Below are 223,979 nucleotides of genomic sequence, written 5' to 3'. Positions count from 1 at the left end.
GCCATCGATGCCTTTGTCGAGGTGGCGCGTCTTGACCCCGAGACCACCGAACTGCACTTTGCGCTGGGTGCGCTGTTCCGCCGGCGTGGCGAGACCGAACGCGCGATTCGCGTGCATCAGAACCTGGCCACCCGGCCAGACCTTCCCGAGCCCGAACGTGAGCACGCACTCTATGAGCTGGGGCAGGACTTCCTGCGCGCCGGTCTGCTGGACCGCGCCGAGGAGTCGCTGCGCCGGCTGATGTCCGGCCCGTACGCGGCATCGGCCAAGCGCGTGCTGCTGGAACTGTACGAAGTCGAGAAAGAATGGTCGAAGGCCATCGACGCCGCACGCGAACTGCAGACGCTGGACCAGAAGGACTACCGCGTGCAGATTGCCCAGTTCTGTTGTGAGCTGGCGCAGGACGCGCTGCAGAAGAAGAAACCCGAAGAAGCCATGGAATGGCTGCGTCGCGCCCGCGAGGAAAACCCGGCCAACGTGCGTGCGCCGATCCTGCTGGGCGACGTGGCCGCCGCGGCCGGCGACCAGACCGGCGCGCTGGAGCACTGGCTCGGGATCGAAAGCCAGGATGCCGCCTATCTGCCGCTGGTGGCCGACCGCGTGGTCAAGGCCTACGCGACGCTGGGCGAGCAGGGCAAGGCCCTGCAGTGGCTGCGCGAACTTCTCAAGACCAAGCTGGCGCCGGAGCTGCTCGATACCGCCTATCGCACCGAACTCGAAGCGAACGGCCCCGTGGCCGCCACCGCGCTGATGCGCGACCAGTTGCGCCGCCAGCCGACGCTGCTGGCGTTGACCCGGTATTTCGAGGCGCAGGCGGACGAGATCAAGGCGCAGCAGCCTGTCGGTGCCAATGGCGAGGCGCCGGCCGATGGCGCGGCCGCGGACGCCGATCCGGACGACCAGACGAAGGAAATCGCGGCGATCCGCGACCTGCTGCAACTTCGCACCCGTAACCTGGCGCGCTATACCTGCCGCGAATGCGGCTTCCGCGCCCGGCTCTTCTACTGGCAGTGCCCCGGCTGCAATCGCTGGGAGACCTATGCGCCGCGCCGCTCCGAAGCGCTTGGCTAATACATCTCAAGCGACCCTGAATTCCCTGGAGCTTCCGCAATGAAAGTTACGATTATCGGCAGCGGCTATGTTGGCCTCGTTACCGGTGCCTGCCTGGCAGAACTCGGCAATTCCGTGTTCTGCCTCGATGTCGACGAAAAGAAGATCGCCCTGCTGAACGCCGGTGGCGTGCCCATCTACGAACCGGGCCTGAAGGAACTGATCGACCGCAACCGCGCGGCGGGCCGGCTGACGTTTTCCACCGATGTGGCAGCCAGTGTCGAGCATGCCGACGTGCAGTTCATTGCCGTGGGCACCCCGCCTGACGAGGACGGCTCGGCCGACCTGCAGTACGTGCTGGCCGCCGCGCGCAACATCGGTCGCCATATGACCGGTTTCAAGGTGGTAGTGGACAAGTCGACCGTGCCCGTGGGCACCGGCGACCGCGTGGCGGCCGTGATCCGCGAGGAACTGGCCGCGCGCGGGCTCGAAGACCTGCAGTACTCGGTGGTGTCCAACCCCGAGTTCCTGAAGGAAGGCGCCGCCGTGGAAGACTTCATGCGTCCGGACCGCATCGTGCTGGGCTGTGCGCCTGACGTCGCCGGCCGCCACGCGCAGGCCATCATGCGTCAGCTGTACTCGCCGTTCAACCGCAACCACGAGCGCACGTTCTACATGGACGTGCGCTCGGCCGAATTCACGAAGTACGCGGCCAATTCGATGCTGGCCACGCGCATCTCGTTCATGAACGAGCTGGCCAACCTGGCCGACGAAGTGGGCGCCGACATCGAGCTGGTGCGGATGGGCATCGGCTCCGATCCCCGCATCGGCTACAGCTTCCTGTATGCCGGCGCGGGCTACGGTGGCTCCTGCTTTCCCAAGGACGTGCAGGCGCTGATGCGCACGGCCAGTGCCTACGGCAAGCCCATGCGGGTGCTGGAGGCCGTGGAGGCCGTCAACGATGCACAGAAGCAGGTGCTGGGCCGCAAGGTGGTCAATCGCTTTGGTGACGACCTGACCGGCAAGACTTTCGGCGTCTGGGGCCTGGCATTCAAGCCCAATACCGACGACATGCGCGAGGCGCCCGCCCGCGTGCTGGCCCGTGAGCTGGTATCGCGCGGCGCGTCGTTGCGCGTGCACGATCCCGTAGCGATGCACGAGGCCCGCCGCGTGCTGGAAGCCGACCTGGCCGACATCCCCGGCGGCATGGATCGCCTGCAATTCTGCGACGCCCAGATGGACGTGCTGAAGGATGCCGATGCGCTGGTGATCGTGACGGAGTGGAAGGTTTTCCGCAGCCCCGATTTCTCGCAGATCCGCGCGTTGCTCAAGACGCCGGTCATCATCGACGGCCGCAACCTCTATGAACCGGATGCCATGGCTCAGGCCGGCATCGAATATCACGCGATCGGGCGCTCCACCGCCGCGCACTGATTCGTTTCAACCGCGTAACCAGACCGACCCGCCGCACCGTCACGGCACGGCGCGTCGCAAAGGGAAGTTCATGAGCAAGAACACGATTCCGCAGGACCAGATCCGCCAGTCCCAGGTACTGGTGGTGGGCGACATGATGCTGGACCGCTACTGGTTCGGCGATGTGGAGCGCATCTCGCCGGAAGCGCCCGTGCCCGTGGTGCAGATCAAGCGCAGCGACGAGCGCCTGGGCGGCGCCGCCAACGTGGCCCGCAACGCGGCCGCGCTAGGTGCCCGCGTGGGCATGCTCGGCGTGGTGGGCGACGACGAGCCCGGCCGCACGCTGGAAGCGCTGCTCAACGAGAGCCACGTCCAGCCGTACCTGCATCGCGACGCCAGCCTGAACACCACCATCAAGCTGCGCGTGGTGGCGCACCAGCAGCAGCTGTTGCGGGTGGACTTCGAGAACGCCCCGGCCAGCGAAGTGCTGGCTTCGGTACAGGATCGCTACCAGACCCTGGTCAACGACTATCAGGTGCTGGTGCTGTCGGACTATGGCAAGGGCGGGCTAACCCATGTCGGCCGCATGGTCGACGCGGGCCGCGCGGCCGGCCGCACCGTGCTGATCGACCCCAAGGGCGACGACTACTCGCGCTACCGTGGCGCCACGCTGATCACGCCGAACCGCGCCGAGATGCGCGCCGTGGTGGGGGCCTGGAAGACCGAGGCCGACCTGACCATCCGCGCCCAGAACCTGCGCCGCGAACTGCAGCTCGAAGCGTTGCTGCTGACGCGCTCGGAAGAGGGCATGACGCTCTATACCGAGGCTGAAGTACTGCATGTCTCGGCCCAGGCGCGCGAAGTCTATGATGTATCGGGGGCCGGCGACACGGTGATTGCCACGCTGGCCACCATGCTGGGTGCCGGTGTGCCGCTCAAGGAAGCCGTGCAGCATGCCAACCGCGCCGGCAGCATCGTCGTCGGCAAGCTGGGTACCGCCGTTGTCACTTATCCCGAATTGTTTGGCGCTGCCTGAGGCGCGCCTGCTAGCCTGAATCTGCCATGACCATCATCGTGACCGGCGCTGCCGGCTTTATCGGCAGCAATATCGTCAAGGGCCTGAACGAACGCGGCGAATCGCATATCGTCGCGGTCGACAACCTGACGCGTGCCGAGAAATTCAACAATCTCGTGGACTGCGAGATTGCCGACTACCTGGACAAGGCCGAGTTCGTCGAGCGTTTCAAGCGCGGCGATTTCGGCAATGTGCGCGCGGTATTCCATGAAGGCGCCTGCTCCGACACCATGGAAACGGACGGCCGCTACATGATGGAGAACAACTACCGCTACACGCTGGCGCTGATGGAAGCCTGCCTGGAGCAGGGCACCCAGTTCCTCTATGCGTCGTCGGCCGCCACTTATGGCGCTTCTACGATGTTCCGCGAGGACCGCGAGTACGAAAAGCCGCTGAACGTCTACGGCTATTCGAAGTTCCTGTTCGACCAGGTGGTGCGCCGCCGGCTGCCGTCCGCGCATTCGCAAATCGTTGGCTTCCGATACTTCAACGTCTACGGCCCGCGCGAGTTCCACAAGGGCCGCATGGCATCGGTGGCGTTCCACCATTTCAACCAGTTCCGCGCCGAAGGCTCGGTCAAGCTGTTCGGCGAGTACAACGGCTACGCGCCGGGCACGCAAAGCCGTGACTTCGTGTCGGTGGAAGACGTGGTCAAGGTCAACCTGTACTTCCTGGATCATCCGGAAAAGTCCGGCATCTTCAACCTTGGCACGGGCCGTTCGCAGCCATTTAACGATATTGCGGTGTCGGTGGTGAATGCGTTGCGCGAGTCCGAAGACAAGCCGCCCCTGTCGCTGGAAGACATGGTGCAGGAAGGGCTGGTCGAATACGTGAAGTTTCCGGACGCGTTGCGCGGCAAGTACCAGTGCTTCACGCAGTCCGACGTGTCGCGCCTGCGCTCGGCCGGCTACGAGGCACCGTTCCTGACGGTGCAGGAAGGCGTGAGCCGCTACTGCAAATGGCTGCTCGACCGTAGCTGAAACGGGCGCCCGCCCACGGCCGTGTCGCGCCCGCGCCACGGTCTGCGCTGGCCGGACTCGTAGAAGTCCGGCAGTGCATCGCCAATATCGCGCTTGGACACACAAACGCGCGGATATTGTGAACTCATGTGTCCAGCCATTTCCGACGTCCGATCGGACTCCTATCCTGACCGCTTCCGTTGCCATCCGGCGGCGGACAGCAACCCGAAAGGAAAGGAGTTTCATCGATGCAAAAGATGTACGACGCTGGCCAGGCGCACGCGCCGGCGGCCCGGACCGGCAACTTTCTGACCAGCACATCCCGAAGCGCGCTGCGCGCATGGCGGCGCGCCGGCCTGGCGCTGGCGTTCACGCTGGCCATGGCTGGCACGGGGCCGGCCCATGCCGAGGTCGACGTGAATAGCGCCGACGAGGTGGCGCTGACCACGATCAAGGGCATTGGCCCGGCAACGGCCAAGCGGATTCTGGCGGAGCGCGACAGGAACGGGGCGTTCCAGGACGCTGCCGACCTTGCAGACCGCGTGCCGGGAGTGGGCGCGAAGTCGGCGGCCAATCTCCAGGAAGCGGGCCTGACGTTCGGCAAGTCGCCCGCCACCACGGCCGGAGCCCGCAAGGATGGCAAGCCCGCGCCGAAGCCGGCGCCGCAGGCGGCTCCGAAGACCACGCCAGCGCGTTGACGCGGGCGCCCGCTCCGGGTCAACAGCCCGGGGCTGGTATGCGTTGTGCTTCGCTGGCGTGGTCTTCGCGCGGCAGTCCCGATTTGCACCACCGGGGGTGCGGGGTATCATGCGCATCGCCGTTGCGGGCCGACGCCTGGCGCCGGCCCGCAACCCCGGATTTTCCATACCGATAATTCAACCGGCAACGCAGCCGTACCGCTGACAGGGAGAGAACAACATGGCGAATGGCCAGGACAGCATTGACGACGGGAGTTTCCTGCCGAAGTGGCGGCTCAAGACCGAGGGGGTGATCGCCCCCGACGAACGCCTGCCGGCAGGTCAGACGATTCTCGCGGGCATTCAGCACGTGGTGGCGATGTTCGGCTCCACGGCGATTGCCCCGATCCTGATGGGCTTTCCTCCCAATATCGCGATCCTGTTCTCGGGCATCGGCACCTTGCTGTTCTTCCTCTGCGTGCGCGGCCGCGTGCCCAGTTACCTGGGATCGAGCTTCGCGTTCATTGCGGTGGTAATCGCGGCGACCGGCTACAGCGGTAGCGGCCCGAACCCGAATATCCCGGTGGCCCTGGGCGGCATCATCGCCGCTGGCGCCGTGTACACGATCATCGGACTGATCGTGCAGACCGTGGGCTACGCGTGGGTGGAAAAACTGATGCCGCCGGTGGTGACGGGTGCCATCGTCGCCGCCATCGGCCTGAACCTGGCGCCGGTGGCCGTCAAGGCGGTCAGCGGGGCGCCGCTCGATACCTGGGTGGGCCTGCTGACGGTGCTGGCCGTGGGGCTGATCGCGGTACGGGCGCCGGGCATGCTGGGGCGCCTGCCGGTGCTGCTTGGCGGCCTGACGGGCTACCTGGCGTATTTCGTGGCGACCAACCTGATGGGCCTGGGCCACGCCATCGATTTCTCCGGCGTGGCGGCAGCCAGCTGGTTCGGCATGCCCGCGTTCACCGCGCCGGTCTTCCAGGCCAACGCGATGCTGCTGATCGCGCCGGTGGCCATCGTGCTGGTGGCCGAGAATCTCGGCCATATCAAGGCCATTGGCGTGATGACGGGGCGCAATCTCGATCCGTACATCGGCCGCGCATTCATCGGCGATGGCGTGGCCACGATGCTGTCGGCGTCCGGCGGCGGCACCGGTGTGACCACGTACGCCGAAAACATGGGCGTGATGGCGGTCACCCGCATCTATTCGACGCTGATTTTCGTGGTGGCCGCGGCGGTGGCGATCCTGCTCGGTTTCTCTCCCAAGTTCGGCGCGCTGATCCTGACGATTCCCGGTCCGGTCATCGGGGGCCTGACCATCGTCGTGTTCGGCCTGATCTCGGCCACGGCGGGGCGCATCTGGGTGCAGAACCATGTGGACTTCTCAAGCTCGCGCAACCTGATCACGGTGGGTGCGACGCTGACCGTGGCCGCTGGCGATCTGACGCTGAAATTCGGCGGCATGACGCTGGGGGGCATCGGGACGGCCACGTTTGGCGCGATCCTGCTGTACCACCTGCTGGGCAACCGCCATCCGGAAGACCAGGGCCTGACGCACTGAACCGGCGCGCGCCGGCACTGGGCGAATGGCCCGGCCGCCGGTGCGGGTAAGGTTGGTGCATTACAATGGCCGACGAAAACCGACCTCCCCGCACCATGGCCTACAAAACGATTGAAGACACCATCGGCAACACGCCGCTGGTACGACTGCAGCGCATTCCCGGCGCCGCCATCGAAGCGCGCGGCAACGTGATCCTTGGCAAGCTCGAGGGTAACAACCCCGCCGGCTCGGTCAAGGACCGCCCCGCGCTGTCGATGATCCGCCGTGCAGAAGAGCGCGGCCGGATCAAGCCTGGCGACACGCTGATCGAAGCCACCTCGGGTAACACAGGCATCGCACTGGCCATGGCGGCCGCCATTCGCGGCTATCGCATGGTGCTGATCATGCCAGAGGACCTGAGCCTGGAGCGTCGCCAGAGCATGGCGGCCTATGGCGCGGAAATCATCCTGACCCCGGTCAAGGGCGGCATGGAATATGCGCGCGACCTGGCCGATGCCATGGAGCGCGAGGGCAAGGGCGTGATCCTGGACCAGTTCGCCAACCCGGACAATCCGCTGGCACACTACGAGTCCACGGGGCCGGAACTCTGGCAGGACACCGAGGGCCGGATTACCCACTTCGTCTCGGCAATGGGTACGACCGGCACCATCACAGGGGTGTCGCGCTTCCTCAAGGAAAAGAACCCCGCCATCCAGATCATCGGCGCTCAGCCCGCTGAAGGCTCGCGTATCCCGGGTATCCGCAAGTGGCCCGAAGCCTACCTGCCGAAGATCTACGATCCGAAGTTCATTGATCGCCAGGAGCCTGTCACCCAGGCCGATGCCGAGCACATGGCACGCCGCATGGCGCGCGAGGAAGGCATATTCTGCGGCATCTCGGCCGCTGGCGCGCTATGCGTGGCGCTGCGCATCGCCGAGGAAGTGGAGAATGCGACGATCGTTTTCGTGGTGTGCGATCGTGGCGACCGCTACCTGTCGACGGGCGTCTTTCCTGCCTGATTGCAGCGCCTGGTTCCCAGGCGCCACCCAATAAAAAGCCCCGCCGGCATCGCCGCGGGGCTTTTCTTTATTGGCGGGCGAGTCAGTTCATCCCATCGCTGCCTTGACCGCCTCGCCCAGCTGATACACCGCGAGCGCGTAGAAGAAGCTGCGGTTGTAGCGCGTCAGGACATAGAAGTTGCGCAGGCCGATCATGTACTCGGTCGGCTGCTCCGGCGTGGGCAGATCGACGACCAAGACGCCTGTTTCGCCTTCGCGCTGCACGTCGATCGGTTCGTCCACGCGCAGCCCGGCCTTGGTCAGCTGGTTCAGGGTGCGCGTCGGCCAGGGTTCGCCGTCGGCCGCTGCCGTGGCGACGCCAAGGCTGCCGGCGTCGCCGGCAATCCGCCAGACCACGGGGCGGCCCTGCTCCCAGCCATGCAGTTGCAGGAAGCGGCCAACGCTGCCGATGGCGTCAGTGGGGCTGTTGCGCAGATCGACATGGCCGTCGCCGTCGTAGTCGACGGCGTATTCGCGCAGGCTGGTCGGCATGAATTGCGGAATGCCCACGGCGCCGGCGTATGAGCCCAGGACCGAGAACACGTCCGTCCTGGTGTCGCGGCACCAGACCAGGTAATCGGCCAGCTGGTTGCGGAACAGCGTCGTGCGGGCGTCGCGATTGGGCGTGTCGGGGTAGTCGAACGCCAGGGTGGACAGCGAGTCCAGCACGCGGAATGTGCCCATGTCGCGGCCGTAGATCGTCTCCACGCCGATGATGCCGACGATGACCGATGCCGGCACGCCGAACTCGGCCTCCGCGCGGCGCAGCGCGTCACGGTTCTGCTGCCAGAAGCGGACACCGGCATTGATGCGGATCGGTTCGATAAAGCGCGACCGGTACGCACGCCAGCTCTTCTTGCCCGGCGTGGTCGGCGGCATGATCAGCCGCGAGACCGTGGCCGAATACATGGCCTGGCTGAAATACGACTCCAGTTCGGCACGCTGAAAGCCGTTGCGCGCCACCATCTCGTCGATGAACGCCCGCGTCTTCGGATGGTTCTGATAGCGGCCCGGTTCGATTTCCTCTTCCCGGACACTCACGCGGCGACGGCCGGCGGCCAGGAGCCCTGGAGAAACGCCGCACAGGCCCAATGCGGCAGCGGTGAGTGCGGCGCCCAATAGCGGGCGGCGCAAGGAACGCTGTTGGTCGGTCATGATGTCCTTTGCAAGTCGCACCGAGTATAGCGGATGCGATACACGCGACGCCCCGTTCCGGGGCGATGGTTACGAAGTTCCGGCGTCGCAAGTCCGGGCACGTCCTGTGCTAACGTAACGGCTGGAGACAAACTTGACCCACAATCCAAAATGCCAACGGGTTATTACACGCATCCGTCGTTCCTGCAGCACGAGATGGGATTTTTCCATCCCGAATGCCCGGAACGTCTGCAGGCCATCGAAGACCACCTGATTTCGCATGGGATGGACGGCCTGCTCGACCGGCGCGATGCCCCGGCCGCCACCGCGCAGCAGATCGAGCGCGTGCATCGGCACGAGTATGTTGCCAGCCTGAGCGCCAACAGCCCGTCGACCGGCTACTACCCGATCGACCCCGACACGTCGATGAACTGTCACACCCTCACCGCCGCCACCCATGCGGCCGGTGCAGCCGTGGCCGCCACCGACGCGGTGATCGCGGGCCAGCTCGAAAACGCATTCTGCTGCGTGCGTCCGCCCGGCCATCACGCCGAGCCCGACCATGCGATGGGTTTCTGTTTCTTCAACAACGTGGCCATTGCGGCCCGGCACGCCATCGCGGCCCATGGCCTGCAGCGTGTGGCGGTAGTCGATTTCGACGTCCATCACGGCAACGGCACCGAAGCGGCCTTTCGCGACGACCCGCAGGTCATGATGTGCAGCTTCTTCCAGCATCCGTTCTATCCGTACAGCGGCACGGAGCACCTGGCGACGAACATGTCGAATATTCCGCTGCCGGCGTACACGAATGGTATGGCCGTGCGCGAGGTGGTGGAAACCATCTGGCTGCCGCGTCTGAACGAATTCAAGCCCGAGATGATCTTCATCTCGGCGGGCTTCGACGCGCACCGGGAGGACGACCTGGGCCAGATGGGGCTGGTCGAGCAGGACTACAGCTGGATCACCGAGCAACTGGTGCAGGTGGCCAAGACCCACGCCCAGGGTCGCATCGTCAGTTGTCTGGAAGGCGGCTATAACCTCAGCGCGCTGGCGCGTAGCGTCTTTGCCCATCTCAAGGTGCTGATGGAAGCCTGAATATGACTTATGCGATTCACAAAAGCGTTCTATATGACGTGAGCGCATAAAGCCATCGAAAAAATCTCGTTTGAGGTATGAAGCGGATCGCATAAAATGCGGGCTCCATAAAAATAAGACCGGCAACACCGCAGGAGACCCCGCGCTGTTGCCGTTTTCTTTTCTCTCTTCATGATCGAACTGCAAGGACTCTCGCAGCGGTTCCCCGGCGGGTCGGGGGAAGTGCATGCCCTGCGCGATGTCAGCCTCTCCATCGCCGCCGGCGAGATCTTCGGCATCATCGGCCGAAGCGGCGCCGGCAAGAGCACGCTGGTGCGTGCCATCAACCTGCTGAACCGGCCGTCCAGCGGCCGCATGATCGTCGACGGCCAGGACCTCACCGCGCTGAACAACGGCGCGCTGCGCGAGGCCCGTCGCGAGATCGGCATGATCTTCCAGCACTTCAACCTGCTGTCGTCGCGCACCGTGTATGACAACGTGGCGCTGCCGCTCGAACTGGCGGGCAAGTCGAAGCAGGAGATCGCCGCGACCGTCGAGCCGTTGCTGGAACTGGTCGGCCTGTCGAAGCTGCGGGACCGTTATCCGGCGCAGATCAGCGGCGGACAGAAGCAGCGTGTGGGCATTGCCCGGGCGCTCGCCAGCAAGCCCAAGGTGCTGCTGTCGGACGAAGCCACGTCGGCGCTCGATCCGGAAACCACGCGCTCGATCCTGGAACTGCTCAAGCAGATCAACAAGGAACTGGGCCTGACCATTGTCATGATCACGCACCAGATGGAGGTCATCAAGCAGGTCTGCGACCGCGTGGCGGTGCTCGAAGCCGGGCAGGTCGTGGAATCGGGCCGCGTGATCGACGTGTTCCTGCGTCCGCGGCACGAGGTGACCCGCGCGATGATCGGCGACGTAATTGCGCAGGAACTGCCGGCCAGTGTGCTCAAGCGTGTGGAAAGCCGTCTCGGCAATGGCCGCGACCACGTCTACCGCCTGGCATTCACCGGCGAGAACGTGGACCAGCCGGTGCTGGCACAGGCCATTCGCCAGCACGGTCTGGACTTCAACATCCTGCATGGCCATATCGACGAGATCCAGGGCCAGGCATTTGGCTCGCTGGCGATCATGGCCACGGGCGAACCTGCCGCGGTGCGCGCGGCGATGGACTATCTGCAGACGCAGGGCGTGGTCGTGGAGGAGATCGAACATGTGGTCTGAAATGTTTGACCTGTTCCTGTCGTCGTTCGGCGAGACCTTGCTGATGGTGGCGATCTCGGGCGTGGTCGGTTCGCTGCTGGGCGTGCCGCTGGGCGTGCTGCTGCACCTGACCAATCGCGGCGGCGTGCTGTCGCATCCGCTGTTCAACCGCACGATTGGCGTGGTCGTGAACGCGGTGCGCTCGATCCCGTTCATCATCCTGCTGGTGGTGGTGATCCCGTTCACGCGCTTTATCGTCGGCTCGTCGATCGGCACCACGGCGGCCATCGTGCCGCTGACCATCGCCGCCGTGCCGTTCATCGCGCGCCTGGTGGAAGCCGCCCTGCGCGAGGTAGACAAGGGTCTGGTGGAGGCCGCGCAATCGATGGGCGCCACCACGGGCCAAATTGTCTGGAAGGTGCTGCTGCCCGAGGCCATGCCCGGCATCGTGGCGGGTTTGACGATCACGTTCGTGAGCCTGGTTGGCTATTCGGCCATGGCTGGCGCCATCGGCGGCGGCGGGCTCGGCGACCTGGGCATCCGCTACGGCTACCAGCGGTACATCACCGAGATCATGGTGGCCGTGGTGCTGATCCTGATCGTGTTCGTCCAGGCCGTGCAGAGCTTTGGCGACTGGCTGGTTCGCCGGATCAGCCATCGTTGATTCACAACCATTCATAAGCAGGGAAACTCAGGGGTAAATCGCAAATGCAACGTCGTAGTATGATCAAGAGCGCCATCGTCGCGCTGGGTGTGGTGGTGTCGGCTGGTGCGTTCGCGCAGGACAAGCCGATCAAGATCGGCGTCACGGGTGGCCCGCACGCGCAGATCATGGAGCAGGTCAAGAAGGTGGCGGCCAAGGACGGCCTGAACATCCAGGTGGTGGAATTCAGCGACTATATCCAGCCCAACGCGGCGCTGGCCGCCGGCGATCTCGACGCCAACAGCTACCAGCATCTGCCGTACCTGGAAGCCCAGATCAAGGATCGCGGCTACAAGTTCACGCATGTCGCCTTCACGGTGACGTTCCCGATGGGCGTCTACTCGAAGAAGATCAAGTCGCTCGACCAGATCAGGCAGGGCGCCCGCGTGGGTGTGCCGAACGATCCCACCAACGGTGGCCGCGGTCTGCTGTTGCTGCAGGCCAAGGGTCTGATCAAGCTGCGCCCGGACGCCGGCCTGAAAGCCACACCGCTGGACATCGTCGAGAACCCGAAGAAGATCAAGATCGTGGAACTGGACGCCGCCCAACTGCCGCGTTCGCTCGACGACCTGGACGCCGCTGCCATCAACGGCAACTATGCCGAGTCGGCCGGTCTGTCGCCTACGCGTGACGCCATTGCGATGGAAGGCCCCAAGGGTCCGTACGCCAACCTGATCGCCATCCGTGCCGCCGACAAGGACAAGCCCTGGGTGGCGAAGCTGGTGAAGGCTTACCACTCGCCCGAGATCAAGCAGTACGTGCAAAGCACTTTTAAGGAATCCGTGATTACCGCTTGGTAATTTCTGGAAGTTTTCATCCAAACTATGGGCCCGCAGGGCATCCTGCGGCACAATCGGGATGAATTTTTTGGATTGCCGGCTATGCCCGGCAATTCTTTGTCTATAAAATAGTACGATCGTTCGAAAAACAAGAGAGTCGCCACCCCGGTGGTTATAATGGCGAGCGATTCAAAAACTTTGGAACTATCAGCTATCAGTGGAGTGAGCGCATGAAAGTACTCGTCGCAGTCAAGCGGGTGGTGGACTACAACGTCAAGGTCCGCGTGAAGTCGGATGGCTCGGGCGTTGACCTGGCCAACGTCAAGATGAGCATGAACCCGTTCGACGAAATCGCCGTCGAAGAGGCCGTGCGCCTGAAGGAAGCCGGCGTCGTCACCGAGGTAATCGCCGTGTCGTGCGGCGTGGCCCAGTGCCAGGAAACCCTGCGTACCGCGATGGCCATTGGCGCGGACCGCGGCATCCTGGTGGAGTCGAACGAAGACCTGCAGCCGCTGGCCGTGGCCAAGCTGCTGAAGGCACTGATCGACAAGGAACAGCCGAGCCTGGTGATCCTGGGCAAGCAGGCCATCGACGATGACTCGAACCAGACCGGCCAGATGGTGGCCGCGCTGGCCGGCCTGCCGCAAGCCACGTTTGCCTCGAAGGTGGTGGTGGCCGACGGCAAGGCTTCGGTGACGCGTGAAGTGGATGGCGGTCTGGAAACGCTGTCGGTCAAGCTGCCGGCCGTGGTGACCACCGACCTGCGCCTGAACGAGCCGCGCTACGTGACGCTGCCGAACATCATGAAGGCGAAGAAGAAGCCGCTGGATACCGTGAAGCCGGAAGACCTCGGCGTCGATGTGAAGCCGCGCCTGCAGACCGTCAAGGTTGTCGAGCCTGCCAAGCGCAGCGCCGGCGTGATGGTGCCGGACGTTGCCACGCTGGTGCAAAAGCTGAAGTCGGAAGCCAAGGTTATCTGAGCGCGGGGGAGAAAAGAACATGACTGCACTTGTCATTGCTGAACACGACAATCAATCGATCAAGGCCGCCACGCTGAACGCCGTGACGGCTGCCGCCCAGTGCGGCGGCGACGTCCACGTGCTGGTGGCCGGTTCCAACGCCAAAGCTGCCGCCGACGCCGCCGCGAAGATCGCTGGCGTGGCGAAGGTCCTGCTGGCCGACGCACCGTACTTTGCCGACGGCCTGGCCGAAAACGTGGGCGAGCAGATCCTGGCCATCGCCAGCGACTACTCGCACATCGTCGCCCCGGCGACGGCTTCGGGCAAGAACATCCTGCCGCGCGTGGCAGCCAAGCTGGACGTTGCACAACTGTCGGACATCACCAAGGTGGATTCGCCCGATACGTTCGAGCGTCCGATCTACGCCGGCAACGCCATCGCCACGGTCAAGTCGGCAGACAAGATCAAGGTGATCACGGTGCGTGGCACGGCATTCGACCCGGCCGCCGCCGAGGGTGGCTCGGCTGCGGTGGAAACGCTGCCGGCCGTGGCCGACGCGGGCATCTCGCAATTCGTGTCGCGTGAAGTGACCAAGAGCGACCGTCCGGAACTGACCGCCGCCAAGATCATCGTCTCCGGTGGCCGTGGCGTGGGTTCGGGCGAGAACTACACCAAGGTGCTGACGCCGCTGGCCGACAAGCTCGGCGCCGCGCTGGGTGCATCGCGTGCCGCAGTCGATGCCGGCTTCGTGCCGAACGACTACCAGGTGGGCCAGACCGGCAAGATCGTGGCCCCGCAGCTGTACATCGCCGTCGGTATCTCGGGCGCGATCCAGCATCTGGCCGGCATGAAGGACTCCAAGGTGATCGTCGCGATCAACAAGGACGCGGAAGCTCCGATCTTCTCGGTGGCGGACTACGGCCTGGTGGGCGACCTGAACACCGTGGTGCCCGAGCTGGTGGCAGCACTGGGCTGACAAAGCCCGACCGGCCGGTTCGACATCGCATTGAACCGGCCGCAAGCAGAACTACTATAAAGCCGTTCCGGGTAGCTTCCCGCGAGCGGCTTTTTTGCAGGATCGTGGAGACATACGATGACCTATCGCGCACCACTCAAGGACATGCAGTTCGTCATGAACGAACTGGCAGGGCTTGAACAGATCAGCCAGTTGCCCGGCTATGAAGAGGCAACCCCCGATACGGCGCAGGCCGTGCTCGAAGAAGCCGCCAAGTTCAACGAACAGGTGGTGGCGCCGCTGAACCGTCCGGGCGACCTCAACCCCAGCAGCTGGAAGGATGGCGTGGTCACCACCACGGCCGGCTTCAAGGACGCGTTCCGCCAGTTTGGCGAAGGCGGCTGGCAGGGCGTGCTGCATCCGGCCGAGTTCGAAGGCCAGGGCCTGCCCAAGCTGGTGGCCACGCCGTGCATCGAAATGCTGAACAGTGCGAACCTGTCGTTCGCGCTGTGCCCGCTGCTGACCGACGGCGCCATCGAGGCACTGCTGACAGCCGGGAGCGATGAACAGAAGGCCACTTTCCTGCCCAAGCTGATCTCGGGCGAGTGGACGGGCACGATGAACCTGACCGAGCCGCAGGCCGGGTCGGACCTGGCCGCGGTGCGCACGCGCGCCGAGCCGCAGGGCGATGGCACGTTCAGGATCTTCGGCACCAAGATCTTCATCACGTATGGCGAGCACGACATGGCGGACAACATCGTCCACCTGGTGCTGGCGCGCACGCCGACCGCGCCTGAAGGCGTGAAGGGCATCTCGCTGTTCATCGTGCCGAAGTTCAAGGTGAACGCCGATGGTTCGCTGGGCGAGCGCAACGACGTGCAGTGCGTGTCGATCGAGCACAAGCTCGGCATCAAGGCCAGCCCCACGGCCGTGCTGCAGTTCGGCGACCATGGCGGTGCCATCGGCACGCTGGTGGGCGAGGAGAACCGCGGCCTCGAGTACATGTTCATCATGATGAACTCGGCGCGCTTCGCGGTAGGGATGCAGGGCATTGCGATTTCCGAGCGCGCCTACCAGCAGGCCGTGGCGTACGCGAAGGATCGCGTGCAGAGCCGGCCGGTGGATGGATCGGCGCGCGAGGCGGTGACGATCATCCATCATCCTGACGTCAAGCGCATGCTGATGACGATGCGCGCGCTGATCGAAGGCGCCCGCGCCGTGGCCTACGTGGCCGCCGCCGCCAGCGACATCGCCCACCAGCATCCCGATGAAGCCGTGCGCCGCGAGAACATGGCGCTCTACGAGTTCCTGGTGCCGGTGGTGAAGGGCTGGAGTACCGAGCTGTCGATCGACGTGACGAGCCTGGGCGTGCAGGTCCACGGCGGCATGGGCTTCATCGAGGAAACGGGCGCGGCGCAGCACTATCGCGACGCCCGCATCCTGACGATCTACGAAGGCACGACGGCCATCCAGGCCAACGACCTGGTCGGTCGCAAGACCGTGCGCGACGGCGGCGCCGTGGCGCGTGCACTCTGCGCGAAGATCGCCGAAACCGAAGCCGAACTGGGCAAGCATGGCGGCGCGTCGTTCAAGGCCGTGCAGGCGCAGCTGAAGCTGGGCCGCGAGGCGCTGGAAGCCGTGGTGCAATTCGTGGTGGAAAATACCAAGGGCGACCCGAACGCGGTGTTTGCCGGCAGCGTGCCTTACCTGAAGCTCTGCGGCATCGTGCTGTCGGGCTGGCAACTGGGCCGCGCCATGCTGGCGGCCGATGCGAAGCGTGAGGAAGATCCGGCGTTCTACGACGCCAAGATCGCCACCGCGTACTTCTTCGGCCAGCACATCCTGTCGCAGGCCTCGTCGCTGCGCGCGGCCATCGTGGAAGGCGCGGAGCCGATCAAGGCCATGACGGCCGACCAGTTCTGACGCGCGTCACGCCATCGTAGCAATACGAAAAGGGCGACCCGCGGGTCGCCCTTCCTGTCTCTGCAGCCCAGGAAATCAGGCCGCCACCGGACGGGGCACATGGTGCGTGCGCGTCGGCTTGCGATAGCGATCCACCGACAGGTCGTCGGCGCGAATCGCCGGGCGCGTGCCCGATACCAGGTCGGACAGCAACTTGCCCGAGCCGCAAGCCATGGTCCAGCCCAGCGTGCCGTGGCCGGTGTTGAGCCACAGGCCGCGAATGCCCGCAGGGCCCACCACGGGCGTGCCGTCCGGCGTCATCGGACGCAGGCCGGTCCAGAACGTGGCACGGCTCACATCGCCGGCACCCGGGAACAGGTCGGTCACCACGTGTTCGAGCGTGCGGCGCTTGTTCGGATCGAGCGAGCGGTCGTAGCCGACGATCTGTGCCATGCCGCCCACGCGGATACGGTCGTCGAAGCGCGTAATCGCCACCTTGTACGTTTCGTCGAGCACCGTCGACACCGGGCTCTTGTCGGCATCGAGCAGCGGCACCGTGATCGAGAAGCCCTTGAGCGGATAGACCGGCAGATTCGAGAGGCCCGGCAGCACCGGCTTCACGAACGGCGTGGACCAGCTGCCCAGTGCCACCACCACGGCATCGGCCAGCATCGGCTCGCCGCCGACGATGGCGCCGGTCACGGCGTCGCCCTGGGTCAGCAGGCCGTCGATCGACCGGTTGTACTGGAACTGCACGCCGATCGATGCAGCCATGGCTGCCAGCCGTTCGGTAAACAGCTGGCAGTCCCCGGTTTCATCGTTCGGCAGGCGCAAGCCGCCCGCCAGCTTTTGGCCAGCGGCGGCAAGGGCCGGTTCGCTCGCGCCGAGTTCGTCGCGCGAGAGCAATTCGTAGGGCACGCCCGCTTCTTCAAGCACGGCGATGTCGCGCGCGGCGGCTTCCATCTGCGCATCGGTGCGGAACACCTGCAGCGTGCCCTGCTGGCGGCCTTCGTAGGCAATGCCGGTCTCGGCGCGCAGCGTGCGGATGCAGTCACGGCTGTACTCGGCCAGGCGCACCATGCGTTCCTTGTTCACGGCATAGCGGTCGGCCGTGCAGTTCTGCAGCATCTGCCACATCCACTGCAACTGGAACAGCGAGCCATCAGGCTTGATGGTCAGCGGCGCATGTTCCTGGAACATCCACTTGATCGCCTTCAGCGGCACGCCCGGAGCGGCCCATGGCGACGCATAGCCCGGCGAGATCTGGCCGGCATTGGCAAAGCTGGTGCCAAGTGCCGGGCCGCCTTCGCGGTCCACCACGGTCACTTCGTGACCGGCACGGGCCAGGTACCACGCACTGGTGACGCCAATCACGCCACTGCCAAGAACAAGAACGCGCATTTTCGGGGGCTCCGTACTGCCAAGTAAGGCTATAGAAGAATTCGCTTCTATACTATTGACTTCGAAGCAGTCTTAGTTCGCGAATTTCTTAAAAAAACAGGAAAGATTCATGAGAACGAGCCGCCAGCCGATCCGCTCCCTGGACCGCCTGGATCGCAAGATCCTCGGGGTGCTGCAGGGCGATGGCCGGATATCGATGAAAGACCTGGCGGAGGCCGTGGGACTGACGATCACGCCCTGCATCGAGCGCGTAAAGCGGCTGGAGCGCGACGGCGTCATCATGGGCTACTACGCGCGGCTGAATCCGGCCCTGCTGGGCAGCGCGCTGCTGGTGTTCGTCGAGATATCGCTGAACAACAAGTCGGGCAACATGTTCGAGCAGTTCCGGCGCGAGGTGCTGCGCATCCCCGAAGTGCTGGAGTGCCATCTGGTGTCCGGCGATTTCGATTACCTGATCAAGGCACGCATCCGCGAGATTGGCGAGTACCGCCGGCTGCTGGGCGACATCCTGCTGCAACTGCCCGGCGCCGCGCAGTCGAAGAGCTACGTCGTGATGGAAGAAATCAAGGAAACGCTGGCGATTGCGGTGGACGCCAAGGAAAGCAGCGTATCCGGCACGGCCTGAAATCGCGCTTGGGTCCCGGTCATCGATACTGTATATTCATACAGTATTTCATCGCCCCCAGACCCGCCCATGCCTCCGATTCCCATGCCGCCCCGAAAGGGCCGCGGCGCTGTCAGCAACCTGCAGGGACGCTTCGAGCGAGATCAGCGCGAGGCGTTCGACGATGGCTGGCTGGCGCCCGAGGAATCCACAGCCGGCGATGGGACGGGTCCAGACGCGGCGCTGCCGCCCAGACTGGTTACGCAGGTGACGCGCGAGCAGGCCAGATCGATCCTCTCGCGCAATGCATCGCCCGATATCCCGTTCGATACGTCACTGAATCCGTATCGCGGCTGTGAACACGGCTGCATTTACTGTTTTGCGCGCCCGACGCACGCCTACCTGGACCTGTCGCCGGGGCTCGATTTCGAGACGAAGCTGTACGCCAAGGCCAATGCCGCGGAGCGCCTGCGTGACGAATTGTCCCGGCCCTCGTATCGCTGCGAGACGATTGCGTTGGGCGTGAACACCGATGCCTACCAGCCGATCGAGCGCGAGCAGCGCATCACGCGCGGGGTTCTGGAAGTGCTGCATGAGACCGATCACCCGGTGGCGCTGATCACGAAGTCATCGCTGATCGAACGCGACATCGACCTGCTGGCGCCGATGGCTGGGCAGCGGCTGGCGGTGGCGGCCGTAACCATCACCACCCTGGATGCCGGGCTGGCGCGCACGCTGGAGCCCCGCGCCGCCACGCCGTCGCGCCGGCTGCGGACGATCCGCGCACTGACCGATGCCGGCATTCCGGTGGGCGTGAGTGTGGCGCCGGTCATCCCGTTCATCACGGAGCCCGATCTGGAAAGAATTCTGGAAGCCGCGCATGACGCGGGGGCGGTCTACGCGAACTACATCGTGTTGCGTTTGCCGTGGGAAGTGCGCCCGCTGTTCCAGGAATGGCTGCAGGCGCATTTTCCCGACCGTGCCGAGCGGGTCATGAACCGCGTACGCGACATGCGCGGCGGCAAGGATTACGACGCCGATTTCGCTTCGCGCATGCGCGGCACGGGAATCTGGGCCGATCTGATCCGGCAACGGTTCTACAAGGCCGCGGATCGGCTCGGGTTTCGCTATAACCGCTTCGAGCTGGACACGTCGCGGTTCAGGCCACCGCCCAGACCGACGCGCTCCACGCGGCCGTGCGGCGGCGAAGACAGGCAAGGCTCGCTCTTCTGAGTTTCCTTGCGTGCAGTGGCCGGTGCATCCAGGCTGTCGTCGATCATGCGGCAGGCAAGTTCCAGTGCCGCCCTGGCACTGGTGGGCGGCAAGCCCGACGACATGGCCAGGCGCACCGCAATCGCGGCCAGGCGTCCTTCCTCGTAACTGGGATGTTCCATCAGCGTCTCCTTCGCAGCGCTGCAGCGGTGCAGTGCCGCCTGTCATTTGGACCTAAGCAGTATGGTCGTTTTACGAGTTATCGACAGGCTTATTGCGAGCGGGCTTGCGATCGGTCAATGCCATCCATGGACAACACGGCGATGTCGAGCGGATCGAAGGGCATTGCCGGACGGATGCCGCGGCGGGGCGTTATTCCTGTGACAGCGCCTTGGCGGCCTCGACCTGCGATTCGAAGAAGGTCTGGAAGCTGATCGCCAGCCCGGCCATCAGCAGGCCCGTGCCAATCATCAGTGACAGGATGACGAGAATTACCACCGGCCAGCCCGAGCGCGTGGGCGTGCCGTGCGCGTTATAGCGGGCATCCCATTTGTCGTCGGGCCGCAGCCCGAACACGATGGCGGTCAGGAATGCGCTGATGACCGATACGCCACCCGCCACGGCAAAGATCCAGTTCAGAACCGGACTTCCCGTGCCCACAATCATCGATGCGACGCCGATGGCACCCGCCGTCGTGGCCAGCAGATGGGTCCAGCCGAACGGGTCACGCAGGCCCTTCAGATAAAAGCGATGCGCCCCGAGGCTGCCAAGCAGGAAGGCCAGCGCGACGGTGATCAATTTGGATTTTCCGCCACGCGTTGTGGGTGGGCTGGCGGGTTCACGGGCAATGGCGGGGGCTTGGCTGGCGGCAGGCATCGTAGGCGAGGCTGGGCGAACGGAAAATCCCTTCGATGCCGGCGGCATCGGCGCCCATTGTAGCGTCAGGACGGCCAGATCGATGCCAGCGCGCCGGCCACCATTTTGGAGATATGCGTTTCGCTGTACAGCACCACGGTCAGCATCAGCATGAACAGCAGCGACAATGACAACTGGCCCGCGTGTCGGGCCAGGTCGTGAAGTAGGGGGTACATGATGAACCTCGACAGATCGTTCTTGTGGAGGCCGCGCCCAGCCTCCGGGGCCCGGACAGTGGGTGCCGGGCAGAGGCAGGTCAATTTGATTGCCGTCTGCGCAACAACGGCACGCTGGACGTCCCCGGACAGCGCCGGGCGGCAGCCTGTGCGGCGTTTTCTGGCACGCACATCAAGACTGACCATGAAAAAAGGCCGGAAGTTCCGGCCTGGGGGATGGGCTTGCGGGAAAGTGCGTCAGCGTCCGCCGTCGCGGCCGCGCGCCTGCCAGCCGGGACCGACATGGGCGGGGCGCATCTCGGTGCCGCGCATCGAAGCATCGCCACCGCTGTTGCGATCGGCACCGCCAGCCTGGCGTGCGGACCGTTCATCGGTCTGGCCGCCAGGGCCGGGCGGCCGGCCGCTCAGGCGGTCGTCGTTACGGGCGCGCTGTTCCATCCGGTCGATCTGGGCCTGTACGTGGTCGCGGTTTTCCGCGCGAACGCTGGCAACGTCCCAGCCGGCGCCCACACGGCCCATACGCACCGGCTGCTCGGCGAAGGCGCGCTGCCAGAAGGCAACTTGTGCGTGGCTGGTGGCAACTGTGCCAACCAGGCCGATGACGGCCACGGTACCAGCCACCAGATGGCGCAGGTGGGGGCGGGTAAGCATGCGGAATCCCAATGTCCTGTAGCAGGTGATGAGTCAGGCGTTGGATTCATGGTACGCAGCGAGGCTGTGATGGCCTAGGCGAAACCCGTTACTGGTGTAACGGATTGTTTCGTCATTTTTGCCACGTTTGGCGCGTCCGCCGGGACCCCGCGCCGGGCCTCGCCTGGCGGCGATTAGAGGCCTGTTTCAGGGCGCATAGCGGATGCGGTAGATGGCATCGGCCATGTCGTCGCTGACCAACAAGGAACCATCGGGCGCGACCTGGACATCGACCGGGCGGCCCCACGGAATGCCGTTGTGCAGCCATCCTTCGGCAAACACTTCCTGGCGCACGGCTCGGCCTTTATCGTCCACCACGACGCGCACGATGCGATAGCCGCTGCGTTCGGAGCGATTCCAGCTGCCGTGTTCGGCGATGAAGATGTTGTTCTGGCGGTATTCGGCCGGAAACTGGGTGCCCGTATAGAACCGCATGCCCAGCGCCGCAACGTGCGCGCCCAGCTTGGCCACGGGCGGCACGAAGGTCGAGCAGGGGCGCTGCTTGCCGAACTCGGGATCGGCGATGTCGCCGGCATGGCAATAGGGAAATCCGAAATGCTGGCCCGGCTGCGTCAGCCGATTCAGTTCGTCATCGGGCTGGTCGTCGCCGAGCCAGTCGGGCCGTTGTCGGTGAACCAGAGTTCGTGCGAGGCCGGATGCCAGGCAAATCCCACCGTGTTGCGCACGCCCTTCGCCACGACCTGCAGATCGGAGCCATCGGGCTTCATCTTCATGATGTTGGCGTAGCGGTTTTCGTCGCGCGCGCAGATGTTGCAGGGCGCGCCGACCGGTACGTACAGATAACCATCGGGCCCGAAGGCAATAAACTTCCAGCCGTGATGCGTATCGGTGGGAAAGGTATCGTTGACTATCGCCGGCTTTGGCGGGGAATCGAGTCGTGTCTCGATATCGTCGAGGCGAACGATACGTGATGTGGACGACACAAAAAGCGAGCCATCGCGGAACGCCACCCCGGCGGGCATGGTGAGTCCGCTGGCAATCACACGCGGTTTCGGGTCGGGTGCCAGGGGCGATGCCAGCGCATAGACCTTGCCCTCGCCGCGCGATCCAACGTAGAGGGTGCCCTGCGGCGACATCGCCATGCCGCGGGCACCGGGCACCTTGTCAGTCAATACGTCGATCCGGAAGCCGGGCGGCAGCTTGATATGGCTGATCGGCGGCGCAGCCTGTGCAGGCTGGCTCCATGCGAAAATGCCAAGGGCGAGCACGGCCATCGCCCGGCACAGGCCCCTCGCGCCAGAAAAGTGTCGATTCGGGCTCACGGCATACCTCCGGTTCGCGGTTTTCGCCACGATGCTATGCCGCAAGTGTTGCGTCAACTGCGCTCCGCAGGGGCGGTATCGTGCAGGAAAGCCCTAAGTGTTTGTTTGGACTCGGGAAGTGGGCTATACTCTTGCGTTTCGTGTTCGCACACCCCGTTTTTTCGAGGAATTAACATGGTCGTAATCCGTCTGGCTCGCGGCGGCAGCAAGAAGCGCCCGTTCTTCAACATCGTTGCTACCGATTCGCGCAACCGTCGCGATGGCCGTTTCATCGAGCGCGTTGGCTTCTACAACCCGCTGGCTTCCGACAAGGAAGAAGGCCTGCGCGTTGCGCAAGACCGTCTGGCCTACTGGCAAGGCGTTGGCGCCCAACTGTCGCCGACCGTTGCCCGCCTGGTCAAGCAAGCCGCCGTCAAGGCTGCTGCCTGATAGCTGTTCAGGCGCACCTGCATGTGGTGCGCGCTGACGCGTAAAGACGCTCCGCCAACGTGACTGGCAACGCCACCGGCCGCAAGCCGCTGAACCTGTCGACTGCCGCCACGCAAGGTGGTGCCGCCGGCCGGCCAGCAAAGCTGCCTGCCACGCTGCTGTTCACGGACAGCCTGCCCGACGATCTCGTCGAGGTTGGCTACGTGGGCGCCGCATACGGCATCCGGGGCTGGATCAAGGTCCAGCCACATGCGGACGACGCCTCCGCATTGCTGCATGCCCGCCGCTGGTGGCTGCTGCGTGCACCGGCTGCCGGCGTGGTAACGGCGCCTGCCGAGGCGGCGGAAGCGGTCAGCGTCAAGATTTCCCAGTCGCGGGAACATAGCGGTACCGTGGTGGCGCAAGCCACCGGCGTTTCGGATCGCAATGTGGCGGAAATGCTCAAGGGCCGCCGCGTCTGGATCCGGCGTGCGGATTTTCCCGCGCCGGAAGAAGGTGAGTTTTACTGGGTCGACCTGATCGGTTGCGCCGTGGTCAACGAGCAGGGCGAATCGCTCGGCGACGTGACCGGGCTGATCGACAACGGCGCCCACCAGATCCTACAGGTGGCGTACCAGCTGCCGGACGGCAAGGCCGCTGAGCGGCTGATCCCGTTTGTCGACGCATTCCTGCGCGCGGTCGATACGTCGGCCCGGCGCATCGTGGTCGACTGGGGGCTGGACTACTGACGTTCCTGAATTGCCGTCGAGGGAGGCGCTGATGCAGTTCGATGTAATCACGCTGTTTCCCGAGATGTTTCGCGCGCTGACCGACTGGGGTATCACCAGCCGGGCGGCGAAGCAGCAGCGTTATGCGCTGCGCACCTGGAATCCCCGCGACTTCACGGTCGACAATTACCGTACGATCGACGATCGCCCCTATGGCGGCGGGCCTGGCATGGTGATGCTGGGCAAGCCGCTCGAAGATGCGATCGATGCCGCGAGCGCGGCGCAGTCGGACGCTGGTGTCGAACGGCCGCACGTGGTGCTGATGTCGCCGCAAGGCGCGACGCTGAGCCATGGCAAGGTCATGGAACTGGCGCAGCGTCCGGGGCTGGTGCTGCTGTGCGGACGGTACGAGGCGATCGATCAGCGCCTGATCGACCGTCGCGTGGACGAGGAAATCAGCCTCGGCGATTTCGTGCTGTCGGGTGGCGAACTGCCCGCGATGGCGCTGATCGACGCGGTGGTGCGGCATCTGCCTGGCGTGCTGGGCGATGCGCAGTCGGCGGTGCAGGACAGCTTTGTGAACGGCCTGCTCGACTGTCCGCATTACACGCGGCCGGAAGAATACGAAGGCGTGCGGGTGCCCGATGTGTTGCTCGGGGGCCATCATGCCGAGATTGAAAAATGGCGGCGCCAGCAGGCGCTGGCCAATACCGCGCGCAAGCGTCCCGATCTGATCGTGGCGGCGCGCGCGCAAGGGTTGTTGTCCAAGGCCGACGAGAAGTACCTGTCGACCCTGGCGGCGAAAGCAGGGCAGGAGTTCGCTCCCGCCAAGTGAAACCCCATCCTCTGCCGGGGCCCCGAATGTGGGTATTAACGCCGGTAAGATGGTTAAGGAGAAAACGATGAACCTCATCGAGCAAATCGAGAAGGAAGAGATCGCGCGTCTGACCGCGAACAAGACCATCCCCGCATTCGCACCTGGCGACACCGTGATCGTCAACGTGAACGTGGTGGAAGGTAACCGCAAGCGCGTGCAGGCTTACGAAGGCGTGGTGATCGCCAAGCGTAACCGTGGTCTGAACAGCTCCTTCATCGTGCGCAAGATCTCGTCGGGTGAAGGCGTGGAACGTACGTTCCAGCTGTACTCGCCGCTGATCGCCGGCATCGAAGTGAAGCGTCGCGGTGACGTCCGTCGCGCGAAGCTGTACTACCTGCGCGAGCGTTCGGGCAAGTCGGCACGTATCAAGGAAAAGCTGGTGACGAAGGCCAAGGCCGCTGCCGTCGCCGCGGAATAAGCTTTTCCGCGCCAGGCACCGGGCGACCGGTGCCAATCCGGCATTGCGAAGGACACCCTCGGGTGTCCTTTTTGCACTTCCGGTGGCGTCGCCCTACATTATGCTGCAATGCAACATTCTGACGTTCTGTCATACTTGACGACGTTATGCGCCCCAAATTCGATCCCGAGGCGCTGCCGGTTATCGAGACCGACAGCCGCCGCGCGCCGCTCAGTGCGCCGCGCATGCAACCCGATTTCATCCGGCACCGGCTGCTCTCGCCCCCGGCGTGGGAGCCTGAACTGACCGACGAGTCACGCGTCTACGATCGCACGCGCGGGCTGCGGCAAGCTTCGGTACTGGTGCCCCTGGTCGAGCACCCCGACGGCCTGACGGTGCTGCTGACCCAGCGCAATGCCAACCTGACCGCGCATGCCGGGCAGATCAGCTTTCCGGGCGGCAGTCAGGAAACCTTCGATGCCGACCGCATTGCCACGGCCCTGCGCGAGACCGAGGAGGAAATCGGCCTCAAGCGTGATTTCATCGAGGTACTGGGATCGTTGCCGGACTACATCACCGGCACGGGCTTCCACGTAAGCCCGGTGGTGGGCCTGGTTCATACCGGCTTCACGCTGCAGCCCGATGCGGGCGAGGTGGCCGAAATCTTCGAGGTGCCGCTGGCGTTTTTGATGGACCCCGCTCGGCACGAGCGCCGCATGCTGCGCTGGGAAGGCGGGGAGCGCCAGTTCTATTCGATGCCGTATCCGCGCGAGGGCGGCGGGCATCGCTTCATCTGGGGCGCGACGGCCGGGATGCTACGCAACCTCTACCATCTGCTGGCCGCCTGACAATCACGCCGCGGCAACCGCGGCAGCCGTGTCGGCGCAGTGCGGGCAGCACTGGCCCACGACATACTTCGGATGCTGCTGCTCCTCGGGCGTCACCACGGCGCGGCAGGCAAAGCACTGGACCGGGCCGGCGGGCTCCAGGTTCGGATTCAGCGCGGTGCGGTAGTCGAACACGAAGCAGTCGCCGTGGTAGTGGCTGCCGCCGACTTCCTCGAAATACTTGAGGATGCCGCCTTCGAGCTGGTACACGCGCTCGATGCCCACTTCCTGCATGTGAATGGCTGCCTTTTCGCAGCGGATGCCGCCCGTGCAGAACGACACCACGGTCTTGCCGTCGAGCGCCGCCCTGTTTTCGGCCACGGCGGGCGGAAATTCGCTGAATTTCGAGATGTTGTACTCGACCGCACCGTCGAACGTGCCCACTGCCACTTCGAAATCGTTGCGCGTGTCGAGCATCACCACCGGGCGGCCTTCGTCGTCATGGCCCTGGTCGAGCCAGCGCTTGAGATCCACCGGGCGCACCGACGGCGCTCGGCCGGCTTCCGGGCGGATCAGCGGCATCTTCATGGTGATGATTTCCTTCTTGGCACGCACCAGCATGCGCTTGAAGGGCTGGTTTTCCGACAGGCTTTCCTTTGGGGCGATATCGGCGAAGCGCGCATCGGCGTGCAGCCACGCCATGAAGCCGTCGATCTGCCCGCGTGTGCCGGCCAGGAACATGTTGATGCCTTCCGGTGCCAGCAGGATCGTGCCTTTCAGTCCCGCCGCCTCGCAGCGCTCGCGCATGGCGGGGCGCAGGGTCTCGATATCCTCGAGCGTGACGAACTTGTAAGCCGAAATGTTGACGATCTGCATGGAATGATGCCGCCGGGCCGGGCGCCGCAGGTGACTGCGGGACGCGCCAGCGCGCTCGGTAACTGCCTGATTGGAAAGGCGAAATTATAGCCGCTTGGCGCCGTCCCCGATACCCGCCCAGTGCAGGTCGGACGAGTGGCGCACGGTGCATGCCGCGGTGTTACTTTGCGAAAACTCTCAGAGTGAGCGGCGGGGGGAGCCGGTACAATGGCGCCCTATGTCTGCACCCCGCTTTGTACACCTTCGCCTCCACTCCGAATACTCGGTGGTGGACGGCATCGTCCGTCTCGATGACGCCGTCAAGGCTGCTGCCAAGGATGGCATGGGCGCGCTCGCGCTGACAGACCTGGCGAACGCCTTCGGCCTGATCCGCTTCTACAAGGAAGCCCGTGGCGGCGGCATCAAGCCCGTGGTCGGCGCCGATGTCTGGCTGACCAACGCCGATGACCGCGACAAGCCGGCTCGCATGCAGCTGCTGGTGCAGGACCGCGTCGGCTATCTGAACCTCTGCACGCTGCTGTCGCGCGCCTGGCTGGGCAACCAGTATCGTGGTCGAGCCGAGCTGGAGCCGGGCTGGTTCGAGGAGCCGGGCGAGGAAGGCCTGCCGCTGGCCACCGGGCTGATCGCGCTGTCCGGCGCGATGGGCGGCGATGTCGGCCTGGCGCTGGCGAACGGCAATCCCGACGGGGCGCGCCGCGCGGCACGCCATTGGGCCACGGTGTTCCCGCAGCGGTTCTATATCGAACTGCAGCGCGCCGGGCATCCAGGCACCGACGCCTATGTGCAGCAGGCCGTGCAACTGGCCGCCGCGCTGCAACTGCCGGTGGTCGCCACGCACCCGGTGCAGTTCATGACGCCGGACGATTTCACCGCGCACGAGGCGCGTGTCTGCATCGCCGAAGGCGAACTGCTGGCCAACCCGCGCCGCACCCGCAAGTTCACCACCGACCAGTACTTCAAGACGCAGGACGAGATGTGCGCGCTGTTCGCCGACATCCCGTCGGCGCTGCAGAACTCGGTCGAGATCGCCAAGCGTTGCAACCTGACGCTGGAGCTGGGCAAGCCGCGCCTGCCGCTGTTTCCGACGCCCGATGGCATGTCGCTGGACGACTACCTCGTGTTCATGGCCAAGGACGGCCTGGAAAAGCGCCTGGCCGTGCTGTTCCCCGACGAGGCCGAGCGCGAGAGCAAGCGCCCCGAGTACTACGCACGACTCGAATTCGAGACCGGCACCATCATCAAGATGGGCTTCCCGGGCTACTTCCTGATCGTGGCGGACTTTATCAACTGGGCCAAGAACAACGGCGTGCCGGTGGGGCCGGGCCGGGGTTCTGGCGCTGGCTCGCTGGTCGCCTACGCGCTTGGCATTACTGACCTTGATCCGCTCAAGTACGCGCTGCTGTTCGAGCGTTTCCTGAATCCGGAGCGGGTGTCGATGCCCGACTTCGATATCGACTTCTGCCAGCACGGCCGGGATCGCGTGATCACGTACGTGAAGGAAAAGTACGGCAAGGAAGCCGTGTCGCAGATCGCCACCTTCGGCACGATGGCCGCCAAGGCCGCGGTGCGCGACGTGGGCCGCGTGCTGGATCTGGGCTACGGCTTTGTCGACAGCGTGGCCAAGCTGATTCCGTTCAAGCCGGGCAAGCTGGTGACGCTGGAGGAAGCCAAGAAGGAAGAGCCGGCGCTGGCCGAGCGCGAACGCAACGAGGAAGAAGTCCGCCAGCTGCTGGAGCTTGCCCAGCGCGTGGAAGGCATGACGCGTAACGTCGGCATGCACGCCGGCGGCGTGCTGATCGCGCCGGGCCGCCTGACCGATTTCTGCCCGCTGTACACGCAGGGCACCGACGGCATGAGCGGTGTGGTGAGCCAGTACGACAAGGACGACGTGGAAGCGGCCGGCCTGGTCAAGTTCGACTTTCTGGGCCTGACCACGCTGACGATCCTGGACTGGGCCGAACGCTACATCCGACGCCTGGATCCGAGCAAGACCGACTGGAACTGCAGCCAGATCCCGCTCGACGACGGCCCCGCGTTCGAGATTCTCAAGAGCGCCAACACGGTGGCGGTGTTCCAGCTGGAAAGCCGCGGCATGCAGGGCATGCTCAAGGACGCCAAGCCTGACCGCTTCGAGGACATCATCGCGCTGGTGGCGCTGTACCGTCCGGGCCCGATGGACCTGATTCCCAGCTTCTGCGCCCGCAAGCACGGCCGCGAGAAGGTGGAATATCCGGACCCGCGCGTCGAGCCGGTGCTCAAGGAGACCTACGGCATCATGGTCTACCAGGAGCAGGTGATGCAGATGGCGCAGATCATCGGTGGCTACTCGCTGGGTGGCGCCGACCTGCTGCGCCGGGCCATGGGCAAGAAGAAGGCCGAGGAAATGGCCAAGCATCGCGAGCTGTTCCGCGAGGGCGCCGCCAAGAACGGGCTGAGCGCGCAGCAGGCCGACGACATCTTCGACCTGATGGAGAAATTTGCGGGCTACGGCTTCAACAAGTCGCACGCGGCCGCCTATGCGCTGCTGGCGTACTACACGGCGTGGCTCAAGGCGCACCATCCGGCCGAATTCATGGCAGCCAACATGTCGCTGGCCATGGACGATACCGACAAGGTCAAGATCCTCTACGAGGATTGCCGCCTGAACAAGATCGCGGTCCTGCCGCCGGACGTCAATGCCAGCGAATACCGCTTTGCCCCGACCGATGCGAAGACCATCCGCTACGGCCTGGGCGGCATCAAGGGATCGGGCCAGGGCGCCATCGAGGACATCCTGCGCGCGCGCGAAGAAAAGCCGTTCGCGGACCTGTTCGATTTCTGCGAGCGGGTGGACCGCCGCCAGGTCAACCGCCGCACGATCGAGGCGCTGATCCGCGCCGGCGCGTTCGACAGCCTTAACGACAACCGCGCACAGTTGCTGGCCTCGGTGTCGATCGCGATGGAAGCGGCCGAGCAGAAGGCCGAGTCGGCCAACCAGGTGTCGCTGTTCGATCTCATGGACGATGCCGGCGACGCCCATCGCCCGGCCCTGATCGACGAACCGCGCTGGACGGCCAAGCGCACGCTGCAGGAAGAAAAGCAGGCGCTCGGCTACTACTTCTCGGGCCACCTGTTCGACGCCTCGCGCGACGAGGTACGCAAGTTCGTGAAGGGCACGCTGGCCGCGCTGGAAAAGGAAGTGCAGGGCAACGGCGGCGGCTACGGCCGCGACGTGCGCGGCAAGGTGGTCGCCGGCGTCATCATGGGCGTTCGCACGCAGATGACCCAGCGCGGCAAGCTGATCATCGTCATGATCGACGACGGCACGGCCCAGATCGAAATGACCGTGTTCAACGAACTGTATGACGCCAACCGTCACATGTTCCGCGAGGACGAGCTGATCATCGCCCAGGGCAATGCGCGGCACGATACATTCACGGGCGGCGTGCGCTTCACGGCCGAGTCGGTGATGGACCTGGTGACCGCCCGCGCGCGCTATGCCGATGCGGTGTGCCTGGGCTTCAACGGCAATGCCTCGACCGAGCGCCTGCGGGAACTGCTGACGCCGTTCCTGGCCAATGGGGCCCAGGTGCCGGGTGTGCCGGTGCGCATCCGCTATGTCAACAAGTCGGCCCAGTGCGAAGCCACGCTGGGCGACCAGTGGCAGATCACACCCTCCGAGGAGGCACTGACGACCCTGCGCGATGCGCTGGGCGACAGTGTGCGCATGCTATATGCCTGAGCGAGCGACGGCTGGCATGCGCAGGCAGCGCATTCTGTTTCACGTCACCCATTTCCTCCATGGTGGCATCGAGACCTCGCTGGTGTCGCTGCTGACATCGCTGCAGGACAGGTTCGATCTGGCGCTGACGGTCACCTATCCCTCGCCGGAGCTGGCGTCGCACTTCCGCACCCGGCTGCCCGCCAGCGTGGAAGTCCACGTGCTGGCGCCCGAACGCTGGCTGTCGCATTGCCGCCAGCTGAAGAAGCAGCGCAAGCTGGGCGTGCTGGGCAAGATCTACGAGGAAGCCCTGCTGCCCCCGGTGCGCAAGCCGATCGTCCGGCGCCGCTTCATGGCGATCCTGGAACAGGGCTTCGACATGGTCGTGGACTACGACATGTCGCTATCGCGCATTACCGGGCCGCTACCCGTGCCGATGATCGGCTACCAGCATTTCAGCGTGGCGCACCTGGCACGCGGCCATGGCCGCAAGCTCCGCAAGCTGCGGCATCAGTGTCAGGTGGATTACGACGCGGTGGTCATGCTGACCGACAGCATGCTGGCCGATGCCCGCGCGCTGATGCCCGAGGCGGCGCCCCGGCTGGTGCGGCTGTACAACGCCATCGACCTCGACAATATTCGCGCGCGGGCTGCGCAGCCGCTGGAGACCGGGCTGGTCCCCGCCGAGCCGTTCATCGTCTCGGTCGGGCGGCTGGAGGAAAGCCAGAAGGACTTTACTTCGCTGCTGCATGCCTATGCGCGGCTGGTCGAACAGGGGATTGGCGAGCGGCTGGTGCTGGTGGGCGATGGTGCGTCACGACCCAGGCTTGAAGCCCTGGCGCAATCGCTGGGCCTGGCCGGGCGGGTGACGTTCGCCGGTTTCCAGTCGAACCCCTACGCCTGGATTCGCCAGGCGCGCCTGATGGCGTTCAGTTCGAAGATGGAAGGCCTGCCCAACGTCCTGCTGGAAGGGCTGGCAGTGGGCCAGGTGGTGGTGAGCACCGACTGCCCGACCGGGCCGCGCGAGATTCTCGACGATGGTCGCGCCGGGCTGCTGGTGCCGGTTGGCGATGTGGAAGGGCTTGCCGAGGCGATCCGCAGCGGCCTGCAGGATGCCGCGCTGCGCCAGTCGCTGCTGACCCACGCCGCGCGCCACATCGAACAGATGGGCTTCGGCCCGACGGCTCAGGCGTTCGGCGCGCTGGTCAATCGGCTGACGCAGGCGGATGTTTCGCCTGCTGGTGCAGCAGCCAGAGCTTGATGTACTTGTAATAGCTGGCCTGGCCGTTCATCAGCGCGACCGCCAGCCCCTGCGGGCCGTCCAGAAAGCCGCGCCGCAGCAGCCAGGTGCGCAGGAACGCCCAGCTGCCGTGCGTCCAGGCGCTGAACACCGTGGCGCGCTTGCCGCGCTGGAATGCCTGTTGGGCGCCCAGCGTGGAGTAGTGGTCGATCTTGCGCAGCACCTGCGAGAAATCGTCGTAGGTGTAGTGCAGCAGCGGGGTTTGCAAATGGCCGATCGGGCCGTCGGTGACCACGTTCTCGTGGACGATATCGTCGGTAAAGCGGGCGCGGCCGGTGCGGAACACCCGGGTCAGGCGGTCGGGATACCAGCCGCTGTGCCGCATGAAGCGGCCGCAGAAACGCGACAGGCGCGGCATGTCGTAGGCGTCGGCGCGGCCGGAGTCGATGGCGGCCAGGATTTCGTCGCGCAATGCGGGCGTGACGCGCTCGTCGGCGTCGATCGACAGCACCCATTCGCTCTGAACCTTGGACAGGGCGAGGTTCTTCTGGGGGCCGAACCCGGGCCAGGTGGCCGTTTCATGAACTTCGGCACCCATGGCGCGGGCAATCTCCAGCGTGCCGTCCGTGCTGCCGGAGTCCACTATAATCGCGCGGTCGCACCAGGAGACGCTTTCGAGGCAGTCCCGGATGTTGTGTGCCTCGTTCTTTGTAATCAGTACGACAGAGATTTTCATAGACATGCTTGCGATGGATCCCGCAGACCGGAATTGCCCGCCATTCTAGCGGCAGTCGTTGCGGGCCCCGATCGGCAAGTGGAGCCAACGTGAAAGACAGCAAAAAGCAAACGCCCCAGGAAACCGACACCCTCAAGCGCGTCTGGGCGTACCTGAAGCCCGAGATGCGCAATTTCGTGCTGGCGATTCTGGCCATGGCACTCGTGGCGGCCAGCGAGGGCATTATCCCGAAGGTGGTCAACGACCTGCTCGACAAGGGCTTTGGCGGCAGCTACGCGGGCAAGCTCTGGCATGTGCCGGCGCTGCTGGTCGGCGTGGCGCTGGTGCGCGGCGTCGCGCAGTTCGCGTCCGGGTATTTGCTGTCGCTGATCTCGAACAAGGTGCTGCTGAAGATGCGCATGCAGATGTTCGAACGCATGCTGCATGCCCCGGCGCTGTTCTATCACCGCAATACCGCCGCATCGCTGATCAACGCCGTGATCTTCGAGGTCAACCAGGTCATGCAGATCCTGACCGGCGTGCTGATCACGCTGGTGCGCGACTCGCTGACCGTGCTGGCGCTGCTGGTGTACCTGTTCTACACCAACTGGCGCCTGACGCTGGTGGTGGCGGTGCTGCTGCCGACCATCGGCTTCGTGATGTCGAAGGTGAACCGCCGCCTGCGCCGGCTGAACCGCGAGCACCAGGCGCTGACCAACACCGCGGCCTACGTGGTGGAAGAAGCGGCTGGCGGCTACAAGGTCGTCAAGCTGCACGGCGGCGAGGCATACGAAACGGCGCGGTTTGCCACGATGGCCGAGCGCCTGCGCGGCTATTCGATGCGCATGGCCGTGGCCGGTGGCCTGAACCAGCCCGTGACCGCGTTCCTGGCGTCGCTGGCGCTGTCGGTGATCCTGACCATCGCAATGATCCAGGCCCAGGGCAACCAGACCACCATCGGCGGGTTCACCGGCTTCGTGATGGCCATGCTGCTGCTGATTTCGCCGCTCAAGCACCTGACCGACCTGAACCAGCCGCTGCAGCGCGGCCTGACCGCCGCCGAGATGATCTTCGGGCTGATCGACGAGCCGATCGAGCCGCAGACCGGTGGGCTGCCGCTGGATCGTGCCCGGGGTGACCTGGTGTTCGAAAACGTCGGCTTCCGCTATGGCGATGCCGCCCGTCCGGCGCTGAACCGTGTGAACTTCCACGCCGCACCGGGCGAGGTGGTGGCGCTGGTGGGGCCGTCCGGCAGTGGCAAGACCACGCTGGTGAACCTGCTGCCGCGCTTCTTCGACCCGACCGAAGGCCGCATCATGCTCGATGGCAAGCCGATCGACCAGTTCGGCCTGAACGACCTGCGCCGCCAGATCGCGTTCGTGAGCCAGGACGTGGTGCTGTTCAACGATACGGTGGCCGCCAATGTGGCCTATGGCATACATCCGCGTGAGAAAATCGACATGGCGCGCGTCGAGCGCGCGCTGGCGGCGGCTTACCTGACCGATGTGGTCAAGGGCCTGCCCGAGGGGCTGGAGACCAATATCGGCGACAACGGCATGAAGCTGTCGGGCGGCCAGCGCCAGCGTCTGGCCATTGCGCGGGCGATCTACAAGGACGCTCCTATCCTGATACTGGACGAAGCCACGTCGGCGCTCGATTCCGAATCGGAGCGCCAGGTGCAGGCGGCGCTGGAGTCCCTGATGGTGGGCCGAACCACATTGGTGATTGCCCACCGCCTGTCGACGATCGAAAACGCCGACCGCATCGTGGTGCTGGAGCACGGCCGCGTGGCCGAATCGGGCAGCCACGGTGCCCTGTTGGCCGCCAACGGGCTGTACGCCGGCCTGCACCGGATCCAGTTCGCCACGGCGGCGGAGTAAGCGACTCACGGTTTTGACGGCCATGGCGCCCTGCCGTGGCCGGGCATGTACACACGGGAAACATACCCGGAGGAGACAGACATGACCCAGGCATCACCGTCCACCCGACCACCCATCAGCCGCTATCCCGTTCCGGAGATTGCCGGCCTGCCCGACGACCTGCGCCAGCGCGTGCTGGAAGTGCAGGAAAAGGCGGGTTTCGTCCCCAATGTATTTCTCGCGCTGGCGCACCGGCCCGACGAATGCCGGGCCTTCTTTGCGTACCACGACGCGCTGATGCTCAAGGAGAGCGGCAGCCTGACCAAGGGTGACCGCGAGATGATCGTCGTGGCCACTTCGGGCGCCAACCAGTGCCTGTACTGCGTGGTGGCGCATGGCGCCATCCTGCGCATCTACGAGAAGAAGCCGCTGGTGGCCGACCAGGTGGCGGTCAACTACCGCAAGGCCGATATCGCGCCGCGCCAGCGCGCCATGCTCGATTTCGCGATGAAGGTGTGCGAGGCGTCACATACGATCGGCGAGGCCGATTTCGACGCGCTGCGCGCCCATGGCTTCGACGACGAGGACGCTTGGGACATCGCCGCCATCACGGCGTTCTTCGGCTTGTCGAACCGCATGGCGAACACCATCGGGATGCGTCCGAACGACGAGTTCTTCCTGATGGGACGCGTGCCCAAGGCGAAGTAGCCCGACCTGGCAGCCAGTCGGGCAGGTCGGGCGCGGCGGGCGGCCCGGTCGCAGGTCTTCAGCGGATCTGCGCGCAATCGCCGTTACGTGGATCGAACAGCACCGGCCAGGCCTGCTCGTAGATCCCCGGCGTGCAGTGCTTCTCGCACCGTGCGTGGGCCAGCGTGATGCGGCGCGGGTCCTGCCACACCATCAGCTTGCAGCCGCTGCCGTCGATGGCATGCAGTTCGATGTGCGGCGTCTGCTGTACCTGCTTGAATTCGCCCAGGTCGAAGTGGCACGACCCCTTGCGCGACACCCACAGTTTCCAGCTCAGCGTCTGCACGGCGTTGTGCGATACGCGTACCACGGCATCTTCACGGAAGCCGTCTTCCTCGGTGCGCTTGCAGGTGCCCGTCATGTTGATCTCGTGCGGCGGAATCGGCGTGGGGCGCGCCAGCGGGGCAGGTGGGTAAGTCGTGTCGGCATTGACCTGCGGGCCCGCCAGCGGCGGCGATCGATCGACCTTCTGCGGCAGCAAATCGGCGCATCCCGCGCATAAAAAAATGGCCAGCATCGCTGGCACCGTGATCCGCATTGACGTCATGTCGACCCCTTCAAGCTCCCGCCACCTTCATCTCCAGAGTAGGGGATAGCGGTGCAAAGGCCAGCGGCCAGTGATGAGGACTAGCCCTAGCGTGCGAGCGCCCCGTGTAGCGCCTATATTCAATGAATGTGGCCGCGCGACGATGCGCGGCCTTTTTTGTGGAATGGCGTGTGACGTGGCCGAACGCGCGTTGGATCGCGCGTCGGCATGGGTCAGGCCACGGCTCGCGCTTCGGCCGCGCGCGAAGCGGTATGCGAGGCGGTATGCGAGGCCGCATGCTGCACGGCCGGATAGCCCGCCGCAAACACCAGACGGCCGGCCGACCACGTATGCGTGACCAGCGGCTGGCCCGCCACGCTGGCCACGGCGATCACGTCGGCGCGCTTGCCGGGCAGGAGCCGGCCTCGGTCTTCGAGCATGCATGCATCGGCCGGGTTGGCACTGACCAGCGCCAGCGCTTCATTGAGCGGCAGCTCGGCCAGGCGCGCGGCCGCGAAGGCGGCGGCGATCAGCGTCGATGGCTGGTAGTCCGAGCAGAGGATGCTGCCGACCCGGGCGTGGATCGCTTCGATGGCGCGCATCGATCCGCTCTGGCTCTTGCCACGCAGCACATTGGGTGCGCCCAGGATGGTGGGCAGGGCGTGCGCGGCGGCGGCCTGCGCCGTTTCCAGGTTGATCGGGAACTCGCTCATGCGCACGCCCAGCGCGTGCATGGCGGCGATGCGCTGTGGCGAATCGTCGTCATGGCTGGCCGTGGGCACGCCAAGCGCGTGAGCCTTCGACACCAGGCGATTGACGCGCTCGGTGGCGCCATCAAGTTCGGCAGCCTTCTTCGCGGCGGCGTCGGCCGCTTCGTCGCGGCTCATGCCGTGGTTGCCCATCATGTACGACAGGTAGGCGTCGAGCGTCTTGAACTGGCCCTGGCCTGGCGAGTGATCCATCACCGACAGCAGGTCCACCACGCCTTCGGCCATCAGCATTTCAAGCACCGGCACGGCGGCCGCGTCGGTCACTTCGTAGCGGCAGTGGATGCGGTTGTCGACCAGGCTGTGCTTGCGGTACCCAGCCACCGTGCGCACCAGCGTGGCGGCGGTGTCGTTGTTGCGCACGCCGAACTGGTTGCTGGCGAACGACAGCGCGTGGTACGGCGTGGTGATGCCGGCGGCGGCATTGCGGCGGTCGACCTGGGCCACGGCAAAGTCGAGCGGGAACAGCACGTTGGCGCGTGGCTCGGCTTCCTTTTCGATGGCATCGCAATGCACGTCGATCAGGCCCGGCATCACGGTATGGCCGCGCAGGTCGATCACGGTGGCGTGGGCCGGAGCCGATGCGGGTTCGATGGCGGCGATCTGGCCATCGGCGATCAGCAGGGCGCTGTCGTGCAGCACGCCGTCGGGCAGAACGAGCGTGGCGTGCGTCAGGTAGGTGGTGGACATGTCCGGTTCCGTTTCAGGCTCAGGGCAGGTTTGTCGGGGGCGGTGTCGGTGTGGCAAGCGTCAGGCGTTGGCGGCCACCACCGGCTGCAGCGGCAGCGCACGTGTGGCCACGGCATCGCGCACGGCCTCGTCGTGGAAGATGCCGATCAGCGCGCGGCCCTCGGCCAGCGCTTCGCGGATCAGCGCGATCACCACCGCGCGGTTGTCGGCATCGAGCGAAGCGGTCGGCTCGTCGAGCAGCAGGATCGGATGGCCGCCGATCAGGCCACGCGCAATGTTCACGCGCTGCTGCTCGCCGCCCGAGAACGTGGCCGGCGGCAGGTCCCACAGGCGGCGCGGCAGGTTCAGGCGTTCGAGCAGCACGGCGGCGCGGGCCCGGGCTTCCTCGTGGCTGGCGCCACGCTGCTGCAGCGGATCGGCCACAACATCGAGCGCCGAGACACGCGGGATGGCGCGCAGGAACTGCGACACATAGCCGATCACGTCGCGGCGCAGCTTCAGCACGCGCTGCTCGGGGGCATTGGTCAGCTCGACCCACGGCTCGCCCGCTTCGCTGGTGTCGCGCAGCCGGATGGTGCCTTCGGTCGCCAGGTAGTTGCCGTACAGGCAGCGCAGCAGCGTGCTCTTGCCGGTGCCGGAGCGGCCCGACAGCACCAGGCATTCGCCGCGCGACGCGTCGAAGTCGATCGCCTGCAGCACGGGCAGGCGGATGCCGCCCTGGTTGTGCAACGTGAACATCTTGCCGAGGCCCCGGACCTCGATCAGCTTGCGGGTATCTGCTTGCATCATGGTCATCCCTGCAGGATGGACGAAACCAGCAGCTGGGTGTACGGATGCTGCGGGTCGTCCAGGATCTGGTCGGTCAGGCCTTGTTCGACCACGCGGCCGCCCTGCATCACCAGCGTGCGGTGGGCCAGCAGGCGCGCCACGGCCAGGTCGTGCGTGACGAGGACGGCGGCCAGGCCCAGGTCCGTCACCAGCCGGCGCATCAGGTCCAGCAGACGGGCCTGCACCGAGACATCCAGCGATGCGGTGGGTTCGTCCATGAACACCAGGCGCGGATGCGTGACGAGGTTGCGCGCGATCTGCAGGCGCTGCTGCATGCCGCCCGAGAACGTGCCGGGCACATCGTCCAGGCGGTCCAGGTCGATTTCCATCTTTTCGAGCCAGGCGCCGGCGATCTCGCGCAGGTCGCCGTAGTGGCGGTTGCCCACGGCCATCAGGCGCTCGGCGATGTTGGCGCCGGCGCTGACCTGCATGCGCAGGCCGTCGCGGGCGTGCTGGCGCACGAAGCCCCAGTCGGTGCGCGCCAGCAGGCGCATGCGCGCGCTGGACAGCGAAGCCAGGTCGGTCAGGCCGCTTTCGCGCATGTCGTAGCTGACGCTGCCGCGCTGCGCGCGCACCTGCATCGACAGCGCCTGCAGCAGCGTGCTCTTGCCCGAGCCCGATTCACCGACCACGCACAGCACTTCACCGGGGTACAGATCGAAGCTGACGTCGTGGCAGCCGTGCACGCCGTCCCAGGTGTGCGTGAGCTGCCGGACGGAAAGCAGTGGCGTGGCGTTCATGGTTGGCCTCCGGCGGCGGTCTTGACGGCCTGGGCCGCCTGACGATCGGCGCAGTACTCGGTGTCCGAGCACACGAACATGCGCGTGCCGGCATCGTCGGTGATGATTTCGTCCAGGTAGCTGTCGGTGGCGCCGCATTGCGCGCAGCAGCTCGACCATTTCTCGACCGTGAACGGGTGGTCGACAAAGTCCAGGCTCCTGACCGACGTGTACGGCGGCACGGCGTAGACGCGCTTCTCGCGGCCGGCGCCGAACAGCATCAGCGCGGGGCTGCGGTCGAGCTTGGGGTTGTCGAACTTCGGGATCGGCGACGGGCGCATCATGTATCGCTGGTTGACGATCACCGGGTAGTCATACGTGGTGGCGATGTGGCCGTGGTGCGCGATGTCCTCGTAGAGCTTCACGTGCATCGATCCGTATTCGGCCAGCGCGTGCATCGTGCGCGTCTCGGTCTCGCTTGGCTCCAGCCAGCGCAGCGGTTCCGGGATGGGCACCTGGTACACCATGGTCTGGCCCGCGCGCAGCTTCGTCTCCGGAATGCGATGGCGCGTCTGGATGATGGTCGCCTCGGCGGTGCGCTCGGTGGTCCGCACGCCGGTCACGCGGCCGAAGAAGCGGCGGATGTTGATGGCGTTCGTGGTGTCGTCGGAACCCTGGTCGATGACCTTGAGCACGTCGTGGCGGCCGATGATGGCGGCGGTCACCTGGATGCCACCGGTGCCCCAGCCGTACGGCAGCGGCATTTCGCGGCTGCCGAACGGCACCTGGTAGCCGGGGATGGCCACGGCCTTCAGCAGCGCGCGGCGCAGCATGCGCTTGGTGGATTCGTCCAGGTAGCCGAAGTTGTAGTGGTCGTCGCGCGCAACGGTTGCGGTGGTGGCGGCGGTGTGGGCGTTGGCGGTGGTCATGCCAGCGACTCCTCTTGCGATGGCGACGGTTGCGGCGCGCCGGTGGATGCGGTGGCCGGTGCGGCCTGGCCTGCCTGCTCGGCGCGCAGCCGGCGCAGCAGCTCCAGGTTGGCCTGGAAGTCCACGTAATGCGGCAGTTTCAGGTGCTGCACGAAGCCGGACGCTTCCACGTTGTCGCTGTGGTACAGCATGAATTCGATGTCGTTGGCGGGGTTGTCGGCGGCTTCGCCAAATTCTTCGGCGCGCATTGCGCGGTCCACCAGCGCCATCGACATGGCCTTGCGCTCGTTGTAGCCGAACGTGAGCCCGTAGCCGCGCGTCAGGCGCGGCGCCTCGTCGGCGTTGCCGGCGAACTGGCTCACCATCTGGCATTCGGTCAGTTCCACCTCGCCGATGGTCACGGCGAAGCCCAGTTCCTCGATGAACATTTCCACCTCGGTGCTGCCATAGCGGATCTCGGCTGCGAACGGGTGCGAGTTGCCGTAGCCGCGCTGTGTCGAGTAGCCCATGGCCAGCAGGAAGCCTTCGTCGGCGCGGGCCAGATTCTGCAGGCGCGCGGGGCGATCGGCCGGGAAGGTGAGCGGCTCGCGCGTGAGGTCGGGCGGCGTGGGGTCCCCAGCGGGAATCGTGTCGGCTTCGACCAGCGATTCGGCTTCGAGCAGGCCGGTCACGCGCGGCATGTTCGACGCCAGCGGTTCCGGCGACGGCGCCAGCGGGGCAGGGTCGCGGCCTGCTTCAAGCGTGAAGTCGAGCAGGCGCTGCGTGTAGTCGTACGTCGGGCCCAGCACCTGGCCGCCGGGCACGTCCTTGAACGTCGACGAGATGCGGCGCTGCAGCTTCATCGTGCCGGTATCGAGCGGCTGGGTGTAGCCGAAGCGGGCCAGCGTGGTGCGGTAGGCGCGCAGCAGGAAGATCGCCTCGATCTGGTCGCCGGCGGCCTGCTTGAGGGCCAGCGCGGCCAGGTGCGGGTCGTAGAGCGAGCCCTCGGCCATCACGCGGGCCACGGCCAGCGGCATCTGCTCGCGGATCTGCGCCAGCGTGAGTTCCGGCACCGACGTGTCGCCTCGGCGGAACGCGTCCAGCATCTGGTACGAATTGAGGATGGCGCGCTCGCCACCCTTGACGGCTACGTACATGTCAGTCCTCCACGCGTGTCGTGCGCGTCAGGGCGCAGAATTGCTCGCCGCTGGCCAGCAGCAGGTCCACGCCCAGCGGAAAGCGGGCGTTGTTGGCGCGCCAGGTCGGCCGGAAATCGGCGGGCAGGCCGCGCACGTGGAGTGCCTGGGTGGTCTCGATGCCGGGGCCGCTCAGCGTCAGCGCGTCGCCGTCGTGCAGCGAATCGACCTCGACGATCAGCGTGGCGGAGCGGTCCGGATAGGCGGGCAGGCCCTGCGCGCAATCGGTCAGGGCCGGCATGGCATGCCCGGCCGGCACGCACACGAAGGTGGCGTCGGCGACGGCATCGACCAGCGGGCACCCGCAGTGGAAGCGCAGGAAAGCGCGCGCGGCGGCCGGCGCGTTGGCGGGCAGCCACACGGGCGTATCGGGATCGGCCAGCGTCAGCAGCAGCGCGGTCAGCGCCGGGGACAGGCCTTCGGGATGGCCGCTGCTGACGGGCAGCAGTTCCAGGCGGCCCGGATGCGCGAACGCTTCGAGCGTGGCCCGGAACACGGCCTGGGCGTCATCGACCGGGTTGTCGAAGCCGGGCAGCAGCGACGTGGCTGGGGTAGAACTGGGAGCAAAGGCCTGTATCGTGGTCTGGGGGGACGACATCTCAATCTTCTCCGCGGGCCATCGTGAAGAATTCCACGCGGGTTTGCGCGGCGATGGCGGCCTGCCGCGCGGCGCGTTCGGTCAGCGCCTGCGCCAGCGGGGCGACGACCACGTCCTGCACGCGCTGGTGCCAGGCCGGCTGTTGCAGCAGGGCATCCAGGACGGCTGCCTGTTCGGCGTGGCGCTGGCCGCGACCCTGCACATACGACACGCCTGCCGTCGCCGCCACGTCGTGGGATTCGTCCAGCACCACGGCGCAGCGTGTGACCGACATTTCACCCAGATTGAACTGGGCCCCGGTGCCGCCCGCCCGGGCCCGGACCATGGCCATGCCCGATTCGGGCTTGCGCAGCAGGCGGTAGCCGGGCAGGGTGGCCTGTTCCCGCAGGCGGATGTACGCCGCATCGAGCGCATCCGGCTGGGCCAGCGCCAGCACCCGCAGCCAGGCGGCACGTGCCGCGTTGGCCTGGTTGGCGGTTTCACTTTGCATGATCACCCCTATACGTCTATACGTTTAGATGTAAACTAACACAACACGGCGATACTAGACCACAGCCACATGAATGTTTCATGACGGGTCGGGGACTTGCTCGGGCACGCTACCGGCGCGCCGGGACTCGGGCACAATCGCACGGCAACCATTAAGGCTTGATGACACAGGGCAGAGCGAAAGATGTCTGATCGGGAAGTGGAACGGGGCTCCGGCGTGGCGGTGTGGCGCCAGATTGGCGAGGCGCTGGCGGAGGACATCCGCAACAAACTCTATGGCCCCGGCGAGCAGCTGCCGCCGGAGCCCGAACTGGCCACGCGCTTTGCCGTGAACCGGCACACCATCCGCCGTGCGATGGGTGAACTGGAACTAAGCGGTCTGGTGCGCATTGAGCAGGGCCGCGGCACCTTCGTGCAGGAGCATGCGATCGACTACGCGATCGGCCGCCGCACGCGCTTTTCACAGAACCTGGCCGCTCAGGGCATGCGCGGGCATCTGGAGATCGTCGACAGTCAGACGCTGCGCGCGCCGGAGATTGCCAGGCACCTGGGCCTGCCGCGCACGGCCGACATCCTGCATATCCAGATGGTGGGCAAGGCCGAAGCGCGCACCATCGACGTCGCCGAACATTATTTCGATCCGAAGCGTTTTCCGGGCCTGGATGATGCCGTGCGCGAGACGCAGTCCATTTCGCGTGCGTTGGCGCGGTTCGGCATTGCCGACTACACGCGCAAGTGGTCGCGCATCACCGCGGCCATGCCCAGCGCCCCGGTGGCGCGGCTGCTGAACCAGCCCAAGACGCGCCCCGTGCTGCAGGTGGAGGCGCTCAACGTCGATATCGACGGCGTGCCCGTGCAGTACAGCATGACGCGATTCGCCGGCGACTGGGTGCAGCTTACGGTGTCCGACAACGACTGACAGACGGGCCGCGTGCCCTGGCGGCACAGTCGGCCTCATGGCTTGATCCCGGCGCGCGACCACATTGGTCTAGACATATGTATGTCATGTGCCGGCGCTAACTTCCCGGGGAACCCGTAACGCCCATCATGCAAACGACATCCCAAACCTATTCGCTCCCGCTGCATGGCATCACTGGCCGCCGTGTGCTGGGCGCCGGAACCATCGCCCCCGCCACGCTGGGCTTCGAGCAAGGCAACATCGCGCAGCAGGCCGGCGGCAGCGGCCCGTGTATCGACGCCGGAGACCTGCTGGTGCTGCCCGGCATCGTCGACATCCATGGCGATGCGTTCGAGCGTTCGGTGATGCCGCGTCCGGGCGTCAGCTTTCCGTATGGCCCGGCGCTGCTCGACGTGGACCGCCAGCTGCTGGCGCATGGCATCACCACCGAATTCCATGGCGTGACGCTGTCCTGGGAAGGCGGCCTGCGCGGCGAAGCCTACGCGGTGCGCATGTTCGAGGCGCTGTCGCAACTGGCGCCGGTGCTGGGTGCGTCGCACAAGGTGCACCTGCGTTTCGAGGCCTATCACCTGGCCGGCGTGGAGACAGCCCTGCAATGGATGGCCGATGGCCGCGTGAGCCTGCTGGCCATCAATGACCATCTGCCGACCATGGCGCGCCGCATGAACGACGAACGCAAGCTGGCCCAGTACGCCGAGCGCGCCGAATGCGACATGGAGGCTTTCCGCGGCCGCCTGCGCACGGCCAGCCGCCACGCGCAGGATGTGCCGGCCGCCGTATCGCGGCTGATCACCGCCGCACGCGAGGCTGGCCTGCCGGTGGCGTCGCACGACGATCCCGATGTGGCCACGCGCCAGCACTACCATCGCCAGGGCTGCGCCATCGCCGAGTTCCCACTGACCGTGGAAGTGGCCACGCTGGCGCGCCAGATCGGCGACGAGACCGTGTTCGGCGCCCCCAATGTGCTGCGCGGCCAGAGCCACACCGGCGCGCCCAACGCCACCGAAATGATTGCCGCTGGCCTGTGTACCGTGCTGGCTTCGGATTATTACTATCCCGCGCCGCTGCAGGCTGCGTTCAAGCTCGTGCAGCTGGGTGTTTGCAGCCTGCCCGAGGCCTGGCATCTGGTGTCACGTAACCCGGCACGCGCCGCTGGCCTGCGCGACCGGGGTGCGCTGGTGCCGGGCATGCGTGCCGATGCGGTGCTGATCGACGACAGCCTGCCGGGCCTGCCGCGCGTCTGCGGCACGATCGTCAATGGCGAACTGCGCCACGCCGCCGTGGCGCTGCCGCTGATCGACCTGGCTGACGAAGCCGCGGCGGCAAGCCAGCCGGCGCAAACCAAGCGCGAGAATCGAGCCCGGCGCAGCCTGGCCGCATGAGCCAGGCCAACCGAGCTTCCCCATCGGCCCATCGCTATGCGATCTACCTGGCGCCCGCCGAGCCATTTCGCAGCTTCGGCGCGCAATGGCTGGGCCGGGATGCCGATACGGGTGCCGCGCTGCCGCTGCCCCAAGGCATCGCAGAGCGCCCCGCCGCGTGGGTCAAGGCCCCCGCGCACTACGGGCTCCATGCGACCCTGAAACCGCCGTTCCGGTTGGCCCAGGGCACGGACGCGGCCATGCTCGATGGCGCCATGCGCGCCTTCGCTGCGACGCGCCAGCCGTTCGACGCCCCGCTGACGCTGCGTGCGCTGCGCGGCTTCCTGGCCTGGTGTCTGGACGATGCCGACGGGGAAGGCGGCCGGCGGATGCATGCGCTGGCCGATGCCTGCGTCACGGAATTCGACCGTTTCCGCGCGCCGCCCACCGAAGCCGAGATCGCGCGCCGCAACCCGGCCCGCCTGAGTCTGGCGCAACGGCGGCATCTCGATGCGTGGGGCTACCCCTATGTATTCGACACATTCACCTTCCACATCACGCTGACCGGCATGCTCGACGCGGCCGGAGAGGCCGCGGCTTTCGACATGCTGTCGGCGGCGGGCGGCGGGCTGCTGGAGCAGCCGCTGCACGTGGATGGCGTCAGCGTGTACGTGCAATCCCAGGCCGGCGCCGACTTTGTCGCCGCGCGTCACTATCGCTTCGACGGCACCACGGTGGACGGTGCCGGCGCGGCCTGGCTGGGCTGACATGCGTATCCGACCTGAGACCGACGGCAACGGCCTGTTCTATGTGATGGGCCCGTCCGGCAGCGGCAAGGACTCGCTGCTGCGCGCCCTGCGCGAACGGCTGAAGCCGGCCGACCCGGTGGTCATCGCCCACCGCTATATCACGCGCGCCGCCGATGCCAACGAGGCCTCGGTGGCGCTGACCACCGATGAGTTCACGCGCCGCGTCGATCTGGGCTGCCTGGCCATGCACTGGCAGAGCCACGGCCTGCATTACGGCATCGGCGTGGAGATCGAGCAGTGGCTGGCGCAGGGCCTGAAGGTCATCGTCAACGGATCGCGCGAATACCTGGCCGATGCGGCGGCGCGCTATCCGAAGCTCTGTGCCGTGCATGTGCGCGTGAAGCCCGAGGTGCTGGCGGTGCGCCTGCGCAATCGTGGCCGCGAAACCGAGGCGGCGATCGCCAGGCGGCTGGCACGCGCGACGCAGCCCTTCGATGTGCCGGCCGGCTGCCGGCTGGTCGAGATCGACAACAGCGGTGAACTGAAGGATTCGGCTGACGCGTTCGCCAGCCTGATCGCTGGGTGACCGGCGGGCGCCTCGCCCCCGTGAAGCGCCAGGCGCCAGCCACCGCGCGCATCACGCGTGGCGCAGGCAGCGCGCCGCCATGTCCAGATAGTGCGACAGCGGCGGCGTAGCCAGGTCGATCACCTTGGCCAGATCGTCATAGCGGCGCAGGCGCACCGCCTCCAGTGCATGGGGTTTGGCGGCAAACGCTTCGGCCTGGCCGTTGTCGTACACGCCGCCCTGCAGCTGCAGGCTGTGGACCGAGGTGGGCGACAGCGTATCGAAGTAGCCCGGGTCGATGGCGCAGAGGTAGCGTTTGGCGGCCACGTGCAGGCGGATCGGCTCGGTCACAGCGGCGTCGAAAAGGCTGGCCAGCGCATCGGCGGCGGCCTCCTCATGGCGCATGTCTGTCGTGCTGCTTTCGGCCAGCATCAGATGGCCCACGTCGTGCAGCAGGGCAGCGACGATCAGTGCTTCATCCTCGCCGGCCCGCTCGGCCAGTTGCGCGCACTGCAGCGCATGAGCCGTCTGGCTGATCGCCTCGCCACCGTAGTAGGCCGTGCCGTGGTGCGCGAACAGCGCGGCGATGCGCGGCAACGTCAGGGCGGCGGCGGAAGTCGGGGACGTCATACCAGCACCTTGCGGATCTGGGCCGACATCATGTCGATGGCCACCACGAACAGGATGATGATGATCATCACCGCGCAGGTCTGGGCGTACTGGAAGCTGCGGATGATCTCCCACAGCACGGTGCCGATGCCACCGGCACCGACGATGCCCACCACCGACGCCGAGCGCACGTTCGATTCGAAGCGATACAGCGCGAACGACAGCCACAGCGGCAGTACCTGCGGGATCACGCCGTAGACGATTTCCTCGATCGGGCCGGCGCCGGTGGCGCGCACGCCTTCCACGGGGCGCGGGTCGATCGCCTCGACCGCTTCGGCAAACAGCTTCGCCAGCACGCCCATGGTGTGGATCCAGATGGCCAGCACGCCGGCGAACGGACCCAGGCCCACGGCGACGATGAACAGCATCGCGAACACCATTTCATTGATGGCGCGGCAGGCATCCATGATGCGGCGGGCCGGCTGGTACACCCACACCGGCACGATATTGGCCGAGCACAGCAGCCCCAGCGGCACGGCCATCAGCACGGCCAGTGCGGTGCCCCACAGCGCGATCTGTACCGTCACCAGCATCTCGTCGAGATAGTTCTGCCAGTCGCGGAAGTTGGGCGGGAAGAAGTCGGCGGCAAACTTCGCCATGTTGCCGGCATCGCGCAGCAGGTCCAGCGGGCGCATGTCGGCGCCTTGCCACGACATGGCGAGCAGGGCCAGGAGTACCGCCCAGATCATCATCACGGACAGGGACGTGCGCGGCGGCCGGACGGTACTTTGGGGCAGGCCAGGCTTGGCGGTGGCGGTCATGGGGCAATCCGGTATGGGAGGCTTGAAACGGGAAAGACCGGCAACGCCCTATCGGACATCGCCGGTCTCCGGTACGGCTTACTGCTGCGTGGTGGCGGCGGCGGCCTTGTCGAGATCGGCCAGGCGACGCGTCACGTCGGCCAGCTTCTTTTCCTTGTCGGCGGCGGCCAGCGTGGTATCGGTCTCGATCTTGGCCTTTTCCTTGGCCAGCTCGATCTGGCGGATCGGCACCAGCTGGGCATCGCTCGACGGGCGGAAGCCCTGGTACGTCAGCGCGGCCAGCGTCTCCTTTTCGCGCGCGGCGTTGGCGCCCTTGCCGTAGTTGACGAAGAAGGTCTGGATCTTCTTCTTCATCTCGGGCGACAGGTCCTTGCGGTAGACCAGCGGATCGGCCGGGATCAGCGGCGACTTCCACAGCACGCGCACCTCGTCATAGGCGTTCTTGCCCGTATTGATGCGATAGCGTTCGAAGTTCTCGGTGTTGTTCACGGCCACATCCACCTGCTTGTTCAGCACCGACAGCAGGTTGGTTTCGTGGTTGCTGATGCGCACGGCCTTGAACAGCGCCTTCGGCTCCACCTTGTTGGCGGCCCACAGGTAGTAACCCGGCACGGCCGTGCCCGACGTCGAATTCGGGTCGCCGGCACCGTACGACAGATCGCGGCCGCGCTTGATCACGTCCTCGACCGACTTCAGGTCGCTGTCCTTGCGCACGATCAGCAGCGACCAGTAACCCGGGTTGCCGTCCTTGTCGATCACCGACGCGAACACTTCGCCATTGGCGCGGTCCACGGCTTCCATGGCCGACTTGTTGCCGAACCAGGCGATCTGCACCTTGTTGAAACGCATGCCTTCGATGATGCCTGCGTAGTCCGAGGCGAAGAACGGCTTGACCTGCACGCCCAGCGTCTTGCTCAGGTCGTCGATGACCGGCTGCCAGGCATTCTTCAGGTTCGACGACGACTCAGTCGAGATGAAGCCGATGTTCAGGGTCTTGGCATCCTGGGCGAAGGCCGGCAGCGCCACGACACCCGAGGCCACCACGGCGAGGAAAGTTCTGCGAAGCATCGAAAACTCCGTTTGGAAAGACTGATGGGAAACGCGGTCTGGGTAATTCGTAAAAATACGATCAGGCGGTGGCCAGCTCCATCCTGACCATGGCCGGGACGGGCAGGCCTTCGGCCGGCGCCGGCTCGTCGGCCACGCTGTCGTGCAGCAGCTCGTCGGCCTCGGTGCCGTACAGGTCGCGCAGCATCTTCGGCGTCAGCGCGGCCGACGGGCCGTCGTAGACCACCTTGCCGTTGCGCAGGGCCACCACGCGCGGGCAGTAGCGCATGGCCACGTCGACCTGGTGCAGCGACACCACCACGGCCACCTTGCGGGTGCGATTGATCTGGGCCAGCAGCGACATCACGCGACGCGACGACTCGGGGTCCAGCGACGCGATCGGCTCGTCGGCCAGGATCACGCGTGCGTTCTGCACCAGCGTGCGGGCGATGGCGGCGCGCTGCTGCTGTCCGCCAGACAGCGTGGAGGCGCGCTGAAACGCATAGTCGTCTATACCAACCTGGGCCAATGCATCCAGGCCGGTCTGAACTTCCTCCGCCTTGAAATAGCGGATCAGGCTGCGCCACTTGGGCACGCGCGTCAGCAGGCCGACCAGCACGTTGGTGATCACGGGGAGGCGGCCTACCAGGTTGAACTGCTGAAACACGAATCCAATCTCTGCGCGCACCTTCCGGACATCGCGCGCCAGACGACCGTTGCGCTGCACCGTCCGGCCGTTGACGAGAATCTCGCCCGAACCGGTGTCGCCAGCCACAAAGCCGGCCACGTGGCGCAGCAGCGTCGACTTGCCCGAGCCCGAGGCGCCCAGCAGGGCAACCATCTCGCCGGGGGCGACGTGCAGCGTGACGTCGTCAAGCGCCTTGCGGTCCGCGCGGAACGATTTGCTCAGGCCGCGGACTTCGATTGCATGCGTCATGTCGACTCCCTTGCTTGAATGACTTGCGCATTCTGGCGAGGGCGGATGACAGAACGATGACGTCAGGCAGAGGTTTTTCGATGCGAGGGAGGCGAGTGCGCGATGGGACGCAGGGCAGGGCGGGAGGCGGGAAGGCCGTCGAGGCGGGGCGCAGGCGGCCCCTGAAACACGATTCCAGGCCCGGAATGCTGCCCCGGCTCCGTGCCGGAGCCGGGACCAGGCCTTACATCAGGATGATGTCGTACTGTTCCTGGTGGAACGTCGATTCCACCTGCAGCGAAATCGGCTTGCCGATGAAGTCGCCCAGCATGGCCATGTGCTGGCTTTCCTCTTCGAGGAACAGGTCGATCACTTCCTGCGAGGCCAGGATGCGGAATTCGCGCGGATTGAACTGGCGCGATTCGCGCATGATCTCGCGCAGCACGTCGTAGCAGACCGTGCGCGCGGTCTTGACCTGGCCCTTGCCGGTGCAGACCGGGCATTGCTCGCACAGCACGTGCGCCAGCGATTCGCGCGTGCGCTTGCGCGTCATCTCCACCAGGCCCAGCTGCGAGAACCCGTTCACGGTGATGCGCGTGCGGTCGCGCGACAGCGCGCGCTTGAGCTCCGAGAGCACCGCGTCGCGATGCTCCACATTCTCCATGTCGATGAAGTCGATGATGATGATGCCGCCCAGGTTGCGCAGGCGCAGCTGGCGGGCGATCGTGTGCGCGGCTTCGAGGTTGGTCTTGAAGATCGTGTCGTCGAAGTTGCGCGCGCCGACGTAGCCGCCGGTATTGACGTCGATCGTCGTCATCGCCTCGGTCTGGTCGATCATCAGGTAGCCACCGGACTTCAGGTCCACCCGGCGCGACAGCGCCTTCTCGATCTCGGCATCGATATTGAACAGGTCGAAGATCGGGCGCTCGCCGGTGTAGTGCGACAGGCGCGACAGCACTGCGGGGGTGTACTCCTGGGCAAACTCGACGAGCTTCACGAAATTCTCGCGCGAATCCACCTGGATCACCCCCGTGGCGTCGTTGATGAAGTCGCGCAGCACGCGCTGGGCCAGGTTCAGGTCCTGGTACAGCAGGCTCGGCGCCGGCTGCGTGGTGGCGTTCAGCCGGATAGACGCCCAGATCTTGCGCAGGTAGGCGATGTCGTTGCTCAGTTCCTCGTCGCTCGCTTCCTCGGCGATGGTGCGCACGATGAAACCGCCGCGCTCGTCGGCTGGCACCAGACCCTGTACGCGCGAGCGCAGCGCCTCGCGGTCGATTTCGCCTTCGATGCGCTGCGAGATGCCGATATGTGGATCCTGCGGCAGGTACACCAGCGTGCGGCCCGCGATGCTGACCTGCGTGGACAGCCGCGCGCCCTTGGTGCCGATCGGGTCCTTGATCACCTGCACCATCAGCGCCTGGCCCTCGAACAGGGTCTTCTCGATGGCCATGTGGCCGTTCTTCTCGCCGTCGCGCGGATGCCAGATGTCGGCCACGTGCAGGAACGCCGCGCGCTCCAGGCCCACGTCGATGAATGCCGACTGCATGCCCGGCAGCACGCGCACGACCTTGCCCAGATAGATGTTGCCCACCAGCCCGCGCGTGAGCGTGCGTTCGACGTGCAGTTCCTGCACGGCCGCCTGCTGCACGATGGCCACACGGGTCTCTTGCGGCGTGATATTGACGAGGATGTCTTCGGTCATAGCCATGGATGCCGTCGCCGGTCTGCCGGCGCTTGTTGTTGTCGCCCGGGGAGACCGGGCATCTGACCCCTGCATGCCCTGACCGGATGCGGCGGAGGGGGCGGGGTCAGAAGCGCAGACCCGCCTCGCGCAGCAGCGCCGCCGTCTCGAACAAGGGCAGTCCCATGATACCCGAATAGCTCCCGTCGATACGCTCGACGAACTCGGCCGCGCGCCCCTGGATGCCATAGGCCCCGGCCTTGCCGAGCGGCTCGCCGCTGGCCACGTAGCGATCGATCTCGGCGGCGCCCATGGCGCGGAATGTGACGTGCGAGATCGACAGCGCATGGCGTTGGCCCAGCGCCGAGACCACCGTGACTGCCGTCAGCACGCGGTGCGTGGTGCCGGACAGCGTGGCCAGCATGCCTGCGGCATCCGCGGCGTCAGCCGGCTTGCCGAGGATGTCGCCACCGCGGCAGACGGTGGTATCGGAGGTCAGGATCGGCGCATCGGGCAGGCCGCGCCGTATGCGGCGCTGCAGTGCGGCATCGGCCTTGAGCGCGCAGACACGCTGCACGTAGGCATCGGGCGATTCACCGGGCAGCACGGCTTCGAGCGCCTCGGCGTCTTCGCCGGCATCGGCCAGCAGCAGTTCGTACTGGACGCCAAGCTGGGTCAGCAGCTCGCGGCGGCGGGGGGACTGGGAGGCGAGGTAGAGGATGGCGGTCACGAGATCGACGTGCAAATTCGGGTGGCGCCGATTGTACTCGTGAGCAGTGATGGACGAATCGATGCTGCCTTTCCCGTCTTGCGGCAGAGGCGGGAGCACCTTCGTAACGGCTCAGGCGCGATGGTAGGGGTGGTTCTGCGTGACCGACCAGGCGCGATACAGCTGTTCGGCCAGCAGCACGCGCACCATGCCGTGCGGCAGGGTCAGGCTGGACAGGCGCACCAGCGTCTGGGCACGCGCCTTGAGCGCCGGGTCGAGTCCGTCGGCACCGCCGATCAGGAAGGCGACGTCGCCGCCTTCGCGCTGCCAGCCGGTCAGCTGGTCGGCCAGCTGCACGGTGGTCCAGTCCTTGCCGCGCTCATCGAGCGCGACAATGCGCAACTGCTTCGACAGCGAACCCAGCACGGCCTCGATGCGCGCCGCTTCGCGCTGCATCACCGTGGCGGCGTTGTTGCTGGACGACCGCGCTTCGGGCTTGACCTCGCGAAGCTCGATGCGCAGCTCGGGCGGCATCCGCTTGGTGTACTCCGCAAAACCGGATTCGATCCACGCGGGCATCTTGTGGCCAACGGCCACGATCACGAGTTGCATGTGGGATGCCCGCTGTAAATACCTTCAGTACGGCCGGCCGCCTGCGCTCAGGCCGAACGCGTGGCGCGCTTGCGCGGCGCGGCGGTCTTCGCGGCTGCGGTCTTGCTGGCGGCCGTCTTGCGTGCCGGTGCCTTGGTGGCGGTGCCGGCGGCCGTCTTGCGTGCCGGGGCCTTGGTGGCGGTGCCAGCGGCCGTCTTGCGCGCCGGGGTCTTCGCGGCCGTGCCGGACGACGTCTTGCGGGCCGTGGTGGTCTTGCGCGCCGGGGCCTTGGCCGCCGTGCCAGTGCTGCTGGTCTTGCGGACCGGCTTGCGGATCGTGGCGATGGCGTCCGGATCGGTGTCCTCGTGGCCCATCGGCGGCGACGGCTCCTTCATGCCTTCGGGCAGGCGGGCCAGTGCCGGGCGCAGGTTCGACGCACGGCGCACGCGCGGTGCCGGTTCGGCATCCTCGTCGTCCATCGGCTCGCTGGCCTTGGCCAGGCCCTTGGTAGCGGCCAGCTTTACGCGGACCGGCTTGTCGCCCCAGATTTCCTCGAGGTTGTAGTACTGGCGCAGTTGCGGCTGCAGGATGTGCACCACGGCGTCGCCGCAGTCCACCAGCACCCATTCGCCAGTCTCCAGGCCTTCCACGGCCACGATATGGCCGCCGGCGTCCTTGACCGTTTCCCGTACCGATGCCGCCAGGGCCTTGGTCTGGCGGTTCGAATTGCCGCTGGCGATCACCACCCGGTCGAACAGCTCGGTCAGGTGAGTGGTGTCGAACACCTTGATGTCCTGCGCCTTCACATCCTCGAGCCCGTCGACGATCGCGCGCTGCAGTTTACGAATATCCATGGTGTCTTTCTTGTTCAGCTTCATTCGGGTAGGGGCGCGTCGGGCGAGGGGTGTCGGTACAACCCGTGACGCGCGATGTAGTGTGCCACGCCGGCTGGCAGTCGGTCATCCGTCTGGTCCGGCAACAGGCCTTCGGCCAGGTGCTCGCGCAGGCCGGTGGACGACAGGTCGACGGCCAGCGTCTGGTCGATCCACATATGTCCGGAGGGCGAGCATTGTATCAGGTGCGTGTCCGCCAGGCGTTCCTGCAGCGCGGCAAGCACCGGCCCGCCCAGTTCTTCCAGGTGAAAGCCCGGCCGCGTGGCGATGCACAGGTGCACCTGTTCGAACAGCGCCTCCCAGCCATGCCAGGTGTGCAGCCGCAGCAACTGGTCGGCGCCCATCAGCCACGCCATCGACGTATGCGGGCCGTAGGCGTCGCGCAGGTGGCGCACGGTGTCGATCGTGTAGCTCGGGCCGTCGCGGTCCACTTCCATGCGGCTTACACGTACCTTGGCGCGGCCCGGCACCAGCGATGCAGCGGCCAGTTCGGTCATCGCGAAGCGGTCGGCGGCCGGGGTCACGTTGTCCCCCTTCTGCCACGAATGGCCGGTCGGGATCCAGACCAGTTCGTCCAGGTCCAGGTGGTCGATGCACAGTTGTGCCAGCGCGACGTGGCCGCGGTGCGGCGGGTCGAAGGTGCCGCCGAGGATACCCAGGCGGTAGGGGCGCTGCGGGTCGTCGATGCGGGCGGAGGCTTGGGGGGCTTCGGTCATCAGGATCAGGCCCACGCGCGCGCCGGCAGGAAATCGGTATAGAGCGCCGCTTCCGGCGTGCCAGGCTCGGGCTGCCAGTCGTAGCGCCAGGTCACTTGCGGGGGCATCGACATCAGGATCGACTCCGCGCGGCCGCCCGACTGCAGGCCGAACAGCGTGCCGCGGTCGAATACCAGGTTGAATTCGACGTAGCGCCCGCGACGATAGGCCTGGAAGTCGCGCTCGCGTTCGCCATAGGGCGTGTCCTTGCGCGCGCGCAGGATCGGCAGGTAGGCGTCCAGGAAGGCATCGCCCACGGAGCGCATCATCGCAAAGCTCTGGTCGAAGCCCGGCGCGGAGAAATCGTCAAAGAAGATGCCGCCGATGCCGCGCGCCTCGCCGCGATGCCTGAGGAAGAAATACTCGTCGCACCACTGCTTGAAGCGCGGGTACAGGTCGTCGCCAAACGGTGCCAGCGACGCCTTGCAGGTACGGTGGAAGTGCGCGCAGTCGTCGGCGACGCCGTAGTAGGGCGTCAGGTCCATGCCGCCGCCAAACCACCAGACCGGCTCGGCATCGGGCTTCACGGCGATGAAGCAACGCACGTTCATATGCACGGTGGGCACATGCGGGTTGCGCGGATGGAATACCAGCGACACCCCCATGGCCTCGAAGCTGCGCCCGGCCAGTTCTGGCCGGTTGGCGCTGGCCGATGGCGGCAGCGTGTCGCCGCGCACGTGCGAGAAGCCCACGCCGGCCCGTTCCATGACCGCACCGCCCTCCAGGATGCGCGTGCGGCCGCTGCCGCGCAGGCGTTCGGTGGGTGGCTTCTCCCAGCTGTCGGTCAGGAACGCCTGGCCGTCGATGGCGGCAACGGCGTCGGTGATGCGGTCTTGCAGGCCGAGCAGATAGTCACGGACTGCCTGGGAATCGATCATGATGGGCGGGTGAGGGTGGCCGGTGGCAAAGACGGCCGGGCGGGGCCGGCCGTCATCGCGGTGTCACGATTGTACCGGCTGGATTCGCCCCACGGCGAGCGGGGCGAATCCGGGCAAAACCGGTCTGACGGCGGCCGCGGGGCGGTCAGCGCTTGATGGCGCGGTAGCCGATGTCGGTCCGGAACTGCATGCCGTCGAAGTGGATCTGCTCCACCGCGGCGTAGGCGTTCTTCTGCGCGGCCCTGACCGTGTCGGCCAGGCCTACCACGCACAGCACGCGGCCGCCGGACGTACGCAGCGTGCCGTCCTGCAGCGTGGTGCCCGCGTGGAACGTCACGGCGTCGTCGGTTTCGGCGGGGATGCCGGTGATGACGTCACCCTTGCGGGGGTTCTCCGGATAGTCGTAGGCGGCCATGACTACGCCCAGCGCGGTGCGGCGGTCCCAGTCCAGCTCGATCTGGTCCAGCTTGCCATCCACGGCGGCTTCCATCACGTCGACCAGGTCGGTCTTCAGGCGCGCCATGATCGGCTGCGTTTCCGGATCGCCCATGCGGCAGTTGAATTCCAGCGTCTTCGGATTGCCGTCCTTGTCGATCATCAGACCGGCGTAGAGGAAGCCGGTGAACGGAATGCCGTCCTTTTCCATGCCGCGCACGGTCGGCAGGATGATCTCGCGCAGCGCGCGGGCGTGCAGGGCCGGCGTCACCACCGGGGCCGGCGAATAGGCGCCCATGCCGCCCGTGTTGGGGCCGGCGTCGGCGTCCAGCAGGCGCTTGTGGTCCTGGCTGGTGGCCAGGGCCAGCACGTTCTTGCCGTCCACCATGACGATGAAGCTGGCTTCCTCGCCTTCCAGGAATTCCTCGATCACCACGCGGGCGCCGGCATCGCCCAGCTTGTTGTCGGCCAGCATCATGTCCACGGCGCCGTGCGCTTCTTCCAGCGTCATCGCCACCACCACGCCCTTGCCCGCGGCCAGGCCATCGGCCTTGATCACGATCGGCGCGCCCTGCGCGTCGATATAGGCGTGGGCGCCGGCGGCGTCCGAGAACGTCTTGTAGAAGGCGGTCGGGATGCCGTGGCGATGCATGAACGCCTTGGCGAAGTCCTTCGACGATTCCAGCTGCGCGGCAGCCTTGGTCGGCCCGAAGATGCGCAGGCCGCGGGCGCGGAACACATCGACGATACCGGCGGCCAGCGGGGCCTCGGGGCCCACCACGGTGAAGGCCACGCCTTCACGCTCCACAAAGGCGGCCAGCACTTCGGGATCGGTCAGCGGCACGTTCTGCAGGCGCTTGTCGAGCGCCGTGCCGCCGTTGCCCGGCGCCACGTAGACGACCTGCACCTTGGGCGACTGGGCCAATTTCCAGGCCAGTGCGTGCTCACGCCCACCGGAACCGACAACCAAAACTTTCATGATCCACTGCCAGAAAAGAAACGCATGCGAAAAGCGGCAGCTGGACTGGGATCCGGGCTGCCGCCGTGGGGCGCGGCGCGAGGACTTATTCCTCGATCACCGCGTTGGTGAAGACTTCCTGTACGTCGTCCAGGTTTTCCAGCGCGTCCAGCAGCTTCTGCATCTTGACGGCGTCGTCGCCGGTAAAGCTGACCTCGTTCTGCGGCTTCATCACCACGTCGGCCAGTTCGGCCTTGAAGCCGGCCGCTTCCAGGGCCGCCTTGACCGCGCCGAAATCGTTGGGCGGGCAGGTGACTTCGATCGAGCCGTCGTCGTTGGTCACCACGTCGTCGGCGCCGGCCTCGAGCGCGGCGTCCATCAGCTTGTCCTCGGGCGTTTCCGGCGCGAACAGGAACTGGCCGCAGTGCGTGAACATGAACGCCACCGAACCCTCGGTGCCCATGTTGCCGCCGTGCTTCGAGAACGCGTGGCGCACTTCGGCCACGGTACGGGTGCGGTTGTCGGTCAGGCAGTCGACGATGATCGCGGCGCCGGCAAGGCCGTAGCCCTCGTAGCGGATTTCTTCGTAGTTGGCGCCTTCCAGGCCGCCCACGCCACGCTGGATCGCCCGCTGGATGTTGTCCTTGGGCATGTTGGCGTCCATGGCCTTTTCCATGGCCAGGCGCAGGCGCGGGTTCGAATCGATGTCGCCGCCGCCGAGCTTGGCGGCCACGGTGATTTCCTTGATCAGGCGTGTCCAGATCTTGCCGCGCTTGGCGTCAGCGGCAGCTTTCTTGTGTTTGATGTTGGCCCATTTGGAATGACCGGCCATGTTTCTCTCCGAAGCGGAAAACGTGTCGTGTGGTGTGGGAACCCGGCGGCATTGCGCCGGCGGGGCCGGAGCCGGACGGGTCTCTGGGACGAATCCAGCCGATCCGGCGGCCACGCCATGTGATTGATGTGCCAATCTGCTGGCTATAATCAGCGCAGGATTTTATCACGCGCCCCTGCCGCCCCGCAGTGCCATGTATGGGTTGTTTGCCCCGCCCCGACCCGTTTCATATCCGTTTCGCACCTGTTTCCTGCCCTGACCGCCGACCGACGAGACCCCGCCATGGCCGATCCCATCCTCATCGCCAAGAACGCCGACCACGAACTGGTGCTGCTGCCCGAGATGGGCAACCGGCACGGCCTGATCACCGGCGCCACCGGCACCGGCAAGACCGTCACGCTGCAGACCCTTGCGCAGGGCTTCTCCCGGCTGGGCGTGCCGGTGTTCATGGCCGACGTCAAAGGTGACCTGACCGGCATTTCCCAGCCGGGCCAGCCATCGGACAAGCTCAAGGCCCGCCTGGCGGAACACGGCCTGCCCGAGCCGGCATGGGGCGGCTGCCCGACCACGCTGTGGGACGTCTTCGGCGAAAAGGGCCATCCGGTGCGCGCGACGGTGTCGCACATGGGCCCACTGCTGCTGTCGCGCATGCTGGAACTGAACGACACCCAGCAGGGCGTGCTGAACCTGGTGTTCCGCATCGCCGATGCCGGCGGCCTGCTGCTGCTCGATGCCAAGGATCTGCGCGCGATGCTGCAGCATGTGGGCGACAACGCGAGCCAGTTCACCACCGAGTACGGCAATATCTCGTCGGCGTCGATCGGCGCCATCCAGCGCGGCCTGGTGGCGCTGGAATCGCAGGGCGCCGACAAATTCTTCGGCGAGCCGATGCTGAACCTGGACGACTTCATCCAGACCGAGAAGGGCCAGGGGGTGGTCAATATCCTGGCGGCCGACAAGCTGATGAACGCGCCGCGCCTCTATGCCACCTTCCTGCTCTGGATGCTATCGGAATTGTTCGAAAAGCTGCCCGAGGCCGGCGATCTCGACAAGCCCAAGCTCGTGTTCTTCTTCGACGAGGCGCACCTGCTGTTCAACGACGCGCCCAAGGCGCTGCTCGACAAGATCGAGCAGGTGGTGCGGCTGGTGCGGTCCAAGGGCGTGGGCGTGTATTTCGTGACGCAGAACCCCGTGGATATCCCCGACACCGTGCTCGGCCAGCTGGGCAACCGCGTGCAGCACGCGCTGCGTGCCTTCACGCCGCGCGACCAGAAGGCCGTCAAGGTGGCGGCCACGACCATGCGGGCCAATCCCGGGCTGGATCTGGAGCAGGTGATCGGCGAACTGGGTGTGGGCGAGGCGCTGGTGTCGTGTCTCGATGCCAAGGGCACGCCGGGCGTGACCGAACGCGCCTGGGTGTTGGCGCCGGGCAGCCGGATCGGTCCGATCAACGAGGACGAACGCAAGGCGCTGATCGCCAGTTCGCTGGTGGCCGGCACGTACGAGCAGACCATCGACCGCGAATCGGCCTACGAAAAATTGCGTGCCGCCGTGGCGCCGGCACCCAACGGCGGGCCGGCCGATGCGAAGGTTCCCACGAAGCCTGGCGCCCAGCCGGGCGGCGCCCCGGCACAGGAAGAGGGCGGCTGGGTCGGCGAAGTCTGGGGCTCGCTCACGCGCGGCACGGGCAAGACCGGGCGTGGCGATTCGATCCTGGAATCGGTGGCCAAGTCGGCGGCGCGCACGGTGGGGTCACAGGTCGGGCGCGAACTGATTCGCGGTGTGTTGGGCAGCCTGCTGGGCGGCGGCAAGAAAAAGTAGTCATCCGTCCAGGGCCACCATGTGGAAACGCCCGCATTGCGCGGGCGTTTTTTATTGCGGTCGACCGGATGATTCCGAGCCGCGCCTGGCGGCTTCCGCATCCTCGCGCGCCTTGCGGGCGAACAGGCAGGCGTAGAAGGCCGCCATGCCGATGATGAATGCGATGACGGCGAGGCTGGCCAGGCCGGTCGCCGTCGAGGTCAGGATCTTCAGTGCTTCCATGGGGTGGCTCCTTGCTTGAATATGCCGTAGACGGCATTCCAGTCTGGATCACCCCGCCCCCATCAATATTGAGGCGCATCAAACGCGGCCGGCTCAGTCGACGCCTGTCGGCGTCGATGGGGCATCAGTTCTTGGTGCCGAACAGGCGGTCGCCCGCATCGCCCAGGCCCGGCACGATGTAGGCGTGCTCGTCCAGATGGCTGTCCAGCGAGGCCACGAACAGCTTCACGCCCGGATGCGCCTTTTGAAACACTTCGACACCTTCCGGCGCGGCCACCAGCGCCACGAACGTGATGGCCTCGTCGGGTACGCCTCGGCGCTTGAGCACGTCCACCGCATGCGCGGCCGAATAGCCGGTGGCCACCATCGGATCGCACAGGATGAACGAGCGGTCTTCCAGGTCCGGCAGGCGCACCAGGTATTCCACCGGGCGGTGTTGTTCGTCGCGGTACACGCCGATATGGCCGATACGCGCCGACGGAATCAGCTCCACCAGGCCATCGCTCATGCCCACGCCGGCGCGCAGCACCGGCACGATCGTCAGCTTCTTGCCGGCGATGACGGGCGCGTCCACTGCCACCAGCGGGGTGTCGATGCGGCGCGTGGTCAGCGGCAGGTTGCGCGTGATCTCGTAGCCCATCAGCAGCGTGATCTCGCGCAGCAGCTCGCGGAACGTGCGCGTCGACGTTTCCTTGTCGCGCATGTGCGACAGCTTGTGCTGGATCAGCGGGTGATCGAGGATGAAGAGGTTGGGAAAGCGGGGATCCTGTTTCATGGCGGGCTCGGCAGATACGGTAGGGGCCCTCCCTGAGGCGAGAGGGCCCGATGCAGCGCGATTGTAATGGATGCGCGCCGGGCCGAGCGAGGCGGGCAGGCGGTCAGTCCACCGTGATGGCGGCCGATTTTGCGACCTTTCCGAACCGCTCGTACTCGCTTTGCGTCAGCGTCTGCAGCTCGGCGGCGCTGGATCCCTTCGGATTGAAACCGGCCTGGGCCAGCTTGTCGCGCACGTCGGGGCGGGCCAGGGCCTCGACGAAGGCCGCGTTCAGGGCCTGGGTCACCGGCGCGGGCAGGTTGGCCGGCCCGTACACGCCAAACCACGGTTCCACGGCATAGCCGGGCAGGCCGGCTTCGGCCAGCGTGGGCACGTTGGGCAGCGACGGCGAGCGCGTCTTGCCCGCCACGGCCAGCGCGCGCAGCTTGCCGGCCTGGATATGCGGCAGCGACGCGGGCAGGTTGTCGAACATCACCTGGATATGACCGCCCAGCATGTCGTTGATGGCCGGGCTGCTGCCCTTGTAAGGCACATGGACCAGCCCGGTCTGCGTCATCTGCGAGAACATCGCGCCGGCCAGGTGCATCGACGTGCCGGTGCCGGCCGTGGCATAGGTCAGCCCCGGATGCGCCTTGGCATAGGCGATCAGTTCCGGCACCGTCTTCACGGGCAGGTCGTTGTTCACTTCCAGCACGATGGTCGAGGTGCCCAGCAGGCTGATGGCCGTGAAATCGCGGCGCGGATCGAACGGTACGTGCTTGTAGATGTGCGGATTCAGCGCGTTGGTCGAAATGGCGCCGAAGCCGATCGTGTAGCCATCGGCAGGCGCCTTGGCCACGGCTTCCATGCCGATGTTGCCGCCGGCGCCGGGCCGGTTCTCGATCACCACGGGTTGCCCCAGCTTCTCGGCCACGCGCTGGCCGACGGTACGTGCCACCAGGTCGGTGGTGCCGCCCGCCGCGTAGGGCACGACGAAGCGGATGGGTTTGCTCGGGAAGGCGTCGGCGGCCAGGACACCGCCGGCGCCGGCCAGCATCGACAGGGCGGATGCGGCCAGCGCGGTACGGACGGTGGCGGACAGGAAAACGCGACGGCGCGCGGCAAGGCGATGGAGCGGCATGGCTCGGGAGTCTCCGGAATGTTGTTATGTGGCCAGGTTACGCACCATGACGGTGCGTGGCCCGGCGCGGCCCATTGTATGGGAAAGCAGGCATTGCCGCAGGATGCCCCGGCGCGCCGGGCCGGCACCCGAAGCACTGGCGCCTTTTGACATACAATCGGCGGGTTCCGCCGTGCCGCCTGCGCTGAGCGTGGGTGCGGCCCGGCGTCAAGATTCCCGCGTCCCCGTGCCCGCTTCCCAGAAGTCCCTCTCCCCGTCCGCCGAAGTGCCTGTCGCACAGCGCGTCGGACTTGCCACCGCGGCCGTCGGCGCCGTGCTGTTTTCCGCCAAGGCCATCGTGGCCAAGCTCATGTACCGCTACAGCGTGGATGCCGTGATGGTCATCACGCTGCGCATGCTGTTTGCGGTGCCGCTGTTCATGGCCATCGGCTGGTGGCAGGCACGCAAGCTGCCGGCGCTGTCATGGGCCGATCGCGGCCGGGTGGTGTTCCTCGGGTTCATCGGCTATTACCTGTCGAGCTTCCTGGATTTCCTGGGCCTGCAGTACATCACGGCCGGGCTGGAGCGGCTGATCCTGTTCCTGACGCCGTCGTTCGTGCTGCTGGTCACGGCGCCGGTGTTCCGTCGGCACATCCATGCGCGACAGTGGATCTCGCTGCTGCTGGCCTATGCCGGGATCGTGCTCGTCTTCGCGCACGATCTCGACGTGAGCGGCGGCCAGGTCTGGCTGGGCGGCGCGCTGGTGCTGGCCAGCGCGATGTCGTATGGTGTTTATCTGATTCTGAGCGGCGAGCTGGTCAAGCGCGTGGGGTCGCTGCGGCTGGTGGCGTATGCGATGTGCGTCTCCACGCTGTGCTGCGTGATCCAGTACGTGGCGCTGGGACGGCCGCTGGCCGAACTGGCGCAGCCGGCGCCCCTGCTGTGGCTGTCGGTCATCAACGCGGTATTTTGTACCGTGCTGCCTGTGTCGCTGACGATGATCGCCGTGGCACGCATCGGGGCGCCGCTGGCATCGCAGGCCGGCATGATCGGCCCCGTGTCCACGCTGGCGCTGGCGTTCTGGGTGCTGGGCGAGCCGGTCACGGGCGTGCAGCTGGCGGGCAGCGCACTGGTGCTGGGCGGCATGTACCTGCTGTCGAGCCGGAAGGCCTGAAACAAGTCATTCGAAGAGAACCAACCAAGGAAGGAGAGAGAAGCCATGGATTTTGGACTGCGCGGTAAGCATGCGCTGGTGTGTGGCGCCAGCAAGGGGCTTGGGCTGGCGTGTGCCGATGCGCTCGCGGCGGAAGGTGTCGATGTGGTGATCGTGGCCCGTGGCGCCGAGGCGCTGGAAAAGGCCGCCGCCGACCTGCGCGCCCGCCATGGCCGCCGCGTGATCGCGGTGGCGACCGACATCACCACCTCGGAAGGCCGCAAGCTGGCCCTGGACGCCGTGGCCAAGCTGGGCGACCTGGACATCCTGGTGAACAACGCCGGCGGCCCGCCGCCGGGCAACTTCCGCGACTGGGGCCGCGACGAGTGGATCGCCGCGCTGGACGCCAACATGCTGACGCCGATCGAACTCATCAAGTCGACCATCGACGGCATGATCGCGCGCCGCTGGGGCCGCATCGTCAACATCACCAGCGGTGCGGTGAAGGCGCCGATCGACGTGCTGGGCCTGTCGAACGGTGCCCGTTCGGGCCTGACCGGCTTCGTGGCCGGCCTGGCGCGCGAAGTGGCGCAGCATGGCGTAACCGTGAACAACCTGCTGCCGGGGCCGTTCGACACCGACCGCCTGAAGAAGACGATGGAAGGCGGCGCCCAGAAGGCCGGCATCAGCATCGAGGAAATGGCCAAGCGTCGCGCTGCCGCCAACCCGAGCCGCCGCTTCGGCGACCCGGCCGAGTTCGGCGCCACCTGCGCGTTCCTGTGCAGCAAGCAGGCCGCCTTCATGACAGGCCAGAACGTGCTGCTGGACGGCGGCGCCTACCCGGGGACGTTCTGATGGGTACGTCGGAAATCGTGCAGGAGCCCCGGCCGCGTATCGCGCTGATCGCGCACGATCACAAGAAGGACGACATCGTGGCCTTTGCTGGCCGCCATCGCGACTTCCTGGCCCGGTGCGACCTGCTCGCCACCGGCACGACCGGCGGCCGTATCGCGGCCGAGGTCGGGCTGGATGTGACCCGCATGTTGTCCGGCCCATGGGGCGGCGATCTGCAGATCGGCGCGCAACTGGCCGAAGGCAAGGTCACGGCGGTGATCTTCCTGCGTGACCCGATGACCCCGCAGCCGCACGAACCGGACATCAACGCGCTGGTGCGTGCGTGCGACGTCCACAATGTGCCGTGCGCCACCAACCTGGCCACGGCCGAGTTGCTGGTGGTGGAACTGGCGCGGCACTGCTTCGTGCCGAAGACCTGATCCCCAGCCGGTCACGCGCCCATGAAAAAACCGCTGCTTCGGCAGCGGTTTTTCTTTGGGTGAACCGGCAGGAAGCCAGCGTCAGCGCGGCCTGACCGTGGTGGCGGTGGCGCGCATCCCGGCCTGGCGCAGGATGTGCGGCGGCAGGCGCTTCAGGATCAGATGAACGGCCAGCGGAATGATGACCACGTCGTCCACGATGCCCAGGCCGGCAATCACGTCGGGGATCAGGTCGATCGGCGAGATCGCGTAGAACAGCAGGCCGAACGCGGCCGGCTTGAGCCAGGGCGGCGCGTCGGGGTGGCGCAGGGCAAACCAGAACAGCCGGCCGTCGCGCCGTATCAGCGTCCACAGGGCTGACAGTCGCTTCCACATGATGGGCCTCCTTGGTCACACGTTCAGCAGGACATGAAACACTAGCTTGGGCCGATGCGTGGCGATTCAAGTTCCATGGTTTTTCACGGCCGGATCGGTGGCGGCGGTACGGCCCGGGCAAAAAAAACGCCAGCCCGGAGGCTGGCGTCTTCATCGCGCAAGGTTCGGCGCAGGGTAATCAGCCCGGCACGTTGCCTTCCACGCCTTCGACGTAGAACTTCACGTTGTGCAGGAAGGCGTCGTCGGCCACGGCGCCGCCGGCAACCTGTTCCTTGCCGGCGTTGTCCTTGATCGGACCCTTCCAGATCGGCGCGCTGCCATCGACGATGCCCTTCTTGCGCTCTTCGACCAGCGCCTTGACGTCTTCCGGCACCACGGCGTTGAAGCCCTTCAGGTCGATCATGCCTTCCTTGAGGCCCCACCAGATGGTGCTGTTCTTCCACTGGTTGTTGAGCACGTCTTCCACCACCTTGTTGTAGTAGACGCCCCACGAGATCACCGATGCCGCCAGGTGCGCCTTCTCGCCGAACTTGCTCATGTCGCTGTCCCAGCCGAACGCGTACACGCCTTTTTCCTGCGCGGTCTGCACCACGGCGGCGGAGTCGGTGTTCTGCATCAGCATGTCCACGCCCTGGCCGATCAGCGTCGTGGCGGCTTCACGTTCCTTGCCCGGATCGAACCACTTGTTGACCCACACCACCTTGACCGTGGCCTTCGGGTTCACCGAGCGCGCGCCCAGCGTGAACGAATCGATGTTGCGGATCACCTCGGGAATCGGCACCGATGCCACCACGCCCATCTTGCCGGACTTGCTCATCTTGCCGGCCACCACGCCCGCCAGGTATGCGCCTTCATAGGTGCGCACGTCGTACTGGGCCAGGTTGTCGGCGGTCTTGAAGCCCGTGGCGTGCTCGAACTTCACGTCCGGGAATTCCTTGGCCACCTTCAGCATCGATTCCATGTAGCCGAACGTGGTGCCGAAGATCAGCTTGTTGCCCTGGCTGGCCAGGTCACGGAACACGCGCTCGGCGTCGGCGGCGGATTCGGGCACGTTCTCGACGTACGTGGTCTTGACCTTGTCGCCGAACTTGGCTTCCACGGCCTTGCGGCCCGTGTCGTGCGCGTACGTCCAGCCGGCGTCGCCCACCGGCCCGATGTAGACGAAGGCCACCTTCAGCGGTTCGCCGGTGGCAGCAGCGGGGGCGGATGCCGGCGCGGCAGTCTCGGCCGGCTTCTCGGCTTCCTTCTTGCCGCAGCCGGCCAGGGCCAGCACGGCGGTGGCGGCCAGGGCTGCCAGCGTGGTCCTGCGTGTCACGATCATTCGATCTCTCCTAGTAAGACGTCTTCTGTGATGTGGTTGTACTTCGGATACTGCTTTTTTTTTAAGACTTCGGTGATGCGGTACGGCGATGTCGGGGCAAGTTCAGGCATTACCCGGACGGAACGGCTTGCCCAGCGACGCGGGCATGTTCAGGCGAATCCAGGCCGGGTTGCGCGAAATCAAGGCCAGCACGACGATGGTGGCGGCGTAGGGCAGCATCGACAGGAACTGCGACGGCACCGATACCCCGATGCCCTGCAGGTAGAACTGCAGGATCGTCACGCCGCCGAACAGCCAGGCGCCCACCAGCACGCGGCCCGGCCGCCAGGTGGCGAAGGTGGTCAGCGCCAGCGCAATCCAGCCACGACCGGCCACGAGGTTTTCCACCCACATCGGCGTGTACACCAACGACAGGTAGGCCCCGGCCAGCCCGCAGCAGGCGCCGCCGAACAGCAGCGCGCCAAAGCGGATCCAGCGCACCGGATAGCCCAGCGCGTGCGCCGATTCTGGCGATTCGCCGATGGCGCGCAGCGTCAGGCCGGCGCGCGTGCGGAACAGGAACCACATGATGGCGAAGCACAGCAGCAGGCTGAAATACACCATCCAGTGATGCTGGAAGAATGCCGGGCCGATGAACGGAATGTCGGCCAGCCCCGGAACGGCACTGGCCTTGGCCGGCATGGCGTAGCCGACGAACCGCTGTGCGATGAACGCGGACAGGCCGGTGCCGAAGATCGACAGCGCCAGGCCGGTGGCCACCTGGTTGGTGGCCAGCACCAGCGCCAGCCACGAAAACAGCGTGGCCATCAGCATGCCGGCACCCGCGCCGGCAACGAAGCCGAGCAGCGGCGACTGGGTCTGATAGCCGACCATGAAGCCGAAGGCGGCCGCCACCAGCATCATGCCTTCGGCACCGAGGTTCAGCACGCCCGCGCGCTCGTTGACGAGCAGACCCAGCGCGGCCAGCAGCAGCGGGGTGCCGGCGTTGATCGCGGTGGCGATCAGGGGAGCAAGTTGTTCCATATTGTTGTCGGCTCCGGATCAGGCGGCACGCGCGCGCCAGCGCAGGTGGTTGTCGATCAATGTGTCGCAGGCCAGCAGGAAGAACAGCAGCATGCCCTGGAACACCCAGCCCAGCGCCGACGGCAGTCCCAGGCGCGACTGCGCCATTTCGCCGCCGATATAGAACAGCGACATCACGATGCCGCCGAATACGGCGCCCACCGGATGCAGCCGGCCGACGAAGGCCACGATGATCGCGGTAAAGCCATAGCCGGGCGAGATCGACGGCAGCAGCTGCCCGATCGGCCCGGTTACCTCGAACGCGCCGGCCAGGCCCGCGAAGGCGCCCGAGATCATCAGTGCCGTCCACAGCGCGCTGCGCGACGAGAATCCGGCGTAGCGCGCGGCCAGCGGCGCCGTGCCGCCCACCTGCAGGCGATAGCCGGCAAAGCTGCGGAACACGAACACGGTCATGATGGCCACCAGCACCAGCATCACGGCAAAGCCCATGTGCAGGCGCGAACCGGGCAGCAGGTTCGGCAGCAGGAACATCGACGAGAACACCTTCGATTGCGGGAAGTTCATGCCGTTGGGGTCTTTCAGCGGACCGTTGACTACCCACAGGAGCAACTGCTGGGCGATATAGGTCAGCATCAGCGACACCAGGATCTCGTTGGCGTTGAAGCGGTCCTTGAGCAGCGCGGTCAGCGATGCCCACAGCATGCCGCCGATGCAGCCGGCAATCGACGCCAGCACCAGCACGGCCGGGCCGCTCCAGGAGTTGCCGGGGGTGTCGAACCAGAGCACCGTGGCGCCGGCCAGGATGCCGCCGGCAATCAGCTGGCCATCGGCGCCGATATTCCAGACGTTGGCGCGGTAGCAGACCGAAAGCCCGAGCGCGCACAGCACCAGCGGCACGGTCTTCAGGAGCACCTCGCCAATCGCGCGCTTGTCCTTGAGCGGATCGACCAGGAATACCTTGAGGCCCGCCACGGGATCCTTGCCCAGCGCCAGGAACAGCAGCGCGCCGAACAGCAGCGTCAGCACCAGCGCGAACACGGGCGAGGCATAGGCCATCGGGCGCGACGGCACGCCGCGCGGGGCCAGCACAACGGGAGATAGCACTTTAGCCATGGCTCGGCACCTCCGCGTCGGCGTTGTCGTGCCGGCTGGCCGGCCCGCCTTCCCACAGCCCGCTCATCCACAGGCCCACCTGCTCGCGCGTGGCGATATCCACGGGAATCGACGGCGACAGCTGGCCCTTGGCGATCACGTGCAGGCGGTCGCAGATGGCGAACAGTTCGTCGAGTTCTTCGGATACCACCAGCACCGCGCAGCCGGCAGCCTTGAGCGACAGGATTTCGTTGTGGATCTGCGCGGCGGCGCCGACATCGACGCCCCACGTGGGCTGCGCCACGATCAGCACCTTCGGGCCGGCCTCGATCTCGCGGCCGACGATGAACTTCTGCAGGTTGCCGCCCGACAGGCTGCGGGCCAGTGCCGCAGGCCCGCTCGCCTTGACGCGGAAACGGCTGATGATGCTGGCGGCCAGGCCTTCGGCGGCCCTGGGCGACACCATGCCGCCCTGCACGTAGGGCGGCGTCTGATGCGACAGCCACACGTTCGACGCCAGGCTCATGCCCGGCACGGCGCCACGGCCGAGCCGTTCCTCTGGCACGAAGGCCAGCCCCGCTCGGCGGCGGCCGCGGGCATCGAGCCGGCCCACGGGTTTGCCGTCCAGTTCGATGGCCGCGCCGGCCGTGCGTGCATCCTCGCCGGACAGCGCAGCCAGCAGTTCCTGCTGGCCATTGCCCGACACACCGGCGATGCCGACGATCTCGCCGGCGTGCACGTCCAGTGCGATGTCTTGCAGTTCCGTGGCGAACTGGTGTGCGCGCGGCATCGACAGGTTGCGCACCGCCAGCTTCACCGCGCCGCGCTCGGCGGCCACCCGCGCTTCGCGCGGCGGTTCGCCACCGATCATCAGCCGCGACAGCTCGGCCGCGCTCTGCTGGCGCGGATCGCAATTGCCGGTTACACGGCCCATGCGCATCACGGTGGCGTGGTGGCAGAGGGCTCGGATTTCGTCCAGCTTGTGGCTGATATAGAGGATGCTGGTGCCTTCGGCCGCCAGCTGGCGCAGCGTGACAAACAGGGTTTCCACGGCCTGCGGCGTCAGCACCGAGGTGGGTTCGTCCAGGATCAGCAACTGCGGGTTGGCCAGCAGTGCGCGCACGATTTCCACGCGCTGGCGCTCGCCCACGGACAACGTATGCACGTGGCGTTGCGGCTCCAGCGGCAGACCATACCGCTCGGCCGTGGCGCGGATGCGTTCCGATAGCTGCTTCAGGTTGCCGGCATCGGCGGGCGACAGGCCCAGTGCGATGTTTTCGGCCACGGTCAGCGTGTCGAACAGCGAAAAATGCTGGAACACCATGGCGATGCCCAGGTTGCGGGCGTCGTGGGGGCTGGCGATGGAAACCGGCGCCCCGTTGAAGTGCATCTCGCCGGCGTCGGGACGTACCGCGCCGAAAATGATCTTCATCAGGGTTGACTTGCCTGCGCCGTTTTCGCCAAGGACGGCGTGGATCTCGCCCGGCGCGACGGTCAGGCTGACGTCGTCGTTGGCAGTCACGCCGGGATAGCGCTTGGTGATATGCGCAAGCGCCAGCCTGGAGGGGGATTGTGATGTCACTGAAGCGGCTCGAATTGTTGTGGCAGCAACGTTGTGGTTTTCAGGCACGTGACAACGGCTGTGCGTGGCGCAGCATCGCCGCGAGGCAGATCGTCATCATCATGATTGCGTGATGCCCGGAATTTGGAGTGGATTATATAAGTGCGTGGGGGCTGGGCGGACCACTTTGGCCCTCCAGCCATGCCCCACAACGGATACCGGGAGGTTGCAAGTCGCGTGCCGGCCACAGCCGCAAAGAAAAACCGCCGCGCTGCCGGTCAGGGCAGGGCGGCGGTCAGGGTTGACCCGCGTCAGTTGCGCGCGTCAGGCGGCGCTGGCAGGGATCGTCGCAAATCGGCCGTCTCGGAAATCGGCCAGGGTCTGGTAGATCTGGTCCTGCGTGTTCATCACGAACGGGCCGTACTGCGCGATGGGCTCGTTCAGCGGCTGGCCCGCGATCAGCAGGAAGCGGGTGTCCTCGTTCGCGACGACCACCACGCCGTCGGACGCCCCGGCGTTGTCCAGCACGCCCATGCGCTGGGCTTCCACCACTGCGTCGCCAATCGTCACAGCGCCACGATAGACGTAGACAAACGCGTTATGCCCGGCGGGCAGGGCCTGCGCGAACGACTGGCCAGCCGGCAGATGCACGTCCAGGTACAGCGGTTCGGTGACCGGGCGCGTCACGGCACCGGCCACGCCATGCGAGGCACCGGCCAGCACGCGTACCGTGCCACCTGACGGCAGTTCCACGGTGGGAATTGCCGCCGCCGGCATGTCGCGATACCAGGGCGTGGTCATCTTGTCCGCCGCCGGCAGGTTCAGCCAGAGCTGGAAGCCTTCCATCCGGCCGTCTTCCTGCTCAGGCAATTCGGAGTGCACCACGCCGGAACCGGCCACCATCCATTGCGCGCCGCCGTTTTCCAGCAGGCCCTCATGGCCGGCGCTGTCGCGGTGGCGCATGCGGCCGGCCAGCATGTAGGTGATGGTCTCGAAGCCGCGGTGCGGGTGATCGGGGAAGCCGCCGATATAGTCGTCCTTGTTGTCGGTGCCAAAGGCGTCGAGCATCAGGAACGGGTCCAGCCGGCGTTGCAGGTTCTGCGTCAGCACGCGGGTCAGCTTGACGCCGGCGCCGTCAGACGTGGCGATGCCGCGAACCACGCGATCCACGGCGCGCGAACGCTGCACGGTTTCCGTGGCGGTGGCCGGAACGGTGGCGATACGGGTGGTCATGTGAAATCTCCTGTTAAGACGGTGTGGAAGCCAGAGGCCTCTGGCCGTCGTGTCTACCCCCTCAATTTAAGGGTTTGGCGCGAAAGCGGTAGAGGGCGGGCAGGCAACAGATTGTTCTGCCGATGGAACGAGATGGCCTTGATCGATTGCATCAATGCAACGAAACCGGAGTGCGAAATTTCCCGCGGAACACCGTTATTTCGGAGATGGAAACGGTGAAGATGACAGGATGGCAGAAGTTGTGTAGAATAGCGGTCTCTTTGTCATCCGTTGCCAATAATTGCAGTGGTCGGGGCTGCACCCCGAACCCGGCAATCCGTTGTCTGGCAACGGCCGATTGACCGGCGGCGCCATACCGACACGACATCAGTCGGGCATCAATCGCCGCCACTGGCCAACCTTTTCACGGTTGCGCCGCTCCTGCGGGTTTGGGCTTCATGCCTGGACCCCATCAATCGGGTGTTTCGCTGGCCTCCGGGCTGGTGCCGCGCCCAAAAGTCCGTCCGCTGGCAATCGTGCCGGTCATGGCGGCAAGGCAATCTGAACCAGGGCCCCGGCGGGCACCCCCATCGACATTTCCGCCGGCCCTTTTGTTTTCCGCATCCGGGATGTGGTGATTCATGCATTTCGCATGGTTTGCCGCACCGGGGTTGGAGAGGGGAAATATGTCAAAACGAACCATCCGGGCGTTGGCCTGGGGGGGCGTCGTTGCCGCTGCGCTGGCCGGACTGGTCGCGTGGATCGGCGTTGACGTCATCCATCAGTACCAGGACCGCCTGTTCTATGACGTGGCCGACCATCTGCGCCTGGTGACGATCTCGATGGCACTGGCCCTGCTGACCGGCGTGCCGGCCGGCATCGCGCTGAGCCGCCCGTGCATGCGCCGCTGGGCCGACCGGCTCATGCAGGTGTTCAACGTCGGCAACACCGTGCCGTCGCTGGCGGTGCTGGCCCTGGCGCTGGCCGTGCTGGGCATCGGCGAGCGTCCGGCGATCCTGGCACTGTGGCTGGCCTCGCTGCTGCCGATCGTGCGCAACACCTACGAAGGGCTGCGCACGGTATCGCCCGCACTCAAGGAAGCCGCGCGGGGCATTGGCATGACGCCGTGCCAGCGCCTGGTGCGCGTGGAACTGCCCAACGCGCTGCCCGTGATCCTGGCCGGCGTGCGCATCAGCCTGGTGATCAACGTGGGCACCGTGCCGCTGTCGTTCCTGATCGGCGCGAACAGCCTGGGCGAACTGATTTTCCCGGGTATCTACCTGAACAACCAGCCGTTGCTGTTGCTGGGTGCCGCCGCTACCGCGCTGCTGGCCCTGGTGCTGGACGCGCTGTTTGCCGCCGCCGGCCAGATCTACCTGCGTCGTCGCGGACTGGCGCAGTGAGGAATCGTATGAAATTCAAATCCGTGAACCGTCTGATGGAGGGCCGCGTGTTCTGGCTGGCCGCCGCCATCGGCATCGCGCTGGCCGCGCTGCTGCTGACCACGGCCCCGGCGCGCGCGCAGGAAGGCGCGGGCCCGGTGCGGGTGGGCGGCAAGAACTTCACCGAGCAGCTGATCCTGTCGTCGATGACGACGCAGTACCTGAAGGCCAAGGGCATCGATACGACGCTGACCTCGGGGCTGGGCAGCACGCTGATGCGCCAGGCGCTGGAATCAGGCCAGCTCGACGTGGTGTGGGACTACACCGGCACCGCGCTGATCGTGTTCAACAAGGTCGAGGAAAAGCTCGACGGCCCGGAAAGCTACAAGCGCGTGAAGACGCTCGATGCCGCCAAGGGCCTGGTCTGGCTCGATGCCTCGCAGGTCAACAACACGTACGCATTCGCCATGCCGAAGGAGCGCGCCGGCGATATCCGCACGCTGTCGGCGTACGCCGCGAAGATGCGCGCCGAAGGCGAGGATACGAAGCATCCGCTGGCCGTGGACATGGAATTCGCCGCGCGCCCCGACGGCCTGGAGCCGCTGAAGGGTGTGTACAAGCTGCCGTTCACACGCAAGGACGTGATCCAGCTCGATCCGGGCCTGGTGTACACCGCGCTCAAGAACAACCAGGTGGACCTGGGCCTGGTCTACACGACCGACGGCCGCGTGAAGGGCTTCGACCTCGTGCTGCTGGAGGACGACCTGCATTACTTCCCGCCGTACAACGCGGCGCCCGTGGTCCGCCGCGCGGTGCTCGACGCGCATCCGCAACTGGGCGGCCTGCTCAACGCGCTGGCGGCAAAGCTCGACAACGCGGCGATGACCGACATGAACTACAAGGTCGACATCGACCAGCAGCCCGTGGACAAGGTGGCAGGCGACTTCCTGCGCAGCCACGGCCTGATCTGAGGAGCGCCGCATGGATCTGCTGACTTACCTTCACCATAGCTGGCCGACGCTGCTGCGGCTCACCGGCGAGCATCTCGCGCTGGTGGGCTCGGCGGTGGGCATGGCCATCGTCATCGGCGTGCCGCTGGGCATCCTGATCACCCGCCACCGTTTCCTGGCCACACCGTTGCTGGCGCTGGCCACCGTGGTGCTGACGCTGCCGTCGATCGCGCTGTTCGGGCTGATGATCCCGGTCTTCGCCCGCTTCGGCCACGCGCTCGGCTACGTGCCGGCCGTGACGGCGGTGTTCCTGTACTCGCTGCTGCCGATCATGCGCAACACGTACACCGCGCTGACCAATGTCGATGCCGGCATCCAGGAAGCGGGGCGCGGCATCGGCATGACCACCTGGCAGCGCATGCGCCTGGTGGACCTGCCGCTGGCCGTTCCGGTGATCCTGGGCGGCGTGCGCACGGCAGTGGTGATGAACATTGGCGTGGCCACCATTGCCGCCATCATCGGCGCCGGTGGCCTGGGCGTGCTGATCCTGCAGGCGATCAGCCAGAGCAACATGAGCAAGCTTGCCGTGGGTGCCGTTCTCGTGAGCCTGCTCGCCATCGTGGCCGACGTCGCGCTGCAAAGCCTGCAGCGTGCCCTGACACCGAAAGGAATCCGACAATGATCGAACTCGACAAACTCACCAAGGCCTTCCCGCAGAAGGACGGCGCCGAAGTGCGTGCCGTGAACGAGGTCAGCATGACCGTGCCGCGCGGCGAGATCTGCGTGTTCCTGGGGCCGTCCGGCTGCGGCAAGACGACCACGCTCAAGATGATCAACCGGCTGATCCAGCCGACGTCGGGCACCGTGCGCATCGACGGCGAGGACACCACCGGCATCGACGGCGTGACGCTGCGCCGCAAGATCGGCTACGTGATCCAGCAGATCGGCCTGTTTCCGAACATGACCATCGAAGAGAACATCATGGTCGTGCCGCGCCTGCTGGGCTGGAACAAGAAGCAATGCCGCGAACGTGCGCGCGAACTGATCCGCATGGTGCAGCTGGACCCGGACAAGATGCTCAGACGCTATCCGCGCGAGCTGTCGGGCGGGCAACAGCAGCGGATCGGCGTGATTCGCGCGCTGGCTGCCGACGCGCCCGTGCTGTTGATGGACGAGCCGTTCGGCGCGGTGGATCCGATCAACCGCGAGAGCATCCAGAACGAGTTCTTCCAGATGCAGCGCCAGCTGGGCAAGACCGTGATCATGGTGTCGCACGATATCGACGAGGCCATCAAGCTTGGCGACAAGGTGGCCGTGTTCCGCGCCGGCCGGCTGGTGCAGTTCGACCATCCCGACGCGCTGCTGGCGCATCCGGCCGACGACTTCGTGCAGGCCTTCGTGGGCCACGACAACACGCTCAAGCGCCTGCTGCTGGTGCGCGCCGGGGACGCGGCCACGCTGCCGCCAAGCTGCCGCCCCGACATGACGCTGGCCGAAGCTTTCGGTGTGATGGACGATGCCGACGTGCGCCACCTGCCCGTGGTGGACGACGCGCAGCGCGCGCTGGGCTACGTGACCCGCCGCGACGTGCGCAACGCGCTGGCCAAGGGCGGCAATTGCGCGGACGTGATGCGCCAGTTCACCACCACGGCCGCGTTCGACGAGCACCTGCGCATCGTGCTGTCGCGCATGTACCAGCACAACACAAGCTGGCTGCCGGTGATCGACGGGGACGGCGTCTACCTGGGCGAAGTCACGCAGGAATCGATTGCCGACTACCTGAGCTCGGGCCGCTCGCGCGGCACCGCGCCGGTGATCCAGCCGCCCGCCAGTTCGCCGGTGACGACCATCGGGCCGGCGCCGGTGCAGGCACCTGTGAAGGAACGTGCCGCGGCGTGAGAGGATAGCGCGCGCTGCACGACACCATGAAAAACGGCCGCAGACGCGGCCGTTTTTCATTAGGGCAGATACCGGGACATCAGGCGTGGCCCAGCTCGCCGTCCTTCAGGCGCCACACGTTCAGCGGATTGCCGTCCTTCAGCGCCTCCGGCAGCAGGGCGGCCGGGAAGTTCTGGTAGCAGACCGGCCGCAGGAAGCGGTCCAGCGCCGTGGTGCCCACCGACGTGGTGCGCGTGTCCGACGTAGCCGGGAACGGGCCGCCGTGGACCATCGCAAAGCACACTTCCACGCCGGTCGGGAAGCCGTTGAACAGGATACGGCCCACCTTGCGTTCCAGGGCCGGCAGCAGCTTGGCCGCAACGTCGTGGTCGCCGGCGTCGGCCTGGACCGTGGCGGTCAGCTGGCCTTCGAGGATGCGGGTGACATCCACCAGCGCGTCGGCGTCCTTGCAGACCACCAGCACGGTGGACGGGCCGAACACTTCGGCGTGCATGCGGTGGTCGGCCACGAACTTGTCGGCCGACGTTTCGAAGAACACCGGGCGAGCCTGGTTCGGGCCCGTGGCGTCAACGCCGCAGGCGGCGCGGGTCAGGCCCGAGATTTCCGACAGTTGCGCCACGCCACGCTCGAAGGCGGCGTGGATGCCCGGCGTCAGCATGGTGGCGGCCGGCTTGCCGGTCACCGCGCCGTGCGCCGTGGCGCGGAATTTCTCCAGCGCCGGGCCTTCGATGGCCAGCAGCAGGCCCGGGTTCGTGCAGAACTGGCCCACGCCCATCACCAGCGAATCGACCAGGTCACGGGCGATCTGCTCGCCACGGGCCGCCAGCGCCTCGGGCAGCAGGTACACCGGGTTGATGCTGCTCATTTCGGCGTAGACGGGGATCGGCACCGGGCGGCTGTTGGCCACGTTCATCAGTGCCAGCCCACCGGCGCGCGAGCCCGTGAAGCCTACGGCCTGGATGACCGGGTGTGCCACCAGCGCCGTGCCGATGGCGTTGCCCACGCCTTGCACCAGCGAGAACACGCCTTCGGGCAGGCCGGCATCGGCCACGGCCTTCTGGATCACGCGGCCCACCAGTTCCGACGTGCCCGGGTGTGCCGGGTGTGCCTTGGCGACGACCGGGCAGCCAGCGGCGAGCGCCGAGGCAGTGTCGCCACCGGCCACGGAGAAGGCCAGCGGGAAGTTGCTGGCGCCGAACACGGCCACCGGACCGACGGCGATGCGCTGCATGCGCAGGTCGGGGCGCGGCGGGGTGCGCTCGGGCAGGGCGCTGTCGAGCGTGGCGTCTTGCCAGCGGCCATCGCGCAGCACGCGTGCGAACAGGCGCAGCTGGCCGGCGGTGCGGCCGCGCTCGCCTTGCAGGCGCGCGATGGGCAGGGCGGTTTCCAGGTGCGCGCGCTGGATCAGTTCGTCGCCCAGGGCCTCCAGGCCGGCGGCGATCGATTCCAGGAAGGTGGCGCGCTGTTCGGGGGACGTGGCGCGATAGGTGTCGAACGCGGCTTCGGCCAGCGCGCAGGCCCGGTCCACATCGGCCGAGGTGCTGCCCTGGTAGGCGGGTTCGAGGCTTTCGCCCGTGGCCGGATTGATGCCGTAAAAGGTGGTTTCGGTGCCGCGAACGGCAGAGGCGCCGATCAGCATTTCGCCAGTCATCGTCATGATCTTGGGTCCTGCGGGAAATTGGGAAAGGACGGCCAGAACACCGTCACGCCAAGCAAAGGCAGCCACGGGTGGCTGTCATGAAATTGCTGCAGCAGTGCGTCTCGCCCCGGAATTATCGTCAAGATACTTGTCGTAAGACATCATATGACATCGCGGGGCGTCTCGCAACCGCATCGCCAGACCCGGAAACGGTCAGGCGATGCATGGGGCTCAGGCCGGCGATCCGGCTGCCGCCGACGCCTTGCGCAGGCGTTCGCGGCTGTTGGTCAGGTGCATGCGCATGGCCGCCTTGGCGGCTTCAGGATCACGCCGCTCGATCGCATCGAAAATGCTCTCGTGCTCGAAGTTCACGCGCTCCAGATATTGCTCGCGCTCGGGCTGGCTCACCTGGAGCCGGCTGCGGGGGATCACCATGGTGCCCAGGTGCCCCATGATGTCGGTGAAATAGCGGTTGCCGGTGGCGCGGGCGATCGACAGGTGAAATTCGAAATCCGAACCCACCGCGTCGCTGCCCTCGGCGGCGTTACGCTTCATGTCGTCCAGCGCGCGGCGCATGGCGCGCAACTGGTCGTCGCTACGGCGCGTGGCGGCCAGGCTGGCGGCTTCGGCTTCCAGGCTCACGCGGAATTCGAGCATGGCAAGCACGTCCATGGCCGTGACCATCGCCGAAGGATCGATGCGGAACGGCGAATGGGTCTCGATGGGGCGGTTCAGCACGAAGGTGCCGATGCCGTGGCGCGTTTCCACCAGGCCGCTGGCCTGCAGGCGCGACAGGGCTTCGCGTACCACGGTGCGGCTCACGCCGAGCGTGGCCATGATTTCGGATTCGGTCGGCAGCTTGTCGCCCGGCTTGAGCTGGCCTTGCTGGATGCTTTCGGTCAGGTTGCCGACTACTTCTTCAGCAAGCGTGCGGCCACGGCGGCGCAGGGGAGCGGGCGAAGTCATCGAAGCGTTGGACATGGGCGGGCAGGTGTTGGAACCATTGTGGGGATGACCCTGACGGCGGCACTGTTGACCGCGCAGGTACGCGCTCATTATACTGCGTCATAAGTCATACGACGACCGATAACGCACAGGAACTTGCAGCCATGGAATCGTTGTGGCAGCCGGACGGCGGGGTAGCATAGGTCGACTAATATATTAGCGTATGAGCAGCAGACAGCAGGGCGCACTTCCGCAAATGAAGGGGAGCGCGAACCCCACGGCCTAGACATCAGGACTCGGAGACCATCCACATGAACGCAACTTTCCAAGCCGCGGGCGCCTTGCCCGTCACGTCTGTCACGCCCGTCGTGACCGAACTGACCGTGGTGCCCGTCGCTGGCCACGACAGCATGCTGATGAATCTGTCGGGCGCGCATGGCCCTTACTTCACCCGCAATATCGTCATCCTGAAGGACAGCGCGGGCAACACCGGCGTGGGCGAAGTGCCCGGCGGCGAAAGCATCCGCCAGACGCTGGAAGACGCGCGTCCGCTGGTGGTGGGGCAGGGCATCGGCCAGTACCTGGCCATCCTGAACAAGGTGCGCGAACAGTTTGCCAGTCGCGATGCCGGTGGCCGCGGCCTGCAGACGTTCGACCTGCGCATCACCATCCACGCCGTCACCGCCCTGGAAGCCGCGCTGCTGGACCTGCTGGGCAAGCACCTGCAGGTGCCCGTGGCGGCGCTGCTGGGCGAAGGCCAGCAACGGGAAGCCGTGGAAATGCTGGGCTACCTGTTCTATGTGGGCGACCGCAAGAAGACCACGCTCGATTACCGCACCGAACCGGGCGCCGATAACGCGTGGTTCCGCGTCCGCAACGAAATGGCGATGGATGCCCAGGGCGTGGTGCGCCTGGCCGAAGCCGCCTATGAGCGATACGGCTTCAACGACTTCAAGCTCAAGGGCGGCGTGCTGAGCGGCGACGAGGAAATGGAAGCGATCATCGCCCTGCACGAGCGGTTCCCCAAGGCGCGCGTCACGCTGGACCCGAACGGCGGCTGGCTGCTGAAGGACGCGATCCGCCTGTGCCGCGACAAACACGGCATCCTGGCCTACGCCGAAGACCCGTGCGGCGCCGAGGACGGCTATTCGGGCCGCGAGATCATGGCCGAATTCCGCGCTGCCACAGGCTTGCCGACCGCCACCAACATGGTGGCCACCGACTGGCGCCAGATGGGCCATGCGGTGCGCCTGCAGTCGGTGGACATTCCGCTGGCCGACCCGCACTTCTGGACCATGCAGGGTTCGGTGCGCGTGGCCCAGATGTGCTCGGAATGGGGCCTGACCTGGGGCTCGCATTCGAACAACCACTTCGACATCTCGCTGGCGATGTTCACGCACGTGGCCGCCGCCGCGCCGGGCCGTGTCACGGCCATCGATACGCACTGGATCTGGCAGGACGGCGAACACCTGACGCGCAATCCGCTGAAGATCGAGGGCGGCCTGGTGCAGGTGCCGAAGACCCCGGGCCTGGGCGTGGAGCTGGACATGGACGCGCTGGCGCGCGCCAACCGCCTCTATCAGGAAAAAGGCCTGGGCGCGCGCGACGACGCCATCGCCATGCAGTTCCTGATCCCCAACTGGAAATTCAACAACAAGATGCCTTGCATGGTGCGCTGATCGCCGTATCGGCCGCACATTCAGAGAAGCCGCACAGCTTTCGTTCAAAAGCAGGAGACAACAACATGATGCACACCTTCACGGCCGCCCCGCGCGCGGCTTTCGCTTCCACGTGGCTGCGCCGCCTTGCCGGCGTGGCCGTCGCGCTGGCGGCCGGCATGACGGTCAGCGGTGCCGCCATGGCATCGGGCACGGCCTGGCCGCAACGCGCGGTCTCGGTCGTGGTGCCGTTCCCGGCCGGCGGATCCACCGACACCATCGCGCGCCTGCTGGCCCAGCCGCTCAACGAGAAGCTTGGCCAGCCGTTCGTGGTGGATAACCGGCCGGGCGCTACCGGGGCCATCGGTGCCACGTTCGTCAAGCGCGCGCCGGCCGATGGCTACACGATGCTGGTGGCCTCGATTGGCGTTTTTGCGGTGAATCCGTTCCTGCAGAAGAACCTGCAGTACGACCCGGCCAAGGATTTCGACCTGCTGACGGTGGCGGTGCGCGCACCCAACGTGCTGGTGGCGAATCCGAACTTTCCGGCCGGGTCGCTGCAGGAACTGGTGGCCTATATGAAGAAGAATCCGGGCAAGGTGTCGTTTGCCAGCTCGGGCGCCGGCTCGTCCGACCACCTGACCGCCGCGCTGTTCTGGCAGAGGAGCGGCACCGAGGGCCTGCACGTCCCGTACAAGGGCGGGGCGCCGGCCATCTCCGATCTGCTGGCGGGTCAGGTGGATGTGTCGTTCCAGAACATCAACGCAGTGCTGCAGCACATCCGTACCGGCAAGCTCAAGGCACTGGCCGTGACCTCGGACAAGCGTTCGTCGGTACTGCCGAACGTACCGACCATGGTCGAGGGCGGCGTCAAGGACGTGGATGTGTATTCGTGGCAAGGCGTGGCCGCGCCCAAGGGGCTGCCGGCTGACGTGAAAACCCGCCTGCACGGCGCCATCGTCGGCGCGCTCAAGGACCCGGGCATGCAGAAGAAGCTCAGCGAGCAGGGCTTCGAGGTTGTCGCCAACACGCCGGAACAGTTCGCCGAGTTCGAGAACCAGGAACTCAAACGCTGGAAGACCGTGATCGAGCAAGGCAAGATCACCGCCGAGTAATGGCGCCGCCGTCCGGCCGGCATTGCAATACCGCATCTCTCCACGGAAGTCGTTGGACATCGGCCCCGCCTGCATGGCGGGGTTTTTCTTTGGGCGCGTGATGGCCTGCGGGATGTCCTCATGCCCCGACTGAAGAGGGGGGAAGCCAGCTTCGCCCTAAACAATCGCAGGACATTTCCGATAACGATTTGGGCAGTAATAGGCCTGCGGCATGCCGAAAATCTGACAGATTTGATCTGCGTCAGTAAAATTTTGCGCTTTTGCTATTGATGAATCTGGGCCGCTGGTCCATTTTGCCGAGTCGGCAAATCGCCGACCATTGACGCTATCTGGAGAAAGTGAAGTGAGGAATCTGAAGAGCTGCTGCCTGGCCGGGATCGTGGCCGCGATGGGCCTGGCCGGTTGCGCGACCGAAACGTCGACCGCCCTGCCGGTGCAGAAGGTGGAAAGCGCGAGCCGTCCGTTCAACGGCGTGCGGACCCCGATCGCCGTGGGCAAGTTCGATAACCGCTCCAACTACATGCGCGGCGTGTTCTCGGACGGCATCGACCGCCTGAGCGGCCAGGCCAAGACCAGCCTGGTGACGCACCTGCAGCAGACCAACCGCTTCAACGTGCTGGAGCGTGAGAACCTCGACGAAATCAAGCGCGAAGCCACCATCAAGAACCAGGCCCAGAAGCTCAAGGGTGCCGATTTCGTGGTGACGGGCGACATCACCGAGTTCGGCCGCAAGGAAGTGGGCGACGTGCAGCTGTTCGGCATCCTGGGCCGTGGCCGCGAGCAGGTGGCCTACGCGAAGGTCAACCTGAATATCGTCAATATCACCACGTCGGAAGTCGTGTACGCCACGCAGGGCGCGGGGGAATACAAGCTGTCGAACCGCGAGGTGATCGGTTTTGGCGGAACGGCGAGCTTCGACTCGACGCTCAATGGCAAGGTAATGGACCTGGCCATGCGCGAAGCCGTGAACAACCTGGTCAACGCGATCGAAAGCGGGGCCTGGAAGCCCGTTCAGCAGTAAGCCGTTACCAACAAAAAGCGAGAAAAACATGAAGCAATGGGTCACGCTGCGCAACGCGGCGTTTTTGTCGGCGGCCGGCCTGCTGGCTGGGTGCGCCGGTCCGCAGTCGATGTACCAGTGGGAAGGCTATCAATCGCAGGTCTACGAGTACTTCAAGGGTGAGTCGAAGGAAGCGCAGATCACCGCGCTGGAAAGCGGCCTGGAAAAGATCAAGGCCAAGGGCGGTTCGGTGCCGCCGGGTTATCACGCCCAGCTTGGCATGCTCTACCTGAACGTGGGCAAGGGCGATCAGACGGTCAAGGAATTCCAGACCGAAAAGACGCTGTTCCCCGAGTCCACGCCGTACATGGACTTCCTGATGCGCAATATGAAGACCGACGAGCGCAAGGAAGCGGGCGCCACCGCCGCACCGCAGGCCAAGTTGCTGGAAACCACGGCCGCCGCCAAGTCTGACGTCACCGCAGGGAGCACCAAATGATGCGTCGCCTTCTGACCTGTATCGCCACCCTTGGCACGGTTGCGCTGTTCGCCGGCTGCGCCGTGCCGACCAGTCACGTGAATTACGCGGCGTTCAAGCAAGCTCGCCCGCGTTCGATCGTGGTGCTGCCGCCGCTGAACGAGTCGCCTGACATCAAGGCCACTTACGCGATGCTGGCGCAGGCCACGTATCCGCTGGCCGAATCGGGCTACTACGTGCTGCCGGTGGCGCTGGTCGACGAAACGTTCCGCCAGAACGGCCTGACCGTGCCCGGTGATATCCACACCGTGCCGGTGCCCAAGCTGCGCGAGATCTTCGGGGCCGACGCGGCGCTGTATGTGACCGTGACCGACTACGGCTCGCGCTACCAGGTGCTGAGCAGCGTGACCCGCGTGGCCGCGAATGCGACGCTGGTGGACCTGAAGACGGGCGATGAACTCTGGAGCGGCAGGGCGGTGGCGGCGCAGGACAGCAGCAGCAGCGGCGGCGGCCTGATCGGCATGCTGGTCACGGCAGCCATCAACCAGGCGATGAACCACCTGACCGACGCCAGCTATCCGGTGGCCGGCACCGCGAGCGCACGCCTGCTGTCGGCCGGGATGCCCAACGGCATCCTGTACGGCCCGCGTTCGCCGAAATATCAGTCGGACTGAGGCGAGCTGAGGCGGACTGATCTGGCCGCCTCTGGGCGGCCAACAAAAAAATGCCGCAGCACTGGCTCCAGATCGGAGCGGTGCCGCGGCATTTTTCATTTGTCTTGGCGGAAGCGGTGAGATTCGAACTCACGGATGGGTCACCCCATCGGCAGTTTTCAAGACTGCTGCCTTAAACCACTCGGCCACGCTTCCTTTCGGATTGGATACCGGGCGCGGCGTGTCATCCGCCATGCCCGGCCGCGCATTATACAAGGTCGCAGGGCCGTGCAGTGTGCGGCTTGATGGGCGCATACCAGGCCGCATGGTTGACTGGTCCATCATTTCGTCGGCCCGAATGCGTCAGGCACTGGCGCAATTGTCGGTCTTTGTCGGACAGCGCGGAACCATGTTGTGGCGGTAAGGTTCCTAGAAAGGACGATTTGCGGGCGCTCGCCGCGCAGGTCCACCTTTCCAAACGCCTCAATCAGCTATCAGAGGAGAATTGATCATGCAGGGACAACACAAGGACAACAAGGACACGCCCAGGTCGTGGCTGGCGCTTGGCAGCCTGGGTGCACTGGCGCTGGCCGCTGGCCTGGCCGGCTGCGCACAGCCTGGTTACGGCGGCTACGGCAACTACAACACGGCTCCGCCTCCGCAGGCGTATCAGCAGCCGGGCACCAACAGCTATCAGGCGCCGAGCGGCTCGGTCTTTACCGGACGCGTGGAATCGATCGAGCCGATCCAGACGACGCAGGGCAGTTCGGGCCTGCTGGGCACCGTGATCGGCGGCGCGGCTGGCGGCCTGCTGGGCCACCAGGTCGGCGGCGGGCGCGGGCAGACCGCCGCCACGATCGTCGGTGCCGTGGGTGGCGCCGTGGCAGGCAACCAGATCGAGAAACGCGCCGGCAGCAATACGTCCACCGCCTACCGCGTGAACGTGCGGCTTGACGATGGCCGCGTGGCCACGGTGACGCAAAGCAATCTGGGCAACCTGCGCGTGGGTGACCGCGCACGCGTGGCCAACGACATGGCGACGCCGTACTGATCGTCGGTCAGTCAGCGCAGCACATGGCAAAAGCGCCACACCTGTTCAGGGTGTGGCGCTTTTGTTTTGACTTGGCCGAACTACCACGAGCCACGCCGGCTCAATCCTTGAGGAACATCTCCTGCAGGTCATTGAGGAATCGGCGGCCAAGTTCGGTCGGCTTGATCGTGGTGGGATCCGCTTCGAGCAGCCCCTTCTTTTCCGCCGCGGCCAGCTGCTTGCTGATCGTGTGCAAGGGCAGGCCGGTGTAGTCGTGGAAGCTCGATGCCGGCACGCCGTCGGTCAGCCGCAGCGCATTGAGCATGAACTCGAATGGCAGTTCGTCCGCGCCAACCTCGCGGGCTTCCTGCACGGCGTTGCCGGCCATGGCCTGTTCCATATATGTGGCCGGATGCTTGTGGCGCATCTGGCGCAGGATACGGTTCGGGAACGACAGCTTGCCGTGCGCGCCGGCGCCGATCCCCAGGTAATCGCCAAAACGCCAGTAATTGAGGTTGTGCCTGGCCTCGCGATGCGTGCGGGCATAGGCCGACGTTTCGTAATGGCGGAAGCCCGCCTGTGCCGTGCGCGCCTCGATGATGTCCTGCATCTCGTAGGCGATGTCCTCGTCCGGCAGGGCCGGCGGATACTTGGCGAACAGCGTGTTCGGCTCCAGCGTCAGGTGGTAGAGCGACAGGTGCGTGGTGCCATAGGACAGCGCCGCTTCCAGATCCCGCACGCATTCGTCGATGGTCTGGCCGGGCAGGGCGTACATCAGGTCCAGATTGACGTTGTCGAAGTGCTTCAGCGCGATGTCGATGGCCGCCCGCGCTTCGCGCTGGCCGTGGATACGCCCCAGTGCCTGCAGGTGCCGGTCGTCAAAGCTCTGGATGCCGATCGACAGCCGGTTGATGCCGCTGGCCCGGTAGTTCGCGAAGCGTTCGGCCTCGAACGTGCCCGGGTTGGCCTCCATCGTGATCTCGGCGTCGGCATCGAGCGGTAGCAGCGCGCGGATGTCGGACAGCAGGCGGTCCATGCCCGCCGCCGACAGCAGGCTGGGCGTGCCGCCGCCGATGAACACCGTATGCACCGGCCGGCCCCACACCAGAGGCAGCGACTGCTCCAGGTCGGCACGCAGCGCATCGAGATACATGTCTTCGGGGATGTCGTGGCTGTCGTTCTTGCCCGGCGCCGCATGCGAATTGAAATCGCAGTACGGGCATTTGCGCACGCACCAGGGGATATGGACATACAGCGACAGCGGCGGCGAGCCGGGCAGGGTGATCTGGCCCGGTTTGAGCCAGAGCTGCTGGTTGCCGGCCGGCGACACGTCAGCCGGCTTGCTGCTGCCGGCAGGGATGATCGGGATCATGTGCCTACCTTGAGGCTTGCGGCCTGCAGCCGTGCCACCAGCCCTTGCAGGGCCAGCGCGCGATGGCTGATGCTGTTCTTCTCTTCCGCGCTCAGTTCGGCGGCCGTCTTGCCGATCCGGGGCAGCAGGAAGTGCGGGTCGTAGCCGAAGCCGCCCGCGCCGCGCGGGGCGTCCACGACTTCACCCGCCCACGTGCCTTCGGCGATGATCGGACGCGGATCGTCGGCATGGCGGACCAGCACCAGCACGCAGTAATAGTGGGCGCGGCGGTTCAGCTTGCCGGCCAGCTGCGAAATCAGGTGCGCGTTGTTGGCAGCATCGGACTTCGGCTTGCCCACCATCTGCGCGTAGCGGGCCGAATAGACGCCGGGCGCGCCATCGAGGGCGTCGACGCAGATGCCCGAGTCGTCGGCCAGCGCCGGCATGCCCGACAGGCGGCTGGCATGGCGGGCCTTGGCCAGCGCGTTTTCGACGAACGTGACGAACGGCTCCTCGGCTTCCGGGATGCCCAGTTCGCCCTGCGGCACGACGTCGAATCCGAGCGGCGACAGCAGCGCGCTGAATTCGCGCACCTTGCCGGCGTTGTTGGAGGCCAGGACCAGGCGTTGCATCGTCATTCCCTCCCGCGCGTCAGGCGCCAAGCGCCTGCTTCTGATGGCGCACCAGTTCGGCGATGCCTGCTTCGGCCAGACGCGTCATGGCATCGAGGTCCGCGCGGCTGAAGGGCGCGCCCTCTGCCGTGCCCTGGACTTCGACAAAGCCGCCGCTGCCCGTCATCACCACGTTCATGTCGGTGTCGCAGGTGCTGTCCTCGGCGTAGTCGAGGTCCAGCACTGGCACGCCATCGACCATGCCGACCGACACCGCGGCCACGAAGTCGCGGATCGGGCTGGCCTGGATCGCGCCGTTGCGCAGCATGGTGCCGATGGCGTCATGGGCGGCCACGAAGGCACCGGTGATGGCGGCCGTGCGCGTGCCGCCATCGGCCTGCAGCACGTCGCAATCGAGGTGGATCGTATATTCGCCAAGCGCGGACAGATCGAACACCGAGCGCATGGCCCGGCCGATCAGGCGCTGGATTTCCTGGGTGCGGCCGGTCTGCTTGCCGCGCGCGGCCTCGCGGTCCGACCGCGTGTGCGTGGCGCGCGGCAGCATGCCGTATTCGGCGGTGACCCAGCCTTCGCCGCTGCCCTTCTTGTGCGGCGGCACCTTGGCCAGCACGCTGGCCGTGCACAGCACCTTGGTATCGCCAAAGGCACTCAGTACCGAACCTTCGGCATGGCGGGTGTAGTGACGGGTCAGGCTGATGGGTCGCAGCGCGTCGGCCGCGCGTCCGCTGGGTCGCATGGGGAATCTTTCGTTGGAATCGGGTAAGACCGCGATTCTAACGCCGGCGGGCGCATCGCGCGCCTGCCGGCGTCTCCCGGTGCCGTCAGCGCATCAAATTGGAGGTCTTGTCGATGGCCGCGCGGATCTCCGCGATCGAGCGTTCGATTTCTTCTTCTGACAGCAGGTCGGTCTCGGTGCCGGTGCGTTCCAGGATCGACGTCGTGAAGGCGTTCAGCGGCAGCGTGTCGGTCAGCACCGCGTCCTCGTTGGGCACGGTGGCGTCGGCTTCCCACATCATGGCGATGGCTGTGGTGTTGTCGGCACCTTCGCCGGCGTTGGCCAGTGCCTGCTCGATCAGGTCGGGGATGGCGTGGACCACCGACAGGTGGGTCACCTTGTCGACGATGACCTTTTCGTCCAGCACGCCCCACAGGCCGTCCGAGCACAGCAGCGCCACATCGCCAGGCTCCAGCCGCACCGGGCCGCCGATATCGATCAGCGGCAGGTTGGGCGACCCGAGGCAGTTGTAGAGCTTGTTGCGCTCCGGGTGGTTGGCCACTTCCATGGGCAGTACCCGTTCCTGCTGAAGCAGATTCTCGATCTTGGAGTGGTCGCGCGTGCGGGTCAGCAGCGCGGCCTTGCGCATCAGGTAGAAGCGGGAATCGCCGGCGTGGGCCCAGTGGATCTGGCCGTTCTGGATCAGGCAGCAGACCACCGTGGTGCGGGGTACATCGGCCAGCTTGTTGGCTTCGGCGTAGCGATGGATCTCGCGGTGCGCCAGCATGACCGTGTCCTGCAGGAAGTCTGCGGGGTTGCGGATCGACGGGCGGGCCTGCGACTGGAACTGGCGTGCCAGCGTCTGCAGCGCCTGCTGCGCGGCGACTTCGCCAAAGGCATGGCCGCCCAGGCCATCGGCCAGCACCATGAGCAGGGCATCGCGTGTGAAGCAATAGCCCATGCGGTCCTGGTTGATCCGGCGGCCGCCTTTCCGGCTTTCCTGGTAGACGGAGAATCGCATTGCGGTAATTCGTGTCGGGTTCGTGCGTTAGTCGCCGCTTCGGCCGGTTTCTTCGGCGTGAACGGGCTTTGCGGCGGTCGGCTTGTCGATGTTCTTGTCGTCGCGGCGGCGCAGCAGCGTCATGAAGCGGCTGGTGGCATTGACGCGCTCGCCGGCCGTCGCCACGGGGGCGCTGGCCGCCGCGGCGGCCGATTGCTCACCGAGCGCATTGCTCTGGTCCCGCAGCTCCTTCTGGAGCCGGAACACGCTCTGCGGCCGTTCGGACGGCGTCAGGCGCAGACACCATTCGACCAGGTCGACCAGGCCGTTGGTGTAGGTGGCGCGCAGCCGCGAGAAGGATTCGGCCATGCGGTCATCCTTCTCGCGCTGGTTCGCCTCCTGCGGCGGCATGCCGGCCATGCACGCGTACAGCGTGGCGCCCAGGCTGTAGATATCGGTCCACGGGCCCAGCTCGGAATGCTTGCCATAGAGTTCGGGCGCCGCGAAGCCGGGGGTATACATCGGCTGGAAGCGCGCGTTCTCCATGGTCAGGATCTGCCGGGCGGCGCCGAAATCGAGCAGGATCGGCGATTCGTCCTCGCGCAGATAGATGTTGCCGGGCTTGATGTCCAGGTGCAGCAGTTTGTGAATATGCACTTCGCGCAGGCCGCTCATCAGGTCGTGGAAGACCTTGCGGATGAACCGTTCGCGCAGCACCTTCGGCTTGCCTTGCTGCCGGGCCTGCAGGATATGCTCCTGCAGCGTCTTGCCCAGCTCGTAGTTCATCACCATGTAGACGGTGGAGTTCTCGCGGAAGAAGTTCACCACGCGAACCACGCTCGGGTGTGAAATACGCGCCAGCGAGCGGCCTTCCTCGAAGAAATACTTCAGGCCAAGGCGGAACGAGGCGGCGTTTTCGTCGGGGACGACCGGAATCAGCTCGCCGGGGTTGCGGCGCGCCAGAGAAGACGGCAGGTATTCCTTGATGGCAACCGGTGCGCCGGTCTCGTCGGTGGCGAGGTAGACGAAACTGAACCCCCCGCTGGCCAACTTCTTTACAATACGGTAGTTGGCAAGCAGCGTGCCGATAGGGAGCGGCGCGCTCTTGGGTTGGTTGGCGCCCTTGGACTCTGTCATAGGATTCGGGACCTCATTTGCTCCCGGATTCTCCGGTCTAATCGGTCACTTGTAAAGAAATCATTAGCGGGGAGTGTTGCCAAAACTCCGCGCTTTCCGACCGCCGCTTTCCCATTGATTTTTCGGGCGATTTACCGCCTGTACGGCCGCGCTGGCCGGGCCCTCGGCCCCCGTTTTCGTACCGAATCCTGATTTTTCGACTCTTTCGCGAGATTAACGACGATGATCCACAGCATGACAGGCTATGGCCTGGCCACCCGCCAGGCACCGCTGACCAACGCCCAGGGCGAACCCAGCGGCCGCACGGCTTCGGTTTCCGTGGAATTCCGCACTGTCAATTCGCGTTTTCTCGACCTCCTGTTCCGTGCGCCGGAAGAGTGCCGCGCCTTCGAGCCGGCACTGCGTGAAATGCTGATGGGCGAGCTGTCGCGCGGCAAGCTCGAATGCCGAATCAACCTGCAGCGCACCGACACCGGCGGCGCCACGCTGGCGCTGAACCAGGGCCTGCTGGACCAGATCCGCGCCCTGGAATCCACCGTGGCCGGCACCTTCGCCGGCGCCGGCACCATGCGCATGGGCGAGATCCTGCGCTGGCCGGGCGTGCTGGTGGAGCCCGAGCTGTCGCAGGAAGCCCTGCGCGAAGCCGTGACCGGTGCCGCGCGCGAAGCCCTGAAGCAACTGCTGGAGGCCCGAAGCCGCGAGGGCGCCGCGCTCAAGGCCACGCTGGAGGAGCGTATCGACGCCATGCTGGCCATCGTCGAGCGCCTGACGCCGATGATTCCCCAGCTGATCGCCCACCATCAGGAAAAGCTGACCGAGCGCCTGCAGGAGGCCTTCAACCTGGCCGCGCCGAACGGCATGCCGTCGATGAGCCGCGAAGAAGTGGCCGAGCGTATCCGCCAGGAAGCCACGGTCTACGGCATCCGCATCGACATCGCCGAAGAGCTGTCGCGCCTGCAGGCCCACCTCAATGAAACGCGGCATATCCTGAAGAAGGGCGGCCAGGTCGGCAAGCGCCTGGATTTCATGATGCAGGAGCTCAACCGCGAGGCCAACACGCTGGGCTCGAAGGCCGCTGCCAAGGAACTTGCCGATGCGTCGATGGAGCTCAAGCTCCTGATCGAGCAGATGCGCGAACAGATTCAAAACCTCGAATAAGATCATGAGCGACACCACCCACACCGCCATCGATACCGCCTATCCCGGCAACCTGTTCATGGTGGTGGCACCGTCAGGGGCCGGCAAATCCACGCTGGTCAACGCGCTACTGGCGCAGGACCAGTCCATCCGCCTGTCGATCTCGCACACCACCCGCAAGCCGCGCCCCGGCGAGCAGAGCGGCCGCGAGTACCACTTCACCACGGTCGAGGAATTCCGTGCCGCGCGCGATCGCGGCGAATTCCTGGAATGGGCCGAAGTGCATGGCAACTACTACGCCACCTCGCGCGTCTGGATCGAGGAGCAGATGGCCCAGGGCAACGACGTGCTGCTGGAGATCGACTGGCAGGGCGCGCAGCAGGTCCACAAGCGTTTTTCCAACGCCATGGAGATCTTTATCCTGCCGCCGTCGCTGACCGCCCTGGAAGAGCGCCTCAAGAAGCGGGGCCAGGACGAGCCGAACGTGATCGTGCGGCGCTTGCTGGCCGCCGGCAGCGAAATGGCCCATGCTTCGGAGTCCGATTACGTGATCATCAACGAGGTTTTCGAGGACGCGCTGAAGCAGCTCCAAAACGTCGTTCACGCGACCCGTTTGCGCTTTTCGTCGCAGAAGGCCCGTCACGCCGAGCTGTTTATCGAGCTCGGCATTCATTGATTGCAGGCCCGTCGCCGGAAGGTTCCGGCGGCGTGCTGTAAAATACCGGCCTGTCGAACAGGTTTTATCCCAAGGTGGATTTGATATGGCGCGTATTACCGTCGAAGATTGTCTGAAACACATCCCGAACCGCTTCGAGCTCGCGCTCGCCGCGACTTACCGGGCACGTCAGCTCGTGCAAGGCCACACGCCCAAGGTTGAGGCGAAGGACAAGCCCACCGTGGTCGCGCTGCGCGAAATCGCGACCGGCCAGGTGGGTATCGAGATGCTCAAGAAGGTACCGACCTGATTGCCAGGGCGGCCCGTGGTTCATTCATGCTTCGCGTGCGTACGCATCCCGCCGCGCATCCGGTTGAATTCCAGGGGCTGCCATGCCTTCGTCGCCGACCGATCCCGCCATTGCTCCCCCGGCCAACGCCGGGGCCGGGCTTTCGCGTGCATTGCCGGCGGCGAAGCATCCTGGCGCCGTGCCGGCTCCGGCCGGTGCGGTCGCCACGCCTGTGGCGCCCGGCGCACCGCTGCCCGGTGTCGTACCGGTTTCCACATCCCTGCCTCCGGCGCCTTCCGCGCCTGCCGGCCGTAGGCGTCCCGGAATTCCTCCCGTGACAGCCCGTACCGGTGCTCCCAATTTGCCCGATCCGCTCGGCGACAACGTCGTCGGCGAGCGTGCCGTCGTGCCTCCCATCCAGCAGGGCAAGGCGCGCGCGGCGCTGGCCAATGAACTGGTAGCCGAACCGGTGGCCGGTACCGTGCCGGCCACGCCGGGCGGAGACCTGTTCATCGATGCGGTGCTGGCGCAGTCATACCGGCATTTCTTCGGTCCGACGTCGCAGCCGGCGGTGCCGCCGAGGCAGCAGGTCATCTCGATCGCGCGGCTGATGGAAAAGCTGGCTTACCTGAAGCCGGCTGACCAGGCCGTGGTGCGAGAGGCTTTCCAGTTCTCGGACGAGGCGCACCTGGGGCAGTACCGCCAGAGCGGCGAGCCGTACATCACGCACCCGGTGGCCGTGGCCGAGCTGTGTGCGGACTGGAAGCTCGACGTGCAGTCCATCATGGCGGCGCTGCTGCATGACGTGATGGAAGACCAGGGCATCACCAAGAGCGAGCTGGCCGAGAAGTTCGGTCCGAAGGTCGCGGAACTGGTCGATGGCCTGACCAAGCTGGACAAGCTCGAATTCCAGAGCCGCGAGCAGGCGCAGGCGGAGAGCTTCCGCAAGATGCTGCTGGCGATGGCGCGCGATGTGCGGGTGATTCTGGTCAAGCTGGCCGATCGCACGCACAACATGCGCACGCTTGATTTCGTGCCGCCCGAGAAGCGGCGCCGGATCGCGCTGGAAACGATGGAGATCTACGCGCCGATCGCGCACCGGCTGGGTCTCAACACGATTTACCGCGAGCTGCAGGAGCTGTCGTTCAAGGTTGGGTCGCCATTCCGCTACGCCACGCTGGAAAAGGCCGTCAAGGCCGCGCGCGGCAATCGCCGCGAGGTGGTCCGGCGCATCCTGGAGGCGGCGCAGGGCGCGCTGGGCGATGCCGGTATCGTGGCCGAGCTGTCGGGGCGCGAGAAGACCCTGTACAGCATCTATCGCAAGATGCACGACAAGCAGTTGTCGTTCTCGCAGGTGCTGGACGTCTACGGGTTCCGCGTGGTCGTGGAAACGCAGATGCACTGCTACATGGCGATGGGCGCGCTGCACGGCCTGTACAAGCCGATGCCGGGCAAGTTCAAGGACTACATCGCGATTCCGAAGATCAACGGCTACCAGTCGCTGCACACGACGCTGGTGGGTCCGTTCGGCACGCCGGTGGAGTTCCAGATCCGCACGCGGGGCATGCACCAGATTGCCGAGGCCGGCGTGGCGGCACACTGGATGTACAAGCACCAGGCCGACCATGCCAACGATATCCAGCAGCAGGCCCACCAGTGGCTGCAGTCGCTGCTCGATATCCAGAGCCAGACCGGCGATTCGCAGGAATTCCTGGAGCACGTCAAGATCGACCTGTTCCCGGATGCCGTCTACGTATTCACGCCGAAAGGCCATATCCGTGCGCTGCCGCGCGGCGCCACGGCGCTGGACTTCGCATACGCGGTACACAGCGACCTGGGCAACCAGTGCGTGGCGGTCAAGATCAACAACGAACTGCTGCCCCTGCGCACCGAGCTCAAGAGCGGCGATATCGTCGAGGTAGTGACGGCGCCGTACTCGAAGCCGAATCCGGCCTGGCTGGCGTTCGTGCGGACCGGCAAGGCACGCGCGGCGATCCGCCACTACCTCAAGACCACCAAGCTCGACGAGGCCATCCAGCTCGGCGAGCGCCTGCTGGACCAGTCCGCGCGCCAGCTCGGCATCGAACTGAAGGCCGTGCCGCAGTCGGTGTGGGAGCGCATGATCCAGTGGACGGGCAACAAGGTGCGCGAAGACATCTTCGCCGACCTGGCGCTCGGCCGGCGCGTGCCGGCAGTGGTGGCCCGGCGCATGGAGATCCTGCTGCAGGAGCTGTCCGGCGATGTGGACAGCGCGTTGCTGGCTGCGGTGCAGACGTTCGCGGGGGAGGAAGCCCCGGCCGTGCCGATCACCGGCGACGAAGGCATGTCGATGATCTTCTCGGCGTGCTGCCGTCCGATTCCGGGCGACTCGATCGTCGGCTATCTGGGCAAGGGCGAAGGTCTGCAGATCCACGTGCAGGACTGCAAGGTGGCCAAGCGCCTGCACAGCAAGGACCCCGAGCACTGGATCGAGGTCATGTGGGCCAAGAAGACCACGCGTGCCTTCGACGTGTCGATCAAGGTCATGGTGCGAAACGTGAAGGGCATCGTCGCGCGCGTGGCAGCCGACCTGACCGCCGCCGACGCCAACGTGGCCCACGTGGCGATGGAGCAGCAGCAGGTGGCGGGGCATCAGGAAGCCACGTATATGCAGTTCGTGATCCAGGTGCAAAACCGTCTGCACCTGGCCAACGTCATGCGTACGCTGCGTCGGAATCCGGATGTGATCCGCATTTTCCGCGACCGGAACGACGGGTAAGAGACGCCAGGACAACGATCCCGGCGATTCTCGCGATTCCGGCGTCCTCTGCGTTACTGCACGGTCCTTTCCGGGTATTTCACTTCCAGAATGTCGATCTGTTCGATGCCGGCCGGCGTGCGCAGCGGCACGGTGTCGCCTTCGCGCGCCTTGATCAGGGCCTTGGCGATCGGTGAAATCCAGCTGACGTGGTTGCTGTCCAGGTCTACCTCGTCCATGCCGACGATCGTGATCGTGGTTTCTTCGCCCGACTGGTTTGCGTACGTGACCGTCGCGCCGAAAAAAATCTGGTCGTTGTCGCCCTGCAGCGATGGGTCCACCACCTCGGCCTTGTCGAGCCGCCGTGTCAGGAAGCGGATGCGCCGGTCGATCTCGCGCAGACGCTTCTTGCCATAGAGGTAGTCGCCGTTTTCCGAGCGATCGCCATTGGACGCGGCCCATGACACGATCTGGACGATATCTGGTCGCTCCACATCGATCAGGTGCATCAATTCGTCGCGCAGGCGCTTGTAGCCGGCGGCGGTGATGTAGTTCTTGGTGCCGGCGGGCAGCGGTGTCGCGCCCTCGGGAAGATCGTCGTCGTCATCGTTGGACGACTCTTTGACAAATGCCTTGTTCATGTTCCGGATCACTTCATGAATCTTCGATTATAGGAAGTTGCGTTCCTCGCCCCCCGCCGATGAAAAAAATGCGCGAAGGGGCTTCACAAAACTGAAAACTTCTATATAATCTCTTTTCTCGGTTGCGGCTGTAGCTCAGTTGGATAGAGTACTTGGCTACGAACCAAGGGGTCGTGGGTTCGAATCCTGCCAGCCGCGCCAACCTATACGAGAGAAGGGCTTCCGGAAACGGAAGCCCTTTTTTCATTTCCCCTTCCCGTTCCCCTCCCGCTCCTTCCTTCCCCCTTCGCGCCTCTTCGCTGTCTATGCTGTATGCATGGTCGGCCGGAACACCTGCGCACTGGCCGGCTCCAACTTCAATCCTGATCGCTACTCACGGAGGCAACACATGCAACAGGACGACTGGCGCGTGGAAGGCTATCGCGGCATGGACGCATACGTACTGGTGACCTCGCATCACGATGCCGTCGCCGGCAGCGTGGGCGATACGCAGACATGGGGGTACGAAGTACGGGTGGCGCAGGAGGGCATGGACCCGGCCGATGCCGGCGACACCGAGCGGCTTGCCAGTGGTGCGCACGTCTTCGCCACGCGCCACGCTGCGGAAGTGGCGGCATTTGCCGCAGCCTATGCGCTGATCGACAAGCTGGTGGTTTCAGGGCGATAGGCTGGGCTTGGCCGCCGGTCGCCCGCTGCAAAGTTCCTTGCGATACGTGCAATGGCGTATCACAGGCCGATTCCGGCCTCATTGGTTTTGACTTGATCCAGGTCATTCGTGGATCGGGGGGTAGCTCCTAGTCTGGTACTGAGGCGCGCCGCGGTGCGCGCCAGCAGTAGAAAACAAGGAGCGCGCCATGCCTGAATACGAAGGATTAAAGATCGTCTACGAAGTGATCATCCTGCCCAAGGACAAGTGGGCCATCATGATCGAGATCATTCGTCGCGAGGATGGCGAGGTTCTGATGGCGCGTCACAACCCGTTTCCGCGCCAGCCGTTCGATACCAAACTCGAGGCGCTCGATCATGTGAACCGCTATGTGGCCGAGGCCGTGAAGAACCTGGAACGTGACAACGTGAAGCCGTTGCGGCGTCGCGCATAAGCGTCGTCATCGGAGGATGCGCGGCACATTGCGCGACATCACTGGGGATGAACAGAGGCCTCCAGGTATCTGGAGGCCTTTTTCTTCGTGCTGGTGCATGAAACGCTTGCCATGTGCCCCAGATTACTGCATAATCTCTTTCTTCAGACGCGGGGTGGAGCAGTCTGGCAGCTCGTCGGGCTCATAACCCGAAGGTCGCAGGTTCAAATCCTGCCCCCGCAACCAGATACTCGAAAGGGCTACACATGATGTGTAGCCCTTTTGTTTTTCCGCCTCCGGCTTTTCCCTTGGGAAAGGGAATCAGGCCTTGACCAGCGACGCGGCGCGCTGGAACGTATCGCGTACCTGCGGCTGGCCTTCGCGTTCGGCAGCTTCGGCGCGGTCCTTGAGTCGGGACGTCAGCACGGCAAGATTGCCACCGCCGCCGCAAGCGCGTGCGGCCTCGTTCATCACCTGCGTCAGTTCCTGGTTCACGTCGGCGCCATCGAAAGCACTGACGGACAGGGCCGACACGCGCTCCAGAAAGCTGTTGACCAGTGCTTCATCATGTTGCGGTTCGGGCATGGCGGCTCCTTGGCGAACAACGAAAACACTGAAATTGGAATTCCGGGACGTCCGGACCGACCCTCGTCGTGCGGATCAATGCCGCGGGGGCAACTGCGGCGGCGCGATACGTCGTCGGGCTGGCTTCAGCACGCGCGTCGGCCACAACACGTAGTTGGTGTGCGGATCCATCGGCTTGCCGAAATAGGAAACCCATACCTGCACGCCGTGTTCGGTCTCGGACACGATGGCGGCCACTGCACGGGCCGCGACAGACGGGGATTTCAGCAGGTCGGCCAGGGCTTCGACGCCCTGGACCACATGGTGCTTTACCCCCTTGAACCACACGTATTGACGCATGGCAGCAAGAAATCGCTTGGTCATGAATGCTGCTCTTCTCGTTGGCGATGCGAATTGAGACCACAGCTTACACGGATAGTCGTGACGGTTTTGTAGGCTAGCGTCTGATTTTCTCTCGGCGCACGATCACATGTGACGTGTGCGCTCCATCGTGACACTGTCGCCGCTTCTGTCATGTACGGCGGCAAATTGACAAGCTGTGACAGTTGTCTTAGCGTGGTTGCATATGCTGCACAAAATCTAACGTTGTCCTGGGCCCGCTGGGCGTGGAGGCAAGTGTGGAAAACGTGGCAGAGCTTGAAGAGCGGCTCGCACGCGGCAAGGCCTTGCGTCAGCAGGTGCCGCGACGCACGCAGGAATCGGTCGGCAATGTCGATCGCGATCCGGTTCGCCTGCTGGAGGAAAGCAGCGCCGGGCGGGTAGAGCGCCTGATCCCTCTGCGCTACGGACGCATGATCGCGTCGCCATTCACCTTCTATCGCGGCAGTGCCATCATTCAGGCACACGATCTGGCCGGCACGTCGAACACGGGATTGATCCATCAGATCTGCGGCGATTGCCATCTGTCGAATTTTGGCGGATTTGCGACGCCCGAGCGCGCGCTGCTGTTCGACGTCAACGATTTCGATGAGACCAGCCCGGGCCCCTGGGAATGGGACCTGAAGCGCTTGACCGCCAGCTTCGTGGTAGCGGCGCGCCATCTGCGCCATGGCACGGCGGCCGCCGACAACCTGGTCTTCGAGGTAGTCACCAGCTATCGCGAACGCATGGCCGAGTACGCGGAGATGGGCATCCTGGAAACCTGGTACGACCGCATCACGTTCGAGCGGCTGCTGGAAAGCACGGACGATCCCGATATTCAGAAGCGCGTCAGACGCGCCATGGAGCGCGCCGCGGAGCGCACGCATGAAAGCCTGCTGCCCAAGCTGTCCGAACACGATGGCGAGCGTTGGCGCATTCTCGACGCGCCGCCCGCCGTGTTCCATGTGCGGGGCGCGCAGACGCTGTTCCGTGCCGAGGACGATTGGCTGGCCGTCGACAATCCGCGCGAGATCGTCGAAAAGTGCTTTGCCGACTACGTCTCGACGCTGGCCCGCGACAGGCGCGAACTGCTGTCGCATTTCAAGCTGCATGACATGGCCTTCAAGGTGGTGGGCGTCGGCAGCGTCGGCACGCGCTGCCTGATCCAGTTGATGATCGACAGCCACGGCAAGCCGCTGTTCCTGCAGGTGAAGGAGGCCACCCGTTCGGTGGTGGCGCGCTACTTCAAGTCGGCGGCGGTCTCGCATGAAGGGCGCCGGGTGGTGGAGGGGCAGCGCCTGATGCAAGCCGCCAGCGACCTTTTCCTGGGCTGGTCGAAGGGGCCGTTCGGACGCCATTTCTACATCCGCCAGCTGCGCGACATGAAGTTCTCGGCCGACATCGAACTGATGGACGTCAACGTGCTGTCCGCCTATGCCCGCGTGTGCGGCTGGGTGCTGGCGCGTGCCCATGCCAAGGCCGGCGGCCTGGCGGCCGAGATCAGCGGCTACCTGGGCAGCAATGACCGCATGGCCGAATCGATGATCGCCTATTCGAATGCCTATGCCGACCAGGTGGAGCGCGACTACGACCTCTTCGTCAAGGCGTGCCGCTCGGGCCGGCTCGAGGCCCGCACGGACGCCGACATGGCCGCCGATTTCCGCGTTTGACCCGGCCCGACCCAACCGAACCCGTTAATCCCAGGAGTGCGCGATGACCGAAGATCTGCTGCTGCAACTGATGGTGGAGGTGGAAAAGGCCGATCCCATCGACTACGCGAACCTGCCGTTCGATGACGAGAAGCTGCGCGCCCTGGCCTGCAGGATCATTGCCGAACGCTCCACCGAACTGGAAACCTCGGGCTTGTCGCAAGAGGCGCTGCTGGCCACGCTGTGGGCGTCCACGGCCAAGCTGGTACTGGAGAACATCGTGCTCAATGCCCGGCTGCTGACCCTGCAAGGCAAGGCCGAGGATGCGCGGGTGCTGATCGACCGTATCGCCCGGCAATCGCGCGGCAAGCCCTGAACGCGCCGGCCTTCGGCGCGACTCATGCATCACACGATGCGTGGGCGTCGCCGTTTGGCTAAAATAGCGCGTTTTCCGCTCCCAAGCCGTCCCCCGACGGCCAGCCGGTCACGCCGGGGGCGGGGGGTTTGTCGTGGAGGGATTTCGGGTGATCAAGTGGATAATCGTCGCCGCCTACGTGGGTGCCATCCTGTATGTGCATTTCCGCGGCAAGGTACGGCTGCCGTTCATGCGCCAGGTGCTTGACCATTCGGCACTGGTGGCACCGGTCAATTGCTTCATGTACATGTTCTCGGGCGTGCCGCGCACGCCGTACATCAGCGTCGACCGCTTTCCTGAGCTGGAGAAACTGCGCGCCGCGTGGCCGCAGATTCGCGACGAGGGCATGGCCCTGATCGCAATGCGCAAGATCAAGGCCGCCGACAAGAACGATGACGCTGGCTTCAATTCGTTCTTCAAGTACGGCTGGAAGCGGTTCTATCTCAAGTGGTACGAGGCCCAGCATCCGTCGGCTGAAACGCTGTGCCCGAACACCGTGGCGCTGCTGCGCGAGATGCCGTCGGTCAAGGCGGCGATGTTTGCCGAACTGCCGCCGGGCGGCAAGCTCAACCCGCACCGCGACCCGTTCGCCGGTTCGCTGCGCTACCACCTGGGCCTGTCCACGCCGAACGACGATCGCTGCTTCATCGAAGTGGACGGCGAGCGCCACAGCTGGCGCGACGGGCAGGGCGTGGTGTTCGACGAGACCTACCTGCACTGGGCCGAAAACAAGAGCGAGACGGACCGCCTGATCCTGTTCTGCGACATCGAACGCCCGATGCGCTATCGCTGGGCCGCCGCGGTCAACCACTGGATGGGCCGCAAGGTGATGACGGCCGCCAGCTCGCCGAACGACGAAAACGACCAGACCGGCGCGATCAACAAGCTGTTCCGCTTCGTATGGCTGGGCGGCCAGTATCGCCGCCGCTTCAAGTCGTGGAACAAGAACCTGTACTACGTGACCAAGTTCGGCCTGATCATCGGCGGTGTGGCACTGATCGTGTTCCTCTGATCCTCGGCTTGCCGCTACCGCTGAACTGGCGGCAGTGCAAACAAAAACCGGCAGATGACTGCCGGTTTTTTTTTCGTCCTGGGGTTTTCGTGCTCGGCGCGTCAGCGCGACTCGGATTCGCGCTGACGGCGCTCGTTGCCCAGTTCCTCGTAGTGCGCCCGCTTGGCCTCGTACATGCGATGGTCGGCCAGCTTGACCGTGTCGGTCAGCCGGTCGCCCTGGGCGCACGTGGCCGTGCCGATCGAGAACGACAGCCGCGCGCCGGGGTAGAACTGGTTGTTCAGCCCGACGACTTCCTGGATCTGCTCGACCACGGTCGCCGTGCCGCGTTCGTCGCGGCCGGGCAGCAGCACCATGAATTCGTCGCCGCCGATGCGCGCCACGCAAGCCTGCTCACCCACGGCCTTCTTCAGCACCTCGCCGGTGCGGCGCAGCAGCGCATCGCCATCGCCGTGGCCGAACTGGTCATTGATGGCCTTCAGGCCGTTCAGGTCCACCGCCACCACGCTGACCGGCCACGGGCCCTTGCGGCCCAGGCGGGCCAGCTCGTCCTCGTAATAGGCGCGGTTGTAGAGCTTGGTCAGCACGTCGTGCTTGCCCAGGAACTCCACGTAGGCCTCGGCCTTCTTGCGCGCGGTGATGTCGGTCAGCGACACCAGCACCTGGTCCCAGTCGGCCTCGCGGCCAGGGAAGACCGACCACTGCATGAAGACGTCCACGGACCGACCGTCCAGCGCGTAGTTGATGACTTCGCGCTGCTGCCAGAGCTTTTCGTGCCACAGGTCGATCAGCTGCTCGGCAAAGTGGATGCGCATGTCGTCGCGGAACACGTCGCCCAGGCGCGACAGCAGGATTTCCTTGCTGGGCGCGCCGAACATGGTCAGCGTCTGCTGGTTGACGTCGAGCACGCGGATTTCCTGCATGCAGCGCGAGACGAAATCGGGATGCACGTTCAGGAAGGTGCGGAAATCCGTGATGCCGGCCGCGCGCACTTCGTCCAGCAGCATCTTCACGGCGCTGAAGTCTTCCACCCACAGCGACACGGGCGAATGCTCGAACAGCCCCACCGCATATTGCTGGGCGCGGCGCAGGTCGCGCTCGGTGCGCACGCGGGCCGTGATGTCCTCGATCGACAGCAGCACGCGCGACCAGTCGGCCTCGTGGCCGGGCATGACCGTGGCTTCCAGGCGGATGTCGAGCCGTTCGCCGTCCAGCGTGTAGTTCACGGTCTGGCTGGAAAAGTGGTTGCCGCCGTCCCAGAGCTGGCCCAGTTCCTCCACGTGCTGGTCGAACATGTCGTCGCGGAACACGGTGTCGAGGTTGGCTACCAGGTCGGCAAGGTCGCTGGCGCGGAACAGGTCCAGCGTGCGCTGGTTCACGTCGAGCACGCGGATCAGCGCCGAGCAGCGCGCCACGTCGTCGGGGTTGTCGCGCAGGTGGCGGCGCAGGTCGGTCACGCCATCGGCTCGCAGTTGTTCAAACGCCCGGCGCACCGCGCTGAAGTCTTCCAGCCAGAGCGACACGGGCGCCAGCTGGAACAGGGTTTGATAGTCGTTGTCGAGCCGCGAGGCGGCGGTTGCGTGCCCCAAGTTGTTCTCCCTGTTTATGATGGATGGCGTATCGCGCACTAGGATAGGCGAGCGCGCGCCGCTTGTGGGGAGAAATCTAAAGAAACGGCGATGGATCCGGCGCGGATGTGGTTGGCGCGCGCCAGGCGCCGGGTGCCCCCCGGCCGCCAGTCCACCAGTCCACCAGTCCGCCACCCGGGCCGTCAGCCCGCCAGCCTGCGCGCTGCCGCGGCCACGGTGTCGAGTGCCCGCTCCAGTTCCGGCGTGCGCAGGTTACCGCAGTTCAGCCGCAGAAAATGGTTGAAGCGGTTCGAATTCGAGAACATGGCGCCCGGCATCACGCGGATACCGTCGCCGATCACCTGCTCGAACACGGCCTCGGACGACACGCCGCCGGGCATTTCGACCCACAGGTGCAGGCCGCCGCGCGGCAACGTGAGCCGTGTGCCGGCCGGGAAGGTGGTGGCCACCCGCTGCGCCATCCATTCGCGCTGCACGCGCAGTTGCGTGCGCAGCCGCCGCAGGTGGCGGTCGAACGCGCCGGTGCCCATGTACTCGGCCACCGCGATCTGCGTCAGCATCTCGTTGGGCCGCGACAGGCCGAATTTCAGCATTTCCACGCGCGCCTGCCACTTGCCGGCCGTGATCCAGCCCAGCCGCATGCCGGGCGCCAGCACCTTGTGCAGCGACGCGCAGTGGATCACCGTGCCGGTGGTATCCCACGCCTTGGCCGCCGGCAGCGGGGCATCGTCGTCGAACGTGGCCGAACAGCAGTCGTCCTCGATCATGGCGATGCCGCGCGCGGCGCACCACGCCACCAGCCGCTGCTTGTGCGCGTCGGGCATGACGCAGCCCAGCGGATTCTGCAGGTTCGGCACCACGCAAACGGCCTTGATGTTGGCGTAGGTCTGGGCGGCCAGTTCCAGCGCCTCGAGCGAAATGCCGGTCTGCGGGCTGCACGGGATCTCCAGCGCGCGCATGCCCAGGCTTTCCAGGATCTGCAACAGACCGTAATAGGTCGGCGATTCCACGGCGATCACGTCGCCGGGGCCGGCCACCGCGCGCAGGGCCAGTGTCAGCGCCTCGGTGGCGCCGTGCGTGACGACGATTTCCTCGGGCGACACGTTGATGCGCGACCGCAGCGCGTGGCGGGCCAGCGCCGCCCGGAAGGCCGGATGTCCATCGGAATCGACCGAGCTGCCGAACAGCTCCGGGTAGCGGCGCAGGGCCCGCGTGGCCGCGTTGCGCAGCGCATCGGTGGGGTACAGCTCGGGCGCCCCACAGGCGCCGCCAAGGTTGATCCGGTGATGCTTGCTGCGGGCCAGGATGGCAGAAATGCGCTGGTGGATGCCCACGTACTGCGCCGGATCGGGCAGGCCGGGCACCGGCTCCTCGATGGGCGCCAGGGCCGGTTGCGCCGGCGCGCAGACAAAGTAGCCCGAGCGGGGCCGCGCTTCGAGCAGGCCGGCCGCCTCCAGTTCGCGGCACGCCTGCAGCGCGGTGGACAGGCTGACGGCGTGCAGCCCCATCAGCGCCCGCACCGACGGCATGCGATCGCCCGGCACCAGCGTGCCCGCCGAGATCGCCTGGCGATAGTGGCCCGCCAGCTGCTGGTAGAGCGGGCCGGACGCGGGCGGCGGGAGGGGGCGGGCGGCGGAGGCCGGGGCGACGGCAGGGGCAACGATGGACATGGCGGCATCTTCGCGCAGGCGCGACGGTTGGAACAGATACAGATGGTACGCCGCTGTATCGTAACAGCGCCAAAGTTTCGGATCTGTTCTGGTCGCGAAAGGCACGCTTGTGCCTGTTGCCCCCGCGGGCGCGCCGATACGCTGGTGGCACGTTTTTCATTCGCGAAGGAGTGCCGCCATGTCATCCCCCGACACCATTTCCAGAGACGTCCAGACCATCGTCCTGGCTGCCGGCCAGTGCCTGAGTCTGCACCTGAAGGCCGGCGCCGTCGTGCATGTGCAGCAAGGCCGGGTGGCGGTGGCGGGCGCGCCGCGCTGGCTGGCCGAGCAGATGTGCCAGGTGCCGCGGAATCTGTGCGCCGGCGGTGTCTGTGTGATGGATACGGCAGGTTGGCACCAGCTCGTGGCGCAAGGGCCGGTGCAGCTGCGGATCGTGACGCCGGCGGCGCGCCCGGGGCTGTGGTCGCTGCTAAAATCGCGGCTCGGCCGTTCTGGCCTCCTGCTGGGTAACGCCCGGCCACCAGACATCCAGGCCGCAGAAGAATCGGTACCCCATGCTACGTCTCAGTGAAGTCAAACTGCCGCTCGACCACGTCGAGAGCGACCTCGAGGCTGCCGTGCGCAGCCATCTGGCCCAGATCGGTGTCAAGGGCGACGGCCTTGTCGGATTTACGGTGTTCCGCCGCGCGCATGATGCCCGCAAGCGCGACGATATCAAGCTGACCTACATCATCGACATCGAAGTCAAGGACGAGGCCGCGGCAGTCAAGCGCATGCAGCGCAAACCGAACTGGAGCGTCACGCCGGACATGGCGTACCACTTCGTGGCGAAGGCGCCCGAAGGCGGCCCGAAGTCGCGTCCGGTGGTGATCGGCCTGGGACCGTGCGGGCTGCTGGCCGGCCTGCTGCTGGCGCAGATGGGCTATCGCCCGATCATCCTGGAACGCGGCAAGGAAGTGCGCGAACGCACCAAGGACACCTTTGGCCTGTGGCGCAAGAGCGTGCTGAACCCGGAGTCGAACGTCCAGTTCGGCGAGGGCGGCGCGGGCACGTTCTCCGACGGAAAGCTCTACAGCCAGATCAAGGACCCAAAGCACTACGGCCGCAAGGTGCTGGAAGAATTCGTGCGCGCCGGCGCGCCCGAGGACATCCTCTACAAGGCGCGGCCCCACATCGGCACGTTCCGGCTGGTGAGCATGGTCGAGAAGATGCGCGCCGAGATGCTGGAACTGGGCGCAGAAATCCGCTTCGAGACGCGCGTGGACGATATCGACATCGACAACGGCCAGGTGCGTGGCCTGAAGCTGTCCAACGGCGGCTACCTGCCGTGCGACCACGTGATCCTGGCCGTGGGCCACAGCGCCCGCGACACGTTCCACATGCTGCATGACCGGGGCGTGTTCATGGAAGCCAAGCCGTTCTCGCTGGGCTTCCGCATCGAACACCCGCAGGGTCTGATCAACCGCAGCCGCTTCGGCAAGTTCGCGGGCAACAAGCTGCTGGGCGCGGCCGACTACAAGGTGGTGCACCACGCCAGCAACGGCCGTGCCGTGTACAGCTTCTGCATGTGCCCGGGCGGCACCGTGGTGGCGGCGGCGTCCGAGCCGGGGCGCCTGGTGACCAACGGCATGAGCCAGTATTACCGCGCCGAGCGCAACGCCAACGCCGGCATCGTGGTGGGAATCACGCCCGAGGAGGACTTCCCGGGCGGTCCGCTGGCCGGCATCGCATTTCAGCGAAAGTGGGAAGAGCGCGCGTTTGAACTGGGCGGTAGCGACTATCGCGCGCCGGGCCAGCTGGTGGGCGACTTCATTGCCGGACGTGCGTCCACGTCGCTGGGGTCGGTCGAGCCGTCGTACAAGCCGGGCGTGACGCCCACCGACCTGAGCACGTCGCTGCCTGACTACGTCATCGACGCGATCCGCGAGGCACTGCCCGAGCTGGACAAGAAAATTGCCGGGTTTGCCATGCACGATGCGGTGCTGACGGGGGTGGAAACGCGTACGTCGTCGCCGTTGCGCATCCGCCGCAATCGCGACGACTACCAGAGTGTCAACGTGCGCGGCCTGTATCCGGCCGGCGAGGGGGCCGGCTATGCGGGCGGCATCTATTCGGCGGCTATCGACGGCATCGAAGTTGCCGAGGCCGTGGCGCTGCACATCGAGAACGGACGGTGACGATGCGCGACCAGGCCGTCGGCCCCGAAGACGAGCGCGTCGTTGCCGACGTGCGGCACTGGCTCACGCGTGCCGTGATCGGCCTGAACCTGTGCCCGTTCGCCAAGAGCGTGCATGTGAAGGGGCAGGTGCGGTATGTGGTCAGCCAGGCCACGCGCGACGAGGACGTGCTGGACGACCTGGAGCGCGAACTGCGGGCGCTGGCCGAGGCCGATCCGGAGCAGGTGGATACCACGCTGCTGATCGTGCCCCACGCGCTGGCCGATTTCCTCGCCTACAACGACTTCCTGTATTTCGCAGACCGGCTGCTCGGCAGTCTGCGGCTGGAAGGCACGCTGCAGATCGCGAGCTTTCATCCGCAGTACCGGTTCGAGGGCACCGGGCCGGACGATATCGAGAACTACACGAACCGGGCGCCGTATCCGATCCTGCATCTGCTGCGCGAGGACAGCATCGCCCGCGCGGCGGAAGCGTTCCCCGAGGCCGAGGACATCTACGAGCGAAACATGGAAACCCTGCGCCTGCTTGGCCACGCAGGGTGGCTCAAGTGGATGGCGGGCCAGAGCGATCTCTGACCGGCGATCGCTCAGGCGATCCGCGCCCGCTTAAGCCGAGGTGGCGGACGTGGCGGACGTGGCGGACGTGAAGAAGCGTTCGCCCAATTCCTCCAGCCCCACCGACTCCAGCACCTGCTGCAGCCGCTCGGCCGGCCGCCGGCGCGGCAGGTCCTTGTACTGGGCGATGATCAGTTCGTTCTTCATCGAGTGTTCCCAGCCCACCAGCTCCGTCACGCTGACCTGGTAGCCGTGCGCTTCCAGCTGCAGGCAGCGCAGCACGTTGGTCAGCTGGCTGCCGAATTCGCGCGTGTGCAGCGGGTGGCGCCAGATTTCCGTCATCGGATTGCCGGCCAGCAGCCGGCCCTTGTGCTTGCGCAGCACCGTTGCCACTTCAGCCTGGCAGCAGGGCACCAGCACGATGTGCTGCGCGCGCTTGGCCAGCGCGAAGCGGATCGCATCGTCGGTGGCGGTATTGCAGGCGTGCAGCGCCGTGACGACGTCGATGGTTTCCGGCAGCGCCGGCGACGTGATCGAATCGGCCACGGACAGGTTCAGGAACGACATGCCCGGGAAGCCCAGGCGCTCTGCCAGCCCGGTCGAGCTGGTGACCAGCTCCTCGCGCGTCTCGATGCCGTAGATGTGCGAGCCGTCCTTCAGATCCTTGAAGAACAGGTCGTAAAGGATGAAGCCCAGGTAAGACTTGCCGGCGCCGTGATCCACCAGCGACACGGCGCCTTTGGCGTCCTTTACCTCGCGCAGCAGGGGCTCGATGAACTGGAACAGGTGGTAGACCTGCTTGAGCTTGCGGCGGCTGTCCTGGTTCATCTTGCCGTCGCGCGTCAGGATATGGAGTTCCTTGAGCAGCTCGATGGACTGGCCGGGACGGACTTCGTGGGTGCTGGACATCGGGGAACTGGGCTGTGGATGCTTCGGAAAGGCCGACAGTTTACCGAAAACACCGCGTAAACACCTGCACCCCACTTTTGTGGGCTAAAGCTCACTCGTGTGCCTGCCGTTAATCCTTCGATCACGACAAGCAGAGTTGGCGCAGGTACGGCCGTCCAAGCGGAAGGACCCGGGGCACGAACCCCAGCCGGCATGGCGCCATGCAGAACGAGAAAGCGGGGAGCCATGAACGCGGACGTGGGATTACGCCTGGAACTCAACCAGCCGGGCGATCAGGTGAGGGCATGCTTTACGCCGGAAACCGGCCGGATGCCGCCGGACCGGGCGGCGCTGGAAGCATCGCTGGCCGAGCACGGCTGGCAGGGGGCGCGCCTGGACCAGGCCGCCGTGACCGGATTTCTGACCCAGTGCCAACTGACCGACCGCGAAATCGACGCGGTGATCGGCACGGTGCTCGATGGCGCCTTCGAACTGGAAATCTCCGCCGACAAGCTGCAGCTCCTGCTGACGCTGATGCCGCCTGAAGGCGGCCGTAGCATCGAGGAAAGCGATATCGCGGCCGCCGCGGCATCGATGGGCGTGGTGGCGCTGCTGGATTCCGCAGCCATCGGCGTGGCGCTGGAGGCCGGCAGTTGCGAAGGCCGCGAGATCGCACGCGGCGTGGCGCCCGTGCAGGGCGAAACGGCGCGTTTCGACAGCCTGGTGCAGCAGAAAAGACCGGCGCAGGCCGACAACGAGGACGAGCGCGTCGATCTGCGCGACCTGGGCAGCCTGCTGCTGGTGAATCCCGGCACGGCGCTGATGCGCCGCACCCCGGCCAGGTCCGGCAAGGATGGCATGGACGTGCTGGGCAAGCCGATCGCGGCCGAGCCGGTGGTGGACACGCCCTATGCGGCGGACCTGACCGGCGTGGCCGCCGACCCCAACGATCCGAACCTGCTGCTGGCGGTCATCGCCGGGTCGCCGCGCGTGCTGCCCAACGGCGTGATCGTCAGCCCCGTGGTGGACGTGGATGCGGTGGACCTGCATTCGGGCAATGTCAATTTCGATGGTTCGCTGCGTGTGTCGGGCGATATCCGCACCGGCATGTCGGTGCGCGTCACGGGCGACGTGGTGGTCCAGGGCACGATCGAGGCGGCCCATGTGGAAGCCGGCGGCGACGTGATCGTCAAGGGCGGCATCATCGGCAAGGCCGACTCGGCCCACGGCGGCGACCCCAACGAGGTAGCCAGCGTGCGCACCAAGGGTGCGGTGCATGCGCGCTATATCCAGAATGCGATCGTCGAGGCCGCGACCGAGGTGGTGGTCGAAAGCGGCATCCGCCAGAGCGACGTGTCGGCGGGCGAACGCGTGGTGGTTGGCACGCCCACGTCCCAGGGCAGCATCAGCGGCGGCCGCACGCGCGCGCTGCAGTCGGTCAGCGTGGCCACGCTGGGCGCCCCGGCAGGATCGGCCACCGCCGTGCAGGTGGGCCTGAACCCGTTTGCGGACCAGCAGAAGGGCGAGCTGGAGGAGCGCCGCCGCAAGGTGCTGGACGACCAGGCCAAGCTGCAGCAACTGGTGGCGTTCTTTGCCAAGAATCCCGAGCGTGCGCAGGGCGACGTCCGCGAGAAGGCACGCGCCACGATGTACAAGATCAACCGCGACCTGTTCGAACTCGATGCCGAAATCGCGAAGCTCGCCGAGCAGATCAAGCCGTCGGACGATGCCGTGATCGCCGTGGGCCGCCGCATTCACGGCGGCGTGACCCTGCAGGTGGGCCACAAGGTGCTGAAGGTCATGGAAGACAAGGCTGGCGGGCAGGTACGGGTCATCGAAGACCGGATCACGGTGACCTGATTCCGCCGAATACGGACGGGTTGCCCGAGGGCTGGCAGCCGGGTCGGCATTCCGGTCCGGCGGCCGGATGTGACGGGTTTCGTTACGCTGCAGCGTGACACGTTACGTCAGCCGTAACATTGTGGCGCCATCACGCATGGCGCCATGTCTTCCGCGCGATGGCGCGCGCAGCCGCCAAATCCCTTCTTTCGTATAGCATTTCAGCCAATTTTGCAGTGGCGCGCGCTTCGTGTGTGGGGCCCGAAATTGTCTGGCACGCCGTTTGCTCGGTCTCCCGTATTCAAAACGAGAGACCAGGGGAGACGCACCATGACCGCACTCGTGATCGAAGACCAGCCGCTGGTGAGCCTGGGCATGCAGCGGTTGCTGGAACGGATGCCGGGCATCGGCGCCGTGCGGGCCCTGGAGCCGGCCGGCATCCTGACGCTGGAGCCGGGCCCGGAGACGTCCATCGTTGTCTATGGCATGTCCGGCGACAGCAGCGACAACTGGTACCTGCTGCGCCAGCTGCATCAGACGCTGCCTCACGCGCGCATCCTGCTCCTGTCCGACAACATGTGGCTGCGCGTGCCGGCATCGCTGGAGACGTGCGGCGTTGTCGAGCAACTGCCCAAGTCGGCATCGATCGAGCGCATGGAAGCGGTGGTGCTGCAGATGCTGGGCTGCGATGGATTCCTGCCCATGCGCGGCGGCTTTGGTGAGGCGCGGCAACCGGCCTATCACCCACGCGTGGCGTCGTAGCTGGCCGGCATCGTCGCTCAAACTTATTGAGACGAATCCGATTTCACTGAGGGCACGGTTTTTCGTGGCGTTTCGTGCCTAGAATTTCCGTCATCCAGTCCGGATAGCCAACGACAAGGCGGATGCGATGACGGGAATGGTGAGGGACGCCGCGGTGGCTGCAAGCGCGGATGTGGATGCGGCCGGCACCGTGGCGCGGTCGTCCGCATCGTCTTACCTGCATGGTGACGCGCCGCCCGAACCCCGGCGCGGCAATGCGCGCGACGCGGCGGCGCTGGAGGCATTGCATCTGGATGCCGCGGACGCACTGCTGCACCGGCACGGCCGCGCGCTGTCGGATTGCCAGGTATCGCGCGAATGCGCCGGCCTGGACGCGGAAGACGATGCGGTGCTCTACGTGGTGCAAGTGGGGGAGGGCATCGATACCTACACGCTGAACGAGGCACTGACCGCGCCAAAGCGAAAGCCCCAAAGCAAAAAGGGCAACCCGAATGGGCTGCCCTTTCTACTTCAAGTGATGGTGCCGGAGATAGGAGTCGAACCTACGACCTTCGCATTACGAATGCGCTGCTCTACCAACTGAGCTACACCGGCGAATCCTGACTTGTAAAACCTGTTCCTATCGCTGCGATCGCTGCAATCCGCGCTGTTGCTGCGTTTGCGTCGAATCGGATAGAGCCAGCGATAATATCAGCGACTTCCGGGTTTGTGAAGCCCCCTGTGCAGTTTTTTAACGAATCCTGCGAGGCGGGCTGCCCGGGTACGCCGCTGTGGCGGCAGGAAGTGCGCGGCCACAACAGGCGTAAGGATCGCACAGGCGCGGCCGATCGCTTGACGCGAAAAAGGGTCGAAGCTGCCCCCTGTTCCGCATTGACCAGGCGCCCCGCGGCGACCCGGCGATCAGAACTTGTGGCGCAGGCCGGCCATCACGCCCACGCGGCTGCCGTGGCCGTAGAACGGCGTCTGGAACGTCGGCTGCGCGCCCAGCGTGCGCCACGCGTCGGTCAGCGTCGTGTAGTCGGCTTCCAGGTAGACGTCGGTGCGCTTGCTGAACGCGTAGTCGAGCATCATCGCGCCGGTGAAGCGGTTGCCCGAATCGCCGGCATGCTTGAGGTGGTCGTAGGTGCCCAGGGCGATCAGCGACCATGCCGGATTGAACTGGTACTTGGCGCCCAGGTAGCCGGCCTGGTTCTTGTAGCCGGCGTTGTCGACGTTGCTGTTCGTGTAGCCGAGATAGATCGTGGCCGGACCGGCGGTGTAGGTGCCGCCGAGCGTCCAGACCTTCTGGTCGCTGTTCGGTACGGTCACGCCGTAGTAGCTCGTGGTGTCCTTCATGATCTGGTAGCCGCCGGCCACCATGAACGGACCCGCCGCGTACGTCAGGCTGCCGCCTGTCGACGACGACCGCGCCACGCTGCCCGGTTGCTCGCCGAATGCGTGCTGGGCTGCAATCGTAAAGCCGCCAAATTTTCCGGCGTACTTGACCATGTTGTCCTGACGCACGCCGCCGGTGTAGTTGCCGCCCTGGAAGCCGACGATGGCGAGGTTGGCCAGCGCCATGGCGTCATAGCTGGCGATGACCTCGTGGATCACCGTGAATTGCCGGCCCAGCGTGATGGTGCCGAAGTCGCCCTGCATGCCGACATACGCCTTGCGGCCGAACAGGCGGTTGCCTTGCAGGCTCTGTCCGGCATCCGGCGAGAAGCCCGATTCCAGCACGAACAGCGCCTGGTAGCCACGCCCCAGGTCTTCCACGCCGTAGAGGCCCCAGCGGCTGCCTGTCAGCACGCCATCGGTCATCTGCACCTTGCCGTTGCCGGCAGCACTTTCGTTCGAGGTGTAGCGGATCGTGGTGTCGACGATGCCGTAGAGCGTGACGTTTGACTGGGCCTGGGCCGGTGCTGCGGCACCGAGGGCGGCTAGGGCTGCCGTCGTGACGAAGGGCGCAAGGGCTCGCTTCATGATGTGAGTCTCCATCCTGGCTTGTTATTTCGTTTTTGCTGCGGAAGAGCCGGTGCCAAATGCTTGTTCGACTTCTTGCCGACGTGGGTCGGCTTGTGCATTTCCCTCACCGGCTGGCATGGGAGGCGCGCAGGGAAGTCATTCCCAGGCGCCGGGACAGGCAGTCCTGATCGATTGGGAAAGGCAATCGATGTGATCTGATGTCCTATGACATCGTACCTTACAGAAAAATAACGAAGCAAGACATACGACGAGACATTGGGTGGATCAGCAACACTAGAGCGCAATATCAAATGCCATCCCAATCGGTGCCGATTTGGGGTATTTCGGATTTCTGTATTCGCTTAATTTGCAATGCAGCAAATCGATGTCAGTTTCACGTAAGTTATTTAAAATGCAACGGAAAGCCTGTTCCACGGCCGGTTGAGGCGGGACGTGGAATGCGGTATCACGGCGTTAGAAACGCCCGATTTAACGCATTTAAGTGAGAAACATCTGCAGAGCAGCAATTAACGTCTGCATGTATGGATCTTAAAACTTCTAGGGATTTTACTGAGGCGATATCACCTTGACCGCGGTCGGGGAGGCGATTAGATTCCAGTGGCGTTGTATGACGACAGATCAATAACACCCTAATCAGTCATTGGTGCGCGCCAAGTTGGACCCGCGCGCCTGTGCCGCCCGACACCATGTCTCAGACCTCCAAAGACCCGCTCGACGGCGTCACCACCCGTTGCCATCGCATTCTCCTGACCGGCGCCGCCGGTAATCTCGGAAAAGTTCTACGTGATCGGCTCAAGCGTTATGCCGATGTGGTGCGCGTGTCCGATATCGCCAGCCTGGGCGACGCCCGCGAGCAGGAAGAGGTGGTGACGTGCGACCTATCCGATCCCAAGGCCGTGCATGCGCTGGTGGAAGGCGTTGACGCGATCGTCCACCTCGGCGGGGTGTCGGTGGAGCGTCCGTTCGAGGAAATCCTGCCCGCCAACATCCAGGGCACATACAACATCTACGAGGCGGCGCGCCGCCACGGGGTGCGCCGCATCGTGTTTGCCAGCTCGAATCACGTCATCGGCTATTACAGGCAGGGTGAAGTGCTCGATGCCGATACGCCGGCCAGGCCCGATGGCTACTACGGCGTCAGCAAGGCGTTCGGCGAGCAGATGGGCAGCTTCTACAGCGACCGCTACGGCATCGACACCGTGGCGCTGCGCATTGGATCGTCGTTTCCCGAAGCCAAGGATCGCCGCATGATGGTGACGTGGCTCGGCTACGACGACCTGGAACAACTGATCAAGCGTGCCATCTTCGTGCCGAAGGTCGGTTTCCTGATTGTCTATGGCGCTTCGGCCAATCGCGATAGCTGGTGGGACAACAGCAAGGCCGCGCGACTGGGGTTCAAGCCCGTCGAGTCTTCCGAGCAGTTCCGCGCCAAGGTGGAATCGGTGCCGCCGCTGCCGGCCGATGATCCGGCCGGTTGGTACCAGGGCGGGGCCTTCGTCAAGGCCGGCCCGTTCGGCGACTGATAGGGCCTCACGCCATGACCGATACCTTTGAACGGATTGGCGACATGCGCTGCGGCGTGGGCGAAAGCCCGGTCTGGCACGCATCGGAAGCCGCCCTGTACTGGACCGATATCCCGAATCGCACGCTGTGGCGCTTTGATCCGGCCAGCGGCCGCATTGACCAATGGGCCGTGCCCGAGATGGCCGGCTGCATGGCCATGACCGCCGACGGCGGCTGGCTGCTGGCGATGGAGACCGGAATTTTCCGAATTGGCCGGCTGGTGGCGGGGCAACCGGCACCCGAGCCGCGGCGCGTGGCAGCCGTGGTGCACGCGCGTGACGGCATGCGGTTCAACGATGGCCGTTGCGACCGCCAGGGCCGCTTTTGGGCGGGCACGATGGTGATGGACATGTCGCTGGCCGCCACCGACGGCAAGCTGTATCGCTTCGACGCCCGCACTGGCGGGCTTGACGTGATCCGCGGCGAGATGATCACGCCGAACGGCCTGGCCTTCAGCCCCGATGGCCGCACGATGTACGTGTCGGATTCGCATCCGGCCCGGCAGGCCGTGTGGGCCTATGACTACGACATCGATACGGGCACGCCGTCCAACGGCCGGGTGTTCATCGACATGAACCTCTACCCGGGGCGGCCCGATGGCGCGGCGGTCGATGCCGATGGCTGCTACTGGATCTGCGGCAACGATGCCGGCCAGGTGCATCGCTTCACGCCCGATGGCCGGCTGGATCGCAGCGTGGCGGTGCCGTTCGCCAAGCCCGCCATGTGTGCGTTCGGCGGCGCCGACCTCGATACGCTGTACGTGACGTCGATCCGCACCGACGACACCGATCCGCTGTCCGGCGCCGTGGTGGCGCTGCGCCCGGGCGTGCGCGGCACGCCCGAGCCCGTGCTGCGTGACTAAGCCTGTTCCGAAGACGGCGCGCCGAGCCGGGCGGGCCGGGCAATGTGTTGACTTGAACGACGAATAACTCTGATAACGCTGGAGGCAAGACACATGTTTCAAAAACACTTCGCACGTACCCGCCTGGGTACCCTGATGGCCGCACTTGCGACAGCCGTGGCGTTGCCGGTCGGCGCGCACGCCGCGGATTTCCGCTCCGCCGACATTCATCCCGACGACTACCCGACCGTGCAGGCCGTGCGCTACATGGGCGACCTGCTCAAGCAGCGATCGAACGGCAAGATGTCGATCAAGGTCTTCGCGCAGGGCTCGCTGGGCAGCGAGAAGGACGCCATCGAACAGACCAAGATTGGCGCGCTGTCGATGGTGCGGGTGAACTCGGCCGCGATGAACAACATCTGCGAAGCCACCATCGTGCCGACGATGCCGTTCCTGTTCCGGTCCACCGACCACATGCGCCACGTGCTGGACGGCCCGATCGGCGAAGACATCCTGAAGTCGTGCGAAAAGAACGGCTTCATCGGGCTGGCCTGGTACGACAGCGGCTCGCGCTCGATGTACACCACCAAGCGCCCGATCAAGACCCTGGCCGATGCCAAGGGCATGAAGATCCGCGTGCAGCAGTCAGACCTCTGGGTGTCGCTGCTCGAAGCCATGCATGCCAATGCCACGCCGATGCCGTGGGGCGAGGTCTACACCGCGCTGAAGACCGGTCTGGTCGATGGCGCCGAAAACAACTGGCCCAGCTACGAAAGCTCGCGCCAGTTCGAGGTGGCCAAGTACTACTCGCTGACCGAGCATTCGATGGCGCCTGAAATGCTGATGTTCTCGAAGGTCGCGTGGGATCGACTGTCGAAGGAAGACCAGGCCATGGTGCGCCAGGCCGCCAAGGATTCGGTGCCGTACATGCGCAAGCTGTGGGACGAGCGCGAGCAGAAGTCGCGCAAGCTCGTCGAGGCTTCCGGCGTGCAGATCATCCAGGTGGACAAGGCCTCGTTCCAGGCCGCGATGAAGCCCGTGTACGACCGCTTCATTACCAGCGCGCAGATGAAGGACCTGGTGCGCCGCACGCAGGAAACGAAGTAAACCGCCGACCTCAGGTTGCAGGGAATTCATCATGCTTTCGCCATCTCCCACGCCGGCCACGCCGGCGGATGGCGCGCGCGAGCCCGCCGCTGAGGCGGGCGCCGCGCGCGCCCATGTTTACACCCGGTTCTGCGCCGCCCTGGCCCGTGCCTGTCTGGGCCTGGGCGTCTTTGGCCTGCTGCTGCTGGTGGTCGCGGTGCTGTATCAGGTCTTCGGCCGCTACGTGCTCAACGACACGCCCACCTGGGCCGAATCCATCGCCATGCTGCTGGTGCTGTATGTGACGATGCTGGGCACCGCCGTGGGCGTGCGCGACGCCGGCCACATCGGCCTGGAATCGCTGCTGATCCTGCTGCCCGATCATCTGCGCACCAAGCTGGAGATCCTGATCCATGTGCTGGTGGGCGTGTTCGGTGCCGTCATGGCCTACAACTGCGCGTTCCTGGCGCATTCGGTGGCCGACTACAAGCTGCCGACGCTGGGCATCTCCGAGGGCTGGCGCTACCTGCCGCCCGTCATCGCCGGCACGCTGATCGTGCTGTTTTCGATCGAACACATCATTGCAGTGCTGAAAGGCACGGAAGTGGAGCCGGCATGGCACTGATCATTCTTACCGTCTGCTTCTTCGGCTTCCTGATCCTCGGGGTGCCCGTGGCATTCGCCATCGGCCTGTCGGCGGTGGCTACCATCCTGTACGAAGGGCTGCCGCTGGCGGTGGTGTTCCAGCAGATGACATCGGGCATGAACGCGTTCTCGTTCCTGGCCATCCCGTTCTTCATCTTCGCCGGCGAGCTGATGCTGTACGGCGGCATCGCCGACCGTATCGTCAACTTCGCCAAGTCGATGGCCGGCCATGTGCGCGGCGGCCTGGGCATGTCCAACGTGGTGGCCTGCACGCTGTTCGGCGGGGTGTCGGGGTCGCCTGTGGCCGACGTGTCGGCCATGGGCGCGGTGATGATCCCGATGATGAAGCGCGAGGGCTATCACGCCGACTACGCCGTCAACGTGACCACGCACGCGGCGCTGGTGGGCGCGCTGATGCCGACCAGCCACAACATGATCATCTACACGCTGGCAGCGGGCGGCAAGGTGTCGATTGCCGCGCTGATCCTGGCGGGCGTGCTGCCGGCGCTGATCCTGACGATCTGCAACCTCGCCGCCGCCTACTTCGTGGCGCGCAGCCGCGGCTATCCGTCCGGCAAGTTCCCGGGCTGGGAGATCGTTGGGCATTCGCTGGCCGCCGCGCTGCCTGGCCTGTTCGTGGTGGTGCTGATCCTGGCCGGCATCCTGTCCGGCGTGTTCACGGCCACGGAGTCGGCCGCCGTTGCCGTGCTGTATGCGCTGACGCTGACCGTGTTCCTGTACCGCTCGCTGACGAAGGAGCAGTTCATCAGGGCCGCGGCCAAGGCGGTGAAGACCACCGGCGTGGTGCTGCTGCTGATCGGCATTTCGGCCACGTTCGGATACATGATCAGTCTCTACGGCGTGGCCGAGCTGACGGGCCAGTTCCTGAGTTCGGTGTCCACCAGCCCGTGGGTGATCTTCCTGATGGTGAACCTGCTGCTGTTCATCCTCGGCACGTTCCTGGACATGGCGGCCACCATCCTGATCTGCACGCCGATCTTCCTGCCGATCTGCATGCACTACGGCATGAGCCCGGTGCAGTTCGGCATGCTGATGCTGATCAACTGCGCGCTGGGGCTCAACACGCCGCCCGTGGGCACCACGCAGTTCGTCGGTTGCGCGATCGGCGGGGTGTCGGTGGGGCAGGTCATGCGCACGATCTGGCCGTTTTACGGTGCGCTGGTGGCGGCGTTGCTGCTGGTGACGTATGTGCCGGCGTTCTCGCTGTGGCTGCCCGAGGTGCTGCTGAAGTAGGCGGTTTTTCCCCTCTCCTGCGCGCAGGAGAGGGGCGCCGACGCGTCGAGGACCGACATGCCGTGGCTTTCATCTGGCCCCCTTCATACGCTGCACGCGGGCGCGCATACGCTGACGGTCGCGCCGGCCGCCGGCGGGCGCATGGCGACGTTCAGTACCGCGCATGCCGGCGGCCATGTCATCGACTGGCTGGCACCCATGCCTTGGCAGGCGCTGGAACAAGGCTTCGACGGGCGCCAGTGGCCCAAGGCCGGCAGCTATCCCTTGCTGCCGTTCTCGAACCGCATCCGCGAGGGGCGTTTTCGCTGGGACGGGCGCGATATCGATCTGCCCGCGCATCCGGGGCAGGCCCATGCGATGCACGGGTTTGGGCATGCGCGCCCCTGGACAGTCGTCGAACAGGGTAGCGACCGCATCGTCATGGCGCTGGTCCATGTGCCAGCCGGCGGTGACTGGCCCTGGGCGGTCAGCGCCCGCCAGACGCTGCGGCTGACCGAAGATGGCCTCGATGCCGAGCTGACGATCCGTAATGATGGCGAAACAGCTATGCCGGCGGGCGGTGGCTTTCACCCCTTCTTCGCGCGGCTGCCGGGCATGCGGCTGCAGTTCGATGCCATGCACATGTGGCCGGCGGACGCGGGTGGCGTGGCCACCGGGCGGACCGTGGTGGGAGATCGCGAACGCTTCCTGCGCGAGCGCCACCTGCCCGATGCCGGTCTGAGCGTCTATTACAGTGGCTGGAAGCGTGCGGCCACGCTGAAGCGGCCCGATGGCGCCGCGCTGACGCTGCTTGCCGGCGACGGGCTCGACCACCTGGTGCTGCACGCACCGGGCGGCTGCGATTTCGTATGCGTGGAGCCGGTGTCGCATGTGGCCGATGCGGTCAACCTGTCCGCTCGCGGCTGGGAGGGCACCGGGCTGCGCCGCCTGGCGCCGGGTGACACGGCCGCATGGCGCATGCAATGGCAGGTCGCCCTCTGACGGCCGCGGAGGCAGGGTAGGGGATGAGGAAAAGAAAACAGGGCGCCGAGGCGCCCTGTCTGCATGGAAGTTTCCGCCGAGATGCCGGGGATCAGGCCTTGCTGGCCGCTTCCTGGTGGTAGCGCGTCACGCGATCCACCTCGTTCTTGGAGCCCAGGATCACCGACACGCGCTGGTGCAGCTTGGTCGGCGCCACGTCCAGGATGCGCTCGTGGCCGTTGGTGGCCGCGCCGCCGGCCTGCTCGACCAGGAACGCCATCGGGTTGGCTTCGTACATCAGGCGCAGCTTGCCCGGCTTCTCGGGCTCGCGCTTGTCCCACGGGTACATGAAGATGCCGCCGCGCGTCAGGATGCGGTGCACATCGGCCACCATCGACGCGATCCAGCGCATGTTGAAGTTCTTGCCGCGCGGGCCTTCCTCGCCGGCCAGGCATTCGTCGATGTACTGGCGCACCGGCGGTGCCCAGTGGCGCATGTTGGACATGTTGATCGCGAATTCCTTGGTGTCTTCCGGGATCTTCACGTCCGATTGCGTCAGCACGAAGCTGCCGGCCTCGCGGTCCAGCGTGAACATGTGCACGCCGTTGCCGACGGTCAGTACCAGCGTGGTCTGCGGGCCGTACACGGCATAGCCGGCCGCCACCTGATGCGTGCCCGGCTGCATGAAATCGTTCTCTGTGACGGTCTCGCCCGGCTTGTGCATGTGCAGCACCGAGAAGATCGTGCCGATCGACACATTCACGTCGATGTTCGACGAGCCGTCGAGCGGATCGAACAGCAGCAGGTATTCGCCCTTCGGGTAGCGGTTCGGGATCTCGTAGAACGAGTCCATTTCCTCGGACGCCATGGCCGCCAGGTGGCCGCCCCATTCGTTGGCGTCCAGCAGCACTTCGTTGGCGATCACGTCGAGCTTCTGCTGCGTTTCGCCCTGGACGTTGCCGGTGCCGGCCGAGCCCAGCACGCCGGCGAGGGCGCCCTTGCTGACGGCGTTGGAAATGGCCTTGCAGGCGCGCGCAACCACCTCGATCAGCAGCCGGAGCTCCGGCTGGATCGTGTTGTGCTTGCGCTGCTCCTCGACCAGATAGCGGGTGAGGCTGATGCGTGTCATGGTGGGTTCTCCTTGGATGGCCGCCATTCTACAGGGCCGGCGCCGCGGACAGGCCGTTTTCGGCCCGTCGAGCGCCTTGGGGGACACATCAGCTTGCCAGCGCCTTGCCGACGATCTCGCGCACGTCGCGCGACAGCGTGGGGGCCGCCGCCACCCGTTCCAGCGCCGCGCGCATGCGGTCGCGCAGCGGGATCTCGTACTTTTGCCAGCGGTCCATTACCCGTGCCAGACGCGCTGCCACCTGGGGGTTGATCGCGTCGAGCGCCAGCACCTGGTCGGCCCAGAACGCGTAGCCCGAGCCATCGGCGGCATGGAACTGGGCCGGATTGCCCGAGCAGAAGCTGAAGATCAGCGACCGTGCCCGGTTCGGGTTGCGCAGATTGAAGGCCGGATGCTCCATCAGCGCACGCACCGTGTCGATCGTGCGCTTGCCGGCGTGCGGACCCACCTCGCCGCGCTGCATGCCCTGCAGCGAGAACCACTTGTCGATGACCAGCGCGTCGTCCTCGAATCGCTCGTAGAAATCGGCCAGGGCATGCTCGCGGCCCGGCGCGAAGCTGTTGACCAGCGCCGACAGCGCGGCAAAGCGGTCAGTCATGTTGTCGCTTTGCCGGTAGTGCTGGTCGGCCAGCGCCTGCATGTCGGCGTCGCCGCTGTCGGCCAGGTAGCCCAGCGCCAGGTTGCGCAGTGCCCGTTTGGCCATGGAATCGGCATCGGGGCTGTAGTTGCCCGGTGTGGCGTTGGCCTGGTAGGCGGCCAGCCACTCGGCCTTGAGCGCGCGAGCCAGGCCTTCGCGCATGAACAGGCGGGCGCGATGGATCGCGGCCGGATCGGCCACGCCCATTCGCTCGGCCAGATAGGCTTCGGCCGGCAGCATCAGGGCTTGCTCGCGGAATGCCGGGTTCAGCGATCCATCGGTCAGCACGGTCCGGAAGGCCGCCACCAGCGCCGAATCCAGCTTCAGCTCGCGCTGGGCCTGCACCTCGCCGACCAGGTGCAGCAGGGCGCGCGTGGCCAGGCGCTGGCCGGCTTCCCAGCGGTTGAACGCGTCGCTGTCGTGCGCCAGCAGGAAGGTCAGTTCGGCATCGGAATATTCGTAGTCGACGATCACCGGCGCCGAGAAATTGCGCAGCAGCGACGGCAGCGGGGCCTTTGCGCCCCTGGGCAGGCCGACGAAGCGGAAGGTCTGCTCGGCCTGCGTGAAATCGAGCACGCGCGTGGTGCCGGCGGCCTGGGCTTCGCCGTCGAGTTGCAGCGGCAGGTCGTTGCCCTGGGCGTCGATCAGGCCCAGTGCGAACGGGATGTGGAACGGCTGCTTGTCCGGCGTGCCGCCCTTGGTTTCGATGCCCACCTTCGGGCAGTTCTGCGTCAGCGTCAGCGACAGCGCGCCGGCGGCGCCATCCCATTGCGTGCGGGCAGTCACCACCGGGGTGCCGGCCTGGCTGTACCAGAGGCCGAACTGCGTGAGGTCGCGGCCGTTGGCATCGGCCATGGCGGCGCGGAAGTCGTCGCAGGTCACGGCCTGGCCGTCATGGCGCTTGAAATACAGGTCCATGCCGCGGCGGAAGCCGTCGCGACCCAGCAGGGTCTGATACATGCGCACGACCTCGGCGCCTTTCTCATAGACCGTGACCGTGTAGAAGTTGTTGATTTCCTCGTAGCTGTCGGGGCGCACCGGGTGGGCCATCGGGCCGGCATCCTCCGGGAACTGCACCTGGCGCAGCACGCGGACGTCCTCGATTCGCTTGACCGCGCGCCCCGATTCCGAGCCCATCATGTCGGCCGAGAACTCCTGGTCGCGGAACACGGTCAGGCCTTCCTTGAGCGACAGCTGGAACCAGTCGCGGCAGGTCACGCGGTTGCCGGTCCAGTTGTGGAAGTATTCGTGCGCCACCACCGATTCGATATTGGCGAAGTCCACGTCGGTGGCGGTCTGCGCATTGGCCAGCACGTACTTCGTGTTGAAGATGTTCAGGCCCTTGTTTTCCATCGCGCCCATGTTGAAGTCGCTGACGGCGACGATCATGAAGCGGTCGAGATCCAGTTCCAGGCCGAAGCGGCGCTCATCCCAGCGGATCGAATGGATCAACGAATCCATGGCATGGCGGGTCTTGTCCAGGTCCTGCGGCTCCACCCAGACCTGGAGCAGCTTTTCCTTGCCCGACGCCGACACGATCTTCTCTTCGATGCGTTCGAGCTTGCCTGCCACCAGCGCAAACAGATAGGACGGCTTGCGGAACGGGTCTTCCCAGACGGCTTCGTGCCGGCCGTCCGGCAGGTCGGCCTGCGACAGGAGGTTGCCGTTGGACAGCAGCACCGGGCAGGCGGCGCGGTCGGCGCGCAGCGTCACGCGGTATGTGGTCATCACGTCCGGGCGATCGAGGAAGTACGTGATGCGGCGGAAGCCTTCGGCCTCGCACTGCGTAAAGAAATTGCCATTCGAAACGTATAGGCCCGACAGCGTGGTGTTGGCTGCCGGATTGCAGGCTGCCGTGATTTCGAGCGTGCCTTGCGCGGGGAGCCTGTTCAGCGTGAGCGTGTCGTCGTCGGCGCGGTAGCTGGTGAACGGCTGGCCGTCGAGCTTGATGCCAATCAGTTCCAGTGCTTCGCCGCTGAGTACCAGCGGGGCATCGGCGGCGCCGGTGCGCTGCAGCTTCAGCGTGCTGGTGACGATGGTGCGCTGCGGGTCGAGGTCGAGCACGAGGTCGGCATGGTCGATGGCAAACGCGGGCGGAGTATAGTCCTTGCGATAGACGGTAACGGGCGTGTCGGTACGCAGCATGGGGAGATCCTGTCGTCGGGTGACCGGGGGCGGCGGGCCGTGAACAGTGACAACCGGCCCTGAAGCCCCCATTGTAGCCAAGCGGTTTCAGGCCTGCGTCGCGCCAGTGCCGGCGCGGGAATTCGGCAGCCCCGATCGTGTCTGAGGAAACGTGACCGAATCAAAAATAACGAGGTGCGCGATGTGGCAAGCAGCGGTTTCTTGGGGAAAACGACGTGGGCTGGGTGTGCTGACGGCGCTCGCCGCGCTATGGCTGGCGGGTTGCGCCAGTACCGTCACCACCGAGGTGACCGCGTTCCGGGACGCGGGCTGGACCAACGACGCGCCGCGTACCTACGCATTCGATCACGCGCCGCAGCAGGACGCGCAGCTCGATCGACAGACCTACGAACTGTGGCTGTCCCAGGCACTGTCCGCCATCGGCTTCGAGCAGACGGCTCCCCGGCAGGCGCGGTATCTGGTGACGATGGACTATGACGCCGCGCCCGGTTTCGTGCGGGTGGCGGAAACCGTCTATCCCGATCCCTGGTATGGCCCGTGGGGCCCGTACTGGGGGCCGTACGGCGGGTATCGCCCGTGGGGGCCCTACGGCTGGGGGCCGGGCTACTGGCCCCCGCAGACCGTGGTGCGCGATGTGCCGGTGACGTTCTCGAACCTGCGGGTCTTCTTCAAGGATGCCGCCAGCGGCAAGCGGGTCTACCAGGTGACGGCGCGCAACACGACCGAAGGCGGCAACCTGACGGCCGTGATGCCCTACATGATCCGTAGCGCGTTCACCGATTTTCCGGGCGAAAGCGGACGACCGCGGCGCATCAAGCTGGAAGTCCAGAAGGACCAGAAGTAGCGGAAGGCCGGCATGCATTCGTCGACATTCGTCCACCGGTATGTTCCGCCGGTGGACGGATCGCACTCACTACCGTGAGGTAAAAGGAGTTTTTCGACACTGCGCCGTAAAAACACTGTCCGGACCGTGGCAAAGGCCTTCCGGCAGGGGAAGGGTGGGCATAGAATGGCTGCTCGATTTTTTTCGCCTTCTCTTTCCGGACAAGCAGAATGAGCAGCAAGACCAGCGGTGATGCACCGCAACACGCCCCGAACAGCCCCGAAGCGCAACTGCGTCTGGCCGCGCTGGAATACCACCGCAGCCCGACCAAGGGCAAGATCCAGGTAACGGCCACCAAGGCGCTGTCCAACCAGCGCGACCTGTCGCTGGCCTATTCGCCGGGCGTGGCCTACGCCTGCGAGGAGATCCACAAGGATCCCGCGATGGCCGCCGAGTACACCTCGCGTGCCAACCTGGTGGCGGTGATCACCAACGGTACTGCGGTGCTCGGCCTGGGCGACATCGGGCCGCTGGCCGGCAAGCCGGTCATGGAAGGCAAGGGCTGCCTGTTCAAGAAGTTCGCTGGCATCGACGTGTTCGACATCGAACTCGATGCGCGCGACCCGGACAAGATCGTCGAGATCGTCGCCGCGCTGGAACCCACGCTGGGCGGCGTGAACCTCGAAGACATCAAGGCGCCCGAATGCTTCTACATCGAGAAGAAGCTGCGCGAGCGCATGAACATTCCCGTCTTCCATGACGACCAGCACGGCACCGCCATCATCTCGGCCGCGGCCCTGCTGAACGGCCTGAAGGTGGTCGGCAAGGATATCGCCAAGGTCAAGCTGGCGGTGTCGGGCGCCGGCGCCGCGGCCATCGCCTGCCTGGACACGATGGTGAGCCTGGGCGTGAAGCGCGAGAACGTCTACGTGGTCGACTCGAAGGGCGTGATCTTCCAGGGCCGCGACGCGAACATGGAAGCCAACAAGGCCCGCTACGCGCAAGACACGGCGGACCGTACGCTGGCCGATATCGTCAAGAACGCCGACGTCTTCCTGGGCTGCTCCACCGCTGGCGTGCTGACCGGCGACATGGTCAAGACCATGGCCGACAAGCCGATCATCCTGGCGCTGGCCAACCCGGAACCCGAAATCCGCCCGGAAGTGGCCAAGGCCGCGCGTCCGGACTGCATCATCGCCACGGGCCGTTCGGACTACCCGAACCAGGTGAACAACGTGCTGTGCTTCCCGTACATCTTCCGCGGCGCGCTCGACTGCGGCGCCACGAAGATCACGGAAGAAATGAAGCTGGCGTGCGTGAAGGCCATCGCCGAGCTGGCCGAAGCCGAGCTGAACGATGCCGTGGCTGCGGCCTACGGCGGCCGCGAACTGAAGTTCGGCCCCGACTACATCATCCCGACGCCGTTCGACCAGCGCCTGATCGAGAAGATCGCGCCGGCCGTGGCCAAGGCTGCGGAAGAGTCGGGCGTGGCCACGCGTCCGATCAAGGACCTGGAAGCCTATCGCCAGCAGCTGACCAGCTACGTCTACCACACCGGTCTGATCATGAAGCCGGTGTTCTCGGCCGCCAAGGCCGCGCCGAAGCGCGTGGCCTACGCCGAGGGCGAGGAAGAGCGCGTGCTGCGCGCCGTGCAGGGCGTGGTGGACGAAGGCCTGGCCCGTCCGATCCTGATCGGCCGCCCGCATGTGATCCAGATGCGCATCGAGAAGGCGGGCCTGCGCCTGCGCCCCGGTGTCGACTTCGAACTGATCAACCCGGAAGACGATCCGCGCTACCGCGCCTATCACGAGGAATACCACGCGCTGCGTGGCCGTGATGGCGTGACGCCGGACATGGCCAAGGTGGCCCTGCGCCGCTCGAACACGCTGATCGGCACGATGCTGATGCACATGGGCGATGCCGATGCGCTGCTGTGCGGCACCGTCGGCCGCTTCGAGGCTCACCTGGAACACGTGCGCGACGTGATCGGCCTGGCGCCGGACGCCAAGGTCTTCGCCGCGATGAATGCGCTGATGCTGGAAAAGCATACGCTGTTCATCACCGACACGTTCGTGAACGATGACCCGAGCGCCGAGGAACTGGCTGCGATCACGCAACTGGCGGCCAAGGAGATCGGCCGCTTCGGGCTGCATCCGAAGGTGGCCATGATGTCGCACTCGATGTTCGGTTCGTCGAACCGTCCGTCGGCGCGCAAGATGCGCGAAGCGGCGGCGATCCTGGCCCGTGTGGCGCCGGAGCTCGAAGTGGAAGGCGAAATGCAGGGCGACGCTGCCCTGGATGAAGACGTGCGCCGCCATTTCCTGCCCGGCACCAAGCTGGCCGGCAGCGCCAACCTGCTGGTCATGCCGACGCTGGATTCGGCCAACATCGCGTTCAACCTGCTCAAGATGACGGGCGGCCAGGGCGTGACGGTGGGCCCGATCCTGCTGGGCGCTGCCAAGCCGGTCCACATCCTGAATCCGCAGGCCACCACCCGCCGCATCGTCAACATGACGGCCGTGGCCGTCGCGGAGGCTGGCGCGATCCGCTAAGCACTGCATCGAGATCTGAGAGTTTTGCAGATCTGATGGTCGCAAAAGAAAACCGGGCCGCGAGAGACTCTCGCGGCCCGGTTTTTTTGTCGGTGCGCTGGCACGTCTGCCGGGGTGTCAGCGCGTCGGCGGGTCAGTACGCACGAGTGGCGTGCGCCCAGCCAATCCCTTGGCTATTGCAGCACGTTGTACTGCTCCCGCATCACCACGATGATCGAACGGGCCGCGGCCATCTGTTGTGCCAGATCGTCGAAGGTGTCCTGGCGAAAATCGACCTCAGCACTCCAGTTGCAACCCGTGTGGTCCGGCGAATGCACGCGCATCGCATGCAACTCCACCTCGCCGCATTCCGGGTTGTTGTCCAGGCACTGGCTCAGGATGGCCATCAGTTCCGATCGGGATTTCACATAGCGCCGCATGCGTCACCTCACTCGTCCTGGTTTACGTGGTCCGGCACACAGTCCGGAAGACCAATCTAGGTAGAACAGGGGGGAGTCGCCAATTGAATCGCCCTATGGAGCAATGGCTTCCGATCCTGCTGCATCTGCGCGGGATCGCGCTGCGGCGCAGCATTGTGGCGCAGGGATGACGGCTGCGAGCAAGAAAAAAGCCTGCCGCGAGGGCAGGCTTCAGTTCTGCAGGTGTGGCCGATCGCGGCGCTCAGAAGCGGTGGCGAACGCCCACGCCGAAGGTGTCGCCGTGCTCCACGCCCGTGACCTTGTCGTAGTAGTACGCGGCGTACACGTCGGTGCGCTTCGACAGGTTGTAGTCGTAGGCCACGCCAAACGTGTTGCGCTTGATGCTGGTCACTTCGTTCAGCACGCGGCCGAACGTGTACGACGCCAGCACGTTACCCGCGCCGACGGGCACCGACACACCGGCCTGGCCGTCGATGTGCTTGATGTCGCCCGTGGTGCTGGTCGTGAAGTTCGTCTTGATGTACTGGCCCTGCAGGTACGCCTTCACGAACTTGAAGTCGTACGACACGCCAGCCTGGACGGCCGACTGCTTGTCGAGGTTGGCCAGCGCCGGGTTCTGCGGGTCGAACGGTGCAACGTCGAACTTGACCTGCTGGAACGCCACCGTGGCGGCGAAGTTGCCCGAGAAGTAGGTCAGGTTGCCGCCCCACTTGTTCTTGCTGTTGCTGCCAGCCGATTCGCCCATGCCGTAGATCAGGTTGGCAGTCAGGCCGCCGAAGGTCGGCGTCGAGTAGACCAGCGAGTTGTTCCAGCCCGAGTCACCGATGATGCCCGGATCGTACAGGCCCGTGCCCGGCGTACCGAAGTACGTATGGAAGATCATCGGGCTGAAGGTGTACGAGTCCACCAGCGGGTTGAACAGGATCGTCGACACGAAGTAGGGCGTCGTGTTGCGGCCCAGCTTCAGCGTGCCGTACCTGTCGTTCGTCAGGCCGACGAACGCGTTGCGGCTGAACATCGAGTCGCCGGTGAAGCGGCCCGTGCTGCCGGTGTCAGGGCGGAAGAAGCCGTTCAGGTCGAAGATGGCCTTCGTGCCCATGCCCAGGTCCTCGGTACCCTTGATGCCCCAGTACGAGGTTTGCATGCCACCCGAATTGACAACGTAGGCACGGTCGCCCGAGCCCGGTGCCTTGACACCTCCGACAAAAGCGTCAGCCATGCCGTACAGCGTGACGCTGGACTGGGCCATGGCTGCGCCGGAGAAAAGAGTGGCCGCGATTGCCGCCAGCTTGATAGCCGGCTTGTACTGCTTCGTCATGTAAGACCTCCGTGGTTGTGATGCTGCTCAGAACGTTTTCTTGTGTGCCGGGACCCTGGCGGGGTCTTCTTCTGCTTTGTCCCTCGGCCGCGCACGGAAGTCTGCCGGAGCAGTGGCCGGCGCGGCCGGGGACTTTTTTTACAGCGATGCTGCGTCGCTGAACGTTCCTGAATTTCTCTCTCTTTACTGCCGTGGATTTTTTTTCAGGCGGATACTAAGTCGTTCAGGCGGAACTGCGCAATGCGATGAATCTGGTTGATGCATGTTTGCAACTCCACCGCCGGCTCGTTTTCGATGCGCATTGCAAAAGCGTCGATGATCCCGTGCCGGTCGTAGCCGCGCACGGCCAGGATGAACGGGAAGCCGAACTTGCGGTTGTAGGCCGCGTTCAGGTCCTGCAGGCGCTGGAATTCCTCGGCCGTGCACTGATCCAGGCCGGCTCCGGCCTGCTCGCGCGTGGATTCGGCGGTCAGCTCGCCCCGGACGGCGGCGCGGCCGGCCAGCTCCGGGTGGGCGCGCACCAGCTTGACCTGGGCTTCCTCGCCAGCCGCGTCGACGGCGCCGCGCAGTGCGGCAGCCAGTTCGGCCACGTTCGCAAACGGGCGCTGCTTCGCGGCCGCTTCGGCAAACCACGGCGAGTGTTCGTAGATGCCGCCGAGTACCTGGACGAACTCGGCTTCGGGCATCGCATTCAGTTGGGTGATGGTGTAAAGGTTCTGGCTCATGCCTGGCTCCGGTACGGGTGGGTGTCGATCCAGTGGCGCGCGATGTCCACGCGCCGGCAGATCCATACCTTGTCGTGCGACTGCACGTAGTCCAGGAACCGCTGTAGCGCGCGGAAGCGTCCAGGGCGGCCCAGCAGGCGGCAGTGCATGCCGACCGACAGCATCTTCGGCTGATCGAGCCCGCGCGGATCGCCTTCGGCGTACAGCACGTCGAACGCGTCCTTCAGGTACTGGAAGAACTGCTCGCCCGTGTTGAAGCCCTGCGGCGTGGCAAAGCGCATGTCGTTGGAGTCGAGTGTGTAGGGCACCACCAGGTGCGGCTTCTTTTCGCCGCCGGTGACTTCCACCTCGGTCCAGAAGGGCAGGTCGTCGCCGTAGTAGTCGGCGTCGTACAGCAGGCCGCCATGTTCCACCACCAGCTTGCGCGTGTTGGGGCTGTCGCGGCCGGTGTACCAGCCCAGCGGCATCTCGCCGGTCAGTTCCTTGATGATGTCCATGCCGATGCGCATGTGGTCGCGCTCGGTGGCTTCATCCATGTTCTGGTAGTGGATCCAGCGCCAGCCGTGGCAGGCGATCTCGTGGCCGAGTTCGACGAAGGCGCGCGTCAGTTCCGGATGACGCTGCAGGGCCATCGACACGCCAAAGATGGTCAGAGGCAGCTTGCGCTGCTCGAACTCGCGCAGGATGCGCCAGACGCCGGCTCGCGATCCATATTCATAGATGCCTTCCATGCTCATGTGCCGGGCGGGATAAGCCGCGGCGCCGACGATCTCGGACAGGAACTGCTCGGACGCGGCGTCGCCGTGCAGCACGCAGTTCTCGCCGCCTTCTTCGTAATTGAGCACGAACTGCAGCGCGATACGCGCACCGCCCGGCCAGCGGGCGTGCGGTGGCTGGGCGCCATAGCCGATGAGATCGCGTGGATAGTTATCGTGTGTCATCTCGTTGTGTCTGCTTCAGGAGAGAAATCCAAACTGCTGCCCCCGACCCGCTGTTCGGGCGGAGGTTGGCCGGAACCTGGAGCGCACTGGCTTACGCAAAGCGCGTGCCAGATTTCCGGCGAAAGACTTGACAACCGTGCGCAACGTGGTGTGGATTGTCCGTGCGCAATTGTCGGGTCCGATTGTCGAGCGTTGATTGTTCGTCGTTGGCGTGTGGCGTTACTCCGTGCCGTGGGTGTTCGCGGCGGCGTTGCGCATGGCTTCCTCGGCCGACTGGATGCCGTTGAAGAACAGGTTCAGCGCCACGGCCACGATGGTGCCCAGCACGATGCCGCTGTGCGTGAACGGGTCGGTCCACTTGGGCAGGTACTGGAACAGCGTGGGCGACAGGGTCGGAATCATGCCGAATCCGATCGAGATCGCCACGATGAACAGGTTGTGGCGGTTGCGGTTGAAATCGCACGCACCCAGGATACGGATGCCGGTGGCCGCCACCATGCCGAACATCACGATGCCGGCGCCGCCCAGCACGAACTGCGGCACCGAGGCCACCACGTGCGCCATCTTCGGGAACAGGCCGAACGCGATCAGGATCAGGCCGCCGGCTGCCGCCACGTAGCGCGAGCGCACGCCAGTCACCGTGACCAGGCCCACGTTCTGCGAGAACGACGTGTACGGGAACGTGTTGAACACGCCGCCGATCACCGTGCCCAGGCCGTCGGCGCGCAGGCCGGCCGTCAGGTCCTTGGTGCTCAGCTTGCGGCCGGTAATGTCGGACAGGGCCAGGAACATGCCGGTCGACTCCACCAGCGTGATCAGCATGACGATGCACATCGACAGGATGGCGGTCAGCTGGAACGTCGGCATGCCGAAGTGGAGCGGCGTGATGACGGCCACGAAGCTGGCGTCATGGAGCCCGTCGAACGACACCTTGCCGAATGCCATGGCCACGAAGGTGCCGATGATGATGCCGAGCAGCACCGCGCAATTGGCGACCAGACCGCGGCCATAGCGGGTCAGCGCCAGGATGACCAGCAGCGTCAGGCCCGCGATGGCCAGGTTGCCCAGGTCGCCATAGGCCAGGTTCGGGACGTCCTTGACCACGCCGTCGATCACCGCGCGCGTGGTGGGCTGGCCGCCCCCCGCCCAGTTGATGCCCACGCGCATCAGCGACACGCCGATCAGCGTGATGACCGTGCCGGTCACCACGGGTGGGAAGAGTCCGAGCATGCGGCCCATCATCGGCGCAATCAGTATGCCGAACACCCCGGACGCGATCACCGCGCCGTAGATGCCCAGCAGGCCGACGTTGGGATCGTTGCCGATGGCGATCATCGGGGCCACCGACGCAAACGTGACGCCCATCATCACGGGCATGCGGATACCGAATTTCCAGAAGCCGATGGCCTGGATCAGCGTGGCCAGGCCGGCCGCGAAGAGGTCGGCGTTGATCAGGAAGGCCAGCTGGTCCTTCGGGAGCTTGAGCGCACCGCCGACGATGAGGGGAACGGCAACCGTGCCGGCATACATCACCAGCACGTGCTGCAGGCCCAGCGCCAGCAACCGCCCGGAAGGCAGCCGCTCGTTTGTCAGATCCGTGGGGACCGTGGTGCTTGCGGAATTCATGGGTGTGTCTCCTCTCCTTTGGTTTCGATGGGAACGCACGCCGGGTTCCACCCTTGACCGCCTTGTCGTTGCCTCTTGTCGCGGGCGTTTGTTGGCGGTTCTTGTCCGGTTTCAGTCGCGCCTCTGGCGGGCTTGATCAGCGACGGAAAGCCGGCGGGATGGCATCGGCAACAGGGGGATTGTGTTGCCCGGCGGCGGGAACATCGTGCTAGGTGGAGCGGCCCAGCACGGTGCGAAGATCGAAGTTGCCGGGTTCGTCCGGCTGGACGCGGTCCGCGCAGGCGCCAAGGTGGTGCGCCATGCGCGACTGGGCCAGTGCGGCGTCGCCCTGTTCCAGTGCGTCGAGAATGTCGTCGTGCTCGTCGAACGAGCAGGCGTTGTGGCCAGGAGCTTCGACGCTGGCAATCATCAGCGTGGTGCGCGACACCAGCCGGCGCATCATCGTCACCAGCAGTTCGTTGCCGGAAAGATCGGCCAGTGCGGTGTGGAATTCGGCGGACAGCCGGATCCAGGTGGGACGCTCGTGGGTCAGGAAGGCCTGGCGCTCGTCGTTGACCATCTTGCGCAGCGGGGCGATCACGCTGCGCACGTTCGGCATGGCGGCCAGTTTTTCCAGTACCGCGCGTTCCAGCATCTGGCGCAGCTCGAACATGTCATGGGCCTCGTCGGTGGACGGGCTGGCGATGAACGCGCCGCGATTTGGCTCCAGATCGACCATGCCGTCGGCGGCCAGGCGCGACAGCACCTTGCGCACCGTGTGACGGGCGGTGGCATAGATTTCGCAAAGCGAATGCTCGGTCAGCTTCGTCCGGGGCGGCAGCCGGTGCTCCATGATCGCGTCGTAGATCTCGTGATACATGCGCTCTTCCACCGACCCCTTGCGGGCGGGCTTGTTATCGGTGGACGCGGGCAGTGCGTCGGCGGCGGCAATCAGCTTGAGATTCTTGGACATCCTGGGCGCTCGCAAAAGCAGGAGAGGCAATGGTCAGCGATCGTAGCGAGCCGTTCACGCATCAACATCAAGGGTCTTGATATCGATCATTTAGCTACGCCGATCTAAAAATTGTTGACAATTATTTGGATATGCAAGCACCATTGTCAACAAAACCGACCCAGGTTTTCGACAACTACGGGTATTTACCGAGTTGTCATCAGGATAGGGCAGGCGCATTGTCGCCTCGCACCAATCCAGCGCCGGGATGCGTTGAAACACGTACCGAGCGGGCACTATTTCCCACAAATGGTGCTAGTGAAGGCAGCGGCGCCCCTCACAACCCACACTCCAAAGGAAGAACAGGATGGGACGCTTGACCACTCACGTTCTCGACACTGCCGCCGGTACGCCCGGTGCCGGCATGTCGGTTACCCTGCATAAAATTGTCGACAATCGCCGCGAGACCCTGAAGTCGATCCAGACCAACCACGACGGCCGTGCCGACCAGCCCCTGCTGGAGGGCGCGGATCTGCAGCCGGGCGTCTACGAACTCGATTTCGGCGCTGGCGCCTACTTCCGTGCACAGGGCGTGACGCTGCCCGAGCCGGCATTCCTTGATGTGGTGACGCTGCGTTTCGGCATTGCCGACACGAACGCGCACTACCACGTGCCCCTGCTGGTGTCGCCGTGGTCGTATTCGACCTACCGCGGCAGCTGAGTCAAGGCGGACGGGAACAAGGAGACAAGTCATGGAAGGCTACATTCTCGACTGGGCCAATCTGCTGTTGCGCTGGCTGCACGTCATCACGGCGATTGCCTGGATCGGTTCGTCGTTCTACTTCGTCTGGCTCGACAACAGCCTGACGCGCCCCACCGATACCGGCCTGAAGGACAAGGGCGTGGACGGCGAGTTGTGGGCCGTGCACGGTGGCGGCTTCTACAATCCGCAGAAGTACCTGACCGCGCCCAAGTCGCTGCCCGAGAACCTGCACTGGTTCTACTGGGAGTCGTATTCCACGTGGATGAGCGGCTTTGCGCTGCTGGTGGTGCTGTACCTGTTCAACGCCAGCACGTTCCTGATCGACAAGAACGTCTACGACATGTCGCCCGGCGCAGCCGTGGGCTTTGCCGTGACGTACCTGATCGTCGGCTGGGTGGTCTATGACGCGATCTGCCGCATTTTCGGCAAGAGCGACCGGACCGTGGGCATCCTGGTGGCCGTGTACGTGGCCGTGGCAGCCTTCGCGGCCTGCCACATCTTCTCGGGCCGCGCGGCATTCCTGCTGACCGGCGCGATGATCGCCACGATCATGAGCGCGAACGTGCTGTTCTGGATCATCCCGGGGCAGCGCAAGGTGGTGGCGGCACTGAAGGCCGGCCAGCCGGTGGACCCCATCCACGGCAAGCGCGGCAAGCAGCGCAGCGTGCACAACACCTACTTCACGCTGCCGGTGCTGTTCGCGATGCTGTCGAACCACTACAGCATGACGTACGCGGCCAAGAACAACTGGCTGGTGCTGATCCTGGTGATGCTGGCTGGCGTGCTGATCCGTCAGTTCTTCATCCTGAAGCACAAGGGCAAGATCAACTTCGCGTGGCCGACCGCTGGTGTGACGTGCCTGGGCCTGGTGGCTTTCCTGATCGCGCCGCAGCCGCGTCCGCAAGTGGCCAAGGGCGCCGACGGCGACGCTGCCGCCACGGCGGTGAGCTTCGTGAAGGTGCAGGAAATCATGAACACCCGCTGCGTGCAGTGCCATGCCGAGCAGCCGAAGATGATGCCGACGGCCGCCAAGGGCATCAAGCTCGATAGCGCGGATGGCATCAAGTCGCACGCCCAGCTGATCTATCAACAGGCCGTGCAGCAGAAGGCCATGCCGCTGGGTAACGTCACCCAGATCACGGACGACGAACGCGCCCTGCTGGGCCAGTGGTTCGAGGGCGGCGCCAAGACCACCAACTGATTTGACCGGGCATCGGTGATCGACGGTCCGGAGGCTGCGCAGTCAGCAGCCGGCTGTACCGGACCGGCGAGGGTTTGAGCGGGGCTTCGGCCCCGTTTTTTTATGGGCCAGCCGATGTGGGTCAGCCGCCCACGTTGAACAGCGCCAGCAGGCCCAGCGCCAGGAAGATCGCCGCGGCAATCTTGTGGACCAGTGCGATCGGCATCTTGTTGGCGAAGCGGTCGCCCAGCAGCACGGCCGGCGCATTGGCCAGCATCATGCCGAACGTCGTGCCGGCCACCACGGCCAGCACTTCACCATGGAAGCGCGCCGCCAGGGCCACCGTGGCGATCTGCGTCTTGTCGCCCATCTCGGCGAAGAAGAACGCGACGATCGTGGTGCCCAGGATGCCTAGCGCGCCCTTGACCGGCTTGGCTTCCTCAGCGTCGTCGAGCTTGTCCGGAATCAGCATCCAGCCCGCCATCGCAATAAACCCGAGGCCAAGGATCCAGCGCAGCAGGTTGGCGCCCAGCACACCGGTGATCCAGCCGCCCAGCGCACCGGCAAAGCCGTGGTTGACCAGCGTGGCGATCAGGATGCCGAGAATGATGGGAAGGGGCTTGCGATACCGCGCGGCCAGCACGAGCGACAGCAGCTGCGTCTTGTCGCCCATTTCGGCGAGCGCGACGATACCTGTGGAGACGAGGAACGATTCCATTTTTATAGGTGCATGAACCGGGCCGCAAACGCATCTCGCGAGATGCCAATGACGCACACCTTTCCCGGCCCGGCCAGAAAGGTATGGTCATCGGTCTCGCCAGGCGTCGGACGCAAGGTCCTTGGCTGCGCACGCCATAACCGCCTGCCATGTCGGCATTTGGTCAAGTCTGTTGACGTACGCCCCTGTCTTCCGGGTGCCGCATTGCGCGGCGCGGTGAGATCAGGGCGGCTACTCCCCAATGGAGGGTAGGAGTGTACCATTACCGGCGCACTCCCCCCTAAGAACCGTACGTGCGTGTTTCCCCGCATACGGCTCAAGCCCCTGCTAAGTGTCGATAAAATCAAACACCGGTTTCACAACGGTTCTTCCGTGGTGGTGAACCTGGATATGGCAGTTCGGATGCAACAGCACGCGATTTCCTAGAGCGTCGGACCCACCATTGACACGGTAGGTGATGTGATGGTCGTCCCATCCTGTCTCTTTGGTTATCTTGCACTGACACACCGCACACAAGCCTCGCTGGGCCATGTACAGCTTGATCCATTGCTTTCGGTGCGCCATGTTTTCCAACAGGCGTTCCTTGCGTAGATTTTCGCCGTACAGTTCCTGCGCGGGGTCGAAGGGATGGTAGGCCCCCCGGACTTTCTTGTGTCGCCGGATGGGTGTGCCGGTAAGCGAATAAACTTGCCGCCAGCGCGATTCACCATCTCCGCTAACAACCTCTGTGCCGAACACCCAGCTTCGTTCGCCTAAGGATGCGAAGTACTTCTTCCGTACCCATTCAGCGTTCTTTGCTGGGTGCCGCCGTTTTGCCCACCAGAGCAGAGCCCGAAATATCTGGTGCTCCATCCTGTTGAACACTTCTTTGGCCACCACCGGGCTGTGATACTGCGCCCAGCCCCTCAGCATCGGGTTTAGCAGGCGAATCAACACCTCCTGCTTCACCGTCTTATTGGCACTGATGACGTCCTTCACCTTGCGATAGAACGCTTGCGCGTTTTTCTTGCTTGGCTTAATGAGTAGCGTTCCAGAGTATTTCCGGAAATTCCACCCTAAGAAGTCAAAGCCGTCGGTCATGTTCACGATTCGCGTTTTCTCCGTGGAGAGCGATAGCCCCCGAACTGCGAGAAACTGTTCCACCCACGGCTTCACTTCGTGCTCTAAGACCTCCGGCGTGCAGCCGGTGATCACGAAGTCATCCGCATAACGTACGACGTTGACCTTCAACCGTTTCGTGTTGTTGACCCCCAGCTTTGTCCGCAAGAACGCCGCCAGTTGTCGTTCCAACCCATTCAGTGCCACGTTTGCCAGGGTCGGGGAGATGATGCCTCCCTGTGGTGTCCCGGCGTCGGTCGCCTGAAACTGGCCCTGAAATACCACGCCAGCCTTCAGCCATTTGCGCAGGATCGCCGTGTCCATCGGAACATTGCGCTCCAGCCAGTCATGGCTGATATGGTCAAAACACCCTTTGATATCCGCCTCCAGCACCCATTGAGCCGAAGCCTTTTGAGATAGGGAGACAAATAGCTGGGACATGGCGTCCGCCGTAGAGCGGTTGATCCGGAACCCATAAGAGTTCGGATCGCTCGTCCCTTCGGACACCGGTTCCAGCGCCAGCAGATACAGCGCTTGCATGGCTCTGTCCAACATGGTTGGGATGCCCAGAGGACGCTCCTTTCCGTTGGCCTTGGGAATGAACACGCGCCTTAACGGCAGCGGGCGGTATCCCCGGCGCTTCAACCGTCCGATGGCGAGCCACCGGATTTCAGGCGAGTCCCAGAGTTCACGGTCCACACCTGCTGTCCGTTTACCTTGGTTCTCCGTCACCCGTCTTACCGCCGATGCTTTGGCCGAAAACGAGCGGGTCAGCGTCCGTTGCAGGGCTTTCACCCTGCGCCAGTTGCCGGCCTGTGTTGCCTTCGCAATTCGAATCTGCATTCCCCTGACATTCCGTTCCACGCGGCGCCAATCAATATCGCCCCATTTCTGCGGTGTGCCGGAAAGCGCAGACCTGACCTCGCGGTCTGGTTCTTCCATGCTGCTCTCCTTTCTGAAAAAGATCGAACGATCCCCCAGGTACGAGAGCACGGTTTTCCCCCTTGCGGGAGAAAACTGCACTCCCGCCGGGGATTCATTCATTCTGTGTCGGAGGGCTTGCGCCATCCTGCACAGCAGGTTGTATAGAGGTCAAACAGCCGTCTTGCGACGAAGGACCAGTTGGAAGTCTGCCCGCTTTCGCGTGGGGAACGAGCCCCTATCCGAACCATTACAGCCCGGCTTTCGCTTTTTCCAACCTCCCATACCCGCACGGCCAACAGCGTCCCTTGCGGTTCGCCTGCCAGAGTCATACCGACCTCCGGCGGCCATACGGGCTTACCACGTTCCCTACGCGTTACAAGACCGGGTTAGGGCCCGCCTATTCACCGGTGGTCTGATGACGACGTATTCCGAGCTTCCAGCGGAATATCCGACCACGTACCTTTTGGTTGATGCCGCTCAGCAGCTTAGGCATCGCAATGCTCACGGTGTTTATCAGCAGTTCACATATGTTGCCCATACCGGCCAGCCTGGCTCCTCGACCCCATTGCTGCTCGGAGTCTCTGCCCACTTACCTCACGGCAGGTGAACACCCAAACTTCGGGGGCTACGTTGTCAGGAAAGCTTCGTACCCCACCGTTACCAGTGACGCACGTTTCCCTAGGCTACTGCTAGTCGCATAGCAGGTTCGCTGTCCGAGGTGCCTCACGGCATTGTTCGGATCGAACCATAACGCGTAGAGCTTTACGCTCCTTGAACCTCTTCTGGATTTGCATGTGCCCCTGTACCAGCGAGCGCCTGACGAATGGCAAGCCATCCGTCCCATTGGCATAGTGATTGAGCGCCGCCAGGAGTGGGGCGCGCAAAGGGAATCCGCCAAAGGCGGTTTCCCCGCCTTTGGGCAGTGGCTGAATGAACATTCAGCAGATAAGCAGGCCATCTGTGGGACCGATAAGTCTGGTCCCCGATGACAATGGACGTTCGGCCGGAGCCTACTTCGTCAAATCACATATGTGTCGGTTTGATACAACGGTCGCCAGAGGCTGGCGTTGTATTCCGACTGAGGTCGATGCCCATTGGGACTTTATTTAGGTTGTTTTAAGAGGGCCTGTCCCTCTACACGGAGCGTGCCGTGTCGCACGGAAGCCCGCATTGTAGCCAGACCGATGGGTAATGTCCATCAATCTGGCGTTTTTACGATGATTTTGCGAATGATTCTCAGGTCGGGACCGGGCTGTTCTCGCTGGTCTGGCGACCGCGGAAATCGGTCCAGCAGAGGGCCTTGAAATCGTAGAGCTTGCAGCGGCGCGCGGTCCGGAAGTACCAGCGCCACGAGAAGTTCTCGATGATGATGCGACCCGGAAGCGCGTGCTCCAGCAGCGCCTGGGCGCGCTTCAGCTGGTACAGCGGCACGCTCATGTCCACATGGTGTGCCGTGTGCTCCATGATGTGATGCAGTGCCGCGCCAATGCCCATGCCGAAGCGCAGATGCACGGTGGTCGACACGAACGGCTGGGCCTTGGCCCACATCGGCTTGGTGTCGTACCAGGCCACGCTCGTATGCGTGTGGTGCACGTAGAGCACGAAGCCGACCGTGGTATTCCAGACCAGGAAGGGCAGCACGAAGCCGGTGCCGACCATCAGCAGCACGGACTGGTCCGTGGCAATGGCCAGCCACGCCAGCGCGCCGATCCACAGCGTGCCGAAGGCCGCGACCAGCGCGCAGTCCCACATGAAGATCGCGCGGCGCGTGGCCATCTGGCGCTTGCTCGGGAAGAACAGCTTGAACCACCAGATCTCGATCAGGTAGTAAAGCCCGGCGCCAAAGCCGTTGCGATAGATGCGCTCCATCACGCGCCGACGGCGCGGCAGCGCACGGAATTCCTCAAGCGAGTAGGGTGCCCAGACGAAGTCGAAGCCCTTCAGGTTCGTGTAGCCGTGATGCACGACGTTATGGCCGACTTCCCACAGGCTGTATGGCGTCAGCGAAGGCAGGAAAGTCAGCCGGCCCAGCCATTTGTTCAGGCCGCGATGGTCGGTCAGGCTCTGGTGGCAGGCATCGTGCCCGATGATGAACAGCCGCGCGATGATCAGGCCCGCCAGCACACCCAGGCCAACCTTGGCCCACCATGCCGACAGCAGCACCACGCCGGCCAGCACCGCCGCGAACAGCGCGTAGTCGAACGCGAACAGGAACAGCGCGCGCGATGTGCTGCGGCGGCCCAGCGGGATCAGCCAGCTGCGGATGGTCTTGCGATTGGGAAATGGTGCCTCGAAGGCGATAGGCTCCGGCAGTGGAACGTTGCCGGAAGGGCGGGTCTGTCGGGTGGGGCCGGGGTTGGCCGCCGTGCCGATGTCTTGGGCATCGGCAGCGGAGAGGGTGTCGGATCGGGCAGTCATCGATGGTCCAGCAAGTCGGAATGCGGTGGCGCCCAGTCCTGGAGGGCGCACGGATGCGACAGGCTAGAAGGGTTTGATGACGATTGTGTTGATTCCGGTCAATACAACACCTCTAAAAGGGGCCTTTCGTTCGCGTGCGACCGGAAAGCCCCTTGTCGAAGCGGTCAGGCGTTGTCAGGCTGCCACCGGCGCATCGGCCGAGGTCTGCTCGCCCATGATGTAGACGCTGTCGATCACGCGGTCGTCGCCCAGCATCGCAAACGCGAACAGCTGCTCCTCCAGCGATTCCGAGCGATGGCTGCGGCGCGCGATCAGCGGCGTGGCCTCCGGGTCCAGCACCACGAAGTCGGCCTCGCAGCCCGGCTCGAAGCTGCCGATTCGATCCTGCCAGCCCAGCGCCTCGGCGGCGGCGCGCGTGGCCAGGTAGAACATGCGCAGCGCGGTCAGGTGATAGCCGCCCATGCGGGCCACCTTGTGGGCCGCGTTCATCGTGCGGAACATCGAGAACGAGGTGCCGCCGCCCACGTCGGTGGCCAGCGTCACGTTCAGGCGGTTGGCGTCGGACTGGTGGAAGTCATAGAAGCCGCTGCCCAGGAACAGGTTCGAGGTGGGGCAGTGCGCCACGGCGGCGCCGCTGTCGGCCAGCCGGCGGCGGTCTTCGGGATCCAGATAGATCGCGTGGCCATAGAATGCGCCCGGACGCAGCAGGTTGTAGCGGTCGTAGACGTCCAGGTAGCTGCGCGCATCGGGAAACAGCTCGGCTACCCACTTCACCTCGTCGCGGTTTTCGGCCACGTGCGTCTGAATGAAGACGTCGCCGTGGGCGCGGGCCAGTTCGCCGCAGGCGGCCAGTTGCGCTTCGGTCGATGTCGGCGCAAAACGCGGCGTGATGGCATAGGCCAGGCGGTCCTTGCCGTGCCACTTCGAGATCAGGTCGGCCGATTCGCGCGCGCCGGATTCGGCGGTGTCGCGCAGGAAGTCGGGGCAGTTGCGGTCCATCAGCACCTTGCCCGTGATCATGCGCATGTTACGCGCCTGGCTGGCGGCGAACAGGCCGTCGGCCGACGCGGCGTGCACGGTGCTCCAGACCATTGCCGTGGTGGTGCCGTTGCGCAGCAGTTCGTCGGTGAAGAAGTCGGCCACGCCGCGCGCGTAGGCGGCGTCGCTGAAACGGCGCTCCTCGGGGAACGTGTAGGTGTCGAGCCAGTGCAGCAGGCCCGGCGACGGCGACGCGATGATGTCGGTCTGCGGATAGTGGATGTGCGTGTCGATGAAGCCCGGCACGATCAGCTTGCCGCGATGGTCGATCACCTCGGCGCCGGCGGGAATTTCGCCCGCCAGGCTGTCGTACGATCCGACGGCGGCAACGCGGCCGGCCGTCACGATCAGCAGGCCGTCTTCCCAATACTGATAGGCATCGTCATGAAACTGCGGGTCGCGCAGGAAATGAAGGATGCGGCCGCGGATGGCGCGGGTGACGGCACCATGGGTGCGGGAAGCAGGGGAAGTCGTCGTCATCGTCTTGTCTCGGGGCGGCCGGCGCCCCGCCCGTGCCTGTCTGGCAGCGGGCGCGGCATCCGGCGTTCTGGGTATGCGCCCGCTTAGCTCGTGGAAGTCACGTGGGCCGTCGCGGGCGGGGACATGGGCGCGGCCGACCAGAAATGGTCGACCTCCGCCAGGAATTCGGCCTTCTGCACGGCAGGCAGGAAGGCCGCTTCAAAACTGTTGCGGGCCAGCCTGTGGGCGTCGGCGGCATCCAGCGGCAGCGCGTCGAACGTGGCTTCCCAGTTGGCGTTCATGTAGCCGCCAAAGTAGGCCGGATCGTCCGAGTGCAGCGTCACGGCCACGCCGGCATCGAGCAGCTGCTTGAGCGAGTGGTCGCGCAGGTCCGGATACACCTTCAGCTTCTGGTTCGACAGCGGGCACACGGTCAGCGCAATGCGTTCGCGCGCCAGCCGCGCCACCAGTGCGGCGTCGTCGATGGCGCGCACGCCATGGTCGATGCGCTCGACCTTGAGGATGTCCAGCGCGTCGGTCACGTACTGCGCCGGGCCTTCCTCGCCAGCGTGCGCCACCAGGTGCAGGCCCAGCGTCTTCGCCTTGGCAAACACGCGCGCGAACTTCTCGGGCGGGTTGCCGCGTTCGGACGAATCCAGGCCCACGCCGACAAAGCGGTCGCGGTAGGGCAGCGCGGCCTCCAGCGTGGCAAACGCGTCCTCCTCGGACAGGTGCCGCAGGAAGCACAGGATCAGGCTGCTGGAGAAGTCGTATTCGGTGCGGGCCTGCGCCAGCGCGTCGGAAATGCCGTCGATCACGGTGCCGATCGGCACGCCGCGCTCGGTATGGGTCTGAGGATCGAAGAAGATCTCGGCATGGCGCACGTTGTCGGCCACGGCGCGCTTGACGTAGTCCATCGTCATGTCGAAGAAATCTTCCTCGGTCAGCAGCACGCTGGCGCCGGCGTAATAGATGTCCAGGAACGATTGCAGGTCGGTGAACGCGTAGGCCGCGCGCAGCGCCTCCACGTCGGGGTAGGCCAGCTTGACGTTGTTGCGCTGGGCCAGCCGGAAGATCAGCTCGGGTTCGAGCGTGCCTTCGATATGCACGTGCAATTCGGCCTTGGGGGTACGGCGGATCTTGTCCGCCAGCGCGGCATCGATGGTCATGGGGCCTCTTTTCTATGCTGACAGCCGGATCGCGGCTGTGCTGTTACGGAAGCACCGCCTCCAGCCGGTTGGCACGCAGCGCGGCGATGCGCTGCTCGCGAACCTGCAACAGCTGGGCGACGATGGCAACCGCAATCATAGCCGGAGCCTTGTCGGTGATGCCCGCAACCCCCATCGGGCACGTCATCTCCGGCAGGCGTGCCGGGTCCACGCCATGCTCCACCATGCGGTGCTCGAACCTGGCGCGCTTGGTCTTGGACCCGATCAGCCCGAAATACGCAAAATCGGTGCGCCGGAAGATCCGCTCGCAGAGTTGCTGGTCCAGCGCGTGGCTGTGCGTCATGACGATGAAATACGAGCCGGGCGGCGCCTGGTCGACCACGGACTCGGGCGTATCGGTGGCCTCGGCCTCCACGCTGTCGGGCAGCCCGCCCGGGAACAGCGTGTCGCGTTCGTCCACCCAATGCACGCGGCAGGGCAGCGTCGACAGCACCTTGACCAGCGCATGGCCCACGTGCCCGGCGCCGAACAGGACGATGTGCATGTCGTCGGGCACCAGCGTGTCGGTCCACGTACCGTCCGCGTGCAGCACCGCCGTATGCAGCATCGCGCGACTGGCTTCGACCGCGACCGCGCCGGCCGGCGGCACCGTGCGTTGCAGCGCGCGACCGGCCCGGAAGGCGTCTTCGACGGCATCGAGCCACGCCAGGTCGGCTTCGCCCAATACCTCGAAGGCCAGCTTCACCACGCCGCCGCAGCACTGGCCCAGGGCCGGACCCAGCGGAATGCGCTCGATGCGGCGATGCGGATTGCCGCGCACATGGCGGTTGGCCAGCATCGCCCGCGCGATATCCATGCCGCGCCATTCCAGATGGCCGCCGCCGATGGTGCCCACCAGGTCGCTGCCCGTGACCAGCATGCGGATGCCGGGCTCGCGCGGCGCGGACCCCTTGACGTCGACGATGGTGACCATCGCCACGGGCACGCCGGCGCGCACCCAGCGGGCGGCGTCGGCGAAGCGGAACGGTTTGAGCGGGGCGTCCTGCATGGTGGTCTCTCTTGCTGTCTGGCGTGCCTGGCGTCAGGCGGGTACGGCTTCGGTGCGGGCGGCCCGTGTGGCCATCGTGGCCTGCACGGCTTCCACCGCATCGAGGATGGCTTCGCTGGTGGCGGGCGCGCGCAGCGGCGGGTTGACCTGGTAGTCACCCACGGCGGCAATCGCGTCGCGGATCGCGAAGAACACCGAGAACGGCAGCAGCAGGGGCGGCTCGCCCACGGCCTTCGACCGGTGGATGCTGTCCTCGACGTTGCTGTTCTGGAACAGCCGCACGTGGAAGTCTTCCGGGCAGTCGTTGATCGTCGGGATCTTGTACGTCGACGGTGCGTGCGTCATCAGCTTGCCGTTCTGGTTCCACCACAGTTCCTCGGTGGTCAGCCAGCCCATGCCCTGGATGAACGCGCCCTCCACCTGGCCGATGTCGATGGCCGGATTCAGCGACTTGCCCGCGTCGTGCAGCGCATCGGCGCGCAGCAGCTTCCATTCGCCGGTCAGCGTGTCGACGATCACCTCGGAGCACGCGGCACCGTAGGCGTAGTAGTAGAACGGCCGGCCGTGCAGCGCCTTCTGGTCCCAGTACAGCTTGGGCGTGGTGTAGAAGCCGTCCGACCACAGTTGCACGCGCGCCACGTAGGCCTCCCGCGCCAGGTCGCCAAACGGCAGGCGCAGTTCGCCGGCGATCACCAGATCGTCGTTGAAGCGCACCGCATCGGGCTCCACGCCGGCCTTGCGGGCGGCGAACGTGGCCAGGCGCTCGCGGATCTGGCGCGCGGCGTCCTGCGCGGCCTTGCCGTTCAGGTCGGCGCCCGTGGAGGCTGCCGTGGCGGACGTGTTGGCCACCTTGCTGGTATCGGTCGCCGTCACGCGCACGCGCTCCATGCGGATACCCAGCTCGTGTGCCACCACCATCGCCACCTTGGTGTTCAGGCCCTGGCCCATTTCGGTGCCGCCGTGGTTCACCAGCACCGACCCGTCGTTGTAGACGTGCACCAGCGCGCCGGCCTGGTTGTAGTGCGCGACGTTGAACGAGATGCCGAACTTCACCGGCGTGATGGCGATGCCCTTCTTCAGGACCGGGCTCTTAGCGTTGAACTCTCGCGTGGCCGCGCGACGGGCCTTGTACCCGGATGTGGCCACGAGTTCGTCGATCAGCTCGTGGATGACGTTGTCTTCCACGGTCTGGCCATACGGCGTGACATTGCGCTCGCCCTTGCCGTAGAAGTTGGCGCGGCGGACTTCGAGCGAATCCTTGCCCACGTTGCGCGCCACGTTGTCGAGGATGTACTCGATCGCGAACGCGCCCTGCGGGCCGCCAAAGCCGCGGAAGGCGGTATTGCTCTGCGTGTTGGTCTTGCCGCAGTAGCCGTCGATCTGCACGTTCGGCAGCCAGTAGGCGTTGTCGAAGTGGCAGATGGCGCGCGTCATCACCGGGCCGGAGAGGTCGGCCGAGAAGCCGGCGCGCGACACCATTTCCACGCGCACGCCCTCGATGCGGCCCTCGTCGTCATGGCCCACGTCGAAATCGAACGTGAAGTCGTGGCGCTTGCCGGTGATCATCATGTCGTCGTCGCGGTCCGGACGCAGCTTGACCGGGCACAGCAGCTTCCAGGCCGCCAGCGACGCGCAGCACGCGAACATGGCCGACTGCGATTCCTTGCCGCCGAAGCCGCCGCCCATGCGGCGGCATTCCACCAGCACCTGGTGCGCGTGCCAGCCCAGCATATGGGCCACGGCGTGCTGCATCTCGGTCGGATGCTGGGTCGAGCACCAGACGTGCATGCCGTCGTTTTCGCGCGGGGCGGCGTAGGCGATCTGGCCTTCCAGATAGAACTGTTCCTGGCCGCCGAGCTGGATCTTCGCGCTGTCACGGTGTCTGGCGGCGTCGAGATGCCGGGCCGGCTCGCCGCGGGTCAGGTGCATCGGCGGCAGCACGTAGCTGCCGGCTGCGTGCGCGGCCTCGGGCGTCAGCACCGGGGGCAGGTCTTCGTAGTCGATATCGGCCAGACGGGCGGCGCGGCGCGCGGCGTCGTGCGACGACGCCACCACCACGAAGATCGGCTGGCCGATGAACTGCACCACGTCCTTCGCCAGGATCGGATCGTCGTGAATGATCGGGCCGCAGTCGTTGACGCCGGGGATGTCGTCCACGGTCAGCACGGCCACCACGCCGGGCGCCTTGCGCACGCGGTCCAGGTTGACATTTTTCAGCCGTGCGTGGGCCTTGGTGCTCATGCCCAGGGCGGCGTGCAGCGTGCCGGCCAGTTCGGGGATGTCGTCGGTATAGGTGGCGGTGCCGGCCACGTGCAGGTGGGCCGATTCGTGCGGGCGCGAAATGCCCACCACCGGGGTGGATTCGGCGGCCACGCTGGCGTCGAGCAGGAAGGGTTCGGTTTGCTTGTTCATGCGGGCTCTCCTCAGGCGCTCACGGTTTCACCGGCGCCCATGGCGCGGACGTTGACCATGGCGGCGGGCAGCGCGCCATCGCGCGTTTCCAGCCAGAAGCGATAGAGCAGGTTGGCGGCGCCACGGCTGCGATAGGCGGCAGTGGCCCGCATATCGGTCAGCGGCGTGTAGTCCTGGCCCAGCGCGGCCATGCCGGCGCGGGCGGTGGTTTCATTCCACGGCTGGCCGGTCAGCGCGGCCTCGGCCAGCGCGGCGCGCTTGGGCGTGGCGGCCATGCCGCCGAAGGCGATGCACGCGGCCGTGACGATGCCGTTCTCGACCGTGATGCCGAAGGCGGCGCACACGGCGGAAATATCCTCGTCGAACCGCTTCGACAGCTTGTAGGTGCGGAAATGCTGCGGCCCCTTCACGGGCACGCGCAGCGCGGCCACGAATTCGCCTTCGGCCATGGCCGTCTTCTGGTAAGCCAGGTACAGGTCCTCCAGCGGCATCGTGCGGCGCACGTTGCCGTGCTGCAGCACCACTTCGGTGCCCAGTGCAATCAGCGCGGGCATCGAATCGCCGATGGGCGACCCGTTGGCAACGTTGCCACCCAGGGTGCCGGCATTGCGGATCGGCAGCGACGCAAAGCGTTTCCACAGCTCTTCAAGCTCGGGATGGGCGACGTTCAGCGCGGCGTAAGCCTTCTCCAGCGTCACGGCGGCGCCGATCTCGATAAAGCCATCGCGCTCGGTGACCGTGTTCAGGTCTTCCACCTGGCCGACGTAGAGCAGGTTGCCCAGCTCGCGGAACTGCTTGGTCACCCACAGGCCCACATCGGTGCTGCCGGCCAGGATGCGGATGTTCGGCTCGGCGGCCTTGATGGCGCCGAACTCGGCGGCGGTGCGCGGGGCGTAGAAATGCTGGCCGCCCGCGTTGTAATGGAACGTCTCGCCACGCTTCAGGTTGCGCAGGGTGTCGGCGATCTGCTTCGGATTCAGGCGGCTGGCCGTCGGGGCGGGCAGCGCCATCATGCGCTGGCCGGCATCGACGATCGGGCGGTAGCCGGTGCAGCGGCACAGATTGCCTGTCAGTGCATCGCAGATGTCCTGGCGCGCGGGCGGTTCGCCGCCGGGCGTGTGCTGCTGGTAGAGCGCCCACAGCGACATCACGAAGCCCGGCGTGCAGAAGCCGCATTGGGAGCCATGGCACTCGACCATCGCTTCCTGCACCGGGTGCAGGGCGCCGTCGGCCTGGCGCAGGTCCTCGACCGTGATCAGGGCCTTGCCATCGAGCGTGGGCAGGAACTGGATGCAGGCATTGACGGCCTTGAATTCGACGTCGCCGTCGGCCTTCAGGTCGCCGATCACCACGGTGCAGGCACCGCAGTCACCTTCGGCGCAGCCTTCCTTGGTGCCCGTGCAGCGTACGTCTTCACGCAGGTACTGCAGCACGGTACGGGTTACGGGGGCGTCGGATACTTCCTGGACCTGGCCGCGGTGGAAAAAGCGGATGGTTTGCGTCTCCATGGTCTTCTCTCTTTCGGGGATGGCTGCAAACATAGCATCAGGCCTTTTCCTGCAATATTTGGCCCATGTGATATGCCCCATCAAGGCGCGCGCCGGTGGGCGGCGCGTCCCCGCAATCGCTGCCCCGGGGCGGCATGGCGCCGATCTACGGGTCTACCCGTAGTGCATTGGGATGACTGACCGGATTTGACCGCATCCGGGGTGGCTGTCTTACACTATGCGCCGTTCCCTTCCCCCACGCCACCCGCGCCCGCCACAAGAGCGCGGTGGCATCTGCCATGCACGGACGCGACCATCTCGATACTTATTTGCTGCGGGTACTGCACACCCTGCTGACCGAGCAGAGCGTGACCCGCACCGCCGTCCGCCTGGGCCAGTCGCAGCCGGCCATCAGCAACACCCTCAAGCGGCTGCGCGAAATCACCGGAGACGCCATCCTGGTGCGCGGCAAGAGCGGCATGGTGCCAACCGAGCGTGGGCGCGAGCTGCTGCTGCTGGCCGAGCAGAGCCTGGCGGCGATGGATCGGATCGCCCGTCCGCCGCAGCAGTTCGATCCGGCCACCACCACGCGCACGTTCCACCTGGGCGCCCCCGACTACCTGGACGCGTTCTTCCTGCCCAATATCGTCGAGCGCGTGCGCCGGCTGGCCCCCGGCGCCAAGCTGTTCGTGCACCCGATGACGCAGTCCACGGATTTCCTGGATGCGCTGGAGCAGGGCCATCTGGACATCGTGGTCGGCAACTGGCTGTCGCCGCCCGAGCACCTGCACATCTCGCCCCTGTTCGACGACGAGGTGGTGTGCATGCTGGGCGCCCAGCACCCGCTGGCGCGCCATGGCCTGACGCTGCGCCACTACCTGGAAATGCCGCACCTGGCGCCCGCGCCATATGCGTCGATGCAGCGCAGCATGATCGACCAGGCGCTGGCCGAGCAGGGCTACAAGCGCAATATCCAGGTCACCCTGCCGTATTTCGGACTGGTGCCCTATGTTCTGATGAAGACCGACATGGTCTTCACCACGGGCCGGCAGTTTGCCGCCCACTACGCGCAGTACCTGCCCATCCGCATGGTGCCGTCGCCGGTAACGTTCCCGCGCATGCGCTTCTACCAGCTCTGGCACGAACGCTGCCATGCCGCCCCGGACGTGATGTGGCTGCGCCGCATGATCGCCGAGGTGGCCTCGGACCTGCCCCAGCTTCCCCGCCTGGAGTCCGCACCGGCCAGCTAAACCCTTGCGAAGTGCCTTGCGCTTTGCTTGGGAAGGCATGGTTCGTCCGGGTTTTATGCGGGAAGTATCACAATTGCCATCTCCACGATCGCCCGGGGAGCATGGCCGGAATCGTCGTGGAAACCATGGCCAACGCCGCTGAGCCGGCCGGCGTCCTCACGTCCCGGAAGGCGTTGCCGTGGGATGGCCCCGGACGGCAAGGAGGCCGCTGACTGCCGCTGGCGTTACACTCACCGGACGTTGAACGCGCGCTCGGTCGCGAGGAGCTTCCATGCTGGAAACCGCTGCGCTGGCTGCGGGCATGTCCTGGGCCAGCGGCCTGCGTCTGTACCTGGCCGTGCTGACGGCGGGCGTGCTGGCCCGCCTGGGCTGGCTTGACCTGCCATCGGGTCTGCAGGTGCTGTCGTCGTGGTGGGTGATCGGCGTGGCTGCGGCGATGACGGTGGCCGAGTTCGTGGCCGACAAGGTGCCCGGCTTCGACACCGTCTGGGACGGCATCCAGACCTTTATCCGCATTCCGGCCGGGGCGATCCTGGCCGCCGCCGCGTTCGGCCACATGGACCCGCAGTGGACCGTGGCGGCCGGCCTGATCGGCGGGACGCTGGCCGGCACCGCCCATGCCGCCAAGGCCGGCACGCGGGCGCTGATCAATGTGTCGCCCGAACCTTTTTCGAACTGGGTGGCCTCATTCACCGAGGATGTCGGCACGGTGGGCGGGCTGTTGCTGGCGTTCTTCCTGCCGGTCGTGTTCCTGATCCTGCTGGTGCTGTTCCTGGTGCTTGCCGCGTGGCTGGTGCCAAAGCTGTGGCGCGGCGCGCGACGGCTGCATGCCAGCCTGCGCGACAAGACACAGCCGGCGTCCCGGCCACCGGCGAAGCAGCCGCCCCATCGTCCCTGATTCCCTTTTCCCAACTGTCAGCCGAACATGTCGACTGCCTCCGATCCCGTTGTACCCCAAGCAAGGTTTTCCGCGTGGCGCCAGGCGCTGCGCATGGCGCGCCGCGACTGGCTTGCCGGCGAGCTGACGCTGCTGCTGTTCGCGCTGGTGCTGGCCGTGGCCGCGCTGACCAGCGTGGGCTTTCTGGCAGACCGCATGCGCCTGGGCCTGGAGCGCGACGCGCGGCAGATGATTGCCGCCGACGTGCTGCTGATCTCCGACCAGCCGTTCGACGCCGCCTTCAGCGACCGCGCCCGGCGCGACGGCCTGCAGGTGGCGCAGACGGTGACGTTTCCGAGCATGGCCACGGCGCGTGCCAGTGGCGCGCCCGCGCAGGGTGAGGCGGCGAGCCAGCTTGGCGCGCTGAAGGCCGTGACCGACGGCTATCCGCTGCGCGGCCGGCTCAAGGTCACACAGACGCCCGGCGGACCGGAATCGAATGCCGAGGGTATTCCGGTACCCGGCACGGTGTGGGTGGACGAGGCACTGCTGATCGCCCTGAACCTGCGGGTCGGCGACGGGCTGCAGCTTGGCAGCAAGACGTTCCGCATCGACCGGATCATCACCCAGGAACTGGATCGCGGCGCCGGCTTCATGAACTTCGCGCCGCGCGTGCTGCTGCCGATGTCGGATCTGGATGCCACGAAGCTGATCGGCTGGGGCAGCCGCGTGACCTACCGACTGCTGGTGGCGGGCCCCGATGCCGCCGCCGACGCCTATCGCAAATGGGCCACGGCCGAGATCGAACGGCGCCACCTGCGCAATACGCGCGTGGAATCGCTGGAGTCGGGGCAGCCGCAGATGCGTGCGACGCTGGATCGCGCCGAGCGGTTCCTGTCGCTGGTGGCGGTGCTGTCGTCGATGATCGCGGCGGTGGCCATCGCGATGTCTGCGCGCCGCTACATGCAGCGCCACACCGATGCGTGCGCGGTCTACAAGTGCCTGGGACTGTCGCGCGGCCAGATCCTGGCGGCATTCGGCATCGAATTCCTGTTGCTGGGCCTGGGCGGCGCGCTCGTGGGTGTGGCGCTGGGCTACGCGGCGCACTACGGGCTGCTGATGTCGCTGGGCGGCCTGCTGCAGGTGTCGCTGCCGCATCCGTCGTGGGTGCCGGCACTGGTTGGCGTGGCGGCCGGACTGGTGCTGCTGACGGGGTTTGCGCTGCCGCCGCTGCTGGCGCTGACGCGCATCGCGCCGCTGCGCGTGTTGCGGCGCGACGTGGGCGTACCGCCGATTTCCGCCTGGGTGGCCTATGCATTGGGCCTGGGTGCGTTCGTGGCGCTGCTGATGGTCGCGGCCCGCGACCTCAAGCTGGGACTGACCACGGCGGGCGGATTCGCTGGCGCCGGCGTGGTGTTTGCGTTGCTGGCCCTGGGGCTGCTGATGGCGCTGTCGCGGACCATGCGCGGACGCGCCAGCGGGAGCGTGGGCTGGCGCTTTGCGCTGGCAGTGCTGGAGCGGCGCCGCGGCGTCACCGTGTTGCAGACCGTGGCGCTGGCGGTGGGGCTGATGGCCTTGCTGCTGCTGGGCATGACGCGCAACGACCTGGTCGATTCCTGGCGCAACGCCACGCCGGCCGACGCGCCGAACCGCTTCATCATCAATATCCAGCCCGATCAGCGCGAGCCGCTGCGCGCCATGCTGGCGAAGAGCGGGGTCGATGACCTGCTGTTCCCGATGGTACGCGGACGCCTGATCCAGATCGGCGACCGGCCGGTGCAGGCCAGCAGCTACCCCGACGGCCGCGCGCGCAACCTGGTTGAGCGCGAGTTCAACCTGTCGTACATGGACAAGATGCCCGACGGCAACGAGGTGGTGGCTGGCCGGTGGGAAGGCGGCGCGTCGGTGGAGGAGGGCATCGCCAAGACGCTGCATATCCGGCTGGGCGATACGCTGCGCTTCGACGTGGCGGGCCAGATCGTCGAAGCGCCGGTGACATCGCTGCGCAAGCTCGAATGGGGCTCGATGCGCGTCAATTTCTTCGTGATCCTGCCGGTGGCGAAGATGCAGGGGCTGCCCGAGACGTACATCACATCGTTCTACCTGCCGCCGGCCAAGGCGGCGCTGGGCAACCAGCTGACCGCCGCATTCCCGAACATCACCGTGGTTAACACCGACCTGATCCTGCGGCAGATCCAGAACGTGCTGGACCAGGTGATCGCGGCCGTGGAGTTCCTGTTCGTCTTCACGCTGCTGGCCGGCGTGACAGTGCTCTATGCCGCACTGTCCGGGGCGCGCGACGAGCGCAAGCGCGATGCCGGCCTGCTCAAGGCGCTGGGCGCGCCGGCGTCTCTGGTGCGGCAGACCCAGTATGCGGAATTCCTCGTGGTGGGCGGGCTGGCGGGGTTCCTGGCCAGCCTGGGCGCGATCGGCGTGGGCTGGGGGCTGTCGCAGTTCGTGTTCGACTTCCCGTATCGCTTCAACGCGTGGATTGTGCCGGTCGGCGTGGTTTCTGGCATGCTGTGCGCTTTTGCCGGCGGCTGGCTCGGCCTGCGCGAGGTGCTGCGGCAGCCGGCGCTGGCGACGCTGCGCGATGTGAACTGATTGGCCATGATTACCGAACCTGCAGAACCCGAAGACAACCGCGAAGACATCACCGCCTACGAACTGATTGGCGGGGAAGGGCGCGTGCGCGAGCTGGTCGACCGCTTCTACGACCTGATGGACCTGGAAGCCGAGTTCGCCGGGCTGCGCGCGCTGCACCCGCCCACCCTGGACGGCTCGCGCGACAAGCTGTTCTGGTTCCTGTGCGGCTGGCTGGGCGGCCCGAACTACTTTATCGAGCGATTCGGGCATCCGCGCCTGCGGGCGCGCCATCTGCCGTTCGAAATCGGCACCAGCGAGCGCGACCAGTGGATGCGCTGCATGGCGCTGGCCATGCAGGACGTGGGGCTGCCGGAGTCGCTGCAGATGCGCCTGATGCAGGCGCTGTTCCAGACCGCCGACTGGATGCGCAATGTCCAGCGGTAAGCCGTTGCCGGCGGCGGCGCTGGCCGTGCTCGCGTTCTGGTTCGGCACGCCAGGATCGCCCGAATGGGATGTGGCGCGGCGCGAGTGGTTCGCGAAGTCGGATGATTTCGATGCCCGGATCCGCGAGCAGTTCCTGCCGGTCTGGCAGGCCGCGCACGACGGCGCCGAGGATGACTGGTCCGTGACGCCCGAGGGTGCCTGCGCGCGCATCGTGCTGCTGGACCAGTTCCCCCGCAACATGTTCCGTGGCGACGCACGCAGCTTTGCCACCGATGCGGGGGCGCTGGCCGTGGCGCGGCGCATGCTGGCCAACGGCTGGGACCGGCAACTGCCGACGGCCTGGCATCGCGTGTTCTGCTATCTGCCGTTCGAGCATGCCGAGTCGCTGGCCGACCAGGATATCTCCGTGCGCGAAACCACGGCGCTGCGCCAGGACACGGCAGGCCGGGTCGATGTCGTGGAATGGGCCATCAAGCATCACGAGATCATCGCCCGCTTTGGCCGCTTCCCGCACCGGAATGCGGTGCTGGGCCGCGACAGCAGCGCCGACGAACTGGCCTTCCTGAAACAGCCCGGATCGCGCTTCTAGGCACTTCGTGTGCCTGAAGCGCCGCTCGGGGCGGGGGTGCCCGCCCCGGTGTGCTTATAATCCCAATCCTGCCGATCAGTCTTTCCGATACCCATGGAAGCCAAACCGCAAGCCGGTCCGCGCCGTACCCGAGACCGCATCCTCGACGTGTCGCTGCGCCTGTTCAATGAACTTGGCGAGCCCAACGTCACCACCACGACGATTGCGGAAGCCATGGAAATCAGCCCTGGCAACCTGTACTACCACTTCCGCAACAAGGACGACATCATCAATTCGATCTTCGTGCGCTTCGAGCAGGAGATGGAGCGCCGCCTGAAGATGCCGGAAGACCACAAGGCCACGCTGGGCGAGAGCTGGGGCTACCTGCAGTACATGTCCGAGTTCCTGTGGAACTACCGTTTCCTGTATCGCGACATCAACGACCTGCTGGCGCGCAACCGGATGCTGGAGACCAACTTCAAGCGCATCGTCGACCAGAAGAAGCGGTTCGCGCTGGAAATCTGCCGCCAGTTCCAGGAAGACGGCGACATGGAAGCCACGCCCGAGCAGGTCGATGCGGTGTGTACCAATATTGTTGTAATTGCCACGTACTGGTTGTCGTTCCAGTTCGTGCAGCATCCGCGCCAGTACAACGATCCCGAGCAGATCCGCGGCTACCTGCATGGGTCGAGCTATCACATCTTCTCGATCCTTGCGCCGTACCTGCGCGGCAAGGCCCGCGAGGCGTTCGACCAGCTGGCGCGCGAGTACGCCGCTGAAAAGGCGGCTGCCGAAGCGGCCAAGGCCGAAAAGGACAAAAAGTGAAATCGGTTTGCGTGTATTGCGGTTCGAGTCCCGGCTTCCGGCCGGAATACGCCGAAGCGGCCAAGGCACTGGGCCGGACCATGGCCGAACAGGGCCTGGCGCTGGTCTATGGCGGCGGCAAGGTGGGACTGATGGGCATCGTGGCCGATAGCGTGCTGGCGCACGGCGGTACGGCTATCGGCGTGATCCCCGACGCGCTGATGCAGAAGGAAGTGGGCCATCGCGGCCTGACCGAGCTGCACGTGGTGCGCAACATGCACGAACGCAAGCAGATGATGGCTGACCGGTCCGACGCCTTCATCGCCATGCCCGGCGGTGTGGGCACGTTCGAGGAACTGTTCGAGACATTCACGTGGGCGCAGCTGGGCTATCACGACAAGCCGGTGGGCCTGCTGAACGTGGCCGGCTTCTACGACGGCATGCTGGCGTTCCTGAATCACGCCGTGGGCGAGGGATTCCTGAAGCAGGTACACGCCGACATGCTGCACGTATCGACGTCGCCGCAGGACCTGCTCGGCCAGCTGGCCGCCGCGCCGCGCGTGCGCGTGGACAAGTGGCAGGAGGGGCGCGAGAAGACGTAAGCCTGACAGAGCGCCGCGATGAAAAACGCCGCCAGGGATGGCGGCGTTCTGCATTCTGGCGAAACGACTAGCCGAAACGCGGCGAGTCGAACTGGCGGGCCGAAGTGGCTGGCCAAAAGTGGCTGGCCAAAAGTGGCTGGCCGAAGGGGCGAGTTCAGGGGCTTAGCTCATCAGCATCCCGGTCCATCGCACCACATGCGGGCCGCCGATCGCTAACCATGTGCCGCCGCAGAGAATCAGCGCCAGCATCACCGCCGCACTGCCGAAATCCTTGGCGCGCTTGGACAGGCTGTGGCGTTCCAGCGAGATCCGGTCGATGGCCGCTTCCACGCTCGAATTGAGCAGTTCCACGATCAGCACCAGCAGCAGCGTGCCCAGCAGCATCACGCGTTCGACCACGGACACCGGCAGGATGAACGCACACGGCGTCAGGATGACCACCAGCGTTAGTTCCTGGCGAAACGCGCTTTCTTCCAGCACGGCATAGCGCAGGCCCGACAGCGAGTTGATCGCCGCGTGCCAGGCGCGCGTCAGGCCGCGATTGCCCTTGTGCGGATTGTTGGCGATCGAGTATTCGGTTTCCACTTCAGCCGCCACCCGGGTGGCGGTCGGCCGGTGCAGCGACGGATCGGGCGGTAGCGTGGGTTGGGGCTTGGCCATGATCGGGTGCGACGGAAGATTCCGGATGATCGGTTCGGCCCGCCGCGCTGGGCAGCGGACGCAGATGCGCAAGGAACTGTTCGGATGCCGCGCGCCACGAGAATTTCTCCGCATGGGCACGGGCGGTGGCGCGGTCGATGCGCAGCGCCTCCAGGCAGGCCTCCCGCAAGTCTTCGTGCATCACGCCGGCCGGGCTGTCGCCAAGCACGTCGATCGGACCCGTCACCGGGTACGCCGCCACGGGCAGCCCACTGGCCAGTGCTTCCAGCAGGACCAGCCCGAAGGTATCGGTCTTGCTGGGAAACACGAAGACGTCTGCCGAAGCATACACCTTCGCCAGTTCCGGCTGCTTCAGCACCCCGAGGTAGTTGGCCGTTGGATAGCGCGCCTTCAGCGTGGCCAGCGCCGGGCCATCGCCCACCACCCACCTGGAGCCGGGCAGGTCGAGCTGCAGGAACGCTTCGACGTTCTTTTCGACGGCCACGCGGCCCACGTACAGGAAGATCGGATGGGCGGTGTTTAAAACGTTCGCTCGCTGCGCCGTGAAGACGTCCAGGTCCACGCCCCGCGTCCACAGCACGCCATGCGTGATGCCGTAGTCGTGCAGGTCCTTCAGCACCACCGGGGTGGGAGCCATGACGGCACGCGCCGGGCCGTGGAACCAGCGCAGGAAGCGATAGGTCCAGGCCAGCGGCACGCCGAAGCGCGCCTGCACGTATTCGGGGAACCGCGTGTGATAGGCGGTGGTGAATGGCAGCTTGTGCTTCCGGGCATAGGCGCGTGCGGCCAGCCCCAGCGGGCCTTCGGTCGCGATATGCAGGGCGTCCGGCCGGAACGTGTCGATGCGGCGGCGCACCTTGGCGGCGGGCAGGATCGACAGGCGGATCTCCGGATAGGTCGGGCACGGCACCGTGCGGAATTCCAGCGGGGTGAGCAGATCTACCGTGTGGCCCATGGCTTCGAGTTCGCGGCGGGTCGACTTCAGCGTGCGAACCACGCCGTTGACCTGCGGTTCCCATGCGTCGGTGACAATCATGACTCTCATTGAGGCTCCTTGGGGCGGCAGCGCCGTGGTGTTGTGGGGATGGCGGGTCCGCGCCGGGCGGGCCGGCGCGGGGCGCAGCGGATGGGCGGTGGCCCGGCCCTTGTCAGGCCGCGATCTCGGCGGTGCGGCGGCGCCGGCGGGTGGCTGGCATCGGCGGATCGACCAGCGTGGTCCAGTAGACGATCTTCAACTCGCCTTCCATGGTTTCCACCAGCGCCGAAAGGCTCTCCACCCAGTCGCCGTCGTTGCAGTAGAGCTGCCCGTCCACCTCGCGGATCTCGGCCTTGTGGATGTGGCCGCAGACCACGCCATCGCAGCCACGGCGACGCGCCTCGTCCACCATCGCGTGTTCGAACGAATTGATGTAGCTCACCGCGTTCTTGACCTGGTGCTTCAGGTATTGGGACAGCGACCAGTAGTCGAATCCGAGCCGGGCGCGTACGCGGTTGAAGTGGCGGTTCAGCGCCAGGATCATCGTGTAGAGCGAATCGCCAAGGTAGGCCAGCCATCTGGCATGCTGCACCACCCCGTCGAACAGGTCGCCATGCACGACCCACAGGCGCTTGCCCGTGGCGGTGACGTGCACGGCGTCTTCGCGCACGCTGACGTCGCCGAAGGCCAGGCCGTCGAACTGGCGGGCGCCTTCGTCGTGGTTGCCGGGGATGTAGATCACCTCGGTGCCCTTGCGCGCCTTGCGCAGCAGCTTCTGCACCACGTCGTTGTGGCTCTGCGGCCAGTACCAGCCACGGCGCAACTGCCAGCCGTCGATGATGTCGCCAACCAGGTAGAGCACGTCGGAATCGTTGTGCTTGAGGAAGTCGAGCAGGTAGGTGGCCTGGCAGCCCGGCGTGCCCAGGTGGATATCGGACAGCCAGATGGCGCGGTAGCGGTGCGCCGAAGGTTCGGCAGTGGCCGCGGGGCGGTGGCCGGCGTCGACGGGGTCGTGCGGGGGCGTGGCGCGGGCAGGGGACAGATCGGCTTGCGGTGGCATGAACGCCGCGAAGGCGGCAGACATCGAGAGCGTTGTGTCAGGCTTGCCGCGCAGGCGCTGCGCAACCCTCGACAAACTCACGCGTGCAGATCGGATGGCTTGAACCATGGTGGCCCCGGTATCGGCGATGGCTGCATTGAGCCAGTGCCGCATGACGGCGCCGTGACGGAAACATGAATGTCACATGAAGCTTGCCGGCCGCGGCGGGCCGCGATGGCTAGTGGGGCGCGACGATGGCGGGGGTGACAGGGTGCCGCTGGAGCATGGCCAGCGCCGTGAGCGTGGCCTGCACGGCACGGGGGTCCCGCAGCAGCGACACATGGCCGATGCCGTCGAGCGCCAGATGCTGGGCGCCGTCGAGCCACGACGTGCCCGGCGGGCCTGCGATCGAGTCATGCCAGCTGAAGACCGATACGATGCGCGCGCGCATCGGCGCGGTCTCGGCGGCGGCCAGCGCGGCCAGCCACGGGCTCTGCCACCGCATCTGCCATGCATTACGTCCACTGCCGAACCGCGCCAGCGCGCAGCCCTGGTGGGGGCTGCCCAGCGTGACAATGCCCGCGCAGGGCGTATCGCCACCCGCCTGCGCAGCCAGCGCCTGCGCGGCGCGCGCGGCCAGTCCGCCCATGCTGTGGCACACAAGTAGCGGTGCCTGACCCGTACGCGCCTGCATCTCGCGCATGCGCGCCAGCAGTTGCGGGGCGTAGTCGTCGATGTCGCCAAGCACCGGCGTCAGGTCGATGGCTTCGCAGCGGTAGCCGGCGGCGGCCAAGGCCGGCGCCATGTCGAGCCAGACCGCGTGGTTGCAGCCGTAGCCGTGTACCAGCAGTACGTGAGGGGCTTCGGGCAGGGGATGTGTGGGCTGGGCAAGGCAGAGCCGTGACCGGAACGGCTGCAGCCAGTTGAACATCCGGAAGACGGCGCGGCATTCGGCCAGGAAGCAGTGCAGTGCTGCGCCGGCGTCAAGACGTTGCCGTGCAGGCGCTTGGTCGGGAAGCGGCGGCCGGTTCCGGCGCGGGATACCAAGGCCGCCAAGCGTGGCACCGAATGCCATGGCGACGCTGGCGCCGAAGGCGAGCAGCACGATGGCCAGGGCTGCGGCCAGTGCCGGCATCCATGCCCAGCCGTGGCCCAGTGCCAGCCAGGCTGCCAATCCGCCCACCGCCGTCGTCTGTACCAGCACGGCGACGCGACGCAGGGCGGCAGCCGTCAGGCTCATGGCTGCAGCGGACGCAGGTCGGTCAGGCGGGTGCCGGCCAGGCGGTCATGCAGGAACTGGCGGCGCGGATCGAGCCAGGCCAGCGACATCCAGATCAGCAGCCCGGCGGTCAACACGCCGATAAACGGCCACAGCGTGAGGCCCATCGCATGCCCCACGGCTGCCGCGGGCGGCAGCCACAGCCAGGCCAGCACGTAGCGTAGCAGCGCCTTGCGCCAGCCCGGCGGCTGGCCGGCGGTCGTCTCCAGGCGGATGCGCCAGGTCTGCATCGCCAGCGTCTGGCCGTTACGCTGCCAGAACCACGAGAAATAGACGCCAAGCACGATGAACATCCATACCTGATCCACGTACACGTGGTTGAGCCCAAGCTGCTGCAGGAGCGGACGGGCCAGGACCGAGAGGGCGCTGGCGAGCATCAGCACGCCAAACAACAGCACGCCTTCGTAGAGCATGCAAAGCAGGCGACGGCCCAGCGTAGGTGCGCGCGGCGGCGTGACGGGAGTCTGGGCGGAGGCGGCTGGCGTAGCGGCAGGCATGGCGCGTGGTGGATCGGGGGAAGCGGCCATTATGCCAAACGGCGCACAGGTGGCCATTGCCGATTATCCGGGGCAGCGGGGTCGCGACGGATTGCGCTGGCGGTTCCAGCGCGACCCGCTTGCGTGACGGGAAATTCGTGGCGGGCGAAGGTGGCCCTGCCGAGGGGAAGTTACGGACGCGTTTCGGTCTGGTTGAAGTCAGTGGCCGCTTCGCCCGTCACCGGCGGCGAAAGGGTCGGCGCCTGGGCAGGCGAGGCCGGCATTGCTGCAGCCGGTGCGGCCGGCGCAGGTGCCGGAGCCACCGGGGCGGTGGCTGCGGAGGCGCCGGCCAGGGTCGGAGCCGCGGGCGCCGATGCCGGCGAAGCTTCCGGTGCACTGGCCGGCCGGCCCTGATGGTGCAACTGCCGGCTCGTATCGGCCGGCGGGCGCTTGCCCGAAGGCAGCGCGCTGACAGCGCCCGGGCGGCGCGGCACCTTTTCGGCGGCGGCCAGCTTCTTCTTCTGCTCTTCCGGCAGCTGCTGGTAGCGATCCCACGCTTCCGCCTTCTTTTCCGGCGGCAACTGGCGCGTGATCTGGTAGTTCTCGCGGGCCAGGCGGCGTTGCTGTGGCGTCATCCTGACCCACTCGGCCATCCGTTCCTGCAGGCGCTGCTGCTCCTCGGGCTTGAGCGTGGGATACAGGTCGGCAATGCGCTGCCACTTGCGGCGGTTCAGTTCCGGGATGGTGTCCCAGAGCGGCTGCAGCGGCGCCAGAATCTGACGATGCGGCGCAGACAGTTCCTGCCACGTCGGGTGGGCGTTGATCACCGGCCGCGCTGCCGGCTGGCTGGCCGGCTGCGCCTGCTGGCCCTGCGCGTGCGCTTCTGCCATCACGAAATCGATGGAAAGTGCGGCCAGGGCCGCGCCGGCGGCGCAAAGAGCGGCGAGCCGGCGACGGAATGCGTCGGTACGGGAAGGTGCGCAGGCCATCTTATTGGTCGCGATCCCGCTTCAGGAAGACGTGGAAGCCCTGGTCGGCATAGGCCGTCGGCGGCAGGTCGTCGAGCAGCATCGCCGCATCGACATCGGCGAGTTCCTCGACGCGTTTCTGCTGCTGCCAGTGGTAGATGCCCATCAGGCCGGCACCCAGCGCGACCAGCGTCCACACCAGCGCAAGCTTGCGCAGCCACGCACCGGCACGGTGCAGCGGGGTGTCGTCCTCATCGTCGAAGGCGTAGCCGTGCGGTGCATTCGGCAGCACGAGTTGCGGCACGTGAGCGCGCACTTCGGCCTTCTTGGCGGCCAGCGCCATGCGCCGCGCGGCGGCCAGCCGTTCGGAAATGTCCCGCGGCAGCGCCTCCGTGGAAGCATCGAGTGCCACCCGGATCTCATGGGCGAAGCGCCGTTCCTGGATATCTCGTTCGTTTCTGCTCATAGTCGGACTCCCCGCGCACGCAACGCTTGCGCCAGCGTATGCGTGGCGCGGGAACAGTGCGTCTTGACGCTGCCTTCCGAACAGCCCATCACGGCTGCGGTTTCGGCTACGTCCATATCCTCCCAGTAACGCATCAGGAAAGCCTCGCGTTGACGCGTGGGCAATCGCTGGATTTCCTGCTCGATGATATGCATGACCTGTGCCCGTTCGACCTTGTCGGCGCTGCTTTCGGCCATCTCCGTGCCGCTTTCGGCTTCCAGGGTGTCCAGCAGATCGCTGTCGTCGCCTTCGCGGTCGTCGCGCAGGTTGGAGAACAGGGTGACCCAGGTGTTCCGGACCTTCTGGCGCCGGAACCAGTCGTGAATGGTGTTCTGCAGGATGCGCTGGAACAGGGGCGGCAGTTCGTTGGCCCCCTTGTCGCCGTACTTTTCCGCCAACTTGATCATGGCGTCCTGCACGATGTCCAGCGCAGCTTCATCGTCACGCACGGCGAACACGGCCTGTTTGAAGGCGCGGCGTTCGACGCTGGCGAGAAAGTCTGAGAGTTCCTTGTCGGTGGCCATGCAGGCGAAAACAGCAGTTAGGCGGTCAGGCCAGGCCGAATGTGCCGGACTCGTCCTGTGGCACCCCGGAAATGTCTGCGATCCTAACAAAAAACACGTGCCTTCTGCCACTCCTGTATTCAAGTGCAGACATGCTCGCTTGATTGCGCAACGCACGACCGGCGTGTCTGTGGCCGGGGCTGGTGCCACTGTGCAAAAAGTTCCGCCGATTCATTTACCGCGCTGGTGCATTGCAGTATCATCGACGGTTCACGACATCAGTGGTTGTCTCATCAGACCGCTTATAAGGCGGTCTCTTCATGCAGACGCGCACCGCTTGAACCCGAGCCACAAGCCCGGTAGAGAGCATCCAAACAATTTTTTGCCGAAAATTGCAAAGGACAGAAATGAACATGCCCAGCGCGGAATTCTCCCACGCAGACAGCAATTCATCCTCCGGTCGGGAAATGATCGGAGCGGAAATCCTCGTCAACGCACTTGCCGAAGAAGGCGTCGAATACGTCTGGGGCTATCCCGGCGGCGCAGTGCTCTATATCTACGACGAGCTCCACAAGCAAACGAAATTCGAACATATCCTGGTGCGCCACGAACAGGCCGCCGTGCATGCCGCTGACGGCTATGCCCGCGCGACCGGCAAGGTGGGCGTGGCACTGGTGACTTCGGGCCCGGGCGTGACCAACGCCGTGACCGGCATCGCCACCGCCTACCTCGATTCGATCCCGATGGTGGTGATTACCGGCAACGTGCCGACCCACGCCATTGGCCAGGATGCGTTCCAGGAATGCGACACCGTCGGCATCACGCGCCCAATCGTCAAGCACAACTTCCTCGTGAAGGACGTGCGCGACCTGGCCGCGACGATCAAGAAGGCGTTCTTCATTGCCGCCACCGGCCGTCCCGGCCCCGTGGTGGTGGACATCCCGAAGGACGTGTCGCGCAACGCCTGCAAGTTCGAGTACCCGAAGGCCGTCGACATGCGGTCGTACAACCCGGTGAACAAGGGTCACTCGGGCCAGATCCGCAAGGCCGTGGCGCTGCTGCAGGCCGCGGAGCGTCCGTATATCTATTCGGGCGGCGGCGTGGTGCTGGCCAACGCCAGCGACGAGCTGCGCGAACTGGCCGCACTGACCGGCCATCCGGTGACCAACACGCTGATGGGTCTGGGTGCATTCCCAGGCACTCACAAGCAGTTCGTCGGCATGCTCGGCATGCACGGCACGTATGAAGCCAACATGGCCATGCAGAACTGCGACGTGCTGATCGCCATCGGCGCCCGGTTCGACGACCGGGTGATCGGCAATCCGTCGCACTTCACGGCGCAGGCGCGCAAGATCATCCATATCGACATCGACCCGTCGTCGATCTCGAAGCGCGTCAAGGTAGATATCCCCATCGTCGGCAACGTCAAGGACGTGCTGCAGGAACTGATCGCCCAGATCAAGGCCAGCGACGTCAAGCCCAAGCGCGAGGCGCTGGCGAAGTGGTGGGACCAGATCGAACAATGGCGTTCGGTGGACTGCCTCAAGTACGACCGCAGCTCCGAGATCATCAAGCCGCAATACGTGGTGGAAAAGATCTGGGAACTGACCAAGGGCGACGCGTTCATCTGCTCCGACGTGGGCCAGCACCAGATGTGGGCCGCGCAGTTCTACAAGTTCGACGAACCGCGCCGCTGGATCAACTCGGGCGGCCTGGGCACGATGGGTGTGGGTCTGCCGTACGCGATGGGCATCAAGAAGGCGTTCCCGGACAAGGAAGTCGTCACCATCACGGGTGAAGGCTCGATCCAGATGTGCATCCAGGAACTGTCGACCTGCCTGCAGTACGACACCCCGGTCAAGATCTGTTCGCTGAACAACGGCTACCTGGGCATGGTGCGCCAGTGGCAGGAAATCGAATACGACAACCGGTATTCGCATTCCTACATGCAGGCGCTGCCCGACTTCGTGAAGCTCGCTGAATCGTATGGCCACGTGGGCATGCGCATCGAGAAGTCTTCCGATGTCGAGCCGGCTCTGCGCGAGGCATTCCGCCTGAAGGACCGTACCGTGTTCCTGGACTTCCAGACCGACCCCACCGAAAACGTGTGGCCGATGGTCCAGGCCGGCAAAGGGATCTCCGAAATGCTGCTCGGCGCGGAGGACCTGTAATGCGTCACATCATCTCGGTCCTGCTGGAAAACGAACCCGGCGCGCTGTCGCGCGTGGTGGGCCTGTTCTCGGCCCGTGGATACAACATCGAGACGCTGACGGTGGCCCCCACCGAAGATGCGTCGCTGTCGCGGATGACCATCGTCACCACCGGCTCGGACGACGTGATCGAACAGATCACGAAGCACCTGAACCGCCTGGTGGAGGTGGTCAAGGTGGTGGACCTGACCGAAGGCGCGCATATCGAGCGTGAGTTGATGCTGGTCAAGGTCCGTGCCGTGGGCAAGGAGCGCGAGGAAATGAAGCGCACCGCCGACATCTTCCGTGGCCGCATCATCGATGTGACCGAAAAGACGTACACCATCGAGCTGACCGGCAACGGCGGCAAGCTGGATGCGTTCCTCGATGCCATCGACCGCACCGCGATCCTGGAGACCGTCCGTACGGGCGGCTCCGGCATCGGCCGTGGCGAGCGCATCCTGAAGGTCTGACCGGCGCCCCCGGCAACAGAGCACGGCCACAAGCCGACACGCAGTATCCCGAAGCGGCGCGACGACCCCAACAGTCAGGCGTTGCGCCGCCACCCCTATACGAAGATTTGAGAAATTGAAGGAACTATCATGAAAGTGTTTTACGACAAGGACGCCGACCTCTCCCTCATCAAGGGCAAGAATGTCACCATCATCGGCTACGGCTCGCAAGGCCACGCCCACGCGCTGAACCTGAAGGAATCGGGCGTGAACGTGACGGTCGGTCTGCGCAAGAGCGGCGCGTCGTGGAACAAGGCCGTCAACGCCGGCCTGACGGTCAAGGAAGTGGCCGAGGCCGTGAAGGGCGCCGACGTGGTCATGATTCTGCTGCCGGACGAGCAGATCGCCGACGTGTACAAGAACGAAGTGCACGCCAACATCAAGGAAGGCGCCGCACTGGCCTTCGCCCACGGCTTCAACGTGCACTACGGTGCCGTGATTCCGCGCGCCGACCTGGACGTGATCATGATCGCCCCGAAGGCCCCGGGCCACACGGTGCGTTCGACGTACTCCCAAGGTGGCGGCGTGCCGCACCTGATCGCCGTGCACCAGAACAAGTCCGGCGCCGCCCGTGACATCGCGCTGTCGTACGCCACCGCCAACGGCGGCGGCCGTGCCGGCATCATCGAGACGAACTTCCGCGAAGAAACCGAGACCGACCTGTTCGGCGAGCAGGCCGTGCTGTGCGGCGGTACCGTCGAGCTGATCAAGGCTGGCTTCGAGACGCTGGTGGAAGCCGGCTACGCGCCGGAAATGGCCTACTTCGAGTGCCTGCACGAGCTGAAGCTGATCGTCGACCTGATCTATGAAGGCGGTATCGCCAACATGAACTACTCGATCTCGAACAACGCCGAATATGGCGAATACGTCACCGGCCCGCGCGTCGTGACGGAAGAGACGAAGAAGGCCATGAAGCAGTGCCTGACCGACATCCAGACCGGCGAATACGCCAAGAGCTTCCTGCTGGAAAACAAGGCAGGCGCCCCGACGCTGATCTCGCGCCGTCGCCTGACGGCCGAGCACCAGATCGAGGAAGTGGGTGCGAAGCTGCGCGCGATGATGCCGTGGATCGCCAAGAACAAGCTGGTCGACCAGTCGAAGAACTAAGTAATACGGGCAGAAGCGGGGCACCCGGCCGATGCGGCCAGGTGACTCGCCAGTGCCGCAGCCGCCCAGTCGGCCGCCGGTCTTTTGTGATTGCACAAGACATTTCGGCGGTGACTGGGCGGCTTTTTGTTATCCTTGTCGGACTTTTTCAGGCGCCGGCCTGAATTTTTTCTTATCTCTCGCGCCGACATATCCTGAATGCATGCCACGCGGTACGCTGCGGGCTGGCTTTTCGACAGGATGTGCACACGCTGTGCGAACAACAGAACAACGCTTGCATGAACTATCCTCATCCGCTTATCGCCCGTGAAGGCTGGCCGTTCCTGGCCGGCGCTTTCATCATCTCGCTGCTGGTGCATGTCAGCGCGGGCTTCTGGTGGGCGTTGCCGTTGTGGATCATCACGATCTTCGTGCTGCAGTTCTTCCGTGATCCGCCGCGGCCGATTCCGTCGGCCCCGAACGCCATCCTGGCGCCGGCCGATGGCCGCATCGTGGTGGTCGAAAAGACCCAGGACCCCTATGCCGGTCGCGAGGCGCTGAAGATCAGCGTGTTCATGAACGTGTTCAACGTGCATTCGAACCGCGCTTCGCTGGATGGCAAGGTCGAGAAGCTCGAATATTTTCCGGGCAAGTTCGTCAATGCCGATCTGGACAAGGCATCGCTCGAAAACGAACGCAACGCAGTGGTGATCCGTCGCGCGGCGGACGGCCAGCTGGTTACGCTGGTGCAGGTTGCCGGCCTGGTGGCACGCCGCATCCTGTGCTACACGCGGGTAGGCGACACGCTGTCGCGCGGCCAGCGTTACGGCTTCATCCGTTTCGGCTCGCGTGTCGACGTGTATCTGCCCGTCGATGCCCGCCCGCGCGTGACGATCGGCGAGAAGGTGTCGGCCTCGTCCACCGTGCTCGCCGAGCTGGACGTCCAGGTCTGAGGCCGGACCGGTCAGCGACAGGAGACCTGGCATGGGTGCCTTCAACCGACGCAACAAGCGCGTGAGCAACGGCAACGTGACGCATCTGCGTCCGTTCCGCCATAACCAGCTGCGCAACGACGCCGCCTACGAGGCAGACGAGCACGACATCGACTACGTGCGTCCGCGCAGGCGCGGCATCTATCTGCTGCCCAACGCGTTCACCACGGCGGCGCTGTTCGCGGGTTTCTTCGCGATCGTGCAGGCCATGAACATGCGCTTCGACGTGGCGGCCATCGCCATCTTCGCGGCCATGGTGCTCGATGGCATGGACGGCCGCGTGGCGCGCATCACCAATACGCAGAGCGCATTTGGCGAGCAGTACGATTCGCTGTCGGACATGACATCGTTCGGCGTGGCGCCGGCGCTGGTGATGTACGAGTGGATCCTGCACGACCTGGGCAAGTGGGGCTGGATTGCAGCCTTTGTCTATTGCACCTGTGCCGCGCTGCGGCTGGCGCGTTTCAACGCCAATATCGGCGTGGTCGACAAGCGCTTCTTCCAGGGGTTGCCGAGCCCGGCCGCGGCCGCGCTGGTGGCCGGCTTCGTCTGGCTGGCCATCGACAACAAGCTGCCCGTGAAGGAACTGTGGATGCCGTGGGTAGCCTTTGCGATCACGCTCTATGCGGGCCTGTCGATGGTGTCGAATGCGCCGTTCTACAGCGGCAAGGCGCTCGACGTGCGCTACCGCGTGCCGTTCGGCATGATGGTGCTGGTTCTGGTGCTGTTCGTCATCGTGTCCTCCGATCCACCGGTTGCACTGTTCGGCCTGTTCGTGGCCTATGCGATCTCGGGCTATCTGCTATGGGCCTGGCGCGCGGTGCATGGCCAGCCGGGCGGGGTGGCCAAGGCGCGTGCCGGCGGTAGCGGCAACGGCGCGGGCAGCGGCAACTGACCGGATTTTGAAGAAAAGGGCGCTCATTGGGCGCCCTTTGTTTTTCCGTTCCACAACCTCAGGAGAATGTCATGGGCATGTTCGACTTCATCAAGGAAGCGGGAGAGAAACTGTTCGGCAAGGGTGAGGCGAAGGCGGCACAGGAGGCTGCCAAGGCCGATCCGTCCGCAAGCGACAAGGCCGAGGCGGCCAACCGCGCGGCCGGCGACGCGATCGAGGCCTATATCGCCCAGATGGGGCTGTCCGCCACGGGCTTGACCGTCACCGTGGATGGATCGCAGGGCAAGGTCACCGTATTCGGCGTGGCGCCGGACCAGGCCACGCGCGAGAAGATCATCCTGTGCTGCGGCAATGTGGAAGGTGTGGACTCGGTCGAGGACAAGATGTCGGTCAATGTGGAGACCGCCGAGTCGCAATGGCACACCGTGGTGAAGGGCGATACGCTCTGGGCGATTTCCCAGGCTGCGTACGGCAATGGCGCCGAATACAACAAGATCTTCGAAGCCAACAAGCCGATGCTGACGCACCCGGACAAGATCTACCCGGGCCAAAAACTGCGCATTCCTCCGAAATAACCCGGTTGCGCAGGCGCAGCAAACCAGCTATAGTCGCCGACATGATTTCGCACCAGACCCTGATCGCCCGCACCACCCTAGGTGGCCTACTAGGCCATCAGGTCGGGACGCGCGCGCGCTAAGGGACTCGGTTACCGCCCTGGCGCGGAAATCACCAGGATTTTGAAAACGCCCCGGCCTGCATTCATGCACGCCGGGGCGTTTTGCATTCCGATTCGAATGCCCGGTGTCGTGATAGCGGGACGGCGGACCAGTACATAAGGCACAGCCCAGGAGCTCCACAAAATGTCTGACAAACTCATCATTTTCGACACCACCTTGCGCGACGGCGAGCAGTCACCCGGTGCGTCCATGACCCGCGAGGAGAAGATCCGCATTGCGCGTCAGCTGGAACGTCTGAAGGTCGATGTGATCGAGGCCGGTTTTGCGGCCAGCTCCAATGGCGATTTCGAAGCGATCCGCTCGATTGCCCAGGTCGTCAAGGATTCGACGATCTGCTCGCTGGCCCGCGCCAACGACAAGGACATCGCGCGTGCGGCCGAGGCCCTGAAGCCGGCCAACTCGTTCCGTATCCACACGTTCATCGCCACGTCCGCGCTGCATATGGAGAAGAAGCTCCGCATGACGCCGGACCAGGTCTACGAGCAAGCCCGCCTGGCCGTGCGCTTTGCGCGTCAGTTCACGGACGATATCGAGTTTTCGCCCGAAGACGGCAGCCGTTCGGACATGGACTTCCTGTGCCGCGTGCTCGAAGGCGTGATTGCCGAAGGCGCGACCACGATCAACCTGCCGGATACCGTGGGTTACGCCGTGCCGGAAGGCTACGCGGAACTGATCCGTTCGGTGCGTGAGCGGATTCCGAATTCGGACAAGGCGGTCTGGTCGGTGCATTGCCATAACGACCTGGGCATGGCCGTGGCCAATTCGCTGGCTGCCGTGAAGCTGGGCGGCGCGCGCCAGATCGAGTGCACCATCAACGGCCTGGGCGAGCGTGCCGGCAATACGAGCCTGGAAGAAGTGGTGATGGCCGTGAAGACGCGCCGCGACTACTTCAATATGGACGTTGGCATCGACACCACGCAGATCGTGCCGGCATCCAAGCTCGTGTCGCAAGTCACCGGATTCGTGGTGCAGCCGAACAAGGCCGTGGTGGGCGCCAATGCGTTTGCCCATGCCTCGGGCATCCACCAGGACGGCGTGCTCAAGGCGCGCGACACCTACGAGATCATGCGCGCGGAAGATGTGGGCTGGACCGCCAACAAGATCGTGCTGGGCAAGCTCTCGGGCCGCAATGCATTCAAGCAGCGCCTGCAGGAACTGGGCATCGAGCTCGAAAGCGAAGCCGAAATCAACGCCGCATTCGCCCGCTTCAAGGAACTGGCCGACCAGAAGGCTGAGATCTTCGACGAAGACATCCTGGCGATCGTTTCCGACGAAGAGCAGGAAAACGCCAACGAGCACTATCGCTTCGTGTCGCTGTCGCAACGGTCGGAAACCGGCGAGCGTCCGCATGCCCGCGTGGTGTTCAACATCGATGGCGCGGAGCAGGCGGGCGAGGCAGAAGGCAATGGTCCGGTGGATGCGACGCTGCACGCCATCGAAGGCCGCGTGAACAGCGGCGCCGAACTGGTGCTGTATTCGGTGAACGCCATCACGGCCGGTACGCAGGCCCAGGGCGAAGTGACCGTGCGCTTGTCCAAGGCCGGCCGCATCGTCAACGGCGTGGGCACCGATCCGGACATCGTCGCCGCATCGGCCAAGGCCTACCTGGCCGCACTGAACAAGCTGCACGACAAGGCCGTGCAGAAGATCAATCCGCAGATCTGACCTTTATCTGACCTGATTCCTGCGATGCGATGGCGGGGCTCACGAGGCCCCGACCGTCATGAACCGCCCGCCCCGATGCGTATCCCGCAGGGCTGGGCGGTTTGTCTTTGTGCACGCTCAGCGGGGGTCCGGGCGGTCGCGCAGCGGATCGGGGGTGACCAGCGTGCGGCGCAGCACGCCCGCATCGTCGAACATGAAGTTGAACATCGAATACCACTGGTCTTCGTGCAGGAAGCGGTAGCTCCAGGCTTCCTGTTTCAGGCGCGGGTAGTACTCGATCGGCTCGCGCGGGGCGCCGAAGTGTTCCAGCACATCCTTCTTGGTCCACTCGTTGACCTTGGCCTTGTAGAGTTCGGTCGTGGTGAGCATCTGCCGGAAATTGGTCAGCCTGCCGTCGCGATCGAAATCGGCAGCATAGGAATATTCGCCGAGCGGTTGTTTCGAGTAGAACCAGCGGGTGGTGCCGTCTTCGAGCGGGTACACATCGGTGGGTTTGCCGAAGGTTGCCTCCACGGCGCTCTGTGGTTGGCCGACGAGCTTCAGGCCGGTGTTGACGGGTGCGAGGGCGGGCCCGAGGCTGCTGCAGCCGGCCAGGGCCCCGGCAGCCAGCGTCACGGCGGCGATCCAATGCCGGGCGACTTTCGGAAATGTCGTCATGTTCATTGATTTGCTGCAAAAAAGTGCACGACTCGTAGTGTAGCGGGCCCCGGCGCAATGTGTGTACCATCGCGGCTTTTGCGCAGAAGAAGGGAAGTCGAATGGGCGGAATCCGAACAAGCGGGCGCATGACCCGGCTGCGGGCGTGGCTGGCGGTAGCGCTGTGCTGCGTGGCAACCGCGGCGGCGGCACAGCAGCCGGCTGGTGCGCCGATCCGGCTCGGCATGATCGACGGGTTGTCCGGCCCCTTCGCCAACGCGGGCGAAGCCGTGGTGCGCAACCTGCGGATCGCGGCCGATCGCATCAATGCCCGGGGCGGGGTGAAACTGCCCGATGGCGCCCATCCGCTGGAACTGGTGACGTTCGACAGCAAGGGTAATGTCGATGAAAGCCTGATCCAGTTCCGCAGCCTGATCGACAAACGCATCCCGTTCGTCCTGCAGGGCAACAGTTCGGCCGTGGCCAGCGCCCTCGTGGCGGCGATCAATCGCCAGAACCAGCGCCAGCCGGATGCGCGCGTGCTGTTCCTGAACTATTCGGCGGTGGATCCCACGCTGACCAACGAGAGTTGCAGTTTCTGGCATTTCCGCTTCGACGCGAGTGCCGACATGCGCATGCAGGCGCTGACCGAGGCCATCCGCAGCGAACACGCAGTGCGCAAGGTCTACCTGATCGACCAGGATTACAGCTTCGGGCACCAGGTAGCCCGATCCGCGCGCGAAATGCTGGCGGCCAAGCGACCCGATATCCAGGTCGTGGGCGACGAATTCCATCCCATCGGCAAGATCAAGGACTTCGCGCCGTATATCGCCAAGATCAAGGCCAGTGGCGCCGACGCCGTGATTACCGGCAACTGGGGCAACGACCTCACGCTGATGGTCAAGGCCGCGCGCGAGGGCGGCCTCAACGCGCGCTTCTACACGTTCTACGGCAACGGCCTGGGCGCTCCCGCTGCCATGGGTGACGCCGGTGTGGGCCGTGTGCTGGCCGTGGCGGAATGGCATCCGAACGTCGGAGGGGCGGCGTCCGACGCGTTCTACCAGGCGTTCCGCGCCCGCTATCCTGACCCACGCGACGACTACGTGCATCTGCGCATGCAGATGATGGTGGAAATGCTGGCACGCGCGATCGAGCAGGCCGGCAGCACGGACGCCGTGGCGGTGGCCTACGCGCTGGAGGACATGCGTTTCACGAACGGTTTCCACGAGGCCACGGTGCGGGCGGACGACCACCAGGTGCTGCAGCCGCTCTACGTCTCGATGATGGCGAAGCAGGGCGGCGAGGTGCGATTCGACAACGAGGGGTCGGGGTACGGCTTCCGGACCGTCAGGAAGCTCAAGACGGCGCAGACCACGCTGCCGACCACGTGCCGGATGGAGCGCCCGGCGCGAAATTGAGCCATAGCCCGGTGGCGGGCTTCGCCGCCGGACGGAATTCGGCTATAATGCGCGGCTGTCGTCCGCAAGCCACCTGGCTGCGGAAGGCGGATGCCGAGTCAAAAAGCAAGGCACGACGCAGGCGGCGCATCCCGTGCTGCAGCGTTCGCAAGTGAAAGGAAAACATCATGGCAATTGCCAACAAAACCGAAGTCATCCAGAAGTTCGCCCGCGGCGCCAACGACACGGGTAGCCCCGAAGTCCAGGTCGCACTGCTGACCACCCGCATCAACGAACTGACCCCGCACTTCAAGGCCAACATGAAGGATCACCACAGCCGCCGCGGTCTGCTGCGCATGGTGAGCCGCCGTCGTCGCCTGCTGGACTACCTCAAGTCCAACGACGCTGACCGTTACCGCGCCCTGATCGAAGCCCTGGGCCTGCGCAAGTAAGGTCTGCGGATGGCAGCACGGATCCTGCAAGCGTTGTTCAAGCACGATTTCACGTGAGGCCACGATGCCTGCGCCAGCACTGCTGGGGCAGGCATTTTGCTTTTCTGCACCGGCGATTTTTTAGCTGTGCAGCGATGGATGTGATGTTTATTTCACACTAAATTCGGGCGAATTTGCCCGTACGCCGTTGCGCCATGCCGTGCGACGGAGTAAGTTACCTCGCTCTTTCTGACACCGGAACTGGCCAAGGAAACGGGGTTTTGTGTCATTCCATCGCGTATCGCATCGTCCTCATGTGGGCCGGACGGTGGCGCGATGGAATGGCATAGCACTTCCCTGAGACTGCGGACCGGGCAAATTCCGGCAGTCCGCCTGCCGCTGCGAGCGCAGGCGTCGGCCCGCTGTATCTGTTTACGGCAGGCAAGCATGAATCAAGGAACGCTCATGACCATGTTCAACAAGATCGTCAAGGAATTCCAATGGGGCCAGCACACGGTCCGCATGGAAACCGGCGAAGTCGCCCGTCAGGCATCGGGTGCCGTGATCGTCGACGTGGAAGATACCGTGGTGCTGGCCACCGTGGTGGCAGCCAAGAGCCCGAAGGCGGGCCAGGACTTCTTCCCGCTGACCGTCGACTACATCGAAAAGACCTACGCCGCCGGCAAGATCCCGGGTGGCTTCTTCAAGCGTGAAGGCCGTCCGTCGGAAAACGAGACGCTGACCTCGCGCCTGATCGATCGTCCGCTGCGTCCGCTGTTCCCGGAAGGCTTCTACAACGACGTGCAGGTGGTCATCCACGTGCTGTCGATCAACCCGGAAGTGCCGGCCGACATTCCGGCCCTGATCGCCTCGTCGGCCGCGCTGGCCGTGTCGGGCATCCCGTTCAGCGGCCCGGTGGGCGCCGCCCGCGTCGGCTACAAGGACGGCCAGTACCTGCTGAACCCGACCCGTTCGCAGATCACCGCGTCGGAGCTGGATCTCGTCGTCGCCGGTACCGAGCGTGCCGTGCTGATGGTGGAATCGGAAGCCAACCAGCTGTCGGAAGACGTGATGCTGGGTGCCGTGGTCTATGGCCACGAGCAGATGCAGACCGCCATCAACGCGATCCACGAACTGGTCCGTGAAGGCGGCAAGCCGGAATGGGACTGGGCGCCCGCCGCCAAGAACGAGGCGCTGATCGCCAAGGTGAGCGAGATCGGCCTGCCGCTGCTGCAGCAAGCGTACCAACTGCGTCAGAAGTCGGCACGCAGCACCAAGCTCAAGGAAATCTACGCAACCGTGCAGGCCCAACTGGCCGAAGCCGGCGTGGAAGCCGACAAGGTGGAAGTCGGCAACGTCCTCTTCGACCTGGAAGCCAAGATCGTGCGTGGCCAGATCCTGGCCGGCGAGCCGCGTATCGACGGCCGCGACACGCGCACCGTGCGCCCGATCGAGATCCGTTCGTCGGTGCTGCCGCGCGCCCACGGTTCGTCGCTGTTCACGCGTGGCGAAACGCAGGCACTGGCCGTGGCCACGCTGGGCACCAAGAGCGACGAGCAGATCATCGACGCGCTGGCCGGCGAGTACCGCGACCGCTTCATGCTCCACTACAACATGCCTCCGTTCGCCACCGGCGAAACGGGCCGCGTGGGCAGCCCGAAGCGTCGTGAAATCGGTCACGGCCGTCTGGCCAAGCGCGCACTGATCCCGGTGCTGCCGAAGGAAGACGAATTCGCCTACACGATCCGCCTGGTTTCGGAAATCACCGAATCCAACGGCTCGTCGTCGATGGCATCGGTGTGCGGCGGCTGCCTGGCACTGATGGACGCTGGCGTTCCGGTGAAGGCGCACGTGGCCGGCGTGGCCATGGGCCTGATCCTGGAAGGCAACAAGTTTGCCGTGCTGACCGACATCCTGGGCGACGAAGATCACCTGGGCGACATGGACTTCAAGGTGGCCGGTACCGATACGGGTATCACGGCACTGCAGATGGACATCAAGGTGCAGGGCATCACCAAGGAAATCATGCAGGTGGCACTGGCGCAAGCCCGTGAAGGCCGCATGCACATCCTGGGTAAGATGCAGGAAGCGATGGGCCACGCCCGTACCGAGCTGTCGGAGCACGCTCCGCGCATGATCACGATGAAGATCCATCCGGACAAGATTCGTGAAGTGATCGGCAAGGGCGGTTCGACCATCCAGGCGCTGACCAAGGAAACGGGCACGACCATCGACATCCAGGAAGACGGCACGATCACGATCGCCTCGACCTCGACCGATGGCATGGCCGAAGCCAAGCGCCGCATCGAAGGCATCACCGCCGAAGCCGAAGTGGGCAAGATCTACGCCGGCACCGTGCTGAAGCTGCTGGACTTCGGTGCCATCGTGAACATCCTGCCGGGCAAGGACGGTCTGCTGCATATCTCCGAGATCGTCAACGAGCGCGTCAAGGACATCAAGGACTGGCTGAAGGAAGGCCAGCAGGTGCGCGTGAAGCTGATCCAGGCGGACGAGAAGGGTCGTCTGCGTCTGTCGCTGAAGGCTGCGCTGGCCGAAGAGGGCGGCAGCATCAGCCCGATCGCTCCGCAAGGCGATGCGCCGGCTGCAACGACCTCGCCGGAACAGCAGCAGTAAGCTGAACGGCAGGCAGTAACGATAGCAGTACCTGCGAAAGCGGCTGGCGATGTCCAGCCGCTTTTTTGTTTACACTGCCGGTCAGTCTTTTACCTGCGCGGCGCGCGCATTCTTGCCGCGCGCGATGCGACATACGACATTGATGAGGAGCGATCATGAAAGCCATCGAGATCCGTGAATACGGCGGCCCTGAAGTTCTGCAGGAAACGAAGCGTCCCGACCCGGAGCCGAAGGCCGGAGAGATCCTGATCCGCGTGGCGGCTGCGGGCATCAATCGCCCCGACGTATTCCAGCGTACCGGCAACTATCCGGTTCCGCCGGGCGCGTCGGACCTGCCGGGCCTGGAAGTGGCCGGCGTGGTGGTGGCTGGCGATCTGTCGAATCCGGCGAACCGCTTCGGCCTGAAAGCGGGCGACCGGGTTTGCGCGCTGGTGCAGGGCGGCGGCTACGCCGAGCTTTGCACGGCGCCGATCGAACAATGCCTGCCGGTGCCGGAGGGCCTCAGCGATATCGAGGCGGCGGCACTGCCGGAAACGTTCTTCACCGTGTGGAGCAACGTGTTTGACCGTGGCCAACTGGGCAAGGGCCCGCGCGGCGCGGCGGAGACGCTGCTGATCCAGGGTGGGTCGAGCGGCATCGGTACCACGGCCATCCAGATCGCCAAGGCGATGGGATTCAAGGTGTTCGTGACGGCGGGCAGCGACGACAAGTGCAAGGCCTGCGAGGCGTTGGGTGCCGATCGCGCGATCAACTACAAGACGCAGGACTTCGCCGCCGAGGTCAAGGCTTTGACCGAAGGCAAGGGCGTTGACGTGATTCTCGACATGGTGGCCGGTTCCTACCTGGCTCGCGAACTGTCGTGCATCGCTGACGACGGCCGCATCGTCATCATCGCGCTGCTGGGCGGAGGCAAGGCCGAGATTCCGCTGGGCGATATCCTGCGCCGGCGCATCACCGTGACAGGTTCGACGCTGCGTCCGCGTCCGGCATCGTTCAAGGGCGCGATTGCGCAGGCGCTGCACCAGAACGTCTGGCCGCTGCTGGCATCGGGCAAGATCAAGCCCGTGATCTACAAGGTCTTCCCCGCCGCGCAGGCCGCCGATGCCCATCGCCTGATGGAATCGAGCGAGCACACCGGCAAGATCGTACTGACCTGGTAATCGGGTTCGCCGGCCGCACAATTGCGCCATTGCCGGTGCAATTGTGGGCCGACCACCACTGGCCTTCCGCAATTGTCCGCCGTGCGCTGGCGGGCCCCCCTTGACCACGCTACAATAGCCGGTTTGATTTAAGAGGGGACCCTTGTGAGACAAAAGCTGGTCATCGGCAACTGGAAGATGCACGGCAGCCTCGCCGCCAACGCGGCCCTGCTGGAAGGCATCAAGGCAGCGCCGGCCAAGGCGAAACTGGCCGTCTGTGCACCGTTCCCCTATCTTGCCCAGTGCCAGTCGCTGCTCACCGGTACCCAGGTGTCGTGGGGCGCCCAGGACACGTCCGCCGAAGCGCGCGGCGCCTTCACGGGCGAAGTCGCGGCGCCGATGCTGGCCGAGTTCGGCTGCGCGTATGTGCTGGTGGGTCACTCCGAGCGCCGTACGTACCACGCCGAGACCGATGCGACGGTAGCCGCGAAGGCGCTGCGCGCGCTGGAATCGGGTCTGGTCCCCGTGGTTTGCGTCGGCGAAACGCTGGCCGAACGCGAGGCCGGGCAGACCGAGGCGGTGGTGGGCCGTCAGCTGCAGGCTGTGCTTGATGCACTGTCTATCGAACAGCTGAATCGCATTGTTCTGGCCTATGAACCGGTCTGGGCCATTGGCACCGGGAAGACGGCCACCAGCGAGCAGGCCCAGGCCGTGCACGCCGCGCTGCGTGCGCAGGTCGCCGCCAAGGATGCGGGCGTGGCGCAGCGTATCGCCATCCTGTACGGCGGCAGCGTGAAGCCGGACAATGCGGCGGAACTGTTTTCCATGTCCGATATCGACGGGGGGCTGATTGGCGGCGCCTCGCTGAAAGCGGATGATTTCCTCGCGATCGGCAACGCCTGAATGCCGGATGCGACTGTCTGATCAGGCAAGTACGAAACGAATTTAACCAAATGGCAATTTTCAAGACTCTGTTGGTCGTCGTGCAGGTTCTGTCCGCGCTGGGCGTGATCGGCCTGGTCCTGCTGCAGCACGGCAAGGGCGCCGACGTTGGGGCGGCGTTCGGCTCTGGCGCGTCGGGCAGCCTGTTCGGTGCATCGGGCTCGGCAAACTTCCTGTCGCGCACCACGGCCGTTCTGGCGGCGCTGTTCTTCGCTTGCACGCTCGGCCTGACGTTGCTGGGCAACTACAAGCCGCAGGCTTCGCTGGGCGTGATGGGCGCAAGCCAGCAGTCTCAGCCTGCCCCGGCTTCGGCATCGTCCGCATCGGCACCGGCAGCCGCTGCCGCGTCGGCGCCCGCCGCCCCCGCAGTGCCGAAGTAAGCTGCGGCATTGACGCAATAATCGAACAGTGTGTTCACGGATTCCTGATTTAATTTGTAGTTGTGCATTGAACAAATCAGGAATCATGAGTTAGAATGCAAGGCTTGAAACGATTCCCCAGCGCGGGGCGAAAGCCAGAGGACAGACTCCCCTGGCAACGCTTCGTAGGGTGTAAAAACCCGGCGCAAGGCAATATTGTTTCTCCCCCAGCCGACGTGGTGAAATTGGTAGACACGCTATCTTGAGGGGGTAGTGGCGAAAGCTGTGCGAGTTCGAGTCTCGCCGTCGGCACCAAACAATTGATCGGAAGTCAATGTCGCATCCGTGTCATGCACGGATCGCATCATTGGTTCTCCGGCAGTCCGCAAGGCGGCGCCGTGCTAAGACGGGATGGCGCCTGGGGTGGGCAACAGGTCGCCGCTAGCTGGTGCTGTTGACAACATTCCAGATAAGGCTGGCCGTACCTTGACACTCGAAGCCTACTTCCCCGTCCTCGTCTTCATCCTCTTTGGCATCGTGCTCGGTGTGGCACTGATGTCCATTGGTCGGATTCTCGGTCCCAACAATCCTGACGCAGCGAAGCTGTCGCCGTACGAGTGCGGCTTCGAGGCATTTGAGGATGCGCGCATGAAGTTCGACGTGCGCTACTACCTCATCGCCATCCTCTTTATCCTGTTCGATCTCGAAACTGCCTTCCTGTTTCCGTGGGGTGTTGCCCTCAAGGACATCGGTTGGCCGGGATTCATCGCCATGGGCGTGTTTCTGCTGGAATTCATCGTGGGCTTCGTCTACATCTGGAAAAAGGGCGCGCTCGATTGGGAGTGATGTGAAATGGCAATCGAAGGCGTTCTCAACGAAGGCTTTGTCACGACGACCGCTGACAAGCTGATCAACTGGACCCGTACGGGTTCCCTGTGGCCCATGACGTTCGGTCTGGCCTGCTGTGCAGTGGAAATGATGCACGCCGGCGCCGCACGCTACGACATGGACCGTTTCGGCGTGATCTTCCGCCCGTCGCCGCGTCAGTCCGACGTGATGATCGTGGCAGGCACGCTCTGCAACAAGATGGCCCCCGCGCTGCGCAAGGTCTACGACCAGATGGCAGAACCGCGCTGGGTGATCTCGATGGGCTCGTGCGCCAATGGCGGCGGCTACTATCACTACTCGTATTCGGTGGTGCGTGGCTGCGACCGTATCGTGCCGGTCGACATCTATGTTCCGGGCTGCCCGCCGACCGCGGAGGCGCTGATCTACGGCGTGATCCAGCTCCAGAACAAGATCAAGCGTACCAACACCATTGCGCGCAAGGGCTGACATGGCGAACCTCGATACCCTCAAGGCCGCCCTCGAAAAAGTTCTGGGCAAGCGCGTGCAGAACCTGACCGAGGCCAACGGCGAACTGACGCTGATCGTCAAGGTTGCCGACTACCTCGACGCTGCACGCCTGCTGCGCGACGATCCGTCGCTGCATTTCGAGCAGGCCATCGACGTCTGCGGCGTCGACTATTCCGACTACGCCGAAGGCACCTGGGACGGCCCCCGCTTCGCGGCGGTCACGCACCTGCTATCGGTCAAGCACAACTGGCGCCTGCGCCTGCGCGTGTTCGCGCCGGACGACGACATGCCTGTGGTGCCCTCGCTGATCGACGTGTGGAACTCGGTGAACTGGTTCGAGCGCGAAGCGTTCGACTTCTACGGCATCGTGTTCGAAGGCCACCCCGACCTGCGCCGTCTGCTGACGGACTACGGCTTCGTGGGCCATCCGTTCCGCAAGGACTTCCCGGTCTCGGGCTACGTGGAAATGCGTTACGACCCCGAGCAGAAGCGGGTCATCTACCAGCCGGTGACGATCGAGCCGCGCGAAATCACGCCGCGCGTGATTCGCGAGGAAAACTACGGCGGCACGAAGCACTGAGAACGGCGTCATGGCAGATATCAAGAACTACACCCTCAACTTCGGTCCCCAGCACCCTGCGGCACACGGCGTGCTGCGTCTGGTGCTCGAGCTGGACGGCGAAGTCATCCAGCGTGCCGATCCCCACATCGGCCTGCTGCACCGCGCCACCGAAAAGCTGGCCGAGCAGAAGAGCTGGATCCAGAGCGTTCCCTACATGGACCGTCTCGACTACGTGTCGATGATGGTCAACGAACACGCCTACGTGATGGCGATCGAACGGATGCTCGGCATCGAGGTGCCGATCCGCGCGCAGTACATCCGCGTGATGTTCGACGAGATCACCCGGCTGCTGAACCACCTGATGTGGATCGGCGCCCACGCGCTGGACGTCGGGGCGATGGCCGTGTTCCTGTACGCGTTCCGCGAGCGCGAGGACATGTTCGACATGTACGAGGCGGTGTCGGGTGCGCGCATGCACGCGGCCTACTACCGTCCGGGCGGCGTCTACCGCGACCTGCCGGACACGATGCCGCAGTACCGTGCGTCGAAGATCCACAACGAGAAGGCCATCAAGGTCATGAACGAAAACCGTTCGGGCTCGCTGCTGGACTTCATCGAGGACTTCACGAACCGTTTTCCGACGTACGTGGATGAATATGAGACGCTGCTGACCGATAACCGTATCTGGAAGCAACGTCTTGTGGATATCGGCGTGGTCACTCCGGAGCGTGCGCTGCAAATGGGTTTCACGGGCCCGATGCTGCGAGGTTCGGGCATCGAGTGGGATCTGCGCAAGAAGCAGCCGTACGAGGTCTACGACAAGATGGACTTCGACATCCCGGTGGGCACGGCGGGCGACTGCTATTCCCGCTACCTGGTGCGCGTGGAAGAAATGCGCCAGTCGAACCGCATCATCAAGCAGTGCGTCGACTGGCTGCGCCGCAATCCGGGTCCGGTGATTTCCGAAAACCACAAGGTGGCACCGCCCTCGCGCGTGGACATGAAGTCGAACATGGAAGAGCTGATTCACCACTTCAAGCTCTTCACGGAAGGCATCCACGTACCGCCGGGCGAAGCTTACGCGGCAGTGGAACACCCGAAGGGCGAGTTCGGTATCTACGCGATCTCGGATGGTGCGAACAAGCCGTACCGCCTGAAGATCCGTGCACCCGGCTTTGCCCACCTGGCCGCGCTCGACGAAATGGCCAAGGGACACATGATTGCGGATGCGGTCACGATCATCGGGACACAGGACATCGTGTTCGGCGAGATCGACCGCTAAGGGATACCGGCAGAAGGGTATCCCGTCACAGGCCGTTGTCCGGACGACGATCCGGGCGTGTTCGGCCGGCCCCGGCGGTAATGGTGGCAGCAGGCTCCGGCCTGCGACGGACTGGCAAGGAATGCGCTGGAGCGTTCCGGGCCGGCAGAACATGGCAGCGACGGCTGCAAACCAGCGAAGCCCGGCATACAAGGGCAGGGCTTCGCCGTATTACTGCAATGACCATGCTATCAGCAGAAGCTCTCAAGGAAATCGATCGCGCGATCGCGAAGTATCCGGCCGACCAGAAGCAGTCGGCCGTGATGGCGGCACTCGCCGTGGCACAGGGCGAGGTGGGCTGGGTTTCCCCCGAAGTCATGCAGTTCGTCGCCAGCTACCTGGAAATGCCGCCCGTGTGGGTGGAAGAGGTGGCCACGTTCTACAACATGTATGACACCAAGCCGGTGGGCAAGTACAAGCTCACCGTCTGCACCAACCTGCCGTGCGCGCTGTCGGGCGGCGACCGGGCTGGCGAATACCTGAAGCGCAAGCTCGGGATCGACTACAACGAAACCACCGCTGATGGCTGCTTCACGCTGAAGGAAGGCGAGTGCATGGGCGCTTGCGGCGACGCACCGGTGATGATCGTCAACAACACCCGCATGTGCAGCTTCATGAGCGACCAGAAGCTCGACGCCCTGGTCGACGAGCTCAAGGCCGAAGCCGCCGCCAAGGGGGACAAGTAACATGACCTCTCTGCACGACCGTCACATCAAGCCGCTGATCCTGGCCGGCCTGGACGGCAAGAACTGGCACCTCGAGGACTACGTCAAGCGCGGCGGCTACACCCAGCTGCGCCGTATCCTCGAACAGAAGGTAACGCCCGAGCAGGTCATCGCCGACGTCAAGGCCTCGGGTCTGCGTGGCCGTGGCGGTGCCGGCTTTCCGACCGGCCTGAAGTGGAGCTTCATGCCGCGTTCGTTCCCGGGCCAGAAGTACCTGGTCTGCAATACCGACGAGGGTGAGCCGGGCACGTTCAAGGACCGTGACATCATCCGCTACAACCCGCATGCGCTGATCGAAGGCATGGCCATCGGGGCGTACGCGATGGGTATCACCGTGGGTTACAACTACATCCACGGCGAAATCTGGAACGAGTACAAGATCTTCGAGGAAGCCCTCGAAGAGGCACGCCGCGCCGGTTTCCTGGGCGACAACATCCTGGGTTCGGGCTTCAACTTCCAGTTGCACGCCCACCACGGCTACGGCGCATACATCTGCGGCGAGGAAACCGCGCTGCTCGAATCGCTGGAAGGCAAGAAAGGCCAGCCGCGTTTCAAGCCGCCTTTCCCGGCCAGCTTCGGCCTGTACGGCAAGCCGACCACGATCAATAACACCGAGACGTTCGCCGCGGTGCCGTTCCTCCTGGCCGTAGGCCCGGACGAATACCTGAAGATGGGCAAGCCGAACAACGGCGGCACCAAGATCTTCTCGATCTCTGGCGACGTCGAGCGTCCGGGCAACTACGAAATCCCGCTGGGCACGCCGTTCTCGACGCTGCTGGAGCTGGCGGGTGGCATGCGCGGTGGCAAGGCGCTCAAGGCGGTGATTCCTGGCGGTTCGTCGGCACCGGTGGTGCCGGCAGACCTCATGATGGCGTCGACCATGGACTACGACTCGATCGCCAAGGCCGGCTCGATGCTGGGCTCGGGCGCCGTGATCGTCATGGACGAAACGCGCTGCATGGTGCGCTCGCTGCTGCGCCTGTCGTATTTCTACTTTGAAGAATCGTGCGGCCAGTGCACGCCGTGCCGTGAAGGCACCGGCTGGCTCTATCGCATGGTGAATCGTATTGAACACGGAGAAGGCCGCCAGGAAGACCTGGACCTGCTCAATAACGTCGCGGAAAACATCATGGGTCGCACGATTTGCGCGCTCGGCGATGCCGCGGCGATGCCGGTACGCGGCATGCTCAAGCACTACTGGAAAGAGTTCGAATATCACGTCGAACACAAGCAGTGCATGGTCCCGGCCCATTCCTGAAGCGTGGCAGAACATGGTTGAACTCGAGATCGACGGCAAGAAGGTAGAGGTTGCGGAAGGCAGCCTCGTGATGGAAGCGGCCCGCAAGCTGGGCACCTACATCCCGCACTTCTGCTACCACCGCAAACTGTCCATCGCGGCGAACTGCCGCATGTGCCTGGTCGAAGTGGAAAAGGCGCCGAAGGCGCTCCCCGCCTGCGCCACCCCGGTGACGCCCGGCATGAAGGTCTTCACGAACTCCGAAAAGGCCGTCAAGGCCCAGAAGTCCGTGATGGAATTCCTGCTGATCAATCACCCGCTTGACTGCCCGATCTGCGATCAGGGCGGCGAGTGCCAGCTGCAGGATCTGGCGGTGGGCTACGGTGCCTCGGAGTCGCGCTACAAGGAAGAAAAGCGCGTGGTGTTCCACAAGAACGTGGGCCCGCTGATCTCCATGGAGGAAATGACCCGCTGCATCCACTGCACCCGCTGCGTGCGCTTTGGCCAGGAAGTGGCCGGGGTGATGGAGCTGGGCATGCTGAACCGCGGCGAGCACTCGGAAATCACGACGTTCGTCGGTCAGACCGTGGATTCGGAACTGTCCGGCAACATGATCGACCTGTGCCCGGTGGGCGCGCTGACCAGCAAGCCGTTCCGCTATTCGGCCCGTACGTGGGAACTGGGCCGTCGCAAGTCGGTGTCGCCGCACGACGGCGTCGGCGCCAACCTCGTCGTCCAGACCAAGAACCAGCGCGTGATGCGCGTGGTGCCGCTGGAAAACGAAGACGTCAACGAGTGCTGGATTTCCGACAAGGACCGCTTCTCGTACGAAGGCGTGAACAGTGCCGACCGCCTGACCCGCCCGATGCTCAAGCAGGGCAACCAGTGGATGGAAACCGACTGGCAGACTGCCCTGGAATACGTGGCCAATGGCCTGGCGAGCATCAAGCGTGACCATGGCGCCGACCAGATCGCCGCCATCGCCAGCCCGCACAGCACGCTGGAAGAACTGTTCCTGCTGGGCAAGCTCGTGCGTGGCCTGGGCAGCGACAACGTGGACTTCCGCCTGCGCCAGACCGATTTCTCGGCCGCGCTGAAGGGCGCGCCGTGGCTGGGCATGCCGATTGCCGACGTCACCACGCTGCAACGCGCGCTGGTGATTGGCGCTTCGCTGCGCAAGGATCAGCCGCTGCTGGCCTCCCGCCTGCGTCAGGCCGCCAAGAAGGGTGCCCGCGTGGCCGTGATCGGTACCGGCGGTGAAGACCTGCTGATGCCGCTGGCCGCACGTATCGACGTGGTGCCGTCGGGCTGGGCTGCCGCCCTGGCCGGCGTGGCCCGTGCCGTGGCCGCCGCCAAGGGCGTGGCCGCTCCGGCGGGCACCGATGGTTTCGACGGTGGCGCTGCCGCCAAGGCCGTGGCCGATGCGCTGCTGTCGGGCGAGCGCCGTGCCGTGTTCCTCGGCAACGAAGCCGTGCGTCACCCGCAGTTCTCGGCACTGCACGCGCTGGCTCAGTGGATCGCCACGGAAACGGGCGCGACGCTTGGCTTCCTGACCGAAGCGGCCAACACCGTCGGCGGCTATATCGCCGGCGCGCTGCCCCAGCAGGGCGGTGCCAATGCCCAGGCGATGTTCGACGCGCCGCGCAAGGCCTACATCGTCCTGAACGCCGAGGCCGAATTCGATACCGCCGATGCGCGCAAGGCCTTGGCCGCGCTGCAGCAGGCCGGTACCGTCGTGGTGCTGTCGCCGTTCCGCTCGGAGGCGGCCATGCAATACGCCGACGTGATCCTGCCGATCACGCCGTTCACCGAGACCGCTGGTACGTTCGTGAACGCCGAGGGCCGTGCGCAGAGCTTCAACGGCGTGGTGCGCGCGCTCGGTGAGTCGCGTCCGGGCTGGAAGGTGCTGCGCGTGCTGGGTAACCTGCTCGACGTGCCGGGCTTCGACTTCGAAACCGCCGAGGCCGTGCGCGATGCCGCGCTGGTCAAGCTGGCCCCGGCGCAGCTGAACAACGCTACGGACGCCCCGATCCGCGTGACGGCAGCCGCCGCCAGCGGTATCGAGCGTATCGCCGATGTGCCGATCTACCACGCCGATCCGATCGTGCGTCGTGCCGATTCGCTGCAGCTGACTGCTGCCGCGCGCCGCGCGATGACGGTGGGCCTGTCGTCGGAACTGTTCGCCAAGCTGGGCGTGCAGGCTGGCGACCCGGTACGGGTGACGCAGGACGGTGCCAGCGTGGTGCTGCCTGCGGCGCTGGAAAAGACGCTGCCGGCCAATGCCGTGCGCGTGCCGGCCGCCACCGTGGCCGCCGCAACGCTGGGCGCGCTGTTCGGTACCGTCACCGTTGAGAAAGCCATCGACCTGTCGGCCGGCCAGGGTGCCGCCGCGACGGCCACCGTATAAGAAGAGCGAGATAGCAACATGATCGATCTCATTACCTCGCAGGGCCAGGCCATCTTCGGCAGCGCTTGGACGCTGATCTGGATCCTGATCCGTGCCGTGGTCATTGTGGTGCCGGTGCTGCTGTGCGTGGCCTACCTGATTCTGTGGGAACGGAAGCTGATCGGCTGGATGCACGTCCGTATCGGCCCGAACCGTGTGGGCCCGCTGGGCCTGCTGCAGCCGATTGCCGACGTGCTGAAGCTGCTGCTCAAGGAAGTGATGTTCCCGTCGCAGATCAACCGGATGATGTATCTGGTTGCGCCGCTGATGGTGCTGGTGCCGGCAGTGGCCGTCTGGGCCGTGATTCCGTTCCAGCCCGAAGTGGTGATGGCGGACGTCAACGCCGGTCTGCTGTACGTGATGGCCATCAGCTCGGTGGGCGTGTATGGCGTGATCCTGGCTGGCTGGGCATCGAACTCGAAGTACGCGTTCATCGGCGCCATGCGTGCCGCGGCGCAGATGGTGTCGTATGAAATCGCGATGGGCTTCGCGCTGGTGACCGTGCTGATGGTGGCCGGCAGCCTGAACCTGTCGACCATCGTGAACAGCCAGAACGTGGGCTACTTCGCGGACATGGGCATCAATATCCTGTCGTGGAACTGGCTGCCGCTGCTGCCGATGTTCGCCGTGTACTTCATCTCGGGCGTGGCAGAAACCAACCGCCATCCGTTCGACGTGGTGGAAGGCGAGTCGGAAATCGTGGCCGGTCACATGATCGAATATTCGGGCATGACGTTCGCGCTGTTCTTCCTGGCCGAGTACATCAACATGATCATCATCTCGACGATGACCTCGCTGATGTTCCTCGGTGGCTGGGCGCCGCCGTTCTCGAGCGCGATCACGAATGCGATCCCGGGCTTCTTCTGGCTGGTGATCAAGGTTTTCCTGCTGCTGTCGGTGTTCATCTGGATTCGTGCCTCGTTCCCGCGTTACCGCTATGACCAGATCATGCGTCTGGGCTGGAAGATCTTCATTCCGCTGACCGTGGCGTGGCTGATCATTGTGGCGATCTGGATCAAGTCGCCGTGGAACATCTGGCACTAAGAGGCCAGGCGATGGCGCGCCGCCCGGACGGGCAGGGCGCGCCGCGCGGAAATACTTAGGAAGCAATCGTCATGCTGATCGCCATCAAGGACTTCTTCAACAGCCTGCTCCTGAAGGAACTCTTCAAGGGCATGGCACTTACCGGCCGCTATCTCTTCGCCCGGAAGGTGACTGTCCAGTTCCCGGAAGAGAAGACGCCGATGTCGCCGCGTTTCCGCGGCCTGCACGCACTGCGCCGCTACCCGAACGGGGAAGAGCGTTGCATCGCGTGCAAGCTGTGCGAAGCGGTGTGCCCGGCAATGGCCATTACGATCGAATCGGATGTGCGTAACGACGGCACCCGCCGCACCACGCGCTACGACATCGATCTGACCAAGTGCATTTTCTGCGGCTTCTGCGAAGAAGCCTGCCCGGTCGACGCGGTCGTCGAAACGCATATCTTCGAATACCACGGCGAAAAGCGCGGCGACCTGTACTTCACCAAGGACATGCTGCTGGCAGTGGGCGACCGCTACGAGCCGCAGATCGCCGCAGCCAAGGCCGCGGACGCGAAGTACCGCTAAGCGGACCGGCAGGACGGGAACAGGGCACCCGGTGTGCTGTTCCCGGCAATGAATTTGAAGTGGCCCCGCAAGGGGCACAACCAAGAGAAGCAAGTCGCGCAAGGGCGGCTGCCCCGATGGGCAGTCCGGACCGGCGCGGCCCAAAGAGGATCCGATAGGGACCATGGAACTCACGACAGCCATCTTCTATGCCTTTGCCCTGGTGCTGGTGCTCTCCGCACTGAAAGTCATCACGGCAAAGAACCCGGTGCATTCGGCACTGTTTCTCGTGCTGGCATTTTTCACCGCCGCGGCGATCTGGATGATCCTGAAGGCCGAGTTCCTCGCCATCCTGCTCGTGCTGGTCTACGTAGGCGCGGTCATGGTGCTGTTCCTGTTCGTGGTGATGATGATCGATATTGACATCGAGCATCTGCGCCGCGACTTCTGGACATACGTGCCGATGGCGTCGATCGTTGGCGCGCTGATCATCGCCGAAATGGCCATCGTGCTGGTGCGCAACTTCATCGGCACCACCAACGCCGTGCTGCCGCCGGGCGCGCAGGAGCCGAACTACTCGAACACCGCCGCACTGGGCAAGCTGATCTACACCGACTACGTGTACGCCTTCGAAGTGGCGGGCATCATCCTGCTGGTGGCAATCGTGGCCGCCGTGGCCCTGACGCTGCGCCGCCGCAAGGACGTCAAGGCGCAGGACGTGGGTGCCCAGCTGCGTGTGCGCCGCGACGAGCGCGTGCGCATGGTGAAGATGCCGGCCGAGGGCCGGGCCGAAGCGGATGCTGCTGCGTCCGCCAACAAGAACTAAGCCCGGAGAACCCGCTGTGCTGTCTCTCGCTCACTTTCTCGTCCTCGGTGCCATCCTGTTCGCGATCAGCATCGTTGGCATCTTCCTGAACCGCAAGAACGTCATCGTGCTGCTGATGGCGCTCGAACTGATGCTGCTTGCGGTGAACATGAATTTCGTCGCCTTCTCGCACTACATGGGCGACCTGGCCGGACAGGTTTTCGTTTTCTTCATCCTTACGGTGGCCGCCGCCGAGTCGGCAATCGGTCTGGCAATCCTGGTCGTGCTGTTCCGTAACCTGGACACGATCAACGTGGACGACATGGATACCCTCAAGGGCTGACATGAACGCTCACGACATGAACCAAGACTGCATCCCGACCGCACACCAATAAGCGTCCTATGGCAACCACGCTCAACCCCAACCTGCTGCTGGCGATCGCGCTGGCACCGCTCGCCGGTGCCGCGATAGCCGGTCTGTTCGGTACCAAGTTCTTCGGCACGTTCTCCTCGGAGACGCGCGGCGGCCGCATCGTGGCCCACTCGGCAACGATCCTCGGTGTCGCCATCTCGTTCGTCCTCTCGGTGATGGTGCTGCTCGACGTGATGAACGGCGCCGGCTACAACGCCACCGTGTATGAATGGATGGCCATCGGCTCGCTGAAGATGGAAGTCGGCTTCCTGGTCGATTCCCTGACCGCGATGATGATGGTCGTGGTGACCTTCGTCTCGCTGATGGTGCACATCTACACCGTCGGCTACATGGACGGGGACCCCGGTTACAACCGCTTCTTCGCCTACATCTCGCTCTTCACCTTCTCGATGCTGATGCTGGTGATGAGCAACAACTTCCTGCAGCTGTTCTTCGGTTGGGAAGCCGTGGGCCTGGTGTCGTACCTGCTGATCGGCTTCTGGTACACGCGTCCGACCGCGATCTTCGCCAACCTGAAGGCGTTCCTGGTCAACCGGGTGGGCGACTTCGGCTTCATCCTCGGTATCGGCCTGCTGCTGGCGTACAGCGGCAGCATGAACTACACGGACGTGTTCGCCCAGCGCGAGCAGCTGGCAACCGTGATCTTCCCGGGTACCGACTGGCTGATGATCACCGTGGCCTGCATCTGCCTGTTCATCGGCGCGATGGGCAAGTCGGCGCAGTTCCCGCTGCACGTGTGGCTGCCTGACTCGATGGAAGGCCCGACCCCGATCTCGGCACTGATCCACGCGGCAACCATGGTGACGGCAGGCATCTTCATGGTGTCGCGCATGTCTCCGCTGTTCGAGCTGTCGGACACCGCGCTGTCGTTCGTGATGATCATCGGCGGGATCACCGCACTGTTCATGGGCTTTCTGGGCATCATCCAGAACGACATCAAGCGCGTGGTGGCGTACTCCACGCTGTCGCAGCTGGGCTACATGACCGTGGCGCTGGGCGCTTCGGCCTACTCGGTGGCCGTGTTCCATCTGATGACCCACGCGTTCTTCAAGGCTCTGCTGTTCCTTGCGGCCGGTTCGGTCATCATCGGCATGCACCACGACCAGGACATCCGCAACATGGGCGGCCTGCGCAAGTACATGCCGATCACCTGGATCACGTCGCTCGTGGGCTCGCTGGCGCTGATCGGTACGCCGTTCTTCTCGGGCTTCTACTCGAAGGACTCGATCATCGAGGCCGTGGCCGAGTCGCACCTGGCGGGTTCGGGCTTTGCGTACTTCGCTGTGCTGGCTGGCGTGTTCGTCACCGCCTTCTATTCGTTCCGCATGTACTTCCTGGTGTTCCACGGTGAAGAGCGTTTCGGCAAGCCGCACGCGCACCACGACCACCACGAGGAAGAAGAGGAATCGCACGGCGACGACCATCACCATGGTCTGGCCCCGGGTCAGAAGCCGCACGAGTCGCCGTGGGTCGTGACGCTGCCGCTGGTGCTGCTGGCCATCCCGTCGGTGATAGTTGGCGCCATCGCCATCGAGCCGATGCTGTTCGGCGACTTCTTCAAGCATGGCCTGGCGTTCAAGGACGTGATCTTCGTCGGCGAAAACCATCACGCCATGGAAGAACTGAAGGAAGCGTTCCACGGCTGGGTGCCGATGGCGATTCACTCGCTGACGACTCCGGTGCTGTGGCTGGCCATTGCCGGTGTGGTGCTGTCTTGGTTCTTCTACATGAAGCGCCCGGATATTCCGGCCGCCATCAAGCAACGCTGCTCGGGTCTCTACAACCTGCTCGAGAACAAGTACTACATGGACGCGATCAACGAGGCCGTGTTTGCCCGTGGTGCGCGCCTGCTGGGTACCGGCCTGTGGAAGGGCGGTGACCAGAGCTTCATCGACGGCCTGTTCGTCAATGGTTCGGCCCGCGTGGTGGCGTCGTTTGCCGCGGCCAGCCGTTACCTGCAGTCCGGCTACATCTACCATTACGCTTTCGCGATGATCATCGGCATGCTGGTGCTTTTGACGCTGACGATCACTGGCGTGATAGGCACCAAGTGATAGGCACCGAGTAAGGAAAACAAACAAATGGTTCTGTCTCTCGCAATCTGGCTGCCTATCTTCTTCGGCCTGCTGGTATTGATGTTCGGCTCCGACAACAGCAAGTGCTTCGTGCGCTGGATGGCGCTGTTCGGTGCCATCGCCAGCTTCGTCGTGACGCTGCCGCTGGTCTTCCATTTCGATACCTCGACGGCTGCGATGCAGTTTGTCGAGCAGGCGAACTGGATCGAGCGTTTCAACATCGCCTATCACCTGGGCGTTGATGGCATCTCGATGTGGTTCGTCGTGCTGACGTCGTTCATCACCGTGATCGTCGTGATCTCGGCCTGGGAAGTGATCACCGAGCGGGTGGCCGAGTACATGGCCGCGTTCCTGATCCTGTCGGGTCTGATGGTGGGCGTGTTCTGCGCGCTGGACGGCATGCTGTTCTACGTGTTCTTCGAAGCCACGCTGATCCCGATGTACATCATCATCGGTGTCTGGGGTGGCCCGAACCGCGTGTACGCTGCGTTCAAGTTCTTCCTCTACACGCTGCTGGGCTCGCTGCTGACGCTGGTTGCGCTGCTGTACCTGTACAACAAGACCGGTACGTTCGACATCCTGTCGTGGCACCAGGCCAAGCTGTCGTTCGAAGAGCAGGTGCTGATCTTCCTGGCGTTCTTCATGGCCTTCGCCGTGAAGGTGCCGATGTGGCCGGTGCACACCTGGCTGCCGGACGCCCACGTGGAAGCGCCGACCGGGGGCTCCGTGGTGCTGGCCGCGATCATGCTGAAGCTGGGCGCCTACGGTTTCCTCCGGTTCTCGCTGCCGATCGCCCCGGACGCCAGTCACTACATGGCACCGTTCATCATCACGATCTCGCTGGTCGCGGTGATCTACATCGGCCTCGTGGCGCTGGTCCAGGCCGACATGAAGAAGCTGGTGGCGTACTCGTCGATCGCCCACATGGGCTTCGTGACGCTGGGCTTCTTCATCTTCAACGATCTGGGCGTTGAAGGCGGCATCATCCAGATGATCTCGCACGGCTTCGTGTCGGGCGCCATGTTCCTTGGCATCGGCGTGCTGTACGACCGCGTGCATTCGCGCCAGATCGCCGACTACGGCGGTGTTGTGAACGTGATGCCGAAGTTCGCCGCGTTCTCGGTGTTCTTCGCCATGGCAAACTGCGGCCTGCCGGCTACCTCCGGTTTCGTCGGCGAATTCATGGTCATCCTGGCATCGGTCAAGTTCAACTTCTGGATCGGCCTGCTGGCTGCTACGGCCCTGATCCTGGGCGCGGCCTACTCGCTGTGGATGGTCAAGCGCGTGATCTTTGGCGATATCGTGCATCAGCACGTGCGCGAACTGGTGGACCTGAACAAGCGCGAATTCCTGATGTTCGGCCTGCTGGCCATCCTGACGCTGTACATGGGTCTTTACCCGAAACCCTTCACCGATGTGATGCACGCCTCGGTGGTGAACCTGCTGTCCCACGTGGCACAGTCCAAGCTGTAAGCGGGGGAGAGAAATCAACATGCAATCGTCCTCTAGCCTGGCCCCGGTGGCGCCAATCATTTTCCTGGCGGTCGCCATCGCGGCGATCAACTGGATCGACCTAGCGCGCGGCAAGGGCCGCACCAGCGTGGCATACCCGCTGGCACTGCTGACGACGCTGGTGCTGACCTTCTGGTTCGCGCTGGACGCCGCCAATGGCGAGACGCACTACGTGTTCGCCAACCTGGTGGTCGTGGATCCGATGGCCAACGTGCTGTCGGCGTTCTGCTCGCTGGGCATGTTCCTGACGCTGATCTACACGCGCACCTACCTGAGCAACCGCGACATGTTCGCGGGCGAGTTCTACATGCTCGCGCTGTTCACGCTCGGCGGGCAGCTCGTGATGATCACCGGCAACAACTTCCTGACCCTGTATCTGGGCCTGGAACTGCTGTCGCTGTCGTCGTACGCCCTGGTGGCACTGCGCCGCGACTCGCGCGTGACGTCGGAATCGGCCATCAAGTACTTCGTGCTGGGTGCGCTGGCCTCGGGCTTCCTGCTCTATGGCATGTCGATGATGTACGGCGCCACCGGTTCGCTGAACCTGGGTGAAGTGTTCCGCGTGGTGGAGTCGGGTCGCGTCAACACGACGATGCTGGCCTTCGGCGTGGTGTTCATCGTCGCCGGCGTGTCGTTCAAGCTCGGCGCCGCACCGTTCCACATGTGGATTCCGGACATCTACCAGGGCTCGCCGACCGCGGTGACGCTGCTGATCGCAGCCGGCCCGAAGGTTGCCGCGTTCGCGCTGATCATGCGCCTGCTGGTCGAAGGCCTGCTGCCGCTGGCCGGTGACTGGCAGATGATGCTGGTGGTGCTGTCGGTCGTGTCGCTGCTGATCGGCAACCTGACCGCGATCGTGCAGACCAACCTGAAGCGGATGCTGGCGTACTCGACCATCTCGCACATGGGCTTCATCCTGCTGGGCATGCTGTCCGGCGTGGTGGCGAACAAGGCGGACGGCGCGGCCAACGCCTACAGCGCGTCGATGTTCTATTCGATCACCTACATGCTGACCACGCTCGGCACGTTCGGCCTGATCCTCATCCGTACGCGCAAGGGTTTCGAGGCCGAGACGCTGGACGACCTGAAGGGCATGTCGCGCCGTCATCCGTGGTTTGCGCTGCTGATGCTGGTGATGATGTTCTCGATGGCCGGCATCCCCCCGACCGTCGGCTTCTACGCCAAGCTGGCCGTGCTGTCGGCCGTGGTCAAGGCCGGCATGAGCTGGCTGGCGGTGGTGGCCGTGGTGTTCTCGCTGATCGGCGCGTTCTACTACCTGCGCATCGTGAAGCTGATGTACTTTGATACGCCGGCTGGCGAAGAGCCGCTGGAAGCGTCGGTTGGCGTGCGCTCGTTCCTGAGCCTGAACGGCCTGGCCGTGATCCTGCTGGGCCTGTTCCCAGCTGCGCTGATGAACCTGTGCTACCAGGCCATCCGCGCCACGCTGGCTTCGTAACGTAATAAGGTGACGAAATGAGTTCCTCGGCGGGCGGTTGGTTTGTCATTTTGCTGGCACTGGTTTGTGCCAACCTGCCGTTCGTCAACCAGCGCCTGTTCGCGGCGGTGGGCCTGAAATGGGCTCGCAAGCCGCTGTGGCTGCGGGCCGTGGAACTGTTCGTCTGGTACGTGGTGGCCGGTGTTGCCGGCTTTGCGGTGGAAGCGGGCCTTGGCAACGCATTCCCGCAGGGCTGGCAGTTCTACGCCATCACGGCCTGCATGATGCTGGTGTTTGCCTTCCCTGGCTTCACCTGGCAATACCTGGTCAAACATCGCACGGCCTGAGGGCTTGCCTGCTCCGGTCCGTGTCATCTCCGGAGCGCGTATGACCGACAAGACTCTTCCCGTTTCCTCCCAGTCATCCGAAGTCTCGGACGACCATCTCCGCGAAACGCCGGTCGCTTCGGCAACCATCCACCGCGGCAAATTCCTGACCCTCAAGCAAGACATCGTGCGTCTGCCCGACGGCAAGCAGACCGGGCGCGAGTACGTGCTGCATCCGGGCGCGGTCATGATGATCCCGCTGTTCGACGATGGCACCGTGCTGATGGAGCGCCAGTTCCGCTACCCGGTGGGCGAAGTCATGCTCGAATTCCCGGCCGGCAAGCTCGACCCGGAAGAGGGCGCGCTGGTGTGCGGCAAACGCGAACTGCTGGAAGAAACCGGCTACACGGCGACGCGCTGGGACTACCTGACACGCATCCACCCGGTAATTTCCTATTCGACGGAATTCATCGACCTGTTCCTGGCTCGCGATCTGACGGCCGGCGAGTCGAAGCTCGATGACGGCGAGTTCCTTGAAACCTTCGTCACGCCTGTCGGCCAGGTCATTGACTGGGTGCGGCAAGGCCGTATTACCGATGTGAAGACGATCATCGGCGCATTCTGGCTGGAGAAGATCGTCTCGGGCATCTGGCAACCCGGTGAACAGGCCGAGCCACCGTTCCCGGCAGCCCGGGCGGCGGGCTAGAACGTCGCTTTGCTGCTAAGCTTGGCGAGGCGCGACCCGCGGGTTTTCCCTTGATTTTTCAGGGCCCTGCGCCCAAATAGGCGGCTATCGGCGGGATTGTGTTTCCGACGCATCCTGCCAGGCAAAAACGGCTGCAAAAAAATTAGCACGACCGTTCACAAAATTTCGATTCACAGCTAACATTGCCCCGACGGGCTGGAAAGATCATGAAGGTGCTCGACCTGCGCTGTGCGCAAGACCATCGTTTCGAGGGCTGGTTTGCCTCGGAGGAAGATGCGCAATCGCAGATTTCACGCGACCTCGTCCAATGCCCGGTCTGTGGCGACCATGCGGTCAGCCGCCTGCCCAGCGCGCCGCGCCTGAATCTCTCAGGTGCTACCGCGAAGCCGGCGCTGACGCAGGGCCGCGATGGCGAGCCAGGCAAGGCCGAAGCCCAGCAGATGATGCAGGCGCTGCAGGCCCACTACCTGAAGGCCGTGCGGCGGGTGCTGGCGCAGACCGAGGACGTGGGAGACCGCTTCGTGGAGGAAGCGCGGCGCATGCATTACGAGGAGGCGCCCGAACGCGGCATTCGCGGTTCGGCCACCGCCGAGGAAGTGCAGGCGCTGGCTGAAGAAGGCATCGACACCTTTCCGCTCATCGTGCCGGACGCATTGAAGCAGACGGCCCACTGAACAAGCATCCTGTGCCCGGTTTTACCAGCGCAGCGATGCGCAGGTAAAACAATCGGCCGGCGCCCGCCGGCACCACCTATGGAGACGGGCATGGATCTCAACTACTCGGCGGCGGACAACGCCTTCCGTCAGGAAGTGCGCAGCTGGCTCGAAGCCAACCTGCCGGCGGAAATCAGCGAAAAGGTGCTCAACCACCGCCGCCCCAACCGCGACGATCTGGTGCGCTGGCACAAGATCCTGGCCGGCAAGGGCTGGTCGGTGCCGCACTGGCCGGTGGAGTTCGGCGGTACGGGCTGGAACGCCACGCAACGCCATATCTGGGACGAGGAAAATGCCCGCGTCGGCGCACCCGGCGTACTGCCGTTCGGTGTGGCGATGGTCGCGCCCGTGATCATGAAGTACGGCAATGCCGAGCAGAAGTCGTACTACCTGCCGCGTATCCTCGATTGCACCGACTGGTGGTGCCAGGGCTATTCCGAGCCTGGCTCCGGTTCTGACCTTGCGTCGCTGAAGACGCGCGCCGAACTGACGTCGGACGGCAAGCACTACATCGTGAATGGCCAGAAGACCTGGACCACGCTGGGCCAGCACGCCGACATGATCTTCTGCCTGGTGCGCACCGACCCTGAAGCCAAGAAACAGGAAGGCATCTCGTTCCTGCTGATCGACATGAAGACGCCCGGTATCACCGTGCGACCGATCATCATGCTCGATGAAGAGCATGAGGTGAACGAAGTCTTCTTCGACAACGTGAAGGTGCCGGTCGAAAACCGCGTGGGCGAAGAGAACCGCGGCTGGACTTACGCGAAATACCTGCTGGGCCACGAGCGCACCGGCATCGCCCGCGTCGGCAACTCCAAGCGCGAACTGGGCTTCCTGAAGCGCGTGGCGCGTCAGCAGCAGAAGAACGGCAAGCCGCTGCTGGCCGATCCCGTGTTCGGCGCCAAGGTGGCCGCGCTGGAAATCGAGTTGATGGCGCTGGAAATCACGGTGCTGCGCGTGGTGTCCAGCGAAGCCGCCGGCAAGGGTCCCGGTCCGGAAGCCTCGATGCTCAAGATCAAGGGTACCGAGATCCAGCAGATGCTGACCGAGCTGATGGTGGAGGCCGTGGGCCCGTACGCCCAGCCGTTCGACACCGCCTACCTCGAATGCGAGCACGACCATGCCGTGACCGGCTACGACGATGCCGCGCCGCTGGCCGCCTACTACTTCAACTACCGCAAGACGTCGATCTACGGTGGTTCCAACGAAATTCAAAAGAACATCATCAGCCAGATGATTCTGGGGCTGTGAGGAGACACGCGACATGAACTTCAATCTCAGCGACGAACAGAAGCAACTGGCCGACGCGATTCGCCGTTTTGTCGAAAAAAGCTACGACTTCGAATCGCGCAGGAAGAATATCAAGACCGATGCCGGGTACGGTGAGCAGGCCTGGGGCGCCCTGGTGGAACTGGGCCTGACCGCGCTGCCGGTGCCGGAAGCGCAGGGCGGTTTCTCGGGCACGGCCGTCGACATGATGGTGGTGCAGGAGAAACTGGGCCGTGGCCTGGTCGTCGAGCCGTACTTCGCCACCGTGGTGGCCGCGCAAGCGCTGAAGCTGGCCGGTGGCCAGGAGGCGGTGCTGGAACAGGTGGCCGGCGGCGAGGTGAAGCTGGCCACGGCGTTCAACGAGCCCCAGGCGCGCTACGAACTGAACAACGTGACGGTGACGGCCAAGGGCGGCAAGCTCAACGGTCGCAAGGTGGTGGTGATCCACGGTGCCCAGGCTGACAAGCTGGTGGTGTCGGCCCGCACCAGCGGCGCCCAGTCCGATCGTGATGGCATCTCGCTGTTCCTGGTCGATACGAATGGGGCCGGCGTCAGCGTCAAGGACTACCGCACGATCGACAACCTGCGCGCCGCCGACGTAACGTTTGCCGACGCCCCGGCCACGCTGCTGGGCGCCGAGGGCAAGGGCTTCGACGTGCTGGAGGCGACGGCCGACTACGCCGCCGTGCTGCTGTGCGCCGAGGCCGTTGGCGTGATGGATACGCTGAACGCCGCCACGCTCGAGTACGCCAAGACGCGCCAGCAGTTCGGCGTGCCCATCGCGCGCTTCCAGGCGCTGCAGCACCGCATGGTGGAAATGTTCATCCACGCCGAGCAGTCGCGTTCGATCACGCTGCTGGCTGCGGCCCGCTTCGAGGAATCGTCGCCGGAAGACCGCCGCCGCTACGTGTCGGCTGCCAAGGCGCGTGTGGGTCAGGCGGCTCGCTCGGTCGGTCAGGAGGCCGTACAGATCCACGGCGGCATGGGCGTGACCGACGAACTGCCGGCCGCGCACATGTTCAAGCGACTGACGCTGATCAACACGACGTTCGGCGACGTGGACCATCACCTGGGCCGCTTCGCGAGCCAGCCGGGCTTCCAGGAAGCCGCCTGATCGTAGCGTTTGACCTGAACCGCGCCGGCGACCCCGAGCGCGGTTTTTTGCTTTGGAGCCCACGATGTCCAACAAGATGTACTTCGAAGACTATGTCGTCGGCAGCGAGATCCCGCTCGGTAGCTACCACGTCACCGAGGAGGAGATCCTCACGTTTGCGCGCCAATACGATCCGCAGCCATTCCATATCGACAAGGCCGCGGCGGAAAGCAGCATCTACGGCGGCCTGATTTCAAGCGGCTGGATGACCTGCGGCATCATCATGCGGCTGCTGGTACAGTCGATGGGCGACCGTTCCACCAGCATGGGGTCTCCGGGCGTGGACGAGGTGCGCTGGATCAAGCCGGTCTATGCCGGCGACACGCTGACCGCCGTGCTGAAGATCCTGGAGACGCGTCCGTCGAGTTCGAAGCCCGACCGCGGCGTGGTGCTGACCCAGTGGGTTGGCACGAACCAGAAGGGCGAGGTCGTGTGTACGGTCAAGGGCATGGGCATGTACAAGCGCCGCCCGGCCTGAGGCCCGTGCAAGCGCGGCAGCAAGCCGTGGCAACAAGACGATAAGACATTAGGAGACAAGTCATATGCGCACCATTGCATCGCTGGAAGAGCTGGAGTCCCTCCAGGGCCAGGAAGTGGCCGTCAGCGACTGGTCCGAAATCACGCAGCAGCAGGTGAACCTGTTTGCCGAGGCGACGGGCGATCATCAGTGGATCCACGTCGATGTCGAGCGCGCCAAGCGGGAGTCGCCGTTTGGCGCCCCAGTGGCGCATGGTTTCCTGACGCTGTCGCTGCTGCCCCAGTTCATGCAGAACGCCATCCACATGGAAGGCGTCAAGATGGGCGTCAACTATGGGCTGAACCGTGTGCGATTCACCTCGCCGGTGCCGGTCGGCAGCAAGCTGCGCGCGCGCGTGAAGCTGCTCAAGGTCGAGCGGCTCGATCCGTTGCCGAACGGCCTGCTCGGCGCGCAGTCGACCTGGGAGGTTACTATCGAACGCGAGGGCAGCGATCGGCCGGTCTGCGTGGCGGAATCGATCAGCCGGCGCTACTCGTAGCGCCTGGCAGGTGGGCAGGGCAGAGGGGCCGCTAGAACGCGGCCCCTTTCTTTTGTCCAGAAGAATCGCATGACAAATACGTTCACGGCGTGATCTGTTTCCTTTGCGCGACATCAAAAACATTGTCCGGTTAAAAGAACAGTGTTTCCGTTGTGTTTGGGTTTACCCGCAATGTTGCGTTGCGGTACATTCGCGCCCAACGATGTTTTAAGTAATGCGATATCCGCTCGGAGACCGTGCTCGCTGCGCTGGCGGGTCGGTCAAAAGCAGGCGGAAATCGCGTGAGCATCGTGACACAACGCTTGTCCCGGTGGCTGCTCCGAACCGGGAACGATCGCAGTTCAGGCAGTCGGTTACCTCAGCGCACGCTTCCGCCCCCGGCGTTTCGCGCACGCAGTCGTCAGTTGCTGTCCAGCCGCGCTCACGGCGTTGCCCGGCCGCATGGTCCGCCGGTGCTTGCTCGCCCCATCAACGCTTGCGCCTGCTTTGGACACGTCCCCGGTTTTTCCCAGCCCAGCCAGCCCGTTGCCTCGTGCAGCAGGCGGCAGTGCCTCGCTTGTGCACAGGCGTGGCGCAACCAGACCGTCGTGACATGAACACATCAACAATGCCGCGCCTGATGCGGTACCTGCCTTGCCTTGGCCTGCTCCTGCTGGCTGGCTGCGACTACGCGCTGATGAACCCGAAAGGGCAAGTCGGCGTCGACATCAAGGGCATCATCCTGATTGCCACCTGGCTGATGCTGCTGGTCGTGGTGCCGGTGATCATCCTGACGATCGTGTTCGCGTGGAAGTATCGCGCCAGCAACACGTCGGCCACGTACGACCCCGACTGGTCGCACTCGACCAAGATCGAAGTCGTGGTCTGGCTGATTCCCTGCCTGATCATCATTGCGCTGGGCATCATCACCTGGAAGTCGTCGCACGATCTCGACCCCTACAAGCCGCTTGAGTCGAACGTCAAGCCTGTGCAGGTCGAAGCCGTGGCGATGAACTGGAAATGGCTGTTCATCTATCCGGAACTGAAGATCGCGACGGTCAACCAGCTGGCGCTGCCGGTGAACACGCCGGTGAACTTCAAGATCACGTCGGATTCGATCATGAATTCGTTCTTCATCCCCCAACTGGGCAGCCAGGTGTACGCCATGGCCGGGATGGAGACCAAGCTGCACCTCATCGCCAATGAAGCCGGCACGTACGACGGCATGTCCGCCAACTACAGCGGCGGCGGCTTCTCGGGCATGAAGTTCAAGACCATCGCCATGTCGAATTTCGATTTCGACAAGTGGGTGGAACAGGTGCGCGCGTCCAGCAAGCAGCTCGGCGCCGAGGACTACAAGGTCCTGGCCAAGCCGAGCGAAGCAGATCCGGTGACGTACTTCGGCAAGATCGAAGACGGCCTGTTCACCGGCATCCTGCATCAATACATGGGGCACGACGGCCGTGCCATGGCCCGCGAAGGTTTCGATGGCGGTCCGGTCTGCACGTCGCGTAACACGCTTGGCGAAGAGCGTGTATCCATGACCACGCCGGCCAAGCCGGCCGTGGGCGCGCAAATCTAGGAGCAATGATGTTTGGCAAATTGAGTTTGTCGGCGATTCCGTTTCATGAGCCGATCATCATGATCACGCTGAGCTGCGTGGCCCTTGGCGGGCTGGGGCTGCTCGGTGCGATCACGTATTTCAAGAAGTGGAATTACCTGTGGGTCGAGTGGATTACCTCGGTCGACCACAAGCGCATCGGCGTGATGTACTCGCTGGTGGCGCTGATCATGCTGCTGCGCGGCTTTGCCGACGCCATCATGATGCGTACCCAGCTGGCGGTTGCCACCAACGGCGCCACCGGCTTCCTGCCGCCCGAGCACTATGACCAGGTGTTCACGGCCCACGGCGTGATCATGATCTTCTTCGTGGCCATGCCGCTGATGACGGGCCTGATGAACCTCGTGGTGCCGCTGCAGATCGGCGCGCGCGACGTGGCGTTCCCGTTCCTGAACACGCTGAGCTTCTGGCTGTTCGTGGCCGGCGCGCTGCTGGTCAACATCTCGCTGGGGGTCGGCGAATTCGCGCGTACGGGCTGGCTGGCCTATCCGCCGCTGTCGGGCCTGGACTACAGCCCGGGCGTGGGGGTGGACTACTACCTCTGGTCCTTGCAGATTTCAGGGTTGGGCACGCTGCTGACCGGCGTGAACTTCCTGGTGACGATCCTGAAGATGCGCGCCCCGGGCATGACCCTGATGCGCATGCCGGTGTTCACGTGGACGGTCTTCTGCACGAACGTGCTGATCGTGGCCGCCTTCCCGGTGCTGACGGTGTCGCTGGCCCTGCTGGGTCTGGACCGTTACTTCGACATGCACTTCTTCACGAACGACGGTGGCGGCAACGCCATGATGTACGTGAACCTGATCTGGATCTGGGGCCACCCCGAGGTCTACATCCTGGTGCTGCCGGCATTCGGTATCTTCTCGGAAATCATCGCCACGTTCTCGGGCAAGAAGCTGTTCGGCTACAAGTCGATGGTTTATGCAACGAGCGCGATCATGGTGCTGTCGTTCATCGTGTGGCTGCACCACTTCTTCACGATGGGCTCCGGCGCCAACGTGAATGCGTTCTTCGGCATCACGACGATGATCATCTCGATCCCGACGGGCGTGAAGATCTTCAACTGGCTGTTCACGATGTACCGTGGCCGCGTGCAGTTCACGTCGCCGGTGCTGTGGACGCTGGGCTTCATGATCACGTTCGTGATCGGCGGCATGACCGGCGTGCTGATGGCCGTGCCGGCAGCCGACTTCGTGCTGCATAACAGCCTGTTCCTGATCGCCCACTTCCACAACGTGATCATCGGCGGCGTGCTGTTCGGATACCTGGCCGGCATCACCTACTGGTGGCCGAAGGCGTTCGGCTTCAAGCTGAACGAGCGTCTGGGCAAGTGCGCCTTCTGGTGCTGGATCGTCGGTTTCTACTTCGCCTTCATGCCGCTGTACGTGCTGGGCCTGATGGGCATGACCCGTCGTCTGAACCACACGAACAACCCGGAATGGACGCCTTGGCTGCATCTGGCCGTGGTGGGCGTGGTGTTCGTGGCGCTGGGCATCTTCTTCCAGGTGCTGCAGATCGTCGTATCGATCCGCGACCGCAAGAAGCTGGCCGACGTGACGGGCGACCCATGGGGTGGCCGCACGCTGGAATGGGCTACGTCGTCGCCGCCGCCGTTCTACAACTTCGCACACACCCCGGTGGTGCGTGACCTGGACGCGTTCGCCGACATGAAGGCCCGTGGCGAGAAGCTGCCGACCAGCGGCTTCGAGCAGATCCACATGCCGAAGAACACAGCTGCCGGCTTCTACATGGGTGCCTGGAGCCTGGCGCTGGGCTTCGCGCTGATCTGGCACATCTGGTGGCTTGCCGCCGTTGGCCTGGTCGGCATGGTGGTGGCGTTCATCCGCCGCGCCAACGATGACCACATCGACTATTACGTGCCGGCCGCCGAGGTCGAGCAGATCGAAACCCGCTACCAGCAGCGTGTGGCTGCACAGGGCTGATAACGATGTCGACAGAAGTTCTTGACCGCTTTGGGGCGCAAGCCCCCGCGCATGCGCACTCGCACGACGAGTCGCACGACCACGCCCATCACGACACCAGCGAGAACACCATCTTCGGTTTCTGGCTGTACCTGATGAGCGACTGCATCCTGTTCGCGTGCCTGTTCGCCGCGTTCGCCGTCCTGCGCGGCGAAGTGGCGGGTGGCCCGTCGGGCAAGGAGCTGTTCGAGCTCAACTACGTGCTCGTGGAAACGGCAATCCTGCTGTTCTCGTCGATCACCTACGGCTTTGCCATGGTGTCGATGCAGAACCAGCAGCGCGGCCGCGTGATGTTCTGGCTGGCCGTGACGTTCCTGCTGGGCGCAGGCTTCATGGCGATGGAAATCAACGAGTTCGCGCACCTGATCCATGAAGGTGCCGGCCCGAGCCGCAGCGCCTTCCTGTCGTCGTTCTTCACGCTCGTGGGCACCCACGGCCTGCACGTGGCCAGCGGCATGCTGTGGATGCTCGTGCTGATGTACCAGCTGTCGAAGAAGGGCCTGACCCCGGCAGTGGCCAAGCGCCTGAACTGCCTCAGCCTGTTCTGGCACTTCCTGGACGTGGTCTGGATCGGTGTGTTCACCGTGGTCTACCTGATGGGAGCAATGTAAATGGCACAGCAACACGCAAGCGCCGCCCATGGCGCGTCGCACGGCCACAGCAGCGTCAAGTCGTATGTGATCGGCTTCGTCCTGGCGGTGATCCTGACCGTGATCCCGTTCAAGATCGTGATGGACGGCTCGATCGACCGCGCCACCACGCTCTGGATCATCCTGGGCATGGCGGTTGTCCAGATCATCGTGCACCTGAAGTACTTCCTGCACCTGGACGGCTCGGATGGCCAGAAGTGGAACGTGATGGCACTGCTGTTCACTGTCCTGATCCTGTTCATCGTGCTCGCCGGTTCGCTCTGGATCATGCACAACATGAACGCCAACATGATGCCGTGGATGAGCAAGTGACCGTCGTCACCGGTATCTGAAGAAACGGGGCCCCTGCGGCCCCGTTTTTTATTGCATTGTCCTGGGGTGGCCCCAACCCCCGGCGCGTGGGCGACCCCACGCGGCCCAGCCCGGAATCTTGCCTCTGGTGCGCTGCGCACCGATCCCTTCCAGCCATGCACCGCATCGGGCCGATGCACGACGCCGGTGCATGCGTCCGTTCCTGCCCCTCCGCAAGCCTGGCACCTAACTGGTGCGCCTCCGAACCGTCCCATCCGATTTGTCTTGCCGCCGTTGCCCGGCAACGGTCTGCGGTCGTCTCTGCCCTTGGCACGCTAGTTGCAGAAGCGTTACCCGGGGTGCGTAGTCCCTGACCACATACGACAAATTGGACAAAATGGGAGCTGCAATGAAACGACGTGACATGCTGAAGCTGTCGGCGGTAGCCGCCGCGGCGATGATCGGTACCAGCCCGCTGATGGCGCAGACGAAGGAACCGATCAAGGTCGGCATCCTGCATTCGCTGTCGGGCACCATGGCCATCTCCGAGACTTCGCTCAAGGACGTGGCGCTGATGACGATCGACGAGATCAACAAGAGCGGTGGCGTGCTGGGCCGCAAGCTCGAGCCCGTGGTGGTCGACCCCGCTTCCAACTGGCCGCTGTTCGCCGAAAAGGCCCGTCAGCTGATCACCAAGGACAAGGTGGCTGTCACGTTTGGCTGCTGGACGTCGGTGTCGCGCAAGTCGGTGCTGCCGGTCTATGAAGAGACCAACGCGCTGCTGTTCTACCCGGTGCAGTACGAAGGCGAGGAAATGTCCAAGAACGTGTTCTACACGGGCGCCGCGCCGAACCAGCAGGCCATCCCGGCCGTGGAATACCTGATGAGCAAGGAAGGCGGCGGTGCCAAGCGCTTCTTCCTGCTGGGCACCGACTACGTGTATCCGCGCACCACCAACAAGATCCTGCGCGCGTTCCTGAAGAGCAAGGGCGTGGCCGACAAGGACATCGAAGAGGTCTACACCCCGTTCGGCCATAGCGACTACCAAACCATCGTCGCCAACATCAAGAAGTTCTCCCAGGGCGGCAAGACGGCCGTGATCTCGACGATCAACGGCGACTCCAACGTGCCGTTTTACAAGGAACTGGGCAACGCCGGCCTGAAGGCCAAGGACGTGCCGGTGGTGGCCTTCTCGGTGGGCGAGGAAGAACTGCGCGGCATCGATACCAAGCCGCTGGTGGGCCACCTGGCCGCCTGGAACTACTTCATGTCGGTCAAGAACGGCGAGAACGACGCGTTCAAGAAGCAGTGGGCGGCATGGGTCAAGGCCAACAACCTGCCCGGCGGCGACAAGCGCGTGACCAACGACCCGATGGAAGCTACCTACGTTGGTATCCACATGTGGGCCCAGGCCGTGAAGAAGGCCGGCACCACCGACGTGGACAAGGTGCGCGCCGCCATGTACGGCCAGACCTTCAAGGCGCCGGACGGCTTCACGCTGACCATGGGCGACAACCATCACCTGTTCAAGCCTGTGATGATCGGCGAAGTCAAGGGCGACGGCCAGTTCAACGTGGTCTGGAAGACGCCGAAGCCGATCCGCGCCCAGCCGTGGAGCCCGTTCATCGCGGGTAACGAAGGCAAGGCCGACAAGGTCGGCGGGAATTGATTTGCTGCTTTCCGCGGATATGCGCTCCCCTCTCCCATGAAATGGGGGAGGGGTGGGGGAGAGGGCGTTGAGGTTCAAGTTGTGTCATGTGCCGGTTTGAACCGTCGAGCCCTCTCCCCCAGCCCCTCTCCCGCAAGCGGGAGAGGGGAGCAAGGCCAGAACAACCCCAAGACGCGATCCATCGCGCGAACCAGGCTCCTGAATGCACCGACCCCATATCCGTTCATGGCTGAGCGCCATGCTCGCCGCGTTGCTGCTGGCCGCTGCCCCGCTCTGGGCCGCCACGCCGCTCACGCAGGCCGACCTGAAGCCACTGGCCGAAGACGACTTCGACGCCAAGACCGCCGCGCTCGCCAAAGTCACGCAGGCACCGGCCGACCAGGCCGGCCCGATCCTGAAGGCACTGCAGGACGATGCGCTGCAGTACGAGCCATCGGTCGGCATGGTGCGCCAGGACGGTGACAAATATCTCGATGCGATCAGCGGCAAGCCCGTCGCCGTCAAGAGCGACGCGCTGGAATCGCTGACGCTGAACAACAGCCTGCGCACCATCGTCGACAGTGCCGCCAGCAGCCTGCTGCTGCAGTCGCCGGACATCGCGGTACGCACGCAGGCCATCAACACGCTGTTCGACCAGCCCGAGAACGCGTCGCGCGAGGCGGTCGAAGCGGCCCGCAAGGCCGAGGCCGATGCCGGGCTGCGCGCCCGCCTGGATGTGATCTGGGCCAATACCGTACTGGCGCAGGGCACCGAGGCCACACGCGATGCACGGCTCGATGCCATCCGCATCCTGGGCAGCGACCGCAACCCGCAGTCGCGCCAGAAGCTGATGCCGCTGATGGAAAAGGACGATGCCGGCAAGTACAAGGAGCCCGACGAAGACGTGCGCGTGGCCGCCCAGCAGGCCATCGACCAGTTGCGCAGCGAACAGCGCCGCGCCGAACTGCTGGGCAACCTGTTCGCCGGCCTGAGCCTGGGCAGCGTGCTGCTGCTGGCGGCGCTGGGCCTGGCCATCACGTATGGCTTGATCGGCGTCATCAACATGGCGCACGGCGAGTTTCTGATGATCGGCGCCTATGCCACGTACGTGGTGCAGACGCTGTTCCGCGCCTATGCGCCGAACGCGTTCGACTGGTACCTGGTGGCGGCGCTCCCGGCGTCGTTCCTGGCGGCTGGTGTGGTCGGCTTCGCGCTGGAGCGCATCGTGCTGCGGCACCTGTACGGCCGTCCGCTCGAAACGCTGCTGGCCACGTTTGGTATCAGCCTGCTGCTGATGCAGGCCGTGCGCACGATCTTCGGCGCGCAGAACGTGGAGGTGGCCAATCCGGTGTGGATGAGCGGCGGCTTCGATGCCATGGCCGGGCTCGTGATCCCGTACAACCGCGTGGTCATCATCCTGTTCGCGCTGGCCGTGGTGGCCGTGGCGTGGGCCGTGCTGAACCGTACCCGTCTGGGGCTGTTCGTGCGCGCCACCACGCAGAACCGAACCATGGCAGCGTGCGTGGGCGTGCGCACGTGGAAGGTGGATAGCTACGCGTTTGCCTTTGGCGCCGGCATCGCCGGGCTGGGCGGCTGCGCGCTGTCGCAGATCGGCAACGTGGGCCCCGACCTCGGGCAGGCGTACATCATCGATTCGTTCATGGTCGTGGTGCTCGGCGGGGTGGGGCAGCTGGCCGGGACCATCGTCGGGGCGTTCGGCCTCGGCATCATCAACAAGTTCATCGAGCCGTTCTACGGCGCGGTGCTGGCCAAAATCTTCGTCCTCGTGCTGATCGTGCTGTTCATCCAGAAGCGGCCGCAGGGACTTTTCGCGCTCAAGGGGCGCAGCGCGGAGGCCTGACATGAGCAGCTTTTCTTCTTCATCCCGCAAGGCGTTCAAGCTGTCGGTGCCGGAGCGCCAGCCGCTGTTCTCGGGCCGCGTATGGACGCTGCTGGTGCTGCTGACCGTGGTCGTGGCCATCGGCGTGCCCATCTGCGCGCTGGTGCTGCCGGAGTCCCATCCGCTGCACCTGTCGGCCTACGCGCTGACGCTGTTCGGCAAGATCATGTGCTTTGCGCTGGCGGCCATCGCGCTGGACCTGGTGTGGGGCTACTGCGGCATCCTGAGCCTGGGCCACGGCCTGTTCTTCGCGCTGGGCGGCTATGCGATGGGCATGTACCTGATGCGCTCGATCGGCCGCGAGGGTGTCTACAAGAGCGACCTGCCCGACTTCATGGTGTTCCTGGACTGGAAGGAACTGCCCTGGTTCTGGCATGGCACCGAGCACCTGCCGTATGCGCTGCTGCTGGTGGTGCTGGTGCCCGGCGTGCTGGCGTGGCTGTTCGGGTTCTTCGCGTTCCGGTCGCGCATCAAGGGCGTGTACCTGTCGATCATCACCCAGGCCATGACCTACGCCGCGATGCTGCTGTTCTTCCGCAACGAGACGGGTTTCGGGGGCAACAACGGCTTCACGGACTTCAAGCGCATCGCCGGCTTCGCGGTGGCCGCGCCGCAGACCCGCGCCGCCCTGTTCGTGCTGACGTTCCTGGCATTGGTGGCCGGCTTCGTTGCGTGCCGCTACATCGTCACGTCGAAGCTGGGCCGCGTGGTGACCGCCGTGCGCGATGCCGAAACCCGCGTGATGTTCTCGGGCTACAACCCGCTGGGCTACAAGCTGTTCGTCTGGACGTTCTCGGCCGTGCTGTGCGGCATTGCCGGCGCGCTGTACGTGCCGCAGGTGGGCATCATCAATCCGGGCGAGATGTCGCCGGCGAACTCGATCGAGATGGCGGTGTGGGTGGCCGTGGGCGGCCGCGGCACGCTGATCGGCCCCATCATCGGCGCATTCCTGGTGAATGGCGCCAAGACCATGTTCACGGCCTACTTTGCCGAGTACTGGCTGTTCCTGCTCGGCGCGATGTTCGTGCTGGTGACGCTGTACCTGCCCGATGGCGTGGTGGGCCTGATCCGGCGCCTTCGCGGCGAGCGCACCGCCGCTGAAAAGATCGAGGCGGCCGCCGAGGAACCGGCGGTGGCGCCGCAACAAGGGAGCAACGCATGAACGCCGCGCTGGGACTGCAACAGGCAGAGAGCGGAGACGCCACCGGCCTGGGCCGCATCGTCGAACCCGGTGTCATCGACACCACGCACGGGCCCATCCTCTACATCGAGGACCTGACCGTGCAATTCGACGGCTTCCGCGCGCTGAACAAGCTGTCGCTGTCGATCGACCATGGCGAACTGCGCTGCGTGATCGGCCCGAACGGCGCCGGCAAGACGACCATGATGGACGTCATCACCGGCAAGACCGGCCCGCGCAACGCCAACGTCACGGGGCGCGTGTTCCTGGGCCAGACCATCGACCTGATGCGGATGACCGAGCCGAAGATCGCCCAGACCGGCATCGGCCGCAAATTCCAGAAGCCCACCGTGTTCGAGCAGCACGCGGTGTGGGAGAACCTGGAACTGGCGATGAAGGCCGACAAGCGCTGGTGGTCGTCGCTGCGTGCGCGGCTGACCGGCGAAGGGCACCGCCGGATCGAGGAAACCCTGGCGCTGACCGGCCTGGAGGACGAGGCCTACCGGCCCGCCGGCCTGCTGTCGCACGGCCAGAAGCAGCGTCTGGAGATCGGCATGCTGCTGATGCAGCAGCCGCAGCTGCTGCTGCTCGATGAACCCGTGGCCGGCATGACCGACGAGGAAACCATGCAACTGGCGGCGCTGCTCAACAGCCTGCGCGGCAGCTGCTCGATGATGGTCGTGGAGCACGACATGGAGTTCGTGGCCGCGCTGGCGGGCGACGCCGGCCGCGTGACGGTGCTGGCCGAAGGCAGTTTGCTGGCCGAGGGCACACTCGACGCCGTCAAGCGCGACGAGCGCGTGATCGAATCCTACCTGGGAAGATAACCATGCTGCAGGTCAATGTACTGAACCAGTTCTACGGCGGCAGCCATATCCTGCGCGATGTGTCGTTCGAAGTGCCGCACGGCAAGCTGACAACGCTGCTGGGCCGCAACGGCGTGGGCAAGAGCACGCTGCTCAAATGCCTGATGGGCGTGGTGCCCACACGCAGCGGCAGCGTCAGCTGGGACGGCAAGGCGCTGGAGAAGAAGGCGCCCTATGAGCGCGTGTCGGCCGGGCTGGCCTACGTGCCGCAGGGACGGGAGATTTTCCCGCGCCTGACCGTCGAGGAAAACCTGCTGATCGGCGCCGCCAGCCGTGGCAAGCCGGCCGGCGTGCCCGACCGCATCTACGAACTGTTTCCCGTGCTGCGCACGATGCGCCAGCGTCGGGGCGGCGACCTGTCGGGCGGGCAGCAGCAACAGCTGGCCATCGGCCGCGCGCTGATGAGCGAGCCCCAGCTGCTGATTCTTGACGAGCCGACCGAGGGCATCCAGCCGTCGATCATCCAGGACATCGGCCGCGCGCTGCGCCTGCTGGTGGACGAGTTCGGCATGACCGTGCTGCTGGTGGAGCAGTACTACGAATTCGCGCGCCATCTGGCCGATCACTACGTGGTGATGAGCCGGGGCGAAGTGGTGGCCAAGGGCGCGGGCGCGACGATGGAACAGGACGGCGTGCGGGAACTGATCGCGGTGTGATGCCTGCCAGTGGCATGCGTGCTGCCGCGCCTTCCGGTGACGGCGGCCGCGCGCTATGATCCGTGGGATACCTCCGCGCGCCCCGCGCCTGCCTCTTTCATCATGCGTCATCCGGATTTTCCTTCGTCACTCGCCATGCCCGTGGGTTGGCACGCCAGCCTGCGCCTGCGCTTTGCCGAACGCGCGGGCCGCACCGCCATGGTCGAGCGCCGGCACGAGGGTCCGCTGCGCGTGCAGAAGCCGCTCTACCCGGAAGGGGCCATCTGCCATGGCGTGGTGCTGCACCCGCCGGCCGGCGTGGCCGGGGGCGACCTGCTCGATATCGACATCGCCGTGGAAGCCGGTGCGCACGCCGTGCTGGCGACGCCTGGCGCCACCAAGTGGTACAAGTCGCAGGGCCGTGACGCGGCGCAGCAGGTGCGTATCGAAGTGGCCGAAGGGGCGCAGCTGGACTGGCTGCCGCAGGAGAACATCGTGTTCGACGATGCCCGCGCGCGCCTTGCTACCGACGTGGTGGTGGCGCCCGGCGGCAGCGCCATCGGCTGGGACGCGGTGGTGCTCGGCCGGCTGGCTTCAGGCGAACACTGGGCCCGCGGCTCGCTGTGGCTCGATACGCGTATTGCCGGCCCGGATCGCGCGCTGTGGATCGAGCAGTCGCATCTCGACGCCGCGTCGCCGTTGCGCGGCGCGCTGGCCGGCATGGACGGCCTGCCCATTATGGCCACGCTGTGGGCCGTGGGGCAGGGCGCCACGCAGGAACTGGCCGAATCGCTGGCCGAGCGGTTGCCGTATCGCCCCGACCTCCGGGCCGGCGTGACCTGCCTGGCGGGCCGTGGGCAACCGGCGAGCCAGTCGATGCTGCTGGTCCGCGTGCTGGGCCGCGACATGGAGGCGGTGCGCCACGTGATGATCGATTGCTGGAACACCCTGCGCATGCCGATCCACGGCGTGCCGGCCCGCCCCCTGCGGCTCTGGGCCACCTGACGGCACATCAACAAGAACGCCAACAAGAACGCCAACAAGAACGCCAACAAGAACGCCAACAAGAACACCAGAACGGAAAAGCCAACATGGAACTGACGCCGCGCGAGAAAGACAAGCTGCTGATCTTCACCGCCGCCCTGCTGGCCGAGCGCCGCCGGGCGCGCGGGCTCAAGCTCAACTACCCCGAGTCGGTGGCGCTGATCACCGCCGCCATCATGGAAGGGGCCCGCGACGGCCGCACCGTGGCCGAGCTGATGCACGAAGGCACCACGGTGCTGCGCCGCGAGGATGTCATGGATGGCGTGGCCGAGATGATTCCGGAAATCCAGGTGGAAGCCACGTTCCCGGACGGCACCAAGCTGGTCACCGTGCATCACCCGATCGTCTGAATCCATTACCCGGCCCATCGCCCGAACCGAACGTTCAACAAGAAGAGGACCAACCCTATGCAACGCCCGACTTTCGCCCGCGTATTGACCGGCGCCACGCTCTCGCTGGCCGCCGTCTCCGCCTTCGCCCATCCCGGTCACGACGCAGCCACGGTGGGCGCCAGCCTGTTCGCGGGCCTGGCCCATCCGTTCACGGGCGCCGACCACCTGCTCGCGATGGCGGCCGTAGGTGTCTGGAGCGCACTGATCGCCACGCCGAAAGGTGCCTTCGGCCAGGGGGCGTCGAAGCTGGACATGCTGCGCCTGCCGCTGGCCTTCGTCGCGATGATGCTGGTGGGTGCCGCGCTGGGGCTGGCCGGCGTGACGCTGCCGGCCGTGGAGCCGATGATCGCCGTCTCGCTGCTCGTGATCGGCCTGCTGGTGGCGATGCGCGCGAAGCTGTCGGCGCTGTCCGGCATGGCCATCGTCGGCGGCTTTGCGCTGTTCCACGGCTACGCGCACGGTGCGGAGCTGCCGGCCACTGCGGCCGCGCTGGCCGGCGTGCTGGCCTATGTTGGCGGCTTTGCCGTCAGCACCATGACGCTGCATGTGATGGGTATCGGCGTTGGCGCGTTCCTGCGTCGCCATGCGGGCTGGATGGCGCGCGTGGCCGGGGCGGGCGTGGCGCTGTACGGCGTTGGCCTGCTGGTGGCCTGACGTTCGCAAAGGAGCCAGGCGATGATTCCCGGTGAACTGATGCCGCTGGACGGCGAGATCGAACTGAACGCAGGCCGCGCCACGGTCAGCGTGACCGTGGCCAATACGGGCGACCGTCCGGTACAGGTCGGGTCGCACTTCCACTTCTACGAAACCAATGCGGCGCTGTCGTTCGACCGCGAGGCCGCGCGCGGTTTCCGGCTCGACATCGCGGCCGGCACGGCGGTGCGCTTCGAGCCGGGCCAGTCGCGCACGGTGCAGCTGGTGGCGCTCGACGGCGATCGCATCGTCTACGGCTTCAACGGCAAGATCATGGGAGCACTGTGATGAGCGTGAAGATTTCACGGCAGGCCTACGCCGAGATGTTCGGCCCCACCACCGGCGACCGCCTGCGGCTGGCCGACACCGGCCTGGTCATCGAGGTGGAAAAGGACTTCACGATCTATGGCGAGGAGGTGAAGTTCGGCGGCGGCAAGGTGATTCGCGACGGCATGGGCCAGAGCCAGCGCATGTCGAAGGATTGCGTGGACACCGTCATCACCAATGCGTTGATCATCGACCACTGGGGCATCGTCAAGGCTGACATCGGCCTCAAGCACGGCCGCATCGCGGGTATCGGCAAGGCCGGCAACCCCGACATCCAGCCGGGCGTGACCATCGTCGTGGGCCCCGGCACCGAGGTGATCGCGGGCGAGGGCATGATCGTCACGGCGGGCGGCATCGACACGCACATCCACTTCATCTGCCCGCAGCAGATCGACGAGGCGCTGATGAGCGGCGTGACCACGATGATCGGCGGCGGCACCGGGCCGGCCACAGGCACGTTTGCCACCACCGTCACGCCGGGGCCGTGGTACATGGAGCGCATGCTGCAGGCGGCCGATGCCTACCCGATGAACATCGGCTTCCTGGGCAAGGGCAACGCCAGCCAGCCGGGGCCGCTGACCGAACAGGTGGAAGCGGGCGCCATCGGCCTGAAGCTGCACGAGGACTGGGGCACCACGCCGCAGGCCATCGACACCTGCCTGTCCGTGGCGGACGATACCGACACGCAGGTGGCCATCCACACCGACACGCTCAACGAAGGCGGATTCGTCGAGGCGACCATCGCCGCATTCAAGGGCCGCACGATCCATACGTACCACACCGAGGGCGCGGGCGGCGGCCATGCGCCGGACATCATCAAGGTGTGCGGGGAATCGAACGTGCTGCCGTCGTCGACCAACCCCACGCGGCCGTACACGGTGAACACGCTGGACGAGCACCTGGACATGCTGATGGTCTGCCATCACCTGGATCCGGCCATCGCCGAGGACATCGCGTTTGCCGAATCGCGCATCCGGCGCGAGACCATCGCCGCCGAGGACATCCTGCACGACCTGGGCGCGTTCTCGATGATTTCCAGCGATTCCCAGGCCATGGGCCGCGTGGGCGAGGTCATCATCCGCACCTGGCAGACCGCGCACAAGATGGCGGCCCAGCGCGGCAAGCTGCCCGGCGACCCGCACGACGCGCGCGGTGGCCACGACAATTTCCGCGTGCGGCGCTATATCGCCAAGTACACGATCAACCCGGCGCTGACGCACGGCATCGCGCACGAGGTGGGCTCGATCGAGGTGGGTAAGTGGGCCGACCTGGTGCTGTGGAAGCCGGCGTTCTTCGGCGTGAAGCCGAGCCTGATCATGAAGGGCGGCATGATCGCGGCGGCGGCCATGGGCGACCCCAATGCGTCGATTCCGACGCCGCAGCCGGTGCATTACCGGCCCATGTTCGCGTCGGCCGGCGGTGCACTGCCGAAGTCGTCGCTGACGTTTGTCTCGCAGGCGGCACTGGCGGCCGATGTGGGCGGGCGCTACGGTCTGGCCAAGACACTGGCCGCCGTGCGCGGATGCCGCACGGTCAGCAAACGCGATATGGTTCACAATGACTGGCAGCCGCACGTGACCGTGGACCCCGAAACCTACCAGGTGGTGGCCGACGGCCAGTTGCTGATGTGCGAGCCCGCCACGGTGCTGCCGATGGCGCAACGCTACTTCCTGTTCTGAAGCTGAAGCCGTGATCAAGATCGACAAAGTCCTGCCCGCGCCGCACGGTATCGCACCCGTGCTGGTGCGGCGCGCCCCCAAGCTGGTCCTGCCGTTCGGCGACCGCAGCAAGAGCCGCCTGCGCGCGGCGCTCGACAACGGCGCCGAAGCGGCGCTGTTCCTGCCGCGCGGCACCGTACTGCGCGGCGGCGACCTGCTGGTGGCCGAAGACGGTACCTTCGTCGAGGTGCAGGCCGCGCCGGAATCGGTGCTGCAGGTGACGGCCACCGACCCACTCGCCCTGATGCGCGCCGCGTATCACCTCGGCAACCGCCACACGCCGGTGGAAGTGGGGCGCGACTACCTGCGCCTGGAATACGATCCGGTGCTGGCCGACATGCTGACGCGCCTGGGCGTGCAGATCGAACGCGCCGAACAGCCATTCGAGCCCGAGGCGGGCGCCTACGGCGGGGGCCACAAGCACGGCCACGACGCGACCTTCGCCGAAGACTACGCGGCGGCCCAGGCGGTGTTCCACGAGCATCACGGGCATGGTCACGACCACGACCACGACCACGACCACGGGCACGACCACGCTCACGGGCACGATCACGGGCACGGTCACGACCACGGCCATGTGCATGACGAACACTGCGGGCACAAGCATTAACCGGATGGCATCGTGAATCAGACGCTTGCCCTCTGCCCCGACCCCTCTCCCGCGCGCGGGAGAAGGGAGCCGACCGGCTGCCATGCCAGCGCAGCGGTCCCCGATGCCACCGCTGCGGGTTCTCTCCCCCCTCCCGCGGGCGGGAGAGGGGCTGGGGGAGAGGGTAAGCCCGCCACGTTGCCAACAACATGCAAACGGAGCCATTCGCCATGACCGCGCTCCACCAACTGATCTCCCTGCTGCACCTGGCATCGCCGGCATTGCCCATTGGCGGGTTCAGCTATTCGCAAGGGCTTGAGGCGGCCATCGATTGCGGGCTCGTCAGCGACGCGGCAACGGCCGAGCACTGGATTCGCGACAACCTCGTGCAGGTGCAGGCCCAATGCGAGGCGCCGGTCTGGCTGCTGTTGCATCGTGCCTGGCGGCAGCGGGACGCGGCGGAGGTCGCCCGCTGGAACGACTGGTTCCACGTGACCCGCGAAACGTCCGAATTGCGGCTCGAAACCGAGCAGATGGGCTGGTCGCTGGCCAGGCTGATCGGCCAGATGGAATGGGGCGATGCGGCGCTGCGCGACACCCTGCGCAGCCTGTCGCCGCTGTGCCTGCCCACGGCCTTTGCCGCGGCGTGCGTGGCGCTGGATATCGATGCCCGCGAAGGGCTGGCCGCCTACGCCTTCAATTGGGCCGAGAACCAGGTGGCCGCCGCGCTCAAGGCGGTGCCGCTGGGCCAGGTGGCCGGCCAGCAGATCCTGCGCGGCCTGCACCGCCATGTGCTCGACACCGTGGACGAGGCGGCCCGTCGCGCCGATGCCGACCCGCCGCAGCTTTCCACGTTTTCTCCCATGCTGGGCCTGCTGTCCGCGCGACACGAAACCCAGTATTCCCGGCTTTTCCGCTCCTAGCGTTCCTGGACCGAATCATGACCCGTACCAAGAAGAATCCTCCGCTGCGCGTTGGCGTGGGCGGCCCCGTGGGCTCCGGCAAGACCACCTTGCTGGAAATGCTCTGCAAGGCCATGCGCGACCGCTATGACCTGGTGGCCATCACCAACGACATCTACACCAAGGAAGACCAGCGCCTGCTGACCATCTCGGGCGCCTTGCCGGCCGAGCGCATCATGGGCGTGGAAACGGGCGGCTGCCCGCATACGGCCATCCGCGAGGACGCTTCGATCAACCTGGAGGCCGTGGACCGCATGCTGGCCAGGTTTCCGGATGCCGACGTGGTGTTCATCGAATCGGGCGGCGACAACCTGGCCGCGACCTTCAGCCCGGAACTGTCCGATCTGACGATCTATGTGATCGATGTGGCGGGGGGGGAGAAGATTCCTCGCAAGGGCGGACCGGGGATTACGAAGTCCGACCTGCTGGTGGTCAACAAGACCGACCTGGCGCCCTACGTGGGGGCGTCGCTCGACATCATGGAAAGCGATACGCGCAAGATGCGTGGCGATCGTCCGTTCGTGATGGGCAGCGTGAAGTCAGGGCAGGGCCTGGACCAGGTGATTGCCTTTATCGAGCAGCAGGGCATGCTCAACGTCTGAGCCTGCGTGCGCCCCGCCCTGGGCGGGGCGTTTCAGCGAGCGTGCCGCCGCGCCAGCGCCCGTGCCACGCCAGCCACGACATCGCGATCGACATCGCTGAGGTCTGCCATATAGCGCAGCGTTGCCTGTACCGAGGGTGACTGCTCGGCGTCGAACGGCGAGCGGGCGGCTTCCTGCGCCTCTTCCGGTCGATGCTTCGAAAAGTCAAGCATCTCGGTTGGCGAAACACCGAGCGTGTCTGCGAGGGTACAAATGTTATAGAGCGCAACATTGCGCGTGCCGCGCTCGATGCCGCTGAGGTAGGATCGGGCCAGGCCGCTTTCCAGCGACAGCGCTTCCTGAGACCAGCCGCGCTGCTTGCGCAACCAGGTCAAATGTCGCCCGAACAGCTTGAGTGGGTCTGCTGTCATATGCTGCTGTGTGGATACTAAGTCGCTAAGTCGATCGAGACTAAGGGCTCGATCTATGCGGAACGACAACTTATAGTTGGTCGTTCTATCGGTGCCAGTTCCTCATCGTAAGCGATACACCTGTCGCCAATGCGGCACAGTTGCGGCGCCGGGCAGTCACCACAGACGCCCTCCCACGGGATGCCCAAAATCCGTCCGTGGGCGGAAATCCGCGCCACGCGGTCCATTGGGCATCCGGCCAGCCTTCAGCGCACGCTCCGGTTTCCACCCATTGCGATACCGATATTCGCGCGCCCCTGCCGGGACGGGCGTTGTCACCCGAGCCCGACACCCGATGCCATATGCGGCATCGATTCTCATTTCTGTGTCATTCCGGCAACGGCCGGACCCGTCGGGTGGCGTGAATCCGTGCCGGACACGCCACCCGTACGGGTGACGCCATGTCCCTAGCGCCGCTGGTACTGCGTGGCACCGAACAGGATCTCGCGTTCCTTGTCCGACTGCAGCGGCTTGCGCTCCTTGGCCAGCACCTCCACGCCGCGCTTCACGGCCGGACGCTCTGCAATTTCGTTGAACCAGCGTTTGAGGTGCGGATAGTCGTCCAGTTCCACGCCCTGGTTCTGCCAGCTGCGCAGCCACGGGAACGTGGCAATGTCGGCGATCGAATAGCTGTCGCCGGCCAGCCAGGCGTGTGCCGACAGCTGCTTGTCGATCACGCCGTACAGTCGCCTGGCCTCGTTGGTATAGCGGTTCACCGCGTACTCGATCTTTTCCGGTGCATAGATCCGGAAGTGGTGCGCCTGGCCGAGCATGGGGCCGACCCCACCCATCTGGAACATCAGCCACTGCAGCGCGTCGTACTTGCCGCGTACGTCGTCGGGCAGGAACTTGCCGGTCTTGCCGGCCAGGTACAGCAGGATCGCGCCCGATTCGAACAGCGAGATCGGCTGGCCGTCGGGGCCGTCGCTGTCGACGATCGCCGGAATCTTGTTGTTGGGGCTGATCTTGAGAAAATCGGCGCCGAACTGGTCGCCGGCACCGATATTGATGGGATGGACCTTGTACGCCAGGCCGCATTCCTCAAGCATGATATGGACCTTGTGGCCGTTCGGAGTGGCCCAGGTGTAGACGTCGATCATGTGCAACGCTCTCCATGGAAGATTGGCCGGGGCATTTAAGCACAGAGTGAATAACCCTGCTGGCAGCACATGAAAAAGCCCGGCACGAGGCCGGGCTTGTCGCTCGGGGCAGGCCGCCGGGCCTGTCAGGAGCCGCGCGTCACGGGCATCCGGATGCTGTCGGCGCTGACGTTCATGTGCTTGGCCAGTTCCAGCTTGGCGATGGCGTTGCGGTGCACCTCGTCCGGGCCGTCGGCCAGGCGCAGCGTGCGCTGGTGCGCCCACCAGTTGGCCAGCGGGAAGTCGCCGGACACCCCCGCGGCACCGTGCACCTGGATGGCCCAGTCGATCACGCGCAGCGCCACGTTCGGTGCCACCACCTTGATCATCGCGATCTCGGCCTTGGCCACCTTGTTGCCCACGGTGTCCATCATGTAGGCCGCCTTCAGCGTCAGCAGGCGCGCCATCTCGATATCGCAGCGGGCTTCGGCGATGCGCTCCTGCGTCACGCCCTGACGGGCCACTTCCTTGCCGAACGCCACGCGCTCCAGGCTGCGCTTGCACATCAGTTCCAGCGCGCGCTCGGCCACGCCGACGCTGCGCATGCAGTGGTGGATACGGCCCGGGCCCAGGCGGCCCTGCGCGATCTCGAAGCCGCGGCCCTCGCCCAGCAGGATGTTGCTGGCCGGCACGCGCACGTTCTTCAGTTCGATTTCCATGTGGCCGTGCGGCGCGTCGTCGTAGCCGAACACGGGCAGGAAGCGCTTGATGGTAATGCCCGGCGTGTCGGCCGGCACCACGATCATCGACTGCTGCTCATGGCGGCCCGCCTGGGGGTCGGTCTTGCCCATCACGATGTAGACCTTGCAGCGCGGGTCGCCGGCGCCCGACGACCACCACTTGGTGCCGTTGATCACGTAGTGGTCGCCGTCGCGCTCGATGCGGCATTCGATATTGGTGGCGTCCGACGATGCCACGGCCGGCTCGGTCATCAGGAACGCCGAACGGATCTCGCCGCGCAGCAGCGGTTCGAGCCATTGATCCTTCAGTTCCTCGGATGCGTACCGCTCCAGCGTTTCCATGTTGCCGGTGTCCGGCGCGGCGCAGTTGAACACTTCGGCCGACCAGGGCACCCGGCCCATGATCTCGCACATCGGCGCGTATTCCAGGTTCGACAGGCCTTCCGGGGCCCGCTTCGATCGCGGCAGGAACAGGTTCCACAGGCCGGCTTCGCGGGCCAGCGGCTTCAGTTCTTCGACAACCTTGGTCGGCACCCATGCGTTTCCGGCCTCGCGGTTGGCCTGCACCTCGGCGTAGAAACGCTTTTCGTTCGGGTAGATGTGCTTGTCGAAGAAAGCCAGCAGCCTGGCCTGCATCTCCTTGACCTTGGGCGAATATTCGAATTGCATGGGGTCTCCTCGGGGTTGTTCGATAGGCACGCCGTGCCGACTGTGGCTACTCTATCGGAACGTGACTAATAAGAAAAATGAATTTTCTGGATTGGTCAGTATCAATCTTGTGCATTCCGTGCCAGAATGCGCGACATTGATGCCTCAGTAAAGCACGCGTGCGGGAAGGTGCCATGCAACTCAGCCGGATCGACCTCAATCTCTTCGTCGTGTTCGACGCCATCTACAGCGAAGGCAGCATCACGGCTGCGGCGCGGCAGCTGAACCTGACGCAGCCGGCCGTGAGCCATGCGCTTGGGCGGCTGCGCACGCTGTTCGACGATCCGCTGTTCGAGCGGCGCGGGCAGGGCATGGCGCCCACGCCGCTCGCGCGGTCGCTGGCGGGCGAGGTGCGCGGCGCGCTGCAGTCGTTTGCGCGGACACTGCAGGACACCCCGCACTTCGATCCCGCCAACACCACGCGGCGCTTCACCATCGGCATGCGCGACGCGCTGGAAAGCACGCTGCTGCCGCCGCTGATGGCGCGCGTGACCGCCATGGCGCCGCACGTGGAAATCGCGGCAATCCGCTTCGACCGCCGCGAGATGGAGTCCGAACTGCTGGCCGGCACGCTGGATACCGCCATCGACATCCTGCTGCCGGTGTCGCCGGCCATCCATCACAGCGCCTTCATGTCTGACCCGATGGTGGTGCTGGCCCGCCGTGACCATCCCTTGGTGAAGAAGGAACTGACGCTGGAACGCTATCTGGCGGCCGAACACGTGCACGTGTCGTCGCGCCGGCGCGGGGCGGGGCTGGAGGACCAGGCGTTGCACCGCATGGGCCTGACGCGCCGTGTGCGGCTGCGCTGCCAGCACTATGCGGCCGCCTGCCGCGTGGTCAGCTGCACGGACCTGCTGGCCACGCTGCCGCTGCGCTACGCGCGCATCGCCAACGAGCCCTATGCCAACCGGCTGCTGTCGCTGCCGTTCAAGGTGCCGTCGCTGGAACTGCACCTGTACTGGCATGCGGGCGGCGAAAACGATGGCGCCAACCGCTGGCTGCGCGAACAGCTGATGGCGGTCATGACGTCGCTCGGCAGCGGCATGGGCGATGTCTCGACCGCGCCCGCGGCCTGATTCACCACTGGCGGCGCCGCGCGCGTGCAGCGCGCTCGGATCACAGCGTAAGAAAGTGTTCGAAAGGTGGACGATGGTGGCGGGCGTCCCTACCATCACTGCGTTCCATCTGTCCCCGACGCCTCATATGGCGGCGCAGCAGCGCCCAGGCGTCGTCCCGGCCCACACACCGGGATGCGGGCAGTTTCCCCAATCCAGACCTATCACATCGAGGCACGCTGACATGCCAGGGAAACTCTTGCGCACTGCTTTCATCAACGGACGGCCCATTGCACTCGGCGCCATCGCCGCCTGTGCGGCCCTGACACTGGCCGCCTGCGGCGGCGGTGACGGCGGCGGCTCGGCAACCGCTTCGGGCGGCAGCGGCAGCGGCAGCGCGGCCCAATCGGGGGCCGCCGCCCCGTCGGCCGCCAGCGGCCAGGCCGCCGCCGCGCCGACTGCCGGCGGCACCGACCGCGCCTGCTACACCGTGACCGGCGCCGCGCCGGCACCGGTGACCGGCTCGGTCGCGCTGCTGCCCGCGCGTGGCACGGGCGTATCCGGCTACAAGGTGCTGGCCGATGCGCGCAGCGCCGGCCTGTGCTACGCCAACTATCGCCGCGAGCAGGTGGGCCTGGCCCCGCTGACCGCGCGCGACCCGCTCAACACCGTGGCCCAGAACCACACGGCCTACATGCTGGCCAACAACACGCTGACGCACGATGAGCAATCGGGCAAGACCGGCTATACCGGCGCGGCCCCGAACGACCGCATCCAGGCCGCGTACCCGAGCAACGCCACGGCCGAAGTGGTGGCCGGCGCCAATCGCTGGACGTCGCAGGCGGGCGCCAGCCTGTCGATGACGCCGAAGGATCAGCTCGTGATCGATCTGGTCGATGCCCCGTTCCATCGCGCGGCCCTGCTGGGCAGCTACGGATCGGCCGGCAGCGGGTTTGCCGAAAGCGTGGGCGCGGGCAGCAGCGGCGGCACGCAGGCGTACTACTTCCAGACCATCGACCTGGCCGACCGCAGACAGGGCGGCGCCGACAACCAGATGGTGGCGTACCCGTACAACGGCCAGGCCGATGTGCCGGTCAGCTGGGTCAACAACGAAAGCCCGAATCCGGCGCCGGCCTACGCGGGCAAGACCATGGGCTATCCGGTGACGGTGCAGGCGGTGAACACGTCGCTGGCGTTCAATGCCGACACGTTCTCGATCACCGATGCAGCAGGCAACAGCGTGCCGTGCGAGAAGGTGGATGCGCGCACCTCGGGCATGTCCAGCGCTGCGGGCGGCCTGGCGATCTGCACGCCGACCGCGCCGCTGGCCGGCAAGACGCGCTACAACGTGACCGTCAGCGGTACGCTGAACGGGCAGGGCGTGAACCTGAACTGGTCGTTCACCACGCTGTAACGCGGTGGTCCATCGGGCCCGGAACGCGCCCCGATGCGCGGCCGGAAAGGAAGACGGGAGGCATCGGCCTCCCGTTTTTCGTTTCAGCGCCTATTTGACGCCAGGCGGGTCGGCGCCCGGTTCGATGCGCAACTGGCCGCGCGCGAGTGCGTCGTCGCGCTGGATATCGTAAGGCGCCACGGGACGCACATCGGCCGGCATGGCCGCCCACAGCCGTGCCACCCAGTCGCGCACGGCCGCATTGTCGGGCTCGGCGCTCCAGACGTGCAGACCATTGCCGGGGCGCCACTGCATGGCGACCGAAGCGGGATCGTCCTCCAGCGTGACGATGGCCGCTTTTCGCGCTTCCGGCACAGCCGCCTTTGCCGTGGCCGTTGAAGCGGCGGGCGATTCGGCCGGCGCCGGCGCAGGCGCCGCCATGTACGCCGACTGCGGCACGCGCCGTGCGCGTGCTTCAGCGCCCCCGCCCGGTGCGGGGGCCGGTGCGGCTGCGGACGGGGGTGCCGGTGCAACGTCGGTCTGGACCTGCGCGGATGCCATCGGCGGCGGCGCGGCCAGGATAGCCGGTGCGGCAGGGGCAGCCGGTGCCGGAGGCATGGATTCCGCAGCGGCGGCTGCCGGTGCGGGCAAAGGTGCAAAAGCGGGCGCTGGATCAGGCGCCGGCGCCGGTGCGGGTTCCTTGCGGGCCGTGGGCGATGGCGTGGTCGGCCGACGCACAGGCGCCGCGTGTGGTGCCGCGCGCTCCGGGGCGGCAGCCGGCGGCGCTTCCGCGGTCTGCGTGTGCTGCGCGGCAGCGGGGGGCGGTGCTCCGATTGCAGGCGCGGCGCTCGACGAAGGTGCGGACGCCAGCGCCGGGTCGTCTCGGGTTGCGGGTTCTGCGTTGTCGGCGATGACGACATTCGACGATAGCGAGGCCGTCGTTGGCGTGCCGTCATCGAGCTGGCTCAGCACGATCCTGGTGGCCAGTCCCGCCACGGCAAACGCGGTGGCCGCGACGCCGAGCGACCGCCACCAGCGCGACACGGCAGTGGCGCGCGCGGCAGGTGGCGGCGCGACGGCCGCCGCGGAAGCCGCACCGTCACGATGCTGTGCGGCCTGCGTCTGCAACCATGCCTCGGTCGGCGCGGAGACCGGCGCACCCAGGACATCGTCGGCGGGCTTGCCCTGCAACACCTGATCGAACACGACATCGCGGCGCGCGGCCTGTGCGGCCTGCAATCGCGCGGCCTCGCGCAGCACGCTGCCGGACAGCGTGGGCGGCGCGGTAAAAGTGGGTGGCGGCGCGGATGCCCGCACCGCATCGCGTTCGGCCTCGGCCGCCATGCGCGCCTGCACCGCGCGGGCGGCGGTGGTCACGGCGCTGGCCAGGCTTGCGGGCGCGCCAAAGCGCGGCACGTCGCGCAACAGCGCGGACAGCCGGTCTTCGCCAGCGATAAAACGTTCGGCGGCGCCGTGGCCAGATTGGCCGGGTTGCCGTGTCGTCATGGCCGGGGCTCCCCGGGCACCATGCTGCCATCGGCCAGCACCGTGCGCAGCCGGGCAAACGCATAGCGCAGCCGGCTCTTCACCGTCTCGAACTTCTCGCCCAGCATCGCGGCGATCTCCTCGACGCTCATCTCGCTGAAGAAGCGCAGCACCACCACCTCGCGCTGTGCCACGGGCAACTGCAGCAGTGCCTGGCGTACGCTGGCCAGATGCTCGCGCAATTGCGCCTCGGTCTCGGGTGTCAGGTCGTCGACCGGCATGGCCGGTTCGTGTTCGTCGATCGATTCACGCAGCCGGGCATGCGCGCTGCGCACCTGATCCAGCCAGGCATTGCGTGCGATCTGGAACAGGAAGGTGCGGAATGCGGCGGTGGGCGTGTAGTCGCCGCAGCGGGTCATCAGCTGGATCCACGTCTTCTGCGCGATATCCTCGGCCTCGCCGGTGTCGCCCCGGCACAGCCAGGCAACATAGTTGAAGAGGCCGCCGTTGTGGCGGCGGAACAGTTCGCCGATCGGGGCCTCGATGACGCCGCCGGCCACCAAGCGCATCAGGTCGGCGTCGGGCAGCGCAGCGATATCGGGGGCGGGGCTGGCAGGCGTCATGGCATCGAGTATAGATCGCCGCTCAGCGCACGGCGGCCTCGCGCAACTGGCTGCAGTCCTGCGATGCCGCCGGCTTGCCGGGCTTGTCCGCCGGGGGCTGCAGGATGTACGGCGGCGTGGGCGCGGGCACCGGGGGCGGCGACGGCTCTGCCGGATGCGCTGCGGGCCCGGCGGGCGGCAGTCCGCTGCATGCGACCAGTACCAGGACGGCGCACAGCGCGGCCGTTCCCGGCGTGAGGAATGCGGAAAGCCCGTTGCGCATGGTGTTCTCCTGTGGCATGCAACCGGCGCGAGGTGCGCCCTGGCCATGAAACGGCGCAGGCGGGCAGATGGGGTTGAGCTAAATGGACAAAATATGGTGCCCCGCTGGACATGCCACGCCGCCGCGCCGGCTGGCGTCGGCCGCATAGGAAAAAATGCCCCGAAACGCAAGACCGGCTTTCAGACGATTCGCACCGCCGTCAGCCTTTTTCGCCGCTACAATCGCCGGAGATTTCCACCAGGAGACACGGCATGACTGAAGCAGTGGCACCCCGTTCCGCGGACCCGACCGCGCATCATTCCGATTCACTGCGCTGGCGTGGCGCGCTGGCCGTGGCGCTGACCGCGTTGCTGGCGGCCTGCGGAACGCCGGACAAGGGCGCCGGCACACCCGCCGCCTCGGCCACGCCGGCCTCTGCGCCCCCCGCGCAGGCGGCGATGCCGCCGGCGCCCGAAGTGTCGTCGGGCTATCGCCCGGACATGACTACCACCTACGCGCAGAAGCACATGGCGGCGGCCGCGAATCCGCTGGCCACCGAGGCGGGCCGCGAGATCCTGCGGGCCGGCGGGTCGGCCATCGACGCCGCCGTGGCGATGCAGGCCGTCCTCACGCTGGTGGAGCCGCAAGCCACGGGCATCGGCGGCGGCGCGTTCATCATGTACTGGGATGGCAAGCGCGTGCAGGCCTACGACGGCCGCGAAACCGCGCCGGCCGGTGCCACCGAAAACCTGTTCATGCGTGCCGATGGCAAGCCGATGGAATTCTCGGAAGGCCAGATTGGCGGCCGGTCGGTGGGTGTGCCCGGCGTGCTGCGCGCGCTGGAGATGGCCCATCGCGAGCACGGGCGGCTGCCCTGGGCGCGCCTGTTCCAGCCGGCCATCCGGCTGGCGGACAAGGGCTTCCCGATGTCGCAGCGGCTTTACACGCAGGTGGCGGCAGACAAGTTCATGGGCGGGTCGCCCGAGATGACGGCCTACTTCCTGGACGCGCAGGGCAAGGCGAAGCCGGTCGGCACGATCGTCAGGAATCCGCAACTGGCGCAGACGCTGCGCGAGATTGCGAAGAGTGGTCCGAACGTGTTCTACAACGGGCCGATCGCGCGCGATATCGCGGCCAGGGTCAACGGCCATCAGAACCCGGGCAGCCTGTCGGAGGCGGACCTGAAGGGCTACAAGGCCAAGGTGCGCGTGCCGGTGTGTACCGACTACCGGCAGTACAAGATCTGCGGCATGCCGCCGCCGTCGTCGGGCGGCATTGCCATTGCGCAGATCCTCGGCACGCTGGAGGCGCTGGAAAAGCGTGACCCGCGCTATGCGCTGGCCAGCCTGAAGCCGACGAAGGTCGACCTGCCGTCGCTGATGGAGCCAAATCCGCTGGCCGTCCACGCCATCGCCGAAGCCGACCGGCTGGCCTATGCGGACCGGGGCCTCTATGTGGCCGACGCCGATTTCGTGCCGGTGGACGTGGCCGCGATGGTCAGTCCGGGCTACCTTGCCGAGCGCGCGGCGTTGATCGGCGACCAGAGCATGGGCAAGGCGCAGCCGGGCACGCCGCCGGGCGTGAAGGTGTCGTTCGCGCCGGATCGCTCGCCGCCGCGTATTTCCACGTCGCAGATCGTGGCCGTGGACAACCGTGGCGGTGCGTTGTCGATGACGACCACCATCGAGTCGTATTTCGGCTCGCACATCATGGTGCGCGGCTTCATGCTCAACAACCAGCTGACCGACTTCTCGTTCACGCCGACCGAAAATGGCAAGCCGGTGGCCAACCGCGTGCAGCCGGGCAAGCGTCCGCGTTCGTCGATGGCGCCGACGCTGGTGTTCGACCGCCAGAGCGGCAAGCTGGTGGCCGCGCTCGGTTCGCCGGGCGGCTCGCAGATCATCGAGTACGTGTCGAAGACGCTGGTGGGCCTGCTCGATTGGGACATGGATGTGCAGCAGGCCGTGGGCATGGCCAACTTCGGCAGCCGCAATGGCCCCACCGAGGTGGAGCGTGGCCTGGTCACGCCGCAGCTGGTGCAGGCGCTGAAGCAGCAAGGCCATCAGGTGGCCGAGATCGAGATGACCAGCGGCACGCAGGCCATCATGCGCAAGACTGTCAACGGCAGGGCAGTCTGGGCCGGTGGCGCGGACCCGCGCCGCGAGGGCGTGGCACTGGGCGACTGAGTCGCGTGGCAGGCCGCGCGGCTGCCACGGCAGCCCCAGCCGGCCAGCAATAAAGAACGGGCGCGAAATTCGCGCCCGTTTCAGTTCTGCTTCTTGTGACTGCCGGATTTATGCGTCCAGCTTGACCCCAGCCGCCTTCACGACTTGTGCCCAGCGTTTTTCCTCGGCCTGGAACCACTTGGTGGTGTCGGCCGGGGACATCGTTACGACCTCGGCGCCCTGGCCGGCCAGGTTGGCGCGGATCTCCGGCGTGCGGATGATCTTCACCAGCTCGGTGTTGATGCGCTGGACCAGCGCATCGGGCATGCCGGCCGGCGCCATCACGCCTTGCCACGTCCCGGATTCGAAGTTCGGCACGCCGCTTTCGGCAATCGTCGGCGTCTGGCTGACCAGCGCCATGCGGGTGCGTTTGGACACGGCCAGCAGCTTGAGCTTGCCCGATTGCACGTGCGGATAGGTCGCCAGCATGCCGTTCATCAGCACCTGGGCGGTACCGCCAACCGTATCGGCAATCGCCTGCGCGCCGCCCTTGTAAGGCACGTACTGCCAGCCGGCCTTGGTGGCCTGCTGCACGGCCACGCCTGCCAGGTGCGGAGCGCTGCCGATGGCCGTGACGGCGAAGTTGAGCGCCTGCTTGTGCGACAGTTCGACCAGTTCCTTGAGGTTGTTCGCGGGCACGGACGGATGCACGACCAGCAGGTGCGGCGAATAGGCCAGCATGGCCACGCCCTTGAGATCCTTATCAGGGTTGAACGTGAGCTTGGTATAGACCGACGGGGTGATCGCCAGCGCGCCAACGTCGCACAGCAGCAGCGTGTGGTTTTCCGTGCCGGCCTGCGCCACCATGGCGGCGCCGATGTTGCCGTTGGCACCCGGGCGGTTGTCCACCACGATTGGCTGGCCCAGTGCTTCGCCCAGCTGCTTGCTGATCAGGCGCGCGATGATGTCGGACGAGCCGCCGGCGGGATAGGGCACTACCAGGCGGATTGGGCGGCTCGGCCACTTGTCCTGCGCCCACGCCGAAGCGGGCGCCAGGATGCCGGACGTACCAACGGCACCAAGAGCCGCGAGGCCCGGAAGCTGGCCAAGGAATTGGCGGCGAGAAGAGGTCATGCTGTGTCTCCAGTCAACACTTATCATCAGTCGTCGTACAACGATTGGATGGGAGTGTAGGCCCGCTTTGAGGTTGGGTCTATCGGGAAAACACGTAGTCGGATGCCGCTAAATGTAGCAACAATGCGGCCGTCAGGGAGGGAGGTGCGGCGCCAGGGCAGATGGCAGACGAGCGCGGGTGAGGTGCGGGTTGGTGCTCAGTTGTCTGATGACGTCATCAATATGTGATCTTCGCTCCCCCTTCCAACGGGCGGGCAGGGGGAGCAACACATCACATCGGAGGCGGCCTTGCTCAAGCCGCCGACTTCTTCGCGTACTCCCAGCCCATCTCCGCCATCGGGCGTGCGCGCTTGCCGGCGTCGAGGGCCTGCGCCGACGATGCCGTGCCGTCCACCACGCGCTTCATGATGCCCTGCAGGATGCCGGCGATCCGGAACATGCTGAAGGCGAGGTAGAAATTCCAGTCGCCGGTGATCTGGCGGCCGGTGCGCTGCTCGTACAGGCGGCGATAGGCGGCCTCGTCGGGAATGCCCAGCCCCTTGTGGTCCAGGCCGGCGATGCCGCGGAACTGGCCCGGCGCGATATGCCAGCTCATGCAGTGGTAGCCGAAGTCGGCCATCGGGTGGCCCAGCGTCGACAGTTCCCAGTCCAGCACCGCCAGCACGCGCGGCTCGGTCGGGTGGAACATCAGGTTGTCGAGCCGGTAGTCACCATGGACGATGCTGGTCAGGTCCAGGTCTTCCTGCGGAATATGATCGGGCAGCCAGGCGATCAGCTGGTCCATGGCCGGGATCGATTCGGTCTCCGACAGCTTGTACTGCTTGCTCCAGCGTTCGATCTGGCGCTGGAAGTAGTTGCCGGGCTTGCCGTAGTCGGCCAGGCCGATGGCCTTGTAGTCCACCGAGTGCAGCGCGGCGATGACGCGGTTCATCTCGTCATAGATCGCGCCGCGTTCGGTCGCGGTCATGTCGGGCAGCGACTGGTCCCACAGCACGCGGCCGCTGACGAATTCCATGATGTAGAACGCACGGCCGATCACGTCTTCGTCCTCGCACAGCGCGTACATGTGAGCCACCGGGACGTCCGTGCCGGCCAGCGCCTTCATCACGCGGTATTCGCGTTCGATGGCGTGGGCGGACGGCAGCAGCTTCGACTTCGGGCCCGGCTTGGCGCGCATCACGTAGGTCTGGCCCGGCGTGATCAGCTTGAACGTGGGGTTGGACTGGCCGCCCTTGAACTGCTCGACGGTCAGCGGGCCGGCAAAGCCCTCGACATGCTCGCGCATCCAGGCTTCCAGCGCGCCCACATCGAAACGCTGCTGGTCTGCCACGGGGCGTGTACCTTCAAAGTGCGATACGTTGCTGCTCATCTTTGTCTCTCTCCGCAGTGTCTTTATTTTGTGATCGTTGTCGAAGGTGCGTTACAGGTGTGGCGATTACCTGTAATTCGGCTTGCGCTTCTCAAGGAACGCCGTGATGCCTTCACCGCCGTCCTTGTGATGAAGCGCGGCCACGAAGCTGTCGCGCTCGGCGGCAAGGTGTTCGGTCAGCGTTGCAGTGCCGGCATGGTTGATCAGCGATTTCATGCCGCGCACGGCGTTGGGGGATTCCTTGGCCAGGTTTTCGGCGATGCGCAGTGCCTCGGTCAGGGCATGGCCCGGCTGCACCACGCGATTGACGATGCCGAAGTGTGCCAGCCGGGCCGGGTCCACCGGCTTGCCTTCCATCAGGATTTCGCTGGCCAGCTGGCGCGGCAGCATCCGCGCGATTTCATACGAACCACCGCCGTCGGGGGTCAGGCCGACCTTGACGTAGGCCATCACGAACTTGGCGTCGCTGGCGGCCACCACGTAGTCGCAGGCCAGCACCAGCGAAAAGCCGGCGCCGGCGGCGGGGCCTTCCACGGCGGCGATGATCGGCTTGGGAAAGGCGTGGAACGATTCGATCCACTGGTGCAGCGTATCGATGCTCTCGGCCTGCACCGACGGCGGTTGCGAACGGTTGCCCAGCAGGCGGTTCAGGTTGCCGCCGGCGCAGAACACACCGTTGGCCCCGGTCAGCACCACGGCGCGGATCGAGTCGTCGCGGGCGGCCACTTCGAGGGCTTCCTGCGATGCGGCGTAGATGTCCGGATGCAGCGCGTTGCGCGCCTCCGGGTTGGAGATGGTCAGCACGAGCGTCGCGTCGACGCGTTCGGACAGCAACTGGGCAGTCATGGCAGCCTCGTTATCTCGAAACGAATTCTTGATGCAAATGCAAAAAGGGCGCCCGGTGTCTGTTTCGCGGGGCGCCCACTCGATCAGGCTTCTTCGGTCAGCAGCGACAGGCCCAGGCCGGCGCGGCGCCACAGCCACGGGCTCGGACGGTAGCGCATGTCGCCGGTCAGGCGGTTCATGTTGCGCAGCACTTCCAGGATCACAGCGGCGCCGATCGTGTCGCCCAGCGCCAGCGGACCCTTCGGATAGCCCAGGCCCAGGTTCACGGCCAGGTCAATATCGGTCGGCGTGGCGATGCGCTGCTGCGCGATGTCGCTGGCGATGTTCACGATGCAGCCGATGATGCGCTGGGCGATGAAGCCTGCCGAATC

213 protein-coding genes, 5 tRNA genes, 1 pseudogene and 1 riboswitch (1 of these 220 running past the window's edge) are annotated in these 223,979 nt (G+C 65.3%); of the genes and pseudogenes, 131 read left to right on the top strand and 88 right to left on the bottom strand.

What is annotated here, in order from left to right; genetic code table 11:
• The 7 genes from lapB to cysM form a co-directional block, all read left to right on the top strand.
• Positions 1–1,071: the 3' portion of a lipopolysaccharide assembly protein LapB gene (gene lapB, locus BLQ58_RS04145; protein ID WP_092594863.1), read on the top strand. 162 nt of this gene lie to the left of the window's left edge; 1,071 of the gene's 1,233 nt are visible here — the last part of the coding sequence; its start codon lies off the left edge, out of view; it ends in the stop codon at positions 1,069–1,071.
• A gap of 39 nt (positions 1,072–1,110) precedes the next feature.
• Entirely contained in the window at positions 1,111–2,484 is a 1,374-nt protein-coding gene (locus BLQ58_RS04140; RefSeq protein ID WP_092594861.1) for a UDP-glucose dehydrogenase family protein, read from the top strand.
• A 70-nt stretch (positions 2,485–2,554) separates the two neighbouring features.
• Positions 2,555–3,499, top strand: coding sequence for a D-glycero-beta-D-manno-heptose-7-phosphate kinase (gene rfaE1 / locus BLQ58_RS04135; RefSeq protein WP_092594859.1), 945 nt, complete (start codon positions 2,555–2,557; stop codon positions 3,497–3,499).
• Between the two features lie 26 nt (positions 3,500–3,525).
• Positions 3,526–4,518, top strand: a complete 993-nt coding sequence (rfaD, locus tag BLQ58_RS04130; RefSeq protein WP_092594857.1) for an ADP-glyceromanno-heptose 6-epimerase — start codon at positions 3,526–3,528, stop codon at positions 4,516–4,518.
• Between the two features lie 227 nt (positions 4,519–4,745).
• Positions 4,746–5,195 (top strand): ComEA family DNA-binding protein, encoded by a 450-nt coding sequence (locus BLQ58_RS04125; protein WP_254775801.1) that lies wholly within the window; start codon positions 4,746–4,748, stop codon positions 5,193–5,195.
• Positions 5,196–5,415: 220 nt separating this feature from the next.
• Positions 5,416–6,741 carry a solute carrier family 23 protein gene (locus BLQ58_RS04120; RefSeq protein ID WP_092594855.1) on the top strand — a complete coding sequence of 442 codons (1,326 nt, stop codon included), beginning with the start codon at positions 5,416–5,418 and terminating at the stop codon, positions 6,739–6,741.
• 95 nt (positions 6,742–6,836) lie between these two features.
• Positions 6,837–7,739, top strand: a complete 903-nt coding sequence (gene cysM, locus BLQ58_RS04115) for a cysteine synthase CysM (RefSeq protein ID WP_092594854.1) — start codon at positions 6,837–6,839, stop codon at positions 7,737–7,739.
• 87 nt (positions 7,740–7,826) lie between these two features.
• On the opposite strand, the gene mltB is transcribed toward cysM, so the two are convergent.
• The gene (gene mltB / locus BLQ58_RS04110) at positions 7,827–8,933 is read right to left on the bottom strand and encodes a lytic murein transglycosylase B (protein WP_092594852.1); all 1,107 of its coding nucleotides are present in this window, start codon (positions 8,931–8,933) and stop codon (positions 7,827–7,829) included.
• A gap of 150 nt (positions 8,934–9,083) precedes the next feature.
• Between mltB and BLQ58_RS04105 the strand changes: the two genes are divergently transcribed.
• The 7 genes from BLQ58_RS04105 to BLQ58_RS04075 all read left to right on the top strand — a co-directional run bounded on the left by BLQ58_RS04105 (position 9,084) and on the right by BLQ58_RS04075 (position 16,511).
• Complete coding sequence (locus BLQ58_RS04105; protein WP_092594850.1) at positions 9,084–10,007, top strand: histone deacetylase family protein; 924 nt, start codon at positions 9,084–9,086, stop codon at positions 10,005–10,007.
• 171 nt (positions 10,008–10,178) lie between these two features.
• Positions 10,179–11,213: a methionine ABC transporter ATP-binding protein gene (locus BLQ58_RS04100; RefSeq protein WP_092594848.1), complete on the top strand. Its 1,035-nt coding sequence runs from the start codon at positions 10,179–10,181 to the stop codon at positions 11,211–11,213.
• Positions 11,203–11,856 carry a methionine ABC transporter permease gene (locus tag BLQ58_RS04095; protein WP_092594846.1) on the top strand — a complete coding sequence of 218 codons (654 nt, stop codon included), beginning with the start codon at positions 11,203–11,205 and terminating at the stop codon, positions 11,854–11,856. Before BLQ58_RS04100 ends, BLQ58_RS04095 begins: the two co-directional genes overlap by 11 nt.
• A 44-nt stretch (positions 11,857–11,900) precedes the next feature.
• Complete coding sequence (locus BLQ58_RS04090; RefSeq protein WP_092594844.1) at positions 11,901–12,695, top strand: MetQ/NlpA family ABC transporter substrate-binding protein; 795 nt, start codon at positions 11,901–11,903, stop codon at positions 12,693–12,695.
• Positions 12,696–12,904: 209 nt separating this feature from the next.
• On the top strand, positions 12,905–13,654 hold the full coding sequence (locus tag BLQ58_RS04085; RefSeq protein WP_092594842.1) for an electron transfer flavoprotein subunit beta/FixA family protein: 750 nt from the start codon (positions 12,905–12,907) through the stop codon (positions 13,652–13,654).
• A 19-nt stretch (positions 13,655–13,673) separates the two neighbouring features.
• Positions 13,674–14,609, top strand: a complete 936-nt coding sequence (locus BLQ58_RS04080; protein WP_092594840.1) for an electron transfer flavoprotein subunit alpha/FixB family protein — start codon at positions 13,674–13,676, stop codon at positions 14,607–14,609.
• Between the two features lie 117 nt (positions 14,610–14,726).
• Complete coding sequence (locus tag BLQ58_RS04075) at positions 14,727–16,511, top strand: acyl-CoA dehydrogenase (RefSeq protein ID WP_092594838.1); 1,785 nt, start codon at positions 14,727–14,729, stop codon at positions 16,509–16,511.
• 75 nt (positions 16,512–16,586) lie between these two features.
• Here BLQ58_RS04075 and BLQ58_RS04070 read toward each other — a convergent pair whose 3' ends face one another.
• The gene (locus tag BLQ58_RS04070) at positions 16,587–17,891 is read right to left on the bottom strand and encodes a D-amino acid dehydrogenase (RefSeq protein ID WP_092594836.1); all 1,305 of its coding nucleotides are present in this window, start codon (positions 17,889–17,891) and stop codon (positions 16,587–16,589) included.
• A gap of 109 nt (positions 17,892–18,000) precedes the next feature.
• Between BLQ58_RS04070 and BLQ58_RS04065 the strand changes: the two genes are divergently transcribed.
• Both BLQ58_RS04065 and BLQ58_RS04060 read left to right on the top strand, forming a co-directional pair.
• On the top strand, positions 18,001–18,516 hold the full coding sequence (locus BLQ58_RS04065) for an Lrp/AsnC ligand binding domain-containing protein (protein ID WP_092594834.1): 516 nt from the start codon (positions 18,001–18,003) through the stop codon (positions 18,514–18,516).
• A 69-nt stretch (positions 18,517–18,585) separates the two neighbouring features.
• Complete coding sequence (locus BLQ58_RS04060; protein ID WP_092594832.1) at positions 18,586–19,728, top strand: PA0069 family radical SAM protein; 1,143 nt, start codon at positions 18,586–18,588, stop codon at positions 19,726–19,728.
• A 351-nt stretch (positions 19,729–20,079) separates the two neighbouring features.
• Here the strand turns inward: BLQ58_RS04060 and BLQ58_RS04055 are convergent, their stop codons facing one another.
• The 4 genes and pseudogenes from BLQ58_RS04055 to BLQ58_RS04045 all read right to left on the bottom strand — a co-directional run bounded on the left by BLQ58_RS04055 (position 20,080) and on the right by BLQ58_RS04045 (position 22,723).
• Positions 20,080–20,583, bottom strand: a complete 504-nt coding sequence (locus BLQ58_RS04055) for a TM2 domain-containing protein (RefSeq protein ID WP_092594830.1) — start codon at positions 20,581–20,583, stop codon at positions 20,080–20,082.
• A gap of 65 nt (positions 20,584–20,648) precedes the next feature.
• Positions 20,649–20,798, bottom strand: a complete 150-nt coding sequence (locus tag BLQ58_RS29040; RefSeq protein WP_175459832.1) for a hypothetical protein — start codon at positions 20,796–20,798, stop codon at positions 20,649–20,651.
• 237 nt (positions 20,799–21,035) lie between these two features.
• Positions 21,036–21,449 (bottom strand): hypothetical protein, encoded by a 414-nt coding sequence (locus BLQ58_RS04050; protein WP_092594828.1) that lies wholly within the window; start codon positions 21,447–21,449, stop codon positions 21,036–21,038.
• A 186-nt stretch (positions 21,450–21,635) separates the two neighbouring features.
• Positions 21,636–22,723: pseudogene (locus BLQ58_RS04045) on the bottom strand (sorbosone dehydrogenase family protein).
• 222 nt (positions 22,724–22,945) lie between these two features.
• On the opposite strand from BLQ58_RS04045, the gene rpsP reads away from it, so the two are divergent.
• From rpsP to BLQ58_RS04020, 5 genes are all read left to right on the top strand, one after another.
• Entirely contained in the window at positions 22,946–23,200 is a 255-nt protein-coding gene (rpsP, locus tag BLQ58_RS04040; RefSeq protein WP_092594826.1) for a 30S ribosomal protein S16, read from the top strand.
• A gap of 59 nt (positions 23,201–23,259) precedes the next feature.
• Positions 23,260–23,928, top strand: coding sequence for a ribosome maturation factor RimM (gene rimM / locus BLQ58_RS04035; RefSeq protein WP_092594824.1), 669 nt, complete (start codon positions 23,260–23,262; stop codon positions 23,926–23,928).
• A gap of 31 nt (positions 23,929–23,959) precedes the next feature.
• On the top strand, positions 23,960–24,742 hold the full coding sequence (trmD, locus tag BLQ58_RS04030; RefSeq protein WP_092594822.1) for a tRNA (guanosine(37)-N1)-methyltransferase TrmD: 783 nt from the start codon (positions 23,960–23,962) through the stop codon (positions 24,740–24,742).
• 67 nt (positions 24,743–24,809) lie between these two features.
• Complete coding sequence (rplS, locus tag BLQ58_RS04025) at positions 24,810–25,202, top strand: 50S ribosomal protein L19 (RefSeq protein ID WP_092594821.1); 393 nt, start codon at positions 24,810–24,812, stop codon at positions 25,200–25,202.
• 146 nt (positions 25,203–25,348) lie between these two features.
• Positions 25,349–26,029 (top strand): CoA pyrophosphatase, encoded by a 681-nt coding sequence (locus tag BLQ58_RS04020; protein WP_092594819.1) that lies wholly within the window; start codon positions 25,349–25,351, stop codon positions 26,027–26,029.
• 3 nt (positions 26,030–26,032) lie between these two features.
• Here BLQ58_RS04020 and BLQ58_RS04015 read toward each other — a convergent pair whose 3' ends face one another.
• Complete coding sequence (locus BLQ58_RS04015) at positions 26,033–26,884, bottom strand: sulfurtransferase (RefSeq protein WP_092594817.1); 852 nt, start codon at positions 26,882–26,884, stop codon at positions 26,033–26,035.
• A 217-nt stretch (positions 26,885–27,101) separates the two neighbouring features.
• On the opposite strand from BLQ58_RS04015, the gene dnaE reads away from it, so the two are divergent.
• Positions 27,102–30,605 carry a DNA polymerase III subunit alpha gene (gene dnaE / locus BLQ58_RS04010; RefSeq protein ID WP_092594814.1) on the top strand — a complete coding sequence of 1,168 codons (3,504 nt, stop codon included), beginning with the start codon at positions 27,102–27,104 and terminating at the stop codon, positions 30,603–30,605.
• A complete protein-coding gene (locus tag BLQ58_RS04005; RefSeq protein ID WP_254775800.1) occupies positions 30,598–31,845 on the top strand; it encodes a glycosyltransferase in 1,248 nt (415 codons plus the stop codon). The genes dnaE and BLQ58_RS04005 overlap by 8 nt, the downstream gene beginning before the upstream one ends.
• On the opposite strand, the gene BLQ58_RS04000 is transcribed toward BLQ58_RS04005, so the two are convergent.
• Entirely contained in the window at positions 31,790–32,560 is a 771-nt protein-coding gene (locus BLQ58_RS04000) for a glycosyltransferase family 2 protein (protein WP_092594810.1), read from the bottom strand. The genes BLQ58_RS04005 and BLQ58_RS04000 overlap by 56 nt on opposite strands.
• A gap of 89 nt (positions 32,561–32,649) precedes the next feature.
• Here BLQ58_RS04000 and msbA point away from each other — a divergent pair, with 89 nt between their 5' ends.
• Both msbA and BLQ58_RS03990 read left to right on the top strand, forming a co-directional pair.
• Positions 32,650–34,419 carry a lipid A export permease/ATP-binding protein MsbA gene (gene msbA / locus BLQ58_RS03995; RefSeq protein WP_092594808.1) on the top strand — a complete coding sequence of 590 codons (1,770 nt, stop codon included), beginning with the start codon at positions 32,650–32,652 and terminating at the stop codon, positions 34,417–34,419.
• A gap of 81 nt (positions 34,420–34,500) precedes the next feature.
• Positions 34,501–35,106 carry a peroxidase-related enzyme gene (locus BLQ58_RS03990; protein ID WP_092594806.1) on the top strand — a complete coding sequence of 202 codons (606 nt, stop codon included), beginning with the start codon at positions 34,501–34,503 and terminating at the stop codon, positions 35,104–35,106.
• Positions 35,107–35,164: 58 nt separating this feature from the next.
• Here BLQ58_RS03990 and BLQ58_RS03985 read toward each other — a convergent pair whose 3' ends face one another.
• The 8 genes from BLQ58_RS03985 to phnG form a co-directional block, all read right to left on the bottom strand.
• The gene (locus BLQ58_RS03985) at positions 35,165–35,626 is read right to left on the bottom strand and encodes a hypothetical protein (protein ID WP_254775799.1); all 462 of its coding nucleotides are present in this window, start codon (positions 35,624–35,626) and stop codon (positions 35,165–35,167) included.
• A 278-nt stretch (positions 35,627–35,904) separates the two neighbouring features.
• Positions 35,905–37,128, bottom strand: a complete 1,224-nt coding sequence (locus BLQ58_RS03980) for an alpha-D-ribose 1-methylphosphonate 5-triphosphate diphosphatase (RefSeq protein ID WP_092594804.1) — start codon at positions 37,126–37,128, stop codon at positions 35,905–35,907.
• A gap of 60 nt (positions 37,129–37,188) precedes the next feature.
• Positions 37,189–37,917: a phosphonate C-P lyase system protein PhnL gene (phnL, locus tag BLQ58_RS03975; protein WP_092594802.1), complete on the bottom strand. Its 729-nt coding sequence runs from the start codon at positions 37,915–37,917 to the stop codon at positions 37,189–37,191.
• A 2-nt stretch (positions 37,918–37,919) separates the two neighbouring features.
• Positions 37,920–38,696 (bottom strand): phosphonate C-P lyase system protein PhnK, encoded by a 777-nt coding sequence (gene phnK, locus BLQ58_RS03970; RefSeq protein ID WP_092594800.1) that lies wholly within the window; start codon positions 38,694–38,696, stop codon positions 37,920–37,922.
• Complete coding sequence (locus tag BLQ58_RS03965) at positions 38,693–39,604, bottom strand: alpha-D-ribose 1-methylphosphonate 5-phosphate C-P-lyase PhnJ (RefSeq protein ID WP_092594798.1); 912 nt, start codon at positions 39,602–39,604, stop codon at positions 38,693–38,695. Before BLQ58_RS03965 ends, phnK begins: the two co-directional genes overlap by 4 nt.
• Positions 39,601–40,740, bottom strand: a complete 1,140-nt coding sequence (locus tag BLQ58_RS03960; protein WP_092594796.1) for a carbon-phosphorus lyase complex subunit — start codon at positions 40,738–40,740, stop codon at positions 39,601–39,603. Before BLQ58_RS03960 ends, BLQ58_RS03965 begins: the two co-directional genes overlap by 4 nt.
• Position 40,741: 1 nt before the next feature.
• Positions 40,742–41,377 carry a phosphonate C-P lyase system protein PhnH gene (gene phnH / locus BLQ58_RS03955; protein ID WP_092594794.1) on the bottom strand — a complete coding sequence of 212 codons (636 nt, stop codon included), beginning with the start codon at positions 41,375–41,377 and terminating at the stop codon, positions 40,742–40,744.
• A gap of 1 nt (position 41,378) precedes the next feature.
• The gene (gene phnG / locus BLQ58_RS03950; RefSeq protein WP_092595505.1) at positions 41,379–41,867 is read right to left on the bottom strand and encodes a phosphonate C-P lyase system protein PhnG; all 489 of its coding nucleotides are present in this window, start codon (positions 41,865–41,867) and stop codon (positions 41,379–41,381) included.
• 183 nt (positions 41,868–42,050) lie between these two features.
• On the opposite strand from phnG, the gene phnF reads away from it, so the two are divergent.
• The 4 genes from phnF (at position 42,051) to phnN (ending at position 45,481) form a co-directional block, all read left to right on the top strand.
• The gene (phnF, locus tag BLQ58_RS03945; RefSeq protein ID WP_092594792.1) at positions 42,051–42,785 is read left to right on the top strand and encodes a phosphonate metabolism transcriptional regulator PhnF; all 735 of its coding nucleotides are present in this window, start codon (positions 42,051–42,053) and stop codon (positions 42,783–42,785) included.
• A gap of 128 nt (positions 42,786–42,913) precedes the next feature.
• Complete coding sequence (locus tag BLQ58_RS03940; RefSeq protein WP_092594790.1) at positions 42,914–44,167, top strand: alpha-D-ribose 1-methylphosphonate 5-triphosphate diphosphatase; 1,254 nt, start codon at positions 42,914–42,916, stop codon at positions 44,165–44,167.
• The gene (locus BLQ58_RS03935; RefSeq protein WP_092594788.1) at positions 44,164–44,913 is read left to right on the top strand and encodes a DUF1045 domain-containing protein; all 750 of its coding nucleotides are present in this window, start codon (positions 44,164–44,166) and stop codon (positions 44,911–44,913) included. The genes BLQ58_RS03940 and BLQ58_RS03935 overlap by 4 nt, the downstream gene beginning before the upstream one ends.
• Position 44,914: 1 nt before the next feature.
• Positions 44,915–45,481, top strand: a complete 567-nt coding sequence (phnN, locus tag BLQ58_RS03930) for a phosphonate metabolism protein/1,5-bisphosphokinase (PRPP-forming) PhnN (RefSeq protein ID WP_092594786.1) — start codon at positions 44,915–44,917, stop codon at positions 45,479–45,481.
• Between the two features lie 51 nt (positions 45,482–45,532).
• On the opposite strand, the gene BLQ58_RS03925 is transcribed toward phnN, so the two are convergent.
• From BLQ58_RS03925 to BLQ58_RS03870, 12 genes are all read right to left on the bottom strand, one after another.
• Positions 45,533–46,090, bottom strand: a complete 558-nt coding sequence (locus tag BLQ58_RS03925; RefSeq protein WP_092594784.1) for a phosphonate degradation HD-domain oxygenase — start codon at positions 46,088–46,090, stop codon at positions 45,533–45,535.
• Positions 46,087–46,890 carry a phosphonate ABC transporter, permease protein PhnE gene (gene phnE, locus BLQ58_RS03920; protein ID WP_092594782.1) on the bottom strand — a complete coding sequence of 268 codons (804 nt, stop codon included), beginning with the start codon at positions 46,888–46,890 and terminating at the stop codon, positions 46,087–46,089. Before phnE ends, BLQ58_RS03925 begins: the two co-directional genes overlap by 4 nt.
• Before the next feature lie 78 nt (positions 46,891–46,968).
• On the bottom strand, positions 46,969–47,958 hold the full coding sequence (gene phnD, locus BLQ58_RS03915) for a phosphonate ABC transporter substrate-binding protein (protein ID WP_092594780.1): 990 nt from the start codon (positions 47,956–47,958) through the stop codon (positions 46,969–46,971).
• A gap of 61 nt (positions 47,959–48,019) precedes the next feature.
• Positions 48,020–48,874: a phosphonate ABC transporter ATP-binding protein gene (gene phnC, locus BLQ58_RS03910; RefSeq protein ID WP_092594778.1), complete on the bottom strand. Its 855-nt coding sequence runs from the start codon at positions 48,872–48,874 to the stop codon at positions 48,020–48,022.
• A 223-nt stretch (positions 48,875–49,097) separates the two neighbouring features.
• Complete coding sequence (rng, locus tag BLQ58_RS03905; RefSeq protein WP_092594776.1) at positions 49,098–50,555, bottom strand: ribonuclease G; 1,458 nt, start codon at positions 50,553–50,555, stop codon at positions 49,098–49,100.
• 106 nt (positions 50,556–50,661) lie between these two features.
• A complete protein-coding gene (locus BLQ58_RS03900) occupies positions 50,662–51,264 on the bottom strand; it encodes a Maf family protein (RefSeq protein WP_092595503.1) in 603 nt (200 codons plus the stop codon).
• 111 nt (positions 51,265–51,375) lie between these two features.
• On the bottom strand, positions 51,376–51,855 hold the full coding sequence (rlmH, locus tag BLQ58_RS03895) for a 23S rRNA (pseudouridine(1915)-N(3))-methyltransferase RlmH (protein ID WP_066739089.1): 480 nt from the start codon (positions 51,853–51,855) through the stop codon (positions 51,376–51,378).
• Positions 51,856–51,902: 47 nt separating this feature from the next.
• Positions 51,903–52,688, bottom strand: a complete 786-nt coding sequence (rsfS, locus tag BLQ58_RS03890) for a ribosome silencing factor (RefSeq protein ID WP_175459831.1) — start codon at positions 52,686–52,688, stop codon at positions 51,903–51,905.
• 20 nt (positions 52,689–52,708) lie between these two features.
• Positions 52,709–53,443, bottom strand: coding sequence for a nicotinate-nucleotide adenylyltransferase (locus tag BLQ58_RS03885; RefSeq protein WP_092595501.1), 735 nt, complete (start codon positions 53,441–53,443; stop codon positions 52,709–52,711).
• Between the two features lie 5 nt (positions 53,444–53,448).
• Complete coding sequence (hemF, locus tag BLQ58_RS03880) at positions 53,449–54,360, bottom strand: oxygen-dependent coproporphyrinogen oxidase (RefSeq protein WP_092594772.1); 912 nt, start codon at positions 54,358–54,360, stop codon at positions 53,449–53,451.
• A gap of 145 nt (positions 54,361–54,505) precedes the next feature.
• Positions 54,506–55,774 (bottom strand): phosphoribosylamine--glycine ligase, encoded by a 1,269-nt coding sequence (gene purD, locus BLQ58_RS03875; protein WP_092594770.1) that lies wholly within the window; start codon positions 55,772–55,774, stop codon positions 54,506–54,508.
• Between the two features lie 85 nt (positions 55,775–55,859).
• Complete coding sequence (locus tag BLQ58_RS03870; RefSeq protein ID WP_092594768.1) at positions 55,860–56,585, bottom strand: YebC/PmpR family DNA-binding transcriptional regulator; 726 nt, start codon at positions 56,583–56,585, stop codon at positions 55,860–55,862.
• Positions 56,586–56,867: 282 nt separating this feature from the next.
• Here BLQ58_RS03870 and BLQ58_RS03865 point away from each other — a divergent pair, with 282 nt between their 5' ends.
• The gene (locus BLQ58_RS03865) at positions 56,868–58,406 is read left to right on the top strand and encodes a helicase HerA-like C-terminal domain-containing protein (RefSeq protein WP_092594766.1); all 1,539 of its coding nucleotides are present in this window, start codon (positions 56,868–56,870) and stop codon (positions 58,404–58,406) included.
• Between the two features lie 51 nt (positions 58,407–58,457).
• Here BLQ58_RS03865 and BLQ58_RS03860 read toward each other — a convergent pair whose 3' ends face one another.
• From BLQ58_RS03860 to BLQ58_RS03850, 3 genes are all read right to left on the bottom strand, one after another.
• Complete coding sequence (locus tag BLQ58_RS03860) at positions 58,458–58,628, bottom strand: DUF3149 domain-containing protein (protein WP_092594764.1); 171 nt, start codon at positions 58,626–58,628, stop codon at positions 58,458–58,460.
• Positions 58,629–58,752: 124 nt separating this feature from the next.
• The gene (upp, locus tag BLQ58_RS03855; protein ID WP_092594762.1) at positions 58,753–59,403 is read right to left on the bottom strand and encodes a uracil phosphoribosyltransferase; all 651 of its coding nucleotides are present in this window, start codon (positions 59,401–59,403) and stop codon (positions 58,753–58,755) included.
• 103 nt (positions 59,404–59,506) lie between these two features.
• On the bottom strand, positions 59,507–60,523 hold the full coding sequence (locus BLQ58_RS03850) for a Bug family tripartite tricarboxylate transporter substrate binding protein (RefSeq protein ID WP_092594760.1): 1,017 nt from the start codon (positions 60,521–60,523) through the stop codon (positions 59,507–59,509).
• A 265-nt stretch (positions 60,524–60,788) separates the two neighbouring features.
• Here BLQ58_RS03850 and BLQ58_RS03845 point away from each other — a divergent pair, with 265 nt between their 5' ends.
• The 3 genes from BLQ58_RS03845 to BLQ58_RS03835 are packed head-to-tail and all read left to right on the top strand — an operon-like array spanning position 60,789 to position 62,929.
• Entirely contained in the window at positions 60,789–61,676 is an 888-nt protein-coding gene (locus BLQ58_RS03845; RefSeq protein WP_092594758.1) for a DMT family transporter, read from the top strand.
• Positions 61,677–61,721: 45 nt separating this feature from the next.
• Positions 61,722–62,510, top strand: coding sequence for an SDR family oxidoreductase (locus BLQ58_RS03840; protein WP_092594756.1), 789 nt, complete (start codon positions 61,722–61,724; stop codon positions 62,508–62,510).
• On the top strand, positions 62,510–62,929 hold the full coding sequence (locus tag BLQ58_RS03835) for a methylglyoxal synthase (protein ID WP_092594754.1): 420 nt from the start codon (positions 62,510–62,512) through the stop codon (positions 62,927–62,929). The genes BLQ58_RS03840 and BLQ58_RS03835 overlap by 1 nt, the downstream gene beginning before the upstream one ends.
• 81 nt (positions 62,930–63,010) lie before the next feature.
• Here BLQ58_RS03835 and BLQ58_RS03830 read toward each other — a convergent pair whose 3' ends face one another.
• The 6 genes from BLQ58_RS03830 to BLQ58_RS03805 all read right to left on the bottom strand — a co-directional run bounded on the left by BLQ58_RS03830 (position 63,011) and on the right by BLQ58_RS03805 (position 69,534).
• Positions 63,011–63,304 (bottom strand): YkvA family protein, encoded by a 294-nt coding sequence (locus BLQ58_RS03830; protein ID WP_092594751.1) that lies wholly within the window; start codon positions 63,302–63,304, stop codon positions 63,011–63,013.
• A 178-nt stretch (positions 63,305–63,482) separates the two neighbouring features.
• A complete protein-coding gene (locus BLQ58_RS03825) occupies positions 63,483–64,625 on the bottom strand; it encodes a BMP family ABC transporter substrate-binding protein (RefSeq protein ID WP_092594749.1) in 1,143 nt (380 codons plus the stop codon).
• Positions 64,626–64,727: 102 nt separating this feature from the next.
• Entirely contained in the window at positions 64,728–65,648 is a 921-nt protein-coding gene (locus BLQ58_RS03820) for an ABC transporter permease (protein WP_092594747.1), read from the bottom strand.
• An 18-nt stretch (positions 65,649–65,666) separates the two neighbouring features.
• Positions 65,667–66,761 carry an ABC transporter permease gene (locus tag BLQ58_RS03815; protein ID WP_092594745.1) on the bottom strand — a complete coding sequence of 365 codons (1,095 nt, stop codon included), beginning with the start codon at positions 66,759–66,761 and terminating at the stop codon, positions 65,667–65,669.
• Positions 66,754–68,322 (bottom strand): ABC transporter ATP-binding protein, encoded by a 1,569-nt coding sequence (locus tag BLQ58_RS03810; RefSeq protein ID WP_092594743.1) that lies wholly within the window; start codon positions 68,320–68,322, stop codon positions 66,754–66,756. The genes BLQ58_RS03815 and BLQ58_RS03810 overlap by 8 nt, the downstream gene beginning before the upstream one ends.
• A gap of 303 nt (positions 68,323–68,625) precedes the next feature.
• Entirely contained in the window at positions 68,626–69,534 is a 909-nt protein-coding gene (locus BLQ58_RS03805; protein WP_092594741.1) for a pirin family protein, read from the bottom strand.
• Positions 69,535–70,199: 665 nt separating this feature from the next.
• On the opposite strand from BLQ58_RS03805, the gene BLQ58_RS03800 reads away from it, so the two are divergent.
• From BLQ58_RS03800 to BLQ58_RS03785, 4 genes are read left to right on the top strand one after another with little or no spacing between them, the layout of a single operon-like run.
• Positions 70,200–70,916, top strand: a complete 717-nt coding sequence (locus BLQ58_RS03800) for an ABC transporter permease (RefSeq protein WP_092594739.1) — start codon at positions 70,200–70,202, stop codon at positions 70,914–70,916.
• Between the two features lie 35 nt (positions 70,917–70,951).
• On the top strand, positions 70,952–71,866 hold the full coding sequence (locus BLQ58_RS03795; protein WP_254775816.1) for a glycine betaine ABC transporter substrate-binding protein: 915 nt from the start codon (positions 70,952–70,954) through the stop codon (positions 71,864–71,866).
• 10 nt (positions 71,867–71,876) lie between these two features.
• Entirely contained in the window at positions 71,877–72,527 is a 651-nt protein-coding gene (locus BLQ58_RS03790; RefSeq protein WP_092594735.1) for an ABC transporter permease, read from the top strand.
• Positions 72,524–73,744, top strand: a complete 1,221-nt coding sequence (locus BLQ58_RS03785) for an osmoprotectant ABC transporter ATP-binding protein OsmV (RefSeq protein ID WP_092594733.1) — start codon at positions 72,524–72,526, stop codon at positions 73,742–73,744. Before BLQ58_RS03790 ends, BLQ58_RS03785 begins: the two co-directional genes overlap by 4 nt.
• Positions 73,745–73,823: 79 nt before the next feature.
• On the opposite strand, the gene BLQ58_RS03780 is transcribed toward BLQ58_RS03785, so the two are convergent.
• Complete coding sequence (locus BLQ58_RS03780) at positions 73,824–75,401, bottom strand: aldehyde dehydrogenase (NADP(+)) (RefSeq protein ID WP_092594731.1); 1,578 nt, start codon at positions 75,399–75,401, stop codon at positions 73,824–73,826.
• Positions 75,402–75,614: 213 nt separating this feature from the next.
• Positions 75,615–76,364: a FadR/GntR family transcriptional regulator gene (locus BLQ58_RS03775; RefSeq protein WP_092594729.1), complete on the bottom strand. Its 750-nt coding sequence runs from the start codon at positions 76,362–76,364 to the stop codon at positions 75,615–75,617.
• A 275-nt stretch (positions 76,365–76,639) separates the two neighbouring features.
• On the opposite strand from BLQ58_RS03775, the gene gudD reads away from it, so the two are divergent.
• From gudD to BLQ58_RS03750, 5 genes are all read left to right on the top strand, one after another.
• The gene (gudD, locus tag BLQ58_RS03770; RefSeq protein ID WP_092594727.1) at positions 76,640–78,007 is read left to right on the top strand and encodes a glucarate dehydratase; all 1,368 of its coding nucleotides are present in this window, start codon (positions 76,640–76,642) and stop codon (positions 78,005–78,007) included.
• A gap of 68 nt (positions 78,008–78,075) precedes the next feature.
• Positions 78,076–79,101, top strand: a complete 1,026-nt coding sequence (locus tag BLQ58_RS03765; RefSeq protein ID WP_092595499.1) for a Bug family tripartite tricarboxylate transporter substrate binding protein — start codon at positions 78,076–78,078, stop codon at positions 79,099–79,101.
• Between the two features lie 388 nt (positions 79,102–79,489).
• Positions 79,490–80,122, top strand: a complete 633-nt coding sequence (locus BLQ58_RS03760) for a CsgG/HfaB family protein (RefSeq protein WP_092595497.1) — start codon at positions 79,490–79,492, stop codon at positions 80,120–80,122.
• A 28-nt stretch (positions 80,123–80,150) separates the two neighbouring features.
• Positions 80,151–80,600, top strand: a complete 450-nt coding sequence (locus BLQ58_RS03755) for a DUF4810 domain-containing protein (protein WP_092594725.1) — start codon at positions 80,151–80,153, stop codon at positions 80,598–80,600.
• A complete protein-coding gene (locus tag BLQ58_RS03750) occupies positions 80,597–81,253 on the top strand; it encodes a DUF799 domain-containing protein (RefSeq protein ID WP_092594723.1) in 657 nt (218 codons plus the stop codon). Before BLQ58_RS03755 ends, BLQ58_RS03750 begins: the two co-directional genes overlap by 4 nt.
• 105 nt (positions 81,254–81,358) lie before the next feature.
• Here the strand turns inward: BLQ58_RS03750 and BLQ58_RS03745 are convergent.
• Positions 81,359–81,448: transfer RNA gene (locus tag BLQ58_RS03745), tRNA-Ser, on the bottom strand.
• 295 nt (positions 81,449–81,743) lie between these two features.
• On the opposite strand from BLQ58_RS03745, the gene BLQ58_RS03740 reads away from it, so the two are divergent.
• Positions 81,744–82,283: an outer membrane lipoprotein gene (locus tag BLQ58_RS03740; RefSeq protein ID WP_092594721.1), complete on the top strand. Its 540-nt coding sequence runs from the start codon at positions 81,744–81,746 to the stop codon at positions 82,281–82,283.
• Positions 82,284–82,383: 100 nt separating this feature from the next.
• Here the strand turns inward: BLQ58_RS03740 and hemW are convergent, their stop codons facing one another.
• From hemW to BLQ58_RS03715, 5 genes are all read right to left on the bottom strand, one after another.
• On the bottom strand, positions 82,384–83,634 hold the full coding sequence (gene hemW / locus BLQ58_RS03735; protein ID WP_092594719.1) for a radical SAM family heme chaperone HemW: 1,251 nt from the start codon (positions 83,632–83,634) through the stop codon (positions 82,384–82,386).
• Entirely contained in the window at positions 83,631–84,245 is a 615-nt protein-coding gene (gene rdgB / locus BLQ58_RS03730; protein ID WP_092595495.1) for an RdgB/HAM1 family non-canonical purine NTP pyrophosphatase, read from the bottom strand. Before rdgB ends, hemW begins: the two co-directional genes overlap by 4 nt.
• Before the next feature lie 19 nt (positions 84,246–84,264).
• Positions 84,265–84,981 carry a ribonuclease PH gene (rph, locus tag BLQ58_RS03725; protein ID WP_092594717.1) on the bottom strand — a complete coding sequence of 239 codons (717 nt, stop codon included), beginning with the start codon at positions 84,979–84,981 and terminating at the stop codon, positions 84,265–84,267.
• An 85-nt stretch (positions 84,982–85,066) separates the two neighbouring features.
• Complete coding sequence (locus tag BLQ58_RS03720; protein ID WP_092594715.1) at positions 85,067–85,981, bottom strand: PP2C family protein-serine/threonine phosphatase; 915 nt, start codon at positions 85,979–85,981, stop codon at positions 85,067–85,069.
• A gap of 27 nt (positions 85,982–86,008) precedes the next feature.
• Positions 86,009–87,097 carry a serine/threonine protein kinase gene (locus BLQ58_RS03715; protein WP_092594713.1) on the bottom strand — a complete coding sequence of 363 codons (1,089 nt, stop codon included), beginning with the start codon at positions 87,095–87,097 and terminating at the stop codon, positions 86,009–86,011.
• A 222-nt stretch (positions 87,098–87,319) separates the two neighbouring features.
• On the opposite strand from BLQ58_RS03715, the gene BLQ58_RS03710 reads away from it, so the two are divergent.
• The 4 genes from BLQ58_RS03710 (at position 87,320) to BLQ58_RS03695 (ending at position 91,936) form a co-directional block, all read left to right on the top strand.
• Positions 87,320–88,255 (top strand): YicC/YloC family endoribonuclease, encoded by a 936-nt coding sequence (locus BLQ58_RS03710; protein WP_092594711.1) that lies wholly within the window; start codon positions 87,320–87,322, stop codon positions 88,253–88,255.
• Positions 88,256–88,259: 4 nt separating this feature from the next.
• Positions 88,260–88,910, top strand: a complete 651-nt coding sequence (gene gmk / locus BLQ58_RS03705; protein ID WP_092594709.1) for a guanylate kinase — start codon at positions 88,260–88,262, stop codon at positions 88,908–88,910.
• Positions 88,911–88,995: 85 nt separating this feature from the next.
• A complete protein-coding gene (gene rpoZ, locus BLQ58_RS03700) occupies positions 88,996–89,199 on the top strand; it encodes a DNA-directed RNA polymerase subunit omega (RefSeq protein WP_092594707.1) in 204 nt (67 codons plus the stop codon).
• Positions 89,200–89,512: 313 nt separating this feature from the next.
• Positions 89,513–91,936, top strand: coding sequence for a RelA/SpoT family protein (locus BLQ58_RS03695; protein ID WP_092594705.1), 2,424 nt, complete (start codon positions 89,513–89,515; stop codon positions 91,934–91,936).
• Positions 91,937–91,989: 53 nt separating this feature from the next.
• Here the strand turns inward: BLQ58_RS03695 and greB are convergent, their stop codons facing one another.
• Positions 91,990–92,556, bottom strand: a complete 567-nt coding sequence (greB, locus tag BLQ58_RS03690) for a transcription elongation factor GreB (RefSeq protein ID WP_092595493.1) — start codon at positions 92,554–92,556, stop codon at positions 91,990–91,992.
• Positions 92,557–92,680: 124 nt separating this feature from the next.
• Between greB and BLQ58_RS03685 the strand changes: the two genes are divergently transcribed.
• From BLQ58_RS03685 to BLQ58_RS03670, 4 genes are all read left to right on the top strand, one after another.
• Positions 92,681–92,757 (top strand) — tRNA-Arg (locus BLQ58_RS03685).
• Positions 92,758–92,944: 187 nt separating this feature from the next.
• Positions 92,945–93,223, top strand: coding sequence for a hypothetical protein (locus BLQ58_RS03680; protein ID WP_092594704.1), 279 nt, complete (start codon positions 92,945–92,947; stop codon positions 93,221–93,223).
• Between the two features lie 187 nt (positions 93,224–93,410).
• Complete coding sequence (locus BLQ58_RS03675; protein ID WP_092594702.1) at positions 93,411–93,656, top strand: hypothetical protein; 246 nt, start codon at positions 93,411–93,413, stop codon at positions 93,654–93,656.
• A gap of 148 nt (positions 93,657–93,804) precedes the next feature.
• Positions 93,805–93,881, top strand: a tRNA-Met gene (locus BLQ58_RS03670).
• A gap of 75 nt (positions 93,882–93,956) precedes the next feature.
• Here the strand turns inward: BLQ58_RS03670 and BLQ58_RS03665 are convergent.
• Together BLQ58_RS03665 and BLQ58_RS03660 are read right to left on the bottom strand one after the other, a co-directional pair.
• Positions 93,957–94,220, bottom strand: a complete 264-nt coding sequence (locus tag BLQ58_RS03665; protein WP_092594700.1) for a hypothetical protein — start codon at positions 94,218–94,220, stop codon at positions 93,957–93,959.
• A 75-nt stretch (positions 94,221–94,295) separates the two neighbouring features.
• On the bottom strand, positions 94,296–94,583 hold the full coding sequence (locus tag BLQ58_RS03660; RefSeq protein ID WP_092594698.1) for a hypothetical protein: 288 nt from the start codon (positions 94,581–94,583) through the stop codon (positions 94,296–94,298).
• Between the two features lie 254 nt (positions 94,584–94,837).
• Here BLQ58_RS03660 and BLQ58_RS03655 point away from each other — a divergent pair, with 254 nt between their 5' ends.
• The 3 genes from BLQ58_RS03655 to lpxO all read left to right on the top strand — a co-directional run bounded on the left by BLQ58_RS03655 (position 94,838) and on the right by lpxO (position 97,656).
• Complete coding sequence (locus tag BLQ58_RS03655; protein ID WP_092594696.1) at positions 94,838–96,250, top strand: DUF2252 domain-containing protein; 1,413 nt, start codon at positions 94,838–94,840, stop codon at positions 96,248–96,250.
• Positions 96,251–96,293: 43 nt separating this feature from the next.
• Positions 96,294–96,605, top strand: coding sequence for a hypothetical protein (locus BLQ58_RS03650; protein WP_092594694.1), 312 nt, complete (start codon positions 96,294–96,296; stop codon positions 96,603–96,605).
• A 148-nt stretch (positions 96,606–96,753) separates the two neighbouring features.
• Complete coding sequence (lpxO, locus tag BLQ58_RS03645) at positions 96,754–97,656, top strand: lipid A hydroxylase LpxO (RefSeq protein ID WP_092594692.1); 903 nt, start codon at positions 96,754–96,756, stop codon at positions 97,654–97,656.
• A 101-nt stretch (positions 97,657–97,757) separates the two neighbouring features.
• Here the strand turns inward: lpxO and BLQ58_RS03640 are convergent, their stop codons facing one another.
• Together BLQ58_RS03640 and BLQ58_RS03635 are read right to left on the bottom strand one after the other, a co-directional pair.
• Positions 97,758–99,245: a sensor domain-containing diguanylate cyclase gene (locus BLQ58_RS03640; RefSeq protein WP_092594690.1), complete on the bottom strand. Its 1,488-nt coding sequence runs from the start codon at positions 99,243–99,245 to the stop codon at positions 97,758–97,760.
• A gap of 182 nt (positions 99,246–99,427) precedes the next feature.
• Positions 99,428–100,915, bottom strand: a complete 1,488-nt coding sequence (locus BLQ58_RS03635; RefSeq protein ID WP_092594688.1) for an aminotransferase-like domain-containing protein — start codon at positions 100,913–100,915, stop codon at positions 99,428–99,430.
• A gap of 178 nt (positions 100,916–101,093) precedes the next feature.
• On the opposite strand from BLQ58_RS03635, the gene BLQ58_RS03630 reads away from it, so the two are divergent.
• Genes BLQ58_RS03630 through BLQ58_RS03620 form a run of 3 tightly spaced genes read left to right on the top strand, consistent with a single transcriptional unit; the run spans position 101,094 to position 103,667 of the window.
• Positions 101,094–101,486 carry a hypothetical protein gene (locus BLQ58_RS03630; RefSeq protein WP_092594686.1) on the top strand — a complete coding sequence of 131 codons (393 nt, stop codon included), beginning with the start codon at positions 101,094–101,096 and terminating at the stop codon, positions 101,484–101,486.
• Positions 101,470–103,092 (top strand): NAD(P)/FAD-dependent oxidoreductase, encoded by a 1,623-nt coding sequence (locus tag BLQ58_RS03625; RefSeq protein WP_092594684.1) that lies wholly within the window; start codon positions 101,470–101,472, stop codon positions 103,090–103,092. Before BLQ58_RS03630 ends, BLQ58_RS03625 begins: the two co-directional genes overlap by 17 nt.
• A gap of 2 nt (positions 103,093–103,094) precedes the next feature.
• Complete coding sequence (locus BLQ58_RS03620) at positions 103,095–103,667, top strand: DUF1415 domain-containing protein (RefSeq protein WP_092594682.1); 573 nt, start codon at positions 103,095–103,097, stop codon at positions 103,665–103,667.
• 30 nt (positions 103,668–103,697) lie between these two features.
• On the opposite strand, the gene BLQ58_RS03615 is transcribed toward BLQ58_RS03620, so the two are convergent.
• Positions 103,698–104,555, bottom strand: a complete 858-nt coding sequence (locus BLQ58_RS03615) for a class I SAM-dependent methyltransferase (protein WP_092594680.1) — start codon at positions 104,553–104,555, stop codon at positions 103,698–103,700.
• Positions 104,556–104,780: 225 nt separating this feature from the next.
• Here BLQ58_RS03615 and BLQ58_RS03610 point away from each other — a divergent pair, with 225 nt between their 5' ends.
• Both BLQ58_RS03610 and BLQ58_RS03605 read left to right on the top strand, forming a co-directional pair.
• On the top strand, positions 104,781–106,394 hold the full coding sequence (locus BLQ58_RS03610) for a DUF342 domain-containing protein (protein ID WP_092594678.1): 1,614 nt from the start codon (positions 104,781–104,783) through the stop codon (positions 106,392–106,394).
• A gap of 309 nt (positions 106,395–106,703) precedes the next feature.
• A complete protein-coding gene (locus BLQ58_RS03605; protein WP_175459830.1) occupies positions 106,704–107,135 on the top strand; it encodes a response regulator in 432 nt (143 codons plus the stop codon).
• A gap of 518 nt (positions 107,136–107,653) precedes the next feature.
• Here BLQ58_RS03605 and BLQ58_RS03600 read toward each other — a convergent pair.
• Both BLQ58_RS03600 and BLQ58_RS03595 read right to left on the bottom strand, forming a co-directional pair.
• Positions 107,654–107,729, bottom strand: a tRNA-Thr gene (locus BLQ58_RS03600).
• 306 nt (positions 107,730–108,035) lie between these two features.
• Positions 108,036–109,097, bottom strand: a complete 1,062-nt coding sequence (locus BLQ58_RS03595) for a porin (RefSeq protein WP_092594676.1) — start codon at positions 109,095–109,097, stop codon at positions 108,036–108,038.
• Between the two features lie 689 nt (positions 109,098–109,786).
• Between BLQ58_RS03595 and BLQ58_RS03590 the strand changes: the two genes are divergently transcribed.
• The 6 genes from BLQ58_RS03590 to BLQ58_RS03565 all read left to right on the top strand — a co-directional run bounded on the left by BLQ58_RS03590 (position 109,787) and on the right by BLQ58_RS03565 (position 115,470).
• Entirely contained in the window at positions 109,787–110,623 is an 837-nt protein-coding gene (locus BLQ58_RS03590; protein ID WP_092594675.1) for an NAD-dependent epimerase/dehydratase family protein, read from the top strand.
• A 14-nt stretch (positions 110,624–110,637) separates the two neighbouring features.
• Positions 110,638–111,525: an SMP-30/gluconolactonase/LRE family protein gene (locus BLQ58_RS03585; protein ID WP_092594673.1), complete on the top strand. Its 888-nt coding sequence runs from the start codon at positions 110,638–110,640 to the stop codon at positions 111,523–111,525.
• 135 nt (positions 111,526–111,660) lie between these two features.
• Complete coding sequence (locus tag BLQ58_RS03580; RefSeq protein WP_092595492.1) at positions 111,661–112,611, top strand: TRAP transporter substrate-binding protein; 951 nt, start codon at positions 111,661–111,663, stop codon at positions 112,609–112,611.
• Positions 112,612–112,642: 31 nt separating this feature from the next.
• On the top strand, positions 112,643–113,215 hold the full coding sequence (locus BLQ58_RS03575; RefSeq protein WP_092594671.1) for a TRAP transporter small permease: 573 nt from the start codon (positions 112,643–112,645) through the stop codon (positions 113,213–113,215).
• Positions 113,206–114,489, top strand: a complete 1,284-nt coding sequence (locus BLQ58_RS03570; protein ID WP_092594669.1) for a TRAP transporter large permease — start codon at positions 113,206–113,208, stop codon at positions 114,487–114,489. Before BLQ58_RS03575 ends, BLQ58_RS03570 begins: the two co-directional genes overlap by 10 nt.
• A 57-nt stretch (positions 114,490–114,546) precedes the next feature.
• Positions 114,547–115,470 (top strand): aldose 1-epimerase, encoded by a 924-nt coding sequence (locus BLQ58_RS03565; RefSeq protein ID WP_092594667.1) that lies wholly within the window; start codon positions 114,547–114,549, stop codon positions 115,468–115,470.
• Positions 115,471–115,561: 91 nt separating this feature from the next.
• Here the strand turns inward: BLQ58_RS03565 and BLQ58_RS03560 are convergent, their stop codons facing one another.
• The gene (locus tag BLQ58_RS03560; RefSeq protein ID WP_092594665.1) at positions 115,562–116,578 is read right to left on the bottom strand and encodes a class 1 fructose-bisphosphatase; all 1,017 of its coding nucleotides are present in this window, start codon (positions 116,576–116,578) and stop codon (positions 115,562–115,564) included.
• Positions 116,579–116,666: 88 nt separating this feature from the next.
• Positions 116,667–119,360, bottom strand: coding sequence for an aminopeptidase N (gene pepN / locus BLQ58_RS03555; protein ID WP_092594663.1), 2,694 nt, complete (start codon positions 119,358–119,360; stop codon positions 116,667–116,669).
• Between the two features lie 181 nt (positions 119,361–119,541).
• Between pepN and BLQ58_RS03550 the strand changes: the two genes are divergently transcribed.
• Both BLQ58_RS03550 and BLQ58_RS03545 read left to right on the top strand, forming a co-directional pair.
• Complete coding sequence (locus tag BLQ58_RS03550; RefSeq protein ID WP_049815860.1) at positions 119,542–120,204, top strand: DUF4136 domain-containing protein; 663 nt, start codon at positions 119,542–119,544, stop codon at positions 120,202–120,204.
• 209 nt (positions 120,205–120,413) lie between these two features.
• The gene (locus BLQ58_RS03545; protein WP_029051015.1) at positions 120,414–122,735 is read left to right on the top strand and encodes an NADP-dependent malic enzyme; all 2,322 of its coding nucleotides are present in this window, start codon (positions 120,414–120,416) and stop codon (positions 122,733–122,735) included.
• A 173-nt stretch (positions 122,736–122,908) separates the two neighbouring features.
• Here BLQ58_RS03545 and BLQ58_RS03540 read toward each other — a convergent pair whose 3' ends face one another.
• The 6 genes from BLQ58_RS03540 to BLQ58_RS03515 all read right to left on the bottom strand — a co-directional run bounded on the left by BLQ58_RS03540 (position 122,909) and on the right by BLQ58_RS03515 (position 128,716).
• Positions 122,909–123,154 (bottom strand): hypothetical protein, encoded by a 246-nt coding sequence (locus tag BLQ58_RS03540; protein WP_029051014.1) that lies wholly within the window; start codon positions 123,152–123,154, stop codon positions 122,909–122,911.
• A gap of 241 nt (positions 123,155–123,395) precedes the next feature.
• Entirely contained in the window at positions 123,396–124,472 is a 1,077-nt protein-coding gene (locus tag BLQ58_RS03535; RefSeq protein ID WP_029051013.1) for a porin, read from the bottom strand.
• Positions 124,473–124,675: 203 nt separating this feature from the next.
• Positions 124,676–125,197 (bottom strand): 2-oxo-4-hydroxy-4-carboxy-5-ureidoimidazoline decarboxylase, encoded by a 522-nt coding sequence (uraD, locus tag BLQ58_RS03530; RefSeq protein ID WP_029051012.1) that lies wholly within the window; start codon positions 125,195–125,197, stop codon positions 124,676–124,678.
• Positions 125,194–126,138 carry an allantoinase PuuE gene (gene puuE, locus BLQ58_RS03525; protein WP_029051011.1) on the bottom strand — a complete coding sequence of 315 codons (945 nt, stop codon included), beginning with the start codon at positions 126,136–126,138 and terminating at the stop codon, positions 125,194–125,196. Before puuE ends, uraD begins: the two co-directional genes overlap by 4 nt.
• A gap of 219 nt (positions 126,139–126,357) precedes the next feature.
• On the bottom strand, positions 126,358–127,764 hold the full coding sequence (locus BLQ58_RS03520; protein WP_029051010.1) for a nucleobase:cation symporter-2 family protein: 1,407 nt from the start codon (positions 127,762–127,764) through the stop codon (positions 126,358–126,360).
• Positions 127,765–127,972: 208 nt separating this feature from the next.
• The gene (locus BLQ58_RS03515; RefSeq protein WP_029051009.1) at positions 127,973–128,716 is read right to left on the bottom strand and encodes a GntR family transcriptional regulator; all 744 of its coding nucleotides are present in this window, start codon (positions 128,714–128,716) and stop codon (positions 127,973–127,975) included.
• Between the two features lie 346 nt (positions 128,717–129,062).
• Between BLQ58_RS03515 and uraH the strand changes: the two genes are divergently transcribed.
• Both uraH and BLQ58_RS03505 read left to right on the top strand, forming a co-directional pair.
• Complete coding sequence (uraH, locus tag BLQ58_RS03510; RefSeq protein ID WP_029051008.1) at positions 129,063–129,416, top strand: hydroxyisourate hydrolase; 354 nt, start codon at positions 129,063–129,065, stop codon at positions 129,414–129,416.
• A 31-nt stretch (positions 129,417–129,447) separates the two neighbouring features.
• Positions 129,448–130,659 carry a urate hydroxylase PuuD gene (locus BLQ58_RS03505; protein ID WP_029051007.1) on the top strand — a complete coding sequence of 404 codons (1,212 nt, stop codon included), beginning with the start codon at positions 129,448–129,450 and terminating at the stop codon, positions 130,657–130,659.
• 121 nt (positions 130,660–130,780) lie between these two features.
• On the opposite strand, the gene BLQ58_RS03500 is transcribed toward BLQ58_RS03505, so the two are convergent.
• The 8 genes from BLQ58_RS03500 to xdhA form a co-directional block, all read right to left on the bottom strand.
• On the bottom strand, positions 130,781–131,356 hold the full coding sequence (locus BLQ58_RS03500; protein ID WP_029051006.1) for a TMEM165/GDT1 family protein: 576 nt from the start codon (positions 131,354–131,356) through the stop codon (positions 130,781–130,783).
• Positions 131,357–131,423: 67 nt separating this feature from the next.
• Positions 131,424–131,608: riboswitch (yybP-ykoY riboswitch) on the bottom strand.
• Between the two features lie 75 nt (positions 131,609–131,683).
• The gene (ltrA, locus tag BLQ58_RS03495; protein ID WP_029051005.1) at positions 131,684–133,396 is read right to left on the bottom strand and encodes a group II intron reverse transcriptase/maturase; all 1,713 of its coding nucleotides are present in this window, start codon (positions 133,394–133,396) and stop codon (positions 131,684–131,686) included.
• A 1,218-nt stretch (positions 133,397–134,614) separates the two neighbouring features.
• Positions 134,615–135,796, bottom strand: a complete 1,182-nt coding sequence (locus BLQ58_RS03490; RefSeq protein ID WP_029051004.1) for a fatty acid desaturase — start codon at positions 135,794–135,796, stop codon at positions 134,615–134,617.
• A 174-nt stretch (positions 135,797–135,970) separates the two neighbouring features.
• Positions 135,971–137,314: a guanine deaminase gene (guaD, locus tag BLQ58_RS03485; RefSeq protein WP_029051003.1), complete on the bottom strand. Its 1,344-nt coding sequence runs from the start codon at positions 137,312–137,314 to the stop codon at positions 135,971–135,973.
• A gap of 83 nt (positions 137,315–137,397) precedes the next feature.
• Positions 137,398–138,462, bottom strand: a complete 1,065-nt coding sequence (locus BLQ58_RS03480; RefSeq protein WP_029051002.1) for an adenosine deaminase — start codon at positions 138,460–138,462, stop codon at positions 137,398–137,400.
• Between the two features lie 43 nt (positions 138,463–138,505).
• Positions 138,506–139,510 carry a xanthine dehydrogenase accessory protein XdhC gene (gene xdhC, locus BLQ58_RS03475; RefSeq protein WP_029051001.1) on the bottom strand — a complete coding sequence of 335 codons (1,005 nt, stop codon included), beginning with the start codon at positions 139,508–139,510 and terminating at the stop codon, positions 138,506–138,508.
• 33 nt (positions 139,511–139,543) lie between these two features.
• Positions 139,544–141,922, bottom strand: coding sequence for a xanthine dehydrogenase molybdopterin binding subunit (gene xdhB, locus BLQ58_RS03470; protein ID WP_029051000.1), 2,379 nt, complete (start codon positions 141,920–141,922; stop codon positions 139,544–139,546).
• Positions 141,923–141,933: 11 nt separating this feature from the next.
• Positions 141,934–143,430 carry a xanthine dehydrogenase small subunit gene (gene xdhA / locus BLQ58_RS03465; protein WP_029050999.1) on the bottom strand — a complete coding sequence of 499 codons (1,497 nt, stop codon included), beginning with the start codon at positions 143,428–143,430 and terminating at the stop codon, positions 141,934–141,936.
• Positions 143,431–143,708: 278 nt separating this feature from the next.
• Here xdhA and BLQ58_RS03460 point away from each other — a divergent pair, with 278 nt between their 5' ends.
• The 7 genes from BLQ58_RS03460 (at position 143,709) to BLQ58_RS03430 (ending at position 150,540) form a co-directional block, all read left to right on the top strand.
• Positions 143,709–144,659: a LysR substrate-binding domain-containing protein gene (locus BLQ58_RS03460; protein WP_029050998.1), complete on the top strand. Its 951-nt coding sequence runs from the start codon at positions 143,709–143,711 to the stop codon at positions 144,657–144,659.
• A 271-nt stretch (positions 144,660–144,930) separates the two neighbouring features.
• On the top strand, positions 144,931–145,557 hold the full coding sequence (locus BLQ58_RS03455) for a DUF4126 domain-containing protein (protein ID WP_029050997.1): 627 nt from the start codon (positions 144,931–144,933) through the stop codon (positions 145,555–145,557).
• Positions 145,558–145,650: 93 nt separating this feature from the next.
• Positions 145,651–148,140 (top strand): ABC transporter permease, encoded by a 2,490-nt coding sequence (locus tag BLQ58_RS03450; RefSeq protein WP_175459844.1) that lies wholly within the window; start codon positions 145,651–145,653, stop codon positions 148,138–148,140.
• A 6-nt stretch (positions 148,141–148,146) separates the two neighbouring features.
• Complete coding sequence (locus BLQ58_RS03445; protein ID WP_049815859.1) at positions 148,147–148,566, top strand: group II truncated hemoglobin; 420 nt, start codon at positions 148,147–148,149, stop codon at positions 148,564–148,566.
• A complete protein-coding gene (locus tag BLQ58_RS03440) occupies positions 148,553–149,155 on the top strand; it encodes a DUF924 family protein (RefSeq protein ID WP_049815858.1) in 603 nt (200 codons plus the stop codon). Before BLQ58_RS03445 ends, BLQ58_RS03440 begins: the two co-directional genes overlap by 14 nt.
• Before the next feature lie 93 nt (positions 149,156–149,248).
• A complete protein-coding gene (locus BLQ58_RS03435) occupies positions 149,249–149,959 on the top strand; it encodes a TetR/AcrR family transcriptional regulator (protein ID WP_029050993.1) in 711 nt (236 codons plus the stop codon).
• Positions 149,956–150,540, top strand: coding sequence for an LOG family protein (locus BLQ58_RS03430; RefSeq protein ID WP_029050992.1), 585 nt, complete (start codon positions 149,956–149,958; stop codon positions 150,538–150,540). Before BLQ58_RS03435 ends, BLQ58_RS03430 begins: the two co-directional genes overlap by 4 nt.
• A gap of 162 nt (positions 150,541–150,702) precedes the next feature.
• Here the strand turns inward: BLQ58_RS03430 and BLQ58_RS03425 are convergent, their stop codons facing one another.
• The 8 genes from BLQ58_RS03425 to BLQ58_RS03390 all read right to left on the bottom strand — a co-directional run bounded on the left by BLQ58_RS03425 (position 150,703) and on the right by BLQ58_RS03390 (position 156,967).
• A complete protein-coding gene (locus BLQ58_RS03425) occupies positions 150,703–151,200 on the bottom strand; it encodes a diacylglycerol kinase (protein ID WP_092594661.1) in 498 nt (165 codons plus the stop codon).
• Positions 151,127–152,245, bottom strand: coding sequence for a glycosyltransferase family 4 protein (locus BLQ58_RS03420; protein ID WP_029050991.1), 1,119 nt, complete (start codon positions 152,243–152,245; stop codon positions 151,127–151,129). The genes BLQ58_RS03425 and BLQ58_RS03420 overlap by 74 nt, the downstream gene beginning before the upstream one ends.
• Before the next feature lie 103 nt (positions 152,246–152,348).
• Positions 152,349–153,344, bottom strand: a complete 996-nt coding sequence (locus BLQ58_RS03415; RefSeq protein ID WP_029050990.1) for a UDP-2,3-diacylglucosamine diphosphatase — start codon at positions 153,342–153,344, stop codon at positions 152,349–152,351.
• A 109-nt stretch (positions 153,345–153,453) separates the two neighbouring features.
• Positions 153,454–154,455, bottom strand: coding sequence for an esterase/lipase family protein (locus tag BLQ58_RS03410; protein WP_029050989.1), 1,002 nt, complete (start codon positions 154,453–154,455; stop codon positions 153,454–153,456).
• A complete protein-coding gene (locus BLQ58_RS03405; protein ID WP_029050988.1) occupies positions 154,452–154,991 on the bottom strand; it encodes an RDD family protein in 540 nt (179 codons plus the stop codon). Before BLQ58_RS03405 ends, BLQ58_RS03410 begins: the two co-directional genes overlap by 4 nt.
• Before the next feature lie 170 nt (positions 154,992–155,161).
• Entirely contained in the window at positions 155,162–155,959 is a 798-nt protein-coding gene (locus BLQ58_RS03400; protein ID WP_092594659.1) for a DUF3106 domain-containing protein, read from the bottom strand.
• A gap of 1 nt (position 155,960) precedes the next feature.
• Entirely contained in the window at positions 155,961–156,404 is a 444-nt protein-coding gene (locus BLQ58_RS03395; protein ID WP_029050866.1) for a DUF3619 family protein, read from the bottom strand.
• Positions 156,401–156,967, bottom strand: a complete 567-nt coding sequence (locus BLQ58_RS03390; protein WP_029050865.1) for an RNA polymerase sigma factor — start codon at positions 156,965–156,967, stop codon at positions 156,401–156,403. The genes BLQ58_RS03395 and BLQ58_RS03390 overlap by 4 nt, the downstream gene beginning before the upstream one ends.
• A 386-nt stretch (positions 156,968–157,353) precedes the next feature.
• Between BLQ58_RS03390 and BLQ58_RS03385 the strand changes: the two genes are divergently transcribed.
• From BLQ58_RS03385 to BLQ58_RS03355, 7 genes are all read left to right on the top strand, one after another.
• Positions 157,354–159,117, top strand: a complete 1,764-nt coding sequence (locus tag BLQ58_RS03385) for an acetolactate synthase 3 catalytic subunit (protein ID WP_029050864.1) — start codon at positions 157,354–157,356, stop codon at positions 159,115–159,117.
• On the top strand, positions 159,117–159,608 hold the full coding sequence (gene ilvN, locus BLQ58_RS03380) for an acetolactate synthase small subunit (protein ID WP_008643328.1): 492 nt from the start codon (positions 159,117–159,119) through the stop codon (positions 159,606–159,608). The genes BLQ58_RS03385 and ilvN overlap by 1 nt, the downstream gene beginning before the upstream one ends.
• Before the next feature lie 129 nt (positions 159,609–159,737).
• Positions 159,738–160,754, top strand: a complete 1,017-nt coding sequence (ilvC, locus tag BLQ58_RS03375) for a ketol-acid reductoisomerase (protein ID WP_029050863.1) — start codon at positions 159,738–159,740, stop codon at positions 160,752–160,754.
• A gap of 278 nt (positions 160,755–161,032) precedes the next feature.
• A complete protein-coding gene (locus tag BLQ58_RS03370; RefSeq protein ID WP_029050862.1) occupies positions 161,033–161,686 on the top strand; it encodes a phosphatidylserine decarboxylase in 654 nt (217 codons plus the stop codon).
• Between the two features lie 31 nt (positions 161,687–161,717).
• Positions 161,718–162,620: a CDP-diacylglycerol--serine O-phosphatidyltransferase gene (gene pssA / locus BLQ58_RS03365; RefSeq protein WP_029050861.1), complete on the top strand. Its 903-nt coding sequence runs from the start codon at positions 161,718–161,720 to the stop codon at positions 162,618–162,620.
• A 71-nt stretch (positions 162,621–162,691) separates the two neighbouring features.
• Entirely contained in the window at positions 162,692–163,195 is a 504-nt protein-coding gene (lysM, locus tag BLQ58_RS03360; RefSeq protein WP_029050860.1) for a peptidoglycan-binding protein LysM, read from the top strand.
• Between the two features lie 285 nt (positions 163,196–163,480).
• Positions 163,481–165,022, top strand: a complete 1,542-nt coding sequence (locus BLQ58_RS03355; RefSeq protein WP_029050859.1) for a 2-isopropylmalate synthase — start codon at positions 163,481–163,483, stop codon at positions 165,020–165,022.
• Between the two features lie 117 nt (positions 165,023–165,139).
• On the opposite strand, the gene BLQ58_RS03350 is transcribed toward BLQ58_RS03355, so the two are convergent.
• Positions 165,140–165,679 (bottom strand): hypothetical protein, encoded by a 540-nt coding sequence (locus tag BLQ58_RS03350; RefSeq protein WP_175459829.1) that lies wholly within the window; start codon positions 165,677–165,679, stop codon positions 165,140–165,142.
• Positions 165,680–165,807: 128 nt separating this feature from the next.
• On the opposite strand from BLQ58_RS03350, the gene BLQ58_RS03345 reads away from it, so the two are divergent.
• The 45 genes from BLQ58_RS03345 to ureG all read left to right on the top strand — a co-directional run bounded on the left by BLQ58_RS03345 (position 165,808) and on the right by ureG (position 210,318).
• Positions 165,808–167,076, top strand: coding sequence for a branched-chain amino acid ABC transporter substrate-binding protein (locus BLQ58_RS03345; RefSeq protein ID WP_029050857.1), 1,269 nt, complete (start codon positions 165,808–165,810; stop codon positions 167,074–167,076).
• Between the two features lie 167 nt (positions 167,077–167,243).
• Complete coding sequence (gene rpsO, locus BLQ58_RS03340) at positions 167,244–167,507, top strand: 30S ribosomal protein S15 (RefSeq protein WP_029050856.1); 264 nt, start codon at positions 167,244–167,246, stop codon at positions 167,505–167,507.
• A gap of 444 nt (positions 167,508–167,951) precedes the next feature.
• Complete coding sequence (gene pnp / locus BLQ58_RS03335; RefSeq protein ID WP_029050855.1) at positions 167,952–170,120, top strand: polyribonucleotide nucleotidyltransferase; 2,169 nt, start codon at positions 167,952–167,954, stop codon at positions 170,118–170,120.
• A gap of 155 nt (positions 170,121–170,275) precedes the next feature.
• Positions 170,276–171,280 (top strand): NAD(P)H-quinone oxidoreductase, encoded by a 1,005-nt coding sequence (locus tag BLQ58_RS03330; RefSeq protein WP_029050854.1) that lies wholly within the window; start codon positions 170,276–170,278, stop codon positions 171,278–171,280.
• 144 nt (positions 171,281–171,424) lie between these two features.
• Positions 171,425–172,162: a triose-phosphate isomerase gene (gene tpiA, locus BLQ58_RS03325; protein ID WP_029050853.1), complete on the top strand. Its 738-nt coding sequence runs from the start codon at positions 171,425–171,427 to the stop codon at positions 172,160–172,162.
• 50 nt (positions 172,163–172,212) lie between these two features.
• A complete protein-coding gene (gene secG, locus BLQ58_RS03320; protein ID WP_029050852.1) occupies positions 172,213–172,581 on the top strand; it encodes a preprotein translocase subunit SecG in 369 nt (122 codons plus the stop codon).
• A gap of 209 nt (positions 172,582–172,790) precedes the next feature.
• Positions 172,791–172,875 (top strand) — tRNA-Leu (locus BLQ58_RS03315).
• 171 nt (positions 172,876–173,046) lie between these two features.
• Positions 173,047–173,406, top strand: a complete 360-nt coding sequence (locus BLQ58_RS03310; RefSeq protein ID WP_029050851.1) for an NADH-quinone oxidoreductase subunit A — start codon at positions 173,047–173,049, stop codon at positions 173,404–173,406.
• Positions 173,407–173,412: 6 nt separating this feature from the next.
• On the top strand, positions 173,413–173,895 hold the full coding sequence (locus BLQ58_RS03305) for a NuoB/complex I 20 kDa subunit family protein (protein ID WP_008643342.1): 483 nt from the start codon (positions 173,413–173,415) through the stop codon (positions 173,893–173,895).
• A gap of 1 nt (position 173,896) precedes the next feature.
• A complete protein-coding gene (locus BLQ58_RS03300) occupies positions 173,897–174,496 on the top strand; it encodes an NADH-quinone oxidoreductase subunit C (RefSeq protein ID WP_029050850.1) in 600 nt (199 codons plus the stop codon).
• A gap of 10 nt (positions 174,497–174,506) precedes the next feature.
• On the top strand, positions 174,507–175,760 hold the full coding sequence (locus BLQ58_RS03295) for an NADH-quinone oxidoreductase subunit D (RefSeq protein ID WP_029050849.1): 1,254 nt from the start codon (positions 174,507–174,509) through the stop codon (positions 175,758–175,760).
• 224 nt (positions 175,761–175,984) lie between these two features.
• A complete protein-coding gene (gene nuoE, locus BLQ58_RS03290) occupies positions 175,985–176,485 on the top strand; it encodes an NADH-quinone oxidoreductase subunit NuoE (RefSeq protein ID WP_029050848.1) in 501 nt (166 codons plus the stop codon).
• Between the two features lies 1 nt (position 176,486).
• Positions 176,487–177,782 (top strand): NADH-quinone oxidoreductase subunit NuoF, encoded by a 1,296-nt coding sequence (nuoF, locus tag BLQ58_RS03285; protein ID WP_029050847.1) that lies wholly within the window; start codon positions 176,487–176,489, stop codon positions 177,780–177,782.
• A gap of 13 nt (positions 177,783–177,795) precedes the next feature.
• Positions 177,796–180,168, top strand: coding sequence for an NADH-quinone oxidoreductase subunit NuoG (gene nuoG, locus BLQ58_RS03280; RefSeq protein WP_029050846.1), 2,373 nt, complete (start codon positions 177,796–177,798; stop codon positions 180,166–180,168).
• Positions 180,169–180,186: 18 nt separating this feature from the next.
• On the top strand, positions 180,187–181,251 hold the full coding sequence (gene nuoH, locus BLQ58_RS03275) for an NADH-quinone oxidoreductase subunit NuoH (RefSeq protein WP_029050845.1): 1,065 nt from the start codon (positions 180,187–180,189) through the stop codon (positions 181,249–181,251).
• A 74-nt stretch (positions 181,252–181,325) separates the two neighbouring features.
• Positions 181,326–181,814, top strand: coding sequence for an NADH-quinone oxidoreductase subunit NuoI (gene nuoI / locus BLQ58_RS03270; protein WP_175459842.1), 489 nt, complete (start codon positions 181,326–181,328; stop codon positions 181,812–181,814).
• A gap of 163 nt (positions 181,815–181,977) precedes the next feature.
• Positions 181,978–182,619 carry an NADH-quinone oxidoreductase subunit J gene (locus BLQ58_RS03265; protein ID WP_029050843.1) on the top strand — a complete coding sequence of 214 codons (642 nt, stop codon included), beginning with the start codon at positions 181,978–181,980 and terminating at the stop codon, positions 182,617–182,619.
• Positions 182,620–182,635: 16 nt separating this feature from the next.
• On the top strand, positions 182,636–182,941 hold the full coding sequence (gene nuoK, locus BLQ58_RS03260) for an NADH-quinone oxidoreductase subunit NuoK (protein WP_029050842.1): 306 nt from the start codon (positions 182,636–182,638) through the stop codon (positions 182,939–182,941).
• A 59-nt stretch (positions 182,942–183,000) separates the two neighbouring features.
• On the top strand, positions 183,001–185,085 hold the full coding sequence (nuoL, locus tag BLQ58_RS03255) for an NADH-quinone oxidoreductase subunit L (protein ID WP_029050841.1): 2,085 nt from the start codon (positions 183,001–183,003) through the stop codon (positions 185,083–185,085).
• 27 nt (positions 185,086–185,112) lie between these two features.
• Positions 185,113–186,579, top strand: a complete 1,467-nt coding sequence (locus BLQ58_RS03250) for an NADH-quinone oxidoreductase subunit M (protein ID WP_029050840.1) — start codon at positions 185,113–185,115, stop codon at positions 186,577–186,579.
• 19 nt (positions 186,580–186,598) lie between these two features.
• A complete protein-coding gene (gene nuoN, locus BLQ58_RS03245) occupies positions 186,599–188,074 on the top strand; it encodes an NADH-quinone oxidoreductase subunit NuoN (RefSeq protein ID WP_029050839.1) in 1,476 nt (491 codons plus the stop codon).
• A 17-nt stretch (positions 188,075–188,091) separates the two neighbouring features.
• A complete protein-coding gene (locus BLQ58_RS03240; RefSeq protein WP_029050838.1) occupies positions 188,092–188,400 on the top strand; it encodes a DUF2818 family protein in 309 nt (102 codons plus the stop codon).
• Positions 188,401–188,440: 40 nt separating this feature from the next.
• A complete protein-coding gene (locus BLQ58_RS03235; RefSeq protein WP_029050837.1) occupies positions 188,441–189,085 on the top strand; it encodes an NUDIX domain-containing protein in 645 nt (214 codons plus the stop codon).
• 206 nt (positions 189,086–189,291) lie between these two features.
• Entirely contained in the window at positions 189,292–189,759 is a 468-nt protein-coding gene (locus BLQ58_RS03230; RefSeq protein WP_029050836.1) for a DUF1178 family protein, read from the top strand.
• Between the two features lie 90 nt (positions 189,760–189,849).
• On the top strand, positions 189,850–191,052 hold the full coding sequence (locus tag BLQ58_RS03225) for an acyl-CoA dehydrogenase family protein (protein ID WP_092594657.1): 1,203 nt from the start codon (positions 189,850–189,852) through the stop codon (positions 191,050–191,052).
• Between the two features lie 13 nt (positions 191,053–191,065).
• The gene (locus BLQ58_RS03220) at positions 191,066–192,184 is read left to right on the top strand and encodes an acyl-CoA dehydrogenase family protein (RefSeq protein WP_029050834.1); all 1,119 of its coding nucleotides are present in this window, start codon (positions 191,066–191,068) and stop codon (positions 192,182–192,184) included.
• A 64-nt stretch (positions 192,185–192,248) separates the two neighbouring features.
• Complete coding sequence (locus BLQ58_RS03215; RefSeq protein WP_029050833.1) at positions 192,249–192,701, top strand: MaoC family dehydratase; 453 nt, start codon at positions 192,249–192,251, stop codon at positions 192,699–192,701.
• A 64-nt stretch (positions 192,702–192,765) separates the two neighbouring features.
• Entirely contained in the window at positions 192,766–193,239 is a 474-nt protein-coding gene (locus BLQ58_RS03210; protein WP_029050832.1) for a MaoC family dehydratase, read from the top strand.
• Positions 193,240–193,831: 592 nt separating this feature from the next.
• Positions 193,832–194,800, top strand: coding sequence for a ubiquinol oxidase subunit II (gene cyoA, locus BLQ58_RS03205; RefSeq protein ID WP_029050831.1), 969 nt, complete (start codon positions 193,832–193,834; stop codon positions 194,798–194,800).
• A gap of 8 nt (positions 194,801–194,808) precedes the next feature.
• Entirely contained in the window at positions 194,809–196,782 is a 1,974-nt protein-coding gene (gene cyoB, locus BLQ58_RS03200; RefSeq protein ID WP_092594655.1) for a cytochrome o ubiquinol oxidase subunit I, read from the top strand.
• A gap of 5 nt (positions 196,783–196,787) precedes the next feature.
• Positions 196,788–197,432, top strand: coding sequence for a cytochrome o ubiquinol oxidase subunit III (gene cyoC, locus BLQ58_RS03195; protein WP_092594653.1), 645 nt, complete (start codon positions 196,788–196,790; stop codon positions 197,430–197,432).
• The gene (gene cyoD / locus BLQ58_RS03190; protein ID WP_092594651.1) at positions 197,433–197,783 is read left to right on the top strand and encodes a cytochrome o ubiquinol oxidase subunit IV; all 351 of its coding nucleotides are present in this window, start codon (positions 197,433–197,435) and stop codon (positions 197,781–197,783) included. It abuts the gene before it with no gap.
• A gap of 388 nt (positions 197,784–198,171) precedes the next feature.
• Positions 198,172–199,431, top strand: coding sequence for an urea ABC transporter substrate-binding protein (urtA, locus tag BLQ58_RS03185; RefSeq protein ID WP_092594649.1), 1,260 nt, complete (start codon positions 198,172–198,174; stop codon positions 199,429–199,431).
• Between the two features lie 202 nt (positions 199,432–199,633).
• The gene (gene urtB / locus BLQ58_RS03180) at positions 199,634–201,271 is read left to right on the top strand and encodes an urea ABC transporter permease subunit UrtB (protein ID WP_092594647.1); all 1,638 of its coding nucleotides are present in this window, start codon (positions 199,634–199,636) and stop codon (positions 201,269–201,271) included.
• Between the two features lies 1 nt (position 201,272).
• Positions 201,273–202,472, top strand: a complete 1,200-nt coding sequence (gene urtC / locus BLQ58_RS03175; RefSeq protein ID WP_092594645.1) for an urea ABC transporter permease subunit UrtC — start codon at positions 201,273–201,275, stop codon at positions 202,470–202,472.
• Entirely contained in the window at positions 202,469–203,317 is an 849-nt protein-coding gene (urtD, locus tag BLQ58_RS03170) for an urea ABC transporter ATP-binding protein UrtD (protein WP_092594643.1), read from the top strand. Before urtC ends, urtD begins: the two co-directional genes overlap by 4 nt.
• 2 nt (positions 203,318–203,319) lie before the next feature.
• A complete protein-coding gene (urtE, locus tag BLQ58_RS03165) occupies positions 203,320–204,012 on the top strand; it encodes an urea ABC transporter ATP-binding subunit UrtE (RefSeq protein ID WP_092594641.1) in 693 nt (230 codons plus the stop codon).
• Between the two features lie 102 nt (positions 204,013–204,114).
• Positions 204,115–204,996 carry an urease accessory protein UreD gene (locus BLQ58_RS03160; protein ID WP_175459841.1) on the top strand — a complete coding sequence of 294 codons (882 nt, stop codon included), beginning with the start codon at positions 204,115–204,117 and terminating at the stop codon, positions 204,994–204,996.
• A gap of 86 nt (positions 204,997–205,082) precedes the next feature.
• A complete protein-coding gene (locus tag BLQ58_RS03155) occupies positions 205,083–205,385 on the top strand; it encodes an urease subunit gamma (protein ID WP_092594639.1) in 303 nt (100 codons plus the stop codon).
• A gap of 57 nt (positions 205,386–205,442) precedes the next feature.
• A complete protein-coding gene (locus tag BLQ58_RS03150) occupies positions 205,443–206,081 on the top strand; it encodes a HupE/UreJ family protein (RefSeq protein WP_092594637.1) in 639 nt (212 codons plus the stop codon).
• Positions 206,082–206,102: 21 nt separating this feature from the next.
• Positions 206,103–206,408 (top strand): urease subunit beta, encoded by a 306-nt coding sequence (locus BLQ58_RS03145; RefSeq protein WP_092594635.1) that lies wholly within the window; start codon positions 206,103–206,105, stop codon positions 206,406–206,408.
• The gene (gene ureC / locus BLQ58_RS03140) at positions 206,408–208,126 is read left to right on the top strand and encodes an urease subunit alpha (RefSeq protein WP_092594633.1); all 1,719 of its coding nucleotides are present in this window, start codon (positions 206,408–206,410) and stop codon (positions 208,124–208,126) included. Before BLQ58_RS03145 ends, ureC begins: the two co-directional genes overlap by 1 nt.
• Positions 208,127–208,136: 10 nt before the next feature.
• Entirely contained in the window at positions 208,137–208,775 is a 639-nt protein-coding gene (gene ureE / locus BLQ58_RS03135; RefSeq protein WP_092594631.1) for an urease accessory protein UreE, read from the top strand.
• A gap of 209 nt (positions 208,776–208,984) precedes the next feature.
• Positions 208,985–209,677, top strand: coding sequence for an urease accessory protein UreF (locus BLQ58_RS03130; RefSeq protein WP_092595486.1), 693 nt, complete (start codon positions 208,985–208,987; stop codon positions 209,675–209,677).
• Positions 209,678–209,694: 17 nt separating this feature from the next.
• Entirely contained in the window at positions 209,695–210,318 is a 624-nt protein-coding gene (gene ureG / locus BLQ58_RS03125; protein ID WP_092594629.1) for an urease accessory protein UreG, read from the top strand.
• Positions 210,319–210,350: 32 nt separating this feature from the next.
• On the opposite strand, the gene BLQ58_RS03120 is transcribed toward ureG, so the two are convergent.
• From BLQ58_RS03120 to BLQ58_RS03110, 3 genes are all read right to left on the bottom strand, one after another.
• On the bottom strand, positions 210,351–210,728 hold the full coding sequence (locus BLQ58_RS03120; RefSeq protein WP_092594627.1) for a helix-turn-helix domain-containing protein: 378 nt from the start codon (positions 210,726–210,728) through the stop codon (positions 210,351–210,353).
• A 446-nt stretch (positions 210,729–211,174) separates the two neighbouring features.
• A complete protein-coding gene (locus tag BLQ58_RS03115; RefSeq protein WP_092594625.1) occupies positions 211,175–211,867 on the bottom strand; it encodes a glutathione binding-like protein in 693 nt (230 codons plus the stop codon).
• A 125-nt stretch (positions 211,868–211,992) separates the two neighbouring features.
• On the bottom strand, positions 211,993–213,255 hold the full coding sequence (locus BLQ58_RS03110; RefSeq protein ID WP_092594623.1) for an acyl-CoA dehydrogenase family protein: 1,263 nt from the start codon (positions 213,253–213,255) through the stop codon (positions 211,993–211,995).
• A gap of 173 nt (positions 213,256–213,428) precedes the next feature.
• Between BLQ58_RS03110 and BLQ58_RS03105 the strand changes: the two genes are divergently transcribed.
• Both BLQ58_RS03105 and BLQ58_RS03100 read left to right on the top strand, forming a co-directional pair.
• Positions 213,429–214,373 carry a LysR family transcriptional regulator gene (locus tag BLQ58_RS03105; protein ID WP_092594621.1) on the top strand — a complete coding sequence of 315 codons (945 nt, stop codon included), beginning with the start codon at positions 213,429–213,431 and terminating at the stop codon, positions 214,371–214,373.
• Positions 214,374–214,611: 238 nt separating this feature from the next.
• Positions 214,612–215,766, top strand: a complete 1,155-nt coding sequence (locus tag BLQ58_RS03100) for a CAP domain-containing protein (RefSeq protein WP_254775797.1) — start codon at positions 214,612–214,614, stop codon at positions 215,764–215,766.
• Between the two features lie 90 nt (positions 215,767–215,856).
• Here the strand turns inward: BLQ58_RS03100 and BLQ58_RS03095 are convergent, their stop codons facing one another.
• Genes BLQ58_RS03095 through BLQ58_RS03085 form a run of 3 tightly spaced genes read right to left on the bottom strand, consistent with a single transcriptional unit; the run spans position 215,857 to position 218,115 of the window.
• Positions 215,857–217,251: a hypothetical protein gene (locus BLQ58_RS03095; RefSeq protein WP_092594617.1), complete on the bottom strand. Its 1,395-nt coding sequence runs from the start codon at positions 217,249–217,251 to the stop codon at positions 215,857–215,859.
• A complete protein-coding gene (locus BLQ58_RS03090; protein ID WP_092594615.1) occupies positions 217,248–217,853 on the bottom strand; it encodes an RNA polymerase sigma factor in 606 nt (201 codons plus the stop codon). The genes BLQ58_RS03095 and BLQ58_RS03090 overlap by 4 nt, the downstream gene beginning before the upstream one ends.
• Before the next feature lie 22 nt (positions 217,854–217,875).
• Positions 217,876–218,115, bottom strand: coding sequence for a hypothetical protein (locus tag BLQ58_RS03085; RefSeq protein ID WP_092594613.1), 240 nt, complete (start codon positions 218,113–218,115; stop codon positions 217,876–217,878).
• 251 nt (positions 218,116–218,366) lie between these two features.
• Here BLQ58_RS03085 and ggt point away from each other — a divergent pair, with 251 nt between their 5' ends.
• Positions 218,367–220,280 (top strand): gamma-glutamyltransferase, encoded by a 1,914-nt coding sequence (gene ggt / locus BLQ58_RS03080; protein ID WP_092594611.1) that lies wholly within the window; start codon positions 218,367–218,369, stop codon positions 220,278–220,280.
• 108 nt (positions 220,281–220,388) lie between these two features.
• Here ggt and BLQ58_RS03075 read toward each other — a convergent pair whose 3' ends face one another.
• The 4 genes from BLQ58_RS03075 to BLQ58_RS03060 form a co-directional block, all read right to left on the bottom strand.
• A complete protein-coding gene (locus BLQ58_RS03075; protein ID WP_092594609.1) occupies positions 220,389–221,393 on the bottom strand; it encodes a Bug family tripartite tricarboxylate transporter substrate binding protein in 1,005 nt (334 codons plus the stop codon).
• Between the two features lie 292 nt (positions 221,394–221,685).
• On the bottom strand, positions 221,686–222,762 hold the full coding sequence (locus tag BLQ58_RS03070; protein ID WP_092594607.1) for a phosphotransferase: 1,077 nt from the start codon (positions 222,760–222,762) through the stop codon (positions 221,686–221,688).
• A gap of 66 nt (positions 222,763–222,828) precedes the next feature.
• A complete protein-coding gene (locus BLQ58_RS03065; protein ID WP_092594605.1) occupies positions 222,829–223,608 on the bottom strand; it encodes an oxepin-CoA hydrolase, alternative type in 780 nt (259 codons plus the stop codon).
• A gap of 83 nt (positions 223,609–223,691) precedes the next feature.
• On the bottom strand, positions 223,692–223,979 hold a 288-nt coding region (locus BLQ58_RS03060), incomplete at its 5' end, for a 3-hydroxyacyl-CoA dehydrogenase family protein (RefSeq protein WP_254775796.1).

The sequence above is a fragment of the Ralstonia sp. 25mfcol4.1 genome, from assembly GCF_900104095.1.
GTDB lineage: Bacteria > Pseudomonadota > Gammaproteobacteria > Burkholderiales > Burkholderiaceae > Cupriavidus.
The sequence above is the reverse complement of the archived record's forward strand: the minus strand, read 5'-3'. Positions and strand labels throughout refer to the sequence as shown.

Excerpts from the sequence above, each read along its gene's own strand:
- upp (WP_092594762.1), bottom strand. The coding sequence starts at position 59,403 with ATGAAACAGGATCCCCGCTTTCCCAACCTCTTCATCCTCGATCACCCG.
- BLQ58_RS03800 (WP_092594739.1), top strand. The coding sequence starts at position 70,200 with ATGTCAAAACGAACCATCCGGGCGTTGGCCTGGGGGGGCGTCGTTGCC.
- BLQ58_RS03105 (WP_092594621.1), top strand. The coding sequence starts at position 213,429 with ATGCAACTCAGCCGGATCGACCTCAATCTCTTCGTCGTGTTCGACGCC.
- BLQ58_RS03300 (WP_029050850.1), top strand. The coding sequence starts at position 173,897 with ATGGCGAACCTCGATACCCTCAAGGCCGCCCTCGAAAAAGTTCTGGGC.
- BLQ58_RS04120 (WP_092594855.1), top strand. The coding sequence starts at position 5,416 with ATGGCGAATGGCCAGGACAGCATTGACGACGGGAGTTTCCTGCCGAAG.
- rdgB (WP_092595495.1), bottom strand. The coding sequence starts at position 84,245 with ATGCAACGCCTGGTCCTGGCCTCCAACAACGCCGGCAAGGTGCGCGAA.
- BLQ58_RS03420 (WP_029050991.1), bottom strand. The coding sequence starts at position 152,245 with ATGAGAGTCATGATTGTCACCGACGCATGGGAACCGCAGGTCAACGGC.
- rpoZ (WP_092594707.1), top strand. The coding sequence starts at position 88,996 with ATGGCGCGTATTACCGTCGAAGATTGTCTGAAACACATCCCGAACCGC.
- BLQ58_RS03145 (WP_092594635.1), top strand. The coding sequence starts at position 206,103 with ATGATTCCCGGTGAACTGATGCCGCTGGACGGCGAGATCGAACTGAAC.
- BLQ58_RS03630 (WP_092594686.1), top strand. The coding sequence starts at position 101,094 with ATGTCATCCCCCGACACCATTTCCAGAGACGTCCAGACCATCGTCCTG.
- BLQ58_RS03960 (WP_092594796.1), bottom strand. The coding sequence starts at position 40,740 with ATGTACGTAGCCGTCAAGGGTGGCGAGCGCGCCATCCTCAATTCGTAC.
- BLQ58_RS03870 (WP_092594768.1), bottom strand. The coding sequence starts at position 56,585 with ATGGCCGGTCATTCCAAATGGGCCAACATCAAACACAAGAAAGCTGCC.
- ureG (WP_092594629.1), top strand. The coding sequence starts at position 209,695 with ATGACCCGTACCAAGAAGAATCCTCCGCTGCGCGTTGGCGTGGGCGGC.
- phnL (WP_092594802.1), bottom strand. The coding sequence starts at position 37,917 with ATGATGCAAGCAGATACCCGCAAGCTGATCGAGGTCCGGGGCCTCGGC.
- rpsO (WP_029050856.1), top strand. The coding sequence starts at position 167,244 with ATGGCAATTGCCAACAAAACCGAAGTCATCCAGAAGTTCGCCCGCGGC.
- BLQ58_RS03560 (WP_092594665.1), bottom strand. The coding sequence starts at position 116,578 with ATGACACGCATCAGCCTCACCCGCTATCTGGTCGAGGAGCAGCGCAAG.
- BLQ58_RS04105 (WP_092594850.1), top strand. The coding sequence starts at position 9,084 with ATGCCAACGGGTTATTACACGCATCCGTCGTTCCTGCAGCACGAGATG.
- xdhC (WP_029051001.1), bottom strand. The coding sequence starts at position 139,510 with ATGCAGGACGCCCCGCTCAAACCGTTCCGCTTCGCCGACGCCGCCCGC.
- BLQ58_RS03820 (WP_092594747.1), bottom strand. The coding sequence starts at position 65,648 with ATGGAACAACTTGCTCCCCTGATCGCCACCGCGATCAACGCCGGCACC.
- BLQ58_RS03500 (WP_029051006.1), bottom strand. The coding sequence starts at position 131,356 with ATGGAATCGTTCCTCGTCTCCACAGGTATCGTCGCGCTCGCCGAAATG.
- BLQ58_RS04085 (WP_092594842.1), top strand. The coding sequence starts at position 12,905 with ATGAAAGTACTCGTCGCAGTCAAGCGGGTGGTGGACTACAACGTCAAG.
- BLQ58_RS03345 (WP_029050857.1), top strand. The coding sequence starts at position 165,808 with ATGACCCGGCTGCGGGCGTGGCTGGCGGTAGCGCTGTGCTGCGTGGCA.
- lysM (WP_029050860.1), top strand. The coding sequence starts at position 162,692 with ATGGGCATGTTCGACTTCATCAAGGAAGCGGGAGAGAAACTGTTCGGC.
- BLQ58_RS04060 (WP_092594832.1), top strand. The coding sequence starts at position 18,586 with ATGCCTCCGATTCCCATGCCGCCCCGAAAGGGCCGCGGCGCTGTCAGC.
- BLQ58_RS04050 (WP_092594828.1), bottom strand. The coding sequence starts at position 21,449 with ATGCTTACCCGCCCCCACCTGCGCCATCTGGTGGCTGGTACCGTGGCC.
- guaD (WP_029051003.1), bottom strand. The coding sequence starts at position 137,314 with ATGACGACGACTTCCCCTGCTTCCCGCACCCATGGTGCCGTCACCCGC.
- BLQ58_RS03750 (WP_092594723.1), top strand. The coding sequence starts at position 80,597 with ATGATGCGTCGCCTTCTGACCTGTATCGCCACCCTTGGCACGGTTGCG.
- BLQ58_RS03660 (WP_092594698.1), bottom strand. The coding sequence starts at position 94,583 with ATGACCAAGCGATTTCTTGCTGCCATGCGTCAATACGTGTGGTTCAAG.
- phnN (WP_092594786.1), top strand. The coding sequence starts at position 44,915 with ATGCGTATCCGACCTGAGACCGACGGCAACGGCCTGTTCTATGTGATG.
- BLQ58_RS03575 (WP_092594671.1), top strand. The coding sequence starts at position 112,643 with ATGCTTTCGCCATCTCCCACGCCGGCCACGCCGGCGGATGGCGCGCGC.
- BLQ58_RS03210 (WP_029050832.1), top strand. The coding sequence starts at position 192,766 with ATGCGCACCATTGCATCGCTGGAAGAGCTGGAGTCCCTCCAGGGCCAG.
- BLQ58_RS03090 (WP_092594615.1), bottom strand. The coding sequence starts at position 217,853 with ATGACGCCTGCCAGCCCCGCCCCCGATATCGCTGCGCTGCCCGACGCC.
- pnp (WP_029050855.1), top strand. The coding sequence starts at position 167,952 with ATGACCATGTTCAACAAGATCGTCAAGGAATTCCAATGGGGCCAGCAC.
- BLQ58_RS03235 (WP_029050837.1), top strand. The coding sequence starts at position 188,441 with ATGACCGACAAGACTCTTCCCGTTTCCTCCCAGTCATCCGAAGTCTCG.
- BLQ58_RS03450 (WP_175459844.1), top strand. The coding sequence starts at position 145,651 with ATGGCGCGCCGCGACTGGCTTGCCGGCGAGCTGACGCTGCTGCTGTTC.
- BLQ58_RS03435 (WP_029050993.1), top strand. The coding sequence starts at position 149,249 with ATGGAAGCCAAACCGCAAGCCGGTCCGCGCCGTACCCGAGACCGCATC.
- BLQ58_RS03935 (WP_092594788.1), top strand. The coding sequence starts at position 44,164 with ATGAGCCAGGCCAACCGAGCTTCCCCATCGGCCCATCGCTATGCGATC.
- nuoG (WP_029050846.1), top strand. The coding sequence starts at position 177,796 with ATGGTTGAACTCGAGATCGACGGCAAGAAGGTAGAGGTTGCGGAAGGC.
- ltrA (WP_029051005.1), bottom strand. The coding sequence starts at position 133,396 with ATGGAAGAACCAGACCGCGAGGTCAGGTCTGCGCTTTCCGGCACACCG.
- BLQ58_RS03355 (WP_029050859.1), top strand. The coding sequence starts at position 163,481 with ATGTCTGACAAACTCATCATTTTCGACACCACCTTGCGCGACGGCGAG.
- BLQ58_RS03250 (WP_029050840.1), top strand. The coding sequence starts at position 185,113 with ATGGTTCTGTCTCTCGCAATCTGGCTGCCTATCTTCTTCGGCCTGCTG.
- BLQ58_RS03740 (WP_092594721.1), top strand. The coding sequence starts at position 81,744 with ATGCAGGGACAACACAAGGACAACAAGGACACGCCCAGGTCGTGGCTG.
- BLQ58_RS03710 (WP_092594711.1), top strand. The coding sequence starts at position 87,320 with ATGATCCACAGCATGACAGGCTATGGCCTGGCCACCCGCCAGGCACCG.
- BLQ58_RS03240 (WP_029050838.1), top strand. The coding sequence starts at position 188,092 with ATGAGTTCCTCGGCGGGCGGTTGGTTTGTCATTTTGCTGGCACTGGTT.
- BLQ58_RS29040 (WP_175459832.1), bottom strand. The coding sequence starts at position 20,798 with ATGTACCCCCTACTTCACGACCTGGCCCGACACGCGGGCCAGTTGTCA.
- BLQ58_RS03650 (WP_092594694.1), top strand. The coding sequence starts at position 96,294 with ATGACCGAAGATCTGCTGCTGCAACTGATGGTGGAGGTGGAAAAGGCC.
- BLQ58_RS03990 (WP_092594806.1), top strand. The coding sequence starts at position 34,501 with ATGACCCAGGCATCACCGTCCACCCGACCACCCATCAGCCGCTATCCC.
- cysM (WP_092594854.1), top strand. The coding sequence starts at position 6,837 with ATGGCCTACAAAACGATTGAAGACACCATCGGCAACACGCCGCTGGTA.
- BLQ58_RS03825 (WP_092594749.1), bottom strand. The coding sequence starts at position 64,625 with ATGATCGTGACACGCAGGACCACGCTGGCAGCCCTGGCCGCCACCGCC.
- nuoL (WP_029050841.1), top strand. The coding sequence starts at position 183,001 with ATGGCAACCACGCTCAACCCCAACCTGCTGCTGGCGATCGCGCTGGCA.
- phnH (WP_092594794.1), bottom strand. The coding sequence starts at position 41,377 with ATGTCGTCCCCCCAGACCACGATACAGGCCTTTGCTCCCAGTTCTACC.
- BLQ58_RS03410 (WP_029050989.1), bottom strand. The coding sequence starts at position 154,455 with ATGAGCCTGACGGCTGCCGCCCTGCGTCGCGTCGCCGTGCTGGTACAG.
- BLQ58_RS04140 (WP_092594861.1), top strand. The coding sequence starts at position 1,111 with ATGAAAGTTACGATTATCGGCAGCGGCTATGTTGGCCTCGTTACCGGT.
- BLQ58_RS03305 (WP_008643342.1), top strand. The coding sequence starts at position 173,413 with ATGGCAATCGAAGGCGTTCTCAACGAAGGCTTTGTCACGACGACCGCT.
- BLQ58_RS03150 (WP_092594637.1), top strand. The coding sequence starts at position 205,443 with ATGCAACGCCCGACTTTCGCCCGCGTATTGACCGGCGCCACGCTCTCG.
- BLQ58_RS03065 (WP_092594605.1), bottom strand. The coding sequence starts at position 223,608 with ATGACTGCCCAGTTGCTGTCCGAACGCGTCGACGCGACGCTCGTGCTG.
- ilvC (WP_029050863.1), top strand. The coding sequence starts at position 159,738 with ATGAAAGTGTTTTACGACAAGGACGCCGACCTCTCCCTCATCAAGGGC.
- BLQ58_RS03775 (WP_092594729.1), bottom strand. The coding sequence starts at position 76,364 with ATGTCCAACGCTTCGATGACTTCGCCCGCTCCCCTGCGCCGCCGTGGC.
- BLQ58_RS03330 (WP_029050854.1), top strand. The coding sequence starts at position 170,276 with ATGAAAGCCATCGAGATCCGTGAATACGGCGGCCCTGAAGTTCTGCAG.
- greB (WP_092595493.1), bottom strand. The coding sequence starts at position 92,556 with ATGAACAAGGCATTTGTCAAAGAGTCGTCCAACGATGACGACGACGAT.
- xdhB (WP_029051000.1), bottom strand. The coding sequence starts at position 141,922 with ATGAACAAGCAAACCGAACCCTTCCTGCTCGACGCCAGCGTGGCCGCC.
- BLQ58_RS03390 (WP_029050865.1), bottom strand. The coding sequence starts at position 156,967 with ATGGCCACCGACAAGGAACTCTCAGACTTTCTCGCCAGCGTCGAACGC.
- BLQ58_RS03130 (WP_092595486.1), top strand. The coding sequence starts at position 208,985 with ATGACCGCGCTCCACCAACTGATCTCCCTGCTGCACCTGGCATCGCCG.
- pepN (WP_092594663.1), bottom strand. The coding sequence starts at position 119,360 with ATGCTGCGTACCGACACGCCCGTTACCGTCTATCGCAAGGACTATACT.
- rph (WP_092594717.1), bottom strand. The coding sequence starts at position 84,981 with ATGCGACCCAGCGGACGCGCGGCCGACGCGCTGCGACCCATCAGCCTG.
- uraD (WP_029051012.1), bottom strand. The coding sequence starts at position 125,197 with ATGAGCCAGAACCTTTACACCATCACCCAACTGAATGCGATGCCCGAA.
- BLQ58_RS04000 (WP_092594810.1), bottom strand. The coding sequence starts at position 32,560 with ATGAAAATCTCTGTCGTACTGATTACAAAGAACGAGGCACACAACATC.
- BLQ58_RS03400 (WP_092594659.1), bottom strand. The coding sequence starts at position 155,959 with ATGGCCTGCGCACCTTCCCGTACCGACGCATTCCGTCGCCGGCTCGCC.
- cyoC (WP_092594653.1), top strand. The coding sequence starts at position 196,788 with ATGTCGACAGAAGTTCTTGACCGCTTTGGGGCGCAAGCCCCCGCGCAT.
- BLQ58_RS03405 (WP_029050988.1), bottom strand. The coding sequence starts at position 154,991 with ATGCCTGCCGCTACGCCAGCCGCCTCCGCCCAGACTCCCGTCACGCCG.
- BLQ58_RS03505 (WP_029051007.1), top strand. The coding sequence starts at position 129,448 with ATGGAAGGCTACATTCTCGACTGGGCCAATCTGCTGTTGCGCTGGCTG.
- secG (WP_029050852.1), top strand. The coding sequence starts at position 172,213 with ATGGCAATTTTCAAGACTCTGTTGGTCGTCGTGCAGGTTCTGTCCGCG.
- phnE (WP_092594782.1), bottom strand. The coding sequence starts at position 46,890 with ATGACCGCCACCGCCAAGCCTGGCCTGCCCCAAAGTACCGTCCGGCCG.
- BLQ58_RS03860 (WP_092594764.1), bottom strand. The coding sequence starts at position 58,628 with ATGGAAGCACTGAAGATCCTGACCTCGACGGCGACCGGCCTGGCCAGC.
- BLQ58_RS04065 (WP_092594834.1), top strand. The coding sequence starts at position 18,001 with ATGAGAACGAGCCGCCAGCCGATCCGCTCCCTGGACCGCCTGGATCGC.
- cyoD (WP_092594651.1), top strand. The coding sequence starts at position 197,433 with ATGGCACAGCAACACGCAAGCGCCGCCCATGGCGCGTCGCACGGCCAC.
- BLQ58_RS03965 (WP_092594798.1), bottom strand. The coding sequence starts at position 39,604 with ATGACCACCGCCAACGCCCACACCGCCGCCACCACCGCAACCGTTGCG.
- hemF (WP_092594772.1), bottom strand. The coding sequence starts at position 54,360 with ATGATCGATTCCCAGGCAGTCCGTGACTATCTGCTCGGCCTGCAAGAC.
- BLQ58_RS04075 (WP_092594838.1), top strand. The coding sequence starts at position 14,727 with ATGACCTATCGCGCACCACTCAAGGACATGCAGTTCGTCATGAACGAA.
- BLQ58_RS03765 (WP_092595499.1), top strand. The coding sequence starts at position 78,076 with ATGCACACCTTCACGGCCGCCCCGCGCGCGGCTTTCGCTTCCACGTGG.
- BLQ58_RS03540 (WP_029051014.1), bottom strand. The coding sequence starts at position 123,154 with ATGCGGCGCTATGTGAAATCCCGATCGGAACTGATGGCCATCCTGAGC.
- rfaE1 (WP_092594859.1), top strand. The coding sequence starts at position 2,555 with ATGAGCAAGAACACGATTCCGCAGGACCAGATCCGCCAGTCCCAGGTA.
- BLQ58_RS03665 (WP_092594700.1), bottom strand. The coding sequence starts at position 94,220 with ATGCCCGAACCGCAACATGATGAAGCACTGGTCAACAGCTTTCTGGAG.
- BLQ58_RS03225 (WP_092594657.1), top strand. The coding sequence starts at position 189,850 with ATGGATCTCAACTACTCGGCGGCGGACAACGCCTTCCGTCAGGAAGTG.
- rfaD (WP_092594857.1), top strand. The coding sequence starts at position 3,526 with ATGACCATCATCGTGACCGGCGCTGCCGGCTTTATCGGCAGCAATATC.
- BLQ58_RS03590 (WP_092594675.1), top strand. The coding sequence starts at position 109,787 with ATGTCTCAGACCTCCAAAGACCCGCTCGACGGCGTCACCACCCGTTGC.
- BLQ58_RS03265 (WP_029050843.1), top strand. The coding sequence starts at position 181,978 with ATGGAACTCACGACAGCCATCTTCTATGCCTTTGCCCTGGTGCTGGTG.
- uraH (WP_029051008.1), top strand. The coding sequence starts at position 129,063 with ATGGGACGCTTGACCACTCACGTTCTCGACACTGCCGCCGGTACGCCC.
- BLQ58_RS03425 (WP_092594661.1), bottom strand. The coding sequence starts at position 151,200 with ATGGCCAAGCCCCAACCCACGCTACCGCCCGATCCGTCGCTGCACCGG.
- BLQ58_RS03215 (WP_029050833.1), top strand. The coding sequence starts at position 192,249 with ATGTCCAACAAGATGTACTTCGAAGACTATGTCGTCGGCAGCGAGATC.
- BLQ58_RS04095 (WP_092594846.1), top strand. The coding sequence starts at position 11,203 with ATGTGGTCTGAAATGTTTGACCTGTTCCTGTCGTCGTTCGGCGAGACC.
- hemW (WP_092594719.1), bottom strand. The coding sequence starts at position 83,634 with ATGATCCCGATCATCCCTGCCGGCAGCAGCAAGCCGGCTGACGTGTCG.
- phnG (WP_092595505.1), bottom strand. The coding sequence starts at position 41,867 with ATGCAAAGTGAAACCGCCAACCAGGCCAACGCGGCACGTGCCGCCTGG.
- rng (WP_092594776.1), bottom strand. The coding sequence starts at position 50,555 with ATGACCGAAGACATCCTCGTCAATATCACGCCGCAAGAGACCCGTGTG.
- BLQ58_RS03070 (WP_092594607.1), bottom strand. The coding sequence starts at position 222,762 with ATGAGCAGCAACGTATCGCACTTTGAAGGTACACGCCCCGTGGCAGAC.
- puuE (WP_029051011.1), bottom strand. The coding sequence starts at position 126,138 with ATGACACACGATAACTATCCACGCGATCTCATCGGCTATGGCGCCCAG.
- BLQ58_RS03515 (WP_029051009.1), bottom strand. The coding sequence starts at position 128,716 with ATGTCCAAGAATCTCAAGCTGATTGCCGCCGCCGACGCACTGCCCGCG.
- gudD (WP_092594727.1), top strand. The coding sequence starts at position 76,640 with ATGAACGCAACTTTCCAAGCCGCGGGCGCCTTGCCCGTCACGTCTGTC.
- dnaE (WP_092594814.1), top strand. The coding sequence starts at position 27,102 with ATGTCTGCACCCCGCTTTGTACACCTTCGCCTCCACTCCGAATACTCG.
- BLQ58_RS04070 (WP_092594836.1), bottom strand. The coding sequence starts at position 17,891 with ATGCGCGTTCTTGTTCTTGGCAGTGGCGTGATTGGCGTCACCAGTGCG.
- nuoN (WP_029050839.1), top strand. The coding sequence starts at position 186,599 with ATGCAATCGTCCTCTAGCCTGGCCCCGGTGGCGCCAATCATTTTCCTG.
- BLQ58_RS03925 (WP_092594784.1), bottom strand. The coding sequence starts at position 46,090 with ATGACGTCCCCGACTTCCGCCGCCGCCCTGACGTTGCCGCGCATCGCC.
- BLQ58_RS03480 (WP_029051002.1), bottom strand. The coding sequence starts at position 138,462 with ATGACCATCGATGCCGCGCTGGCGGACAAGATCCGCCGTACCCCCAAG.
- BLQ58_RS03835 (WP_092594754.1), top strand. The coding sequence starts at position 62,510 with ATGGGTACGTCGGAAATCGTGCAGGAGCCCCGGCCGCGTATCGCGCTG.
- BLQ58_RS03980 (WP_092594804.1), bottom strand. The coding sequence starts at position 37,128 with ATGTCCACCACCTACCTGACGCACGCCACGCTCGTTCTGCCCGACGGC.
- nuoF (WP_029050847.1), top strand. The coding sequence starts at position 176,487 with ATGACCTCTCTGCACGACCGTCACATCAAGCCGCTGATCCTGGCCGGC.
- BLQ58_RS03840 (WP_092594756.1), top strand. The coding sequence starts at position 61,722 with ATGGATTTTGGACTGCGCGGTAAGCATGCGCTGGTGTGTGGCGCCAGC.
- BLQ58_RS03370 (WP_029050862.1), top strand. The coding sequence starts at position 161,033 with ATGAACTATCCTCATCCGCTTATCGCCCGTGAAGGCTGGCCGTTCCTG.
- BLQ58_RS04080 (WP_092594840.1), top strand. The coding sequence starts at position 13,674 with ATGACTGCACTTGTCATTGCTGAACACGACAATCAATCGATCAAGGCC.
- rpsP (WP_092594826.1), top strand. The coding sequence starts at position 22,946 with ATGGTCGTAATCCGTCTGGCTCGCGGCGGCAGCAAGAAGCGCCCGTTC.
- xdhA (WP_029050999.1), bottom strand. The coding sequence starts at position 143,430 with ATGGAGACGCAAACCATCCGCTTTTTCCACCGCGGCCAGGTCCAGGAA.
- BLQ58_RS04020 (WP_092594819.1), top strand. The coding sequence starts at position 25,349 with ATGCGCCCCAAATTCGATCCCGAGGCGCTGCCGGTTATCGAGACCGAC.
- nuoE (WP_029050848.1), top strand. The coding sequence starts at position 175,985 with ATGCTATCAGCAGAAGCTCTCAAGGAAATCGATCGCGCGATCGCGAAG.
- BLQ58_RS03535 (WP_029051013.1), bottom strand. The coding sequence starts at position 124,472 with ATGACGAAGCAGTACAAGCCGGCTATCAAGCTGGCGGCAATCGCGGCC.
- BLQ58_RS03940 (WP_092594790.1), top strand. The coding sequence starts at position 42,914 with ATGCAAACGACATCCCAAACCTATTCGCTCCCGCTGCATGGCATCACT.
- BLQ58_RS03675 (WP_092594702.1), top strand. The coding sequence starts at position 93,411 with ATGCCTGAATACGAAGGATTAAAGATCGTCTACGAAGTGATCATCCTG.
- BLQ58_RS03785 (WP_092594733.1), top strand. The coding sequence starts at position 72,524 with ATGATCGAACTCGACAAACTCACCAAGGCCTTCCCGCAGAAGGACGGC.
- phnD (WP_092594780.1), bottom strand. The coding sequence starts at position 47,958 with ATGCTTCGCAGAACTTTCCTCGCCGTGGTGGCCTCGGGTGTCGTGGCG.
- BLQ58_RS03085 (WP_092594613.1), bottom strand. The coding sequence starts at position 218,115 with ATGCGCAACGGGCTTTCCGCATTCCTCACGCCGGGAACGGCCGCGCTG.
- ureC (WP_092594633.1), top strand. The coding sequence starts at position 206,408 with ATGAGCGTGAAGATTTCACGGCAGGCCTACGCCGAGATGTTCGGCCCC.
- ggt (WP_092594611.1), top strand. The coding sequence starts at position 218,367 with ATGACTGAAGCAGTGGCACCCCGTTCCGCGGACCCGACCGCGCATCAT.
- mltB (WP_092594852.1), bottom strand. The coding sequence starts at position 8,933 with ATGACCGACCAACAGCGTTCCTTGCGCCGCCCGCTATTGGGCGCCGCA.
- phnK (WP_092594800.1), bottom strand. The coding sequence starts at position 38,696 with ATGAACGCCACGCCACTGCTTTCCGTCCGGCAGCTCACGCACACCTGG.
- BLQ58_RS03490 (WP_029051004.1), bottom strand. The coding sequence starts at position 135,796 with ATGACTGCCCGATCCGACACCCTCTCCGCTGCCGATGCCCAAGACATC.
- BLQ58_RS03115 (WP_092594625.1), bottom strand. The coding sequence starts at position 211,867 with ATGATCGACGTCTACACCTGGGCCACTCCGAACGGCCACAAGGTCCAT.
- BLQ58_RS03680 (WP_092594704.1), top strand. The coding sequence starts at position 92,945 with ATGCAACAGGACGACTGGCGCGTGGAAGGCTATCGCGGCATGGACGCA.
- ilvN (WP_008643328.1), top strand. The coding sequence starts at position 159,117 with ATGCGTCACATCATCTCGGTCCTGCTGGAAAACGAACCCGGCGCGCTG.
- BLQ58_RS03520 (WP_029051010.1), bottom strand. The coding sequence starts at position 127,764 with ATGAATTCCGCAAGCACCACGGTCCCCACGGATCTGACAAACGAGCGG.
- trmD (WP_092594822.1), top strand. The coding sequence starts at position 23,960 with ATGCAGTTCGATGTAATCACGCTGTTTCCCGAGATGTTTCGCGCGCTG.
- BLQ58_RS03230 (WP_029050836.1), top strand. The coding sequence starts at position 189,292 with ATGAAGGTGCTCGACCTGCGCTGTGCGCAAGACCATCGTTTCGAGGGC.
- BLQ58_RS03755 (WP_092594725.1), top strand. The coding sequence starts at position 80,151 with ATGAAGCAATGGGTCACGCTGCGCAACGCGGCGTTTTTGTCGGCGGCC.
- BLQ58_RS03460 (WP_029050998.1), top strand. The coding sequence starts at position 143,709 with ATGCACGGACGCGACCATCTCGATACTTATTTGCTGCGGGTACTGCAC.
- nuoH (WP_029050845.1), top strand. The coding sequence starts at position 180,187 with ATGATCGATCTCATTACCTCGCAGGGCCAGGCCATCTTCGGCAGCGCT.
- cyoA (WP_029050831.1), top strand. The coding sequence starts at position 193,832 with ATGAACACATCAACAATGCCGCGCCTGATGCGGTACCTGCCTTGCCTT.
- BLQ58_RS04090 (WP_092594844.1), top strand. The coding sequence starts at position 11,901 with ATGCAACGTCGTAGTATGATCAAGAGCGCCATCGTCGCGCTGGGTGTG.
- BLQ58_RS03585 (WP_092594673.1), top strand. The coding sequence starts at position 110,638 with ATGACCGATACCTTTGAACGGATTGGCGACATGCGCTGCGGCGTGGGC.
- BLQ58_RS03295 (WP_029050849.1), top strand. The coding sequence starts at position 174,507 with ATGGCAGATATCAAGAACTACACCCTCAACTTCGGTCCCCAGCACCCT.
- urtC (WP_092594645.1), top strand. The coding sequence starts at position 201,273 with ATGAGCAGCTTTTCTTCTTCATCCCGCAAGGCGTTCAAGCTGTCGGTG.
- gmk (WP_092594709.1), top strand. The coding sequence starts at position 88,260 with ATGAGCGACACCACCCACACCGCCATCGATACCGCCTATCCCGGCAAC.
- BLQ58_RS04100 (WP_092594848.1), top strand. The coding sequence starts at position 10,179 with ATGATCGAACTGCAAGGACTCTCGCAGCGGTTCCCCGGCGGGTCGGGG.
- BLQ58_RS03120 (WP_092594627.1), bottom strand. The coding sequence starts at position 210,728 with ATGACAGCAGACCCACTCAAGCTGTTCGGGCGACATTTGACCTGGTTG.
- BLQ58_RS03760 (WP_092595497.1), top strand. The coding sequence starts at position 79,490 with ATGGGCCTGGCCGGTTGCGCGACCGAAACGTCGACCGCCCTGCCGGTG.
- BLQ58_RS04005 (WP_254775800.1), top strand. The coding sequence starts at position 30,598 with ATGCCTGAGCGAGCGACGGCTGGCATGCGCAGGCAGCGCATTCTGTTT.
- BLQ58_RS03395 (WP_029050866.1), bottom strand. The coding sequence starts at position 156,404 with ATGAGCAGAAACGAACGAGATATCCAGGAACGGCGCTTCGCCCATGAG.
- BLQ58_RS03865 (WP_092594766.1), top strand. The coding sequence starts at position 56,868 with ATGGCCGATCCCATCCTCATCGCCAAGAACGCCGACCACGAACTGGTG.
- BLQ58_RS03615 (WP_092594680.1), bottom strand. The coding sequence starts at position 104,555 with ATGTCCAGCACCCACGAAGTCCGTCCCGGCCAGTCCATCGAGCTGCTC.
- BLQ58_RS03350 (WP_175459829.1), bottom strand. The coding sequence starts at position 165,679 with ATGACGACATTTCCGAAAGTCGCCCGGCATTGGATCGCCGCCGTGACG.
- phnF (WP_092594792.1), top strand. The coding sequence starts at position 42,051 with ATGTCTGATCGGGAAGTGGAACGGGGCTCCGGCGTGGCGGTGTGGCGC.
- BLQ58_RS03565 (WP_092594667.1), top strand. The coding sequence starts at position 114,547 with ATGCCGTGGCTTTCATCTGGCCCCCTTCATACGCTGCACGCGGGCGCG.
- cyoB (WP_092594655.1), top strand. The coding sequence starts at position 194,809 with ATGTTTGGCAAATTGAGTTTGTCGGCGATTCCGTTTCATGAGCCGATC.
- BLQ58_RS03415 (WP_029050990.1), bottom strand. The coding sequence starts at position 153,344 with ATGGTTCAAGCCATCCGATCTGCACGCGTGAGTTTGTCGAGGGTTGCG.
- BLQ58_RS03440 (WP_049815858.1), top strand. The coding sequence starts at position 148,553 with ATGTCCAGCGGTAAGCCGTTGCCGGCGGCGGCGCTGGCCGTGCTCGCG.
- BLQ58_RS03815 (WP_092594745.1), bottom strand. The coding sequence starts at position 66,761 with ATGGCTAAAGTGCTATCTCCCGTTGTGCTGGCCCCGCGCGGCGTGCCG.
- BLQ58_RS03545 (WP_029051015.1), top strand. The coding sequence starts at position 120,414 with ATGAGCAGCAAGACCAGCGGTGATGCACCGCAACACGCCCCGAACAGC.
- BLQ58_RS03110 (WP_092594623.1), bottom strand. The coding sequence starts at position 213,255 with ATGCAATTCGAATATTCGCCCAAGGTCAAGGAGATGCAGGCCAGGCTG.
- BLQ58_RS03625 (WP_092594684.1), top strand. The coding sequence starts at position 101,470 with ATGCTACGTCTCAGTGAAGTCAAACTGCCGCTCGACCACGTCGAGAGC.
- urtD (WP_092594643.1), top strand. The coding sequence starts at position 202,469 with ATGAACGCCGCGCTGGGACTGCAACAGGCAGAGAGCGGAGACGCCACC.
- pssA (WP_029050861.1), top strand. The coding sequence starts at position 161,718 with ATGGGTGCCTTCAACCGACGCAACAAGCGCGTGAGCAACGGCAACGTG.
- BLQ58_RS03220 (WP_029050834.1), top strand. The coding sequence starts at position 191,066 with ATGAACTTCAATCTCAGCGACGAACAGAAGCAACTGGCCGACGCGATT.
- BLQ58_RS03455 (WP_029050997.1), top strand. The coding sequence starts at position 144,931 with ATGCTGGAAACCGCTGCGCTGGCTGCGGGCATGTCCTGGGCCAGCGGC.
- BLQ58_RS03605 (WP_175459830.1), top strand. The coding sequence starts at position 106,704 with ATGACCGCACTCGTGATCGAAGACCAGCCGCTGGTGAGCCTGGGCATG.
- BLQ58_RS04055 (WP_092594830.1), bottom strand. The coding sequence starts at position 20,583 with ATGCCTGCCGCCAGCCAAGCCCCCGCCATTGCCCGTGAACCCGCCAGC.
- BLQ58_RS04015 (WP_092594817.1), bottom strand. The coding sequence starts at position 26,884 with ATGCAGATCGTCAACATTTCGGCTTACAAGTTCGTCACGCTCGAGGAT.
- urtA (WP_092594649.1), top strand. The coding sequence starts at position 198,172 with ATGAAACGACGTGACATGCTGAAGCTGTCGGCGGTAGCCGCCGCGGCG.
- rplS (WP_092594821.1), top strand. The coding sequence starts at position 24,810 with ATGAACCTCATCGAGCAAATCGAGAAGGAAGAGATCGCGCGTCTGACC.
- BLQ58_RS03635 (WP_092594688.1), bottom strand. The coding sequence starts at position 100,915 with ATGTCCATCGTTGCCCCTGCCGTCGCCCCGGCCTCCGCCGCCCGCCCC.
- BLQ58_RS03720 (WP_092594715.1), bottom strand. The coding sequence starts at position 85,981 with ATGCGATTCTCCGTCTACCAGGAAAGCCGGAAAGGCGGCCGCCGGATC.
- BLQ58_RS03805 (WP_092594741.1), bottom strand. The coding sequence starts at position 69,534 with ATGACCACCCGTATCGCCACCGTTCCGGCCACCGCCACGGAAACCGTG.
- BLQ58_RS03780 (WP_092594731.1), bottom strand. The coding sequence starts at position 75,401 with ATGACGATGACTGGCGAAATGCTGATCGGCGCCTCTGCCGTTCGCGGC.
- BLQ58_RS03445 (WP_049815859.1), top strand. The coding sequence starts at position 148,147 with ATGATTACCGAACCTGCAGAACCCGAAGACAACCGCGAAGACATCACC.
- phnC (WP_092594778.1), bottom strand. The coding sequence starts at position 48,874 with ATGACGCATGCAATCGAAGTCCGCGGCCTGAGCAAATCGTTCCGCGCG.
- BLQ58_RS03830 (WP_092594751.1), bottom strand. The coding sequence starts at position 63,304 with ATGTGGAAGCGACTGTCAGCCCTGTGGACGCTGATACGGCGCGACGGC.
- BLQ58_RS03570 (WP_092594669.1), top strand. The coding sequence starts at position 113,206 with ATGGCACTGATCATTCTTACCGTCTGCTTCTTCGGCTTCCTGATCCTC.
- BLQ58_RS03850 (WP_092594760.1), bottom strand. The coding sequence starts at position 60,523 with ATGCCGCTCCATCGCCTTGCCGCGCGCCGTCGCGTTTTCCTGTCCGCC.
- BLQ58_RS04125 (WP_254775801.1), top strand. The coding sequence starts at position 4,746 with ATGCAAAAGATGTACGACGCTGGCCAGGCGCACGCGCCGGCGGCCCGG.
- purD (WP_092594770.1), bottom strand. The coding sequence starts at position 55,774 with ATGAAAGTTTTGGTTGTCGGTTCCGGTGGGCGTGAGCACGCACTGGCC.
- BLQ58_RS03885 (WP_092595501.1), bottom strand. The coding sequence starts at position 53,443 with ATGACCGAAGCCCCCCAAGCCTCCGCCCGCATCGACGACCCGCAGCGC.
- BLQ58_RS03580 (WP_092595492.1), top strand. The coding sequence starts at position 111,661 with ATGGCCGCACTTGCGACAGCCGTGGCGTTGCCGGTCGGCGCGCACGCC.
- BLQ58_RS03790 (WP_092594735.1), top strand. The coding sequence starts at position 71,877 with ATGGATCTGCTGACTTACCTTCACCATAGCTGGCCGACGCTGCTGCGG.
- BLQ58_RS03160 (WP_175459841.1), top strand. The coding sequence starts at position 204,115 with ATGCGTCATCCGGATTTTCCTTCGTCACTCGCCATGCCCGTGGGTTGG.
- BLQ58_RS03550 (WP_049815860.1), top strand. The coding sequence starts at position 119,542 with ATGTGGCAAGCAGCGGTTTCTTGGGGAAAACGACGTGGGCTGGGTGTG.
- BLQ58_RS03620 (WP_092594682.1), top strand. The coding sequence starts at position 103,095 with ATGCGCGACCAGGCCGTCGGCCCCGAAGACGAGCGCGTCGTTGCCGAC.
- urtE (WP_092594641.1), top strand. The coding sequence starts at position 203,320 with ATGCTGCAGGTCAATGTACTGAACCAGTTCTACGGCGGCAGCCATATC.
- urtB (WP_092594647.1), top strand. The coding sequence starts at position 199,634 with ATGCACCGACCCCATATCCGTTCATGGCTGAGCGCCATGCTCGCCGCG.
- rsfS (WP_175459831.1), bottom strand. The coding sequence starts at position 52,688 with ATGGATATTCGTAAACTGCAGCGCGCGATCGTCGACGGGCTCGAGGAT.
- BLQ58_RS03385 (WP_029050864.1), top strand. The coding sequence starts at position 157,354 with ATGAACATGCCCAGCGCGGAATTCTCCCACGCAGACAGCAATTCATCC.
- BLQ58_RS03715 (WP_092594713.1), bottom strand. The coding sequence starts at position 87,097 with ATGACAGAGTCCAAGGGCGCCAACCAACCCAAGAGCGCGCCGCTCCCT.
- BLQ58_RS03075 (WP_092594609.1), bottom strand. The coding sequence starts at position 221,393 with ATGACCTCTTCTCGCCGCCAATTCCTTGGCCAGCTTCCGGGCCTCGCG.
- BLQ58_RS03610 (WP_092594678.1), top strand. The coding sequence starts at position 104,781 with ATGAACGCGGACGTGGGATTACGCCTGGAACTCAACCAGCCGGGCGAT.
- BLQ58_RS03795 (WP_254775816.1), top strand. The coding sequence starts at position 70,952 with ATGGAGGGCCGCGTGTTCTGGCTGGCCGCCGCCATCGGCATCGCGCTG.
- BLQ58_RS03595 (WP_092594676.1), bottom strand. The coding sequence starts at position 109,097 with ATGAAGCGAGCCCTTGCGCCCTTCGTCACGACGGCAGCCCTAGCCGCC.
- BLQ58_RS03095 (WP_092594617.1), bottom strand. The coding sequence starts at position 217,251 with ATGACGACACGGCAACCCGGCCAATCTGGCCACGGCGCCGCCGAACGT.
- BLQ58_RS03155 (WP_092594639.1), top strand. The coding sequence starts at position 205,083 with ATGGAACTGACGCCGCGCGAGAAAGACAAGCTGCTGATCTTCACCGCC.
- rlmH (WP_066739089.1), bottom strand. The coding sequence starts at position 51,855 with ATGCAACTCGTGATCGTGGCCGTTGGCCACAAGATGCCCGCGTGGATC.